The sequence below is a fragment of the Flexivirga aerilata genome (assembly GCF_013002715.1).
Classification (GTDB): Bacteria; Actinomycetota; Actinomycetes; order Actinomycetales; family Dermatophilaceae; genus Flexivirga; species Flexivirga aerilata.
In genome coordinates, this window is the sequence record NZ_JABENB010000003.1 from 165487 (window position 1) to 389927 (window position 224441).

Genomic DNA, 224441 nt, shown 5'->3' on the forward strand with positions numbered 1-224441 from the left:
GGGCATGGTCGTGTTCCAGCTCGGCCAGCCAGCGGTCCATCGCATCGAGCCGGTACCGGGCGATTCCGCCAAGCCGCAGGAACGGCGGCCCGGTGCCGGCGGAGCGCCACCGCGACAGGGTGGACTCCGAGACCTTCAAGTACGCGGCGACCTCCCGGCTGTCCAGCAACGGCGAGACGACCAGTGCCTCGGTCTTGTCGCTCACGAGACTTCTCCGGTGTCGGGGTCGAGGTCGCGGTAGAAGGCTTCCTCGGCCTCGCGGCGGGCCTGGACGTCGGACGTGACGAACTCCACGAACTCGGCGTCGCGGTCGGTGATCGGGATGTCCTCGATCGGGTCGCCGGGTTCTTCGCCGGGCCAGATGGTCTGCCGGGTGGGGCGGTCGTGGTCGAGTCGGGTGCCGCAGGCGGCGACCCATTCGCGGAGCCGCTGGCGGGCGTCGGCGAAGTCGCGGTGCCAGCCGAGCGGTGCGCTGCCGTTCTGGTCGGGGTCGTAGGCGCAGAGCCAGTGCAGGTGCAGCGCGCTCAGTTCCCACAGCAGCTCGGGGTGCATGTGCCAGGCCGGCGGGATCACGGAGGCGGGAAGCCCGTAGGTGTGGCGCAGCCAGTCCACCCAGCGGTTGAGCTCCAACCACTCGGCTTCGGCGTCGTCGGCGCTCAGCAGGTTCCAGTTGATCGGGTGCGGCGGCTCGGCGATCAGCGGCTCGTCGTAGCCGTCGTCGTCCATCTGGTCCATATCCGAGTCGGGAACGTCGTTCGTCGTGGCGTCGTCGCGGGATTCGTCGGACATGCTGTGCTCCTGTCTGCTCTCCGGCGCCGGTTCGTGCCGGGCCGTTGTGGCGGGCAGGTACTCCTTGCCGCGACCGACGCTCAGGTGTCGGAGCGGCGCAGCAGGGCTTCGATCTCGGCACGGTCGGCGGCGAGCTGGCCGGCGTCGGGACGCTTGGGCCAGGGGTGCAGGTCGGTGACGATCGGGGGCGCGGAGCGCAGCAGCACGATCCCGGTCCCGAACGGGAGCCGGCGGATACGGTCGGGCGGGAAGATCGGCACCCGCCGCACGGACCTCTGGTTGGAGCGGCTGCCGTGGTCACCCAGCGTCACGGAGTCGGTGTACTCGTCGCGTTCGCCGACCAGGGCGCTCAGGTCTTGCAGGTCGCGGCTGTTGGAAGCCCCGCCGAGGATGACCTTGACGATCGAGGCGTCCCAGATCGCGTTCGCCTGGTGCTCGTTCCACTTGTCCCGCGCCTGCGCGAGCGATTGGAGCACCGGCATCGTCGTGATCCCTGAGCCGCCGCCCTCGGCCATCAGCGTCGGCAGGGAGGGCAACGGCGAGAGGTTGGCTATCTCGTCCAGCGCCAGCAGCATCGGCGGATCAAGACGCGCGCCCGCCGACCGTGCGGCCAGGCGGCGGGCGGTCTCGATGAGGTCTTCTACGAGCGCGGCGACCAGCGCGGCGCTGGCTCCCGCACCGGACCCGGTTGCCAGCAGGAACAACGTGCCGCGGTCGCGGATGAACGCTTCGGGGTCGAAGCCCTCACCGGGGCCGGGCGATACGGCGTCGAGCACGCGCGGGTCCGCGAGGGAGCCGAGGGCGAGGGAGACGCCCTGCCAGATGGAGTCGCGGGTGCGGGGGTCGGAGTCGATCATCGCTTCCAAGGACTCGGCCCACCCGGTCGCCGCCTGGGTGGAGCCGGTCAGGATCGCCACCGCGTCAGCGGCCGCTGTTGGGTCGAGAGTCCATCGGAACAGCTCGGCGGGCGGCCGGTTGTCGATCGCTGCCGCGTGCAGCAGGGCTTGGAGCGCCGCCCGTGTCTTGCCCTCCCAGAAGCCTCCGCCGTCTACGCCGCCTGCCGACAGGCCGGTGCCGGCGGCGAGCCCGGTGGCGCGGATCATCGCCGTCTGCGGTGACTCGCAGCCCCGGATCGGTGACCAGCGCAGACCGGCGGGTAGCCCCTCGGCCAAGTGTTGCGGGTCGAAGATCGCGACGGGGCCGATCCTGCGACGGGCGCGCATGGTCGCGGTGAGGTTGTCCGGCCTGGTCGACGTGACGACGACGGCACCGGGCGCGTCGAGGATCGCCGGGATCACCAGATGCAGGCCCTTCCCGGAGCGGGGCGGGCCGATGACCATGATCGAGTCCTCGACCGAGGCCCACACGCCGGTGCCCTTGGAAGTGCCGAGCCGGTAGCCCACGTCGTGCGGCCGTGGGTCGCTCAGACCGGGGCGCAGGTTTCCCGCGCGGCGCAGCAGCGCCTTCTCAGACGCAGCGGCAGCGACCTCGTGGCGGGTGGCGATCCCGGCCATGCGGCGCGGGTCGGCTTCGATCCAGTGGGTGTGGCGGCGCAGCCGCAGCCACACCCATAGCCCGCCGGTCACGAGACCGGCGAGCAGCAGCCCGGCGACGATCCAGTAGACGACCGGGTTCAGGCCGTCCGCGTCGAGCGCCGCGGCAGGGTCGCCTGGGCGGAACAGCACTCCGACCCCGGAGGCGGGATCGCCGGCCGGCTGGGAGGTGCCGGTCAGGAACGCGGCCACCGATCCAGCGGCGCGCAGGATCAGCGCGACGCCGAACAGGACGACCAGCCCGATCATCGCGGCGTTGGTCAGCTCGTCCCCGAACGAGCCGGTCTGCCGGCCCTGCTCGTTCACGGCACTCGTCGGATGATCGTGGTGCCGGAGACGCGGCCGAACAGGATGACCTCGATGACCCCGCCGGCCTGGTCAACACTGACTCCGGCCGGGTCGATGAGTGCGCGCGCGGTGCCGGTGCGGGCGGCGTCGGTGTGCCCGGTGACAACGGCGACCGCCACGTCCTCGCCGGGAACGAACCCCTCGCCCTCGACTGTGTGGAACACCGGCCCGGCCGGCGCCTCCGGTTCCGGTTCGGGCTCGGGGCGGGAACGCCGGCTGCGGGCGGCGATGATGTCGGTGAAGGTCGTGCCGTCCGCTTCGCGGACCTCGACCCTGGCCGGTGTCGTCCGGTCGTTCGTGGCCCGGACGATGATCTGCCCGAACGAGGAACGCCGCCACGGCGGCGCGAAAGGGTCGGGGTCCAACCGTTTCCCGTCGACGGTGACGGTCACGGTGCCGTCCTCGCGCACATCGAGCACGACGAGCGGAATGGAGACCGGGACAGGCTCAGGTTGCGGCTCGGGTTTCCTCATGCCGCCAGGTGAGCCGGAGCCCGACTACGCGCATGGGCCGTGCGGTTCTGGTCAGGATTCGTGAACTTGCGGGTTTCCGCCGGTCATGCGGGCGGTGGTGTCGAACGCGGCCAGCTCGGCGGGGTGGAGTTGGTGCTGCACGACGAAGGCGCGATCCTTGATCCGCCAGAGCCCTTGCCCGGTGCCAAGTCCTGGCAGCAGGCGGCGTTCGGTGCCGGTCAGCCCGAGCGCGACGGCGGTGGGGCCGAGCTGATCGGTCTCCTGCCGGTAGACGATCCGGGTCTCCGCGTTCGCCAGCAGGCTGTTCGCCAGCGCCCGGTTCGCCGACCCTGCATCGCCGACGTTCTCCAAGTCGGTGAGCTTGTGGAACACCAGCAGATTTGCCAGCCCGTAGTGCCTCGCCAGCCGCCAGTGCGCGTCCATTCTGCGCAGGAGCGCCGGATGGGACATGAGCCTCCATGCCTCGTCGTAGACGACCCATCTGCGGCCCCCGTTGGGGTCGAGCAGGGTGGCTTCCATCCACGCCGACGAGCAGGTCATCAGCACCGAAATCAGCGTGCTGTTCTCGGTGACGCGCGAGAGGTCGAGACTGACCATCGGCAGCGACGGGTCGAACCTGACGGTGCTCGGCCCGTCGAACAGGCCGGCCAGGTCCCCGGCCACCAGGCGGCGCAGCGCGTGGCCGACCTGGCGGCCGTCCTCGGTGAGCCGGCCGTCCGGGTCATCGGCAGGGTCGGGGCGCAGCAGCCGGTCGACCACCATCGGCAGGATCGGCACGTCCGCGTCCCGGACCGCGCCGACCAGGGCGGTGTCGATCGCGGTGTGCTCCAACGGCGCCAACCGCCGATCCAGCACCGTCTCCGTCAAGGCTCCGAGCAGATCGCGGCGCCGCGCGGCGAGGGTGGTGGCCCACTCCTGGTCGGACAGGCCACCGGGCCGGTAGCCCTCATCCAAGGGGTTGAGCCTGTTGCCCATCCCGTGCCCGAGGATGATCGCTTTCCCGCCGACAGCTTCCGCGACGCCGGAGTGCTCGCCTTTGGGGTCGCCGGGCACATAGACGCGGTACCCGAAGGGCAGACTGCGGGAGTAGAGGCTCTTGGCGAGCGAGGATTTCCCGGAGCCGACGATCCCGGCCAAGATCAGGTTCGGCGCGGTGATGATGCCCCGCCGGTACAACTCCCACGGGTCGTACACGAACGACGAGCCGCTGTAGAGGTCTTGGCCGATGAAGATTCCCGCGGCTCCGAGCCCGGCTTCGGCCAGGAACGGGTACTGCCCGGCAAGCACGGCGCTGGTGTCCTGATGCCGGGGCACCCGGAAGCGGCCCGGTGTCCTCAGCGCCGCTGGACCGGGCTCGCCGGCGGCGGGCAGGTAGACCGTGGCACGGCGTTCGGCCCGTTCGGCGGCGGCCTTAGCCTGGGCCGCTTCCTTCTCGACGTGACGCTGCTCGGCGACGACTCGGGCGGCGGCTTGCCGCCGCTGCTTGCGCAGCCGGCGCCGCTCCGAGGCGGGAGCGACGAGGACAGCGGTATGCAGCTTCTCGCCCCGGCTCACAACGACCGCCCCCGCGTCCCGGAGACACAACCGCCGGCGGGACGGTCGAACCATGACGAGTCCGGCGCCGGGCGAGGTTGCCGTGGCATGTCCGGCTTGGGCTGCGGCGGGTCCTCAATGCCGAGCAGGGCCAGCGCGTCCGCGTTCTGGCGAGCGGCCTCAGCGACCCATCCGGGAAACAGGCCCTCGTGCTCGGGTCTGCTGCCGGGGTTGTCGATGGCGTACTGGCGGGCGTCGCCGGCCGCGGTCAGGTAGGCGGCGAGGTCGCGCATCGCGCGGTCCGGGGCGACCGGGGCGCCGGCGCCGGTGAACAGGTCCCGGCCGTCGATCGTCTGCCCGGTCGCGGTGTCCTCGATGCGGTAGGCGTATCGCTGGTGCTCGCCCAGCGGCGAGTCCGGCCAGACGGTCAAGGTGAGCGTCCCGACTTGCCGGGACATCGGAGCGGCGGGGTCTGCGCTGTTCATGGCGGGCAGGTGCGCGCCGACGCGTCTCGGTGGTGGCTACGTCAGAGCGACAGCCCGCGGGCCTGCTTGACCGCGGCAACGCCGGGATGCTCGAACCAGCCGCCGTCACGGACGGCGCTACGCCGCCCGGCCGTCTCTCGCTCACGGCCTGTCGTCGGGCGGCGGGCCGGGACGTGCGCCCCTGCTTCTTTGTCGATGGCGTCCTCGGCGCGGATCAGGTGCCGCCGGTACAGGGCGACGTGCCCGGCCATCGGGTTGTAGGTCATCGCGTAGTCGCCGGTCTCGGCCTGCCGGTCACCGGGATAGACCGGGGCGGTGTCGTGAACGTCGCCGTTCTCCAAGGCGGCGTTCGTGGTCTCCTCGCCGTAGTCCCACGCCGACAGATGCTCGATCCCCGCCTCGACCCCGTGGGCGTCGATGAGGTCGATCACCCGGTCGGCTTCCTCACCTTGGAGGAACACGACGCCGACCCACCGCTCCACTATCCGGTCCTGCGGGTTCCACACGATCCGGCCCGAGTGGGTCATGGCCGCGCTGAGGCGGTCGTCGGCCTGGTCGATGAGCGTGCCGGCCTGATGCAGCTCATCCGCTGCGGCCAGCGCCTCGGCCGCACCGCCGCTGTACTCGCGGGACTCGTCGGTGACGTGATGCTGCCGGCTCAGATGGGCGGCGGCGAGCTGGTCGAGCACCTGCCGCAGCGATCGCAGCCCGCCCAACAGCTCACCGATCACGACGTAGGTCTCGGACGGGTCCTCGAAGCTACGGCTGGCGTGAGCCAGACCGCGCAACGCCTCGTAGGCATCGCTGGCATCGCTGGTCGGGTTCGTGTATGTCGGCATCACGGGCCTCCTTCAACGGGGGTGGGATGCCTGCCAGGTGAGCGCGCCGGTCACACCGTGCGGCACAGCGGCAGCGCGGCCGCCGTGAACGCGACCGCTTGCTGGCCGACGAGCCTTCGGGTCTCGCAGGAGGCTTGGATCGAGGCTTGTTCGATCGCGGCGACCGCGGCTTCCAGCTCGTCGACGCTGGGGGCGGAGACGGAGATGAGGCCGGAGACCCGCAGAATCCCGTGGCCGGCGGTCAGGTCGGCTTCCTGTTGCAGCACGTCCTGGTACTCGGCGGTCTGGGCCGCGTCCTCGATCTGCCCGATCCGGGCGCGCTGGGCCGCATCCGAGATGTGCTCGACCTTCTTCTTGCGGATGTCGCGGGCCGCCTGGTCCGAGCGCATAGGCGTGTAGATCAGCGACACCGACCGTTGGATGCCGGTCGACAGCAGCACCGGCGCGAGGAACCCCGGATAGACGAGGCTGCGAGGCCATTCGGAGACCCACAGCACGGTGTGCCACGCGGAATCGGTGCGCAGGTTGCCCCAAGTCTCGGTGACCGCGACCGGGCCGGCTGCGGCAAGCTCCTGCCCGAGCCGCCCGTGCCGCTCCAAGGTGGCGGCCACGGCCGGGTCATACGCCGAGCGCAAGATCACCGCGACCTGACCGGGACCGAGCCACCCCGAAGGGGTCAAGTCCGCAGACCGCAGCGCGGCGACCAGAGTCGCCATCTCCTGCCGGAGCACCGCGGCGGCACCGCGGATACCGCCGCCGGCGGTCCTGATCTGCCGACCCGCGACCTTCATGTCCAGCGAGAGGCTGACGGTCGTGGCGTGCCGTTCCCCGGCGGGGCCGGCCCGCTCGATCAGCTCACGGTAGGTGGTCGCGGCCCAGGAGCCGTCGTCGGTGCCGTGCTCGGCCCACCATTCGGCCAGCCCACTACCTGAGTCCGGCAGGGTCCGTTCGAGCACTTGCAGGGTCGCGATCCTCCCGGAGCGGCAGACCGTGGCGAGCACCCGTCCCCAGGAGGTGACGCGGCGCTCCTGTTCTCCGGGGTCCAGCAAGATGAATGCCGGATGGGTCACTTCCGTCACGACCGTCAAGGTCGCCTGGCGGGGGTCGTGGATCATGCACGCCCCGGTCTCGCGGTCCAGGTGCTCCCGCAGCCGGGCCATGTCGCCTGGCAACGCGAGACTCCCGGCCGGTCGAGGCTTGACGATCCGACGCCGGTAGAGCAGTTGCCCGCCGGTCGAGCGCCACAGCCACCAGCAGGCGACCGGGAGCCACTCGACCATCGGCCGCCCGGCGATGGACACCCAGGTCAGCACCACGGCGAGCAGCCAGATCGGGGCGGTGTAGGCCAGCAGCATCCCGGCGCCGCCGTAGAACGCGGCTAGCAGCGCCAGTCCACCGATGCCGAGGGTGATGAGTTGAGAGACGGAGAGGCCGAGCAGTACCCCGCGGCGGGTGAGCCGGCTGAACTTCATCGGCGTCAGCTCGCTACCGGGCGTCTTTCGTTCCGTCGCCGTGGGCATGGCCGATCACTCCTTCCCGGTCCACGGCGGCCCGGACTTGGGCGGCGCCGGAGTTCGCGGCTGCGGCGTCGAGGGCGGCGGCGTCTGGGGCGGCGGCGTGCCGCCACCGCGCTCGTCGGCCGCTCCCGCTGCGGTCTCGGCCTGACCCGCGACCGCCTTGCCCGCCTTCGGGCCGGCTTCGGCGGTGCCCTTGACGACCTGCGCTCCGACAACGACCGCCGCCGCCGGTCCCGCGGCCGCAGCACCGGCCCCCGCTCCCGCGCCAGCTCCTGCGCCTGCTCCACCCCCGGTCGCCGCTCCGGCTCCGGCCGTGCCCGCACCACCGCCACCCGCGGCAGGTGCGCGAGTCGTGGGCGGTGGCGTGCCGCCCGAGCCACCGCCAGACCCGCCGCCGTTGGGGTCTTCGAGAACCTTCTTGGGCTCGCCGCCGCCTTGGGTCTTGGACGGGATCGGGACGGGACGGTTGAGGGCGTTCTTGGCTTCCTGCTCGGTGCCCATCTGCTGGTACAGGTCGAAGCCGACGAAGGAGACGAAGCGGTAGACCATGTAGGGCGCGAAGGCCGCGATGCCCATGAGCACGATGCCGGTGATCGGTTCGGTGACAGCGGCGATGTCCAGCTCGATCGGGGTGGCGATCTGCGTGATCGCCAGCAAGAAGATGATGACGAGCACGAGCTTGCTGATGATGAGGGCGATCACGAACGCCGCCCATTTCCCGATCCACCCTTTGGTGGCGTCCCAGGACGCGCCGGCGAACGCGATCGGTGCCAGTACCACGCCGACCAGCAGCAGCGCCTTGCGGATAAGCAGGCTGAACCAGACGATCGCGACGGCGGCGATCATCAGCCCAGCCAGGAAGATCGTCACGATCGCGCCGACGCCGGGCGCGGCGATGTTGATGCCGGTCAGCCCGGCGGCGAGCAGGATGATCTTGTCGCCCATCGTCCCGGTGGTCTCCCCGGATGCCTGGATGATGCCGATGCAGAGCTGGTCCACGATTTCCAGCGCGAGCGCGGTCAGCGTGACGACCACGAACGTGCCCAGCACCGATTTCGCCGCGCCGAGCGCGGCGCGGGACAGCGCGGTCGGGTCTCGGCGTATCAGCCCGGTGATGAGTTGCAGGCAGAAGAAGATCAGGACGAGGAAGACCCCGATGCCGAAGATCAGGTTGTAGACGCTGGTGAACCCGTCCGTTTGGACATCGACCAGCGTGGTCGTGTCGAACACGGCCCACATCGCCTCGATCAGCCAGCCGGCCGCGCCGCCCATCGCCTGGGCGAGCCAGTCGAACGGGGCGGCCACGACCGTCGCGGCGGCCTCGCCGGCCACGTCGCAGACGGTCGAAATCACGGGAACGTCGCAGACACCCATCACGAACCTCCTGCTGTGACCGGCGGCCCTATACGGCCTGGCCGACGTTCCAGAAGAAGTTCACGAGCGTTACCGCCGCGCCGCATATCACCGCGGCGCCGCAGGAGATGAGGACGCCCAGCTTGCCCCTGCCCGCCAGGTGCGGGTTCGAGCTGTTGGAGCCGTAGGCCCACACGATCGCGCTCACGATCAGCGCCAGGACGCTGAGGATCAGGCCGACCGTCATCACGGCGCCGACGATGGTGCGGAGCTGTTCGATGCCGGGCAGGCCGTTGCTGTTGGGGTCGATGTCGATCACGGCGGTTACTCCCTCGCGTGGGCGGATGGCTTGTGGCGGCGAGGTAGGCCGGAGAGCGACTGGACACCCAGCCAGCGCGTGAGGGCATGATGAAGGCCCCGTCCACGTGCGGGCCTTTACTCGGTGCGGGTCAGAGCTGGTTGCCGAGGGCGATGAGCCAGTTCACCCACGCGACCCCGGCGCCGGCGAGCGCGGCGGCTCCGACGCCGACGAGCACCCCGACCCTGCCTTTGGAGGCGAGGGCGGGGTTGCCGTGCGAGGCGCCGAACGCCCAGCAGATCGCGGAGACGATGACCATGAGCACTGCGACGATCAGTACGATCGTCAGCAGGGCGCCGATGACCTGTTTCAGATCACCGATGCCGCCCAGCCCGTCGAAGTCGGGGAACACGTCCATTACGCACCGCCGGCTTGGACGGTGATGTGCAGGTGGTCGAAGTGCCCGCCGGTCACGTTGCCGGGGTCGTGCATCCCGCCGCCGTTGTAGGGGCGCCAGCCTTCGGCGGCGCGTGCGAGGGACCATATCTGGCCTTGCCAGATCAGGTACTCCACGCCCAGGACCTCGGCGTGGTCTTTGATCCAGTTCGTGAGCGCCCATCCGGCTTCGAGTTGCGCGGGCGTCGGGTACTGGCCGATGGCGTTGCCGAATGTCACGTCACAGGCGCGGCCCAGCGGGTGTTCGGAGACGGTGCCGGGACGGGGCGAGTAGCACGCCCACGAGGTGTCGGGGAAGGCGGCGCGGGCCTGGGCCATGACATGCGCCATGCGCGCGGTGATCTGCCCGCTGCTGGTGGGGTCATCGACCATCTGGTCGGGGTCGCCGTCCAATGGGGCCGGCGCGCCCGCGGTGCCGCCGCTGGTGTCGCAGTCGGCGGGGCTGCCGACCGTGGCTTCAGGCAGGTCGGCCGCGTTGTGATCGTTGAGCCACGCTGCGGCGTCGACGGCCTCGCCGGTCGTGCCGCCGGGCCGGACCTCGAAATGCAGATGCGGTCCCGTGCTGTTCCCGGAGCTGCCGACATCGCCGATGTGCTGACCCGCGGTCACCCGGTCACCGGCCGCGACGTGGATGCCGGACTGCCACATATGCGCGTACGCGGTCGCCACGGTCTGCCCGTCAATCTGGTGCTCGATGACGATGAGCCCGCCGTAGCCGCCGGAGAACTCGGCCACGGTCACGGTGCCGTCCGCGGCGGCGAGGATCGGCGTGCCGTCCGGTGCGGCGAAGTCGGTGCCGGTGTGGAACGACGGTTCCCCGGTGATCGGATGGATGCGCGGCCCGAACTCGCTGGTGAGCACCCAGGTTCCCTCGGGGAGCGGGAACACAACCCGCGAGGACTCCGCAACCGGACCCGCCGCCAACGGGGCGGCGGCCGGGCCAGCCGCACCCGCCGCGCCGGTGAGGGCGTCGAGGATGCGCTCGGCGACCGGCTCGTAGTTGCGATAGCGGTCAGGGTAGGCACTGACCTCGACGGCCTGCGCAGCCTCGCCGGGGTCCATCTGCGCCCAGCCGGGAATGTCCAGCAGGCCCCGCGGCGAGGGATAGTTCGGGCCATCGGGTCCGCCGTAGAACGCTCGGGCCTGATAGGTCGTGTCCATCAGCTCCGCGACGGTTCCCCAACCCGATTGCGGGCGCATCTGAAACAAGCCGAGGGAGTCGTGGTCACCGCCGTTGCCATCGTTGGGGTAGTTCGCGGACTCGGGGTAAGCGCCCGTGTTGGCGAGCTGGCGGAGGGTGCTCTCGGTGAGCGCGGCCATCAGCGCGATCGTGATGCCGGGCCGCCCTACACCCTCGATGCCGCCTCCGACCGTGATGATCGTCGCCGCGTGCGTGAGCTGCTGCCGGTTCAGCGTGAACGTGGTGCCGTCCTGCGTGGTGACGGTCAACGATTCGGGGACGTTGCCCACGGTGACGCTGCCGCCGGGGACGGCGCAGTTCGCGGCGGCGGGATTCATCAGCACGCCGATCGACAGCAGGACACAGGCAGGGCCGAACAGGACGAAGGCGAGTCCGAGGATGAGGAGCTTCTTGACCACGACGCGCCCTCTGTCATCGCAGCGGGTTGTCGAGCTGCGACAGGCGCAGCACATGACACAGGCCGGTACGGAACTCCGGTGCCGGGGGTGGGCAGGCCAGGAACACGGTGAAGGCCACGGGGTGCTCACTGGTGACCGTCTCACCGTTCCAGACGCCCTCGCGGTGCCGGGTTCCTTCGATCGTGACCGCCGTCGCACCAGCGGGGAGCTGGCCGGGCTGGGCCTGCTCGACCGCGGTGTCCCATGCCTCGGGCACGAAGGAGGACTCGATGGTGAGGTGCTGGGTGGTGGCGTACTTGCGCAGCTCGATCCACGCCTCACGCGACGGCAGATACGAGGCGATGTCGGCGGCGAGGCCGGCCTGCTCGGTTCCGGACGGATCGCCCACCGCGAGGATCACGCTGGTGTAGTCCAAGGGCATCAGCCCCGAGCCGGTATCCCACGCGAACAGGGCCTCGGCGACGTTGCGGGCGAACTCGTCGGGATCACTGGACAGCATGACCTGCGGCAGCCGCGGCGTGTCCGGCCCAGTCTCGCCCGGCGCGGGGACCGTGGGGTCCGGTCCGGGATCGGGAGCGGTCGGTCGTTGCGGGCCGGCGATCAGCCCGTAGACGCCGATGCCGACCAGGATCAGCAGGACGAGGCCGGCGGCGATCACGGCGATCAGGCGGCCACGGGACCAGGAGGCGGGATTCGTCTTCATATCGCCAGGTGCTCGCCGCCCCGAACGAGAAGAGCGACGGCGGCGGCGCGGATCAGAGGGCGCGCAGCAGCGGCCGGCCCGCCGACTCAGAGGCGGCGGTGGTGCGGGCGGTACGGAGCTGGTCGGCGAACTCTGTGGTGCCCTCGACGGCGGCGAAGAACGCCTCGGCCTGCTCATCGGTGAGCTCGACGGCCAGCTCGTCCACGTCGTAGTGGGTCCACCACCCTTCCAGGTCGGCCCAGGTCAGCACGAACGCCCGCACCGGGTACCGCGCCGGCCCCTCGTCCTCGGCGGCTGGTCGACGCTTCGGCGTGGCCGGCTTCGTGGCCTTGCTGGTCTTGGCCGCGTGAACGCGGGCCAGGGCTTCGTCGGCCAGCTCGTGCAACCGCCGGTCCCGCTCGCTGTCAGCCTCGGCTTGGGTGTCGCGCAGGCGCTGGAAGATCGGGTTGACCGCCGCGCCGCCCTCGATCTGCACCAGCCCATCGCGTGCCTGGACGCGGATCGTCTCCCGGATGTCCGGGTCATCGGCCAGGTGTTGCAGGTAGCCGATCTGTTCCAGCCGGCTGTAGGACGCCGAGCCGGTCACCATCCGCGCCGCCTGCGTGCGAGCGTCCCCGAGCTGGTGCGAGTCCGATGGTCCTGCCGAATCGGCGGGACCATGCTGTCCCGGTTCGTGGCCCTCGTGGAACTGGGTCTTGGCCTTGCGGCGGGCGGCGTCCTCGGCCATGAGTTCCTTGATTTCCCTGTATAGGGCGGCGGCCTCGATCGGGGTGAGCGGCTTGTGGAGCTGGTTGTCGTCCTGCTCGGCTAGCAGATGCCCCAGCCGGTCCGAGATACCGCTACGGACCCACACGCTGACGCGGCGCCAGCCGAGCTTCTTGATCGCCGCCATCCGGCGCGCCCCGCACACCAGCACCCCGTCCGGGGTGATCGTCGGCGGCTGCAATAGACCGTCCCGGTCGATCGAGGCCGCGAGCGCGTCGATGTCGCCCAGGTCCGTGCGGTGCCGGTTGCCGATCGTGATGGAGTCCACCGCCCGCTCCAGCTCGATGTGCCCGGCCGGTGCGCTCATCCCGCACCCCGCGCCTTCCTCGCGCTCCGCTTGCTGATGCCCGGTGCAGCCAGGGAGAGGGTGAGCACGAGGTCGTCATCGCGCAGCAGCACCGGCAGCGTCTCGCCGATCAGCAGCCGCAACAGCACGCCGCGTCCTGCGACGGTCGCCGCGAGTGCCGGGTCCGGGCAGCCGAGCAGGGCGCGCAGCAGCACCGCCCAGGAGCGTCCCGGAAGGTCGATCAGGGCTCTGGCGTGCTTGTCGCGTCGCAGCGTCTCGTAGGCGGTGTGCCGGTTCCCGACGCGGGTCAGCGCCACGCAGACGTGCTCCACCGCCGAGCGTGCCGTGCCCTCGGGCCAGTCCAGCAGCATCAGCAGCGTGATCGCGTCCTCGACCGCCGACGCCGCGGTGGTCGCCGCCGGCTCGGCGGGTGCCTGCTCCGGGGTGTCGTCGCGGTCGTGGGCGTCTTTGATCTGGAACGCGGGATGGTAGTCGCTCAGGATGTTCTCGCGGTCGGAGAGCCGTTCGGGGTCGTGGAAGATCGAGTAGCGGGGCCGGCGTGCCTGGTGGGTCGAGCACAGCAGCCCTTGGCCGCGTTCCTCGGCGATGCAGGTGATCCGCACCGCGTGCGTGATGACCGCCCACGGGTCATCGGCGGTGCGGGCGGCCTTTGTACGCATCACGTCGAACGCCGCCGACGCGGCCTCCCACGGATCGAGCCGGTGCTTGTGCGCCAGCGCCGCGTACTTCTCGGCCGCGAACGCCATCAGCTCCGCCGCTACCGGGTCATGCTCCCAAGCGCGCTGGCCGGCGGCATGCAGCCGTTTCAGCAGGGCACGCAGGCCCTCGCTGGTGCGGTAGTCCTCAGCCGGCCGGCCGCTGATCTCGCTCATGGTGCTGGTGTCGTTGGTCATGGTCTGGGCACCTCCCGACGGCGAGGTGCACCCGCAGACGACTGCGGGTCTCGCCTTTGTGGAGAGGGCGCCCATGACTCATCACCACCCGGCTACCTCATCCCGACCCCGGAGCGGCGCGGTCCCTGCTCGGCGCCGCCGCGACGGCCGAACGCGCTCAGGGGCGGCAGCCGCTTGGCTCGCTCGGCGACCCAGCGCGCGCCCTTCTCGATCGGGGCGCGGACGTGCCGGTTCGTCTCAGCGGTCCGGTCGATGCCCCGGCGGGACAGCGCGCCGCCGCCTTGGGCGATCAAGTCGGTCGGGCGCACCCAATCCACGCCCCGGCCCCGTACCCGCGCCAGCTTCTCCCTCGCGACCTTGCGGGACTCGGCGGCCTTGACCGCATCCGGCGTCCCCGCGGCTTCGGTCGCCTCGGCCGGGTCCGGGTCGTTCCGCGCGGGCGGCCGCTCGGGCTCGGGGTGCTGGTGATGTTGCTCCCGCATCCGGTCCTCGTCGTTCATGGCAGGGCCCCTTCCATCTCGGGCTGCGACCCAGAGGGGTCCGCCTCATCGGACTGGTGAGCACGAGGCAGCCAGCGGCCCACCGTCGAGGGATGCACGCCCAGGTGCCGGGCGATGGCCTTGTTCGACCAGTCCTGCTCGCGCAGCTCTGCCGCGAGCGACCGGCGATCCGGCCCGCCGTCCGAGTCCGCAGCGGTGACGCCTGCCGCAGTAGATGGCGGGTCGATAGATACTGCCTCGCTCGGTGGCTGGGCGGTGATCGGCTCGACCGCCGGCGGCAACTCGAGCGCAGTAACGGGGCGTGCGGTGGCGCGGGTCAGCACGACGGTCAAATGCGTGATCGCCAGCAACACGACCGGCGGCACAGCAGCGACCGCGGCCGCGAGCGGTCCGGGCACGTCGGCGTCGGCCGCGACCACCGCGTGCAAGCTGTTCGCCGTCACCGACACCGCGGCCCCACCGACCAGCAGCACCCACGGATACCACGCCGCCCGCTCACCGGCGAGGCCCACCACGGCGACCGTGGAGACCACGATCACGCCATCGACGATCAGCGGCCACGCCCACGCCTGCCCGGCCCCGATCCCGGAGCGGCGGGCAAGGTCGGCCAGGGACGTGAACGACAACCAGAACGCGCCGGCGGCGATGAACACCGTCCCGGCGACCGAGGTGATGACCGCCCACCGGCGGCCGCGCAGCTCCTTCATGGCAGCCCCCGCGTGGCGGGCGCCCGCGGCTGCACGGTCCCGCGAGCGAACTCGCCCGAAGGCGACGTGGCGGGACGGTCCCGCCGGGCTCCGACGCCGACGCTGCGATAGGCGCTGTAGACGGTGCGAGTGATTTCCCGCTCCCCGAAATCCGACTGCGCGGCCGTCGCCATCGCGTCCAAGGCATCCGTGAGCGGCACCCCGCCCTCGGCCAATCGGCAGGAGGCCCAGAAGAGTTTGAGATTGCGGTCGGTGGCCTGCCGGCCCAGCCACGTCGCCAGGCGCTCCGCGTCCTCCCGGCGCACTGGCCCGCCGACGCGCGGCCGGGGCGCGGGCCGAGGATCGAGGAAGTCCCGCAGCCGGCCCGCATCTATCGGCCGGGCCGCACCGGCCGCGACCTGCTCGATCCGGTACGGGGTGCGCACGCCGTCCAGCCGCAGCAACGAGGGCGGCGCGATGATGTAGCCGCCGTCGCCGCGGCAGTCGATGCCGACCTTCCCGGCCTGCCAGGACCGTTGCCCCTGGTGCGAGTCGGCCGGGAAGTAGGCGTGCTGTCCGCCGGTGGGCGTGCGCACGACCGCCAACGGCTCCGGGACCAGCCCGGCCCGCGCCGCACGCGCATAGGCGGCATACCCGTTGACCCCGTGCACATCCACGTCGATCACGACCAGCCCCGAGGCGGTGCCGGTCGGGATGCCGATGTTCGCGGTCGGCCGCGACCGCCACCACCCCTCAACCTGGTCCAGGTCGATGCTGGCCTCGTGGAACCCGCGCTCCGGGATCGGCCGCTTCCCGCCCGGCGCGCAGGGGAACACCGGCACCCCGGCTCGCGCCAGCTCGCGCGCCGCGACCGGCAGCGGCGCCCCGTCGAGCTGACCGAACACGGCGGCAGCAGTCGCGGCGGCGACCATCACAGGCCCCGTCCCGAGCCGACCGGAGCCGCCGGCGTCTCCCGTTCAGGCAGCGGCTCGACCCGGCGCGGCGCCTGCTCTGGCGTCTCCTGAGCCTGCGGCGTGCGCTCCGGGCCGTCCACCCGCAGGGACAGCGGGTTGCCGTTCCCGAGCTGTGCGGTGTCGAGCTTGTCGAGGATGTCGAATGCGGTGCTGCGCACCTGCTCGCCCGTGGCCCGCACGACCGCCACCGGGTCTTTCCCATCCACGTTAGCCGCCCATCCGGCGACATACGGGATCGTGTAATCGCTGGTGTCCATGCCATGCGCGGCGGCGACCATCAGCGCCACCGACTCGGCCCGTACCTCGCTGATCCCGCGATGCTGGCGGGCGTCGTCCTGCTGGTTCGGGCCATCCAGCCGGACGTGCGCCAACTCGTGCGCGAGGGTCTTGACCTGCGCGGCCGAGTCCATGTCCGCGCAGACCATCACCTGACGGGTCTCGAAATCGGTGCAGCCGTTCGCGCCCCGCTCCATGCGGTCGCGCGGCATCCGCAGCACCTCGAACCCCAGCGCCTCCGCCTGCTCGGCCAAGCCCTCCCACAGCCCGGCCGGGGCTTCGCCTTCCAGCAGCCTCGGACGCGGCAGCTCAGGGAGCGGGTCTCCGTGCGTCCTCGACACGTCCCACACATAGGCCGGGACGACGTTGACGATCCGGCGACGCACGACCTCGCTGGGCCGCGGCTTCTCCCACTTGCCCAGCCGCCGCCACGACGCCGGGTCGCGCGGGGTCGCTGAGGCGAACCTCGCCTTGACCGGACCGCGAATCCGATAGCCGCCGTCCTTCTCCGGCCAGCGACCCATCTTCCGCCAGTCGTTGTACCCGGCAACCCACGTCGGCGTAGGCGTCGGCACCCGCCCCTGTTCGTAGGCTTCCAAATGCTGCACCCAGATCAACAGCGTGTTGTTGAACGAGCGCGTGCGGAACCTCGCCGCGAACTCCATCGCCCGCCGCCAGTCATCGCCCGACACCACCTCCTCGACCGAGCGCACGATGCGCTCTTCCAGCACGTCGAGCGTCGCCTGCTTGTCCTCGTTCGCAGCCACCGTCTGGCCTCCCTCCGCCTGGGTCACCCCAAGAGGGAGCGACCGTGCGACCGCAAGGTGCGCCAGGTAGATCAATGAGACGAGACGGACGAGGAAGATGACGACCGTCAGGCTCCGTGATGAAACCCGACGTATTGGTCCTCTCTAGCCCCTTGCGCCTCCTGCGCCTAGAGCCGCGCGATGAAGTCGAGTCTTGCGGCGCATGTTGCGCGACAAGTTACGCATCCGCCGCCTCGCGACCGTGCTTGCGTAGCCGACGGCTTGCCAGATCATCGGTATGGCTGGCGTGTGGGTGTGATCGAAAATGTGTAGGAGAAACACCGAATCGTCGCCGGAACCAGGACGCAGCCACACGAGGGTCCCCCCAGCCCACCTGACGAGCAGCAACGTAGATGGGAAGGTCGGTCTCCTCGACAAGGCGCGTAAACTCCGTAAGGCGACTCTCCGTTAGGAAGCGGAAAGGTGACAGCCCGACTTGCTGGCTGAACGTTCGGCTGAGCTGGCTTCGCGACATTGCCACTTCCTGCGCCAAGAGACTGATGGTCCAGGGGTCCGACATTCTCGTTCGCAGGAGGATCACGGCACGATCAACCGAGGGGTGACGGCTTCGCTGCGTCAGCCGACCCTTGATCGGCAGCGGCGACAGCGTTCCCAAAGGATGATCCGGTGTAAGGACCGTGGGCAGCGCGATTTCGATCAACTGCGCGAGCAACGATATGAGACTCGTCACCGCGAACTCGGGGTTGTCATGAGAACTGACGAGGCTGATCTGTCGCCATAGTGGCTCCATCCGCTTCAAGGCATCTTGGCCCACGACGTGGACGAAAGCCGACCCATCCCAGTCGTCAACATGGGAAATCGACTCCCGAAGCCGAGTCGAATCCGTAAACACCCATCGAAGCTGGCTGCGAAGGAAGACCTCATCCATGTAGACAGTCCACGTCCGAACACGTGGCGTCGGCTGGATGGAGCACCACCTGCCTGCACCCAGAAACAGCACCGAGCCACTGCGGAGCTCGTGGATACCGGTCGCCGTGTGGATTCGCGCCGCGCCGGCCATGACATGCACCGCCTTTGCATGGCGAAAGGTCACCCGACGCATAGGGGCTGTGCGTACGCTCTCGACCGCCGTCATGGGAAGCCCGTTCGAGCGCACGGACCCCGCCGCGCTTGGATCAGCGCGGCTCAAACCCTGCCGACCCGTCGTCCCCTCATTGATGCAGTTAACGACCCCGCACAGGCGCCTGCGCCAGTCCTAACGGGATGCATACGGCGTAGGCGCCGATCCTAACGGTTTCGACACGTCCAGCGCTGAGAGAACGGCTCCCGGTTCGAGCCGCTGGGGCAGTGCAGGCTCGTGCTTAGCTTGCCTCGGGGACGTGAAGACGGTAGCCCATTCCGGCCTCGGTGATGATGTACTTGGGTGCGGCGGGGTACGGCTCCAGCTTCTTGCGCAGTTGGGCGATGTACAGGCGCAGGTATCCGGTATCGGTTACGTGTTCGGAACCCCATATCTCCGTTAGCAGGGTCTGGCGTGTGACGAGCTTTCCTGGATTTCGGATGAGTTGTTCGAGCACCTGCCATTCGGTCGGCGTCAGTCTCACCGTTTGTGGTCCACTCTTGGTGCGTCGGGTCACCTGGTGTGCCGATAGGTCAACTGTGACGTTGCCGAAGGAGACGATCGGATCAGCGTCATCGCGCACAACCCTGCGAGTGAGCGCGCGGATTCGGGCGAGCAGTTCGTCGATGGAGAACGGCTTGGTGACGTAATCGTCGGCGCCAGCGTCAAGGGCTTCTACCTTGTCGGCAGCTCCGCTGCGACCGGAGATGACAAGGATGGGTGCCGCGGACCATCCTCGGATGCCATTGATGACCTCGATGCCGTTGAGCTTGGGCATGCCCAGGTCGATCATGAAGATGTCCGGGTGGTGCTGGACAGCGCTGTTGATGGCCTCGGCACCATCGGCTGCGGTGATGATCTCATATCCTTCCGCTCCGAGCGTGATGCGAAGCGCGCGGAGTATCTGTGGGTCATCGTCAGCGATCAGGATTCTCATGACCTTCATCGCCTTTCTGATTCGTGCTGGGTGGTTCGGCACCGACAGCGGGAAGGGCCACAACCATCGTGACCCCGCCGCCTGGCGTGTCTTCGGGTGTGAGAGTTCCACCCATTCCCTCGATAAATCCGCGAGACAGCGCAAGGCCGAGGCCAAGGCCGGTGGTGTTGTCAGTGTCGCCCAGGCGCTGGAAAGGCACGAACACGTCGTCGCGTCGCTCAGGTGGGATGCCGGGTCCGTTGTCGATCACGCGGATCTCCACCGATCCGGCGAACGCGCTGGTAGTCACTCGGACTCGCGAGCCCGGTGGTGAGTATCGTGCAGCGTTTGACAACAGATTGACCACGACTCGTTGAAGAAGCACCGGATCGGCCGAGACTTGCGGCACGTCGGCGTCCAAGTCCAACCCGGCGGTGTCGGGTCCAAGATGGAGTTCGTCGACGGCGGCGAGGATCACGTCGGCGGGATCGACGGGAGTGCGGGCGATGCTCAGCACTCCGGCTTGGAGCTTGCTGACATCGAGGAGGTCGGTGACGAGGGTCGCGAGGGTCGCCAGACTCTCGTCGGCAGTCGCGAGCAGTTCTGATCTGTCGGCTTCACTGAGTGAGTGGCGCGTGGAACGTAGTCCGCTGACGGCCGCGATGGCCGCCGCGAGAGGACGGCGCAAGTCATGGCTGACAGCCGACAAGAGGGCGCTGCGTACTCGGTCGGAGGCTGCCAGCGGCCCGATCTCGCCCACTGTCTCGGTCAGATCGGAGTGCTCCAGCGCGGCGTCAAGTTGTGCGGCAACAACGTTGAGGAGGCGTTGTTCGGAGGCTTCTAGGTCATGTCCGTGTAGTTCGAGAGTCGCCCGATTGCCGATGGGAACTCGAACGCACTGATTGTCGGGAAGGGGTTCGCCGCTGGTCGCGAGCACAGTGTCTCCTTGGAGCAGGCGAACCCCAGCCATGCCAAATGCTTCCCTGGTGCGCTCGACGAGCGCTTGCACGGCGCCCTGCCCACGCAGCACGCTACCGGCGACGGTGGCCAGCAACTCCGACTCTGCCGCGGCGCGACGAGCGACCCGGGACTCTCGGGCGGCACGGTCAACCACGTAGCTGACGAGGACCGCGATGACGACATAGAGGCTCAGCACGAGCAGATGGAAGGGTTCGTTGACCGTCACGGTGTACAACGGCTCGACGAAGAAGAAGTCCAAGGTGAGCCCGGACATGACCGCGGCAAACAGTGCGGGCCAGATGCCGCCGGTGAGCGCCACGATCACGACGAGGAGTTGATAGCTCAGGACGTCGCTGGTGATCGAGTCCTCACTCCGAAGCGACGCGAGCAGCCACGTGAGCAAGGGGCCACCGACAAGCGCGACCGCGAAGCCAGCGACTCGGCGTTTCAGCGTCAACGCACCGCCGATGCGCGGAAGGGCGAACCGGCCGCCGGCTGCCGCATGGTTGACGATATGGACATCGATGTTGCCGGCCTCGCGGATGACCGTGGCGCCGATGCCTGGTCCTGTGAGTGCGGCGGCGATCCTGCCGCGCCGGCTCACTCCGATGACGAGCTGGGTGGCGTTCACGGACTTGGCGAACTCGACCAGGGCTTGGGGAATGTCGCTACCGACGACCTGGTGGTAGGTGCCGCCGAGCTTCTCGACCAATGCCCGCTGCTGGGCGAGAGCGGCCGGGTTGGCGGTGCGAAGCCCGTCTTGGCTGGATACATGGACCGCCAGCAACTCGCCACCACCGGAACGGGCGGCGATGCGCGCCCCACGGCGCAGCAGCGTCTCGCCCTCAGGCCCGCCGGTGAGGGTCACGACGACCCGCTCGCGTGCCTCCCAGGTGCTGTCGATGCCGTGCTCGGCCCGGTAGCTCTGCAAGGCTTGGTCGACCTCATCAGCCAGCCACAGCAGCGCGAGCTCGCGCAGGGCGGTGAGGTTACCGAGCCGGAAGTAGTTGGACAGGGCAGCGTCGACGCGCTCGGCAGGGTAGATCAGGCCGCCGGCGAGCCGATCGCGCAGTGCTTGCGGGTCGAGGTCGATGACTTCCATCGAGTCGGCGGCGCGCAGGATGTCATCGGGAATGGTCTCGCGCTGCGGGACGCCAGTGATCTGCTCGACGACATCATTCAGCGACTCGATGTGCTGGATATTGAGGGTAGAGATGACGTCGATGCCAGCGTCAAGAATCTGTTGCACATCTTCCCACCGCTTTTCATGCCGTGAACCGGGGGCGTTGGTGTGCGCAAGCTCGTCCACCAATGCGATGTCGGGCCTGGTGGCGATCACCGCATCGACGTCTAGCTCGGTCAAGGTAACGCCGCGGTGACTAACCATGCGACGTGGGATGAGCGAAAGTCCTTCGGCCATACTGGCTGTGGCGGCGCGTCCGTGTGTCTCCACAATGGCGACCACGACGTTCTTGCCTTCATCGACCAGACGCCGACCCTCCTCCAGCATGGCGTAGGTCTTGCCCACGCCAGGTGCTGCTCCGAGCAGCACCCGAAGCCGCCCCCGCGCAGTCATGGCTCAGCCCTCCACTTCTTCTACAGCCAGATTAAGCTCTAGGACGTTGATGCGGGGCTGGCCGAGGTAGCCCAGGTCGCGGTCTTGGGTGTGCGAGGCGACCAGGGCGCGAACAGTCTCCACGGGCAGGCCGCGTGCTTCCGCGACCCGCTGTACCTGGATCGCCGCGTAGGCGGGACTGATATGCGGGTCCAGCCCAGAGCCGGAGGCGGTCACCGCATCGGCGGGCACCTCTGAGGGCTGGACGCCGTTGAACGCGGCGATCTGGGCTCGCCGTTCGGCGATCGCTGCGATCAGGTCGGGGTTCTCCGGTCCGAGGTTTGACCCGGAGGAGGCGCCGGCGTCGTAACCGTCACCGGCGGCGGAGGGGCGGGGCTGGAAGTACTCGGGCAGCGGATTGCCGGCGGCGTCGGTGAAGGACTGACCGATCAATGCCGAACCGACCGGTTCGCCATCGCTGGTGGTCACGATCGACCCGTTCGACTGCCACGGGAACACGAGCTGCCCTATCCCCGTGATCGCCAGCGGATAGACCACGCCCAGAACAACCGTCAACACCAGCATGATGCGCACCGCAGTCCACACCGTGCGGGCGGAACTGCGGGCAGAACCGTTCACGAGAAAGGCGTCCTTTCAATAACCGGGGAGGAGTCCGACGATCATGTCGATGAGCTTGATCCCGATGACGGGTACCAGCAGGCCGCCGACCCCATAGAACAGCAGGTTGCGGTTCAACGCGCGTGCGAGATTTGCCATCCGGTACGGCACGCCGATGAGCGCCAGCGGGATCAAGATCGCGATCACCACGACCCCGAAGATGACCGTGGACAAGATGGCAGAGGCAGGTGAGTGCAGGCCCAGGATGTTCAACGTGGCAAGGCCGGGGAACACACCGACGAACAGAGCCGGGAAGAGCGCCACGTAGCGCACTAGATCGTTGGCGATGTTGAAGGTCGTCAGCGCGCCGCGCGTCGCCATCTGCCGTCTACCGATGTCGATGATCTCCACCAGCTTGGTGGGGTCGTCGTCGAGGACGATCATGTTCGCCGCCTCTTTGGCAGCCGAAGTCGCGGTGTTCATCGCGACCCCGACATCCGCCTGGGCCAGCGCTGGGGCGTCATTGGTGCCATCGCCGCTCATCGCTACGAAGTGGCCTGCCGCCTGCTCCTGCTTGATGAGATTGAGCTTGTCCTCGGGGGTCGCGTCACCGAGATAATCATCGACGCCGACCTCTTTCGCGATCGCCGCAGCGGTCAACGGATTATCGCCGGTGACCATCAGGGTTCTGATTCCCAAGGCACGCAGTTGGCTGAGCCGGGCGGGAACGCCTTCCTTGACAACATCCTTGAGCTCAATGACCCCGAGAACCTGCCCTGGTCCACCTGCCCGCTTGACCGCGACCACCAACGGTGTTCCCCCGGCATGCGCGATCGCAGCGGTCTGTGAACGCAGTTCGTCCACCACATGACGTGTCTGCTGTGTGCCAACGTGCTTGAGCCAGCCCAGGATCGCCGACTCGGCGCCCTTCCGGACGCTGTTCCCATCGGGCAGGTCACGACCGGACATCCGAGTCTGGGCGCTGAACGGCACTCCCCTTCCCGCGTCCGGCGGGTCGTTGGCCGCGGTGAACCCGTGTCGATGCGCCAACTCCACCGTGGAAGTTCCCTCCGGGGTGGGGTCATCCCGCGATGACAGCTCTGCAGCCCACATCAGCTCGTCCATCGTGGCACCGGCGACCGGGGTGAAACGAGTAGCGCGGCGATCGCCTTGCGTGATCGTGCCGGTCTTGTCGAGTAGGACTGTCGTGATGTCCCCGGCGGTCTCGAGTGCATGGCCGGAGTCCACGAGCACATTGCGCTGCAGCAGCCGATACATACCGGCAATACCGGTGACCGACAGCAAGGCTGCGATTTCGGTCGGGATCAGACAGGTCACCAACGCGACCAAGACCGGGATGGACACGGGGCTCGCGACCGGTGAGACGACCGCGTTGAGAGTCAGCGCGATCAGGACGAAGGATACCGAGAACGAGGCCAGCAGCGCACTCAACGCGAGTTCATTCGGTGCTTTCTGCCGGCGAGCACCCTCGGCGAGCTCGATCATCCGGTCGACCTCGGTGTCCCCCAGGGGTGTCGTGACGCGCACCATGACCCGATCCGACAGCACCCGGGTGCCGCCGGTGACGGCAGAGCGGTCGCCGCCGGACTCGCGGATGACCGGCGCGGACTCCCCGGTGATTGCCGACTCGTCCACGGACGCGATGCCCCAGATAACCTCACCGTCTGCGGGAATCACGTCCCCGGTGGTCAAGACCACGATGTCGCCGGGCTGTAGCTCCGCGGAGTTCACGTCGCGGATGCTCGATCTGTGACCGCCCGCGTCGTTCTCCGAATCATAGTGATGCACACGATGTGCAGTGGTGCTCTCCCGGATGAGCCGGAGCGAACTCGTCCGCGCTCGCCCGCGCCCCTCGGCCAGCGACTCGGCGAGGTTCGCGGCAAGAAGGGTCAGCCACAGCCAGACGGCGATCGTCCAGGTGAAACCTGCGGGTAGCACGGTTCCGCCGGATGGTGCAGGCCCGCCGACGAACGGTTCGCCGATCGCGACGATGGTCGTCAGCGCAGCCCCGCACCACACGATGAACAGCACCGGGTTGCGTGCTTGTGACCTAGGGTTGAGTTTGCGAATCGTGCTCCCCAGCAAGGGGCGAATGGCCCGCCAGAGCATCCGGATTCGAGGCCAGACACGCCTGCCGGTGAAGCGTTGCACCGTTGATGCCATCGTCATCCCAGCCCCTCCGCCAGCGGACCCACCATCAGAACGGGGATGAACGTCGGGACCGCGACGAACACGATGACACCAACGAGCAGGGCCACGAACTGTGGTCGGTGCAGCGGCAGTTCGGTGGCGGTCGACGCGGCACGGTCTTGTGCCGCGAACGAGCCCGCCAACGCCAGCACCAAGGCGATCGGGACGAACCGGCCCAGCAGGATGATGACCCCCAGGGTGGTGTTGAGCCAGGGGGTGTCCGCACTGAACCCGGCGAACGCGGAGCCATTGTTGATGGCGGCGGAAACGAATGCGTACAGAACCTCGGACATGCCGTGCGCACCGGGATTGCCCATGCCCTCGGTCACTATCTCCTCGTGCACCGCTGGGATCGCCAGACTGATCGCCATCCCGGCCAGCGCGAGAGCCGGCATCACCAGGATGAACAGGCTTGCGAGCTTCACCTCGCGCACCCCGACGCGTTTGCCGAGGAACACCGGTGCCCGACCCAGCAGCAGCCCGGTCAGGAACACAGCGATCACGGCCATCACCAAGATCGTGTAGAGGCCGGCCCCGACGCCACCCGGCGAGACCTCACCGAGCATCATGTTGAGGATCGCGACCATCCCACCCAGCGCCGTGTAGGACCCGTGCATCGAGTTCGCCGCACCTCCGGAGGTTCCCGTGGTGGCAGTGGCGAACAGGGTCGATCCGATAATCCCGAACCGTTGCTCCTTGCCCTCCATCGCGCTTCCTGCCAACTCCGGAGCGGTACCCTTGCCGGCCAGCTCGAACGCGGTCACTAGCGTGAACACCACCACGAACAGCACGGCCATCGCCGCTGCGATCGCGTACCCCATGCGATGGTCGCCCACCATCCGCCCGAAGGTGCGCGGCAGGGAGAATGGGATGACTAGCAGCAGGAACACCTGGAACAGGTTCGCCCAGGGGGACGGGTTCTCGAACGGATGAGCCGAGTTCGCGTTGAAGAACCCACCACCGTTGGTGCCTAGCATCTTGATCGCCTCTTGCGAGGCGACCGGCCCGCCGGGGATCGTCTGGGGGCTGCCGGTCAGGGTGGTCACGTCGGTGAAACCGTTGAAGTTCTGGATCACCCCGCCTGCGAGTAGGACGAGCGCAGCCAGCACCGAGAACGGCAGCAGGATGCGCAGCGTCCCGCGCACCAGGTCCACCCAGAAGTTGCCGATGCTGCCGCCCCGGCGGTAAGCCAACCCGCGCACCAGCGCGACCGCGACCGCCATTCCCACGGCAGCCGACACGAAGTTCTGAACCGACAGGCCGGCCATCTGCACGAGGTAGCCGAGGGTCTGTTCGGGCGAGTAAGCCTGCCAGTTCGTGTTCCCCACGAACGACGCTGCGGTATTGAATGCGAGGTCTTCGCGGACCGGCGGCAGACCAAGCGAGTACGGCAGCAGATGCTGTGTGCGTTGCAGGAGATAGAGTCCGACCAGTCCCGCGCCGGAAAAGACCAGGACCGCACGCAGATACGCCTGCCAGGACTGTTCGCTGTCCGGATTCACACCTACCAGCCGGTACAGTCCCCGCTCGACCTTCCAGCTCTTAGGTGTCGTGAAGACCCACGCCATGTAGTCGCCCAGAGGGCGGTACGCCACGACGAGGAGGACACCCAGCGTCAACAGGGCGCAGATGGCGATAAGCCACTCCATCAGAACCGCTCCGGCGAGACCAATGCGAACACCAGATACACGATCGCCGCGACGGCCAGCGCCGCAGCCATCACCTCCACGACGATCACAGCCTTGCTAGCGCCTTCCCGAGCACGCCGATCCCGACCAGCAGTGCCACGCTGCCAAGCAGGTAGGCCACATCCAGCACTGAAGACTCCGTTCCTCGACTGCATCCCTCACGGGAACTCTGAGTCCCGATACAACACCGAGACGCAGCTCGCGAGGAGCACTCCTAACGGAACGCATACGGGGATTGCGGCAACCCTCGCGCTATCCAAACGGTCTCGCTGTCGCGCGAGTCCGATTGGGAGTTCTTGTTGCCGTGCTGAATGAAAGGACGAGGCCGACCCAGCGCTTCGGGTGTCGCTCGAACTACTCGCCTACCAGGCTCGGCGTTCGCGCAGCGATCCGCAGTCGACGCTGCATGGCCGTCGCGACGCGGGCGAGCACCAGCAGGTCGTTCGGCTGGGACACGGTCGCCGCCGCGATCACCGAGTCGTACGGACCGTCGACTACCCGCCGACACTTCAAGGCGAAATGACGAAACAGCGTCATCGCTCCCCTCGGCTGCGCAGCGATCTGCGCGGTCGTCGTCTGGTCGTAGCCGCGCTCCTCGAACAGCCTCAGCGCCGCATCAAGCAGTCGCCGCCTCGTCTGCTCACGCCGACCCGACCGTTCAGCCATCACCCAACGTTAGCCACTAGCAAGAACGAAGAAAGGCAGCCCTTACCGCTCAGTCATTCCACCGATCTACAGCCAGATTAAGCTCTAGGACGTTGATGCGGGGCTGGCCGAGGTAGCCCAGGTCGCGGTCTTGGGTGTGCGAGGCGACCAGGGCCCGAACAGTCTCCACGGGCAGGCCGCGTGCTTCCGCGACCCGCTGTACCTGGATCGCCGCGTAGGCGGGACTGATATGCGGGTCCAGCCCAGAGCCGGAGGCGGTCACCGCATCGGCGGGCACCTCTGAGGGCTGGACGCCGTTGAACGCGGCGATCTGGGCTCGCCGTTCGGCGATCGCTGCGATCAGGTCGGGGTTCTCCGGTCCGAGGTTTGACCCGGAGGAGGCGCCGGCGTCGTAACCGTCACCGGCGGCGGAGGGGCGGGGCTGGAAGTACTCGGGCAGCGGATTGCCGGCGGCGTCGGTGAAGGACTGACCGATCAATGCCGAACCGACCGGTTCGCCATCGCTGGTGGTCACGATCGACCCGTTCGACTGCCACGGGAACACGAGCTGCCCTATCCCCGTGATCGCCAGCGGATAGACCACGCCCAGAACAACCGTCAACACCAGCATGGCGCGTGCGGCGACGAGGATGACGCGCGTGTTCGCGCGAATGTGGGTATTCATGATGACCTTTCACTGGTGAATCAGAATCCGGGGATCAGGCTGACTACGAGGTCGATGAGTTTGATCCCAACGAATGGCGCGATGATTCCGCCGACGCCGTAGATGAGCAGGTTGCGGTTCAGTGTCTTGGACGCGCTCAGTGCGCGGTATTTCACACCGCGGAGCGCGAGCGGCACCAGCAGCACGATGATGATGGCGTTGAAGATGATCGCGGAGAGCACCGCCGATGCAGGTGAGTGCAGTCCCATGATGTTCAGCACCGCAAGACCGGGAAACACCCCCATGAACATTGCTGGGATGATTGCGAAGTATTTCGCGATGTCGTTCGCGATCGAGAACGTCGTGAGCGCCCCGCGAGTGATGAGCAACTGCTTTCCGATCCGTACGATGTCGATGAGCTTGGTCGGATCGGAGTCGAGATCGACCATGTTGCCTGCTTCTTTCGCTGCCGACGTGCCCGTGTTCATCGCGACCCCGACATCCGCCTGGGCCAGCGCGGGCGCGTCGTTGGTGCCGTCACCGGTCATCGCCACGAGATTGCCGCCGTCTTGCTCCTTACGGATGAGTACGAGCTTGTCCTCGGGGGTGGCCTCGGCGAGGTAGTCATCGACGCCGGCCTCTTTCGCGATCGCCGCAGCGGTCAGCGGGTTGTCGCCGGTGATCATGACGGTGCGGATGCCCATCGACCGCAGCTCGGCGAAGCGGTCCGCTAGTCCGTCCTTCACGATGTCTTTCAGGTGCACGATCCCGAGAATCTGCGGGGGGACGCCGGGGGCTTTGATAGCGACGACGAGCGGTGTTCCCCCGGAGCGGGAGATGTGCTCGGTGTGTTCCTCGACCTCGGCAATCACGCTGGACGGCAGGGGCCGGCCATCGGCCTCCAGCCATGACGTTATCGCCGAACCGGCCCCCTTGCGCAGTTGGGTCCCATCGGACAGGTCGAGGCCGGACATCCGGGTCTGCGCGGTGAACGGGACGACCTCACCCCCACTGGGTGTGACCTCAACGCCCTCGGCACCGGCGAGCTCCACGATGGATGCCCCTTCCGGTGTCGGGTCGGCGAGGGAGGCGAGCGCGGCAGCACGACTCAGCTCGCCCGGCTGGATGCCAGCAAGCGGGACGAACGCGCTGGCACGGCGGTTGCCATAGGTGATCGTGCCGGTCTTGTCCAGCAGCAGGGTGGTGACATCCCCGGCGGCCTCCACGGCACGACCGGACATGGCCAGCACGTTGCGCTGCACGAGCCGGTCCATGCCGGCGATCCCGATCGCCGACAGCAGTGCCCCGATGGTGGTGGGGATCAGGCACACCAGCAGCGCGATCAGCACGGTGATGCTCACCGGGCTGGCCGCGTAGGAGGCGATCGGGTTGAGCGTGAGGGCAACGGTAACGAAGATGATCGACAGCGCGGCCAGCAGTATGCTCAGCGCGATCTCGTTCGGGGTCTTCTGCCGCGCGGCCCCCTCGACCAGGGCGATCATCCGATCCACGAACGTCTCGCCGGGTCGCGAGGTGATGCGTACCACGATCCGGTCCGAGAGCACCCGGGTGCCGCCGGTGACGGCAGAGCGGTCGCCGCCGGACTCCCGGATCACCGGCGCAGACTCCCCGGTGATCGCCGACTCATCCACGGACGCGATTCCCCACACGATGTCACCGTCGCCGGGGATCAGCTCACCCGCCGAGACGACCACGACATCTCCGAGCCGCAGTTCGGCCGAGGAGACAGCTTGCAGCAACGCTCGTTCCGCCCCTGCGTCGGTCACCGCGTCGTAGTGTCCGGTAACACGGCTAGCGGTGGTAGTGCTGCGGGTCTTGCGCAGCGACTCCGCCTGCGCCTTCCCACGGCCTTCGGCCACCGCCTCGGCGAGATTGGCGAACAGCACCGTGAGCCACAGCCAAACCGCGATCGCCCAGGTGAACGACCACGGCACTGCAGTCCCACCGGAGGAAGCAGGCCCGCCGAGGAACGGTTCCGCGATCGCCAGAGCAGTGGTCAGCACGGCCCCCACCCAAACGATGAACATCACCGGGTTGCGCCACTGCTGGCGCGGGTCGAGCTTGCGGAACGCACCCGGTGCCGCCGTGACGAGCTGCACCCAGGAGAAGGTGCCGCGAGGGATGCCGCTACCGGCGGATGAGCTGCCGGCAGATGAGCTGTGGACGGATGAAGTTGTTGTGGACATGATTCAGAGCAGCCCTTCCGCCAGGGGACCCAGCGTGAGAACGGGGAAGAAGGTCAAAGCGGTAACCAGCACCGTCACGACGGTCAGCAGACCGATGAACTGAGGCCGATGCGTCGGCAGGGTCCCCGCGGTGGCAGGGACTTTGTCCTGCGCGGCAAGCGATCCGGCCAGGGCAAGCACCAGCACGATCGGGACGAATCGGCCCAGCAGGATCGCCAGCCCCAGAGTGACGTTCAGCCATGGCGTATTCGCAGTGAGCCCGGCGAACGCGGACCCATTGTTGTTGGCGGCCGAAGTGAAGGCGTACAACACCTCCGACATGCCGTGCACGCCGGGGTTCCAGATCGACACCGAGGTCACCTCGTCCCGGACGCCGGGTATCGCGAAGCTCAGCGCGGTGCCGGTCAGCACGAGGATCGGCATGACGAGGATGTACAAGCTCGCCAGCTTGATCTCCCGTGGCCCGATCTTCTTGCCCAGGTACTCCGGGGTGCGTCCGATCAGCAGACCGGCGACAAACACCGCGATCACCGCCAGAACCAGCAGCCCGTACAGGCCGGAGCCGACCCCGCCGGGTGCGACCTCGCCGAGCATCATGTTGAGCATCGGTATCATGCCGCCCAGCGCGGTGTAGGAGTCGTGCATCGCGTTCACCGCGCCGGTAGAGGTGCCGGTGGAGGTGGTCGAGAACAGGGTCGAGCCGATGATCCCGAACCGTTGCTCCTTGCCCTCCATTGCACCGCCCGCGAGCTGCGGGGCGGTGCCCATCCCTCCGCTCTCGATCGCGGTGAGGATCGCGAAGGATGCCACGAACAGCACGCCCATGACGACGAGGATCGCGTAGCCCTGCCGCTTGTCTCCGACGAGGCGGCCGAAGGTGCGCGGCAGTGAGAACGGGATGACCAGCATGAGCAGCACCTCGACGACGTTCGTCCAGGCGGTCGGGTTCTCGAAGGGGTGGGCGGAGTTGGTGTTGAAGAAGCCGCCGCCGTTGGTGCCCAGCAGCTTGATAACCTCCTGCGAGGCGACCGGCCCACCGGGGATCGACTGGGCGCCCCCGGTGAGCGTGCTCACCTCGGTGAAGCCGTTGAAGTTCTGGATCACCCCGCCGGCGAGCAGCACGATCGCACCGATCGCCGCGATCGGCAGCAGGATGCGGATGGTGCCGCGCACCAGATCGGTCCAGAAGTTGCCGATCGTGCCGCTGCGGCGGTACGTGAAGCCGCGCACGAGGGCGATCGCCACCGCCATCCCGACCGCCGCGGACACGAAGTTCTGCACGGCAAGGCCCGCGAACTGCACCGTGTAGCCGAGGGTCAGCTCACCCGAGTAGGACTGCCAGTTCGTGTTCCCCACGAACGAGGCGGCCGTGTTGAACGACAGGTGCTCCGACGGCGCAGGCAGGCCCAGCGAGTACGGCAGCCACCACTGCAGCCGCTGCAGCCCGTACACCAGCAGCAGACCCACCGCGGAGAACGCCAGCACCCCCCGCAGGTATGCCTGCCAGGTCTGCTCGCTCTTGGCGTCGACGCCGATCAGCCGGTAGATGCCCCGCTCGATCTTCCAGTGCTTGGGGGCGCTGTACACCCACGCCATGTAGTCCCCAAGCGGACGGTGCACCACCGCCAGGAACAAGGCGACCGTCGCCAGTGCGGCGATCGCAAACAGCCACCCCATCAGAACCGCTCCGGCTTGATGAGCGCGAAGACGAGATAGACGACGGCCGCGACACCGAGCACCGCAGCGGCCAGCTCGAAGATGATCACAGCTTCTCCAACGCCTTACCGAGCAGACCGATCAGCGCGAACAGACCAATCACACCGGCGATGAACACGATGTCTAGCACGAGCAAGCTCCGTTCCTCAGGTCGGTCACCAAGCGATGACCGCATGCGTATTTCGGGACGCGACTCCTGAGACAACACCCTCAAACGGCGAAGATCACGAGGACTAACAGAACGCATACGAGATTGGCCCGAACACTCGCGGCGTCCATACGGTCGGGGCCCGGCCGCACGCGGACGATCAAGATCAAGCGATGTCAAGGGCCTGTCGGCCGAGCGCGCGTACGGCGGCCACGGTGGCTCCCGTCGTCGGTCGCGGTCGGAGTCCCCACAGGACACGCTTGACGTATGTGAAGGGGCTCCTTGGCATGCCGGCTCGTCGACGAGCGAAAAGAGATTCGGACAGCGGGCGGTTCCACGCGACCAACCACGAGATGGGGCGCCGAGACAGACGAAGATCATCTGGTCTAACGGAACGCATACAGGACTTGGGTGAATCCTCGCGCTGTCCATACGGCGCGGGTTTCCGATACCCGATCCAATGGGGAGATGAGCGTAAAGGCTGCGGCGCGGGGTGGCGCTTGCGCGACCTCACCCAGCGGACCGCGAGCCGCGGTCTAGGCGGCCGGACCGTGAGCACCCACGACATGATCGACCGGCTCCAGGAAGTCAGGACCCTCACTAGGCGCTGGGGTACGGTCCGCACGCTCGGTCCCGCACACGGAACACAACTCTTCTTCCTGGAAGTGCATCCTCCTGGCACGACGAGCCGTGATCGGAGGCTGATCGCCATCGACCGGATCGCACCGGCATACGGCTCCTCAGCCGGACTCTTGATTGCCGCTCTCATCGACGGGCTGCCAAGCTGGGCGCTCCTCACAAGCGTCCTTGCAACTGCCGCCGCGTTCGGCCTCGTGACTCGACGCCTGACGCGCAGGCTTCGCGACCAGACGCGTTCACTTACGGTCGAGGTCAACTTCCGCGCCGCCCCCAGCACGACCATTGATGGCAACCCTGATCTACTTGTTTCCTGCCACAGGGCCTTGATCGCACTCGACAACGCTCGCACAAGTGAGTTCCTGACGCCGGCCGAATACGAGCGACGTTGGGCCGAGGTCTACTTCCGTATCCCCGCCATCTCACTACGACGTTGACTGGCCATGACCATCATCGAACATCCACCAACCGCGTGGCACAAAGCGCGTGCCACAACCGCACTCGCTTGCCGTGTCGCGCGCCGTTGCCAAGATCAGAAGGTCCTTATAACTGAGACGGCGCCTGCTGAGGATGAGGACGCGGATGTTCCTCCGCCATCTCTGGATTTCCGAACGACGCGCGTTGGCCATCGGGTGTCTCGACTCGGAGCAGGTCGCCCGCCCACATGGCACTAGACCCGTGCCCGGTGATCGCTGAGTCGAGACGAGGTGTCCACCCCCGCTAGATCGGCCTGCATGGCACGTGCAGCCATCGTGCCGCCGCATAAGCTCTGCAATCAGGATGCGAGGTCTATGCAGGATCAAGGTCAAGTTTCGGTGCCCGCGGCCGCCGGCTGCCAAGGGACTCCATCGCCCGCATGAGTCACGCCGCGATTGGTCCTCGCATGAACCCGACCCCCGACCCTTCCTTCACGCCTACGCAGCCTGTTCGCGCTGCACAGCCTTGACCAGAGCGGTCACCGCTTGCAGCGGGAGGACTCCGTTGCCGAGGGCAGTAATCTGCTGGTTTTGAGTGAGCCCGTACCCGGGGTCGGTGACCCAGCCGGGTTCGAGACCCATGAGCCATTCCACGAACGCGGGTGCCAGACGCGGACCTCTGCCGTCGTTTAGGAGGGCGGGAGCGGGTGCATCCTGTCCGGTGACGTGCTCCCATTGTGCGATGGCTCGGGCGTAGCGTCCCCAGCGCCGAACAGTCCGTCGATCAGGGTCCACAAGGTCTCCGACTCGTCGCATCTGCTCGGAGAGCCACCCGGCCCGTTCAAGGCGAGGTCGATGATCTGGTGCGACAAGGCGATCGTCCCATGCCGCGCCCGTACCTGATCCAGGCTCTCTCCACCGCGAGAAGAGTCCGTTGCGAGCGGGGTCCGGAACATCATGTTGGGCGACGATGAAGATGCGGAAACGATGGTGAGGAGCGCCGACAAAGGACGCCGGTAAGCCGATCCATTGCGCGTCGTACCGCAGGTCGGCCAGATCGCCGAGTACGGCGCCGGCTGCCCGGAGAGGTCGAGCTGCGAGGTCTCCCAGGCTCCACGGGTCGGGTTCCAGATGGCGAAGGGGTGCATCGCCGGGGGTTGCATGGTCGTCGAGGTTGCGTTGCGCATCGTCGTTTCCTTCCGAGGGCGGTCGAATGGCGGGTGCGGAGAGCAAGCCGCGGACATTCTCGATGACGACGAGCTGGGGTTGCAGCGCGTCGATCGCGTCGGCCATGTGCGACCACAGCCCGGAGCGGGTGCCCGGCGCGAGGCCGGCGCGCTTTCCCACGGTCGAGACGTCCTGGCACGGAAAGCCGCCGCAGAGCACGTCGACATACTCGGCGGCGCGCCAGTCGATGGTGGTGATGTCGCCCAGGTTGGGGGCGTCGGGCCAGTGATGGGCGAAGACGCGCGCGATGGGTGGGTTGTTCTCGGAGAACCAGATCGTCTCGGCATCGAGGGCGTATTCGACGGCGAGGTCGAGTCCGCCGTACCCGGAGAACAGCGATCCGACCTTGAGCGGGCGAGTTCGGTCGTGAGGGTCGTGCATGAGGGCTCCGGCTGACGGGTGATCCCCGGTCGGACTTCACGCACGAGGTCACCGCCGGGCTGGTCAGCGACCAGGTGCACGACCCCCCGAACCACTGCCGCCATACCTCGTCGGCGGTGCCATGCCCGCACTCGGCACACCACCCCGCGTGCTTCGGAGTCCGTGACTCAGGCGGAGCCGCCGATCCTCCGCCACCGACTCCCCGAGCCATCACACGTCTTTCAGACGAGGCGCGAGCCGTCCCGAGTCGCATCGGATGCGACCGGACTCGCGGGCTCACCTGCCCCCCGAACGGCGGCGGAAGGAGCAGCCCAGGTGACGGTTTCGATGCGCGTGATGAGCGCGGGCGATGGATACAAGTACCTGTTGAAGTCCATCGCCGCGGGCGATGGCGACCGCTCGCTGTCCACGCCGCTGACTCGCTACTACGCGGAGGCGGGGACGCCGCCGGGCTTCTGGATGGGCTCGGGGCTGGGTCGTCTCGGGCATGGTGAGCTGGTCGAGGGAGCGCAGGTCTCAGAAGCTCAGCTCGCGCTGTTGGTCGGGATGGGCCATGACCCGATCACGGGTGAGCCGCTGGGTCGCGCCTACCAGCAGTTCGCGTCGATCACTGAGCGGATCAGGCAGCGCGTGGACGCTCTCGACCCCGAGTTGGGGCCGGTGACTCGAGCGCAGGAAGTGGCCGCGATCGAGGCGGAGGAAGCCGAGCGCGGTACCCGCCGCGCGGTAGCCGGTTACGACTTCACGTTCAGCGTGCCGAAGTCGGTCTCCACGATCTGGGCGGTCACGGACGCGGGCACGCAAGCCTTGATCGCGGATGCTCATCATGCGGCGGTTGCAGAGCTGGTTGCGTTCCTCGAACGCGAGGTTGCAGCAACACGGGTCGGTGCAACCGGCCCGGACGGCGCGGTTGCGCACGTCGATGTCGCCGGGGTTGTGGCCGCGGCGTTCGATCATTACGACAGCCGCGCCGGCGACCCGCAGTTGCACACGCACGTCGTCATCAGCAACAAGGTCCTGACCGTGCAGGACGGGCGTTGGCGGACCCTCGCGGGCCGGCCGATGCACGCGGTGGTCGTGGCGGTCTCGGAGCTCTACAACGCCGCTCTGGCCGATCAGCTCACCCGCGTCATCGGCGTGGAGTGGGAGGCGCGGGAACGTGGCAGGGACCGGAACCCGGCCTGGGAAATCGAGGGGGTGCCCGACGAGCTGGTGGCCGAGTTCTCCACCCGCTCCCGGCACATCGAGGCCGAGAAAGACCGCCTCATCGCCGAGTACGTCGCCAAGCACGGCAGGCAGCCATCGGCGCGAACGGTGCTGAAACTCCGGGCGCAGGCGACGCTCGCCACGAGGCCGGAGAAGCAGGTCCGATCGCTGGCCGACCTCACCCGCGAGTGGCGCCAGCGCGCCAGCCGGGTGCTGCGACGCGACGCGAACGGCTGGGCGCGCACGCTCACCACGGCCACCGCGCAGGCGCCGCGGCGGGTGCTGCGCGCTGACGACGTGCCGCTGGATGTGGTGCGCGAGGTCGGGCAGACCGTGATGGAGACGGTGGGCGAGAAGCGTTCTACCTGGACCCGCTGGAACCTGCACGCCGAAGCATCCCGGCAGTTGATGGGGTGGCGGTTCGCCAGCATCCAGGACCGGGAGGCGATCACCGGGCTCGTGGTCGATGCCGCCGAGCACGCTTCGTTGCGGCTGACGCCGCCGGAGCTGGCGTCGAGCCCGTTGCAGTTCCGCCGCGTGGACGGCACCTCCCGGTTCCGGCCGCACGCCTCGACCCTGTTCTCATCCGAAGTCCTGCTGGCCGCAGAAGACCGACTCCTGGCGCGCGCCGCCACAACGACCGGGCCGGTGGTGCCGTTAGAGACGGTCGAGAGGATCGCCCGCAAGCCCGACGCACGCGGCCGGGTGCTCGGCGAGGATCAGGCCGCGGCCCTTGCCGCGATCGCGGTCTCCGGACGCGTCGTGGACGTGCTGGTCGGTCCGGCTGGGGCCGGGAAGACGACGGCGATGAACGGGCTTCGGCGGGCGTGGGAGAAGGGGCACGGCACCGGCTCGGTGATCGGGCTGGCCCCCTCGGCGGTCGCCGCGCAGGTCCTCGCCGATGACCTCGGAATCGCCACCGAGAACACGGCGAAGTGGTGGCAGAACCACATCATGTATGAGACTACGTTCACTGCCGGGCAGCTCGTCATCATCGACGAGGCGAGCCTGGCCGGCACGATGTCGTTGGATCGGCTCACCCACGAGGCTGAGAAGGCCGGCGCGAAAGTCCTCCTGGTCGGCGACTGGGGCCAGCTCCAATCACCCGGCGCCGGCGGCAGTTTCGCCATGCTCGTGCACGATCGCGACGACGCCCCCGAGCTGACCGATCTGCACCGCTTCACCAACGAGTGGGAGAAGACCACCTCGCTCCAGCTCCGCCACGGCCGCGCCGAGGCGATCGACACCCTGATCGAGCACGGACGGATCACCGGCGGCGACGAGGAAGCGATGATCGACGCCGCCTACACCGCATGGCGACGTGATCTTGCCGCCGGGCACGCGTCGATCCTGGTCACCGAGACCCACGCGACCGTCACCGAGCTGAACACCAGAGCGCGGGCGGATCGGATCATCGACGGCACCGTGAATCCCACCCGCGAACTCGCCCTGCACGACGGCACCGCGGTCTCGGAGGGCGATCTGGTCATCACCCGCGAGAACGACCGGCGGCTCCGCAACGGCCGAACGTGGGTCCGCAACGGCTCCCGCTGGATCGTCACCGGAGTTCGCGAGGATGGATCGGTCAGCATCCGACCGGCCGGACGCAGGTTCGGCGGCGGGATCGTTCTGCCGGCCGACTATTTGGCCGAGCACCTGGACCTCGGCTACGCGATCACCGCGCACCGCGCCCAGGGCGTCACCACCGACACCGCGCACGCGGTCGTCACCGCCACCACGACGCGGGAGAACTTCTACGTCTCCATGACCCGCGGCGCCCACAGCAACCACGCCTACGTCGCCGTCGACCGGGAAGACGCCGAACACGCGGTGCCGCATCCCGACGACAACCCGCACGTCACCGCCCGCTCGATCCTCTATGGCGTCCTGCAGCACATCGGCGCCGAGCTGTCCGCGCACGAGACGATCACCGCCGAACAAGACCGCTGGGGCTCGATCGCCCAACTCGCGGCCGAGTACGACACCATCGCGCAAGCCGCCCAGCACGACCGCTGGGCGACCTTGCTCGCCGCGTCCGGGCTCACCGTCGAACAGATCGAAGACGTGCTCGGCTCCGATGCCTACGGCGCGCTGTCCGCCGAGCTGCGTCACGCCGAGGCCAACCACCATGACCTCGACGCGCTGCTCCCGCGGCTGGTCGCCGCGCGGAGCCTGGACGATGCCGATGACATCACCTCCGTCCTCCACGCCCGCGTCGCGCGCGCCACCGCCCGGCCCGCTGGGTCAGGCCGCACCCGCAAGTCCCCGAGTCTGATCGTTGGACTGATCCCGCACGCCGGCGGGCGGATGGCCGAGGACATGCGGCAAGCCCTGGACGAGCGCCGCGAGCTGATCGAAGCCCGCGCCGACGCCGTGCTCCGTGGTTACCTCACCGATGAGGAACCGTGGACGGCCGACCTCGGCACAGCCCCGAGGGGCGAGAAGCAGAAGGCGGCGTGGTGGCGTGCCGCTCGCACCGTCGCCGCCTACCGCGACCGTTACGGCATCACCGACGACCGGACCCCGCTCGGCCCGACGCCGGAGAGCACCAACCAGAAGATCGACGCCATCCGCGCCCGCGCCGCCCTCAACCGCGCCCAGGCGATCGCTCACGAAGGCGCGACGGCTGATGCGGTGCGGCCAGCGACCACATCACGCCCCGCACCGAGCTTGTGAGCCCGTCCAGCGAGGGCGGCCGTCAGAGAGAGCGCCCCGGCGTGCCCGGCGACGGGTGCCGGTGCCCGAACTCGCGTCCGACCTCGGGCCGCGTCACAGTCCGGTCCGGGGTCCTATCGGCGTCGAGTAGGTCGATCACGTCGCTTGGCTGAGTGACGAGTGAGGCGAAGCCTTGCTTGATGAGTTCGTTCGGCCCCGCGCTCGCCACGCTGGTCACCGGGCCGGGCACCGCGCCGACGCCCCGGCCGAGTTCGCGTGCGGCGAGCACGGTAGTCATCGACCCGGACCGGGGACCGGCCTCGGGGATCACGGTCGCACCGGAGAGCGCCGCCAGCAGGCGGTTGCGGGACAGGAACCTGTGCCTGGTCGGCGCGGCTCCGGGCGGCAGCTCACTGACCAGCAGCCCGACATCTCCGATCCGGTTCAGCAACTCGCTGTGCCCGGCCGGGTAGGGGCGATCCAACCCGTTCGCCAGGACCGCGATCGTCTGACCGCTCGCGGCGAGCACGCTCTTGTGCGCGGCACCCTCGATCCCGTAGGCGTCACCGGAAACGACGACCCGTTCCTCATCGGCCAGACCCGCCGCCAGCTCGCCCGCGACCTGCTCGCCATAGGAGGTCGCGGCGCGAGCGCCCGTGATCGTGGCCCGATCGCTCAGCGCCGTCGTCAAGAACGAAGCCGCGCCCCGCGTCCACAGCAGGTACGGCGCGCGCTCGCCCAGGTCGTTCAGACCGGCGGGCCATTCCTTGTCGGCCGGGATGAGCGTGCCGAACCCGTGCCGCTCCGCCTGCGTTACCTGGTCTGGCAGGCCGGGCATGACCCGCGCCGCCAGCCGTTCGCGCCACATCAGCACGTCAGCACGTGCCAGGCCGGGCACCTCGTCGTCGGACTCGAACAGCCGCAGCGTCTCGACCCCGCCGTGACGGGTGAGGACGTACCCGGTGGTCGAGTCGTTCGGTTCGGCGATCATCGACAACGCGATCCGCGCCATCCGCTCACCCTGCACCTGCTCCGCCAACGTCGCCATGATCGGTGTCCCTTCCGCTCCAAGGTCACCGACGAGGTACACGCCCGCCTGCCGCCGGGGTTCCCTCTGTCATAGGACAGTCGTAAACTCGGTAGCGAGGCAGGTTCAGCAAACTATGCGGGTCCTTCGGGACGGCCCCTTGCGGGCACTCGGTTCATAGCCGCCTCCACGACGGAACACCGTCGCGCTATGACGAGGAAAGAGGCCCGCAATGCTCCGGACGTCCGTGGCGCTCAGCGCACGAGGCTATGGCGTACTCCGCTACGCACCCACGAACCTGCTGCTCAACGCGATCCTCACACGGCGCGGCCTGAAGTGGGGCGTCTCCGCGATGCTGCTCGCCGGGGTCTACTTCTACACCGCGGCGATCTGCACCACGATCATCAACGACGGGGGTCCCGGCTGGCTCTACCTGCTGGTACTGGTGTTCGTCTGGAACGCCTTCAAGTTCCTTTGGATCGGCCCCGTCAGTCTGATCCAGCTCATAAGTGTCCGTGCGGGGGAGCGTCGCAAACGGCAACCGGTGCCGTCCTCACGGTGACGCGCAGGCGAGCCCACCGCGCCGTAAGGCACTGACCACGACACAGCCGCATTCGACTGGCGCGTCCCTTCAGGTGTACCGCACCGATTCGGCGTGTCGATGACTCTGTGATGTCGTTACGAGTAGTATCCGTTACATGCAGGACTTCACGAGCCTGAGCGACGCGGGCCTCACTGACGTTGATCGAGCGCTGCGTCATGAGCGGCTACGTCGCCGTAAGGCGTGGCGTAACTGCGAGCGCTGCGATCAGGCGTTCCTCGGGCGAGGTGATGCGCGCTTCTGCTCGGCTCGCTGCCGAGTCGCCGCGCATCGAGCAGGGAAGGAGTCCTGATGAGTGACACGCTGCGGGTTGTCGCGTCACGTCGGTACGGAACGCTCTCGCCGCTCCGCTATCCGGGAGGAAAGGCGGCGCTCGCTGGCTTCTTTGGCGACATCATCGATGCCCTCAGGGTCGAGCGCGCACGCTATATCGAGCCATATGCCGGTGGCGTGGGAGCTGGGATTGCGTTGCTCCGCGAGGGCATTGTCGAAGAACTGGTTGTCAACGACATTGACCCTGCGGTGTACGCCTTCTGGAAATCTGCGGTCGGAGACAATGCCAGCTTCGTTGAAATGGTTGCGTCCGTCCCACTTACGATCGCTGAATGGCAGAAGCAGCGAGAGATATACAGATCGCGCGATGAGCGAGATTCACTCCGCCTCGGGTTCGCCTTCTTTTTTCTGAACAGGACCAATCGTTCAGGGATTCTGAATGCCGGAGTTATCGGCGGTCAGCGGCAGGAAGGGAGATACAAGATTGACGCCCGCTTCAATCGTGAAACGCTCATCGAACGATTGACTGCGATCGGAGACTTGGCCGATCAGATCACGGTCTCAGACCTTGACGGCAGGACAGTGATCCAGCGTTACGCTCAGGACGATCGAGCATTTATGTACATCGATCCGCCCTATGTTCAGGCAGGGTCTCAGCTCTACCTCAACGCGTTCGACGGGCGCGATCACACAGCCCTCGCGGCGATCGTCAATACGGTTGAGAAGGCGCACTGGCTCATGACGTATGACACGGCTCCACTGATTGAGAAGCTGTATCGCGAGCACTTCCAATGCCGCTTGGAACTGACCTACTCCGCGCGGTATCCGGGGCAGGCCGAAGAACTGCTCGTTGCATCGCCCGCAGTCGCCGGTGTGGTCAAGGCGTTGCAGGGGCAGACTGTAATGGCGGACGCAACAAGCGCCTGAGCAGCGGATTGACCATCTTCCACGCCTGCCGAACGTCCTCTGCGGTCACTGACGCATCTGCGCTGTGCGCGATGAGATTGAACCACTGGATAGAGCCATGTTTGTGGGCGTTTCCCGACTGTATGGCGCCGATGGTCGATTTGAGAGTCTTCTCCGAGCCATAGGTTTGCGCGACCACTTTGAAAACCGCACTCAACTCGCCTGTCGCGGGCGTTGCGGAGCCCTCGAAATGGACCTTGATGGTGGCTTCGAGAACAGAGCGCAACAGGATCGCGGACGCGATAGGCAAGTTTCCCAGGTTGATCCGTCGTAGCTCGAAGTAGCGCAGTTTGAGGTTCAGTGGTGCGTTCTCGTAGTCGAGGCCCGACAGATCGAGCGTGTCCTTTGTGTCTGGATGGTTCGGTCCACGGCTTCCTGCTCCGCTCGGAGGCTCAGGCTGGGGTGGAGTTGCTCCGCCGGTCTCGCTGCCGGGACCGCTTGGAGGCATTCCGTGGCTGCCACCTTGCGACGGTCCAGGCGGAGTCGGGGGTGCGGGCGCGGCGGGTGATGGTGTCGGCGTTGCTGTAATGGGTACACCGTTGAGACGGTCCACGAACGGCTGGTAAGCGTCATCACGCTTCTTGAGCTCCGGAGAGCGGGTGTTGAGCCTTCCAGCGCGAAACTCCCCGACTAGATACTCCAATGCACCGAGCTTCTTCTTTGGAAGTTTCGACGCGATCGTTTCGGGAGTTGAGGACCGAGGAAGCAACATGCCGTCTCTATCGAACTCCACCCCGATCGCAGCCGCGATGTCCTTGCTTCGGTACGCGTACTCAAAGGCCGACATCGCCAAGTCGTCGCTGGCGGCATACTGCCGGAGAGTGTGGTCGGAGAATGGCGCAGCGGCAAGGAAGCGTCGCATCACAGCCATCTTCATGAACCTTGCGACCTCGACATCGGGGTACTGCGCCTTGACGTCCTCCACAGTCGTCTGGTCGTCCACGAGTGAGTAGTAGAAGGTTGCTTGTTGGTCGCGGCTCCACCGCTTCTTGGAGATACCAGTGTGCAGTCGGGCAACGTGCGGGGCGGCGGTCGCGCGATCAGGCGCCACGATGACGCGGATTCGTTCGGGAAGGTTCTCTGCCTCGACTGCGTACCTCTTGAGCAGCGAGCGGACCTCGGCTTCGTGACCAGACACGATCGTCGGGTCATGGAGAGCCTTGAGTGCGCTGACGCGCCGGTTGCCTTCCAGGACGATGTACGAAGGTGGCTCGTCCTGTGACTCCGCCGCGATCACGATCGGCACCTCGTTGTCGAAGTAGCCGTCGCGAAGGATCAGCCGCGCCGCGCCGAGGACGTCCTCGGAAGCGAACAGATACTTCAAGGCTCCAGCTTCATCGTCGCGACGAGTCGGGATGCGGTAGTTCTCCAGGTCGAGCAGGAGCCGGCTCAGCTCGACCTCCACGATGGGTAGCTGCTCGTAAGCCATGTCCAGCCTCGTCTCGATGATCCGTCCGGCGATCTACGCCCTCGGTGCCGAACGGACGAGAGCTGTCGTTCAGTCCTAACCGTAGCCGCGCTGTTTCGCGATCGGGCTGAGACACGTCGACGCGCATCAACCGAAGCTCCTCTGACGCGCGTACGCACGAATCGGTTGCCATAGGTGCCCGTGACGCCGTGACAGTTCCCGACGCGGGCAGGGGGCCAGGCACGGGACCACAGCCATGCAAACCATGCAGCCTGCCGGCGGCACCGCGTGGGTCGCGTGAACTGCGGAACCAGACGGAAACGACGCCGAGCTGCCACTTCGGACGCTTGTAAGGAACCTGTCGTCGCGTGTCTCACGGGACGGCCATGGTGCGTCGCCGCCTGGTACTGCCCACAGTCCGTGGGACGATAGGCACGGGAGCCGCCGGTTCCGAGCGGGAGAAGGTCCGTTGATTCACGCTCATCGTCCCGTTGCGAGCCGAGCGCTCAACTTGCATCGGGGGGTATGCAAGGAGTAGCCAATGAGGGTCGCGCGCATCCGTATCGGACACTTCCGGGGTTATCGCCATGCAGCGCTCGTGGTGCCAGAGAACATGGTGCTTGCAGGTGAGCCGCAGGCGGGCCGCACTGACATCGTCGAGGCCCTGCGCCGGGTTCTCGACGCCCGCAGTACTCGGTCCCGCGTGAATCCTCTCGACGTCTACCGACCTGCTGACGGCGATGAAGAGTCCTTGACGGAGGTAGAGGTGACTCTCCTCGACCTCGGGGAGGACCTCGAAACTCTTCTCAGCGAGAATCTGGAAACGTTCGACCGGGCAACCGGGGAGATCGCCACGCCAAGCAACGCGGGCGACGCGGTTCTGGGCGTACGTCTGTGCTATCGCGCACGATATGACCTCGATACGGACACCGGCGAGCACTGGGTCGATTACCCGGCGCGAAGTGATCCCGCTGCCGGTGTGTTCAAGAGAGCGAGCCGGATCGAGCGTGAGTCTCTGCCTGTCCAGTTCGTTGACAGTGCGCCGGCTCTCCAACTGCGGGCAGAGGGAGTCCTGAGAGCACTCCTTGCTGATGCCGACCCTGGTGGCCTGGACAGCGCCCTCACCGATCTGGATTCGGCCGTCCATGCTGCAACCGGGTCGTTCTCTGAGACGGAGGTGGTCACCAGCGTTCTGGATAAGGTCATCGATTCCGGACCGCAGACTCTCTTCGGTATCGATGACTCCGCCGACATCAGTTTTCTGGCGGATGACGGTTCTATGGCTGCACTCCTCAGAGCGCTTCAACCAGCGATCTCGATGGGTGCGGCCGGGGCCCTTCCCGTCCGTTCCCAGGGGTCGACTCTCGAGAGTGTGCTCTCGGCCGCTGAAGCCATCGCAGCCGCGCGAGATGCACAATCAGGCGTCGTCATCATCGGCGATGACTTCGGAGATCGCCTTGACGCATCGTCATCTGAACACATGGCGCGGCTCATCCACGTAACTGCAGGGCAAGCGATCCTCACAACGCGCCGTCCTGAGGTAGTACGAGCATTCGATCCCGGTGAGCTGGTTCGGCTCACAGTCAGCCACGGCGAGAGACGACAGCACCAGCTCTCTGCAGTCACGGACAAGACGGGCCGAGTCAACCGGAGGCTCATCCTGGAGCAGCTTCTCGCGGCGCTGAGCGCGAGAACCGTTGTCCTCCTGGAGGGGCCGCTCGACGTCGAGGGGTATGGCGCGCTCGCGTCGCGGCTCTTCCGGAAGACGAACGAACCGCACCACAGCCTCCCCGCTAACGGCATCCGATTGGTCGCCCCGCCAGGGTCAGACGGAGGAGTTACCCGGCTCCCAGCCATTGCCGAGATCGCCCTTGAACTCGGATTCCACGTCCGAGGGATCGTCGACAATGACAAGCCAGGACACGAAGATCCAGCAGTCGGAGTCCTTGCAGGAATGGTCGAACAACTCGTCGTGCTTCCCACTCGCACCGCCGTGGAGGCCGCGCTCATCCGCGGCGTACCCGGAGATCAGCTCCGAGAGACGGTCGAGACCCTGGAAGACTTCGGCATGCCCACCCTGCCACCCGATCTCGGCGACGATGACATCGCGGACTACCTCATCACGACGAAAGTGATCAAGAAGCAGGGGCTAGGGGCAGCCTGGGCTCACGCACTGACACGACAGCCGCCGATCGCGCGGTCCGCGATCGAAGCAGTCTGCGGCGATACGCTCGGACGCATCGACATCCCTGATCTGCCATGACATTCGCCCCGCAGAACCCGGAGCAGCAGCGAGTCGTAGCGACGCAGGCCGAACTCACTGTCGTGCTCGGCGGAGCGGGTGTCGGAAAGACGACCAGCGCCCTCGCCGCAGCTCACGCCCATCTCGAACGAGTAGCAGAAAGCGAACCCCACGATCGGGTCCTGTTCCTCTCGTTCTCTCGTTCCTCGGTGGCGCGCATCGCCTCCCGTGCAAATGAGATTCTCGGCCGACGAGGCTCCCAGGTGGACATCATGACGTTCCACTCGCTCGCGTTCTCCGTGGTCCGGAGATTCGGGAATCTGGTCGGACACGGCGACGCCGTCCTCGTCAGCCCCGCTCGCGAGAAGCTCGGCCTGGCCCAGCACGAGATCGGATACAGCAGGCTCATCCCGCTCACACTCGAAATCGCTCAGGCCGCACCTGCTGTCGCAGAACACCTTCGCACCCGATGGGGCCTCGTAATCGTCGACGAGTTTCAGGACACCGGCGATGCGCAGCAAGACCTCCTTCAGCTGATTGCCCGCGACAGCAGGCTGATACTGCTCGGCGACCCGAACCAGTGCATCTACACGTTCCTCGCCGAAGACGGCGTCAGAGTGGAGCGCATCGATGAAGCCTGCTCGGCCGCTGGGGCAGAGAACACCATCTTGCTGCCAGAAACCTCCTTCCGAGACCCCTCCGGGATCATCCCGGCCGTCGCCAACGCCATCAGGGGACGCCTGTTCGACTCAGAGGCCATCGCGGCCGCCATCCAGGACGAAAGACTGGTCATCCAAGACGGAATACCACTCTCCGACGAGACCAGTCACGTCGCACGGGTCGTTAGCGAGCTAGCCGCGGAAGACATGGGCGTGGCAGTATTCACGCACCATAACGACATGCTCGCGGCTCTCTCGGATGCACTTGAAGCCGACGGGATCGAACATGAAGTTGCCGGTCTCAGTGACGCGCTCGCCGCCGCCCTCGACGCCCAGACTGCGATGGCGCGGTTCCACACCGGCGATGGCACCTGGGAAATTGTTCTCGAAGCGATAGCTGTGTTCCTGACAAGCGCGCAACGTGGGCAGAAGGCGCCCCCCATCGCGTACCAGGTGATGAACGGTTCAGGCCCCACGACCTTGCAAGCTCGCCTGAGCGCTCTTCGAGAGCGTCTCTCCGAGGCGGGGTCCATTCGGGAGGTAATCGAGGTAGCGGCGACGGCACACGACGCGCTCGGACTACCGCAGAAGTCGGGCGCCTGGCAGCAAGCAGCCACCCTGCTCTCGGTGATGTACGCGCGAGCGGCACGTACGAGCAGCGCCCGCGATGACCATCAGATGGTTGCAGCGATCTGTGCGGAAGCTCGTGAGGCGAGTTACGCGGCGCTCACGGACTCGGCGTTGAGCCCGCGAGAGGTTCAACTAATGAACCTGTACCAGACGAAGGGACGCGAGGCAGACGCAACCGTCGTGGTGTTGCGGGAGGGGGACTTCATGGGCTACGAATCAGAACCGTTCCCCACAACGAGTCGGCTCCTCTACGTGGTCTTCTCCAGAGCCAGACACAAGATCGTCGTGCTGCTCGTGGGCAACAGGTTCCACGCCGCCGTAGCGCCTCTCGCGGCTCTGGCCGCGAACTGAGCTTGCCCACGAGGGGGGACCAGAAGGGGACCATAATCATGCAATCCATGCATCTCGTGACGTGTTCTGCATGATCTGACGCCCGGAATCACGCAGAATCCGGTCTGGCCGGAGCAGTCTGGACGCCTGGGGGTCAGGGGGTCGCAGGTTCAAATCCTGTCAGCCCGACGTTGTTGTCTCAGGACATCGGAATGGTCCGGACCTGCATTGTGCAGGTTCAGGTCTTTTTTTGTGGATGTGGGTCCCGGTGGTCGGCCGGTGGGTTTGGTGGTCGCGGCGTGGGTCGATGTTGAGGTCCCGCATTGTCCTGCCAACGGATAGCCCATCAACTCACCACGGCGCACCCCGATCAGCATCAAACGCACAGCGCGCGTAACGCGTTTCCTCTCCCGGGCGTCGAGATAGATAATCGAACTCTAATCACGGCTCAGACTGTGTCTCGATACGTTCCGAACACACCGACAAATACGGTTGAGGTGGTCATTCCTCCGCACTGCCCTTGTTCGCTAGTCGCGAACACTAACAATCAAGGTCTTGTATCAAATTTTCGAGTGTGTTGTACTGCTCTACATGCACTTGTTCACACAAGGTGAAGGAGGCAATTAGGAAGGAAAGAATCATGAAGGAACCGAAGAAGTACATGGCCAGGCCTACCCGCCCAGATCTGCCAGCACACGAGGTCAGGAGCCGCGAGCCCGAGTATCGGCAGATACTTGAGGATGCCGGGCTGGAGCTTGTGGGCTCAACAACTGGATATGAGATACACGAACAAGGTATCGTCATCGCCTCAGGCTTTGTGAGTATCCATGAGGTCGGAGATTGGATTATTGAGCACAAGGACGAGTATCCCGACGTTGCATCCGGCGAGTGAGGGACCACCTGCACCGAAGATGAATAGGCAGCCGCGAGGCTGCCTATTCATGCTAAATGCCTCTACTCACAACGGACTAGATAGATCTTCAGGATCTTCTTCTGGCATGACTATAGTATTCATAGGTTGTGTACCTAAACTAATGAAAAAGGGTGGTGGAGAAGGCTCGTCCACAAGTAGCGCGGAAGATACGGCCCGTCCGGCTAGTTGCCGATCACTACGCCGTTGGCGTGGAACTGATTCCAGATGATGGTCCTGCTGACCCTGAGTCGTGTCGCGATGGCTCGCAGTGAGTGGCCGTCCTCGTACAGCTTGATTGCTTCGGCAATCTGACGGCGTTGCGGGCGCGACCAGCTTCGGCAATGAGCGCGGTGACCGATTGCCGCGAAACGCCTTACGTCTTCGCCAGCCTGGCAAGCGATTCTCCGGCGACATCGCGTTCGGAGCAGCACGGCTCGCTGCTCCGCCAACAAGCGCCATCGGGTGCCGCGTGGCATACCAGCAACATGTTGACTCGTCTGTTGCACGTCGCGCGTTCGGCGCGCCCACAGCCGCCAGGTGAAATCGTTGGCTTGAGGGCTGCGTGAGGACCCTGACAGCGCGAAACCGCCGACTTGTCGGCGGTTTTCGCGTTTCCTGTCGGCGGGGGAGCACCGCTACTCGCATCGCGGCGGACCGGTCCAACCCAGCTCGTGGGAGATCGCCGTGGTCGCCTCAATCAGGGTCGGCACGAGTGCGGTGAGCTGTTCGATGTCGGCCTTCTGCCGGAACGCGGTGATCGAGATCGCACCCGCCACCTGGCCGGCGTGGTTCCAGACCGGTGCAGCGACGCAGTTGGAGTAGGTCTCGAACTCGCCCTCGTCGGTAGCCCAACCCTTGCGCCGGACATCGTCCAGCCGCCGCAGCATCTCCTCGGGCGAGGTGATCGTCGCGTCGGTGTATCGGGTCCAACTCGCCGACCGCAGCACGGCGTCCCGGCGGTCCGGCGGCAGGTTGGCGAGGATCGCCTTGCTGACACCCGCGGTGTTGACCACCACGTCACCGCCGATGTGCGTGTTGAGGGTGATCGAGTTGTCCGGCTCGACCTTGTCGACGTAGATCAACCGGTCACCCTGAGGCACCGCGAACTGGATGGTGTGGCCGACGGTTTCGCTGAGCTCGACAATGTGGCCGTGCACGAGCGATCGCAGGTCGAACTGCGCGAGGGCAGCATGGGCCAGCCCCGCCAGCCGGAACCCGACACCCAGCAGCCCGGCGTCATCACGTCGCAGAAACCCCGCATCCATCAGCGAGTTGACCAGCCGCAGCGCCGTCGTGCGGTGCACATCGAGCGCCTGCGCCAATTCCAATATCGTCCGCGGACGCTGACTGCACAACTCGATGACCTCGATCGCCCGGTCCACGGTCTGCGGCATCTGGTCCTCGTCCTTCCGTTGGGCGCCTGGCCCGCGTCGTCAGCCGAAATGCTGGCCGCCGTTGACGTCGGTGACCGTCCCGGTGACGAACTCCGCCCCGTCGGACGCGAGCCACAACACTGCGGCAGCGACGTCCTGCGGGCGGCCGGCACGGCCCAGGGGGATCGTATCGACGGTCTGTTCCTTGGAGTCCGGCGTGGTGAACGTGTCGTGGAACGGCGTGTCCTCGATGAAGCCCGGGGCGACCGCGTTGACGGTGATCCGGCGGTCGGCCACCTCCTTGGCCAGGCCGCGGGTGAAGCCGAAGATCGCGGCCTTGGACGCGGCGTACGCGGTCGCACCCGGGTGGCCGCCAGTGCGGCCGGCGAGCGAGGCGATGTTGATGATGCGACCGCCGTCCGCGAGCAGCGGCAGCGCGTGGTGGGTGACCAGGAACGTGCTGTCGGCATTGAGCGCCATCACGGTGTGCCAGAGCTGCGGGCTCATGTCCGCGATGGTCGAGCGCTGCACGAGGCCACCGACGTTGTTGACCAGTATGTCGAGGCCACCCCACTCCGCTCCGAGCTTTCCCAGTGCTGCGGCGACAGCGTTGTCGTCGGTCGCATCGAGCGCGAAAGCCGTTGCGCCAGAGCCAAGTCCGGCGATCACGGTCTCGTCCGGTGCGTGTGTGCGATAACTGACCGCCACCTGCGCACCGGCGTCCGCGAGGATCGCGGCGATGGCCGCGCCGATGCCCACGCCGCCCCCGGTGACGAGGGCACGCTTACCGGTCAGATCGAACTGTTGATGCATGGTGTTCCTCCTGGAACTCGTTAGTGTGTTCGGTGGGAGCGGTGAGCCGCACCGATCCTTCGGGCCGTCGGTCGGCGTACCAGAACGTCGCGACCGCCGTCACCAGTAGCACCCCGGCCAGGAACACCAGGCTGAGGCGATCGTTGCCGGTGACCTCGTTGAGAAGCCCGACCAGGTATGGCGCGACGAACCCGCCGAGGTTGCCCACGCCGTTGACCAGGGCGAGACCGGCCGCTGCCGCTGCTCCGGTGAACGCTGCGGACGGCATGGCGAGCAGCGGCGCCGTGCCGGCATACACGCCGCAGGCCGCGACGATTAGGCACAGCAGCGCCACTGGCGCCGACCACCCGGCGGTCAGCGCGGTGCCGAGTAGGCCGGATGCCGCCAGCACCATGCTGGCGGCGGCGTGCCGGGCACGTCGCCCGGTGCGATCGGCCCGCTTGGCCCACCAGTGCATGAAACCGGCGGCGAACGCATACGGGATCATCACGATGAAGCCGAGCTGGGTGCTGCTGAAGCTGCCGAGGGCGTCCACAATGGTGGGTAGCCATAGCCTGAAACCGTAGATGCCGCAGACCATTCCGAAGTTCAGCGCCGCGTAGGCGAGAGCGCGGCGGTCACGCAGGCCGTCGGTGAACCGTTCGCGGCCGGCCGCCGGACGCGACGCCGCGTCGGCAGCCATCGTCGCGGTGAGGCAGCGCCGCTCTTGTGTGCTGAGCCAGCCTGCGTCCTCCGGCCGGTCCGTCAGCAGCCGCGGCACGAGGAAGCCGAGCAGGATCGCCGGCACCCCCTCGAGCAGGAACAGCCACTGCCAGCTGTGGATGCCGAGCAGGCCGTCCAACCCGAGCAGCAATCCCGACAGCGGTGCGCCGATCGCGTTAGAGATCGGCTGGGCGAGGACGAAGAGACCCAGCACGGTGACGCGTTCCCTGGCCGGGAACCACAGGGTCAGGTAGAAGAGGATCGCAGGGAAGAAGCCGGCCTCGGCGATCCCGAGCAGGAGCCGGACGATGCCGAACGACACCGGACCGGTGACGAAGGCCATCGCGCAGGCAGCGACACCCCAGCTGACCATGATGCGTGCGATCCAGAAGCGGGCGCCGTAGCGGTACATACCCGCGTTGCTCGGGATCTCGAAGAGTGCGTAGCCGACGAAGAACAAGCCGGCGCCGAATCCGTAGGCGACGGAGGTCAATCCGATGTCGCCTGACATCTCCAGCTTGCCGAAACTGACGTTGTTGCGATCGAGGAAGGCGATGAAGTAGAGCACCCCGATGATCGGCAGCAGTCTGCGCCGCACCTTGCGCGAAGTGGCCGACGCCAGCTCGGGCCGGAGGATCGGTGTCGGTGATATCGATTCGGTCATGACTGTCTCCAGTGCAATGGTCGCACACGATGTGCGAATACTGCACACTATGTGCACGTGGTGCACCTGGAGTCAAGAGATGGGTGGCGCGGTGGCGCGGCCGAACATGGCGAAACCGCCGACAGGTCGGCGGTTTCGTCGGGTGGTCGGGCGCGGTCAGTGACTGCGTAAGGCGTCGATGAGTTCGTCCTTGCTCATCGAGGACCGTCCGGAGATCTCGAGCTCGGCGGCACGTTCGTCGAGCTGGTCCTTGGTCCAGTCCTCGTATGCCGGGTGCTCGCCGCCCCTGCGGCCCACCTCGGAGCGCGAGGTGTCGGCGGCCGCATTGGCGATCCGCGCCGACTTCTCCTTGCTGTTGCCCTCGTCGCGCAGCTTCTCGTAGAGCTCGTCATCCTTGACCGACGGTCCGGGCTTCTTCTCGGGCATGTGCGGTTGCTCCTCTCCGACTGGCGGATGTGCACCCTCCTGCCTACCCGGTCGCGGCGACCTGACACAACCACCTGACCCGAGCGCCTGATCCGGCCGCCTGACTCGAGCACCGGGCAGGGGTCAGGCGAAAAGGCGTCGCGTCGAAGCGTCCGCCGGGAGGAACGTCTCCAGGTGCAAACCTTCCAGGGCCGCGTCCGTCGCGGTCGTGAGGCGTGCCGTCGTGCTGAAGAACCGCAGCGTGCCGTCGGCCGTCTCCAACTCCAGCGTGACGACCGGGCCGGTCACCCCGGGGCCGTCAGGCGCGTCGACGAGCGCAGCGAGCTCGTCGAGTTCATTGAGTTCATTGAGCTCGTTGACGAGACCGGCGTGCCGCGCATCCCGGGTCTGGAGCGCCCGGTGTCGCAGTTGCCGCAGCAGATGCCCGGACCACTCGGCGAGATTGGCGATGCGCGGTGCCAGCCCTTGCGGGTCGACACAGAGCCGCAGCACGTTGATCGGCGGTTCGAGCAGATGTGGCGCACAGCCCACGAGCAGCGCGTCCACCGCGGCGTTGGCGTCCACCACATCCCAGTAGTCGTCGAGCAGCAGCGCCGGGTAGGGCAGATGGGCGTCGAGCAGGTCGCGCAGGCCGGCCATGACTCCCGCGAGCGAGTCGTCGTCGAGCGAGCTGTCGCCATACCGCGGCGCGAAACCGCCGGCGAGCAACAGCCGATTACGTTCTCGCAGAGGGATATTCAGATGCTCCGACAGATGCAGGATCATCTGCGGTGTAGGTCTCGCCTTGCCCGTCTCGACCCTGCTGAGGTGGCGCGTCGACACCGTCGAGATGTCCGACAACGCCTGCTGGCTGAGCGCCCGACTCTCCCGCCATTCGCGCAGCAACTCACCCACGGCAGCAGTCATGGTGGCCAGCGTATGGCGCGGCGTCCTCGCCGCCATGACCTGCGAGGTCATGGCGCATCGTCGTCGCGGGGCAGAGGCTCGTCACGTCACCGAGAAACCAATGCAAAGGAAACCGTGATGGACACCGTTGTCAACGACTACCTGGCCACCTGGAACGCACAGGGCGAGCAGCGAACTGCCTTGCTGCAGAACACTTTCGCGCAGGATGTCACCTACACCGATCCGCTGGCGGAGACGACCGGCCGGGCCGAGCTCGATGCCGTGATCGATGCGGTGCAACGGCAGTTCGCCGGCATGACGTTCACCCCGATCGGGAAGCCGGACCGTCATCACTCGCAGGTGCGTTTCCAGTGGGGCCTGGGCCCGGCCGGAGCGGAGCCCGTCGTCGTCGGGTTCGACGTGGTCGTGCTCGACGGCGACGGCCGGGTCGCCGACGTGCGCGGCTTTCTCGACAAGGTGCCGGCCTGATCGCGCGATGCCGTTTGGTGTCCGCCGTGCCGGGTAGGCGACTGGTGCAACAGCCGCAGGCGAAGGAGGAGAACCATGACCGACGCTTCACATGCACGCGGATCCGGCGCACCGGGTGAGGACGACGAGCAGACCGATGGTGGTCGCGGCGCGCGAGCATCCGGCAGCAGCAACGACGTCGCGAGCGGCGGCAGCTCCGAGCATGCCGAGTCGGGCAGCAGCGAGGAGGAGGACGCCGGAGACACCGGAGACGCCGGAGACACTGAGGACTGAAGGGTCTTCGGCGACACCGCCCCCGTGGGCCGGGCCGCTCCCGCGGTCCGGCCCGCGGAGGCGGGCTCGCAGTCTGAGCAGTCTGACGAGTCTCACGCGTCGGCGTCGGCCGACCGCGCGGTGAGGTGTTGCTGCAGGCGCGCCAGAATGCCGGTCAGCAGGCGGGAGACCTGCATCTGGCTGGTGCCGATCCGTTCGCCGATCTCGCGCTGCGTGAGGTTGTCCACGAAGCGCAGCCGCACGATCTGGCGCTCTCTTGAGGTGAGTGCCGCAAGGGCGGGCCGGAGCTCCTCGACCATCTCGACACGCTCGAACGCCTCGGTGGAGCTGCGGTCGGGCAAAGTGTCCGCCAGCGACACCGACGTGTCGTCGCGCAACGGTGCGTCCAGCGACTCCGACCGATACTGCTGGTCGGCGGCTTGCGCCATACGCACTGCCTGTGGGGGTTCGCCGAGAGCCTGCGCCACCTCGTCGACGCTCGGTGCGCGACCGAGCTGCTGCAGCAGGTCCTGCTGGGCGGCCTGCACCTTGATCCGGTTTTCCTGCACCGCCCGTGGGGGACGGACCGCCCAGCCGTGGTCGCGGAAGTGCCGTTTGAGCTCCCCGGAGATGGTCGGCACCGCGAACGCGCGGAACGTGCGGGCGTGCTGTGGACTGAAGCGGTGCACGGCGAGCACCAGGCCGACGAAGGCAACCTGGCGCAGGTCGTCGGCGTCGATGCCGCGGCCCTCGAAACGTCGCGCCAGGTGCCGCGCCAGTGGCCGCTGCAGCAGGATCGCCTGCTCGCGGTAGCGCGCCGCCTGGGACGCCTCGGCGCAAGAATGAGCGAGCGCGAGAAGTGCGTTGGTTCGAACCTCGACCGTGTCGTCGACATGGGAGGCTTGGATGACGGAAGGCATGTCTGCCCGTTCGCAGAAGACCAACCTGACCAGCCCGTCTGCTTGAGCTGATGTCGTCGGCTCCAGCAGATCACAGAAGCCGTGCTCCTCACAAGGGGCACACGGGTCAGGACGGCGAATTCGACCGCGTGGCAGGGTGTTCCGCCGGGCTCTCCGGAGTCCGGCAGTGCACCGGCGTACGCTTTCCAGCACGTGTGTACGACGGGGCACGACGGATCGGCGACGAGCGGACGGTGCGATGAAACAGAGCGTGACCGAGCAGGCGGGCGACCTGGCGCGCCTCGCCGAGGATCTGCATGCCGCCACGGATCCGATCGCGACCGCGGACCAGGTCGTGCAGTTCGCCTGCCGGGAGCTCGGTGCTGACCACGGCGGCATCACTCTGCTGGCTCGAGGCGGCCGCCTGCAGACCGTCGCGCCGACCGACCCCCTCGTCGGCCGGCTGGACGAGTTGCAGGAGGAGGTCGGCGACGGGCCGTGCAGCGAGAGCGCCACGGAGCAGGAGACGGTCTTCTCGGCCAACCTCGCGATCGACAACCAGTGGGGCGGATGGGGACCGGCCGCGGCCCGGCTGGGCATCGAGAGTGCTCTCGCCACCCAGCTCAGCGGCCGGGACGGGCGACGACTCGGAGCGCTCAATCTCTTTTGGCGCCAGCCCCATGCGTTCGACTCCAACGACATCGCGTTCGCGGCGTTGTTCTCCCGGCACGCGGCGATCGCCCTCGAGGTCGCCCAGACGCAGGAGGGCCTGCGCACCGCGCTCGACGCTCGCAAGCTGATCGGGCAGGCGCAGGGCATCCTGATGGAGCGCTACCGGCTCGACCCCGACCGGGCCTTCGAGGTGCTGCGCCGCTTCTCGCAGGAGAAGAACCTCAAGCTGCGCGATGTCGCGGCCCATCTGGTCAGCGCGGGCAGCCTGCCGGCCTCGGACGGTGACTGAGCGATCCGGAACCACCCCGCGGCCGGGTCGTCAGGGGACGTCGCCGCGCAGGATCAGGTCGATCGCGGTCCCGAGATCGCCGGCGGTGCGCGGAGCGGCGGCGATGTCGGCGTCGGTCGTGCTCGGGTCGGGCACGAGCACGCTCCGCGCGCCCGCGCGCAGCGCGCTGGTCACGTCGGCCCCGAGATGTCCCACCACGGCCAGCGCGTTGACGGGCACGTCGAGGTCGCCGGCGGCGCGGCGTGGCATGCCGGGCTCGGGCAGCCGGCACGAACAGGCGACGTCGGGCGGGTGTGCGCACAGTTGCCAGGTGTCGAACGGGCCGAGCAGCCGGTCCACCTGCTCGTTGACGGCGCGCATCTGACTCCGGGAGACGTCCCCGGCCCCCACCGCGGTCTCGCTCGCCATCAGTCCGACCCGCACCCCCTTCCTGCGCAACCGGTCCACGGCCGCCCGGGCGCCCGGCAGCGGCTGCACCCGGTCCGGGTCGGTGTTGAGCGGGAGGTCGCGGATCAGGGTGCCGTCGCGCTCGAAGAGCACCGCGAGCACCTCCGTCGGCCAGGCCGCCGCGACACGATGCCGAAGCTCACCGCGAAGTCGTTGAGCGACCGCCACCGGCGGCACGACGACACTCGCCGCAGCTGCCCGCCACGATCGGGCACCCCCGCTCTCCGGCCGTATGACGCAGGCCGCGGCCAGCGCCGCGGTCGAGGCAACGGCAGCTCCGGCGGCCACCAGCGGCACCCGCCGGGGGATCGGCAGGCCCATTCCGCGAGCAGCTGCCGCGAGGTTGGCGGCCACGGCGGCGGCGGTCGTCCCGGCATACCACGGGAAACGACTGCGGGGCGCTCCGATGGCGCGGCGCCAGCCCCGCCCGTGCATGTGCCGCAGCAGCGCGTCGTCCGACATACACCGCTCCTGCACAATGGCGCCGGCCGGCCGATCGGGTTGCGGCACAGGGTGATCCAGCTGTCGTGCGTCCTGACGCAGCAACCAGCCCTCGCGGTGCATGCGCAGCGCGAGGTCGACTGCCGCGCGGCTGCCGCATCGGTAGCGCTCGTCGAAGCCGCCGACGTCGTTGAGTGCATCCTTGCGGGCGGCGAGGTCGGCCAGCCGCCACGGCGAGTCAGCGTCGTGTCCGGCGTGATCGGCGGACCCTTGGCCCTGGCTGAGTCCGGTGCGGGTGCCGGCAGCGGTCAGCTCACGGGTCAGCCCGGCGGCCCAATCGGGCGTGACCCGTGCGTCCGTCGGCAGGAAGACCACCCACTCGGTGTCGCACAGCCGCCAGCCGAGGTTCGCCGCCGCGGGCAGACCGCGGCCCCACGAGCGCACCACCTGCACGTCGGTCCGGGAGGTCAACTCCGGGGGAATCGCGATGTCCGGCAACGGGTTCGACCTGTCATCCACGATCACCACCTGCGCCACCCGCGCTGCCGGCTCGCCCGCGAGGCTGGTCAGCAGGGGGCGGAGCGAGGACTCGTCGGACGTTGGGATGACGACTCCCAGCGTCTGCGTCATCGGCAATCTCCTTCCACCCTGGCGTGATCCATGCTCGGGTTACCCGGAGGGAACAAGCTCAAAACCGACCGCTACTCTACGTTGTGTAGAACATCGATCGGAGAAGCCGGAGACGCGCATGCCCCTCACCTCCCGCATCGTCGCCCTGCCCACGGCGGTGCTTGCTCTGTCCGCCGTTGCGGCATGCGCAAGTGCGGGGTCGACCGGGGCCGGCGTGACCGGCTCGTCAGGGGCGACACCGAAGTCGTCCGGCGGGATGAAGGCCGGCGGGGGCGGCATGAACATGTCCGCCGCGCCGGCGTGCACGCCCGTGCCGAAGCCCGCGGCCGCGCCGCGCCGGATCGTCACCATGGACGCCGGTGCCGCCGCGTTCGTGCAGCGGCTCGGAGCCGGCGACCGCCTGGTGGGCACGGCGGCGCCCGACTTCCGCAGCGCCTTCACGGGCGAGGCGCGCGCCGCACTCGACACGGTGAGGGTGATCGATCCAGGACGTGGCAACCGGGAGGCGGTGCTCGCCGCGAAACCCGATCTGGTCACCGGCATCTCGGTCTACGAGCTGGACTCCTTCGACGGCAACCCCACCGCGGATCAGTTGCGGCAGAACGGTATTGCGGCATACGTCGCCTGCCCCTCGACGAGCCCGGTCACCGACCTGACGCCGACCTACAAATACGTCAACGACCTGGCCGCGGTCATCGGCCGGCCGAGCGCCGGCAGTCAAGTCCTCGCCCAGCTCACGCAGCAGGCCGGTCACCGCTCGGGTGACACCCCGGTGGTGGCACTGTCGGCCGCCCCGACCGGCGGTCAGGGCATCAGCACCCGCGGGTCGACGAGTCTGGCCAACGGCATCATCACGCTCGCCGGCGGCAGGAACATCGCATCGTCGGTGCGCAGCGACCTGGCGCAGCTGTCCGCGGAGCAGGTGAGTGTCGCCAACCCGAAGGTGATCGTCGCCGTGAGCGGACTCGGGCCGCAGACCGGCTCGGAACTGGTCGAGGCGATCACGGCCAGTCCGCTGCTGCAGAGCACCGAGGCGGTCCGCTCGGGCAACGTCGTGGTGGTCCCGCAGTCCATCCTGCTGTCGCCGAGTCTGCTCAATTCACAAGCAGTTTCGACGATTGCGGATGCCGTCGCGAAGGCGAAGTGAACCGCTCGGGGCTGTTGCGCGCTCCCGCTGCCGGCGCTTCTCGCCGCCGGCGGAGTCGCACTGATCCTGTCGGCGGTCGTGGCCACCGGCGTCGGCGCGGTCCACGTCGCTCCGGCCGACGTCGTCGCAGGTCTCTGGCGTGGCGCGACCGGTGCAGACCGCACGGGACCCTACGACTTCATCGTGTGGAACCTGCGCGCGCCGCGCGTGCTCGAGGCGATCTTCGTGGGTGCCGGCCTCGCGCTGGCCGGCGCGATCGCCCAGGCCGTCGTCGGCAACCCGATCGCCGACCCCTACGTCCTGGGGCTCTCGTCCGGTGCGGGGCTCGGCGCGGTCGCGGTCATCACGACCTTCGGTGTGGGGGTGGCGGGCTCGCTGAGTCTGCCGGCGGCGGCCTTCGCGACCGCCCTGCTCACCGGGCTCCTGGTGCTGCTCCTCGCCAGATCCGGTCCGCGTCTTGACCCGAGTCGCCTTGTGATGGTTGGCATTTCGGTCGGCAGCCTGCTCGCCGGGATCACCTCGTTCCTGCTGTTGCGCAGCGGCAACGGCGACGCGGCGAGGCAGGTGATGTTCTGGCTGCTGGGCAGTCTGTCGGGTGCGCAGTGGCGGCTGGTGGTCATCAGCGCGCCCCTCGTCCTGCTGGCCGGCTGCTTCGCCCTGCTGCGCGCCGGCCGGCTCAACCTCTTGTCGCTCGGCGACGACTCCGCTGCGGCACTCGGCATGCGACCGGCCCGCGCCCGTGCCGGATTCTTCGCTCTCGCAGCGTTTCTCACCGGCGTGGTGGTCGCCGTCTCGGGCACGATCGGCTTCGTCGGTCTGGTGATGCCGGCCTTCGCGCGCGTGCTCGTCGGTGCGGACCACCGACGGGTCCTTCCTGTGGCTGCGCTGCTCGGGGCGTTGCTGGTGCTGCTCGCGGACACCGCGGCACGCACGGTCCTCGCGCCCACCGAGCTGCCCATCGGGATCCTCACCGCATTCGTCGGAGTGCCCGTCTTCGTGCTCGCGGTGCGTCGGCAGGCGGCGCCGTGACCATGCTCCGGATCGAGGGTCTGGTGGCCGGCTGGGGGAGCCGCACCGTGCTCCACGACGTGACCGTGACGGTGCCGGCCGGTGCCTTCACGGCGGTCGTCGGACCCAACGGAAGTGGCAAATTCACGCTGCTCGCAACACTTTTCGGCGGACTCACGCCATACGCCGGCACGGTGCGACTGGGGAGCACGACCTGCTCGGCATGCCCCCGCGGCAGCGCGCCCGGCGCGTCGGCGTGCTGACCCAGCAGCCCCCGCTCGGCCACGACTTCACCGCCGCCGAGATGGTGTTGCTCGGCCGGACACCCCATCTCGGTCTGTTCGCGCGGCCGACCGACTCCGACCATGCCCGCGTCCGATCCTGTATGGCGCAAACGGGCACCGCAGACCTCGCACCTCGCCCCATGTCCACCCTCTCCGGCGGTGAGCGGCAGCGTGTGCTGCTGGCGCGCGCACTGGCGCAGGAGCCGGACCTGCTGGTGCTGGACGAGCCGATCAATCACCTCGACCCCGGTCATCAGCTCGACGTGCTGGAGCTGGCTCCGGGGCCGGTCTCACCACGATCGCCGCGCTGCACTCCCTCGACCTGGCGGCGCTCTACGCCGACCAGGTGATCGTGCTGCACGGCGGCCGAGTCCGGGCGGCCGGCTCCGCGGCCGACGTGCTGACGCCCGGCCTGGTCCGCGACGTCTTCGGCATCGCCATCGAGGCGGTCGCCGACAGCCACGGCCGGCGACGGCTGCTGACGATGCCGTCGTCGCCCGCCAGGTAGATTTGGCCCGCACCACCAAGGAGGGAAAACAGTGCGGCGCAGCCACGGAGGACTCGAGGCGGAGGTGCTCCGGCTCCTGTGGTCCTACGACGAACCGGTCACCAGCCGGGTGCTCTGGGACGCCTTCGACGACGACGAACGTCCCGCGCGCACAACGCTGCTCACCGTGCTGAGCCGTCTGGAGGCCAAGGGCCAGGTGCAGCGGGTCGCCGGCCCGGGCGGCGCGTTGTTCAGCGCGACCCGCACCGACGCTGCGCAGGCTGCCGACACGATGACGGAGACCCTCGACCACGTGACCGATCGTCAGGCCGCTCTGACCCATTTCGCCGGTCAGCTCGACGGTGCCGACCTCGATCTCCTCCGGCGGGTGCTCGGGGACAGCGGCACGTGATCCGGCTGGTCTACGTCCTCGCCCCGCTGGCGGTCGCCTTCGGCGTGATACTCGCTGCGCCATACGCGCTGCGGTCGGAGCGGTGGGGCGTGCGCCACCCCGACCTCGCGATCGGCGCCTGGGTGTCGCTCATCGTGGCCGGCTGCGCGTTGTTCGCCCTGAGCCTCGTCGCGGCGCTCGTGCTGGCGCTCGTCAGCGCCGGACGCCATCACCACAACACCTGGCTCGGACCGACCGCGGTGACGATCCTCGCCTGGACGGGTCTGGCCGCGGTCGGCGCGCTGATTGCTCTGGTGGCAGCGCGATTCGAGCCCATGTCGCGCGCCGAGCGGGCCACCGACCTCCAGCTGGAGCTGCTGGCGGCGCGCTCGGGATATGCGCGCGACGAGATCGGCGGCATCCCGGTGGTGTATGTCGACGGCAGCCGCCGCGTCGACGACGCCGCGCAGGTCGTGCCGGACCACGATCACGTCGGCGGCCTTCATCGCGATGTCCGTGCCGCGCACGAGCGCGATCCCGAGGTCGGCCGTGGCGAGTGCCGCCGAGTCGTTGATCCCGTCTCCCACCATCGCCACGCAGTGGCCGTCGGTGCGGAGCTGCTCGACGGTGGCGGCCTTGCGGTCCGGCAGCACGCCGGCCCGCACGTCGTCGAGGCCGAGAGATCGCGCCACGGCACGGGCCGCGCCGGCGGAGTCCCCGGTCAGCAACACGGTGCGCAGACCGAGGTCGCGCAGTGCCTGCACCGCGGGTGCGGCCGACCGCTTGACCGAGTCGGCGACGCTGATCGCCGCCACGACCTCGTCGTCCACTGCGACGAGCACCGTTGCGGCACCGTCGGACTCGGCCTGAGCGATCGCTTCGACAGCGGCGAAGGGCACGTGCAGGCCGCGATCGTGGAAGAGCCCCGGGCGGCCGAGCAGCACGCGCCGGCCGGCGACCACACCCTCCGCGCCCGACCCGGGCAGCGCACGGAAGCCGGACGGCGGCCGCACCGCCCCGGTCGACTGCTCGGCATGGTGGACGATCGCCCGCGCGACCGGGTGTTCGGAGGCCGACTCGAGATCGGCTGCGAGACGGAGCACGGTGGCGTGGTCCATCGCGGCGACCTGGGTGACCTCCCGCACGGACATCGTGCCGGTGGTGAGGGTGCCGGTCTTGTCGAAGACGAGGTGTCGATCCTGCCGCTCATCTCCAACGCGTCGTGGCCCTTGATCAGGATGCCGAGCTGGCCCCCGCGGCCGACACCGACCATCAACGCGGTGGGTGTCGCGAGACCCAGTGCGCAGGGGCAGGCGATGATCAGCACCGCGACGCCATTGGCCAGTGCTTGGTCGACGGTGGCGCCGAAGGCCCACCATGCCAACCCGACTGCGATCGCGACGACGATGACCGACGGCACGAAGTAGCTGGTCACCCGGTCGGCGACCTTCTGCGCACGCGACTTTCGCCGCTGCGCCTCGTCGGCGATCGCGGCCATCTGGGCAAGCCGGGTGCGTTCGCCGACCGCGTCCGCGCGGACCACCAGCCGGCCGGTCAGGTTGGTGGTTCCGCCGAGCACGCCGTCGCCGGGACCGACCTCGAGAGGCATGGACTCTCCGGTCATCGGGCTGGTGTCGACCGTGCCCCTGGGGTGCGGTGTGGTCGCGCGCAGCAGGAGGGTGACGACGCCGCCGAGCACCATCAGGATCGGCCCGAGCATGTTGAGCGTCATGTGCAGTGCCATGTGCACGCTGAACTCCACCCCGGCGTAAGGGCCCATGCCTGAGGACGTCGAGACCGCGACGACCAGCCAGCCGAGCACCCAGGAGACGGTGCGGCAGACCGGCCAGCGGTCGCCCCGCCGGTGGAGCCGTCGCACCGCGAGCAGATAGCCGCCGATCGCGACCGTCGCGAAGGTGATGAAGAGCAGGTTCGGGCGCCAGTCCGCCAGGTAGGTCGCCAGGCCCCGCGCCCGGGTGACGTCGAAGCCGAGAAAGTTCTGCGCGATGGAGGTCGGCTCGAAATACTTCGGCGGCGGGATGCGTCCCATCAGCACGATCACGCCGGCGACCAGCAGGCCGGCGGCACCGGCCGCCTCCCAGCGCACCGGCCGGACCCGGACGAGTGCCACGATGGCGAGCAGCAGCGCGATCTTCAGCGTGAAGAGCCGACCGGTCCAGGTCGCCCACGGTGCGCCGCCGGCGAGCTCGAAGAGGCAGATCACCAGGTCGGCGGCGACTGCCACACCGGCGAAAGCCGAGCACCACGAACGCATTCGGCGTGCGCTCACCTCGTGCTGCAGCAGTTGCGGCTGGGTGACGGCGACCATCAGCAGGCCGATCAGGCCGGCCAGCGCCGCGAGGCGAACATCGCCGCGTCACCGCCGAAGTCGTGATTGGGCCCGACGAGCACCTGGGTGACCAGCGCCGGCGCGAGCACGCCGACCAGGACCGTCGGCAGCGCGAACGCCACGATCTCCCACTTCGCGGCGAGCAGCGCCATGGCTGCGCTGACGAAGGCGAGCACGGCGACCACCATCCACGCCCTTGGCAGGTAGGCGGCTTGCGCGAGGTAGCCGACCGCACCGTCCCGGCCGAGGGTGTCGAGCCCTTGCCCGGACGCGTCGGCGCTGTCGACGAAGACCAGGGCGACCGCGGTGACGCCCCACTGCAGGGACGCCCACAGGGCCGGCTGCAGCTCCTGGTCACGGCCGACCGCGAGCCGGTTGCCGCCGCGCCGGACGCGGAGGAAGGCCACGGTGAGCCAGACGCCGAGCGCGTATGCCGACGAGAGGTATGCCGCCAGCTGCAGCACGGCACTGGTCAGCGCCGTCGGCAGCCCCGGAGAGGACAGGTGGACCGGCGTGTAGCCCCCGTCGCCCAGCAGCACGACTCCGACGACCAGCACCAGCAGGGGCAGGAGAAGCGCGTAGGGAGCCGCCGGTCGGGCGGCCGAGGGCTCCTGCGCCGTTCCGGCGCTGCTCGGCTGGGCTTCCACGAGCGCAGATTTTACAGTTTGTAGAACGCCCGTCACCGGCCGGGCCGCGGGCGCAGCGGTTGCGCCGTCATACCGCATTAGATAATATCTGCGCAGATGTGAAGATATGAAGTGATCACTACGACTGAGGAGCGTGGGTATGAGCGCCGGACACAACCACTCACACGCCGGAGGTGTGCACCGCTGGCGGCTGCAGGTCTCCTTCGTGCTGGTCTTCGGCTTCTTCTTCGTCGAACTCGTCTACGGCCTGATCGCCGGCTCGCTGGCGCTGCTCAGCGACGCCGGGCACATGGCAGCCGATGTCGTCGCGCTCGGTGCCGCGCTCGTGGCGACCCGGCTGGCGAGCAAACCCGCGGGCGAGCGGCGCACCTATGGCTACTACCGCGCCGAATTGTTCGCCTCCGGGCTCGCCGTGCTGCTCATGCTCGGCGTCTCGGTCTTCATCGTGGTCGAGGCGATCGGCCGCATCGGCAGCACGCCCGAGGTGCAGACCGGGCCGGTGCTGATCGTCGGCAGCCTCGGACTGCTGGTCAACCTGATCGCCCTCGGTCTGCTGCGCGCCGGCTCCGGCGAGAGCATCAACGTCAAGGGCGCCTATCTGGAGGTGCTGGCCGACACCCTTGGCTCGGTCGGTGTGATCGTGTCGGGCATCGCCGTCGCGATGACATCGAATCCGTTGTGGGACACCGTGATTGCGCTCTTCATCGGCGGCTTCGTCGCGGTGCGCGCCATCATCCTGGGGCGCGAGGTGCTGTCCGTCCTCGGCCAGCAGGCGCCGGCCGAGGTGCCCCCGGCGCAGGTGCAGGAGGCGCTGGAGGAGGTGCCCGGCGTGACCGCCGTGCACGACCTGCACGTATGGCGCCTCACCTCCGGCATGGACGTCGTCACCGCCCACATCGTCGCCACCGACGACGAGTCGCACCCAGTGCTCGACCGTGCCCGGGCGATGCTCGCCGACCGCTTCCACGTCGAGCACGCAACCCTGCAGGTCGAGCCGGCCGCACACGTCGGGTGCGACGCCGTCGGCTGGTGAGCTACCAGGCGAGGTCCTCGCGGGTCGGCACGAACGGCTCCCAGAGCAGTCGCATGCCGGCCTCGTCGGGCGTCAGGTCGGCCTTGCGCTGGTTGCACGGCACGCACGCGGCCACGGCGTTCTCCCACGAGGTCGCACCGCCGCGCGACTTCGGCAGGACATGGTCCATGGTCGTCGCGGTCGGCTGGCCGCAGTAGGCGCACTGGCCGTGATCGCGCTTGAGCACGCCGGCCTGGCTGTAGGTCGGGGTGCCGTGCGAGAACTGCTCCCAGGTGATCTTCACGCCCACTTCGGTGAGCTTGATCCCGCCGCGCTTGGCGTAGGCCCACGTCATCTTCACGTAGCGGACCAGCCGCAGCACGGTCGGCTTGGGGAAGGGACCGAAGGTCTCCTCGGGGTGTGACTCCTCGACCGTGGCGACACCGCGCCACAGCATGTTCATGGCGTGTTTGATCGACACCGTGTGCAACGGCTCGTATCCCGCGTTGAGCACGAGCACCGACATGGCAGACCTCCTTCCAGGAGGAATGGTCACCGGTCAACGGGTCGATTGCGAGCCATTATCCGCGAACTCTGGCCAAACTCTGCGCTTTTTGTCCGGTTCTTCTCGGCTCATCGGCGCCCGATCAGTCGCCGAGCACCTCGATCAGCGGGGCGTAGAGCTCCATGATGCTGAGCGCCTTGCGGTGTTCGTCCGGCGTCGAGCCGGCGCAGCCGGGCGCCCACACCCGGGTCGCGATGCCGCTGTCGGCGATCGCCAGCGCGGTCGACAGCACACAGCAGTCGGTGGCGACGCCGACCAGGTCGACCGACTGCGCGGGGCCGATCGCCTCGCGCAGCGCCGGGCCCCACTTGCCGAACGTCGTCGCGTCGACGACCGGGACACCACGAAGCGCCGGGGCGACCCGCGGGTCGAACGCATAGCTGGGGGAGTCCGGCGGCTGCAGTGCGAACGGCCAGCGCTCGAAGTAGGCCTGCCATGCGCCCTCCGGATGCAGCGGCGCGACGTAGCGCGTCGCGACGATCGTCCCGTCATACGCAGTGATGCGCTGGACGATCCGCGGCACCACCTCCTCCGCCATCGGCGAGCCCCACGGGCTCGTCGCGTCGGTGAAGATGCGCTGGACGTCGATCACGATCAGCGCGGACGAGTCGGGCATGTCCGCACCTTACGCAGCGACCCGGGTCCGGAAGGGCCGACGAGTGAGCGCATGATGTATCGACGGTGAATTCGGCTCCGTCGAAAGGTGATGGGACGCTCATGTGTCGACTGCTCGGTTGGTCCTCGGACCGCCCGGTGACGGTGTCGGAGGTGCTCGGTGCACCGGCTCTCGCCCGCCTGCAGGAGCTGGCGACCGTGCACGCGCAGGGCTGGGGGATGGCCTGGTATGCCGAGGGTAATCCCGAATTGCACTGGCATCGCTCGATATCCGCCGCCGGCGACGACGGCGACTTCCTGCGGTTCGTGCAGGAGACGCCGAGCACCCGTGGTCTGCTGCACCTGCGACTGGCGACGCCGGGGCTCGGGCTCGACCTGGTCGACACCCACCCGTTCGTCGCGGGCGGCCTCGCCTTCGCGCACAACGGTGCGATCGCCCCGATCGACAAGCTCGAGCTGCTCCTGCCACCCGGTGCCGACGAGCCCGCCGGCACCACCGACAGCGAGCGCTACTTCGCCCGGCTGCGCGGCAACCTCGGCCACAAGCAGGGCGGCGCCGCCGTCGCGCGAGCGGCCGGACGGGTGCTCTCGCGCATCCGGTGGCACGGGATGACGACCAACAGTCTCAACGCGCTGCTGCTCACCCCGCGTGAGCTGCACCTGATCAGCCTGCACGACCCGGAGGCCGAGCCGCAGGACGTGCAGGTCTGGCCGGCGGATTACCCGACGCACCCGCCATACCTCGACCTGGACCTGTTGCAGCGCGACGGGCTCGCGGTGGTCGCCTCCAGTGGCATCCTGCGTGAGGAGGCCGGTACGACGAAGGTCGACCCGGCGAGCGTGGTCACCCTGGACGACGTCGGTCGCGTCGTGCGCACCAGTCAGATCACCGAACGCATCGTCAACCCGCTGCGACGCAGCGCCTGAAGGGGCGGAGGTCCCCGCCGATGGGCCGAATCACCAGCAGACACAAGGTGCTCCGCATCGACCTCGACCACGGCGAGACCCGCCGGGTCGAGACGGTCGCGGTCGAGGAGCCGTTGGAGATCAGGGTCGGCGACGAGGTGCTGACCGTGACGATGCGCACCCCCGGGCACGACATCGAACTCGCGCACGGCCTGTTGCAGGCCGAGGGCGTGATCACCGCTCGTGACGACGTGCAGGTGGCGCGCTACTGCGCCGACACCGAGCAGATGAACGTGCTGCAGGTGCTGTTGCGCGGGGCTGCGGCGGTGCCGACGACGGCGCAGCGCAGCCTCATCTCGCACGGCGGTTGCGGGCTGTGCGGCAAGACGAGCATCGACGCGATCGCGCAGTCGCCGGCGTTCGGCGGCGGGCCGGCCCGGTCCGACCTGCGCGTGCCGGCCGAGCGCATCGCGCAACTGCCGGACCTGCTGCGGGAGGGGCAGGAGGTGTTCGAACGGACCGGCGGGGTGCACGCGGCCGGGCTGTTCGGCCTGGAGGGGCCGGCGCGCGTCATACGGGAGGACATCGGGCGGCACAACGCGGTGGACAAGGTCACCGGATGGGCGCTGCTGGAGCAGGAGCCCACCGACGACAAGATCCTGATGGTCTCCTCGCGGGCGTCCTTCGAGATCGTGCAGAAGACCGCGATGGCCGGCATCGGGGTGCTCGCCTGCGTCTCGGCGCCGTCGAGCCTCGCGATCGAGGCCGCGGAGGAGCTCGGCATCACGCTCATCGCCTACACCCGCGGTCGCCGGATGACCGTGTGCAGCCACCCCGACCGGGTGGTCGTCCCGTCGTGAGCAGGGTGACCGCTTAGCATCGGGGGCGTGAACGAGGACCTGCGGTCGCTGCGCGCGCAGCTGTGGACGGTGCCCAACCTGCTGTCCGTCGCGCGCCTCATCGGGGTCCCGGTCTTCCTGTGGCTGATCGCCACGCGTCACGACCTGTGGGCGTTCTGGGTGCTGGTGATCTCCGGGGTCACCGACTACCTCGACGGTCAGATCGCCCGCCGCTTCGGTCAGGTGACCCGCCTCGGGCAGCTGCTCGACCCGCTCGCCGACCGCCTCTACATCCTCTCCACGATCGTCGCGCTCGCCTGGCGCAGCATGATCCCCTGGTGGCTGGTCGTGGCCCTGCTGGCCCGTGAGGTGATGGTTTTCGCGCTGGGCCCGACCCTGCGCAAGCACCAGCTGCCGATCCCGCCGGTCCACTTCATCGGCAAGGCGGCCACGTTCTGCCTGATCTACGGGTTCCCGCTCGTGCTGCTCGGCAGCCTGGACAACGGGTGGGGACACACCGGCCGGGTTGTCGGCTGGGCGTTCGTCTGGTGGGGCACCGCGCTCTACTGGCTCGCCGGCCTCATGTATGTCGGGCAGGTCCGCGGCATGGTGCAGCGGGTCCGCACCGCATGACGGGGCCGCAGGACACGAGCACCGCGCGTGGTGAGGGCAGCCGCCCCGCCGACCCCGCGTGGACGATGTCGCTGATCAACAACCTGATGCGGGCACCGCTCGATCCCGGGTATGCCGCTGCCGCCCGCAAACGCGAGGCAGCCGGCGGCCCGGCCGCGACCGGGTTGAAGTCGCCGCTGCTGATCGTCGCGATGCTCGTCATCGGGCTGGGGCTGGCCGTCGCAGCGCACGCGCTCCGCGTGCCCGCCGGGGTCGCGGACAAGGAACGCACCAACCTGATCGGCAGCATCGAGAGCCGCCAGAAGCAGATCGACACCGACACCCGCAAGATCAACGACACCCAGTCCGAGATCAACCGGTTGCAGGCGCAGGCGCTGTCCCGGCAGAACGACGCCTCGCTCGCCGACCGGCTGCGCAAGCTGGAGACGCAGACCGGCGGTGGCGCGGTCACCGGGCCGGGACTCACCCTCACCGTCGACGACGCACCGGGCGCCGGCACCGACGCGCAGGGCAACCCCCGCACCGACAGTTCCACCGGCCGGCTCACCTCGACCGACCTGCAGATCGTCGTCAACGGCCTGTGGCAGGCGGGCGCGGAGGCCATCTCGATCAACGGCCAGCGGCTCACCTCGCAGTCGGCGATCCGGTTCGCCGGCCAGGCGATCCTGGTCAACTTCCGCGCGCTGACCCCGCCCTACACGATCTCGGTGATTGGCGGCCCCGGCGTCGCGGACGCCTTCCGGAGCGACTCCGGTGGCGCCTACCTGCGCGGCCTGGTCGACGACTATCAGATCAAGGAGAAGCTCACGACCAGCTCCTCCGTGTCGCTGCCGGCCGCCGCGACACCCGCGCTGGCCTACGCGCACCCGCCGGCCGGCACGACATCTTCTGCTGCTTCTTCGGCAGCACCGACATCACCGGCTTCACCGTCCCCCTCTCGATCGACCCAGGGAGCACCCCGCCCATGATTCCGGCCATCGGCCTCGTCGTAGGTCTCGTCGTCGGCATCGTCCTGCATCCGGACGTGCCGCTCTCCCTGCAGCCCTATCTGCCGATCGCGGTGATCGCGGCGCTCGACGCCGTGTTCGGCGCGGTGCGCGCGGTGCTCGACGGCATCTTCGACGACAAGGTGTTCGTGGTCTCGTTCCTTTCCAACGTGGTCGTCGCGGCGCTGATCGTCTACCTCGGCGACCAGCTCGGCGTCGGTTCGCAATTGTCGACCGGGGTGGTGGTCGTGCTCGGGGTGCGCATCTTCAGCAACGTGGCGGCGATCCGGCGACACCTCTTTCACGCATGAGTGACGACCGAGGCGAGGACACGAACGCAGTGAGGCCCGCAGACGAGGACAGAGGCAAGGCGGTTTCGCCCCCTGCCGAGGCGGAGGCCGAGAGCGTGCGCACCGGCTGGTCGCGGCTGTGGCGGGCGGCCCGGCCGCGCGCGACCAAGGCCAACGCGCTGATCACCGTGCTGGCGCTGCTGCTCGGCATCGCCATGGTCGCCCAGGTGCGCGAGACGCGGTCGTCCGGCTTGGAGAACCTGCGCCAGGACGACCTGGTCGCGTTGCTCGACAGCGTCAACCAGCAGTCGATCAAGCTCGGCCAGGAGGCGGACAAGCTGACCACCACCCGCGACCGGTTGCGCAGCGGCGGGGGAGACCAGGCAGCGCTGCAGGCGGCGACCGAGCGGCTGCAGACCCTGGGCATCCTCGCCGGCACCCTGCCGGCGACCGGGCCCGGCATACGGCTGACGATCGAGGACCCGGGCAAGTCGGTGAAGTCCTCCGACATCCTCAACGCGGTCGAGGAGTTGCGCGACGCCGGCGCCGAGGCGATCCAGCTGAACGACGTGCGCATCGTCGCGGACAGCTGGTTCGGCACCGGCACGAACGGGCGGATGGTCGCCGACGGCAAGCCCCTGACCCCGCCGTACGTGCTGACCGCGATCGGCGACTCGCACACGATGGCGACCGCGATGGCGATCCCCGGCGGCGTGGTCGACGCGCTGAAACAGCTGGGCGCGACCCCGACCGTGACCTCGGTGCAGTCCGCTTCGGTGACTGCGTTGCGAGCGGAGAGCACGCCTCGTTACGCTCAGCCGAGCAGTCAGTGAGTCGGGCGCACCGACCACTTCCGCTGCGCGTCCGTCCCATCGGCAAGGAGACTCATGAGCGACCTCGAATACCCCGGCGACCTGCGTTACACCACCGACCACGAGTGGGTGAAGGACCAGGGTGACGGAGTCGTCCGGGTCGGCATCTCCGCCTTCGCGCAGGACGCTCTTGGTGACGTGGTGTACGTGAGCCTGCCGGGCGTCGGTGACACGGTCGACGCCGGCGGCTCCTGCGGCGAGGTCGAGTCCACCAAGTCGGTGAGCGATCTCTACGCGCCGCTCGCCGGCGAGGTCACCGCGATCAACGAGCAGCTCGACTCCACGCCGGAGCTGGTCAACAGCGACCCCTACGGCGACGGCTGGATGTATGAGTTGAAGCTCGCCGACGCGGGCGCGCTCGGTGACCTGCTGGACGTCGAGGAGTACAAGGCCACTCTCAGCTGACCGTCGTACCTCTGATCTAGGGTTGACCAATGACCAACGAAGAAGGCCAGTTCGGCGCGGCCGGTGACGGCAATGCCGGGCAGCCTGCCCCGGATGAGCGCGACTACGCCGGCGGTGACGCCACCACCGCCCGCATCCCTGCGGTCGGCGAGCCGGCCGCCCCGGAGCGGGTCAGTCAGTCCGAGGTGCGGCTGTCGGCCTCCGACCAGGCGACCATCGACGCGCTGCGTCCCGGCACGGCGCTGCTGCTGGTGCTGCGCGGCCCCAACTCCGGCGCCCGGTTCCTGCTCGACGACGCCGAGGTGAGCAGCGGACGCCACCCCGACAGCGACATCTTCCTCGATGACGTCACGGTGTCGCGGCGGCACGCGGTGTTCCGCCGCACCGACACCGGTTATGCGGTGACCGACGTGGGTTCCCTCAACGGCACCTACGTCAACGGTCAGCTGGTCGACTCCCGCGACTTGCAGACCGGTGACGAGGTCATGGTCGGCAAGTTCCGCCTGGTCTTCTACGGCGCCGGCACGTCCGGGTCGTGACGGGCCGCGCACCAGGCCTCACCATCGGTGCGGTGCTCGCGCGGCTGCACGAGGAGTTTCCGGACCTGACGCTGTCCAAGGTGCGCTTCCTGGACGCTCAGGGTCTGGTGTCCCCGGAGCGCACCGCCTCGGGCTACCGCAGGTATGACGAGCGCGACGTCGACCGCCTGCGTTTCGTGCTGACCTGCCAGCGCGACAAGTTCTGGCCGCTCAAGGTCATCCGCGAGGCGTTGGACGCCTACGACCGGGGGCTGCGGCCGGCCGCGCAGGACGACGGCCGCCCGTCCGCTCCCGCGCCGGCGACCGACCCGGCCCTCGCAGCGACACAGACGCCGGACGACGGCACCCCGGCGGACGTGCGGATCAATCGCGCCGAGCTGCTGCGCGCCACCGGTCTGCACCGCGACTCGCTGGCCGACCTGGAGTCGTTCGGGCTGCTGCGGATCGGCGCCGACGACCACTTCGGCGCACCCGACCTGCAGGTCGCGCACGCGGCGGCCAGCCTGCTCTCCTACGGGGTGGAGGCGCGCCATTTGCGACCGTTCCGGCTCGCCGCCGAGCGCGAGGTGGCGCTCGTCCAGGGCTTGACGGCCGGCCCGACCGGCGCCGACCGGGAGGAACTCGTGCGCCAATGCCTGGCACTGCACCTTGCACTGGTGCGCGCCGACCTCACCCGGGAGTAGCGTTGAGCCTGTGAAACAGGTCGACGTGATGGGTGTGCGGGTCGAGATGCCGACCAACAAGCCGATCGTGCTGCTGCGTGAGCGCGACGGCGAACGCTACGTGCCGATCTGGATCGGCGCACCCGAAGCCACCGCGATCGCCTACGCCCAGCAGGGCGTCACCCCGCCCCGGCCGCTCACCCACGACCTGCTGGTCGACGTGGTCGCCGGACTCGGGCACACCCTGTCCAGCGTGGTGATCACCCGCATGGAGGACAACATCTTCTTCGCCGAGCTCGTCGTCGACGGCGACCGGCGCATCAGTTCGCGGTCGTCGGACGCGATCGCGGTCGCGCTGCGCGCGGACGTGCCGATCTACGTCGACGAGGACGTGCTCGACTCGGTCGGGGTCGAGGTGCCGGTCGAGGAGGAGGACGAGGTCGAGCGGTTCCGGGAGTTCCTGGACAACGTTTCGGCCGAGGACTTCGAGACCGGGGAGGAAGGTCCGCCCGAGCGATGACCGAAACTCTCAAGTTTAACGTGAAGGTTAGTGTTGAATCGGCGGCCGCGACACGCGCGGCGGTCGTTGATTCGCCGGGGCTGCCGCCATACCGTGGCGGAGCATCACGCACCGCAGTCTGGGCCTGATGTCCCAGCCCGAACGCGCCGCAGCAAGTGGAGGATGTCGTGACCAGCAAGAGTGAAGCGCAGAGCGTGCAGTCCCACGCACCCGCGCCCATGCAGGAAGCGCTCTTCACCCACGACCTGCCGGAGGAGATGACCGAGTCGGTCGGCTACCGGGGCCCGGCGGTCTGCCGCGCGGCGGGCGTCACCTACCGACAGCTCGACTACTGGGCCCGCACCGGGCTGCTCCAGCCGTCGGTGCGCAACCCCTCCGGCTCCGGCCACCAACGGCTCTACAGCTTCCGCGACATCCTGGTCGTGAAGGTCATCAAGCGACTGCTCGACACCGGTGTCTCGCTCCAGCAGATCCGGGTCGCCGTCGGCGCACTGCGCTCGCACGGCGTCTCCGAGCTCGCCGGCATCACCCTGATGTCCGACGGCGCCAGCGTCTACGAGTGCACCTCCGACGACCAGGTGATCGACCTGGTCCGCGGCGGTCAGGGCGTCTTCGGCATCGCGCTCGGCACCGTCTGGCGTGAGGTCGAGGGCTCGCTGTCCGAGCTGCCCGGCGAGCGCCCCGACGCCGAGGCGCCGGCCGAGCACCCGGGCGACGAGCTGCGCGAGCGGCGCGCCCGGCGCACCAGCGCGGCCGGCTGACGACACCGCCCCGCCGGGCGGCGGCTGGTCGGGCGCTTGGCCCGCCGGATGCTAAATTTGACCCTGCCGACGACACCGGGTGGGAGAGATCCGCTTACGCGGAGCGCCGAAGGGGCAACACTCCTCAGAACCTCTCAGGCACCAGGACCATCCGGGTGAGGCAACTCTGGAGGCACCGCACGGTGGCGACAGTTGGGGAGGCGTGACCCACCAGTCCGACTCGCCTCGAAGGTGCCGCCTCATGACCGTGCAAGATCTGCCCGACTTCGTCTCCCGCCACATCGGCCCGGCCGACGACGACGTCACCGCAATGCTGAAGCTGCTCGGCTATGCCAGCAAGGACGCGCTCGTCGAGGGCGCGATCCCCGGCGGCATCCGCGCCACGGCCGCGCTCGACGTCGAGGCCGCCGAGTCCGAGCCGGCGGTCATCGCCGAGCTGCGCGACAAGGCGCGGCGCAACCAGGTGCTCACCTCGATGATCGGCCTCGGCTACTACGGCACCCACACCCCGCCGGTGGTGCGCCGCAACATCCTGGAGAACCCGGCCTGGTACACCGCCTACACGCCGTACCAGCCGGAGATCTCGCAGGGCCGGCTGGAGGCGCTGCTCAACTTCCAAACGGTTGTCGCCGACCTCACCGGCCTCGAGACCGCCGGGGCGTCGCTGCTCGACGAGGCCACCGCGGTCGCCGAGGCGATGACGCTGATGCGCCGCGCGTCGAAGGCCCCCAAGGACGCGGTGCTGCTGATCGACGCGCAGGCGATGCCGCAGTCGATCGCGGTCACCCAGACCCGCGCATTGCCGCTCGACATCGAGGTGGTCGTCGCCGACCTGCGCGGCGTGACCGACGCCGCGCGTCTGCGGGCCGCCGCGGGGGAGCGCGACGTTTTCGGCGTGGTCGTGCAATATCCCGGCGCCGACGGCGCGATTCACGACTGGCGGGCGCTCACCGAGGCCGCTCACGAGGAGCGTGCGCTCGTCACCGCGGCCGCCGACCTGCTCGCGCTGACCCTGCTGACCCCGCCCGGTGAGTGGGGCGCCGACATCGCCGTGGGCACCAGCCAGCGGTTCGGGGTGCCGATGGGCTTCGGCGGCCCGCACGCCGGCTACATGAGCGTGCGCAAGGGACTCGAGCGCACCCTGCCCGGCCGGCTGGTCGGCGTGAGTGTCGACGCCGACGGCGCCCCGGCATACCGGCTCGCGCTGCAGACCCGCGAGCAGCACATCCGCCGTGAGAAGGCGACCTCCAACATCTGCACCGCCCAGGTGCTGCTCGCCGTGATGGCGTCGATGTATGCCGTGTGGCACGGCCCGCAGGGTCTGGCCCGCATCGCGCGCGAGGTGCACGGCAAGGCCACCGGACTGGCCGAGGCGCTGGCCGCCGGCGGTCTCGAGACGACCGGTGACGCGTTCTTCGACACGATCACCGTGGTGGTGCCCGGTCGTGCCGACGCCGTGGTCGAAGCCGCGCGCGAGCGGGGCATCAACGTATGGCGGGTCGACGGCGACCACGTGTCGGTCAGTGTCGACGAGACCACCACCGATGCCGAACTCGCAGACGTGGCAGCCGCTTTCGGCGTCAACGCGCCGGTGCCCGGCGACGGCGAGCCGACCTGGGACGCCGCCCTGCAGCGCACCAGTGACTTCCTCACCCACCCGGTGTTCTCCAGCCACCACAGTGAGACGGCGATGCTGCGCTACCTGCGGACGCTCGCCGACCGGGACTATGCGCTCGACCGCGGGATGATCCCGCTCGGCTCCTGCACGATGAAGCTCAACGCGACCACCGAGATGGAGGCCATCACCTGGCCGGAGTTCGCCTCCCTCCACCCGTTCGCGCCGGCGGAGCAGACCGAGGGCATCCGCGAGCTGATCGCCGACCTCGAGCAGTGGCTGTGCGCGATCACCGGTTACGACTCGGTGTCCCTGCAGCCCAACGCCGGCTCGCAGGGTGAGCTCGCCGGCCTGCTCGCGATCCGCGGCTACCACGAGGCGCGCGGCGAGACCGGTCGCAACGTCTGCCTGATCCCCGCCTCGGCGCACGGCACCAACGCGGCGTCGGCGGTGATGGCCGGGATGAAGGTCGTCGTGGTCGGCACCGCGCCGAGCGGTGAGGTCGACATGGACGACCTGAAGCTGAAGATCAAGGAGCACGGCGAGCAGCTCGCCGCGATCATGGTGACCTACCCGTCGACGCACGGGGTGTTCGAGGACACCATCTCCGAGCTGTGCTCGCTGGTGCACGAGGCCGGTGGACAGGTCTACGTCGACGGCGCCAACCTCAACGCGCTCGTCGGCCTCGCCCAGCCGGGCAAGTTCGGTGGAGACGTGTCGCACCTCAACCTGCACAAGACGTTCTGCATCCCGCACGGCGGCGGCGGTCCCGGCGTCGGACCGATCGGCGTGCGCGAGCACCTGGCGCCATACCTGCCGTCGCATCCGTTCGCGGAGGAGTTGACGGGGGAGACCGGGCCGGTGTCGGCGGCGCCCTACGGCTCGGCCTCGATCCTGCCGATCTCGTGGGCGTATGTGCGTCTGATGGGTGGCGAGGGCCTGACCAAGGCCACCGAGACCGCCGTGCTGTCGGCCAATTACGTTGCCAAGCGGCTGAGTTCGCACTATCCGGTGCTGTATGCCGGAGACGACGGCCTCGTCGCGCACGAGTGCATCCTCGACCTGCGCGGCCTCACCAAGGAGTCCGGGGTCACCGTCGACGATGTCGCCAAGCGGCTCATCGACTACGGCTTCCACGCGCCGACGATGTCGTTCCCGGTGGCCGGCACGCTGATGGTCGAGCCGACCGAGAGCGAGTCGCTGGAGGAGCTCGACCGCTTCTGCGACGCGATGATCGCGATCCGGGGTGAGATCCAGGAAGTGCTCGACGGCAAGGTCGCCGCTGCGGACTCGGTGCTGCGGCACGCCCCGCACACGGCGCTGTCGCTGACGGCCGAGTGGGACCACCCCTACACCCGCGCCGAGGCGGCCTATCCGGCCGGTGTCGACCCGATGCGGAAGTACTGGGCTCCGGTCCGCCGCATCGACGGCGCGCACGGTGACCGCAACCTGATCTGCTCCTGCCCGGCGCCGGAGGCGTTCGAGGACTGACCTGGTCGGCTGGCCCGGTCGGCTGACCCGGTCGGCTGACCCGGGCGGCTGGCCCGGACGGCTGGCCCGGTCGGCTGGCCCGCCCGGCTCACTCGGGCCGGGCGGTGGTGAGGCAGAAGGGATGCCCGGCGGGGTCGAGCAGCACGCGGAACAGCTCCGGTTGCGGCTGGTTGTCCGCCTCGACCGCGCCGAGTGCGACCGCTCGCGCCACCGGGCCCGCCAACTCCTCGACCGCGATGTCGATGTGGATGATCCCGGCCTCACCCGGCGCCGGCCACGTCGGGCGCCGGTAGTCGTCGACCCGCATCGCCGTCAGGTAGACGCCGCCGACGTCGGTCACGATCACCGCGTCGTCGGGGGTGCGGAAGAACTCGGTGCCGCCGAGCAGCTCCCGGTAGAAATCGGCGAGTGCGTTGGTGTCGGCGCACTGCACGGATACCGAGGCGAGCGTGCCGACGCGGGTTGGGCGGTCGGTGGCTGGGCGGTGGGCGGGGGAAGCGTCGGCGGAGGAGGTGTCGGCCGAGGAGGGGGCGGCGGAGCTGGGGGTTGCGGTCATACGGCCACTCTGCCAGCAGCCGGTGACACCGCAGTGCGTCGAGCGCGGCGGGGGTATGCGGGGGCGTGGGGGTGCGCGGGCGTGCACAAGTCGCGACGATCGCGGGCTGCGCACGCGAAACCGGCCCGGGGCGTGCACAAGTCGCGACGATCGCGGGGTGCGCACGCGAAACCGGCCCGGGGTCTGCAGAAGTCGCGACGGTCGCGGGGTGCGCACGCGAAATTACCGGTGACCGTCAGGCCGCGGACCAGCCGGTGAGTCGCCAGCCGTCGGCGCCGAGTGCGGTCTCGGCATACCCGCAGTTGACGAAACCCCTTGGCGTGACACCGTTTTCGACGGTGAGCAGGTGACGCACCAGCAGCGTGAGTATGCCGCCGTGCGCGACCACCAGCACGGTCTCGCCGGGGTGCCGGTCGGCGATCTCCTCCAGCACAGTGCGGCCTCTCGCCACCACCTCGGCCCCGGACTCCGCGCCGCGTATGCGCGCGGACAGGTCGCCGTCCAGCCAGGTGCGGAAGGTCGGGGCGAAGGGGTCCTCGGCAGCACGATCGACCCCGGCGAAATCGCCGACCGCAAACTCCTGCAGCCCGAGCCGAGTCGTCACGTCCACGTCGAGCATCGCGGCCGCGAGTTCGGCAGTCTGCACGGCGCGGGCCATCGTGCTGCAGTAGACATGGGCAACGCGGCGGTCCTGCAGCGCTGACGCGAGCCCCGCCGCTTGCTTGCGACCGACCGAGGTCAGGCTGCCGCCCTCGTCCGCCCAGGTCGTGGCCTCATAAACGGCCTCTCCGTGCCGGGCGAGGATCACGGTGGCCGGGCAGTGCAGCGACATACCGGTGGTCAGGCGCGAATCGTGCTGAGGTAGTTGCCAATTCGGTCGATCGCCTCGGTGAGGACGTCGATGTCGGGCAGCGTCACCAGGCGGAAATGGTCGGGCTCGAACCAGTTGAAGCCGGTGCCGTGAGTGACCAGGATCTTCTCCGCGCGCAGCAGGTCGATCACGAACTGCTGGTCGTCCTCGATCGGGTAGACCTCGGGGTCCAGACGGGGGAAGCAGTAGAGGGCACCGCGTGGCTCGACGCAACTGACCCCGGGAATCTTGTTGAGCAGTCGCGACGCGGTGGTGGCCTGCTCGAAGAACCGGCCGCCGGGTCCGATGAGTTCGTTCACCGACTGGTAACCGCCGAGCGCGGTCTGGATCGCGTGCTGCCCCGGCACGTTGGCACACATCCGCATGTTGGCCAGCAGCGTCAGCCCCTCCAGGAAGTCCGCCGCGGCAGTCTTCGGCCCGGAGATCATCAGCCAGCCCGCGCGGTAGCCGCAGACCCGGTAGGCCTTCGACAGACCGCTGAAGGTCAAACAGAGCACGTCATCGCCGGCGAAGGTGGCCGCGTGGTGGTGCTCGGCGTCGCCGAAGAGGATCTTCTCGTAGATCTCGTCGACCATCACGACGAGTTCGTGGCGGCGCGCGATGTCGACCAGTCCCTTGACGGTCTCCTCCGAATAGACAGCACCCGTGGGGTTGTTCGGGTTGATGATGACCAGGGCGTGGGTGTTCTCGGTGATCTTGGACTCGATGTCGGCGAGGTCGGGATTCCAGCCATTGGACTCGTCGCAGCGGTAGTGCACCGGCGTGCCGCCGGCGAGCGACACGGCCCCGGTCCAGAGCGGATAGTCCGGAGCCGGGATCAGGATCTCGTTGCCGTCGTCGACGAAGGCCTGCAGCACCATGCTGATCAGCTCGGACACGCCGTTGCCGATGAAGACGTCCTCGACGCCGGTGTCGGTCAGCCCGTGGCTCTGGTAGTACTGCGCGACCGCCGTGCGTGCGGAGTAGATGCCCCGGCTGTCGCTGTAACCCTGCGACTGCGGCAGGTTGTGGATCATGTCCTGAAGCACGGCGTCGGGTGCGTCGAAGCCGAACGGCGCGGTGTTGCCGATGTTGAGCTTCAGGATCCGGTGACCCTCGGCCTCCAGGCGCTCGGCCTCGACGAGGATCGGGCCGCGCACGTCATAGCGGACATCCTGGAGCTTGTTCGACTGCTTGATCTGGCGCACGCCCTCAAGACTCGCACGTGACGCCCGCGAGAGCACGGACGTTTAACCGTTGGACAGCCGGTGTCGCACGCTCACTACGATCCGGTCATGGCGCGGGTGGATCGGGTGGCGGAGCGCGACTGGGCACGGATGCGCGCTGTGCGGCTGCGGGCCCTCGCCGACGCCCCGGCGATGTTCGGGTCAGACCTTGCCCGGGAGGAGGCGTTCGACGAAGCTGAGTGGCGCCGCCGGGCCGCCCGACCCGTGACCTTCCTCGTCTCCGTCGACGGAGACGATGCCGGTATGGCGGGGGTGTTCGACTTTGACGGCGCCTGGTGCGTGATGGGGATGTGGCTGGCTCCGCAGGTGCGTGGGACCGGCATCGTCGACGAATTGCTCTGTGCCTGTGCGGATTTCGTGCGCGAGCGCGGCGCGGACCGGGTGGCGCTGGCTGTGATGGAGGACAACCCGGCAGGCATCCGGGCCTACGCGCGCAACGGCTTCGTGGCGACCGGCGAGCGCGAGCACGTGCGCGACGGCCGTGACGAACTCTGGATGGTCAAGGACCTGCGCTGAGAGTTCGCCTCGGCCGCGCGCAGCCCTCAGCTGCGCTCGTCCACGGTCTTGCGGCTGCCGTCGTCCTTCAGCGCGTATGACGGCAGCTGCTGCAGCACGAGCTTGTTGCCGTCCGGGTCGGTGACGTAGAGGAAGCGACCCCACTCCTGCTCATCGACCGGACCGGTCTGCACGCCCTTGCCGGTGAGTTCGGCGAGGGCGGCGTCGGCGTCGTCGATGACGAACATGACGCCCTGCTGGGCGCCTGGCTGCATCTCGACCACGCCCTCGCCGATCACGATCGAGCACGCCGAGCCGGGCGGGGTCAACTGGACGAAGCGGATGCCCTCGACGGGCCGCTCGTCGAAGTCGGCGTGAAAGCCGAGTTGCTCGGTGTAGAACGCCTTGGCGCGGTCGACGTCGGTGACGGGCATCGGGACGACTTCGAGTTTGAGGTCCATTGCGGTGTTCCTTCGGCTGGGATCGGCGGGTGTTGGTGCTTTGCACGCTATGGACCCGAGCGGACAGTTTCGGTCCGCTGCCTCAGGCGACCTCGGCGTCGGCCCGGGAAACCTCCACCGTGGACCCGGTGGCGGTCTTGCGGACCCGCACCTGGGCGGGGATGCGCGTCCGCAGCTCCGGCACGTGGCTGACGACGCCGACCGACCGGCCGCCGGCGCGCAGCTGGTCGAGCACGGTCATTACCAACTCCAGCGTTTCGTCGTCGAGCGAGCCGAAGCCCTCGTCCACCAGGAGCGTCTCGAGGTGGCGGCCACCGGCGGCTTCGATGACCGCCTCGCCAAGACCGAGTGCGAGCGCGAGCGACGCCATGAACGACTCACCGCCGGAAAGCGTTGCGGTGTCTCGGGTTTGACCGGTCCAGGCGTCCCGCACCCGGAGGCCGAGGCCGCTCTTGCCGCCACGTGCCGCAAGCGCGTCGGTGTGCTCCAGGCTGTAGCGACCGTCGGTCATCACGGCGAGCTTCTCGTTGGCGAGCGCGGTGACGGTCTCCAGCCGCGCCGCCAACACGTATGACGTGAGCCGCATCCGCAGCACGTTGTCGCCACCACCGGTCACTGCCGCCGCGACGTTCGTCGCGACCGCCAGCCGAGCCCGCAGTGGCGCGGACTCCCGCTCTGCCTCGGCGTATTCGGCTGCGATGCGCTGCACCGCGGTGTGGGCGCGCTCGATCGCGGCGGCCTCGTCCCGCGCAGCCTTGGCCGTGTGCTCCGCGGTGCGCGCGACGTGTTCGGCACCGGCGACGTCGGCAGGGTCGGCGGCGGCCGCGGCGGCGACGTCGGCCTGTTCGAGCACGCCGGTCGCCTTGGCGCGCTCCAGCTGTGCCGCCTCGACCTGATCGGCGAGGGCACGTAGCTCGGTCGTCGGCAATTGGCTGGCGGCGACGTCGTCGGCCGAGTCGAAGCCGAGCTCGCCGAGGGCTGCGGTCAGGTCGGCGTGCGCTGTAGCAGCTTCGCCGCGCGCGAGCTCGTGCTGCCCCGCCGCGGCAAGGAGGGCATCCAGCAGGTCGGCGCAACGGTCGTGACCGCCGATCACGTCGGGCAGGTCGTGGGTGGACGGCTCGAACGGCAGGCAGCCGCAGGCGTTTTCGTGATCTGCGCGCATTTCGCGCAACCGTGCCTCGGCGGCGTCCACGGCGGCGCGCAGCTCGGCGACGCGGGCTCGCGCGGCGGCCGACGCCTCGCGCGCCTCGGCCAGCTCGAGTCCGTCGATCTCCAGGTGCTGGCGTGCGGCCTCGATGACCTGGTCGAGCCGGGTGACGGTGCGCTGGGCCGCCTGGGCCGCAGCAAGGCCGGCGGCGGCCTGGTCCGCGGCCGGTGCCCGCAGCCGCTCCAGCTCGTCGAGTGCGGCGAGCACGGTGGGCAGCGCGTCACCGCTGAGGTCGTGCGTCGCGAGCGTGTCGCGAAGGTGATTGGGGACACCGAACTCCACCGCGTCGCCGCAACCGGCCAGCACCTCGTCGACCGCGGCCCGGGCGGCGCCCTGCGCGGCGGAGGCGATCGCCGTGCGGTCGTCGACGAGGGCGCGGGCGTGCGCGCACTCCTGCTCCGCGGTGTCGACCTCGTCGGCCGAGACCGCGTCATCGTCGGCGGCGGCTGGCTCGGGGTGCTCCTGCGACCCGCACACCGGGCACGGTCGCCCGTCGCGCAACCCGCCGGCGAGCTCGGCGGCAATGCCCGACAGCCGCCGGGCCCGCAACCGGATCGCGTGCCCCTCGGCGTGCACCCATGTCTCCCGGGCGGCCTGTAGCTCCTGGTCGTGCGCGCGCACGTCCGCGATCGCGCGGCGAGCACCGGCGAGCATCGTGCCGAACCTCTCGAGCGCACGGTGTCGCACCTGCAGGTCGCCGACGGTGGCGGCGATCTCGGCGTGTTCGGCGCGCTGCGCACGCTGCTGCTCGACGCGTTCCGTCGCTGCGTTGACCGCCCGCTGCCGCTCGGCGGCGCGGTCCTCTGCTCCCGCCGCATCCGACCGAGCGCGCTCGACGTCGCGGCGGTGACGGGCGAGTTGCCGGTTGAGCTCGGCGTAGCCGCCGAGCGCGACGTCACCGGCGGCCCGGCGTTCGCGGATCGCGGCCAGGGTCTGCTCCGCGTCGAGCCGGTCGGGCAGCTGATCGGTGTCGAGCGCGGGCACCGGCCACGCGGTCACCGCGGCGAGCGAGCGTCGGGCGGCGGCGAGGTCGGCCGCCGCGGACGCTGCGGCCTTGGCCCGACGTGTGGCTGCCGCGACCACGGGTGCCGCGCGCGACGCGCGCTCGGCGAGTGCCACCCGGGTCGCGGCCGCTGCCGTCGCCTCGCTCTGCGCGTCGAGTCGGGCCAGGGTGGCCGCCGCCTGGGATGCCTGGCGCTGGAGTGCGGCGAGTGCCCGGCGCTCGTCCAGCACCTCCCGGGCAGCATCGGCGGCGCCCCGCGCCGCGTCGGCGGCCGCGAGCGACGTGGTCGAGCGCGCGGCCAGCTCAGCGGTCACCGCGTCGAGGTCGAGGGCGCCTGCGTCGGGGTCGACGGTGCCCGCGTCGGACGGGTCTTCGGGCACGTCGTCGGCCCCGGTGAAGCCGACCGGCACCAGGTGCTCCTGCGCTCGCGCGAGCAACGTCATACGTCGTGAATCTGCCGCTCGCACAGCCGTTTCCAGCTGCTTGCGGTGCTCGACCAGCCAGTCCTCGATGTCCCGGAAGTCGGTGATGTCGAAGAGCCGCTCGAGCAGCTTGCCGCGTTCGTCCGGCTTGGCTCGCAGGAATGCCGCGAAGTCTCCCTGCGGCAGCAGCACCACCTGGGCGAACTGCTCCAGCGCCATGCCGAGCAGGTCGTCGATCACCTGCGCCGCCTCGTCCGCGCGGGTGGCCGACGTCGTCCAGCCGCCGTCGTGGCGCTCCTCGAGCACGACGCTCGCACGTTGCATCCGGGTGCCCGTGCCGCGCTTCTTCGGCACCTCGTGGTCGGGGGAGCGACGCACCCGCAGGCGGCGCGTGCCGACGCTGAACTCCAACTCGACCTCCGGCCGAGTCTCGGGTGCGGCGTGATCGCTGCGGAGCGAGCCGCGATGCCGTTGCCTCGCACCGGGGACGCCGGCGAAGAGGGCGAAGCAGATCGCGTCGAGGAGACTGGTCTTGCCGGAGCCGGTCGGCCCGTGGATCAGGTGCAGGCCGGCCGCGCCGAGGTCGTCGAAGTCGATCTCCTCGACGCCGCCGAACGGTCCGAACGCCTGCACGCGCAGGTGGTGGAGTTTCATCGCGCGCCGCCGGTGGTCATGCCACGCCCGACTCGCGGCCGACGGCCCGCTGTCCCTCGGCCCGGTCGCGGCCGCCGCGGGCGACCCGGGTCTGCTCGACGGCGGTGGCGAGCAGTTCGCGCTCGGACTCGTCGGCGGAGGCGCCGCCCCGGGTGTGCTCGAGGAAGTCGCAGCACAGCTCCAGCGTGCTGCGGCCTGCGTGCCGGCTGGTGTAGCTGCGATCGGCCATCGGCACCACCTGCTGCTCGAAGAGCAGCTGCAGCGTGTGCGGGAAGCGCGAACGCACTCGCTCCATCGCGCCGAGCGGGCGGGCCTGGTCGGTGAGCGTGACCTGGCACCAGGCAGTTTCGGCGTCCGCGAGGCCCGGGTCGGCCAGCAGATCGTCGAGCGTGCCGTGCAGTCGGCGCATCGGCCGTTGCACCGGCGCCTCGATGAGCTCGTATGACGTCCCCGCCTCCGACACCTCCAGCAGCACCGAGCTCTTGCGGTGGTCGGCCTCGGAGAAGGACATCGCCACGGGGGAGCCGGAGTAGCGACCGACCGCACCGACCGACTGCGCCCCGTGCAGGTGACCGAGCGCGGCATACGCCACGCCATCGAATACACTCGCCGGCACCGCGGAGGTGCCGCCGACGCCGATGTCGCGCTCGGAGTCGGACGTGGTCGACCCGACGACGAAGGCGTGCGCCATCACGACGGCCGGCACCCCACGCCCGGCGGCGTCGGCGCGCACCCGGTCTATCGCCGCGCGCAGGACCCCGGCGTGGGTGGCCTCGGCCGTGCCGAGCGCGGCCGCGGTCACCGACGGCTCGAGATAGGGCAGTGGGTAGATCGCGACGTCGCCGAGCAGCACCGGCCGCCCCACGGACTCCGGCCTGGTGCGCACGTGCACGCCGCCGAGCTCCAGCACGCGCGACCCGAAGCCGAGCCGCACCGCAGAGTCATGGTTGCCGGAGGAGAGCACCACGTGGGCGCCGGCCTCCCGCAACCGCACGAGGGTGTCGTCGAGCAGTTGCACGCTCGCCGGTGCCGGCAGCGCCCGGTCGTAGATGTCCCCGGACACCAGGACGGCGTCGACCCGCTCGGCGCGCACCACCTCGACCAGGTGCTCCAGATATGCGGCCTGCGCATCGAGCAGCCCCGCACCGTGGAACATCCGCCCCAGGTGCCAGTCGGAGGTGTGGATCAGCCGCATGCCCAGCAGGTTAAAAGCCGCCACCGACAGGCTCGTGGAGGTGACCCGGCGTTTCCGGGCGCCGGCGGGATGAGGAATGAATCCGCGGCTCCGGCCGCACGGGGATGGCGAATGTGCGAGCGTTGCGGACAACCGTGCCGGTCAGTCAGTGTCGGACCGGCGCTCGGCAGGAGGAGGTAGCCATGGGCGAGGACGTGTCGGCGACGTCATACACCCGCGAGCAGCGGCAGCGCTATCGCGAGAAGGTCCGGCAGGATCTCGACGTCTTCGAGCGGATGCTGACGACGCACAGCTTCGAGTTCGAGCGGCAGCTGACCGGGATGGAGGTCGAGCTCAACCTGGTCGACGACGACCTGCAGCCGACGATGAGCAATGCCCGGGTGCTGGAGAGCATCGCCGACGAGGACTACCAGACCGAGCTCGGGCAGTACAACATCGAGCTCAACGTCAGCCCGCGCCCGATGCCGGGGGATTCGGCGCTGCAGCTGGAGTCGGACCTGCGGGCGAGCCTCAACCGCGCCGAGAAGCTCGCCAACGACGCCGGCGCCCAGATCGCGATGATCGGCATCCTGCCCACGCTCATGCCCGAGCACTTCAGCACCGAGTGGATGAGTGCCAACGCCCGTTATGCCGCCCTGAACGAGGCGATCTTCGCCGCTCGCGGCGAGGACATCTTCATCGACATCGAGGGCGCCGGCGGCGAACGCCTTGCCATGTATGCCGATTCGATCGCTCCCGAGTCGGCCTGCACCTCGGTGCAGTTGCACCTGCAGGTGCAGCCGCACCGGTTCGCCGACTACTGGAACGCCGCCCAGGCGATTTCCGGACTGCAGCTGGCGATCGGGGCCAACTCGCCATACTTCTTCGGCAAGGAGCTGTGGCACGAGAGCCGCGTGCCGCTCTTCGGGCAGGCCACTGACACGCGCGCGATCGAATTGAAGAACCAGGGCGTCCGGCCCCGCGTGTGGTTCGGGGAGCGCTGGATCACCTCGATCTTCGACCTGTTCGAGGAGAACGTCCGCTACTTCCCGGCGCTGCTGCCCGAATCCAGCGACGAGGACCCGGTCGCGGTCTTCGAATCCGGCCAGGCCCCAAAGCTTTCCGAGCTCCGGTTGCACAACGGCACGGTCTACCGCTGGAACCGGCCGATCTACGACATCGTCGACGGCAAGCCGCACCTGCGGGTCGAGAACCGCGTGCTGCCGGCCGGTCCCACGATCATCGACGGTATGGCGAACAGCGCCTTCTACTACGGCGTCGCGCGGATGTTGGCCGACTCCGACCGGCCGATCTGGACTCGGATGAGCTTCTCCGCGGCGGAGGACAACTTCGAGTCCTGCGCCCGCCGCGGCATCGATGCCAAGGTCTATTGGCCTGGCTTCGGCGAGGTGCAGGCCGACGAGCTGGTGCTGCGCCATCTCCTGCCGCTTGCACACGATGGGCTGGAGCAGTGGGGCGTGGCGCAGTCGGTGCGCGACCGCTACCTCGGCGTCATCGAGGACCGCTGCCGGGCCGGCGTCAACGGCGCGACCTGGCAGATCGACTGCGTGAAAGCCCTTGAGGCGCAAGGCAAGGACCGCGCCAGTGCGCTCTCGGGCATGCTTGAGCGCTACCTGGAGCAGATGCACGGCGGCGAACCGGTGCACACCTGGTCGCTGCTGGGCTGATCTCGATACGCGGCTCGTTCCTCGCCGATACTCGATCAGCGTGGCTTGGTGGTCGAGTAGCCGGAGGAGCGCAGCGGGGGAGGCGTATCGAGACCACCCGGCGACCTACGCGAGCTGCCGGGCTGATCTCGATACGCGGCTCGTTCCTCGCCGCTACTCGATCAGCAAACGTCGCGCTCGATCGGCGTTGCTTGGTGGTCGAGTAGCCGGAGGAGCGGAGCGGAGGAGGCGTATCGAGACCACCGGCGGTTTCACGGAGTCGCTGCTGGGCTGATCTCGATACGCGGCTCGTTCCTCGCCGCTACTCGATCAGCGTTGCTTGGTGGTCGAGTAGCCGGAGGAGCGGAGCGGGGGAGGCGTATCGAGACCACCCGGCGACCTACGCGAGCTGCCGGGCTGATCTCGATACGCGGCTCGTTCCTCGCCGCTACTCGATCAGCGTTACCCCCACCTCACGCGTATCGAGACCACTCCCATCTCACGCGAAATCGCCGCCGGTGTTCCACGTCTGGATGCAGGGGGTGCCGTGGTAGAACCCGAGCATCGACAGCGACCCGGCGTTGAGCATCAGCTGGGCGCCCATGCGGGCCTCCTGGCGCAGGAAGATCGCGGCGAAGATGCGCAGCGAGTGGCCGTGCGCGACCAGGGCGACATTGCCGACCTCGAGCAGCGGCACCACCCGGCGTACGACGTGGCTCACCCGGGCGGCGACGTCCTCGACGGTCTCGCCGGGCGTGTCACCGGGCACGACCCCGTCGGCGAAGATCTCCCACGACGGGTCGCCGAGCTGCTCGCGGATCTGCGGGGTCGACAGACCCTCGTACCCGCCGTAGTCCCACTCCCGCAGGTCGTCGTCGAGCCGGACGTCCCGCAGCCCGGCGAGTTCGGCGGTGCGGCGGGCACGCTGCATCGGGCTGGAGAAGGTCGCGACGATGTCGAGCGGCTCGACCTCGGCCCGCAGCTTGCGCGCGTCGGCCTCACCCTCGGGCAGTAGCGGCAGGTCGGTGGTGCCTGTATGACGGCCGTTGCGCGACCACTCGGTCGCTCCGTGACGGATCAGGATGATGCTGTGCTCGGAGTGCGCGCTCACAACTGGCCACCGTAATGGCACGCTTAGTCGTATGACGACTAGGGACCCGCACCGTTCGGTCAGCCTCGTCCGCACCGCGAACGGCAGCTTCCGCGCCACCAACGCCCGCGGCGGCACGCTCGACTTCGGCAGCGGCCAGGACGACCGGTTCACGCCCGTGGAGCTGCTGCTCACCGCGATCGCGGGATGCAGCGCGATCGACGTCGACATCTTCACCTCGCGGCGGTCGGAGCCGACGGAGTTCGAGGTGACCGCCGAGGGCGACAAGCTGCGTGACGAGCAGGGCAACCACATGGGGCCGATCGACGTGACCTTCACCGTGCGCTTCCCGGAGGGCGCCGACGGCGACAAGGCACGGGAGGTGCTGCCCGACGCGATCCGTCAGTCACACGAGCGGCTCTGCACGGTCAGCCGCACGGTGATGCTGCCCACCGAAGTCACCTCCAAGGAGGCCTGACCCGTCGTGCCCGCCTACGTCGTCTTCCTCCGCGCGGTCAATATCGCGCCGCGCTGGGTGAAGATGGCGCTGCTGCGGGAGGTGTTGACCGCCGAGGGTTTCGGCGAGGTCGAGACCTACATCCAGAGCGGCAACGTGCGGGTCACCAGCTCTCTGCGGTCGGCCCGCAAGGTGGGTCGTCATCTGGAGGACGTGCTGGAGACCGCGTTCGGCTTCACCATCCCGTGCATCGTGCGCACGCCGGCTGAGCTGGCCGCCGTCGCGGCGTATGCCGACTCGCTGGACGACCCGCTCGGCGGCGCGACCCAGCGCCGATACGTCACCTTCTTCACCGAGCCGGTGCCGAAGGACCGCGCCGAGGAGCTGGCGGCGTGGAACGTCCGCGGCGAGCGACTGCGTGCCAACGGCAGCGAAATCTATTGGTGGCTGGACAAATCCACACACGAGGCCAGGATGTCCAATGCCGTCCTGGAGCGTGGGGGACTGGTGGCGACCACCCGCGACCTCAAGGTGGTGCGGGCGCTCGCCGAGCGCTGGACGTAGCGCTAGTGATCGTCCTGCAGTTCGAAGTCCGCGAAGTCGAATCCCGGCACCACGACGCAGCTGACCAGCACCGGCTCGTCCGCGGCCGGCCGAGCCGCCTGCCAGTGACCGCCCGGCACCAGGCCCTGGGGCCGTTGACCGTCCTCGACCGCGGGACCGAGCGTGAGATCGGTTGCAACGCCTGGTGATTGGGCATCACCACCGAGGCTGAGGGTAAGCGGACCACCGCGATGCCAGAGCCACAGCTCGTCCGACCGGACGCGATGCCAGGCGCTCGACTCGCCCGGGAGCAGCAGGAAGTAGATGCCGGTGCCGAGATTGCGCGCCCCGTCATACGGGCTGCCGGGGGTGAACGTGCCGGCATGCCGATAGGTCTCGGCATACCAGCCGCCCTCGGGATGTGCCTGCAGGCCGAGTCCTTCTGCCCAGGAGGGCAGCGCGCCAGTCATCACAGGTCCTAACGTTGAGGGCATGGCCAGGTACTTCGACGTCCACCCTAAGGACCCACAGCCGCGCAGCATCGGCCAAGCCGTGCAGATCCTGCGGGACGGCGGGCTCGTCGCCTACCCGACCGACTCCTGCTTCGCGCTCGGCTGCACCCTCGGCAACCAGGAGGGCCGCGACCGCATCGTGCGCATCCGCAAGCTCGACGACAAACACAACTTCACCCTGATGTGCCGCGACTTCGCGCAGCTGGGGCAGCTGGTCTTCATCGACAACAAGGTGTTTCGCGCGATCAAGGCCGCTACGCCCGGTCCCTACACCTTCATCCTGCCGGCCACCTCGGAGGTGCCGCGCCGGCTGCAGCAGCCCAAGCGCAAGACCGTCGGGGTGCGCATCAGCGACCACCCGGTCGCCCGTGCGCTGGTCGCCGAGCTCGGTGAGCCGATCATGACCAGCACGCTGCTGCTGCCCGGCGAGGACGAACCGCTCACCGACGGCTGGCAGGTCAAGGAGGAGCTCGACCACCAGGTCGACGCGGTGATCGACTCCGGCGAGGCGGGTGTCGACCCGACGACCGTGGTCGACTTCTCCGACGGTTACCCGCAGGTGGTGCGGGTCGGCGCCGGTGACCCGACGCCGTTCGAGGCCTGAGGGTGACGCTTGCCGACGGCCCGCATCCCGTGGGCCGGATGATCCGCGCGGCCGCCCACGGCCGGCATCCACCGGTCGACGGTGGGTGGGAGCGCCAACCGCCTTGGCGTGCCGATGTGTTCGGCATTGTCACATTCACCGGGCACGCGGTGCTGTGTGTGCCGCAGGCCTGGTCCGACGAGGCGCTGCAGGCCCTCGCCCCGGACGGCTTCGGCGGTGCTGCCGACCCGCGGGTGATCGTCGCGCTCGCCGGCGCGGACGGCTTCATCGACTCGCTCGACACGATCTTCGCGGCACCCGGCATGCTCGGCACGCCCGCTGCACCTGCGCTCGACGCCCGCCCCGACCTGGCCGGGCATCCCCGCGCTCGCCGGGCAGCCGGCCTGCGGGACGACGTGCGCACCTACGGCCTGCCCGGACGCGACGACGCCGTCGTGACCCTGGGCCGCGGCATCGGCGGTCTGCCCGAGCTGAGTTTCGAGCTGGCCGAGAGTGCGCGCGGGCGCGGGCTGGGCGGCGAATTGCTTTGCTCCGCAAGGACACTCGTCGGCCCGGACGACGTGCTGATCGCGTCCGTCTCCCCGGGCAATGTGGCCAGCACCCGTGCGGTCCTCGCCGCCGGTTTCGCGCCGGTTGCAGGGGTGCAGTTGTTCCGGCCGGCCCGGCGATGACGACCAGTCCACTCCCGGAGCCCGTCCGCCAGGCCGTCGCACACGTGGCGCGACTTGCCGCGGGGCCGCCGCTCGACCGCACACTGCGGGTCACCTGCAGCTTCCACCCCGACCGGTTCGCCGGTCCCGGCACGACCGAGTCGGTCATCGAACGGTTGGTGGCGAGCGGCAGCTACGTGTCGCAGTTCGTCACCGGCACCAGCAACGGCGGCCTCACGGCATATCGGGGCGGCGACCGGTTTCGTTGGGAGAGTGCACTTTTCGGAGGCATGTATGACGATGCCGACCCCGACCTGCGTCCCAAGTACGGCGCGCTCAACCACCGCCGGCGCGGCACCGGCGCCTCGCCGAGGTTCGGCTCGGCCCACCTGCGACTGGCCGAGCACACGCTGGAGCGGAGCACCTTCTGCTTTCCGGACAGCTTCGACGAGCCGGCCGATTTCGGCGTCGCCGCATCGTGCGATCTGGCCGACCGCGCCGACCGGTCCGGCCGTGACCTCCTTGACGACTACGTGGAGGCCCAGGTGCACGGCCATCTCGACCTGAGGGCCGACGTGGAGGCGGTGGTCCTCGATCCGAGCTTCCGCGGGACCGCAGTGGAGGAGGCCGCGCGCGAGCTGCCGTGCCCGGTGGAGTGGCACGACGGATTCGTCGCACAGCTGGCGGACATCGAGCAGCACCCGGACTATCGCGGCCCCGAGATCGTCCAGCTGGCAAGGAGATACGCGCACGATGGCGTGCTCGACCCGCGGACCGTGGGCGAGGTCGCGAGTCTCGGCATACACGAGCCTCAGGCGGTCAAGCAGCTCTGGCACTACACGGCGCGCTTCGGCACCCCGGAGGCGCGGAGCCGGCCGCCGGCACGTGATTAGGCTGAAGTCCATGACTCGAGCTCTCGTGGTGACCGAACCGGGTGACGGCAGCGTGCTGCAGGTGCAGGACGTGGTGGTGCCACCGCCCGGTGACGGGGAGGCGCAGGTGCGCGTCGCGGCGGTCGGCGTCAACTTCATCGACGTCTACAAGCGGCAGGGCGTCTATCCGATGACGACGCCCTTCATCGCCGGCGAGGAGGGCGCGGGTGTCGTCGAGGCGGTCGGGTCCGGCGTGACCGACGTCAAGGTCGGCGACAAGGTCGCCTGGGCGAGCTACACCGGCAGCGCCACCCAACTCGCCAACATCCCCGCCGACGTCCTCGTGCCGGTCCCGGACGGTCTGGATCTGGAGACCGCCGCCGCGGCGATGCTGCAGGGCATGACCGCGCACTACCTCGTCAACTCGACCTGGCCGGTGCAGGAGGGCCAGATCGCGCTGGTCCACGCGGCCGCCGGGGGAGTGGGACAGCTGCTGGTGCAGCTGATCACCGGCAAGGGCGCGACCGTCGTGGCCACCGCGGGCAGTGACGAAAAGCTCGACAAGGCAAGGCAACTCGGCGCCCAGCACACGATCAACTACCGCAATTTCGAGGGCGATGCGCTGGCCGACGAGGTGCGCCGGCTCGCCGGTCGCGGCGTCGACGTCGCCTATGACGGGGTCGGTCGCGCCACCTTTGGAGCCTCGTTGCGTTCGCTGCGGCCGCGGGGGATGGGCGTGCTCTTCGGCGGCTCCAGCGGCCAGGTGGAGCCGCTCGACCTGCAGGTGCTCAACCGGCTCGGTTCGCTCTTCGTCACCCGGCCGACGCTGGGTTCCTACCTGCTGGACCGCGAGGAGTTGCTCTGGCGCGCCGAGGACATCCTCGGCCAGCTTGCCGACGGCCGGCTGAAGCTGGAGATCGGCGGGCGCTACCGCCTCGACGACGCGGCAGCGGCATACGAGGCGCTGGAAGGCCGGGCGACGACCGGCAAGCTGCTGCTCCTGCCCTGAGGCGCCGCATCCGCCATACGGCCAGACCGTGGCCACCCCTTGCAACATATATAGGCGATACATATAGTTGCTGGGCGTGCCCGGCTCTCGTTCGGGCGCAGATGCTCGAGTGAGAGGAGTTCGCGTGAGTCACGCCCCGGCAACCGACCGGCCGTCGATGTTCAAGCAGCCCAAGGCGGTGTATGCCGTCGCCTTCGCCTGCGTGGTGTCCTTCATGGGCATCGGTCTGGTCGACCCGATCCTCCCGGCGATCTCCGAGCAACTGGACGCGACGCCGAGCCAGGTGACGCTGCTGTTCACCAGCTACCTGGTGGTCACCGCGGTCGCCATGCTGATCACGAACGCGGTGTCCAGCCGGATCGGCGCGAAGAAGACCCTGATCGCAGGCCTCGCGCTGATCGTGGTCTTTGCGGCGCTCGCCGGCTCGGCGGGGTCGATCGACGGCATCGTGGGCTTCCGGGCCGGCTGGGGGCTCGGCAACGCGCTGTTCATCGCCACCTCGCTGGCGGTGATCGTGGCGTCGGCCTCCGGCGGCTTCGCCGGCGCGATCATCCTCTACGAGACCGCGCTCGGGGTCGGTATCGCCGTCGGCCCGCTGCTCGGCGGTCTGCTCGGCGAAATCTCCTGGCGCGGCCCGTTTTTCGGTGTCTCGGTGCTCATGCTCATCGCCCTTGTGGCGACGGTGCTCTTCCTGCCCGCCACTCCCAGGCCCGATCACCACACGTCGGTGCTGGCACCGATCAAGGCGCTGCGCCACCGCGGCCTGCTGATCATGGGCCTGGCCGCGCTGTTCTACAACTGGGCGTTCTTCACCATGCTCGGTTACGCGCCCTTCCCGATGAAGCTGTCGGCGATCCAGCTCGGGCTGGTCTTCTTCGGCTGGGGGATCCTGGTCGCGATCTTCGCCGTCTTCGGCGCGCCCGCCCTGCAGCGGCGCTTCGGCACCGCCCCGACCCTGTATGCCGCGCTCGGTCTCTTCGCGATCGACCTCGCGGTGATCGCAGCCTGGCCGACCAACCGCACGGTCCTCATCTGCGCGGTGATCGCCGCCGGCATCATGATCGGCATCAACAACACGCTCACCACCCAGGCCGTCATGGTGATCTCCCCGGTGGAGCGTCCGGTCGCCTCGGCCGCCTACGGCTTCGTGCGATTCATCGGCGGCGGTCTCGCGCCGTTCGCGGCGGGCAAGCTGGTGGAGCACTTCAACCTGCACGTGCCGTTCGCGATCGCGGCGGGCTCGGCGGTCCTCGCGGCGCTGCTGCTGAGCACGGCACACCGCACCCTGGCCGACGCCGACCGCGGGCTCGACGAGGACGGCGAGAAGGTCGCCGGTGCCGACGCCCCCGCGCAGATCGCCGGCGAGGTCGCTGACGAATTCGGCGGCGCCGCAGGCGCTTTGGACGACTACGAGCGCGAGCAGGAGCGCGACGACGACCTCGTCCGCTGACCGTGCGACCCGATTGGCCGCAAAGCCCGCGACGGAAATGATCAACGTGAGACAGTGAGCCTATGGGGATCTCTTTCACACCGTTGACCGAGCAGGACGTCGAGCTTCTCCGCAAGGAGTTCGACGCCCGGCCGGCCAACCGGCTGTTCCAGAACGCGGTGACCAAGACCACGATTACGGACCTGGCCCTCGATCGGCAGATCGTGACCGGGATCGACACCTCGATGTCGCATCGACTCGACACGTGGCAGGTCACCAACCAGCAAAAGAGCGGCCGCTGTTGGATGTTCGCCGGCCTCAACCTGCTGCGTGCCGGGGCGATGGAGCGCCTCGGGCGCAAGGACTTCGAGCTCTCCCAGAACCACACGTTGTTCTGGGACAAGCTCGAGCGCTGCAACTACTTCCTGGAGTCGGTTGCCCAGCTGGCCGATCGTGGCGTGGACGACCGCACCCTCGCCTACGTCCTCGACGACGTGATGAGCGACGGCGGCCAGTGGAACATGTTCGCCGCGCTCGTGCGCAAGCACGGCGTCGTGCCGCAGACGGTGATGCCGGAGACCGAATCGTCTTCCCACACGGCGCCGATGAACAAGAGCCTCCGTCGGCTGCTGCGACAGGCCGCTCGCGACCTGCGCGCGGCAAAGGGCCCCGAGGCCGCCGCCGAGGTGCGGTCGCGAGCGCTCGCCACGGCATACCGCATGCTGGCGATCCACCTCGGCACGCCGCCGACCGACTTCGAGTGGCAGTGGACCGACGACGACGGTGACTTCCATCGCGACGGCCGTATGACGCCCCAGGACTTCCGCGACCGCTACCTGACCGTGAACGTCGACGACTACGTCTGCCTGGTCGACGACCCCCGGGAGAGCAGCCCGCGCGGGCGCACCTTCACCGTCGACCAGCTCGGCAACGTCGTCGGCGGTGAGCCGGTGCGCTATCTCAACGTCGACGCCGACGTGCTGAAAACTGTTGCAGCACAGGCTATTCGGGATGGCGAGCCGGTGTGGTTCGGCTGCGACGTCGGGCAGATGGAGGAGCGGCAGCTCGGCATCTGGGACGCGCATCTCTATGACCTCGAGGGCATCTACGACACCCGCTTCGAGCTCGACAAGGCCGACCGGCTCGACTACCACGAGACGCTGATGACGCACGCGATGCTCTTCACCGGTGTCGACCTCGTCGACGACACCCCACGCAAGTGGCGGGTCGAGAACTCCTGGGGTGACGACAAGGGCGACAAGGGCTTCTTCACGATGAACGACTCGTGGTTCGGCGAGTACGTCTTCGAGATCGCCGCGCGCCGTGATCGCCTGCCGCAGGAGCTGCAGGCGGCGCTCGACCAGGAGCCGATCGTGCTGCCCGCCTGGGACCCGATGGGTTCGCTCGCGCAGGGCTGACTCCCGCGACGTCGCACGCACCCGCGGCGCACTGCTATTCTCCGTTGTCGGGAATGGTTTTCAATATCGACCAGGCGGGTGTGGAGTGAAGATTCGGGTGCTGGCGGCGGCAGTGTGTATGTCGGTCGTCATCGGGCTGACCGGTTGCGGGGCCAGCGGGGGCGGCGCCGCCGGTGCGGGCGGCGGCGGCGACACGATCGACGTGGTCGCCAGCACCAATGTCTACGGCAGCGTGGCGCAGCAGGTCGGCGGCGACCGGGTGCGCGTGACCTCGATCCTGAGCGACCCCAACGTCGATCCGCACGGTTACGACTCGAGCGCCAAGACGGCCGTCGACGTGGCCAAGGCGAAGCTGGTCGTGGACAACGGTCTCGGCTACGACGACTTCATGCAGGATCTGCTGAAGGGCGCACCCGGAGGCGATCGGTCGGTCGTTACCGCGGCCACGGTCCTCGGGGTCACGGGCAAGGACGCCAACCCGCACCTTTGGTATGACACCGCGCAGATGCCGAAGGTCGCGAACGCGATCCGGGACGCGTTGAGCAAGATCGACCCGAAGCACAGCAGCGACTACGCCGCCGGTGCGAAAGCCTTTGCGCAGGGCATGAAGCCGGTCGACGACACTGTCCGGACCATGCGCGACGAATTCGCCGGGACCAAGGTCGCCTACACCGAACGGGTCGCCGGCTACCTGATCGACGAGGCGGGGCTGAAGCTCGGCATCCCGGCAGGTTTCACGACCGCGGTCGAGGAGGGCGACGACCCGAGCCCGGCGGACACCGTCGCCTTCGACAAGGCGTTGACCACCCGCACGGTCAAGGCGCTGCTCTACAACGGGCAGGTCACCGACAAGCAGACCGACCAGTTGCGGTCGCTGGCGACCAAGAGTGGCGTGCCCGTGGTGGCGGTGACCGAGACGATGCCCACCGACGCACGGGACTATCAGTCGTGGCAGTTGGGGCAGGCGAAGGCCCTGCTCGCCGCCCTGAAGGGATCGAAATGACGAAAACGCCTGGTGCGCCACTGGTTTCGTTTCAGGATGCCGGTCTGACGGTCGGGGGCCGGCGGCTGTGGTCGCACCTCGACCTCGACGTCATGCCGGGCGAGTTCGTCGCCATCCTCGGACCCAACGGCGCCGGCAAGACGTCGATGCTGCGCGCCGCGCTCGGTCTCGAGCCGCTGAGCGAGGGCAGGCTGACCGTCGGCGGGTCGGTGCCGCGCCGGGGGAGCGCCGCCGTCGGCTACGTCCCGCAGCAGAAGATCTTCGATCGCGACCTGGCGCTGCGCGGACGCGACCTGGTAATGCTCGGCGGCGACGGCCACCGCTTCGGCTGGCCGGTGCCGAGCCGGCAGGTGCGCGACTCCGCCCAACGGATGATCGAGGCGGTGGGAGCTGCGTCATACGCCGACGCACCGGTCGGCCGGCTCTCCGGCGGCGAGCAGCAGCGGTTGCGCATCGCGCAGGCGCTGATGAGCGACCCGCAGGTGCTGCTGTGCGACGAGCCGCTCACCTCACTCGACCTCAGCCACCAGGAGGGCGTCCTCGACCTGCTCGACCGGCGCCGCCGCGACTCGCACTCGGCGGTGATGATGGTGACCCACGAGGTCAACCCGGTGCTGCCGTTCGTCGACCGCATCGTCTATCTGGTCGCCGGCAACTGGGCCGTCGGCACCCCCGACGAGATCCTCACCAGCGAACGCCTCACCGCGCTCTACGGCACCCCGATCGACGTGCTGCACGTGCGCGGCCGGGTCATCGTCGTCGGCGCCGGTGAGACCCCGGACGCCTCCCATCACTGTGGCCCCGTCGAGGTCACCGCATGAGCACCCCCGCTTCGCTCCGCCGGATACTTCGCGAGGACCCCGCATGAGCAACCTGTGGACCTACCTGCAATACCCGTTCGCCCAGCACGCGCTGATCGCGGCGACGCTGATCGCCATCACGAGCGGACTGATCGCGCCGTTCGTGGCGATGCGGGACATGGCGTTCGCCGTGCACGGCACCGCGGAGCTGGCCTTCCCGACCGCGGTTGCCGGACTGCTCATCGCCGGCGACGCGGTCGGTGGTGCACTCACCGGGTCGGTGGTGGTCGCAGTGGCGATCTGGTGGCTGGGCAGGCAACGCAGCGAACGCAATACGGCGATCGGTGTGCTGCTCGCGTTCGGGCTGGGGCTCGGTGCCTTCCTGCTGAGCTTCTACCACGGCTTCGCGTCGGCGGCGACCAACATCCTCTTCGGGTCGATCGTCTCGGTGAGCACCAAGGACGTCGCCCTGCTGGGGGTGATCGCGGTGATCGTCGTGGCCGTGATGGTCTTCATCTACCGGCCGTTGCTCTTCGCATCGGTCGACCCCGATGTCGCCGCGGCGCGCGGCGTGCCGGTCGGCCCACTCGGCCTGGTGTTCCTGCTCGTGCTCGCGGTGACGGTCACCGAGGCGGCCCAGATCGTCGGCACGCTGCTGGTGCTGAGCCTGACGATCACCCCCGCCGCGGCGGCCCGGCGCTGGTCGGCCAACCCGCTGGTGGTGAGCGCCCTCGCGATCGTCTTCGCGCTGATCGCCGCGGACCGGGGCTTCCTGCTGAGCCTGGTCTTCATCGACGCCGACGTGAAGGCGAGCGTGATGATCAGCTTCCTCAGCTTCGCGATCTACCTGATCTCGCTCGCGGCTGCGCGGTGGCGCGACCCGCGAGCCGCGGCGGCGAAGCCGGTCGCCGTCACTTGATGCCCGTGCGCGCCACACCCTGCACGATGTGCCGCTGAAAGAGTAGAAACACTACGAAGAGCGGGAGCGCACCGAGCACTGCGGTGGCCATCAGTTGTGCGTAGAGGATGCCGAAACCGCTACTCACAGCTGACATTCCGACCGGGATCGTCATCTGTTTGACGTTGCTGAGCACGAGAAGCGGCCACAGGAAGTTGTTCCAACTGGCAACGAAGGTGAAGATCGACACCGCGGAGATCGCCGGCCGGCACAACGGGAGGCAGACTCGCCAGTAGATGCCGAACCAGGACGCGCCGTCGATGCGGGCCGCCTCGATCAGTTCGCGTGGCAGGCCAGAGAAGAACGACTCGAAGATGAAGACTGCGATCGGCGCGGCTGCCGCCGGCAGCACCATCGCCCAATAGGTGTTCAGCAAATGCATCGACTGGACGATCTGGTAGAGCGGCAGGGCGAGGATCTGCCCGGGGATCAGCAGCCCGGCCAGCACGAACGCGAACACCCCGCCACGGCCGGCGAACCGTGTCTGGGCCAGGGCGAAGCCGATCATGGAGCTGACGGCGACGGTGAGCACGACCGTCAGAGTGGCGATGATGAAGCTGTTGATGTACCAGGTGAGGATCGGGGTGCCGTCGATCACCTTGTGGTAGGCGTCGAAGGAGAAATGGTCACTCCACCAACTGGTCGGGTGCGCCGCGATCTCTCCCTCCGGCTTCAGCGAGGTGTCGACCGCGAAGAGCAACGGCACCACCCAAATCACCGCGAAGACCGTGAGGACGAGTCCGGAGAAGATCTTGAAGACCCGCGAACGGCCGTTGTAGTCCAGCGCATTCGTCTCAGTGCTCACGCGCCGACCTCCTTGTTCGACTGGCGACGCAACAGGAACCACACCACCGAAACCACGAGGACGATCGCGAAGTAGACCATGGTGGCGGCTGCGGCATACCCGGCCCGGTAATCGGAGAAGCCGGTGTCATAGATGAACTCCATGACCGGTCGCGTCGAGGTGCCCGGGCCGCCCGCGGTCATGAGGTACATCTGGTTGAAGATCTGCATGCTCGCCAGGATCTGCAGCATCGTGACGAGCACGACGGTCGGGCGCAGCAGCGGCAGCACGATGCCGGTGAGCGTCCGCAAGGGGCTTGCGCCGTCGATGGCTGCTGCCTCGTAGACGTCGCGTGGCACCTCCTGCAGTCCGGCGAGGAAGAGCACGAAGTTGAAGCCGATCGTCCACCACACGGTGAGCGCCGCAACCGACAGGAACGCCCACTTCGTCTCGCCCAACAGATTGGGTGGAGTGAGCCCGACCGTCTCGAACCAGTGTGGAATGAGACCGATCTCGGGTGCGTACAGCCAGAGGAAGATGAGCGTCACCGAGGTCACCGGCAGCACGAACGGCGCGAAGAAGATGAACCGCACCAATGCCTTTCCGCGGTGGACGCGTTCGGCGAGTAGCGCGAGCACCAGTGCGAGAATCACCAGCGGCGGAGTGGTCAGGACCGTGAACCACACCGTATGGCCCATCGACGACCAGAAGTCCGAACTGGTGAGGATCGACCGGTAATTGTCGAAACCGACGGACTTGCCGAGACCCGGCCGCACTGTGGTGGCGTTGAAGAAGCTCATCACGATGCCGTAGACGGCGGGGCCGACGAGGAAGATCAGGTAGAGGACGAGGAACGGAATGCTGAGTAACCAACCGGCACGGTGCTCGTCGCGCGGGCCGGCTCGACGGCCCGTGACCGTCGCAGCCGAAGTGCTGACTCCATCATCGATGATCGTGGTCGCCATTGCGGGCTCCTATCCCACCGGCGGTATGGCGGATGCGTACGGCTGCAGGCCGGAACGCATCGCGCGGACCGCACCCGCGGGGCTCTGGGAAGTGGTCTGCGAGGTCGCGACGGCAGCGCCGACGATGTTCTCGAACTGGCTACCCGCGCCGGAGTACCAGCCCGGCGGGTCGTACTCCGCCGCGGTGGCCGCAGCCACGTAATTGGCCTGCGGGCGCAGCTTTTCGAAGTCGGCGGAATCCCGGACCGGAAGCCAGGCAGGTATGTGACCCCCCTCCGCCCAGATCGCGCTCGAGTCGAGCAGCGACTTGATGAACTCCATTGCGATTGCGCGACGCTCTGGGTTCATCGCGCTGTTGCGCGGTATGACGAGCGCATGACTGTCGGCGAAGGCGACGAGTTTCGGGCCGAAGACGTGCGGGACCGGGACAACGTCGAACTTCACCGGGGTGTCGCGATAGGTCGGTATCTGCCATTCGCCGTCGAAGAGGAACCCGGCCTTCCCGGTGGAGAAAAGTGACGTCGTGCCGCCGGCATCGACGGACTTCGGCAGCAGGCCGCTGCGGGTAAGGCTCTGCATGAAGGTCAGCGCCTTGACAGCCTTGTCGTCGTCAAGGGTGATGCGAGTGCCGGAGTCGGCCAGCACGGTGCCGCCCAATTGGTAGTAGAACGTCGCGAAGAAGCGCCAGTTGGTGGATGGGTCGTTGGTAACGGTCGTGACGCCGCCGTACTGCCCGGTCACGCGCTGCGCCGCCCTGAGGGCCGCAGTGAGTTCCTGCGGCCCGTTGAGCGGCTTGAGTTTGCCTGATGCATCGAGCAATCCGGCCTTGCGGCATACCTCGACGTTGTAGAACATCACGAACGGGTGAGTGTCGAGTGGCACGGCGTGCACCGCACCGTCGATGGTCGCCTTCCGCAGAGCCGCAGGCGTGAACTTGTCGCTGGGCAGGCCCGCGGCGGAGAGCTCGTCGGTGGGCATTGCGCTGAGTAACCCGGCCTTGGTGAGGGTGTCCAACCGCGAGAGGTGAACGACGGCAACGTCGGGTGGCGCGCCGCCGGACGTCGCCAAGGAGAGTTTCGTGTAGTAGGGCGTGCCCCACGTGAGCACGGTTGCGTCGACCTGGACGTCTCGATGTGCCCGGCGATACGCCGTCTCCATCTTCACCATGTTGTCGCCGTCGCCGCCGGTGAAGAGGTTCCAGTAGGTGAGGTTGTGCGTCGGAGGCGCTGCTCCGAAGAGCCCCGTGGCTACTGGAGATCCGCACCCGGCAAGGAGAGCGGCGACCGAGCCCGCTCCTGCTCCGAGCACGGCCCGCCGGCTGACGGATGCAGCAATCGACCGATCTTCCGAACCTTCGGGCATGGCACCTCCTCGTGCGCTGATCCGGATCCTTGCATCGTTGCATGCAACGTTGCAAGCGTTTCTGATACTTTCACCGCGTGACAGCGACACTGCGTGATGTGGCAACCCGGGCCGGAGTGTCCGTGCGCACGGTCTCCAACGTTGTCAACGACTTTCCGCAAGTGTCGGCCGCGACTCGTGCGACCGTGCAGGCTGCAATCGACGAACTCGGCTACCGCCCGAATCTTGTTGCGCGACGGCTCCGGACCGGACGGACTGGCATTGTCGGGCTGCTCATCCCACGCCTCGGCGAGCATTACTTCGCCGAACTGGCCGACGCCGTCGTCACCGCCGCACGGCAACGCGATCGGACCTTGGTCATCGATCAGACCGACGGGCGCCGGAGCGGCGAGCTGTCGCCGCTCGATCTGGCGACGCGCGATCAGCTCTGGGACGGTGCCATCGTCAGCCCACTCAGTGTGAGCGCCGACGACCTCAAGCGTCATTCATCGACACCTTTGGTTGTGCTCGGCGAGCATGGTGCGGGCTTCGACCTGGCGTGGGTGGGTACAGACAACATCGCAGCCGCGCGTGACGCGACCAACTATCTGATCTCATTGGGGCGCAAGCAGATTGCGGTAGTGGGCGATCAGCGCGGTCCTGGAGGCGAGACCGGCGCGTTGCGCACGAAGGGCTACCGCGCAGCGATGCGGGACAGCGGCCTTCGGGTGCGCCGGGGCTGGGTCGTCGCTCCGAGCGGCTACGAACGCGCGGAGGGTGCCGCGGCCGCCAGGCGGCTGATGTCCGGGCCGCATCGACCCGACGCGATCTTCTGTTACAACGACGAGCTCGCCTTCGGTGTGCTCTATGCACTGCACGAGCTCGGCGTGCGGGTCCCCGATGACGTCGCGGTGCTCGGCTGGGACAACCTGCGGGATGCACGGTTCGCCGTGCCCGCCCTGTCATCGGTGCATGTCTCGCGGGAAGCTGTCGCGACCGCCGCCCTCGATCTCTTGATCGCGCAGCTCGAGTCGGGCGCGTCCTCGCGCGAGCACATCGTGATACCGCACGAAGTCGAGGCACGGGCCAGCACGGTCGGTGCGCAATCGCAGAAGCATCCCTTGGCGAAAGGCAGCCCAGCATGACCGTCTCACCCTCGGCGGCAATCCCGCGGCCGGAGTATCCGCGTCCGTCCTTTCGTCGGGCGAAGTGGCTGAATCTCAACGGTGAGTGGGGATTTGAGGTCGACCAGGGCGACAGCGGCCTCGAACGTGGGCTGCTGCACACAGAGCTCAGTGACGTCATCACCGTGCCCTTCGCGCCTGAGTCCGCCTTGTCGGGTATTGGTCGCACCGACTTTCTCGAGGCTGTCTGGTATCGCAGATCGATCCGGGTGCCGGAGGATTGGCGTGGGCAGGAACTGCTGTTGCATCTCGGCGCGGCCGACTACGACACCACGGTGTGGGTCGACGGCGAGGAGATCGGACGACATCGTGGCGGGTTCACTTCGTTCAGTGTCCGGTTGGGAGATGCTGGTCAATTCATCGACGCGCCAGGCAAACTCACCATTCGCTGTCGAGATGGTCACCGGGGCCCGCAGGCCCGCGGCAAGCAGAGCCGTGACTACAGCGGCTGGGGCGCCCTCTACGGCCGGACAACCGGGATCTGGCAGACGGTGTGGCTGGAACCGGTGCCCGCACGCCGGTTCGAACGGCCTCGCGTCACGCCTGATGTCGGCGCCTCGTGCTTTCGGGTCGAGCTCCCGATGCGTGGCGATCGCTCCGGGCTGCGCATTCATGCTGAGGTGTATGACGGCGACCGCCTGATCGCCCAGGAATCAATCTCGGCTACAAGCGACTTCACCGCGGCCGCGACCCTGAGCATCCCGGAAGAGGGTCGCCGCCTCTGGTCGCCCGAGGATCCGCACCTCTACGACCTGCGGTTGAGGTTGCACGACGCGGGCGGCGCAGTGGTGGATGAGGTGCACTCGTATGCCGGTCTGCGATCTGTGGTGATCGACGGGCCGGCGGTGCTGCTGAACGGCAGTCCGGTATTTCAACGGCTGGTGCTCGACCAGGGCTACTACCCAGACGGGCTGATGACCGCACCCTCCGACGCGGCATTGGTCGAGGACATCGAGCTGTCGATGGCCGCTGGTTTCAACGGAGCTCGCCTGCATCAGAAGATCTTCGAGGAACGATTCCTGTTCCACGCCGATCGGCTCGGTTACCTGGTCTGGGGCGAATTCGGCGACTGGGGCTGCCGTGAGCCTGGCCCGGCCGACCTCGATAACCAGCGACCGGACGCGTCATACATCACCCAATGGCTGGAAGCGCTGGAGCGGGACTACAGCCACCCCAGCATCATCGGCTGGTGTCCGTTGAACGAGACCTATCAGCTACGCCACGACCGGATCACTGCGCTGGACGACGTGACGCGAGGGATGTTCCTGGCGACCAAGCTGGCCGACCGGACGCGCCCGGTGCTGGACGCTTCGGGCTATGCGCACCGGGTCCCCGAGACGGATATCTACGACTCACACCTCTACGAGCAGGAGCCAGCGCGCTTCGGCGAACTCATGGCGCCTCTCGCCGAGGGCCGACCGTACGTCAACGAGGGCGAGGCCTGGTCAGTGCCGTATGCCGGGCAGCCGTATTTCTGCAGCGAGTTCGGTGGCATCTGGTGGAACCCCGCGGCGGAGGAGGGCGACGAATCCTGGGGCTACGGTCAGGCCGTCGAGTCGGAGGAGGAGGTCTATCAGCGCTTCCAGGGCCTGGTCGACGTGTTGCTCGACGACCCACTGATGTTCGGGTACTGCTACACCCAGCTCACCGACGTGTTCCAGGAGCAGAACGGCGTCTATTTCTTCGATCGCTCGCCGAAACTGGATGTCGCCCGGATCCGCGCGATCCAGCAGCGCGCAGCCGCTATCGAGCGGTCGGCAGAGGCGTAGTCGATCGTTCCGAGGCGGGCTGCGAGCCGTATCGAGCCGCCAGCCACGAGCAGATCATCAGCTGCACCTGGTGGAAGACCATCAGCGGCAGCACGATGATGCTGACCGGTTGGCCGGCGAACAGGACTGCAGCCATGGGCAATCCGCTCGCCAGGCTCTTCTTGGTGCCGCAGAACTGCACGGCGATGCGGTTACCACAGTCGAAGCCGAGACGGTCGGCGCACTGCCCGGTCAGCCAGAGCATCACCACCACGAGCAGCACCGACAACAACACCAGGAAGCCGATCTGCCACGCACTCACCGCGTGCCAGATCCCTTCCCGCACGCCCTCGCTGAAGGCCGCATAGACGACCAGGACGATCGAGCCCCGGTCGACGTACTTCAACGAGCCGCTGTGCTTCTCGACCCAGGCGCCGATCAGCGGACGGGCCAGCTGTCCGACGAGGAACGGCACCAGCAACTGCGCGCAGATGTCGACGATCGCACGCGCGCTGATCTGGATGCTGCCACCGGTGCCGAGCAGGTGCAGTGAGGCCATCGCGATGACGAGCAGGGGAGTGAGCAGCACGCCGAGCAGGTTGGACGCCGAGGCGCTGACGATCGCGCCGGCGACGTTGCCGCGTGCCATCGAGGTGAACGCGATCGAGGACTGCACGGTCGACGGCACCAGCGTCAAGTAGAGCACCCCGGTGTAGAGATCGGCGGACAGCAGGCTCGGCTCGAGCACGCGGAGCGCGATGCCGACCAGCGGGAAGAGCACGAACGTGAACGCGAGGATCAGGGTGTGCAGGCGCCAGTGCTTCAGCCCGTCCAGTGCCTCACGTGGATGCATCCGCGCGCCATACAGGAAGAAGAGCAGAGCGATCGCCGCGGTGACGATCGTGTCGAGCGTGGGAGCGAAGCCCGCACCGGCGGGCAGCACGCTGGCGATCGCGACCGTCGCGAGAATGGCGAGGACGAAACCGTCGATGCGCAGCTTGCGGACGAGATTCACAGCGCCGCCGCCTTGGTGTCGCGAACCACCAGCCAGGCCACAGCAGCGCACGCCGCGAGTGCCGCCGTGGCACCGAATGCGACTGGGAATCCCCATTGTTGGGCGAGGAAGCCGCCGATGACGGGTCCGATCACCGTGCCCACGTCCTGACACATCTGGAAGGTGACCAGCACCGGGCCGCCGCGTCCGTGGCCGTACATGATGTCGGCCAGCGCTGCTTGCTGTGCGGGGCTCACCATGCCGGTGCCGACGCCCGCGACCAGGGTGAACGCGAACGCGAGCGGCACCGACTCGGTCAGCGCGAGGGCGGCGGTGGCGGCGGCGAGCACCGTCATACCGAGGACGATCAGCGGACGACGGCCGATGCGGTCGGAGAGCCGTCCGGAGGGGAACATCGCCAGCACGTCGCCGCACGCGTAAGTGGCGAGAGCGAGCCCGGCGACGCCCGGCTCCTGGCGCAGCACGATGGCAAAGTAGAGCGGCACGAGCGACACGCGCATCGCGTAGACCCAGCCGAAGATCATCGCGGTGAGCACGGCCGAGCGGTAGGCGCCGATCGCGAGTGCCGCGCGCATCGGCATCGCGGCCACCGTCGGCGACGTGTCGATCGCGGCGAGTGGGCTGCCGCGCAGCTGCCAGCGGACCACGGCGATCGCGATCAGCAGTGCGACGGCGTAGACCACGAACGGCACCCGCAGCCCGAAGCCGACGAGTGCACCACCGAGCAGCGGCCCGCTGATGCTGCCCAGCACGAAGCTGGAGGAGTAGAGGCCGGACACCCGGCCGCGAATCGCCGGGGGAGCGATGCGGATGATCAGCCCCATCGCGGAGACGGTGAACATCACCGAACCGATGCCGCCGACCCCGCGGAAAACGATGAGCTGCCAATAGTTTTGGGAGAACGCGGCGGCCAGGGTCGACAGCGCGACGATGAGCAGGCCGAGCAGATAGACAGGCTGCTCGCCGAGCGTGCGGACCAGTCGCCCGCTGGTTGGTGCGAACACCAGCCGCATCACCGCGAAGGCCGAGACCACTGCGGACGCGGCGGTGACGCCGACGTCGAAGCTCCGCGCGAACTCCGGTAACGCCGGCGCCACCACCCCGTAGCCGAGCGCGATCACGAAGCTCGCGCAGACCATGACCCATACCTCTCGGGGTATGGCGGGCCGCGCCGCTGGCGTTGCGGTCGGCTCCGGCTCGGTCTTGGTCATCTCGGCCGTCATTATCGCGGCAGTGCAGCCTCCTGCGGGGTGCGGGTCCCGCGCCGGTTGCGGGTGGCGCCGAGCACCCAGACGGTGAGGGCGAATCCGGCGATCGTCAGCCCGAGGATGACGACCACCGCGGTCGTCATGCCGGGCAGCAGGGCGCCAGGCCGGATCGTGCCGCTGCCGCCCGCCGTGATCGCGGTGACGACGGCCATCATCACCGCGCCGCCGACCTGCACGAACGTGTTGAGCAGGCCTGATGCCAGGCCTTGTTCGTCGCTGTCGACACCTTCGGTGGCTTGCGAGTTGATCGCCGGGAAGGTGAGCGCGAAGCCGACGCCGAGCAGGATGATGGTCGGGAAGAGGAAGTTCCAGTAGCTCATTCCGGGCTGCACTCGCAGGAACAGGGCGTATGCCGCGAGGAATGCCGCCAGCCCGGCTCCGACGAGCGCGGTGGTGTTCACCCGGTCGAGCAACCGGTCGATCTTGGTCGCGGATGCGACGACGAGAACGCCGGCGGGCAGGAAGGCCATCGCCATCCCGATCGGGCTCCAGCCGAGCGAGTCCTGCACGTAGAGGGTCACCAGGAACTGGAACGCCGCGTAGCCACCGAACATCACAAATCCGGAGATGTTGGCGTGCACCAGGCGCAGCGAGCGCAGGATGCCGAGACGCACCAGCGGGTGCGGGTGCTTCAGCTCGACCGCGACGAACGTGGCCGCGAGGATCGCCGATGCCGCGAACAGGCCGAGGGTCTGCCCGGAGGCCCATCCGGTCTCGGGTGCGCGCACGACGGTGTAGACGAGGATCAGCACCGACAACGTCGACGCGACGGCACCGAAGACGTCGAATTCGGCCATCCGGAAACGACGTTCGGCGGCGACGCGCGGCAGCACCCGCCAGCCGACGGCGAAGAGTGCCAGCGCGATCGGACCGGGGAAGAGCAGCGTCGCGCGCCAGGACAGCTCGGTGAGCAGGCCGCCGAAGACCAGTCCGAGGGAGAAGCCGGACGCGCCACAGACGGTGTAGATCGAGAACGCCTTGTTGCGCGCACGCCCCTCGGCGAAGGTCGTGGTGATGATCGACAGACCCGCGGGGACGGTGAAGGCGGCGGCGATGCCCTTCACGAATCGCATTGCGATCAGCAGCTGTTCGATGCTGATGACGGCGCTGATCACGGACGCGACGCCGAAGACGAGCACTGCGGCGAGGAACACGCGGCGGCGGCCGAGCAGGTCCGAGGCACGGCCGCCGAGCAGGAGCAGACCGCCGTAGCCGAGCACGTACGCCGAGACGATCCACTGCAGGCTCGACGGGTCCATGCCCAGAGCGGTTTTGATCGAGGGGAGGGCGACGCCGACCATCGAGATGTCGAGGCCGTCCAGGAAGAGCGCGCCGCACAGCACGACGAGCAGGAGCCAGGTGCGGCTGGACCAGCCGGTGTCCGAGGTGACGGTGGGTGAGGGTGACGTGGTGGATGGAGTGAGTGTCGTGGTCACGAGCACCGAGCGTATGCACATGCATTAGATGTGTCTACATAATTTGCAGGTAGATTTTATGCGCATGCATGTGATATGTTCGCGCGCATGAGTAGTGCCCGCACGGATGACGAATTGGCCGCCCACTGGCATCGGCTGATGCGGGACTATGCGCGACTGACCTGCGCGCTCGATCGTGCCTTGCAGGGCGAATGTGGCATCAGCTCAAGCGAATTCGACGTGTTGGAGCAGCTGGCGACCGCCGACGAATGCAGCGTCCGGATGGCTGACCTTGCCGATCACGTGCACCTGTCGCAGTCGGCGCTGTCGCGGCTGGTGACCCGTCTCGAGCGGGACGGACTCGCGGAGCGGGCGACGTGCACCGCCGACCGGCGGTCGATCTTCGTCGCCGCGACGGCGAAGGGCACCGCGAAGTATGACGAGGCACGTCCCGTGCAGCGCGAGGTGCTGCGCACGGAGACCGCCAAGTGCTCGCCCGACTCAGGTGTCTGCGCCGGCTGAGCCCGGTCAGTCCAGTCAGACCTCTCAGGCTTCTCGGTCCTCGGTGATGCCGGCGAGGGCGACCTCGATGCCGCGGTGGATCGTCGGGTAGGCGTAGATCATCGAGCGCAGCTTGTCGATCGGCACCTCGCCGTGCACGGCGACGGCGAGCCAGCCGATCACCTCGCCGGCGTGCGGCCCCATGACGGTCGCGCCGACCAGCACGCCGCGTTCGGCATCCGCCACGACCTTGATGAAGCCCTGGTTGGCGAACTCGTCGATCCAGCCGCGGGTCGTCTCCGGCACCGGGGTCGACCCGACTGCCACGCGTGACAACGCTTTTCGCGCGTCGGCCTCCGTCATACCGACACCGGCGATCTCCGGCTCGGTGAAGGTGACGTGGGGGAGTGCGCGATAGTCGGCCGGTGGTCCGTCCTCGCCGGCGATGTCGCGCAGAGCGATCGCCGCCTCGTACATCGACACGTGGGTGAACTGTCCGTGTCCGGTGATGTCACCGATGGCCCACACGCCGTCGGTGACCCGGCAGCGGTCGTCCACCGGGACCGATCGGTCGGCGGTCACTCCGACCGAGTCCAGGCCGACGTCCCTGATGTTGAGACTCCGCCCGGTGGCCACCAGGATGCGCTCGGCGGTGACCTCGGTGCCGTCGTCGAGAGTCACCGTGACCGACTCGTCGTCACCACGGACCGACTGGACCGCCGCCCCGAGCTTCACGTCGATGCCGTCCTCGGCGAAGACCTGCGCGAGCTGGTCGGACACCTCTGGCTCGTCCCGCCCGCTGAGGCGCGGTGAACCCTCCACGATGGTCGTCTGCACGCCGAAACGTGCTGCGACTTGAGCCATTTCGCAGCCGATGGCACCTCCACCGAGCACGATGAGCGACGCCGGCAGCTCCTCGAGACGCATGAAGTCACGGTTGGTCCAGAACGCGACGTCGGCGAGTCCGTCGATCGGCGGCACGGCCGGCGCTGTGCCGGTGTTGAGCACGATCGCGCGCTCGATGTCGTAGGTGGTGCCTCCTGCGGACACTCTGCCCGGCCCCTCGATCCGGCCGTGCGCCTTGACGACCGTCGCGCCCTTCCCGGTGAGCCGGTCGACGGCCACCTGGTCGTCCCAGTCGTCCGTCGCCTCGTCACGGATGCGGCGCGCCACGATCGACCAGTCCGGCTCCACGGTGCCGACCGACCCGGCCAGTTGCGCGGTGCGCCGGGCCTCGGAGAGTGAGTCGGCGGCTCGGAGCATCATCTTGGACGGAATGCAGCCGTAGTAGGGACATTCGCCGCCGACCAGGCGTTCGTCGAGGGCGAGCACGCGCAGTCCACGGGTCGCGAGCTCGCCCGCGAGGTATTCACCGCCCGGGCCCAGTCCGATCACGGCGACGTCGAACGTGGTGTCTGCCTGGCTCACGGTCACTCCTTCGCGCGGCGGTTTGTCCGGGACCAGCCTGTCACGGCACGGCTGCTCAGGCTGCGTTGCGTTCGAGCCGGACGAGCACCTCGTGGTGCCGGGTCTGGGGAAACATGTCGAACAGTCGCGCCTGCCGCACCCGGTATGACGGCATCGCGGCCAGGTCCTTGGCGAGCGAGGTGGCGTTGCAGCTGGAATAGATCACGTGCGGCACCGCGGAGCGCTCGAGTTCCGGGGCGAGGCTTCCGATCCCGCGCCGCGGAGGGTTGACGATGACCAGGTGGCTCGCTGCGCCGCCGGACATGATCTGTCGGTGTGCATCGCCGACGCGGAAATCGATGTTTCCCAGAGGGTTTCGGTCGGTCAGCTCCGCGGCGCTCAGCCGGGCCGACTCGACGGCCTCCGCCGACGATTCGATGCCGAGCACCTCGGCGGGATGGTCCGCCGGCGTGCCGGCCGCGTGCAGGGCGAAGCCGCCGACTCCGCAAAAGAGGTCGGTGACCGTGCCGGGGGAGATGTCGCGCGTCCACTCCCGGGCCTGCCGGTAGAGTCCGCCGGCGACGAGGGTGTTGGTCTGGAAGAAGCTCGCCGGGCGCAGGTGCAGGGTGAGGTCGTTGACCGGCATCGGGAGGCTTTGCTGCTCGGTGAGCACGATCTCGGTGTCACCCTCCAGCACCACCTTGTGCTCGGGCAGCAGGTTGGCGGTGACGACCCGCGCCCCCGGCACCGCGTCGATCAGCTCCGGCAGGGCGCGCTCGAGTCTCGGGAGCTGCCCGGGCGACCGGAGCACGAAGCGGATCATCGACTCACCGGCCGGGGAGTGCGTGATCAGAAGGTGTTTCAGCTCTCCGCTGCGTCGCGGCACGTCGTATGGCGTGAGCCCCAGCTCGGCGACGAACTCGGTGAGCCGGCCGATGGTCTCGTGCAGTCCGGGCTCGTAGAGGCCGCACTCACGCAGATCGACGCCGCGGCCGGCTTCGTCGAGGATGCCGAAGGTCGGTGACGTGCGGGTGCCACCGACCACCAGCTTGGCCTTGTTGCGGAAGTGCGACTCGGGACCGCAGAAGGGGGTCAGCCAGTGGTCGGTGGCGACGACGTCGTGCAGCTGAGCGGCTACCGACGCCTGGAGGTCGGCGACCTGTGCGTCATACGGCCGGCCCATGAGGGTGCACGATCGGCACGCCTCGGCGTCGAAGTAGTCGCAGTGCACGACACCATTGTCGGACTACCGCTTGTCGGGCGCGAACAGCGGCGCCGCCGCTGCGGCCTGCTTGGTGGCCGGGCGCTGGAACGGTCCGAACCAGATGTACTTGTCGGCGGGCTTGGTGCGTCCGTAGACCCACGCCTGGAAGAACTCGGTCACGTCCTTCTTCGCGACCTTGCCGACATACCGCTCGAACTCCTGCATGGAGGTGTTGCCGCCCTTGTGCAGCTGGGTGTAGGTGCGCAGCACAGTGAAGAACGCGGCATCGCCGATGTAGCGGCGAAGCGCCTGCAGGAAGAGCGGCCCGCGGGTGTAGGAGTTGCTGAACTCACGACCGGCGCCCATGTCCCACAACGGATTTGACCAGAACCGTTGACTGTCCGCGTAGCCGGCCATCTCCTGGGAGTATTCGGCGTCGAGGTTCTCGCCGTTCTTGTCCTGAGCCCACAGCCACGTGCCGTATGACGCGAAGCACTCGTTCATGCAGACGTCGCGCCAGGTGTCGACCGACATCGTGTCGCCCCACCACTGGTGCCCCTGCTCGTGCACGATCGTGTCGAGATCGGCCCATGCCGCGTAGATCGGGCGGGTCTGCGTCTCGAGCGAGAAGCCGATCCGGTCGGCGACGAAGATGCCGCCACCGGCGGACTGCGGGTAGGGCCCGAAATAGCGCTCCAGCAGGTCCAGCACCTCGGGCAGCCGCTTCTCGTCGGCCATCTTGCTCTCCGCGCCCGGCGCGAAGGCGGACACCAGCGGGGTGCCGTCCTTGCGCTTCTGCTTGAGGTAGGTGAACTTGTCCACCGCGATGGTCGTCAGGTAGCCGATGATCGGGTCCTTCTCGACCCAGGTGTAGGTGGTGTTGGCGCCGGCCTTCCTGGCCGGCTGCTCGATGCCGTTGCTGATCACGCTGTACTCGCTCGGCACCGTCGCCTTGAGCGTGAAGGTCGCCTTGTCCCGGGTGGTGTCGTTGACCGGATACCAGCCGGCCGCCGAGTGCGGTTCGTTGGCGGCGAACGCCCCGCCGGTCACCGAGGTGTGCCAGCCGGAGTTGTCGTCCAGCCCGGAGCTCTCGATCGGCACGCCGTGATACTTCACCCGCACGTTGAGTTGCTGTTTCTTGCCGAGCGGAACGGCCGGTGAGACGACGAGTTCGTGGACGCCGGAGCGCGTCCATGACGCCTTCTTGCCGTTGACCGTCACCGAATCGACCTGCAAACCGTAGAGATCGAGGTTGAACTGCGTCAGCTTCTGCGTCGTCGTCGCCCGCACGGTCGTGTCGCCATACAGCATCTTGGTGGCGGGGGTGAAGTTGACGCCGACGTCGTAGTGCTGCACGTCGTAACCGCCGTTGCCGTCCATCGGGTAGTACGGGTCTCCCGCTCCGGGTGCGCCGATCGCACCCGCGGCCTGCGCACTGCCGGACGCCCCCAGGGCCAGAGCGGTGGTGGCGGCGAGAGCGCCGACGACGATTCGTGTTCGCATGCATTCCTCCCTTGAGCCGGCCGGGTCAACCCGGCCTGTGGTGCTCGCGACGCTACTCGTGGCCCGGCTGCGAATGGGATGAGCGAAGGTAAGCGAATCGTCAAGAAATACGGGTGAGTTCGCCCCATACGACCGTACTGGTCAGCTGGAGAGTGAGCAGGCCGTCATCCTCCGCGAGCGGCTCCGCGAGCCGTCGGATCTCGGCGTCGAAGGCGTCCACCTCGTCGGCATCGATCAGTTCGCGGGCCAGCGAACTCACGTCGTGGTTGGGGCAATGTCCGCATCCTCACCCATCCTCGCTCGTCGGCGTGGTCGTTCGCTGCGATCGGTGGCACGATCGAGCACGTGAGTCCGACGAAGACCGCCAAGTCCGCGCCAGCCAAGTCCGCAGCCAAGTCCGGGTCCGCCGACCGTCCAACGGCCGACAGCCACGATGTGATCCGGGTGCACGGTGCCCGGGAGAACAACCTGAAGGACGTCGACGTCGAACTGCCCAAGCGCCGGCTGACGGTCTTCACGGGGGTTTCGGGCTCCGGCAAGAGCTCCTTGGTGTTCGGCACGATCGCCGCCGAGTCGCAGCGACTGATCAACGAGACCTACAGCGCGTTCGTCCAGGGCTTCATGCCGACGCTCGCCCGGCCGGACGTCGACGTACTCTCCGGTCTGACGACGGCGATCATCGTCGACCAGGAGCGCATGGGATCCGACCCACGATCGACCGTCGGCACCGCCACCGACGCGTTGGCGATGCTGCGAATCCTCTTCTCCCGATTGGGAAAGCCCTACATCGGGTCCTCGCGTGCCTTCTCGTTCAACATCGCGTCGATCAGCGGCGCCGGTGCGGTGACCGTCGAGAAGGCCGGCCGCACGGTCAAGGAGCGACGCGAGTTCAGCATCCAGGGCGGCATGTGTCCGCGCTGCGAGGGGCGCGGCAGCGTGACCGACTTCGACCTGACGGCGCTGTATGACGAGAACCTCTCGCTCAACGACGGTGCGCTGAAGATCCCGGGTTACAGCATGGACGGCTGGCAGGGACGCATCCTGCGCGGCTGCGGATTCTTCGATCCCGACAAGCCGATCAAGAAGTTCACCAAGCGGGAGCTCGACGGCCTGCTGCACAAGGAGCCGACGAAGATCAAGGTCGACGGCATCAACCTCACCTATGAGGGTCTGATCCCCAAGATCCAGAAGTCGATGCTCAGCAAGGACCGCGAGTCGATGCAGCCGCACATTCGCGCATTCGTCGACAAGGCAATCACGTTCACCACTTGCCCCGAGTGCGACGGCACGCGCCTCAACGCAGAAGCGCGGTCCTCGAAGATCAAGGGCATCAACATCGCCGACGCCGCGGCGATGCAGATCAGCGACCTTGCCGAGTGGGTGCGAGCACTCGACGACTCGTCGGTGGCGCCGCTGCTCGAGGCGCTGCGTGAGACGCTCGACTCGTTCGTGCAGGTGGGCCTCGGTTACCTGAGCCTGGACCGGCCGTCGGGCACGTTGTCCGGGGGAGAGGCACAGCGCACCAAGATGATCCGGCATCTCGGGTCATCGCTCACCGACGTCACCTATGTCTTCGACGAGCCGACCATCGGGCTCCATCCGCATGACATCCAGCGGATGAACGAGCTGCTGATCCAATTGCGGGACAAGGGAAACACGGTGCTGGTCGTCGAGCACAAGCCCGAGGCGATCGCGATCGCCGATCATGTCGTGGACCTCGGGCCGGGTGCGGGCGGTGACGGTGGCCGGGTGGTCTTCGAGGGCACGGTCGACGGTCTGCGCGCGAGCGACACCCTGACCGGCCGGCACCTCGACGACCGGTCGGCTCTCAAGGACGCGGTGCGCGAGCCGACCGGTGCGCTCGAGGTGCGTGGCGCCGATGCGCACAATCTGCGCTCGGTGGACGTCGACATCCCGCTCGGGGTGCTGTGCGTGATCACCGGTGTGGCCGGGTCCGGCAAGAGTTCGCTGATCAACGGATCGGTGTCGTCGCAGGACGGCGTGGTGACGATCGACCAGTCGGCGATCCGCGGGTCGCGGCGCAGCAATCCCGCGACCTACACCGGGATCCTCGAGCCGATCCGGAAGGCCTTCGCGAAGGCAAATGGCGTGAAACCCGCACTGTTCAGTGCAAACTCGGAAGGAGCGTGCCCCAACTGCAAGGGGGCAGGCGTCGTCTACACCGACCTGGCGATGATGGCCGGCGTCGCGACGCCGTGTGAGGTGTGCGAGGGCAAACGGTTCCAGCCCGCGGTGCTCGACTACACCTTCGGCGGCAAGGACATCAGCCAGGTGCTCGCCATGTCGGCGGAGGAGGCGGAGCGCTTCCTGGGTGAGGGCGACGGCCGACTGCCGGCAGCGCACAAGATCGCGGAGCGCCTGGTCGACGTCGGGCTCGGCTATGTCACCCTCGGTCAGCCGCTGACCACTCTGTCCGGCGGAGAGCGGCAGCGCCTGAAGCTCGCCAGCCAGCTTGGTGACAAGGGCGACATCTACGTGCTCGACGAGCCGACCACCGGCCTGCACCTCGCCGATGTCGAGCAGCTGTTGAGTCTGCTCGACCGCCTGGTGGACTCGGGCAAGTCGGTCATCGTCATCGAGCACCACCAGGCGGTGATGGCTCATGCCGACTGGATCGTCGATCTCGGACCCGGGGCGGGCCATGACGGTGGTCAGGTGGTGTTCGAGGGCACTCCGGCGGAACTCGTCGCGCAGGCGAAAACCCTGACCGGACAGCATCTTTCGTCATACGTGAAGAAGTAGGGCGGAATGCTCGAGGGGCCGGTTGGCGAGTCTCGGCGTTACTGGATCGACATCGCGGATCAGGCGATCAGCCCGGCCGACTCGTCCCGCGCACCGCGCAGGTAACGCCGCACCGCGGTCGCGGCGGCGCGGCCGGCGCGATTGCCGCCGATCGTGCTCGCCGACGGGCCGTAGCCGACCAGCTGGACACGCGCGTCGAGTGCGGCCGTCGTGGCGGCCTGCGGTCCACCGTGTGCCGGCATCTCCAGGGAGATGCCACCGCGCGGCGAACGCAGGTGCAGGGGTGCGAGATGTGCGACAGCCGGCCGGAAGCCAGTGGCCCACAGGATGACGTCCACTTCCTCGAATCGTCCATCGGCCCAACGGATTCCGTCCGGCTCGATGCGTTCGAACATCGGGCGCCGCTCATATGCACCGAGACGAGCCGCCTCTGCTTCCTGCGGACGGAGGGCAAGGCCCGTCACGCTGACGACACTTGCCGGCGGGAGTCCCTGCGTCACTCGCTCCGCGACAGCCGTGACGGCGTCGAGTCCTGCTTCCGGTGAGAAGCCCTCGGTGCGCCACACCGGCGGGCGACGGGTCACCCAGATCGTGTCGGCGACCGGCGCGAGCTCGCCCAGGAACTGTATGGCGGAGGCCCCACCGCCGACCACGACGACGCGTCGCCCCGCGAGATGCTCCCGGCCCGGGTAGTCGGCGGTGTGCCACTGCTCCCCGGCGAAGGACGCCTGGCCGGGGTAGCGGGGGATGAAGGGCCGGCTCCAGGTGCCGGTCGCGTTGACGAGCGTGCGGCTGCGCCATACCCGATCAGCGGAGCTGATCCGCAGGAGTGCGGGGTCGTCGGGATCGTTGCGCACAGCGTCGACCTGCACCGGCCGAACCACCGGAAGGCGTTGGTGCTGCTCGTATTCGGCAAACCACGACGGTATGACGACGTTGGCGCGGTCCGCGGAGCCACCCGGCGCCGGCGCGTCCGGCAGGTCGGCGACGCCGTGCACGTCCAGCATCGTCAACGAGTCCCACCGGTGCTGCCACGCCCCTCCGGGGCCAGCATCGGCGTCGAGCACGACGTGGTCGATGCCGAGCCGCTTGAGATGGTGGGACGCGGACAGCCCCGCCTGGCCGGCACCGATGACCAGCGCGTCGAGAACTTCCGTCACGCTTGGTGGAACGCCCGGATGGCGGCCGATATGCCCGTGGTGCTGATGCGCTGGCCGCGCTCAGTCGATCAGCGGCACGAAGGAGTAGCGGCCGTGCTCACTTCGCGCGATGTCGCCACTCGCCGAACGCGTGACGCGCAGCATGACGTTGTCGACCGGGATGACGAGCACGCCTTGCGAATCGAGTTGATTCACAAGAGTTTCCGGCAACTTCGCAGCTCCCGCCGACACCAGAATGCGGTCGAACGGCGCATCCCGGGGGAGTCCGAGCATCCCGTCCGTGGCAGCTTCGATCGTCGCCCAGGGCTGTCCCGTCCGTTCGAGAGCGGCCGATCCGGTGGTGACGAGTTCGGGGACGCGCTCGACACCCCGCACCCGGCCGGTGACGCCGGTCAGGTGAGCCAGCAACGCGGTGGTCCACCCGGATCCCGACCCGACGTCGAGCACCCGCTGGCCGGGCCGCACGTCGAGCAGCCGGAGCATGTCCTCCACGGTGCGGGGTTGGGAGTTGGTCTGGCCGTGCCCGATCTGCAGTGGTCCGTCGTATGACGCCCGGGTGCGCACCTCGCTCGGGAGAAACAGCTCCCGGGGCATCGCCGCGAACGCGGCCGACACGCGGTCCATTGACCCAGCGTACGGCGATCGCCGGGGCTGAGTAGTGCGCGCGGTGAAGCTTAAGACGATTTACTTCAATAAGATCAATTAAGGATAGATGCTACATTGGTGACTATGAAGTCTCTCATCGTCATCACTGCGGACCAGATCGGCAGCCGCCGTGGGGTGGCGCCGGCGGCGGAGACTCTCGCACAGCTGCGACCGGTCGTGCGCGGCCGCGGCGCGCGCGCCTTTGCGCAGCAGGCGGGCGACGAGATCCAGGGACTGCTCGTGGGGTCGGAGCAGGCGATCGAGGTGGTGGAGACGTTGTCGCGCGTAGGGGAGTGGCGCATCGGCATCGGTCTCGGCTCCGTGGATGCGCCGGTGCCCCGCGATGTGCGCACGGCGAACGGCGCAGCTTTCGTCGCGGCGCGGCAGGCGCTCACGGCCGCCCGATCCGCACCGCAGGACCTGTGCGTCGATGCGGCCGTGCCGGGCGTGTGCGAGGTGCACCAACTGCAGACGGCGTTGTGGCTGCTGCGCACGTTGTGGCGCCGGCGCACGACCGCCGGCTGGGAGGCGGTCGCCGCGGCGCGAGAGGCGGCCGATCAGCAGACGGCTGCAGCTGCGCTCGGCATCACCCCGTCCGCGCTGAGCCAGCGCCTGCGCGCTGCGGGGCGGGAGGAAGGCGCTGCAGGTCGCCGCCTGGCGATCGAACTCCTCGATGCGGCACGGAGCCGCCTGGACGACGTCGTCGGTGTGGACGATTAGGTTCGGAGTCATGGTGGACGCACTTGTGATCGCCGGATGCGGCCTTGCCGCGGTCGTGCTCGGCGCGGTCGCGACCATCGGTGTCTTCCGTCTCGTCGAGGCGAGCGGATCGCAGGACGCGACCCACTCGTTGCAGGATGCCGGGTCGATCCTGCGCGGCGGGATGTGGATCGGCGCGCTGGAGCGCGTCGCGATCTACGCGGGCCTGGTCGCGGGCTGGCCGGAGGCGATCGCGATCGTGCTCGCCGTCAAGGGCCTCGGCCGCTATCCGGAGCTCAAGTCGGGCGACCAGCCGGCGGTGGCGGAGCGATTCATCATCGGCACGTTCGTGAGCGTGCTGTCCGCGTGCGCCTGCGCGGGTGTGGCGCACGCACTGGTGGGCTGATCACCGTCCGCTCTTGGCCCGTTCGATGATCGTGGTCAGCTTGGGGGAGCCGTCCTCCGGTGTGCCGTCGGCGCCGGGGTCGATGCCGCCGGCGGCGACCTGATCGAGCACCTTCATGCCTTCGGGTGTGACGTGGCCGAAGACGGTGTAGTCGGGCCGGAGCCGCGAATCGGCATACACGAGAAAGAATTGGCTGCCGTTGGTGTCCGGGCCGCCGTTCGCCATCGCGAGTGTGCCGCGCGGGTAGACCTTGCGGCTGCCGTCGGGGAAGCCGGGCCAGTTCGGCAGTGCGTTCGCCGCGCCGAGTTCGTCCTTGAATGAGTAGCCGGGGTCGCCCCAGCCGGTGCCGAGCGGGTCGCCGCACTGCAACACCGAGAGGGCGTATGGCGGTGTCTGGTATGCCGTGAGCCGGTGGCACCTGGTGCCGTCGTAGTACTTCTGGTGCGCGAGGAACGTCATGCTGCGCACTGCGCACGGCGCCGCGGAACGGTCGAGCACCAGCGGTATGTCGCCGCGGTTGGTCTTCAGTGTCAGCGTCGAATTGCCTTGTGTGGTAGCAGTTTTCGGATCCGGGGGGAGTCCGACGAAGGTCGAGTAGGTCTGGTCGGCAAGCGGAGTGAAGGCGCACGCGCCACTGGTGGGCGTGCTCGGCACCGCCGGCTTGGCGCCGTGCGACGCGGCGGTGGCAGCCGGTGTGATCGCGGCGGCAAGGGCGAGGACGCTGACCGCGGTGGCGGACTTCCAGACGTGCATGACGGGCTCCTTCGGTGGGATTTCGTCAGTGTGCTCCGATTCGGGTGCCGGTGGTGGTTTGCCGTGCGCCATATATTTGGCTCCCGTGAGCGACGTATTGGATGAGGGGCCGTTCTTTCATGGCACGCGGGCAGCGCTGCAGGCCGGCGATCTGCTGACCGCCGGCTTCCGGTCGAACTATCGACCCGAGATCGTGATGAACCACATCTACTTCACGGCGTTGCCGGACGGCGCCGGGCTGGCCGCCGAAATTGCTGCCATGCATGATGATTCGTGGCAGCCGCATGTCTACGAGGTCGAGCCGACGGGGGAGTTCGAGAACGACCCGAACGTCACCGACCGGAAGTTTCCCGGCAACCCGACGCGGTCCTATCGCAGCACCGAACCGCTGCGTATCGTGCGCGAGGTGGACGACTGGCCTCGCCTCACACCCGAGGCGCTGCAGGTATGGCGGGAGCGGCTGGCGGCACTGCACGAGAGCAACGCGGAGATCATCAACTGAGCCGGCACGTTATCTGGTGACTGCGCACTTGTGGCTATATATTGGATAGTGAATATAGCCACAAGGAGTTTTGCCCATGGAGATCGGTGTTCGGGAGCTTCGCGATGGCCTCAGTCGGCATCTGGCGTCCGTGCGTGATGGTCATCCGATCACGGTGACTGACCACGGCAGACCGGTTGCCCGGATCGTGCCGATGGATGGTCCGACGCCGTTGGAGAGCCTGATCGCCGAGGGCAAGGTAACACCGGCGGCTCGGCGCAGGCGGCCTCGGCCGAAGCCGGTTTCGACGGGTGGGCGGGTCAGCGACCTGGTGGAACAGCAGCGTCGGTGATCGTCTATCTGGATACGTCGGCGCTCGTGCCGCTGATGATCGCGGAACCAACGTCGGATGCCTGCGGAGAGTTCTGGGACCTGGCCGACCGGGTCGTCTGCACACGGCTGGCCTACGTCGAGGCTGTGGCGGCACTCGCCATGGCGGAGCGGATGGACCGGGTCTCCAGTCGCCAGGCCTCGCGAGGTCGAGCCGTCCTCGACGAGCTGTGGCTCGATATCGACGTGGTCGAGTTGGGGCCCGAGCTCATGGCCGCCGCAGCCCGTCAGGCAACGGTTCACGGCCTACGTGGCTACGACGCAACACACTGCGCCGCTGCGGTCAATGTCAACGATCCGGAGCTGGTCGCCGTGTCCGGCGACAAGCGTCTGCTGTCGGCGTGGCTGACGGAAGGCGTTGCTGTCGGTGATGTTTCGGCGTGAGGTACGCTTTTCTGTACGGAGGTGAGCACGATGAAGACCATGAGCTACACGGAGTCGCGGGCGCGCTACGCCGAGGTGCTCGACTCGGTCGTCGAGGACCGCGAAGAAGTCGTCATAACACGCGCCGGCCACGATCCGGCGGTGATCGTGTCTTTGGACGACTACGAGTCGCTCAAAGAGACCGCCTATCTGTTGCGCAGCCCGGCGAATGCGCGTCGCCTGTTGGCGTCCATCGATGAGCTCGAGTCCGGAAAGGGTGTCGAGCGGGAGCTGCAGAGGTGAAGGTCGTCTTCAGCGCGGGCGGCTGGGACGACTACCTCTGGTGGCAGCGCCAGGATCGCAAACTCCTCAAACGGATCAATCACCTAATCCAGGACATCGCGCGCAACGGCAACGACGGGATTGGCAAGCCAGAGCAACTGAAACACGGCTTTCAGGGCTACTGGTCCCGACGCATCAACGACGAGCATCGATTGGTCTACAAGGTCGTCGATGACGAGTTTCGCATCGCTGCTTGCCGGTATCACTACGAGGCGCCCTAGGGCTCGTATGACGGGGTGGGCGAATGCTCGTGTGCTCCTCCAGTGCACCGTGAACTATCGCCGATAATCTACATTATGTCAACTGACGTATCGTGAACATTCTGCCGACGACCGGGTCTGTTGGTGGCAGCTGCGACCATGAACCGGTGAGTTTGCTCGTGACCGTCCCCTACTCTCCGGCTCCGAACGCCGACGCTGACCTCGAGCGCGATTGCAGTGCGGGCTCAGACGGAGGACGCGAACGATGACCGGGTGTTTCACTGATTCAACGTCGCGGTTGCGAATTGGTCCGGACAAGCGCACGTTGCACCTCAAGTTCCTTGGCACCTCAACGAAGCTCTGGTGCGTCCTCACTCCGAACGGCAGGCTGTACACACGCATGAGCCTGTTGAGTCACGCCGACTTCGTCGACTCGCAGTCAGCTGGAAGCTACAGCACTGCGTACCGGACGGCGTTGCGGCGCTGGATAACGCTCGTCGGAGGCAGGCGCGAACTCAGGCGCTCAGCCGAGCCGGCTCGTCATTCGGCGGCCAACTGAAACCTGTTCCGCACCCAGGTCCTCGCTGCTGCTCACGCGCTGACCGGTCAGCCGGCCTCGACCAGGGCAGCGAGCCGGTCGATCGACGCCTGCAGCCTGTCCGGCGTCGTCCATTCGGCGCGGGCAATCCGCTTCTCGTCGGTCAGCCGGGTCCAGTCGTAGGTGTGCGTCACCGTGGCGCCCGACGCGGTCGGCTCCAGCTCCCACCGCCACAGATGCCCGGGCGGCTGCTGTCCGGGCTCGGCCGGGGTCCATGCGATGAGCCGCCCCTCGTCGAACTCCACCACGTGATTCTCCCGCACCTGGCCCTTGGTGGTCGTCATCTCGAAGATGTCCCCGACGGCCGAAACCCGTTGCCCGCTGGGCGCTTCGGCGAGGTTGTCGTTGCCGTCCCAGCGCGGCTGGAGTGTCGGGTCGGCGATGAACTCGAAGATGTCTGCAGGTGTCGCCCGGATCTCCCGGCGGGCAGTGACGACGCGATCCATGGCGTCATTCAAGCACCACGACCGAGCGAAGGTATGCGTTCAGTCGCTCCCCCAGCACGTATGGCGTGAGCTCCGGGCGACCCAACTCCCGCCAGGGTGTCGAGATCTCGCGCAACTCCTCGGATGCGGCCAGCACGTCACGCACGAGCCAAAAGCGTCGCGCACCCGGCTCGGCGGCGAGGGTGCCGCCTGCTCGCTCGTACGCCTCGACAAATCGCAACCCCCACGCGGAGCCGTGCAGCAGCGCGAGGTTGGTTGCGCAGTGCGCAACATCGAGATCGGCCGGACCCCAGCATCCGGCTGCCCAGTCGACGACCCCGGTGAGACGCTGCGCATCGTCGAAGAGCACGTTCCCGGGCTGGAAGTCGCGATGCAGCATCCTCCCCTCGTATGACGGCGCCGGCGCACGGATGAGGTTCTTCGCAGCCGACCACAACCGCGTCTCGGCGCCCGTGGGTACGACCGCGCTCTCCGCGGTGCTCAGCGTCTCGAAGACCGGCAGCCGCTCCCCCGGATCCACCCGGTGAATGTCCACGAGCCGTCGGGCGAGCTGAGCCACTCGCACCTCGATCCCGTTGTCTTCCAGTCGTGTTCGCCCGGGTAGACAGGTCATCAGGAGCGCCGGTCGTCCGCTGCGCGCACCGCTGGTGTCAACCGCGACGAGCTCAGGGGCTGGTATGTCCGTTCGACCGAGGAGGCGAAGCGTGTCGGCCTCGTCGCTCAGCAGTCGCTCGGCCCGAGGTCGGGAGACCCGGTCGTCATACAACCGCAACACCAACGCGCGCGAACTTCCTTCAGCGGAAACGATATTCAGCTTCCGCGCGACAGTGCTGATGCCTCCGTGCAGCACCTCACTGTGCGCCACCCACTCGTCCGGATGCAGGTGCTCGCGGACCCAGGCGTCCACCGGATCAGCTCGGACGACGGAAGTCCGGCACGTCTGGCTGCTGCACAAATCCGGCCGAGACGTATGCCGCGACTCCGCCGGTGTTCTTGCTCGGCGTGCACACCAGCACGCTCGACGCACCCATCTCCTGCAGCGTGGCGGCGGCCGCCAGGACGATCGCCCGCCCGTAACCGTGACCTCGGTGGTCGCGGTGTGCGCCGAGTGGCTCGATCAGGCCCGGCCGGCCTTCGCCCGCCGACCAGACGGTGGTGGCGGCGACCGCGACGCCGCCCTCGTCATACCCGATGAGACATCGCGCATTGCGGTAAGGCGGTGCGGTCGCCATCTGGTGCCATCGCTCGACGGTCAAGCCGGCGTTCGGGAACGACGCGCGGTGCACCTCGACCCGGGCACGCACGAGATCCTCCGGCGCGTGCCCGGCGTCCAGCGTCCGCAGGTGCAGGCCGTGATCCTCGACCGGCGCGGAAAGCTTGCGGGACAACGGGGTCCACGGTTCGTCGGCGTGCCAACCACGCTCGGTGAGCAGCTCACGCAACGCCGTGCCGAACCGTGCTTCGACCGCTCCCCCAGTCGCGGCGAGCACGCCGCTCGCCGGATCCGACAGGTCCGCGACCAACTGCTCGGCGACCTCCGGGTCGTCGTCCACGTCCGGGGCAAGGCCCATCCGGATGACGTCCTGGTCGTCCATGCCGATCGCGACGAGCTGCCCGGCCCGCCGCCACAAGCGCAGGCCGTCGAGGATCTGCGCCGCGCCGAGACTGAGGTTCCAGCCGAGGTCCCCCGGGTGGATCTGCACCGGATTGCCCTCGCGCTGCCACGAAGCCAGCGCGTCGACCGTCTCCTCCAGCGTGTCGACCGTCGCGGTCTCCAACGTGATCGCCATGCGCCCGATTCAACTCGCGCCGCGAGTCCGGTGCACCCGAATATTCGTCGACCGCCAGACGAATGCGACGTCCATATAATGAGACGGGCCGCATTCATGCGCCGTTCCCCCTTCACGTCCGGGGCCGGACGTCGCACGGTGAAGAGATGACCACTCTCCCGACCCCCGATCCCCCGCCGGCGCCCCCGACCCCGCAGGAGCCGCAACCGCCGGACCCGCCACAGCCTCCGCCCGAGCCCGGACCGTTCCCGACGCCGCCCGAGCCCGAGCCGCTGCCGACGTAGCCGGCGGATAGCCCCACCCAGCAGCCGGGCGCGGCCCACGCCCACGCCCGCGCCGACGCCATAGGGTCACGCCATGGACCTGTTGATGCCGGTGCTGCGACGGCGGTGGAGTCCGCGCGAGTTCGACCCGGACCGTGTCTTGTCGACCGACGAGACCGACGCACTGCTGGAAGCCGCACGCTGGGCGCCGTCGGCGGGCAACTCCCAGCCGTGGGCGTTCCACCCGGTGCTGCGCAAGTCCGCGCGATGGGAGGCGGTTGTCCCGCACCTGGCCGGAAGCTGCCTCCCCTGGGCCACCCAGGCCAGCCTGCTCGTGGTCAACCTCTGCCAGATGTATGTCGAGGGAACCGACTGGCAATACAGCGAGTTCGCGACCTACGACCTCGGTCAGGCGGTCGCGCACATGACGATCCAGGCGCATTCGATGGGCCTGGCCGGTCGGCAGTTCCGGGCGTTCGACAAGGACGCCTTGACTGCGGAGCTCGACGTGCCGCCCCACTGGGAGATCCTCACGATGACGGCGTTCGGGGCGGCGGCTCCGGGCGCGGTGCGCGACGCCGGGGCCGCGAGTCGCGCCGACTCGGTCAGCTGGCCCCGACCCTGAACCCGGACAGTCGCCGAACTCGGTCAATCGCCGGGATGCGTGAGGTAGCGGCGGCCGGACGGGCTCACCCAGGTGCACAGGCCATCCGCCGTCATCGTTACCCGCCAGGCGGTTTCGTGCTTTGCGCGATGGTGGTGTTTGCAGAGAGCTTCGAGATTGTCGGCGCTCGTCGACCCCGCCGGCCACGGGATGACGTGGTCCAGCTCGCACAACCAGGCGGGACGAGTGCACCCGGGAAACCGGCAGTGCTGGTCGCGGGTGCGCACGAAGCGGGCCAGCCCGGCGTGCGGGCGATAGGCGTGCGTGCTCGTCTCGGCCGTGGTGCCGGTGCGCGCGTCGACCAGCACTCGTGACACCGTCGTCCCCAATGCGCCGGTCAGCCCGCACACCACTCCGGCAGGTATGACGCCGACGCCCGGCACCAGCACATCGCGGACCGGACCGGTCCGGCGCGCACCGGTCGACGGCACAGCGCTCGACGGCACACTGGTCGACGACGTCGCGCGGCCGGCGGTGCACAGCGCGAAACCCGGTGGGCCACCGCGTGATTGGGCGGGTGAGTGAATCAGCACGGCGGGGAAATCCACCGGGTCATCCGGCGGCGGTATGTCGAGGTCGAGCTCCCAGACCGGCACGTCGTCGGGATAGCTGCCGGCAATCTCCCGCACGCCCCATCGGGCATCTCCACCGGCCAGCGCACCGGGCGGCAACACTCCGGTCGGGCTCGATGACGCCAGGTCGAAGAGCAGACGCGTCTCGTCGGCGGTCGGCGCACCCCACGCATTATCCGGCTCGGCCACACTCGGGCCGTCGACGACGGCCGTGCGGGTGGTGGCCGCATCGGGCCGCGCACCTGCGTCGGCCTCGACCGGGACCTGGAACGTCAACCGGGTCGACACCTGCGCGTTGCTCAGCAGCAGATCGGTGAACGCGTCGGCCCGGCACTGGTGCATGCCCTTGTCGGTCGTGGTGTCCTGGTGCCACTGTCGAGCGAGCTCGGTCACTGCGGCCATCACCGTCGCCGCTGTCTGTGTCGGCAGGGCAGCACGGATGGTGGAAAGCCCCGGCTCCCAATGCTCTTCGCACGTCACGTCGATGCGTCGTGCCCGCCGCGCCGCAGCGGCGCGATCTGCCTCGACGGCGTCTGCGTCGGTCAGCAGCCGGCGTGCCCTGCGGGCGAGTTTGGTGGACGTCAGTGTCGCTGGGTCCTGGGTGACGAGGGCGTCCTCGACTGCTGCGATCGCCTGCTCCGGCGCCGCGGACACGACATCGGTGACAGCCGTGAGCTTTCGGCTGTCGAGCATCCCTTCGGCGGTCTGCGCGAACAACCGCGGTGTGCAGGTGATGGCCGCGACGGAGTCGTTGATGCGGTCCTGCACCTGGCGGTCGGACCAGCCGAGACGAACGCCGAGGTCGACCGGCAGCCACTCCGACTGGAATTCGCCGATCGGATGGGTGATCTCGCGCTCCCTGCCGGTGCCGATTTCGACGACCGACTCCACGGCGGCCAGCTGGGCAACGCGGGCCGACTGCGCCGCCCAGGCGGTGTTCTGCACCCGCTGCGCGACCTCGATCTCAGCCGTCAATGCCTCCGAAAGCGGCCAAGGCTCGGTCTCGTGCGCCGCCGTCCGCAACGACGGTGCCCTCGCGTGCGCGGTCGAAGGCAGCTGCCACAAGCTCGTGCGCTGCCGCCAGCAGTTCCGTCGAGGTCGCGTGCGCCACCCGGCGGGACCGGAGCAGCGGGTGCGTGGACATGCCTCTATCGTACAGGTGTACGAATGACTGGACAACCCGCGAAGAGCACGTATTTCTCGTGTTCCCAGCGCGATTCGAACGCGACACGACGTCTGCGATCAGCCGGTCTTCGATCAGTCAGTCTGCGATCAACCGGTCTGCGATCAGCCAGGCCGGTCGATCGATCGGGTGAAACGCTGCTCAGCGCTTCCGGCGCTCGACGGCGGTACGACGGCGCAACCGCTTGTGGTCGGCGAATGGCGCCAGGTCGGGCGAATAGTCCGGCACCGGCTGACCGGCGGCCGGCTTCGGCAGTCTGTCCTCCGGATCGAGCACGGTCACCGCGATGCCGTCGAGCTGGACGCGGCGGACGAGCTCGGCGAGCATGCGCTCGGCGACGTCGTTGAGCGAGTCGACCCGGCGTAGGTCCAGCACCAGTCGCTGGATGCCGTCGAGCTCGCCCTGCACGATCCGCAGCACGTGCTCTGCCGCGCTGAACTGGATGGTGCCCTGCAGGCTGAGCACCCGCACGTGGTGACCGCTCGGCGCCCGCAGGACCCGGTCGCGCCGCACCACCGATCGCGCGGGCTGCGGCGGCTCCATGATGTGCATGCCCATGTCCTTCGACATCCGCCCGCACAACCGCACCCCGCGCACGCTGGTGCCGTGCGAGTCGAGTCGCGGCGACAGCGTGGCGATCCCGATCTGACCGGGCAGCACACCGAGGATTCCGCCGGAAACGCCACTCTTTGCTGGGAATCCGATGGTCGTCATCCAGTCGCCGGCCGCGTCATACATCCCGCAGCTCATCATCACGCTGAGCACCTGACGCACGACGGCCGGCTCCACGACGCGCTGCCCGGTCATCGGCTGCACACCGCCGTTCGCGAGCGTCGCGGCCATCGCGGCGAGATCGCGGGTGGTCACCGAGATCGCGCACTGCCGGGTGTATCCGCGCACCACGTCCTCCGGCTCGATGTCGATGAGGTCGTAATTGCGCAGCATGTTGGCGATGGCGCGATTGCGGTATGCCGTGTCGAGCTCCGATGCGTAGACCTGCTCGTCGACGCTGAGGTCGCGTCCGGCGAAGTCGGAAAGCCCGCGCCGCACCAGCTCGAACCGCTCCTCCACCGACGCGGTGCCTCCGCCGATCAACGCGTGCGTCGTCAGGGCGCCGGCGTTGATCATCGGATTGCGCGGGCGGCCCGACTTCGCCTCCAGCGAAAGCTCGTTGAACGCCTCACCGCTCGGCTCCACGCCGACCCGCTTGAGCACCGCGTCGAGGCCCAGCTCGGCAATGGCGAGCGCATAGACGAAGGGCTTGGAGATCGACTGGATCGACACCGGCACGTCGGCGTCGCCCGCGTCATACCGCACCCCGTCGGTCGTCGCGAGACAGATGCCGAGGATCTCCGGGTCCGCGTCGGCCAGCTCGGGGATGTAGTCGGCCGTGGCGCCGGTGTTGGGCGCACCGCATTCGTCGAGGATCTGCTGGAGGTAGTCGGGGACCGGGGTCTGCATGCGCCCATGGTGTCAACTGGCGGAGCAGGCGCAAATCGATGCACCGCGCCCCGAATATCCGGTGGTGATCGCGGATGACCGCGACCTAAGCTCGAGCAGTGACACTCCGACTGGATGCGCTCGTCTGGGACGCCCTCGATCCCGAACGGCTGGCCGCCTTCTGGGCTGGTGTGCTCACGCCCGCGGCGTATGACGCAGCGAGCGACCGCGGCACGCTCCTTCCCAGCAACAGCAACGCGTTTCGCGTCCGCTTCCGCCGCACTGACCGAGTGAAGGTCGGTCCGAACCGGGCGCACTTCGACCTGACCAGCGACTCCCCCGAGCAGCAGCGCGAGACCGTTGAACGCGCGCTGTCGTCGGGTGCCCGGCGGATCGACGTCGGCCAGGGCGCCGATGCGCGGCACGTGGTGCTGGCAGACCCGGAAGGCAACGAGTTCTGCGTCCTACCGGCCGGAAACACGTTCCTCGCCGGCTGCGGCTTCGTCGGCGCTCTCGCCTGCGACGGGAGTCAGGCGGTCGGCTACTTCTGGCGGGACGCGCTCGGCTGGCCGTTGGTGTGGGACCAGGACGAGGAGACCGCGATCCAATCACCGGCGGGCGGCACCAAGATCACCTGGGGCGGACCGCCGGTTGCGGCCAAGGATGGCAGCAACCGTCTGCATTTCGACCTCACGCCGACATCGGCGTCCGATCATGACGCGGAGCTCGACCGGCTGCTCGCCCTCGGCGCGAGCCGGATCGACATCGGACAGCGAGATGTGCCGTGGACGGTGCTCGCCGACCCCGACGGCAACGAGTTCTGCCTGCGTTAACGCTGCTGGCTCCTCACAACACCTGCTCCACCAGCCGCATCGCGTCGCTCAACTGATCCTCCTCGTAGGCGAGGTGGGAGTTGAGTTGCTGCTCGAAAACAGCTGCGAAATCGGCGATTTCGCCTAGCACAGCGTCGTCACTCTCGTCGTGCATCAACCGCACCAGCAACCGGTCGAGGTGCTCGAGGGCCTCCGCGATGACGTGGTGCTCCGCGGCCAGACGCTCCGTCCCCGGCGCGACCGCCGGCTCGACGGCACGGAGCATCGGGAACATCTGGGTGTCCTCGCTGCCGTGATGACCCTCGAGCTCCCTTGAGAACAAGACACATTCGTGTGCCAGGTCGCCTCGACCCACGACACGCGCGGCCTCGTTGACCGACGCCCGGGCGCGCTCCGGCGCGACCTCACCCGCGATCACCGCGGCCACGGTGGCCCGGATGTCGGCAAGTGCCTCCCGCAGGTGCTCGTGCAGGCTGCGCAACCACCGCGCGTTCTGCTCGCCCATCGGCACGAAGCGTTGCGGCGCGATGGCCGGCGCGCCGGGCCGCTCGGCGACCGGGAGCCCACCCGCGTCTCCCCAGGAGCCGGCGCGCTCGATCACCGGTGGCGCAACCCCAGCACGGCGCGACCACCTGGTCGCCGCCCGGAGCGCGGGCGCGACCTGGGCGATGAAGGGCATCGCGCTGTAACGGTCCGTCGCGGCCGGATCGACCACCACGGTGTCGAAGTCGAACTCCCGCACCAGCGCAAGTAATTCGGCCACCCATTGCCGAGGCGGCCCGTGCAGGAAACCCTCGCTGCTGCTGGAGAAGACGCCCACGACACCAAGACGACGACGCACGGTCGCGGGATCCACGCCGACGGCCCGAGCTCGCTCGACCAGACCGGCGACGGACGACGCGATCGACGCCGCATCACGGTCGCGGGTCGAGGTGCCCCACGCGCCCAGCGCGACTCCCGCCGCCAGTCCTGCCGCGTCGTCGCCGACGGCGCTGAAGTCGACATCGACCGTGGCCGGCACCGCCCGCTCCAGGAAGCCCGTGGCAGGCTCCCGGACCCAGTGCTCGCGCACCGCGTCGCGCACGTCGAGTGCCCAGCGTGCGGCGTCGTCCGGAGCGGTGCCGGGCGCCGGCCGGAGACCGACCTGGAGACGGCCTGCGCCATACGCGGCGGCGGTCGCAGCGGCACGCACCCACGCGCGCACCTGCGCCGACTCCGGATCGGTCAGGACCACGTCGTCGACCAGCACGACGCTGCCTGCGGTCACCGCCAGCATCTGCGTCGCGGCGACCCACGGGTCCGGTCCGTGCGGGTCGTCGTGCACGGCCTGGAGGTCGAAGTAGCCGCGCTCGTCCGCACGTGCGGCGCGGATCGCGGTGTTCTCCGGCGAGGTGGTCTGGCCGGGCAGGTAGGAGCCGATGCGCAATTGGCTCATGCGACGGAGGCACGCACCGGCGCGATGACTTCGGCACCGAAGCGCCGGATCAGGTCGGTGCCGAGAGCGCCCGAGGCGTCGGTGATGCCGGTGTTGAAGCCGCCGGCCCCGTGCTCCAGCACCGCCGAGGTCAGCGCGTCGACCCACTGACGCGCCGATCCGCCGACCCAGCGACCGTCGTCGGAGCGGGTGCTCGGCAGGTCACGATCGGTGAGCGCGCCACCGAAGTTGAAGATGGTGATGATGTCGGCCGGGTCGCGCCCCGCGGCCCGCGCCGCGTCGTCGATGCGCGCCCTGCCGTCACGGTAGGCCGGCGTCAGCCAGTCAGCGCCCTGCTGCGGGATCCAGCCATCGGTCAGGCGGCCGGTGATCGCGAGCGTGCGCGGCCCGCCCGCGCCGGTCCAGATCGGCGGCGTCGGCACCGTCGCCGGCGCGAGATGCCCTACCTGGTAATGCTTTCCGGTGAAATCCATGGCGGCGGCGGGGCCGCCGGTCAGGCCGCGGACGACCTCGATCGCCTCCTCGAAGGCGTCGACCGCCTGCTTCGGTGTCAGCTGCCGTACGCCCATCCGCGGGATGTGCTGCCAGAACCCGCCCGACCCCAGGCCGAGCGCGAAGCGGCCGTCCGACTGCGCGGTCAGCGCGGCGGCCGTGCGGGCCAGCATCGGTGCCGGGCGCAGCGGCAGATTGGTGACGCCGACGTAGCCGCCGATCGTCGTCGTGGCGCCGAGCAGGAAGGCGGTGCCGGCATAAGCCTCGATCAGGCCGGCGTTGTAGGGATGGTCCTGCAGCGAGAACAGGTCGAAACCGGAGGCCTCCGCGGTGCGCACCAGCTCGGTCCGCGCGGCGTCCTGCCCCACCGGGATGTTGGCCGGAAAGCTGAAGAGCGGGCGAGCCTGCAGACCCATGCGTGTCTCCCCTCGGTGCGGTTGACAGCACGCTAACTGCCCGCCGTCGCACCCGCTTCCCCGAGCGGGAAAGACTGTGGGTTGTCACAGCGCGGTGGGAAGGTGTCGTCATGACCTCGAAGCCGGAACACCCACCTGCCGTCAAGAGCTTCCGCGACGCCAACCTGCGTGGTGCGCGTTTCCGCAGTTGCGAGTTGTCGGAGGCGTCGATGCGCGGAGTGATCGTCGCCGGGATGGAGGTCGACTCGCCGTGGCTCTTCGACGGCGACGAGCCGTTCCTCGTCAACGGCGTCGACGTGCTGCCCTATGTCGATGCCGAGCTGGACAAGCGGTTCCCCGGGCGCGGGCAGCGACATGCCGACACGCCCGACGGTCTGCGCGACGCCTGGGCGGTGCTCCAGCGCGCCTGGGCGGCCACCACCGAGCGGGTGGCGGCGATGCCGCCGGGCACGGTTGACGTCTCGGTCGACGAGGAGTGGTCCTTCGCGCAGACCCTGCGTCATCTGGTGATGGCGACCGACGTGTGGCTGGGCCGGTCGATCCTGGGGCGCGACCCCGGCTATCACCCGATCGGCCTGCCCTACGACGGCTACGCGGAGGACGGCAACGACACGTCCTTCTTCACCACCGAAAAACCTTCGTATGACGAGGTGCTCGCCGCCCGGGCAGACCGCGTGGGGATGGTCGCCGACTATCTCGCGCAGGTCACGCCGGAGGAGCTGCGCATCCAACGCGCCAACCCCTGGGCGCCGCAATATCCCGAGACGACCCTCAGCTGCCTGCACACCATCCTCGACGAGGAGTGGGAGCACCTGCGCTACGCCGAGCGGGACCTCGACGCGATCGCCCGCGCGGACACCCCGTCCGGTGAGCGGCCGTGAGCACCGATCCCCTCACAATCCCTCTGGAGGAGGCACGCACGGCGTGCGTGGACTCGATCGAGTCCTTCCTGGCCGCCGCGGATGCCGTGCCCGAGCTGGACCTGCTCGACGCCTCACGGTGCCGCGGCTGGTCCCGCCTCGACGTGCTCACCCATGTCGTCGGCGGAGGTCAGCAGATGCTGACCGGGCTGATCGACCGGGTCGACGACGCACCCACCGTCGACGCCGCGAGCTACTGGCCCACCTTCCGGGCTCGCTACGGCGATGACGACCCGATCGCGGTGCTGATGGCTCAACGCCGGCGGGCAGATGCCTACGGGCGGCCCGACTCCGCGCGACGGCAGCTGCGCGACGTCGCCGCTCCCCTGCTGCGCGGCGTGTCCGCTCTGCCTGATGGCCAATACCGCTGGGGCAGTGAGGTATTCGCGGCGGGCGATTACCTCGCCGTCTGGGCGGTCGAAAACGTCGTGCACCAACTCGACCTCGCGACCGACGCCCCGCTGCCTGCCTCGGCGCTGGAGCTCGGCCGGCGCACGGTGGATGCGTTGTTGGCGACCCCGTTCCCGACGGAGTGGACCGACGAGCAGGCCGTGCTGGTCGGCACCGGGCGCGTGCCGGTGCCGGAGGGGCTGCCGTCATACGGTGCGGAGGTGCCGGTGCTCGGCTGAGCGAGCGGTCTCAGCCCGCCGACACGAGCAGGCAGAACGGGTGCCCGGCCGGGTCGACCAGCACGTAGAGCGGCTCGTCCGGCTCGTCGCTGCGATCGAAGCGCAGGGTGGCACCGAGGGCCTCGGCCCGCGCCCGCTGCCGCTCCAACTCCTCCCGGGTCGGCACCCGGAAGTCGTGATGCATCTGCTTCGGCACCACATGCGACGGCCAGGTCGGCCGGTTGAGGTGCGGCACCTGCTGGATCGCGAAGACCCGCCCGCCGTCGGCGTCGAGCAGCACCAGCCAGTCGGCGTCGTCGTCGCCGGTTGCGGGCACCTCGTCGCCCGGTCGGTAGTGCAGACCGAGGAACTCGCGGTAGAACTCCGCGAGCGCCCGGCAGTCGGTGGCGTCCAGCGCGGTGTGCATCAGGATCGGGAAGCTCATGACGCGCTCCAATCTAGGTCGAGTGCGAGCCAGCGCGCCAGGGAAGCGATCTCCCGATCGATCGCCGACGTCATCGCCGCGGTGAAGTCGACGTCGCGGTGCAGCGCGTTGACCCGCAGCACGCCACGGTCGAAGTCGGTCTTCGCGTCCAGCTTGCCGACGAGCCGGTCGCCATAGAGCACCGGGAGCGCGTAGTAACCCCAGCGGCGCTTGGCCTTCGGCTTGTACATCTCGAGCTGGTAGTCGAAGTCGAACAGCTCGGTCATCCGCTTGCGGTCGAAGATCAGCCGGTCCAACGGCGAGAGGATCGCCGCTCGCCCGCGGAACGGCTGCCCCAACTGCTCCGGATCGACCCGCCATCGCCCGCGCACCCCCTCGACCACGGCCTCCTCCCCCGCACGGCCGGCGTCGTTGCGCTCACCCGACGGCAACTCGGCGGCGCGGCCGCGTGCGATCCCGAGCGACGTCAGCCGGCGCCGGTCGCGCTCGGCCACCGCTTCGGCGTCGGGCACGGTCTCGGTCTCGGGATAGACACGTTCGGCGAGGTCCCAGACCCGGGCACCGGACCGATCGCGTCCGGCAACCGCCACCTCCCCGCGAGCCGCCATGAAGTCGAGCATCCGCACGACGTTCTGGTTGTTGGTCCAGCCGCTCGACCGCCACGGCACCTCGCAGGTGTCCTCGAACGCGGCGGCCGGCTGCGGCCCGTCCGCGCGCAGCTGGGCGAGGATGTCGTCACGACACAGAAAATTGGCGTCGAACCATTCCGCCTGGGCAATCTCCCAGTCCCGCAACGGTTCTCGGCCCGGCCAGAGCGCCATCTCCGCGCGGAACAAGCCGATGTCGTCCGCCGGCCGCAGGAAGCTGCTCAGCTCCACGAGCTCGCCGGCCGCCACCAGGTCCTCCAGCTCCCCGGGCCGGTATGCCGGGCCGAGCCGCGACCAGCAGACGAGCTCGGGACTGGGTGCGACCGCGTTGACCAGATCGACCTGCACCGCATAGAGCTGGCGCACGACCGCCCGCAGGTCGGTCGGGCGCGGAGCGCTCAGCAGCTGTGCGCGCACGGCGATGCGTCGCGCGTCGGTCTTGCTGAGGTGGTGCACCTGCGGCATACGCACGACCGTATGCCGCAGGTGCGACAAGCGGAACTGATCAGGAGGTAGCCGCGGCCGCCTCGTCGATCAGGTCGGCGATCGCGGCCGGCTGTGACGCCAGCGACGCGTGGCTGGCGTCGAGCTCGATGGTCTTCTTCGGGTTCATCCGCTGCGCCATCCGGCGCTCGTTGTCCGGGTCGATCATCCGGTCCTGCGTCGACACCTGATACCAGGTCGGCTTGGCCTTCCACGCCGGCTGGGTGACGTTGTCGCCGAAGGTCGAGGCCAGCGGCGCCTTCTGGGTGACCGCCATGACGAGCGCCTGGTCCTCGGGCAGGTCCTGGCAGAAGCTCTCGCCGAACTTGTCCTGTGTGACCCAGAGGTAGCCGTCCGAGTCCGGCGCGACGTTTTCGATCGCTGCCGGCGGGTGCTCCTCGCTGATCCCGCCCGGGCTCTCGCCCGCGTCGGGTGCGAACGCCGCGACATACACCAGGCCCACCACGTTGGGCTGGTTGCCGGCCTCGGTGATCACCGCACCGCCGTAGGAGTGGCCGACGAGCAGCACCGGCCCGTCGATCTGGGCGACCATCTTGCGGGTGCGTTCGGCGTCGTCGGCCAGCGAGGTCAGCGGGTTCTCGACCGCGTGCAGGTCGGTGTAACCGCGCTTGTTGAGTTCGGTGATGACCCCGGCCCAGTGGGCGGCGCCGCCCCAGAAACCGTGGACGAGTACGACTGCCGGCTTGTCGGCCATTGGTGGAACCTCTCGATCGGGGAACCTGCGGGCGATCTGACAACCGCCCAGGTCAACGTAACAACATCCGATGCCTGGTGGAGCCGGAGGAATGCCCAGGTTTGACCCGGTGTTCCCCCACCATGAAGGTGGACATCTGGTCAGACATCGCGTGCCCCTGGTGCTACATCGGCAAGCGCCGCTTCGAAGCGGGACTGAAGAACTTCGCACATGCCGACGATGTCGAAATCGCTTGGCACAGCTTTCAATTGGACCCAAGCCTGCCCGAGCACTACGACGGCAGCGAGGTCGACTACCTCGTCGAGCGCAAGGGTATGCCGCGCGCCGGGGTCGAGCAGATGACCGCACACGTTAAGGCGCAGGCCGCCGAGGTCGGGCTCGACTACGACTTCGACAACCTCGTGGTCGCCAACAGCCTGCGCGCCCACCGGCTGCTGCACCTGGCCGCACGCCACGGCGTCGCGGACGCGGTCAAGGAAGCGCTCCTCTCGGCGCACTTCGAGCGGGGCGTCGACATCGGCGACCCGGACCGCCTGGTCGAGATCGGCACGGCCGCGGGCCTTGCCGCCGACGAGGTGCGCGCCGCGCTCGACGACGAGACGCTGGGCGCCGAGGTCGAGGCCGACTTCGCGCGGGCGCGGGCCTACGGGATCCAGGGTGTGCCGTTCTACGTGATCGACGAGAAGTTCGGCGTGTCCGGCGCGCAACCGGCCGAGGTGTTCACCGACGCACTCAACCAGGCGTGGGCCGATGCCCACCCGCTGGTGATGCCGGTCGCCGAGGGCGCGGTCTGCGGCCCGGACGGCTGCGACCCGGTCGAGCAGAAGGCGTCCGACGCCAAGTGATCGCAGCGCAATTCGCCGCTCAGACCTCCGGCGTCCAGTAGGTGACGATGCGCTCGGTGAAGACCGAGCCGCTGTCGGTGGTGACCGTGAGGGTCTGCGGCGTGATGTTGTAGACCGACTGATTCTTGGTCAGCAGCCAGCCGTCGCCGATCCGGTTCACTTCGTTGATCACCACTGACCCCGCGGAGTCGTCCCACCCCTTGTAGTAGGCGGGCGCGGCGTCGCCCGCCTTGTCGCAGATCGAGAATTTCGCGCGGTGGGTGACCGCGGGGTCGGTGGTGCTCGGATAGACGGTGCTTCCGACCGCCAGGGCCTGGTCACTGCCCTCGCAGCGTGCGCTTGGCTGGTCGGTGAAGCCCTGCCGGTCCCAATTGGCATTCACCGGAATCGGTTTCACCGGTGTGGTCGGTTCCGTCGACGGAGTCGCGCTGGGCAGCAGGCTGCTGTGACCGACGACGCCGACCGGGTCCGATGCGGAGGCTGACGGCTCGCCGCTGCCGCCGAACGGATCGAGCAGGAGGGCACCGGCGACGGTCGTCGCACCGACGACCAGTGCGGCGATCCCCCACAACCACGGGTTGTTGCCGCGCCGACGGCTGCCCGGTCCGGGCGCGGGGTGTGGCGGCCGCGTGGCGGGCCGGGCACCCCCGTGGGAAGTCGCCCTCGGTGACGGGCCTGCGCGGGGCCGCCCCCGCGGCACCGGCGCGGAGTGCGCCACCGGCATCGGCCGGGACAGCTCCCGGTGCACCCGCGACCGAGCGGTGCCGGACAGCGCGTCGGCGGCGTCGCGCACGAGCGCACCGGCATTCGCCGGGCGGTCCGCCGGGTTCTTCGCGAGCGCCCGCTGCACGACCGCGTCGAGGGCGGACATGTCGGTGTCGGGCAACCGCGCGGGCAGGTGCGGCGGCGCGTCATACAGGTGCGCCTTGATCAGCCGGCTGAGGTCGCGATGCGCGAAAGGCGCTGTGCCGGCGAGACATTCGTAGAGCACGCAACCGAGTGCGTAGACATCCGAGCTCGCCGTCACCGGGCTCTCGTCGAAGCGCTCCGGTGCCATGTATCGCACCGACCCCATCGCACTGCCGTCGCGTGTCACGCGCGTCTCGTCGGGCCGCGCCGCGATGCCGAAGTCGGCCAGGTAGGCGAAGTCGCCGTCGGTGACGATGATGTTCTCCGGCTTGACGTCGCGGTGCACCAGGCCGTCGGCGTGCGCCGCGTCCAGGGCCGCGGCAACCTGGCCGAGCAGCGCCAGGGCCCGCGTCGGCGGCATCGGGCCGTCGCGCATCACCTCCCGCAACTCCTTGCCGTGCACCAGGCGCATGTCGATGAAGAGCACGCCGTCGATCTCGCCGAAGTCGTGGATGGGGATGATGTGCGGCTCCCCCAGCCGGGCGGCGAGCCGCGCCTCCCGGCGGAAGCGGTCACGGTAGGCGGCGTCGGCCGCGAGGTCGGTCGGGAGCAGCTTCAGCGCGACGTCCCGCTCGCGCACCGTGTCGAATGCCGAGTAGACAACCCCCATCCCTCCCCGGCCGAGCACCTCACCGAGCCGGTACGGCCCGAAACTGCGCTCGTCCGAGTCTGATTCGTTATCGTCTTCGCCCATTTCGTCCCCTCCTGGCACCAACCCCCTGCCCGGCCGGCACGTCTTCACAGTATGCAGACGATCACGCGACGGGGCGCGTTGATGGCGGCCACCGCATCTTTGACCAGCGGCCTGGCCGCGATATCGGACCCGCCCGCCGACGCGGCGGCCGGTGCACCGAGCCGGGCCGACTGGGTGGCGTTCGCGCGCACCGTCGCCGGGCCGGTCTACCTGCCGGGCACCGCGTCATACACCACCGGCAAGCAGCTGTTCGACCGCAGGTTCGACGGCTCCACGCCCGCCGCGGTCATGGTTGTGCAGCGTTCGGCGGACATCGGCCGGGCGATGGCCTTCACCCGCCGCTTCGGCATGCAGGTCACCGCGCGCAGCGGCGGACACTCGTATGTCGGTGCGTCCGCCGCCGCCCGCACGCTCGTGCTCGACCTGCGCCCGCTGCGCAGCGTCAGCTACGACCCCTCCAGCGGCACCGTGCTCGTCGGCGCCGGCGCGGGTCTGTTCGACGTAAAGCGCCAGCTCGCCGCGCGCGGCCGGGCGCTGCCGACGGGCACCTGTCCGACCGTCGGTGTCAGCGGTCTCACCCTCGGCGGTGGCCTCGGAGTGGAGTCGCGGGCGCATGGTCTGACCTGCGACCGGCTGGTCGCCGCGACCATGACGCTGCCCGACGGCCGGTCGATCACCGTCGACGCCGCACACTCCCCCGGCGCGTTCTGGGCGCTGCGCGGAGGCGGCGGGGGCAATCTCGGCGTGGTCACCGCGCTGCGTTTCGCCACCCACGCGGCGACCGCCAAGGGCATCTTCACGCTGACCTTCGCCGGCAGTGCCGCCGCCCGGGTCGTCACCGGCTGGGCCCGCTGGGTCGCCTCCGCTCCGCGGTCACAGTGGGCCGGCGTGCATCTCGACGCGCTCGGCAACGGCAGGCTGCACGTGAGCATCCTCGGCGTCACCGAGGCGGGGGCGGAGCGGTCTGCCGCCGCGGCGGTGCGGTCCGCCGTCGGGGTCGCCCCGGTCGGCCAGTCCTACCGGCGCCTGTCCTACCTCGACACCGCCGTCTATCTGGGCGGCGGCACGACCTCGGCCCGGCAGGGCTTCGTCGGCGGCTCCGACGTCTTCGCCCGCCTCGATGCCGACGCCGCTGCCGCCATCGTCGCCGCGGTCACGGGCCGGTCCCGGGCCGGCGGCACCGGCAGCGCCCTGCTCGACCCGCTCACCGGAGCGGTCGGCGACCCGGCACCGACCGCGACCGCCTTCCCCTGGCGCAACCACCTCGCCTCCCTGCAGTGGTATGTCGGCGTCGGGGCGCCGTCCGGCTATGCCTCGGCGGCCGCCTGGATCGGCACGGCGCACCGGGCGGTCGGCCGATGGTCGTCCGGCGGCTACGTCAACTACCTCGAGACCGGGCAGCCCGCCGCCCGCTACTACGCCGGCAACCTGCCCCGGCTGGCGCAGCTGCGTGCCGCCTACGATCCCGGTCGCCGGGTGCACAGCGGGCTCACCTTCTGATCGAGGTTGAAGCTTGCGCGCCGCACCGTCGGCCGTGATGTGCAAGGGTGCACCGTGACCTTGCTCAGCTCCGATTTCGTGCCGGTCTCCAGTCCGGAGCAACGGCGACTGCAGCGCAGCTGGTACTGGTACGACTGGGCGGCCGCGTCCTACGTGACGGTGACCGCGGCGGTGCTGCTCTCGCCATACCTCACCTCGATCGCCAATCGCGAGGCCTGCCCGGCCCAGCCGAGCGGCGACACCTGCAACGCCAACCTGCACGTGCTCGGCATCGGCATCGCGCCCGGTTCGCTGGTGCCCTACATGCTCACCCTGTCAACGGTCCTCTCGGCGATCGTCCTGGTCTTCGTCGGTGCGATCGCCGACCGGTCACGGCACCCGATCAGGCTGCTCGGCGGCTTCACGTATGTCGGGGCCGCCGCGGCGTGCTCGATGATCTTCATCGGCGGCGACAACTGGGAGCTCGGGGTGGTGCTCGCGATCGTCGCCAATCTTGCGCTCGGGGCCGCCCTCATCGTCTACTCCGCGGTCATGGTTCGGATCACTCCCCCGGACGACCGCGACCACGTGTCGTCGCGTGGCTGGGCCTACGGCTACCTCGGCGGCGGCTCTCTGCTCGCCGCCACGCTGGTGCTGCTGATCGTCCACGACGCGATCGGCCTCGACAAGGAGGGCGCGGTGCGGGTCGCCTTCCTGGTCGCCGGACTGTGGTGGGCGCTGTTCGCGATCATCCCGCTGCGCGGGTTGCGGCACCTGACGGGCGTGCCGCTGGAGAGCGCGGCCACCGGCATACGGGGCAGCCTGCGGCAGCTGCGGGCGACCTTCGCGTCGCTGCGCTACTACCCGCAGACCAAGCGCTTCCTCTTCGCCTACCTGTTCTACAACGACGGCATGCAGACGGTGATCGCCGTCGCCAGCCTCTACGGCAGCAAGCAGCTGGGCTTCAGCGAGAGTCAGCTGGTCGTCACCATCCTCCTGGTGCAGTTCGTGGCGTTCTTCGGCGCGCTCGCCTTCGGCCGGCTCGCCTACCGGCACGGCGCCCAGCGGATGATCTACTCCAGCCTGTTCCTCTGGACCGCGGTGGTGTGCATCGCGTGCTTCCTGCCCGACGGGCAGTTCGCGCTGTGGCTGTTGCTCGCCGCCGGCATCGGGGTGGTGCTCGGTGGGAGCCAGTCGCTGTCCCGGTCGCTCTACAGCGGGCTGATCCCGGCCGGCCGCGAATCGGAGTTCTTCAGCCTCTACCAGGCCATGGAGCGGGGCACGAGCTGGCTCGGCACGCTCGTCTTCGGTTTGGTCTATCAGTGGTTCCGGGACTACCGTCTGTCGATCGTGGCGTTGGTCATCTTCTTCGGCGTCGGTGCGATCGCGTTGCGCGGCGTACGGGTGCGCGAAGGGATCGTCGCGGCCGGCAACACCCCGCCACAGGTGGTGTGAGCCGAGGCCGCGCAGCCCGCAGCCGCGGCCGTTCAGCAAACTGACAGGCGCGCACGGCAACCATTCCGGGTGCCCGTACGTCCTTCATGGTGAGACGGCGCATCGGGGCGTGCCGACGGAGGTCGAAGTCACGTCCTGCAGCGGGAACACGATGACCCGATCGACCGTTGAAGCACACAGATCGCCGAGATGCAAGACCTAATTTTCCGCATCGCTCTCGGCAGCCGACGAGGAAGAAGTGATGGGCCATGGCAGAGCGTTCGTTGCGAGGAACCAACCTCAGCACATTGTCGCTGGAGACTGAGGAGGGCATCGCCTTCAGTGAGCGACAGATCGTGCGTTACGTGTGCCCCGAAGGTCACGTGAGCGAACTGCCGTTCTCCGTCGAGGCCGAGATCCCGGGGCTGTGGGAGTGCCGTTGTGGCGCCGAGGCCAAGCTGCAGGACGGCCCCGAGCCGCAGCGCAAGCCGGTCAAGCCGCAGCGCACCCACTGGGACATGCTGCTCGAGCGCCGTTCGATCCCGGAGCTGGAGGAGCTGCTCGAGGAGCGGCTGACGCTGCTGCGCGCCTCCCGTGGCGAGAAGCCGCGCCGCAAGCGCAGCGCCTGATTTCCTCGTACTCCAAGCCCGACCACGAGAAAGGGCCGGTCGACCGCAAAGGTCGGCCGGCCCTTTCTCATGCCGTATGACGGGGCGCCGCTCAGGTCGGCGACAGGTCAGCGACGCCGGCGGCGCGGGTCGTCGTCATCGGGCTCGTCGTCCCCGACGATCCGGCCCTCGATGATCCATCGGCCGTTGCCCTGTCGCGACGGCTCGTCGTCCTCGATGATCTCGCCGTCGATGATGTCGAGATCCTCCCTGCGCGAGCGCCCGGAGTAGCCGCCCATGCCCCCTGCGCCGGGCATCCCGCCGAGCCCCGGCATGCCGACACCCGCCACCACGCGGCGGCCGATCATCAGCTGCAGCAGGCGCCGCGACACCGACCGCATGCCGGGCAGGATGAGGATCAGGCCGATCAGCGAGGTGACGAAGCCGGGGATGAGCAGCAGCAGCCCGCCGACCACCAGCTGCGGCGCGTCGGCGACCTCAGGAGCGGGCGGCCGGCCGGTGGCCATCGCCTGCCGGACCTCGCGCACGGCGCCGGCCGAGGCGCGTTTGATCACCACGACACCGGCGCAGAAGCACGCGAGGAGGGCGAGCAGCGTCCACCAGCCGATGGCCTTCCAGACCAGCACGATCACGACGATCTCGATGATCGGCATCAGCAGGGCGAGGACAAGCAGCAGCCGCACCCAGAACGGGCGGCGAGGGCGCACGGGAGTCGTCATTTGTCAGAGTGAACGCCGGCGGGCGCCGGTACGTTCCGCCAGCGAGCGCAGCTGACCCACGCGGTAGCGCACGCCCCACCGGGTGATGTTGCGCAGGGACTCCCGGGCGATGTCGGGGTTCATCTTGGACTGGCCGATCTCGCGCTCGACGAACGTGATCGGCACCTCGACGATGCGCAGGTCACGGCGCACCGCCCGCCAGGTGAGGTCGGCCTGGAAGCAGTAGCCGTAGGAGTCGACGTCGTCCAGGCCCATCGCGCGCAGCGCATCGGCGCGGTAGACCCGGAAGCCGGCGGTCGCGTCGTTGACCGGCATGCCGAGCAGGGTCTTGATGTAGATGTTGCCGCCGATGCTCAGCACCTTGCGGCTGAGTGGCCAGTTGACGATCTTGCCGCCGGGCACCCAGCGCGAGCCGATCACGACGTCGGCATCGGCCGCCTGCGCCAGCATCGCCGGGAGCGTCTCCGGCGGGTGCGAGCCGTCGGCGTCGATCTCGACCAGCGCGTCGTATCCGCGGGCGAGGCCCCACTCGAAGCCCGCGAGGTAGGCCCGTCCGAGACCTTCCTTGCCGGTGCGGTGCAGCACCTGCACGTGCGGGTCGGCCGCGGCGAGTTCGTCGGCGACCTCGCCGGTGCCGTCGGGCGAGTTGTCGTCCAGCACCAGGACGTCGGCGTCGGGCACGCTCTCGCGCAGGCGCCGCACGATCAGCGGCAGGTTCTCGCGTTCGTTGTAGGTCGGGACGAGCGCCAGCACCTTGGTGAGCGGCGGTCGTGCGGTCGTGGCGTCAGACAACCTCGTGGACCTCCTGGCTCGATGCGGTGCGGCGGCGTGCCGCCCGGTTGCCGCCGATGGCGGCACCGCACAGTAGCAACGCCGCCGCAGAGCCGAGCCATTCGGGCACTGCGCCGACGCGTGTCGCGAGGGTCTGTCCCGTGCGCAGCGGCAGTTCGTCGTTCATCGCGGCCGGGGTGAACTGACCGGTCTTGTCGTGCACCTGCCCGTCCGGGGTGATCAGACCGCTCACCCCGACGGTCGACACGTGCACGATCGACCGGCCGAGCTCGATGGCGCGGATCCGCGAGATCGCGAGCTGCTGCTCGGACTCCGCGGTGCGCCCGAACGTGGCGTTGTTGGTCTGCACCGCGAGGATCTGCGCTCCCTCCTTCACCGGGTTGCGGGTGAGGGAGTCGTAGGCGACCTCGAAGCAGATGATCGGCGCGACCTTGACGATGCCGTCGGACGTGGTCGGCACCTTGAACAGGCCGGTCTTGGTGCCGGCGGTGAAGTTGCCGGCCAGGTCGACGGTCTTGGTGAAGGTGCGGAAGAACGACCGGTAGGGCATGTACTCCGCGAACGGCACCGGGTGCTGCTTGACGTAGCGGTCGACGATCCCCTTGTCGGGCACGTAGAGCAGCGAGGTGTTGCTGGTCTGGGGCGCCGGCTCCTGCAGCACCGCACCGACGATGATCGGCAGCCCGATCCGGTTGACGGTCTGGATGATCTCGGTGCCGGCGTCGGCGTTGCGGGTGGGGTCGATGTCGGAGGCGTTCTCGGGCCAGATCACCAGCGCCGGCTCCGGCATCGTGCCGGCCTTGATCTGGGCCGCGGCCTGGTCGGTGACGCGGATGTGATTGTCGAGCACGGCGCGGCGCTGCGCGTTGAAGTCCAGGCCCGCGGTCGGCACGTTGCCCTGGATGGCGAGCACCCGCACCTTCTTGCCGCCGCTCGGGGTCGGGTATGCCGCAGCGAGCCCGATGACTGCCAGCACCGCGACGACCGGGCCCAGCCGGCGCACGGTGGCCGCGACCGGGACCCCGCGGCGCACCCGGTCGATGCTGAGTGCGAGCAGGCCGCCGAGCAGCGCGACGACGAAGGTGAGGCCGGGTGCGCCGAAGATCGACGCCAGGTGTGCCAGCGGTGAGTTCGCCTGTGACCAGGCCAGCCGGGACCAGGGGAAGCCGCCGAACGGCATCGAGTCGCGCACTGCTTCCTGCAGCACCCAGAGCAGTGCGATGGCGAGCGGCCGGACGTGCGGCCCGTCGGGCGGCGACAGCCACTTCGGCAGCCGCTGCCAGCGGCGGGCTGACTGCACGAGGGCGCAGCCGGCGGCCATCAGCGCGATGTAGATCGACTCGGTGACCGCGAGGGCCAGCCAGGGAAAGGCGCCCACGTAGGTGCCGGCCCAGTGCAGCGTCGGCCCGAAGCAGGCGAATCCCGCGACCAGGCCGAGCAGGAAACCGGTGCGTGCCCGGGCCCCCTTGGTGGCCAGCGCGAGCAACGCCACGCCGACGATGGACATCGGCCACAGGGCAGGTCCGGGAAATGACAGCCACAGGCTGAGGCCGGCGGCGACCGCCAGGGCCAAGCGTCGGATCACGGGCACCAGAGTAGGTGACCGGCCTATGACGGGCGGGACCGGAGACGGTGTCGCGGCATACAGATGAGCCCTCCTGGTCGTTGGGGCCAATACACGTGGGTCTCCCCTGCCGCGCACGTTTTCTACTAGACGAGGGGGCCCATCCGTATGCCTGCCGCCGAGACGCTCGGTCACGACGTTGAAACCTGAATTTACCGACCTGTTGATAGCTGTCAACAGTCCGCTGACCTGCGTGAATGCGCGTCGTCGCAGGTCAGCGGCGCGGACCAGGCGCCCAGGAAATCGGCGTGACACGGCGTGTCGCGGGCGACACGCCGCCACGGGCGCGGTAGAGCCGGAGCATGGCAGTCAGGAAGAACCACGCCGATGCGTCGAGCACCCCGGCGATCGCGGCGCTGCGGAGTGCCGGCGTGCATTTCGAACTGCGCGCCTACGAGCACGACCCGGACATGCGGTCGTTCGGCGCGGAGGCTGCCGCCGAGCTCGGGGTTGAGCCGGATCGGGTCTTCAAGACGCTGGTGGTGCAGACCGATCGCACCGCCGACAAGGGGCTGGTGGTGGCTGTGGTGCCCGTCGCCGGACAGCTCGACCTCAAGGCGCTCGCGCGCGAAATCGGCTGCAAGAAGGCCGCATTGGCCGACCCGGCGCTTGCCGCCCGAGTCACCGGCTACCTGGTCGGTGGCATCAGTCCGATCGGGCAGAAGCGCCGCCTGCACACCGTCGTCGACGAGGGCGCGCTCCGGCACCCGACGATCCTGGTGAGCGGCGGCCGGCGCGGTCTGGACGTCGCACTGTCGCCCGCGGACCTGATCGCGGTGACCGGCGCCGTGACCGGGACGATCGCCACATAGCGCGCTCAGTCGGCGGATTCGCCGGCGGCCAGCGGCGAGCGGTCCTCCCACGGGGTGCTGAGCACGACCGTGGTGCGCGTCGTGACGTTGGCCGCCGCGCGCACCCGTGCGAGGAGGAGCTCGAGGTCGCCGGGGGTGCCGACCCGCACCTCGAGCACGTAACTCTCCTCACCGGCCACCGAGAAGCAGGAGTCGATCTCGGTCAGATGCCGCAGCCGATCGGGGATGTCGTCGGGCGCGGCGGGGTCGACCGGTGTCACCGAGATCAGCGCGGTCAACGGCATGCCGGCCGCCTCGTGATCGACCACCGCGCGGTAACCGCGCAGCACGCCGCGCTCCTCGAGGCGCCGAACCCGTTGGTGCACAGCGGAAGTCGACAGACCGGTCGCCTTGCCCAGGTCGGTGTAGCTGAGCCGGCCGTCACGCGCCAGCAACTGCACGATGCGACGGTCGAGTTCCTCCATGCTGCGACTGTAGTGGTTGCTCCCCCACAGATAGAGCACGATGGGCCCATGCAACCGCGACTCATGCTCCTGGACTCGGCCAGTCTCTACTTCCGTGCGTTCTACGGTGTGCCCGACCGGCGGAAGACACCGGATGCCATGCCCAACAACGCGATTCGCGGCTTCATCGACATGATTGCGACGCTGGTCAACGACCACCGGCCGACGGATCTGGTGGCGTGCTGGGACAACGACTGGCGGCCGCAGTTCCGGGTGGATGCGATCCCGTCATACAAGACCCACCGCATGGTCGACGGCACGGACGGCGTCGAGGAATCGCCGGACGAGCTCACCCCGCAGGTGCCGGTGATCGTGGATGTGCTTGCCGCAGTGGGGATTTCACGACTCGGCATCGATGGCTACGAAGCCGATGACGTGATCGGGACGCTCGCGGTCGCGGCGCACGGCTCCGCGCAGGTCGACGTGGTCACCGGTGACCGCGATCTGTTCCAGCTGGTCGACGACGAGCAGAGCGTGCGGATCCTCTACACCGCCCGCGGTGGTGTGCGCGAGCCGGACGTGGTCGATCAGGCGTTCCTGCACCGCAAGTACAACGTCGCGACGGGCGGCGCCTACGCCGACATGGCGGTGCTGCGCGGGGACACCAGTGACGGCTTGCCGGGGGTGGCCGGCATCGGCGAGAAGACCGCCGCCACGCTCATCAACCGGTATGGCGACCTGGTCGCGCTCCGCGCGGCCATCGACGCAGGGGACCCCGCGCTCAAGGGTGCCCAGCGCACGCGCCTGGAGGCGGCGTCGGACTACCTCGACGCTGCGCCTGCGGTGGTCGAGGTGGTGAAGAACGCACCGGTCCCGGCCACGCTCAGCACGGCGCTGCCGACCGCGATCGCCGATGCCGACGCCTTGCGCAGGCTCACCGCGGAGCACGACCTGACCACCCCAGTCGGGCGGCTGCTGCAGGCGTTGAATCTGCCCGCCTTGTAAGGGACTTCGGCGATCAGAAGCCGCGACGTCCGTGCTGCGAACGCGGGTCGCCGGGCGGGAAGGTGCCGTCGTCGTCCCCACCGTCGTCCTGGTGGTAGAGCAGCTCGTTGACCCGCACCTGCACCTGCTCGACGCGGGGCACGTCGTGCAGTCGCACGCCGGCCTGCTCGCTGGCGTCACTGATGATGAGGGTGCCGCAGCCGAGCAGGCGGTCCAGCAGACCCTTCTCGTAGGACACGTCGTTGATCCGGTAGAGCGGGATGTCGCGACCGGACTTGCTGAGGATGCCGCGACGGGTGATCAGCCGGCGGTTGGTGAGCACGTAGATCGTGGTGCGCCAGCGCAGAATCGGCACCACCACGAACGCCAGCAGCAGGAGCAATGCGACGATCCACACCGCGAGGGTCGCCCAGTCCGACCAGCCCTGGCTGCTGATCCAGAACGACGCCGCGAAGGCGGCGACGATGATCAGCAAACCCAGCAGCAGCGGCAGCAGGATCGCCTTGATATGCGTGCGCAGCTCCATGTCGATCTGCTCGCCCCGGGCCAGATGCTTCGCCGAAAACGCCATGGCGGCATCCTGCCACGCGGGTCCGGGTCTCGGCGGGTCAGTCGAGCCGGTCGGCGGCGACGACGCCGCGCAACACCCCGTCGATCGCGGTGCGCGCCGTGCTGCGCAGGCCCTCGTGCTGCGTGGCGGCGGCGATCTGGTCGAGCAGGTCGACCACCTGCTTGCACCGTCGTACGAAGTCGCCGGCGGACAGTTCGCTGTCGCGCAGCACCGTCTCCAGCCGGCCGCCGGCCGCCCAACGGTGCATCGTCCAGGCGATGCCCGGGTCGGGCTCGCCCATCGGCGTCAGGCCGAGACGGCGCTGCGACTCCCGCAGCCCGTGGGTGATGCGGCCCATCTCGGCGAGGGCGTCGCGCACCTGGTCGTTCGGCAGTTTCGGGGCCTCGGAGCCGCCGTCGCGCCGCGGCTCGTAGATGAGTGCGCTCACGACCGCGGCCAGCGACGGGGCGTCCAGGCGGCGCCATACGTCGTGCTGGAGGCATTCGGCCGCCAGCAGGTCCTTCTCGGCGTAGATGCGCTGCAGCATCGTGCCCTGCTCGGTCACCTGCTCGCCGTCCGCGGATAGGTAGCCGAGCTCGGCGAGCAGGTCGCAGATGCGGTCGAAGGTGCGCGCAACGGTGTGGGTGCGCTTGTCGACCTGCCGCTGCAGGCCGTCGGTCTCCTGGCGCAGCTTCCACCACCGCTCGGCCCAGCGCGAATGCTGCTCGCGGTAGGGGCAGTCGTGACAGGGGTGGCGTTGCAGCGCGCCGCGCAGCTGGTCGACCTCGGCCTGGAGCGACTCGTCGGTGCCGTCCTGGTCGGCGTGCTCCCCCGGCTTCGGCGGCGGCTCGGCCCGCAGCTTGTTGCGCAGGCTCGAGGCAAGGTCGCGCCGGGACCGCGGGCTGCGGGCGCTGAACGACTTCGGGATCGGCAGCTGTCCCACCGGTTCGACGACGTCGCGCACGTCGGTCTCGGCGAGCCGGCGCACCTGGGCGTCGAGGGTCAGGATCGTCGGGTCTCCCCCGGTGCCACGCCCCCGCTGACCGGGTATGACGACGGCGTATCCCGCGCGGCGCCCGTCCGGCACCTGGACGACGTCGCCCGGCTTGAGCTCGCCCAGGGACACCGCGGCCGCGGCTCGCCTGCTCGCCGAACGGCGCTTGGCGGCCGACTTCTCCAGCGTCGACAACTGGCGGCGGAGGGCGGCGTACTCGGCGAAATCGCCCAGGTGGCAACGCATTGCGTCGGCATACCCCTCGAGCGCCTCGTCGTTGCGGCGGATCGACCGGGTGATGCCGACGACCGAGCGGTCGGCCTGGAACTGCGCGAACGACTGCTCCAGGATCTGGCGGGCGCGCCAGCGGCCGACCTGTGCGACGAGGTTGACCGCCATGTTGGAGGACGGCACGAACGACGACCGCAACGGATAGGTACGGGTCGAGGCGAGGCCGGCCACCGCGTCGGGGTCGACCCCCGGCGCCCAGAGCACGACCGCGTGTCCTTCGAAGTCGATGCCGCGCCGGCCGGCCCGCCCGGTGAGCTGGGTGAACTCGGCCGGGGTGATGTCGGCGTGCGTCTCGCCGTTGTACTTCACAAGGCGTTCGAGCACGACGCTGCGGGCCGGCATGTTGATGCCGAGCGCGAGCGTCTCGGTGGCGAAGACCGCCTTGATCTGGCCGTCGGTGAAGAGCTCCTCGACGATCTCGCGGAAGGTCGGCAGCATGCCGGCGTGGTGGGCGGCGAAGCCGCGGGAGAGGCCCTCGACGAAGTCGTAGTAGCCGAGCACCGCGAGGTCTTCCTCGGGCAGGTCGGCGACGCGCTCCTCCACCATCCGGCGGATGCGTCGCCCGGCCTGCTCGCTGATCAGCGTGGTGCCCCAGGCCAGCAGTTGGGAGACGGCCGCCTCGCAGCCGACCCGGCTGAAGATGAAGGTGATCGCCGGCAGGAGTCCGTCGCGGTCGAGTGCCTCGATGACCTCCGGACGGCTGGGGCCGCGCCCGGGGCGCCCGGCTCGCACCGGCCCGCGGTCGCCGCCTCCACGGATCCGGCCACGCCGGCCACGCGGTGCGCCGGCGTCCTCGCGGCGACCGTGCCGGTCGTTGCGACGAGCGGACTCGACCTGCGAAATCCGTTGCAGCAGATGCGGGTTGATCCGCAGCCGGTCGGACTCCCGGCCGTCGTCGACGAAGAGGTCGAACAACTGCGGCCCGACCATCATCTGCTGCCAAAGCGGCACCGGGCGGTGCTCCTCGACGATCACGTCGGTGTCGCCACGCACCTCGCGCAGCCAGTCGCCGAACTCCTCGGCGTTGCTGACGGTCGCCGAGAGCGACACCAGCTGCACCGACGGCGGGAGCTGGACGATGACCTCCTCCCAGACCGCACCGCGGAACCGGTCGGCCAGGTAGTGCACCTCGTCCATCACCACGAACCCGAGCCGGTCGAGGGTCTTGGAGCCGGCGTAGATCATGTTGCGCAGCACCTCGGTGGTCATCACCACGATGGGCGCTTCGCCGTTGATCGACGAGTCGCCGGTCAGCAGCCCGACGTTCTCCGCGCCGTGCCGGGCGACCAGGTCGGTGAACTTCTGGTTGGACAGCGCCTTGATCGGCGTGGTGTAGAAGGTCTTGCGCCCGGTCTGCAGGGCCAGGTATGCCGCGAACTCCCCCACGATCGTCTTGCCGGCACCGGTCGGCGCGGCGACCAGCACGCTGCGGCCGGCCTGCACGGCATCGATGCCGCGCACCTGGAACTCGTCGAAGGGGAAGTCGAACTCCTCGGCGAACCTGGCCGCGTGCGTGGAGTCGAAGCCCGTGCGGGAGGAGGCGTCCGTCCGGGGCGCTGAATCAGACATGGGCGCAGGCTAATCGGCGAAGCTGCTCAGAGCGCGGACTTCTGGTCGTCCGGGATGTCCAGCCACTCCGCCCGGTTCTTCTCCTCGCGACCGGCGCGTCGCCGGTCGAGGAACATCGAAAGCAGCACCGCGGCGAAGAAGAGGCCGATCAGCGGGCACATCAACGCAAGCATCGACCAGGCATCCGGGGACGGACTCATGACCGCAGAGAAGACCGCGATGATCATCACCGCCACCCGCCAGCCCTTCACCATCACGCGACCGGGCAGGATGCGCAGCGAGTTGAGCCCCACCAGGAAGACCGGCAGCAGGAATGCCAGGCCGAAGACCAGGATGAACTTGGTCACGAAGTTGATGTAGGCGCCGGCGTTGGTGTAGTTGACGGCGTCCTCGGGTGTGACGCCGAGCAGGAACTTCACCGCGTTCTTCATCACCAGGCTGGCGACGAAGCAGCCGAGCACGAACAGCGGGACGGCCGCGCCGATGAACATCCGCGCGATCCGCTTCTCCTTCTTGGTCAGCCCGGGGGCGAGAAAGGCCCAGATCTGCCAGAGCCAGATCGGCGCGGACAGGATGAGACCGATCCACAGGGAGACCTTCAGTTTCACCGAGAACGCCTCGGCGATCGAGGTGCCGCCGTAGTTGAGTTGCACCTTGTCGCGAGAGACGTGCCGCTCGGCGGCGACCGCCCATAGCGGCTCCTGTAGCCAGCGGATCACCGTCGGATAGAGGAACCAGCCGACAATGCCAAGCACCAGGATCGCGAACGCGCACACCAAGGCGCGCCGGCGGAATTCGCGGAAGTGTTCGCCGAGGGACATCCGCGCTTCGGGATTGTCCTTACGACGCAAGAGGGCCATGTCGGTCGTGTCGTCCTACGCGGTGTCGGTGGGGCGGGTCAGGCGCTGCAGCGATGTGCCGGGCTCAGTGCCCGGAGCCCGACTGGCCGCTCTGCGGGTAACCCTGAGGCTGGGGCTGCTGCGGCTGCCCCTGTTGCGGGTAACCGTTCTGCTGCGGGTAGCCGGCCGGAGCCTGCTGCTGCGGCTGGTAACCGGGCTGACCGGGCTGCGGCTGGTAGCCGGGCTGACCAGGTTGCGGCTGGTAGCCGGGCTGACCAGGTTGCGGCTGGTAACCGGACTGCCCGTGTCCCTGCTGCTGCCCGTAGCCCTGCTGCGGGTAGGCCTGACCACCGGGAACCTGTGCCTCGCCGGGCACGCCGCCCTGCTGCGGTGCGGTCTGACCGGGAACGGTCTGGCCGGCGGCCCCGCTGCTGCCCTCGTCGTTGTCGCTGATCTCACTCTTGAGGATGCGCGCGGACCGTCCCAGGCTGCGCGCTGCGTCCGGAAGCTTCTTCCAGCCGAAGAGGATCACCACGATCAGCACCAGGATCAGCAGGTGCCACGGCTCGAGTGCTCCACGAAACATAACCAGCTCTCCCAAGATCGAGGGCCCGGAAATCCGGGGCCCGTGTGGTCCTATCTTCGCACCGGTTCACCACTCTACGTGATCGGTCCACGCCGGTCGGCGGGCTCGACGGCGAGCTTCTCGCTCGGCGCGTCGCCTGCTGCGCAACGTCTCGTACTCGGCCCGGAGTTCCGTGGGCGAACGCAGCACGGCCAGGTCGTCGACCGAGTCCAGCTGCTCCTGGAGTTCGCGCACGCGTGACTCGATCTCGGTGAGCCGGTCCTGCGCGTCGGCGGCCTCCCGGCCGAGCGCCTTGAGCGGCGGCCACAACCGCCAGAGACGCCATCCGACGTATGCCGTGCCGAGCAGTGCGAGCGCCGCCCAGAGCAGCACCCATTGCCACCACTGCATCAGGCGTCGGCTGTCATCGGGCGTCGGGTCTCATCAGGCGTCGCGACATCAAACGTCGTATGACGCGAGCGCGTCCGCGGCCCCGGCGGCGACCTCGTCGCGCAGTGCGGCGGGTTCGAGCACCCGGGCGGCGCCACCGAGGCGCCATACGAGCTGACGGAGCCAGGTCAGGTCGGCGGCCCGGATCGACGCGGTGATCGTGCCGTCGGCGGCGCGCTCGACGGACTCGACCGGGTAGTAGTCGACGACCCAGGCGGCCTCCGGCTGCAGCGCGAGGGTCGCGCGCAGGTCGTCGGGGCCGGCGGTGAACAGGTCGGTGTCGAGGTCCCGCGGCCGGGCCTCGGTGGGTGGGGTGCCGTCGACGTCGAGCGTCTCGATCGCCGCGACGCGGTCGAGCCGGAACAGCCGCACGTCCTGCGCCCGGTGACACCAGCCTTCGAGATACCAGTTGCCGTCGAGCGAGACCACCCGCATCGGGTCGACGTCGCGCTCGGTGGTCTCGTCGCGCGAGGCGACGACGTAGCGCAGGTGCAGCCGGCGGTGCGCGGCGACCGCGGCGCGCGCGGTGCTCAGGGTGTCGGACGGCACCGCCGCGGCGAGCGCGACCTTGACCCGGTCGCTCACTTCGCTGGCGTCACCCGCGGCGTCGACCAGCTTGGCCAGCGCCCGGTCGACCGCGTCGCGTTCGTCGAGGCCGGGCACCGCGGCGAGGGCCCGCAGACCGACGATGAGCGCGGTGGCCTCGTCGAGGCCGAGCCGCAACGGGCGGGCGATCGTGTCGGCGTTGCGCAGGAAGACCCGGCCGCCGTCCCACTCCGCCTCGATCAGGTCGTCCGGCAGGTGGCCCGGCGTGCCGCAGACGAACAGCAGGGCGAGGTCGGCCTCGACCTGCTCGGTGGAGACGCCGAGCTCGGCGGCGGCGCGGGCGATGTCGATGCCCTGCCGGTTGACCAGCCACGGCACCATCGTCAGCAACCGCGCGAGGCGGGCGGTCGCGCTCTCGGGGGCGGCCATCAGGCGGCCCCGTTGCTGTCGAGCGATCCCCGCAGCCGCCGCACGACCGCGTCGACCAGCTCGGGAGGAGCAACGGCTCGGGCCGCGGGGCCGAAGCCGGCGATCTCGTCGGCGAGCACCTCGGTGTCGCCGAAATCGACTGTCAGCCGGGTAAATTCGCCGTCCTGCTGACTGCTCTGCCGGGCCCGGCGGCGCAGGGTGTTGCCGGCACCGGCGCGGACCAGGACCGTCGCTGTCATCGTCTCGCGACTGTCCGTGCCGTCGATCATCGTCAGCGGGTCGTGGTCGGCTGGCACGTCATACGCGCCGGGCTTGCCGAGACGTTTCACCGCGCCGTCGATGCGGCTCAGGCGGAAGACGCGCGGAGCCTGCCGGTTCAGGTCGAACCCGGTGACATACCAGCGGCCGTGCCAGTTGGTGACGGTCCACGGCTGCAGCTGCCGGGTGCTGGCCTCTCCCCCGGCCTTGCGGTAGGTGAACGAGATCGCCTGCCGGCGCAACGCCGCGTCCTTCACCGGATTGAACGCCGGCTCGCTGGTGCGCACCCGCGGCTCCAGACCGACCAGCGACTCGGTGTCCCGCTCGACCTCGGCAGCCTCCAGCTTGCGCATCGCGGTCGCCGCGGGGCCGGCGAGACTCGCCTGCTGCCACGTGCGGCTGGCCAGCCCGAGCACCGCGAGTTCGTCCGGTTCGAAGGCGATCTCGGGCAAGGCGTACTCGCGGCGGTCGATGCGATAGCCGGTCTCGTCGTCGAAGAAGCTGTCGATCGGCTCGATCCGCAACGGGATGCCGAGCTCGCGCAACTCGTCCTTGTCGCGCTCGAACATCCGGTCGAACGCCTCGTCGGAGGCCGTCTCGCCATACTGCGGCACGGCGTCGCGGATGCGCGCCTTCGACAGCGGTTGCCGGGTGTAGAGCAGACAGATCACCAGGTTGAGCAACCGCTCGGTCTTCGCGGCAGGTGACGGCTGGGCCATGGTCCGACGGTATCTCATCCGTGCGGACGCATGTACGACGCGCCCGCGCGGGCGCCCATCGGGCCGCCGGTCAGTCCGCGAGCGGTTTCTGATCCGGCGCGGACAGGCTGAGGATCGCGCCCGCGACGCCGCGAGAGGCGGTGATCCGCCGCTCGAGGCGTTCGAGCTCGGCGGCCACCTCGTGCTCGGCGTGGTCGCCCGCGAGGTCGACGTCGGCGACCAGGAAGACCTGGCGCGGGCCGACGAACTCCAGCCGCAGGTAGCTGACGCTCGCGACGTCGGGCTCGCTCTGCAACGCGCGCAGGGCGGCGGCCCGCACCTGCGGACTCACCTGCTCGCCCACCAGGAAGCCGACGTTGCGCTTGATCAGGATGAACGCCACGACCCCGAGCACCAGCCCGACCAGGATCGAACCGATCGAGTCGGGCACCGGCGATCCGGTCAGCTGGTGCAGCCCGAGCGCGCCGGCGGCGATCACCAGACCGGTGAGCGCGGCGGCGTCCTCGGCGAAGACCGCCCGCAGGGTCGGGTCGGAGGTGGCGAGCACGTGCTCCAGCAGTTCCCGGTCGTATGCCGAGGCCTCCGCCCGCGCCTGTCGCACCGACTGCGCGAACGAGATGCCCTCCAGCACGAAGGAGATCGCGAGCACGATGTAGCCGACCAGGAATTCGCTCGCCGGCTCGGGGTGGATCAGCTCCTGGATACCGTGCCAGATCGACACCGCGGCTCCGGCGATGAAAAGGCCGAGCGCGGCGAACAGCGACCACACGTAGGCGGCCCGGCCGTAGCCGAGGGGGTGCGCCTTGTCCGGGGGTCGACGCGACCGCTTGTCGGCGATGAAGAGGAAGACCTCGTTGCCGGCATCGGCCCAGGAGTGCGCGGCCTCCGCGACGAGCGAGGCGGACGCGGTGATGACGGCGGCCACCGACTTCGCGAGCGCCACCAGCACGTTGGCGCCCAGCGCGATCAGCACGGTGAGCGTGCTCTCCCCGCCCCCCTCGGTCTGCTTGATGCCGACGTCGAACTCGTCGGTGACGTGACGGTCTTCCATGGCAGGCGACGCTATCCGAGCCGCCGCGGCGGGATTGCGAGGAGGCCGCCGCGACTCGCGGAAAGATCGCGAGCCGGGCGGCCTCGACGGGAGGTGCGCCGTGCGGCGCGGGACGTCAGCGGATGCCGAAGGCGCTGCCCGCACCGGGCTTGTTCGCGTTGACCAGGTCGACCACGAAGATGAGCGTCTCGTTCGGGCCGATCGCGCCGCCGGCGCCACGCTCGCCATACGCCAGCTGCGAGGGGATGACCAGCTTGCGGCGGCCGCCGACCTTCATCCCGACGATGCCCTTGTCCCAGCCCGGGATGACCTGGCCGACGCCGACCTGGAAGTCCAGTGGCGCGCCGCGGTTCCAGGAGGCGTCGAACTCCTCGCCGGTGGAGTGCGCGACACCGACGTAGTGCGCGGAGACCTGGTCGCCGGCCTCGGCCGTGCGGCCGTCGCCCTCCCAGATGTCCTCGATGACGAGCTCGGTCGGTGCCTCGTCACCCGGGAAGTCGATCTCGGGCTTGGTGGTGTTGGGGTCGAACGGCATGGGACTACCTCGGCTTTCGCTGGTATGACGGGGCTTCTGGGACGACCGTGGTCGCGCGATCCGGTCAGACCGCGGCGACGATGTCGACCACGAACACCAACGTATCGGTGCCCTTGATGTTGGCCTGCGGGTTGCCCGCGCTGCCGTAACCGTCGGCCGGCGGGACCACGATGAGCACGCGGTCGCCGACCTTCTTGCCGACCAGGGTCTTGTCCCAGCCCGGGATGACCTTGCTGGTGCCGATCGGGAAGCCGGCCGGCTGCCCGCCGCGCGACCCGGTCGAATCGAAGACGGTGCCCGCCTTGCCCTTGTTCCAGATCACGCCGGTGTAGAGGGCGTAGAGGGTCTGGCCCTTCTTCACCTCGGCGCCCTTGCCGTTGATCAGGTTGGTCGACTCGAGCTTCTTGGGGGCGTCGGCGTTCGGCATCGTGATCGTGGCGGGCTTCGAGGCGCCCTCCCACTTGACCGTCGGCATGCCGGACTTCGGCGCGACGGCCGTGCCGGTGGCCTCCTTGAGCGGGGTCACCGCCGACTTGATGTTCATGTAGAAAATGAGCGTGTCGTCCGCGCCGACGCCGAGCTGGGCGTTGCCCTGGGTGCCGAAGGCGTCCTTCGGCGGGATCGCGACGGTCTCGGTGGTGCCGACCTTCTTGCCCTTGATGGCGGTGACCAGGCCGGGGAACTGCGCCGGGTCCTTCAGGTCGAGGGTCACCGGCTGCTCGCTGAAGGTGTTGGCGAGGGTCTTGCCGGACTTGCCGTCGACGACGGTGTAGTTGACGGTCGCGATCTGGCCGTCGGTCACCGCGGCGCCCGTGCCGTCCTTCAGCACCTCGACCGTGGTCTTGTTCACCTGGAACGGCTTCTTGGACAGGCTGACCGCGGGCTTCTTCGGATCCTTGTCGTCGACCTTGATCGCGCTCATCGGCGTGACGTCCTTGTCGGCGACGGTGGCCGGCGCCTTCGAGGCGGACGCCGCGCCGGAGCCCGAGGCGGATGCGGCCGGGGTCGACGCCGAGCTGCCGGCAGCCTTGCCCGTCGAGCTGCTGCTGCCGCAACCGGCGAGCACGAGGACGGGCAGGGTGCCTGCGGCGAGCAGGCGGAACGGGATACGGCGCACGTCGAAAAACCTCTTAGCGGTCGCTGTGGGAGAAACTTGCGGCGCCACCATAACCATCTGCGCTGTGCCGCACGTCATCCCGTGCTGTGCGAGGTGTCGGCGAGGCGGGGCCGGCGCACGGCATACGTCCTGCCCGATACCTGGCCATGCCTGCCCATGCTGCTGTATGCCGCCTTGTGCTGGGACAGACCTGCCCTGCGGGGTCACATACCGTCGATGAGGCGCTGCACCCGCGGGTCGGCGGCACTGAACGGGTCCTTGACCAGCACCGTGCGCTGCGCCTGATCGTTGAGTTTGAGGTGCACCCAGTCGACGGTGAAGTCGCGCCGCTTGGCCTGCGCGGCGCGGATGAAGTCGCCGCGCAGCTTGGCGCGGGTGGTCTGCGGGGGGAACGTCTTGCCCTCGAACACCTCGACGTCGGAGCTGACCCGTGCCGCCTGGCCGCGCCGCTGCAACAGGTAGAACAGCCCGCGCCGGCGGTTGATGTCGTGGTAGGTCAGGTCCAGCTGCAGCATCCGCGGGTCGTCCAGCGCCAGATCGTTCTTGGCGGCGTACTGGTCGAGCAGCTTGTGCTTGATGACCCAGTCGATCTCGGTGTCGACCAGCCCCAGATTGCCGGTCTCGACGGCGGTGAGGGTCCGGCCCCAGAGATCCATGATGCGCTTGGTGAGGTCGTCGGTCAGGCCGCGCTCGTCGACATACTGCTGGGCCTTGTCGAAGTATTCGGCCTGGATCTGCAGCGCCGACAGCTCGCGGCCGTTGGCGAGCTTGACCGGAGCCCGGCCGGTGATGTCATGGCTGATCTCGCGGATCGCGCGGATCGGGTTCTCGAGGCTGAGATTCCGCATCACCACGCCGTCCTCGATCATCCGCAGCACCAGGTGCGCCGAGCCGAGCTTGAGCAGCGTGGTCGTCTCACTCATGTTGCTGTCGCCGACGATCACGTGCAGCCGGCGGTAGCGTTCGGCGTCGGCGTGCGGCTCGTCGCGGGTGTTGATGATCGGCCGGGACCGGGTGGTCGCGCTGCTCACGCCCTCCCAGATGTGGTCGGCGCGCTGGCTCACGCAGTAGGTCGGCTTGTGCCCGAGCAACGCGATCTTGCCGGCGCCGCAGGTGATCTGCCGGCTCACCAGGAACGGGATCAGGATGTCGCTGACCTTCTGGAACTCCCCCGCGCGCCCGATCAGGTAGTTCTCGTGGCAGCCGTAGGAGTTGCCGGCCGAGTCGGTGTTGTTCTTGAAGACGTAGATCTTGCCCTCGACGCCCTCCTCGGCCAGCCGGGACTGGGCCTCCTCCACCAGGCCCTCGATGATGCGCTCGCCGGCCTTGTCGTGGATCACCGCTTCGCGCACGTCGTCGCACTCTGGTGTGGCGTATTCGGGGTGGCTGCCGACGTCGAGGTAGAGCCGGGATCCGTTGCCCAGGAAGACATTCGACGACCGGCCCCAGGAGACGACCTTGCGGAAGAGGTAGCGGGCGACCTCGTCGGGGGTGAGCCGGCGCTGACCGTCGAAGGTGCAGGTCACGCCGTATTCGTTCTCGATGCCGAAGATGCGCCGCTCCATGTATCGACCCTAATCCTCGGGTGCCCGCACGTCAGCGGATGTCTCACGGGTGTCCCGCCATACGGTGCCGGTGCGGTGCGCGGTCGCTGCGCCGGCGGTGAGCGCCGCGAGCAGCGCGTCGACGGAGTCGGCGTCGTCGGCCGCCAGGTGCAGGGTGACGCCGGCGCCGGTGTAGTCGGCATCGAGCACCTCGACGGCTGCGTGAGCGCGCAGCCCGGCCTCCACCTTGCCGGCCTCGGCGTGGCTGAGCGGCACGTCGAGGAGGGCCCGCTGCCGTCGTATGACGGGAGTCGCGCCCGCCAGCGCCGCCTCCACCGCCCCTGCGTAGGCCCGGGCCAGGCCGCCCGTGCCGAGCAGGGTGCCGCCGAACCACCGGGTCACGACCGCGACGACGTCGGTCAGGCCGCCGTCCGAGGGGCCGGTGGTCGTGGCCCCGGTGGTCGTGGTGCCGGTGCGCGCCGCGTCTTCTCGCGCCGCATTGCCTCGCGCCGCATTGCCTCGCACCGCGTCGCCTCGCACCGCGTCGCCTCGCGCGGATTCGGCGCCCGAACGCAGGCCAGCGCGCAGGCCGGCGCCGGAACGCAAACCAGCGCCCGCGCGCAGGGCGGCGAGCATCGGCGCGCCCGCCGTACCGGACGGCTCGCCGTCGTCGTTGCTGCGCTCGATCCGGCCGTCCGGCCCGAGCACGAACGCCGAGCAGTGGTGCCGCGCATCGGCATACCGCGATCGCTGCTCCCCGATCACCGCCCGCGCCGCCTCCTCGGTCTCGACGCGCGCGACGACGGCAAGGAACCGCGAACGGCTCACCTCGATCTCGCCGGTGCAGGTCCGGGCGATGGTGCGGTAGGTCATGTCGGCGCCCAGCGTAGGCGGCCGGTCCCGATGCCGTTTCGCGTAACGGGGGTGCGGGCAGTTACCGTGGTGCCACTCATGATCGAACTGCTGTTGCTGTTCCTCGCCCTTCTGATGGTGCTCGGCTGCGGCATTTTCGTGGCTGCCGAATTTTCCTTCATCACCGTCGACCGGCCTTCCGTCGAGCGTGCTGCAGCCGGGGGTGACCGCACCGCGAACGGCGTGCTGCACGGGCTACGTTCGCTGTCGACCCAGCTGTCGGGCGCGCAACTCGGCATCACCATCACCAACCTCGCGATCGGCTTCCTCGCCGAACCGGCCATCGCCAACCTGCTGCACGACCCCCTCGAGTCGGTGGGTGTGCCGTCCGGCACGGTGCCCGCCGTCGCGGTCATCGTCGCAATGGTGCTGAGCACCGCCGGGACGATGGTCATCGGCGAGTTGGTGCCCAAGAACCTCGCTATCGCGCTGCCGATGCGCACCGCGCGCAGCGTCCAGGGCTTCATGCGCGGCTTCACCGCGGTCACCCGTCCGGCGATCGCGGTGCTCAACGGTGCCGCGAACGCGGCGCTGCGCCGGATGGGCATCGAGCCGACCGAGGAGCTGGCCTCCGCGCGCAGCCCGCAGGAGCTGTCCTTCCTGGTCGAACACTCGGCCCAGGCCGGTGTCCTGCCGGCGGACACCGCGCGGCTGCTGCGGCGCAGCCTGGAGTTCGGCGAGCATCGGGCGAGCGACGTCATGACCCCGCGCAGCACGGTGCACTTCGTCGGCCCCGACGACTCCCTCGCCGATGTCGTGCGCCTGGTTCGCGCCACCGGGCATTCGCGCTTCCCGGTCCTCGACGCAGCGACCGACGAAGTGATCGGCGTCATCTCCACCGGGCAACTCCTACGGGTCCCGGCGCCGAAACGTGCTGACACGTCAGTGCGTTCGGCGATGCGGTCCGCCCTGCTCGTGCCCGCATCCGTCGACCTCGACTCACTGCTCGGCCAGCTGCGGGGCAGCAGCCAGCAACTGGCCGTCGTGATCGACGAGTACGGCGGCGTCGACGGCGTCGTCACGCTCGAGGACCTGGTGGAGGAACTCGTCGGCGCGGTCGACGACGAGCACGACACCCGCACCGCCCCTGTCCGGGAAGTCGTGCCGGGCACGTGGGAGCTATCGGGCCTGCTGCGGCCCGACGAAATCCGCGACGCGATCGCCGTCGAACTGCCGGAGGACGAGGAGTACGAAACCCTCGGCGGCCTCATCGTCGACCGACTCGGCCGGCTCGCGCAGGTCGGTGACGTGGTGCGACTGCAGCTGTATGACGAGGACGCCGCGCCATACGAGGTCGAGCTGAAGGTGCTCGCGATGGACGACCTGCGCGTGGACCAGGTGCGGGTGACCGTGCACCGGGACACCCACAGCCGCAACGCACACGACGGCAAGAATTTCGACGGCAACGACTTCGACGGCAACGAAGGCGGTCGCGACAATCGCGACGCTAACGAAGGCCGCCGCGACATCAATGCCGGTGACGCCAATGCCGGTGATGTCGACAGAACGGCAACTCGCGGCGACACCGGTGACCGCGACGTTAATGCCAGTGACGTTAATGCCAGTGACGCCAATGCCGCTGACCCCAGCACCGGTGATGTCGATACAACGGCAGCTCGCGGCACCGGTGACCGGGATGTCAACGCCGGTGACGCCACTACCGGTGACGTCGATACCCCAGGCGCCCGCGGCGACATCGCCGACACCGCAGACAGGGCCGACCGTGCCAACCGCGCGCGGCAGGCCGACCGTGCCCACCGCGCGCGGCAGGCCGACGGCGAGAACGAGGCAGGTGAGCAGCGTGGGTAACTGGATCGCCCTCGGTTTCGCCGTCGTGCTGTTGCTGCTCAACGCGTTCTTCGTGGGGGCCGAGTTCGCGCTGATCTCGGCGCGCCGTTCGGCGGTCGAGCCGCACGCCCGTGCCGGGTCGCGCGCCGCCCGGATCGCCGTGGGCGCGATGGAACAGGTGTCGCTGATGATGGCGACCGCTCAACTCGGCATCACCCTGGCGTCGCTCGGCCTGGGTGCGCTCGGTGAACCGGCAGTCGCGCATCTGATGGAGCCGGTGTTCCACGCGCTCGGCATGCCCGAGTCGGTCAGCACGATCGTCGCGTTCGTCATCGCGCTCGCGATCGTGGTGTTCCTGCACGTGGTGCTGGGCGAGATGATCCCGAAGAACATCGCCCTGGCCGGGCCCGACCGGGCGGCGTTGTGGCTCACTCCCCCGCTGGTGCTGATCAGCCGCCTGCTCTGGCCGTTCGTCGTGTCGCTGAACGCGCTCGCCAACCTCGTCCTGCGCATCCTGCGTGTGGAGCCCAAGGACGAGGTGAGCAGCACCTTCAACCGTGACCAGGTCGGCGAGCTGGTGGCCGAATCGCGACGGGAGGGCTTGCTCGACGACGCCGAACAGGCCCTGCTCGCAGGCGCACTCGGCTTCGAGGAGCAGACGGTGGCCGACGCGATGGTGCCGATGGACCGGGTGGTGACGGTGCCCGCGTCAGCATCGCGCAGCCGGGTCGAGCAGATTGCCGCCGACGCCGGCTACTCGCGACTGCCGGTGGTCCCGGGGACCGGCGGACTGCCGGTCGGCTACCTGCACCTGAAGGATCTGCTGATCCTCGACGGAGACGACACCTCGGAGACCGTGCCGGCTAGCCTGCTGCGTCCGCTGCCGAGGCTCGACCGGTCCGACGATCTCGGCGCGGCCATGGAGATGATGCAGCAGCGCCAGGTGCATCTCGCGCTGGTGACCGACGGCGCGACGCCGGTCGGGTTGCTCGCGCTCGAGGACGTGCTGTCTCGCCTGATCGGCCGGGTCGGCGCCTGATCGGGCCGGCTCGCAACAATCGGGCAGATCAGCGGACAACCGTGCGGCGAGAGTGTGGCGAGTGCACCACAAGTCAGGCGGCGGTCGTCGGGCGCTCGGCGAGTCGCGCAGCTGCCCGCCGGTCGCGCTCGGCCACCCGCCGGTCGCTCGGCCCTGTGAACGCCGATCAAGCATGTTAAGGATCGGAGCTTCAGTGGGACAAATTTAGGTTGTGTCCTTGATTGCCTCGCAGAGCCCCCGTCAGGTGCCCCGCAGTGTCCCTCGTCGCGCTTCCTGGACTGCCTTACACCACCCGTTCGCCGTTGAATTGTCGTTGTGTCGTTGTGTCGTTGTGTCGTTCTTGAGTGACTCTTGATTCGCTCGGGAGTCGCTCAAGAGTCGCTCGGGGGTGGCAGCGATTTCGTGCGCGGAGCCAGTGGGTTCGCTGTCTTCGTTCGCCGCGTCGTCCAGTGCTTTGTATGGGTGAGCACTGCCGTCGCCACTGGTCACCACGTGGACACCGGCAGGAACTCGTCGGGTACGACTCGTCGGGTACGACTCGTCGGGTAGGGCTCGTCCGGTAGCGCAACGGCCAATCTGGGGAGCGTCACTCGGGAACCTCATCCGGGTTCGTCATCCTGGTCGCCGCTCGAGTTGGGCTGGCCGGCGTGGCGGGTATGGCCGGTATGGCCGGCGCGACTCTCCGCGCTGCCGGTGTGCGGGCGGCGCCGGGCATCGAAGCGCACCCACGCCAGGTGGAGGGTGTCGTTGGTCGGGCCGGCATAGGGCTCGAACCTCGGTGGTGGCGACGCGACGCTGGCACGCACCGGCTGCGCGGTGACGGCAGCGCCCTCGCTGGGAGGTGGCGGCGGCTGCCGATCGAGCGGAGGCGTCAGACCGAGTGGACCGATCTGCGCCCCACCGCGCTCGACGAACAGCACACCGTCGCGACGGCTGGCGTCGCCGACCATCGTGAACGCGCCGCGATGATGTTCGTGATGGTGGAACCGGCACAGCATCAGCAATCGGTCGGCATCGGTCAGGCCGCCGTCGATCCAATGATCGAGGTGGTGACACTCCAGATTGTGCAGCGCGAGGCACCCCGGGAACCGGCAACCGCGATCGCGGTCCTCCAGGACATGCCGGGTGTGCTCGGGGACGATGCGCTGCGCGCGGCCGACACTGATCGGTCGACCCTCGGACTCCCAGATCGGTTGCACGACGCCGTCGCACACCATCCGATCGCGCAGACTCGGCGGGATCGCGGCACCCTTGTGCAGCCAGGCGCTGCCCGCCGTGTCGAGGTGCAGGTAGACGCGGTAGCGACGGGCGCGCGTGCTCTCCACAGGAGCTCCATGATCGAGCGAACGCTCCGCCAGGAGCGTCATGGCCTCGCCGAGCGTCACCTTCGTGGGTGGCGGCGGATCAGCCGACGCGTCCTGGCCGTCGGTCGGACCGGACGTCTGCGACCGACGGAGCGCGAACAAGGCATCCTTGGCCTCGAGCAGAGCCTGCTCCACCAATGCGCCGATATCCGCCGGTGCGTCGTAGTTGAGTATGAATCGCCCTGCTGTATAACGCATTTCGAGCCGTGCCTGCGCGATCGCCGGGTCGAACAGTGAGGGCAGTCGCCGCTCCGCGGCCTCAACCGCGTCCTGCTGCCGGTCGGGATCGGAGGGATCATCGGTGCGGTCGCCGACCGGGCCGTCGACCGGGCCGGCTACCGAGCCCTCAATCGGGTCGCCGGGCAGGTATGACGGCACGCACTGAGCATCGGCATCCGTCGATGCCTCGGCGTTGAACTCGTATCGGGCGAGGCTGCGCCGAAGCTGGGTCACGGTGGCGTAGGAAGCGAACTCGGACACGTCATCGTCGTAAGCGGCCGGGGTGTACTTCGCGACCACGGCGGCCTGTCCGAGGGTGAGCTTCCCGTCGTCGAGCAGCCTTGTCATGGTGGGCAACTCACCGGCACGGCCAGCGATCCGGACGATGTCGTGAGCGCTCGACCAGGTCAGCCCGGCGAAGGCGGTCAGCCAGTGCTCGGGTGACTTGAGCCCGGCACCGGCCCACAGTTCGTCCGCCAGCACGCGACGCATCAACTCCACCAGCCGGCTGTGGCCGTCGTTGATCTGCCCGCAGATCTCGGCGAGTTCGTCGCGTGCGGCCTGCAACGCACCGCCCGGCAGCGCGGTTTCGTCGCCCGGGGCCAACAGGTCGACCGGCTCCATACCGTCGTGGTCCATGCCGCCGGGATCGATGGGACCGGAGTCGTTGGGGTCGGGACCGTAGGGGCCGAGACCGATGGAGTCGGGCGCCATGGCGCCGGGACGGCCGGCATACGACGAATCGGCATACGACGAATCAGTAGGAAGGGCAGCATTGTTCGCGCTGCCGCCGGGCCGTGGCACCGGCTGCCTGCTGACTCGTCGTCCTGACATGTGACCAGTCAAACACCGACCACCGACAGCGCCCGACCACTAGGCTGGTGAGATGACCGTGACCCAGCTGGACCACCTCGTTCTTCGTGTCGCGGACGTCGACCGCGCGCTGGCTTTCTACACCGAGGCGCTCGGCTTGACCGCCGAACGGGTTGACGAATGGCGCGCCGGCACGGTGCCCTTCCCGTCGGTCCGGATCACCGGCGAGACGATCATCGACCTCGTGGTGGGCGAGCCCTCGGCCGCGCTCGACCACTTCTGCCTTGTGGTCGACCCCGGCGACGCGGATGCCCTGCTCGACAACGAGCGGCTCGAATTCGCTGACCGCACCCCCGCCGAACGCTCCGGCGCGCGTGGGACCGGCATGTCGCTCTACACCCACGACCCGGACGGCAACACGATCGAATTGCGTTGGTATCCGGCCGATTAGCGAAAGCGCGCCTGTCGCTGATTCGTCTTGCGCGGCGAATGCGGACCGCCGGCGTTCCCCTGCTCTGAGCAGCGCGCCGTTGCGTCGGGCCGGCTGACGTGCTGCGGTGGCATGCATGCGACTCCTGGTGCTCGGTGGAACTGGCTGGCTCGGCGGCGAGATCGTACGTGCCGCCCTCGCGCGCGGCTACGAGGTGGTGTGCCTGGCTCGCGGGACCTCCGACGTGCCTGCCGGTGCGACGCTCGTGCGCGCGGATCGCGATGATCCAGAGGCTTATTCGGCGTTGGACGGACATGAAGCGTCGGCCGGATTCGACGCGGCGATCGACCTCACCCGTGACCCGGAGCACGCGCGCGGTGCGGTCGGCGCGCTGCGGGACCGGGTGCCGCACTGGGTCTTCGTCTCCACCTGCTCGGTGTATGCCGACGACGCCACTCCGGGCCAGGACGAGTCGGGGCCGTTGCTGCCGGCGTTGACCGGCGCCTACACGATGGAGCGGTATGGCGAGGCCAAGGTCGCGTGCGAGGAGGCGGTGCTCTCGTCATACGGGATCGAGCACGCGATGATCGCGCGCTCAGGACTGATCACCGGTCCGGGCGACCACAGCGACCGCACGGGGTATTGGCCGCTGCGGTTCGCGCACCCGGCGAGCGACGACGGAGCCGTGCTGGTGCCGGACGCTCCCGACGCGGCCGTGCAACTGATCGACGCGCGCGACCTCGCAGCGTGGCTCGTCGACGGCGCGGCGCACCGAACCGCGGGCGTCTTCAACGCCATGGCGCAGCACGTGCCGCTGCCTGAATACCTCGACACCGCAAGGCAGGTCGCGGGTCACGCGGGCGCGGTGGTGCCGGTCGATCAGGCGTGGATCGCCGCGCACGACATCGCGCCGTGGAGTGGTCCGCGCAGCTTCCCGATCTGGCTGCCGCAGCCGGAGTATGCCGGGTTCGCGACCCGCCGCGTCGATGCCGCACTCGGTGCGGGTCTGCGGCCGCGACCGCTCGCCGACTCGATCCACGACACCCTGGCCTGGTGCAGGCCGGTCCGGGCCGCCGGCGGCGGGCCGGGCTCTCCCCCGCCGACGAGCGCGAGCTGCTGGCCGGCCGCGAGTAGGCGGCGCCGCACGAGGGGCCGGTGCAACCGCACGAGAACCCGGCGGCGCTGCACGAGGACCCGGCTGCACGGCACGATGAGCCGGTGCAACCGCACGACGACCCGGCGGAACCGCACGAGGAGCCGACGCACCGCGCGACGACCTGGCGGAACCGCACGAGGAGCCGACGCACCGCGCGAGGACCCCGCCGCACGCATCACGCGAGCGACGACACCCACGCCCGGTGCAGGGCGGCGTAGCGGCCGTCGTCGGCGCTGATGAGGTCGGCCGGGGCCCCGTCCTCCAGCACCTGCCCGTGCTCCAGCACGAGCACCCGGTCGGCGACCTCGACGGTCGACAGCCGGTGCGCGATGATCAGCGCGGTGCGATCGGCGAGCACGGTCTCCAGGGCGCGCTGCACCAGGCGTTCGCTCGGGATGTCGAGCGACGAGGTCGCCTCGTCGAGGATCAGGACGGCGGGGTCGGCGAGGAAAGCCCTTGCGAATGCGACCAATTGGCGCTGCCCCGCGGACAGACGTCCGCCGCGCTTCTCCACCGAAGTGTCATAGCCGTCCGGCAGTCCCTCGATGAAATGGTGCGCTCCGACGGCCTCCGCCGCGGCGCGCACCTCGGCGTCCGTCGCGCTCGGTTTGCCGAAGCGGATGTTGTCGGCGACGCTGCCCTCGAACATGAAGTTTTCCTGCGTCACCATCACCACGTGCCGCCGCAACTGCGGCTGGTCGACGTCGCGCAGGTCAGTGCCGTCGAGCGTGATGCGGCCGGAGGTCGGGTCGTAGAACCGGGCCATCAGCTTGGCGATGGTGGTCTTTCCGGCGCCGGTGGTGCCGACCAGCGCGACCGTCTGCCCGGCCGGGATCTCGAGGTCGAGACCGGGCAGCACCGGCCGGTCCTCGACGTAGCCGAACCGGACATCGTCGAATCGCACTGCGCCCTGGACGTTTTCCAGCTGCTTCGGCTCGTTGGGGTCGGCGATGCCCGGCGTGGTCGCGAGCACCCCGGCGAGCTTCTCCAGCGCGGAGGACGCGGACTGGAAGGTGTTGAAGAACTGGGTGATGTCCTGCATCGGTTCGAAGAACATCCGCAGGTAGAGCAGGAACGCGGCCAGCACGCCGACGGTCATGTGGCCGTGGAGGACGCGCCATCCGCCATACAGCAACACGATGCCGGTCATGATGTTGCCGACCAGCTTGACCGCGGGCATGAAGATCGCGATTAGCCGGAACGTCCGCTCGTTGATCGCCCGGTAGCGCTCGGCGACCTCCTCGAAGATCTCCTGGTTGCGCGGCTCGCGGCGGTAGGCCTGCACCGCCTTGATCCCGGTCATCGTCTCGACGAACTGCACGATCACCAGCGCGGCGCTCTCGCGCACCTCGCGGTAGGTCTTGCTCGACTCGTTGCGAAACCAGATCGACAACGCAACCAGGACCGGGAAGCTGATCAGGCAGATCAGCCCGAGCTCGACGTCGAGCGTCACCAACAGGATCGCGGTGCCGAGCAGGGTCAGCACCGCGGTGATCAGGCTGTCGAAGCCGTTTTCGAGCATCTCCTGGATCGCTTCGACGTCGTTGGTCGAGCGGCTGACGACCCGGCCCGAGGTGTACTTGTCGTGGAAGCTGACGTCGAGCCGCTGGAAATGCCGGAACACCCGGCGGCGCAGTTCGAGCAGTGCGAGCTGGCCGATGCGGCCGGACTGCCGCAGGAAGAACCACCGGCTGATCGCCTGCACCGCAACGACCGCGCACAGCACACCGACGACCACCAGCAGGTCGTGGGCGTTGCCGTCGCGGGTGATCGGCGGCACTCCGTGGTCGATGCCGACCTGCACCAGCCGGGGCACGGACAGTCGCGCAATGTTTTCGACGACGACCGCGACCAGCAGCACCGCCACCAGCCTCTTGTATGGCGCAAGCAGCGATCCGAGCAGCGCACGCGACTCCCGGCGCAGTGGTCGCTGCTCGTCGATCGGCAGGTCGTCCTTGCCGTCGGACATGACGCCGCGCCAGCGCTGCTCGGGGCGATCCGTCGTCGCCGCTGCCTGCTGGCCTGTCTGTGTTGTCTGTGCAGCCTGTGCCGTCTGTGCTGTCGTCTGTGCTGCTGCCTGTGCTGTCGCCTGTGCGCTCTTCGCCCGCTGCGAATCGGCCTGCTGCGTCTGGGTATCGGCGCTCAACGCCGCACCTCCCGTCCGGTCTCGGTGCTCTCGCCGGCACCGCAGTCGCGGCACGCCTCCTCGGCCCCGGACGCCACCTCGTGCCCGCACCGCAACTCGGCGCGGGCGTCGTCGGTGTCCCAGACCGGGTCGGGCGGCGCACCGTCATCGAGTTCGTCGTCGGCGGCGAGCAGGTAGCGGTAGTGCGGCACGGTCGCGAGCAGTTGGGCGTGGGTGCCGACGTGGGTGATCGTGCCGTGCTCGAGCAGCGCGACCCGGTCGGCGAGCAAGACGGTGGACGCTCGGTGCGCCACGACCAGACCGGTGACGTCGTGCAACATCCGGCCCAGCGCCTCCTCGACCAGCGCCTCGGTGTGCACGTCGAGGGCGGACAGGGTGTCGTCGAGCACCAGGATGCGCGGCCGGGCGAGCACCGCGCGCGCGAGCGAGAGCCGCTGCCGCTGCCCGCCGGACAGGCTCATCCCCTGCTCGCCGATGCGGGTGTCCAGCCCGAACGGTAGGTCGTGCACGAACTGCGCCTGCGCGACCTCGATCGCTTCCGCGATCTCCTCGTCGCTCGCGTCGGGCCGGCCGAGGGTGAGGTTCTCCCGCACCGACAGAGAGAAGAGTGTGGGGTCCTCGAAGGCGGTCGCGACCGTGCTGCGCAGCGCCGGCAGGCTGAGCTCGCGGACGTCCGTGCCGTCGATGCGGATGCTGCCCTCGGTGACGTCATACAGCCGCGGGATGAGTGCGGTGAGCACCGACTTGCCGGATCCGGTGGCGCCGACGAGGGCGATCGTCTCCCCCGGCTCGATCTCCAGGTCGACGTGCCGCAGCGCCCACGCGCTGTCGCCGCCCTCACTGCCGTCGCCGCCGTCGTTGCCGGGGAAGCGGAAGCCCACGTCCGACAGCTGCAACCGGCCGCCGGCGCGCGCTTCGTCGACCGGACCGTCGGTGATGTCGACCCGCGCGTCGAAGATCTCCGCCACCCGATCGGCCGCGGTCATCGACTCCTGCGTCATCGACAGCAGGAAGCCGAGCGACGCGATCGGCCAGACGAGCGACAGCATCATCGTGATGAAGGCGACGAGCGTGCCGAGGGTGATCCGGCCCGACCCGACGGCTGCCGCGCCCAGCCCGAGCACCACGATCAGCGTCAGGTTGGGGATCACCTCCAGCAGAGTCCAGAAGCGGGCCTGCAGGCGAACCTTGCGCACCTGGATGTCGAAGAGCTCGCTCACCTGCCCGTCGAACCGGTCGAAGACGTAGTCCTCCCGGCCGAACGACTTGATGACGCGCAGGCCGAGCGCCGACTCCTCCACCCCGGTCGCGACGACGCCCGCCTGGTCCTGTGCCATCCGCGACAGCACCGTGAACTGCCGCTGGTTGTGCAGCACGGTCGCGGTGATCGGCGCGACCGAGAGCAGCACGACGACGCCGAGCGGCCAGTACATCGCGAGCAGGATGCCGGTGATCACCACGATCTGGGTGACGTTGAGCAGCAGGAAGACCACCCCGAAGCTCAGGAATCGGCGAACGGTGCTGAGATCGTTCATGATCCGCGACAGCAGCTGACCCGACTGCCACTGGTTGTGGAACGACATCGGCAGGATCTGCAGCCGCGCGTAGAGGTCCTTGCGGATGTCGCGCTCGACGCCCATCGTGGCCCGCGTGACCAGCCACCGCCGGATGAACCAGAGGACGGCTTCGAGCACGCCGACGCCGAGGGCCGCCGTGCCGAGCACCCACAGACCGCGCTGGTCGTGATGCTGCACCGGGCCGTCGATGACCGCCTTCGTCATCAGCGGTATGGCGATGGTCGCGCCCAGGCTGACGAACGCGATGACCACCATGGTGATCCACCGGGCCCGGTATGGCCGCAGGTAGGGCAACAACCGCAGCAGATCGGTATGCCGCCGCCTGCGGGTCGGGATGGGCGCTATCGCCGGTTCGGATCGCAGGCGGGCTGGTGCGGTCATCGTGGTGCGGGTCCCCCTTGACGTGGCGGTGGAGCAGCGCTCCCTGGGCCGATCAGCCTGCACCTTCAAGCGCGCTTGAAGTCAAGACGAGCGTGGCAGCACGACTGGTCAGCACCGGACAGCTCTGGGTAGCTCTGCTGTCTATGGATCATGCCAGAAGGCACCGACAGCCCTCACGTCCTTTTACCGCCGGCCGCACCCACAACTCACCGGCCGCACCCACAACTCACCGGCCGCACCCACAGCGGCCCGCAGCGGGGATCAGACCTGCTGCTCGTCCTCCGGCCGGTGCGTGTCGTGCACCCCGCGGGTGGTCTTGTCGTCGCCCGGTGGCACGTCGCTGGTGGGGTCGTCCGGGCTGAGCAACGCGGTGAGCAGGTCGCCGCTGATCCGCCGGAACGTGCGGCGTTCGCGGGAGCGGTCGAGCACGGCGACCTCCAGCTGGTCCGCGCCGAGCTCACGCTGGTCGCCGTCGGTGCCCCGGCCGAGCGCATCCACGGCCAGCCGCAGCGCCGCGCCCAGGTCGAGTCCGTCGGACCAGTGCTCGCGCAGGTCGGTGTTGATCTGCTCGGCCGCCCCGCCCATCGCCACGAAGCCGCGTTCGTCGGCGACCGAGCCGTCATAGGTCAGCCGGTAGATCTGGTCCTCGGCCTGGGTCGGGCCCACCTGGGCGACGACGATCTCGACCTCGTAGGGCTTGGACTCCTGGGTGAAGACCGTGCCGAGGGTCTGCGCGTAGGCGTTGGCCAGGCCGCGCGCGGTGACGTCGGAGCGGTCGTAGGAGTAGCCGCGGAAGTCGGCGTAGCGGATGCCGGCGACCCGGAGGTTCTCGAACTCGTTGTACTTGCCGACCGCGGCGAAACCGATGCGGTCGTAGATCTCGGAGATCTTGTGCAACGCCCGGCTCGGGTTCTCCGCGACGAAGGCGATGCCGCCGTCGTAGGTCAGCACGACCACCGAGCGGCCGCGGGCGATGCCCTTGCGCGCGAAGTCGGCCCGGTCCTTCATCAACTGCTCGGGCGAGACGTAGAACGGCATGCTCATCGCAACTCACCGCCCCGCGGCTCCTGGCGGCCGGCGACGACCCGGGCGACCACTTCCTCGAGCGTGTCGGAGGCGACGAAGCGCACGCCGTCGGCGTCGATCACCGCGACCGTCGGCCAGATCCGCCGACCGAGGTCCGGTCCGCCGGTGGCGGAGTCGTCGTCGGCGGCGTCATACAGCGCCTCGACGGTGACCCGCACCGCGGCGTCCTGGTCGAGGTCGCGGCGCCACAGCTTCTTCAGTGAGCCGCGCGCGAAGAGCGAGCCGGAGCCGACCGAGTGGTAGTCGTGCTCCTCGTAGGGGCCGCCGGTGACGTCGTAGGAGAAGATGCGGCCGCGGCCGGTGTCGATGTCGAAGCCGGCGAAGAGCGGCACGACCGACAGGCCCTGCATCGCCATGCCGAGGTTGCCGCGGATCATCGTGGCGAGCCGGTTGGCCTTGCCGACGAGCGAGAGGCGGGTGCCCTCGATCTTCTCGTAGTGCTCCAACTCGACCTGGAACAGCCGGACCATCTCGATTGCCAGGCTCGAGGACCCGGCGATGCCGACCGCGGAGTAGTCGTCGGTCGCGAAGACCTTCTGCATCTCGTGGTTGGCGATGAGGTTGCCCATCGTCGCGCGCCGGTCGCCGGCGATCAGCACCCCGCCGTCGTAGGCCAGCGCGACGATCGTGGTGCCGTGCGGCACGTCGATCGGGGCGCCGCCCTGCACGCTGCGGGAACCCGGCACCAGGGTCGGCGCGTGGTCACCGAGGAAGTCGGTGAACGACGACGACCCCGGCCGGCTGTATGGCGACGGCAGCCGCGTGTCGTCGGCCTTGCTCACTGGCCGCCCTTCTGGACGAAACCGCGCACGAACTCCTCGGAGTTGGACTCCAGCACGCCGTCGATCTCGTCGAGCACGCTGTCGATGTCGCTGTCGAGCTCCTGCTTGGCGGGCGCCGTGGCCGGTGCCGGCTCGGGTGCGTCGTCGGCCGGGTCGGCGTCGCGCCGCTGCGGACTCTTGTGTTCCTGAGTGGCCATGCTCTCGTCCTCTCGTGCGGAGACTTCAACCCTAATCGTCGGTCCCGACAGATGCGACGGGTGTCTCGCGGCGTGCCGCGAGACGGGAGTTCACGCCCCGGTCGGCGCGTCCTGGGCGAGCAGCCGCAGGAGTTCGTCGGCGCTGCCCGCCTGCTCCAGCAGCCCGCCCACGTGCGACTTGGTGCCGCGTTCCGGCTCGAGGGTGGGCACCCGCTGCAGGCTCGGCTGGCTGCGTACGTCGAAGATCACCGAGTCCCAGGACGCCGCCGCGACCTCCTGGGGGAAGCGCGCGAGACAGGTGCCGCGGAAGTAGGCACGGGTGTCCTCGGGCGGCGCGGTGACCGCGGCGCGCACCGTGTCGTCGTCGACGAGTTGGTCGACGCGCCCGGCAGCGAGCATCCGGTTGAACAAGCCCTTGTCGGCGCGCACGTCGGACCACTGGATGTCGATCGCCTTCAGGCGCGGGTCGGACCACTCGAGCCCGTCGCGTGCCCGGAAGCCTTCCAGTGCCTGCAGTTTCGTGACCCAGTCGACCTCCCGGGCGGCGTCCATGGGGTCGCGCTCGAGCGTCGTGAGCACCTGCTCCCAGCGCTGCATCACCTCGGCGGTGTCGGGATCGAGCTCCCCGCCATACGTCTGCTGGAGCCAGGTGTCGGCGAGTTCGTAATAACTCCAGAGCAATTGGACGCCGGTCATGGTGCGTCGGCCGGCCACCTCGACGGTCGCCTTGAGCGTCGGATCGTGCGACAGCCGGTGCAGCGACTCGACCGGCTTGTCGACGGTCAGGTCCTCGGTCACCGCGCCGGCCTCGATCATGCCGAGCACGAGGCTGGTCGTGCCGAGCTTGAGCAGGTTGCTGACGTCGCTGTGGTTGGCGTCGCCGATGATCACGTGCAGCCGGCGGTAGCGCTCGGCGACCGCGTGCGGCTCGTCGCGGGTGTTGATGATGGGCCGTTTGAGGGTCGTCTCCAGGCCGACCTCGACCTCGAAGAAGTCCGACCGCTGGGCCAGTTGGAAGCCGGGCCGGGTGGATTCGACGCCGATGCCGACCCGGCCGGAACCGCACATGACCTGCCGCGCCACGAAGAACGGGATGAGGTGGCGCACCACGTCCGCGAACGGCGTCGCACGGCTCATCAGGTAGTTCTCGTGGGTCCCGTAGGAGGCGCCCTTGCCGTCGGTGTTGTTCTTGTAGAGGTTGACGCCGGGCGTGCCGGGCACCGCGAGCAGTCCGACGGCCTCCCGCATGACCAGCTCGCCGGCCCGGTCCCAGGTGATCGCCGCGCGCGGCGTGGTCACCTCCGGCGAGCTGTATTCCGGGTGGGCGTGGTCGACATACAGCCGGGCGCCGTTGGTGAGCACCACGTTGGCGAGGGTGGGGTCTTCCTCGTCGGTCAGCTGGCTGGGGTCGGCGATCGCGCGGGCCATGTCGAAACCGCGGGCGTCCCGCAGCGGCGCCTCGTCCTCGTAGTCCCAGCCGGCGCGGGCCGCTCGCATGCCCTGCTGGGTGGCGTATGCCGTGACGACCCGCCCCGACAACACCATCGGGTTGGCGGTGGGGTCCCCCGGCACGGAGATGCCGTACTCGGTCTCGATGCCCATCACCCGGCGCACAGTCATGGCCACGACCCTACGACGGGTTTGGGAGGATGAGCGGCATGGCCCGCCTTCCCTCACCGACGACACCCGACCCGATGGACGCTCCCCCGCTGCGATGGGGTGTGCTCGCGCCGGGCGGGATCGCCTCGACGTTCGTCGCCGCGCTGCAGGCGGGCACCCGGCAGCAGGTGGTCGCGTGCGGTTCGCGCAGTCTCGAGCGGGCTCGCGAATTCGCCTCCCGTTTCGGGGGTTTCACGGCATACGGCTCGTATGACGAGTTGGTCGCCGACCCCGAGGTCGACGTCGTCTACGTGGCGTCCCCGCACTCGGGGCACCACGACCTGGCGCTCTCGGCGCTGCGTGCGGGCAAGCCGGTCCTGGTCGAGAAGGCGTTCGCCCGCAACGCGGCCGAGGCACGGGAGATCATCGACGAGGCACGCGCGCGCAAGCTGTTCTGCATGGAGGCGATGTGGTCGCGCTTCCTGCCCCGTTATGACGTGGTGCGGCAGGCGGTCGCCGACGGCCTGATCGGCACGCTGCAGACGATCGTCGCCGATCACGGGCAGCTGCTCTACCCGAACGGCCCGCAGCGGCTCACCGATCCGGCGCTCGCCGGAGGTGCACTGCTCGACCTCGGCATCTACCCGATCTCGCTCGCCGCGATGTTCATGCCGGGTGAGCTGTCGGTGAGCGCATCGGGCCTGCTCACCCCCGAGGGCGTCGACGCCAGCGAGGTGGTCGCCCTGACCGGCGGCGACGTGCTCGCGTCGTGCGTCTCGACGATGACGGGCCAGACCGCGAACACCGCTGTCATCGCTGGTGATTCGGCTCGCCTGGAGCTCGACGGCTGGTTCTACCAGCCTGGCCCGGTGCGGCTGGTCGCACACGGCGACACGGTGCTCGACACCTACGTGCCCGCCTCCGCCGAGCACGGGCTGCACTTCGAGGCAGCGGAGGTGGCCCGCCGCATCACCGCCGGAGAGACCCAATCGCCGCTGATGCCCTGGGACGAGACGCTGCGGATCATGCAGATCATGGACGAGGTGCGCGCCCAGCTCGGTGTGCGCTTCCCGGGTGAGCCTTCATGAGACGCGTCCTGCCGGCTGCTGTGCTCGACGTCGTGGTGATCCTGGTGTTCGCCGCGATCGGCCGGGCATCGCACCACGAGTCCAACCCGGTGGTCGACGCGCTCGGCACGGCCTGGCCGTTCCTGATCGGCGCCGCGCTCGGCTGGGCGGTCTCCTTCGCCGTATGGCGCGAGGCGCCGCTCCGGGTGCGCCACGCCCTGCCGGTGTGGGTCTGTGCGGTGGCGGGCGGCATGCTCCTGCGACACCTCACCGACCGCGGCGTCGCCTTCTCCTTCGTCGTGGTCGCGACGATCTTCCTCGGGGTCTTCCTGCTCGGCTGGCGAGCGGTCGCGTCCCTCTCGCAGCGAAAGGCATCCGCATGAGCACCCCACGAAGTTCCTCCTCCGCTTCGCTCCCCCGGATACTTCGCGAGGACCCCGCATGAGCACCCCACGAAGCAACTGGTCAGGGACGTACGAGTACCGCGCCGACAAGAGGCTGCAGCCGGCGTCGGTCGAGGAGCTACGGCAGGCGGTCGCCGACGCCCCCGCGGTCAAGGTCGCCGGTTCCGGCCACAGCTTCAACGGGATCGCCGACAGCGAAATCGGCTGGCAACTGGACCTTTCCGGGCTCATCGCACCCCCGGTGGTCTCCCCCGACCGCACGACGGTCGAGGTCAGCGGAGCCATGACCTACGGCGCACTCGTGCCGCACCTGGCCGACGCCGGTCTTGCCCTGTCCAACCTGGCATCGCTGCCGCACATCACCGTCGCCGGCAGCGTCGCGACCGGCACCCACGGCTCCGGCGCGCGCCAGCCCGGGCTCGCCGAGGCGGTCGACGCGATCGAACTGCTGACCGCCGACGGACAGTTGCGCTGGTACGACCGCACCGACCCGGTCTTCCCCGCGCTCGTGGTCTCGCTCGGCGCGCTCGGCGTCGTCACCCGCCTCCGCCTGCGGGTCGAGCCGGCGTTCGACGTGCGGCAGGACGCCTTCACCGGGCTGACGTGGTCGCAACTGGTCGCACGCCTCGACGACGTCCTCGAAGCCGCCTACAGCGTCAGTGTTTTCGGCCGCTGGATCGGCGACGGTCCCGACCACATCGTCCTGAAGTCGCGGGCGCCCGCGGCCGTCGACCGGCCGGATCTGCCGGGTGCGCAATGGACCTCGCAGACGCTGCACCCGCTGCAGGCATCCGGGGCGACACCCGACGCGGTCACCGAGCAGGGCGGCCGGCCCGGCGTGTGGGCCGACCGGCTGCCGCACTTCCGCCTGGGCTTCACCCCGAGCGCCGGCGCCGAAATCCAGTCGGAGTTCTTCCTGCCACGCGCGGACGGCGCCGCCGCGATCGACGCGATGCTCGCCGTGGGCGACGCCGTCGCACCCGCGCTGCTGGTCGCCGAGATCCGCACGATCGCCGCCGAGTCGCAGTGGCTGAGCCCGGCATACGACCGTGACTCGATCGCCTTCCACTTCACCTGGCGACCGGATGCCGAGGCCGTCCACGAGGCGCTTGCGGTGGTCGAGCGCGCGCTCGCGCCATACGATCCGAGGCCGCACTGGGGCAAGGTCTTCGTGCGGCCGGGCCGGCTCACGGGCACCTACCCGAAGCTGGAGGACTTCGAGCGGGTGCGTCGCGAGCTCGACCCGGACGGGAAGTTCCTCAACGACTTCCTGCGCGAGCACGTCGCCGGCTAGGGGCTACTCCCCGCGCAGCACCGAGCGGGCGAACCGCGCCGCGCGCTCCTGCAGCCCGGCGACGCGCTGCTGCACGAACCATGCCCGGTCGGCGTCGTTGTCGCTGACGACCTCGGTCAACGCCGGTTGCCGCCGGACGTTGGCCGAGCAGCCGAAATCGGAGCAGATCATCGTGCCGATGGTGTTGCCCCGCTTGCCGGCTGCGCCGGTGCGGCGGGCGACGTAGAGGCTCACGTCGTCCTCGACGACGACGTCCTGGCACCAGGCACAGACCGCCTTCCGGCGTGGTCCCTTCGGAGCGGCCGTGGTCAGTCGCAGGCCGACGACGTCGTCGCCGAGCTCGACGACCACGTAGGCGTCCCGCTCGCGTTTGGCGTCCCGCCAGCCGAGGAAGTCCAGGTCGTCCCAGGACACGGCGGACAGGTCGGGCACGGACGCCTCACGTGCCTCCCGCTTGGAGGCGTTGACAAAGGACGCGCGGATTTCGTTTTCGGTCAAGGGTTTCAAGGGTCACTGCTTTCGATCGAGTGTGAGAAGAAGGCGGCACTCAGCCGCAGAGGAGATGCGTGCACGGGACGGCTGAGCAGGCCGACGCGGCCACCTCGCCCCCTGCGGTCCAGCCGCGCATCTGCTCGCTCCTTCGGACAACTCGATCGCGCGCCAGTCTCTCGGCGCACCTCAACCAGTATGCCGGGTCCGCCCTACCGGCCGCATCCAGGATTTGGCGAGCCACCAGAGGGTCGTGATCAGCAGGACCGCTCCCGCGCCGATGAACGCCGTTGGTGCTCCTACGGATTCAACCGATGACGTGAAAACGAACGTTGTCACGAGCAGCGGCAGCATCTGGGCGAGCAAGAGGATCGCCTGGTATCGAGCGAGCTGCCCCGGCGGCGTTGCTGCCAGGTAGGCCGGCCAGAGGTGGCCGGTGCACGCAGCCACGCCGACGCCGAGCAACACCGCGCCGGCGCCTGCGGCCCACGGGCTCGTGGCAAGTCCCATTCCGGTCAGTCCCACGGCTTGGGCGAGCAGGCCGGCGGTGACCGCCAGCAGCTGACGCCGCCAGACGCCCCACCGCGCGATGACCGCGGTGACGGGCAGGCCACCGACGATCCATCCGGCTTCGAGCAGGCCCGACACCGTTGCACCCCAATCGTTTTCACGAGCCAGCAACGGCGTGCCGAGCACCACGGCCGGGAGCACGACTGCGGCGATGACGGCGGTTGCCACGAGAGTGCGCCGCAGCGTGAGGTCGTCCCACACGTCCCGCAGCGTTCGCCGGAGAGGGACACGCTCCGAGGTCGCCGGAGCAGCACGCAGCGGTGGGCGGATCAGGACGAGCACGGTGAGGACGACTGCGAAGCTCACCGCGTCGATCACCGCCGCGCCGGTCAGACCGAGTGCGGCCACCACGACCGCGCCGAGCGCGGGGCCGGCAAGACGGGCCAACCGTGCGAACGTGCTGTTCACCGCCAACGCGCGCGGCAGTGCCGCCCCGTCGACGAAGAGACGTGGCAGCACTCCGGTGGCGGGCAGGTAGAAGGCATCGACCACCCCGGCCAGGACCGACACGGCCACCAGGAGGGCGGCCTGCACGCCGTCGAGCGAGGTCCAGACCGCCAGGGCGACGCACATGACGAACATCGCCAGGTCGCCGGCCACCAGCACCTTCCGGATGCCGAGCCGGTCGGCGGTCAGCCCGCCGACCAGCAGCAGCGCGATGCGCGGCGCGACGACCACGGTCGTGACCACGCCGGCGAGATTGGCGGACAATCCCGTTGCATACCAGACGATCCCGAACTCCAGGATCCCGGTGCCGAGCGTGCTGATCGCCGTCGCACCCACCCAGATCAGGTATGGCGCAGGCAGCGGCTCGCGCACCCGCACCGCGGCCCGCGCAGTCCCCGCGTCCGCCGTCGCGCGCCGTGTGCCGACCTTCACGGCCGCTCCCGGCGGACCGGCATCACCACCGTGGTGAACGTGCCCTGGTCGGCCGACCGCACCACGGCGGGACGCGACGGGTCGTCGGCGAGCTCGAGGAGCACCTCCGGCCCGATGCTGGTGCTCACCGCCTGGGCGAGCAGGCCCGGGCGGAAGGCAGCGGCCAGCGCCGCGCCCGTGCACACCGCGGGCAGCCGCACGCCGTGCCGGTCACCATCGAGGCGCAGGTCCAGATGCTCCGCACCCGTGGTGAGCACGAGGACGTCGTCACCGCCCCCGCGGCCGGTGCGGTCGATCTCGTCGAGCAGGCGCTGCCGGTCGACGGTGACGCGTGCCGCGGTCGCGGGCAGACCGGCGAGAACCGCCTGATAGGAGGGGTATTCGGCCTCGATGGTCGGCACGGCGAGGCGGGCATCCGTCGCTTCGAGGGCAGCCTCGTGGTCGGTCGCCCGCAGCCGGACCCGGTCACGGCGGCTCGCCCACGACGCCAGCTCGGGCAGCGACGCGGACGGCACGACCAGGGCACGATCCGGTCCGCTCACCTCGTGCAGCGGCAGACTCCGCACCGCCATCCAGTAGCGGTCGGTGGCGACCACCGTGAGGCCGTCGACGGTGATCTCGAACAGCACACCCTGCAGCGCAGGAATGTCCGGCGCGGCGGCCGCGGCCGGCGACACCTGCCGGATCGCGCTGGCCAGCTCCGGGCCCGGCATCGTCGCCGTCGTGGGCTCCCGGTCGCTCTCCCCCGCGGCGCGCAGCGATGCGATGACGTCGTCGGTCGTCTCCCGTGCGCGCCGGGCCCGACCGGCGGTCTCCTCGGCATACGACCGCAGGACGGCCCGTGCTTGGTCCGGGTCCCCGTCGAGCACCAGCCGAATGTCCTGCAACGGCAGGCCGATCGCCCGCAACCGGCTGATCGCGATGCCGCGCCGCTCCTGCGCCGCCGTGTAATAGCGGTAGCCGGAGGCGCCGTCGACCTGGTCCGGCCGCAGCAGCCCGCAGTCGTCGTAGAACCGCAGCGCGCTCGGGGTCAGCCCGACCAGCCGCGCGAACGAGCTGATGGTCAGCAGGGGTTGTTGATCGTGCACGCCGTCAGCTTGCAGCTTCAGCCAAGTCGAAGGTCAACCGGCTGCGAAAGTGTGGCCCGCTGTTTGCCCCATCATGACAGGCGGCCAGCTACGCTGACGATCGCCCAACTCGGGGCATACGAAGGGAATCCCCCGTCATGAGAAAAGCCCGTCACGCCTCTCTCCTGCTTGCCTTCACCGGGGCGACCGTCGCCGTTGCCACCGCGACCAGCAGCGGCGCGTTCGCCGCACCGGGTGCCGACTCCGGCCGGGTGCGGTCGACCACCGCCGTGCGGCTCGACACTGCCCAGACCGACGGCGCGGTGGGCGCGGTGACCTCCGACCGTGGCCGCTACGGCCTGTCGGCCGACCAGAAACTCACCAAGAAGTCGGCGCTGCTGGACAGCACGGGCACCACGCACGTGCGGGTGGCGCAGTCCTACAAGGGGCTGCCGGTGATCGGCGGTGACACGGTGATCCACCGCACCAAGCGCGGGCAGGTGTCGCTCTCACGGACGCTCACCAAGCCGCTCTCGCTCGACGTGAAAGCGGCGAAATCCGCTCCGGCACAGTCGCGTTCGGCGAGCAAGGCGACCCTGGTGGTGGACGCGACGGCGAAGCCGCGTCTCGCCTGGCAACAGACGGTCACCGGTGTGCAGGCGGATGGGACGCCGAGTCGGAAGCTGGTCTACACCGATGCGAAGACCGGTGCGGTGATTCGCTCGGAGGAGCGGGTGATGACCGTGGGTGGGCAGGGCAATTCGTTGTATGGCGGGACGGTGCCGCTGGAGTTGACCCAGAGTGGTGGCAACTACCTGATGAAGGACCCGACCCGCGGCAACACCTACACGGTCGATGTCCGCAACGGCACGGATGTGGCCGTCGTCTGTCCCCTGCTCGGCATCTTCTGTGCCTCGGGTCCGGTCTTCTCCGGTCCGGACACCAGCTTCGGCAATGGCACGATGTCGAGTCGGGAGTCTGCGGGTGTGGATGCGCAGTTCGGCACGGACGAGACGTGGGATTACTACAAGACCAACTTCGGCCGTAACGGGATCTTCAACACCGGCAAGGGGTCCTTCAACCGGGTCCATTACGGGCGGAACTATGTGAATGCGTTCTGGGACGGCACGAAGATGACGTATGGCGATGGGGATGGTGCGAACTACGGGCCGTTGACGTCGTTGGACGTGGCCGGGCACGAGATGAGTCACGGGGTGACGGAGAACTCGGCGAACCTGACCTACAGCGGGGAGTCGGGTGGTTTGAACGAGTCGACCAGTGACATCTTCGGCACGATGGTGGAGTTCTTCTCGGCCAATGCCAAGGACACCGGTGACTACCTGATCGGGGAGATGTTCGACAAGACCGGTAAGGGTCTGCGGCGGATGGACAACCCGGCCGCCGACGGCAAGAGCGCCAACTGCTGGACCTCGAGCGTGGGCAGCCTGAATGTGCATTACTCGTCGGGGGTGGGTAACCACTTCTACTACCTGCTGGCCGAGGGGTCGGGTGCCAAGACGATCAACGGTGTCGCGCACAACTCCCCGACCTGTGACGGCAGCAGCGTGGCTGGGATCGGCCGCAGTGATGCCCAGCAGATCTGGTACCGGGCGTTGACGGTCTACATGACCAGCAGCACCAACTACGCCGGTGCCCGCACCGCCACTCTCAACGCCGCCAAGGACCTGTATGGCGCGACCTCCGCGCAATACACCGCGGTCGGCAAGGCCTGGAGCGCCGTCAACGTCAAGTGACCTCGGGCGGCCTCGCAGGACGCGGTCGACTGGCCGCACTCTGCGAGGCCGCGGTGTCCATGGGGACGAGCCCTCGAACGTCGGTTACCGCTAGGCCGGGCCTGCGGCCGGTGAGTGCCGCCGCTCGCGGCGGTAGTGACTCGGGCTGCTTCCCACGACGCGCCGAAATGCAGCACGGAAGGTAGTTGCGGACGCGTAGCCGCACCGTGCGGAGATCACGTCCACGGGTATGGCCGTGGACTCCAGGAGCCGGCGTGCGTGGTCCGTCCGGAGGCCGTTCAGCCAGCGCCCGGGGGAAGCTCCGACTTCGTTCTCGAATCGTCGGTTGAGTGTGCGGGTGGACATCCCTGCCGCCCTCGCGAGGTCTTTGACGCCGATGGATACTTCGATTCGGTCGTGTACCCACGCCGACAGATTCGCGAGCCAGTCGGCGTCGGAGTGCAACGGTTCCGGGCCAGCGAACTGTGCCTGACCGCCGTCTCGGTAGGCACTGACCACCAGCCGGCGCGCCACAGCGTTGGCGGCTGAGATCCCGTGGTCCTGGCGTATGAGGTAGAGGCAGAGATCGATGCCTGCGGTGGATCCGGCACCGGTGATGACGCCGTCGTCGACATACAGCTTGTCCGGGAGGACAAGGGTGTCCGGGTACATGCTTCGAAGCAACCCGCAGCGGCGCCAGTGCGTGGTCGCGCTGCGGTGGGCAAGCAGGCCGGCTGCGGCCAAGACGAACGCGCCGGTGCAGATTGAGACCACCCGTTTTCCCCGCGCGTGAGCCAGGCGCAGCAGTTCCAGCACCTGCGGATCGAACGGGCCGGTCAAGTCCCCGGTGCTGGGCACGATGAGCGTATGCGCCTCGACCGCTTCGTCGAGCGGCGCAGTGGGCTGGACGACCACGCCGCCAGCGAGGGCCACGGCGGTCTCGGCGTGGACCTGGACGTCGTACAACGCGCCCTCGCCCCAGTCGTAACCGAGGGCTTCACCGGGGATCCCTGTCTCGAACATCGTCGAGCCAGGCTGTAGTAGCACCGCAACCTTCTGTCGCATGGCTCAAATCTATTGAAGGTTGGCATGGAACCGGCGTTGTGGCGAGGTGGTCTTGACGAGGCTGGCCGCAGACCGACCGACTCACGTCCGCCTGGCTGTGGTTGTGGCGACGCTTCGAGACGGTCCTTACTCGTGAGGAAGGAGCCGACCACTGGTGTCTGCGCGCACACTGAGTTCCCGGCAGCGTCGCGAGCTCGGTGCCGCCACCGCGATCGTCGCGACCTACTACGGCATGGCCCGATTCGGCCTGGGCTTGTCCGCACCTCGCGTTACCGAAGAAGGTGTGGTCACGACCGCTCAGATCGCCACGGCTTCCTCGCTGAGCTTCGCTACCTACGTGCTCGCCTGTTTCCTCAGCGGCTCGATGCTGCGGCGCGATCGATGGCGCCTGAGCCTGCTTGCTGCGATGGCATGCGCAACACTCGGATGTGTAGGAGCCGCGACCGCCACGACATCCATCGCGTTCCTGCTCTCGATCGCTGTCGGGGGTGCTGCGGCTGGGTTCGCGTCCGGTGCGGTGGCCTACCGCTTGGCTCGCGACATCCCAGTTTCCGGGGAGCAGCGATCCCAAGCCGTCGCCAATGCCGGCACCGGCACGGGCGTAGCGGTCGCGACCGTCTTGATTGCGCTTCCGGGCGGATGGCGCACGATGTTCTTCGTTGCAGCGATATTCGCCCTGGTCGCCACCTCGACGCTGCTTCGCGCCTCCCCCGCCGAGGGCGGCGATCCGCAAGCGGTGGCGGCGTCGGAGGAGCCGGGCCCGCGCCGCGACCTAGCTCTGCCCGTGCTCCTCACCGTGTTGATGGGCGCCGGCAGCTCAGTCTTCTGGACCTACGGTCGAAGCCTGGCCGAAACCAGCGCCGGCCTCACCGACGCCGCATCGTTGTGGTTCTGGGCCATGATCGGAGTCGCCGGGATCATCGGTTCGGTCTCAGGCGATCTGTCGGCGTTTGCAGGCACCCGGCTGTCCTGGTGCCTCTGCTCTGTTCTCCTGGCGGCCAGCATCGCGCTCCTGCCACAGGCAGCGGGCATCACAACCGCCATCATTCTCGGGGCCATCTTCGGCGCCATCTACGTCATGTTGTGTGGTCTGACGATCGAGTTGGCCCGGCAGTCGTGGCCGCACGCCGTCGGCGCCGGAACTGCTCTCCTGTTCGCAACGATCACCGTGGGCCAGGTCGTCGGCGCCATCGTTGCCAGCCTCACCGTCGACCAGTTCGGGATGGCTACCCTGTTCCGACTCGGCGCCCTCGTCAGCGGTCTCGGAGCGATTGCGGTCTGGGCACCTACGCCGCCCGTGCGCACCCGCCGGCCCGCGGACCTCCAGCGGCATCCGACCAACGGCGCCGAGACCATTCCCAGTCCAAGACGGTGATTCGGCGCTGCGCCTCGCGCAGCAGAAGCGCCGGAGCCGGCGGACCATCGCGGTCCGCCGGCTCCGGCGCGAAACTGCTTGAACGACAGGCGATTACGGGCGGATCACAGGTATTGCCCGGTGCCCTTGATCGAGTCGATCGAGCGACCCGGTTCGGCGCCGTCCTTGCCGTCGATGAGCGTGCGGATGTAGACGATCCGTTCGCCCTTCTTGCCGGAGATCCGCGCCCAGTCGTCGGGGTTGGTGGTGTTGGGCAGGTCTTCGTTCTCCTTGAACTCGTCCACGCACGACCGCAGCAGGTGCTCGACCCGGATGCCCTTCTGACCGGTGGTCAGCTGCTCCTTGATCGCCATCTTCTTGGCGCGGTCGACGATGTTCTGGATCATCGCCCCGGAGTTGAAGTCCTTGAAGTAGAGGACCTCCTTGTCGCCGCTGGCGTAGGTGACCTCCAGGAACTTGTTCTCGTCGATCTCGGTGTACATCCGCTCGACGGTCGCCTGGATCATCGCGGCCACGGTGTCCTCGAGCGAGCCGTTGTTCTCCGCGACGTCGTCCGCGTGCAGCGGGAGGGTCGGCACGAGGTACTTGGAGAAGATGTCGCGCGCGCTCTCGGCGTCGGGGCGCTCGATCTTGATCTTCACGTCGAGCCGCCCGGGCCGCAGGATCGCCGGGTCGATCATGTCCTCACGGTTGGAGGCGCCGATCACGATGACGTTCTCCAGCCGCTCGACACCGTCGATCTCGGCCAGCAGCTGCGGCACGATCGTGGTCTCCACGTCGGAGGAGACGCCCGACCCGCGGGTGCGGAAGAGTGACTCCATCTCGTCGAAGAACACCACGACGGGCGTGCCCTCGGACGACTTCTCCCGGGCCCGCTGGAAGATCAGCCGGATGTGCCGCTCGGTCTCCCCGACATACTTGTTGAGCAGCTCCGGGCCCTTGATGTTGAGGAAGTAGGCGGTCTCGCCGCGCCCGGTCTTCTCGGCGACCTTGCGCGCCAGGTTTGCGGCAACCGCCTTGGCGATCAACGTCTTTCCGCATCCGGGAGGACCGTAGAGCAGCACACCCTTCGGCGGCCGCAACGCGTGCTCGCGGAAGAGATCGGCGTGCAGGTAGGGCAGTTCGACCGCGTCCCGGATCTGCTCGATCTGGCCGGCGAGCCCGCCGATGTCCTCGTAGTGGATGTTGGGCACCTCCTCCAGCACGAGGTCGGCGACCTCGGCCTTCGGGATGCGCTCGAAGACGAAACCACTGCGGGTGTCGAGCAGCAGTGAGTCGCCGGCCCGGATCGGCTCGCCCTCCAGCGAGGCGGCGAGCCGGCAGACCCGTTCCTCGTCGGCGTGCGCGACCACGAGCACCCGGTCCGTGCCGAGCAGTTCCTTGGCCTGGACGAGTTCGCCGACCTGCTCGAAACCAACGGCGGCCACGACATTGAGCGCCTCGTTGAGCATGACCTCGCGGCCGGGCTGCATGTCGTCGGGCTCGATCGAGGGGCTGACCGCGACCCGCATCTTCCGGCCGCTGGACAGGATGTCGGCGGTCGCGTCGTCATACGTCTCGATGACGATGCCGTATGACGCAGGCGGCTGCGCGAGGCGGTCGACCTCACCCTTGAGGTTGACGATCTGCTCGCGGGCTTCCTTGAGGGTGCGCACGAGTCGCTCGTTCTGGGCGGAGAGCGTCCCGACCGATGCCTGCAACTGGCGCACCTGGTCGGCGAGTTCGCGCGGCGTGCCACGACCCGGGCCGGTGCCACCGAGCCGGTTGCGCAGGTCGCGCACCTCGCGCTGCAGGCTCTCGGCGCCTTCCTCGGGCGTGCCGGGCTGCTGGGGCTGGTCGTTCACGTCGGCCTCCTTCGCGCAGAAGCACCAGTGGTGCTTGCGAGTGATGCCACCCGACCCTAACTCGCGAACCTGGTCACTCGGGCGGCGGCTCGCTCGCGGACCTGCGCAATTTGCGGATCTTGCGCTCCGACACCGGGCGTTCGCCCAGATCCTCGGGCGTCCAATCGACTGTGTCGTTGGTCACATCCGGTGCGCCCGTCTCAGCATGCGACGCACCGTCCTCGCCGTACGTGCCCTTGGCCGGGCGACGTTTGCGCAGCGGCGGGGTGACCCCCGGCGCGAGCCGGCGGGTGGAGACCAGGAAGCCGGTGTGCCCGTGCATGCGGTGCTGCGGGCGCACCGCGAGACCCTCGAGATGCCAGCCGCGCACGATCGACTCCCACGCCTGCGGCTCGGTGTAACCGCCGTGCGCGCGGGCCGCCTCGGCGACGCGCGAGAGCTGAGTGGCGGTTGCGACATACGCGATGAGGACGCCGCCGGGCGCCAGCGCGTCCGCCGCGGCGTCCAGGCATTCCCACGGCGCGAGCATGTCGAGCACCACCCGGTCGACCGAGCCGGGCTCGGCGATCTGCGGCAGCACCTCGACGAAGTCGCCCACGCTCACCTGCCACGCCGGGTGGTCGCCGGCGAAGAACGCCCGCACGTTGGCCTGCGCGATCTCGGCGAAGTCGGCCCGGCGCTCGATCGAGTGCAGGCTGCCGTGGTCGCCGACAGCGCGCAGGAGCGACATCGACAGCGCGCCGGAGCCGACGCCGGCCTCGACGACGCGGGCGCCGGGGAAGATGTCGGCCATCGCCACGATCTGGCCGGAGTCCTTGGGGTAGACCACGGCCGCGCCGCGCGGCATCGACATCACGTAGTCGGACAGCAGCGGCCGCATCGCGAGGTATTCGGTGCCGGCGGTGTTGGTGATCGTGCTGCCGTCCGGCAACCCGATGAGGTCGTCGTGCACGAGATGCCCGCGGTGGGTGTGGAACTGCTTGCCGGGCGTCAGCGTGAGGGTGTGCATGCGCCCCTTGGCGTCGGTCAGCTGCACGCGTTCGCCGGCGACGAACGGCCCGCGTCGGGCGGCAGCCCCGGTGGGCTCAGGCGAAGAAGTCACGAGGGGCGAGTCTAATGCTTCTCCGGCTGCGCCGACCCGCGCCGTTCGGCCGCACCGAGTGCGTTGCCGAGCTGCTCGATCGACACCAGTCCGATCGGCTGGTCGCCCGCCACCACGAGCAGCTGGTGTATGCCGGGAGCCGCTTCCTGCGCGGCTCGCACCAGCTCGGTCACGTCCGCATCCGGTGAGTCGACCCGGGCGACCCAGCCGGCCGGCTGCACCTGCGCGAGGGACTGCGCGGTGATGGTCGCGGGTGTGGTCACCGGCACCTGCGCAACCTGCGCGGCGGGGATGAAGCCCCACGCCGCACCCCGCGGATCGACCACCGCGAGGTCGACCCCCGGCGGCAGCTGGGCGAGCGCGGCGTCGCCGGGCACCAGCGCGACCGGCCGCAGCACGTCGCGCACCCGCACCCGGGCGAACAGCCGGCTGGAGCGGCCGCGGGCGATCGCATTGCTCGCGCCCATCCAGAGGAAGCCGGCGATCAGCACCGACCACAGCACGTAAAAGGTGTCCGGCTGGCCACCGCGCAGCAGCGGCCAGCCCACCGCCCACAGCACGACCAGCACCGCGACCGCCCGGCCGCACCAGCCCGCGACCACCAGTCCCGCCGAGCGCGAACCGGTGATGCGCCATACCAGCGCGTCGACAAGGAAGCCGCCGTCGAGCGGCATGCCCGGCAGCAGGTTGAAGGCCGCCACGAAGGTGTTGGAGATGACGAACGCGAAGAGCAGCAGCCGCGGGATGTCGCCGTCGACCACGCCGAGCAGGCCCCAGCCGAGGAGCGCCAGCACGCCGTTGGCGAGCGGGCCGACGACCGCGACCAGAGCACTCGACAGCGGCGAGGTGTCGTCGGTGTCGTATGCCGTGTGGCCGCCCCAGAGGTCGGCCACGATCTGCCGCACCCGGTAGCCGCGCCACTGCCCGACGAGTGCGTGCGCCGCCTCGTGGGCCAGCACCGACAGCAGCAGGAGCAGCGCGTAGAGCAGCGCCACGAAATAGGCCTGCGCGCCGAGGTCGGGATAGCTGTGCTCGATCTGCGGGCCGAAGGTGACCACGATGATCAGCCCGATGATCGGCCAGGTCCGACCGATGTAGATCGGGGTGCCGCGCAGCGTCCCGAACAACCAGCCCGGGGCGCCGCTCGTCCTCATTGCCTCAGCCTAACGAGCGGGCACCGGCCACCGCTGATCGAGTAGCGGCGAGGAACGAGCGGGGGCCTTGCTGATCGAGTAGCGGCGAGGAACGAGCCGCGTATCGAGATCAGCCCGGCAGCTCGCGTGGGTCGGGTGGTCTCGATACGCCTCCCCCGCTGCGCTCCTCCGGCTACTCGACCACCAACTCTTCGCCTCCCCCGCTGCGCTCATCCGGCTACTCGACAACCAGGCAGCGCGCGCGGCGCTGTCGGTGGGCCGGGTTACGTTTGCCGGTATGACGCAGGCCGCGCAGCACGACCACCCCGTGCAGTCGGACCACGCCCAGTCCGGCGTCCAGTCCGATCAGGGGCAGAACGACGGCCGGCCCCGTCAGCTGCGGGCAGCCCTGTCCCCCAGCCGCGCCGGCGACTTCATGCAGTGTCCGCTGCTCTACCGCTTCCGGGTGGTCGACCGCATCCCGGAGGAGCCGTCCGCCGCCGCAGCAAGGGGCACGCTCGTGCACGCGGTGCTCGAGCGCCTCTTCGACGCCCCGGCGGCCGAGCGGACCATCGAGGCCGCGACCCGGCTGCTGGACCCGCAGTGGCAGCAGCTGCTGGAGCGCGAGCCGGAGCTGGCCGGCCTGCTCGGCGACGACCCGGCGGAGCGCACGCAATGGTTCGCCGAGGCGACCTCGCTGCTGGAGCGCTGGTTCACCCTCGAAGACCCGACCCGGCTCGAGCCCGCCGAGCGCGAGCTCTACGTCGAGGCGGAGGTCGACGGTCTCACCCTGCGCGGCTACGTCGATCGTCTCGACGAGGCGCCCGGTGGACTGCTGCGGGTCGTCGACTACAAGACCGGTCGCTCGCCGTCGGAGCTGTTCGAGGCGAAGGCGCTCTTCCAGATGAAGTTCTACGCGCTGGTGCTCTGGCGCACCCGTGGAGTGGTGCCGCGCATGCTGCAGCTGGTCTATCTCGGCAATGGCGAGCTCGTCCGTTACGAGCCCGACGAGTCCGACCTGCTCGCGACCGAGCGCAAGATCAAGGCACTCTGGGCGGCCATCGAGCGAGCCGCCCGCACCGGCGACTGGCGGCCACGACGCAGCCGGTTGTGCGACTGGTGCGACCACCGGTCGCGGTGCCCGGAGTTCGGCGGCACACCGCCTCCCCTGCCGGAGCATGCGATCGAGCTCGCCCTCGACCCGGTGCGCGCGGGAGGCACGTCGCCCGCCGAGGGCGACGACGCCTGACCGCTCGACGCCGACCGGCTACCCATAAAGGATTACTTTCCGGCGGGTCTGCAGTATTTCAATTACCGTCGCGTATAAATCCGACGTTTAGTCGAATGTATGGAACCACGCCATACACCCGTTCAATCTCTGGCACTCTGTCCTGCGGAAGCCGCGCACTACCGGTGCGCTGCGTGGGGAAGAGGATGAGCAATGGCAAGCCGTGCAAGAAAACGGAACAACCTGATCGTCGGCGCGGGGGCGGCGTTCTTTGCAGCGGGTACGGCGATCGCGATCGGCACCGCCGGTGCCGCGTCGGCCGCCCCTCCGGGCAATAATTCCACTGTCAAGATCCACGAACTCGACACGCCCGATCACACCGAGAGCAACGACCCGAAGGTGTGCGAATTCAACCTGGAGTACTTCAACCAGGACCCGAGCCAGGAGGGCTTCACCGCGGTGTTCACCACCCAGCCGGGTGGCGAGGCCGTGCTGACGATCCCGATGCCGCCGGCCGGTGCCGACGGCTACTCCGAGTCGGTCTACCTCAACGCCGACCCGAACGGCGAGACCGACGGTTACACCGTCCCGGCCGGCCAGTACTACGTGACGGTCTACGGCAAGTTCGGCACCGAGCCCGAGGAGAAGGCCAAGAGCAAGGTCTTCCGGGTCGACTGTGAGGACACGACACCGACGTCACCGACCGGACCGACGTCACCGACCGAGCCGACCAGCCCGACCAGCCCGACATCGCCGACCGAGCCGACCAGCCCGACCGGACCGACATCACCGACCGAGCCGACCAGCCCGACCGGACCGACGTCACCGACTGAGCCCACGAGCCCGACCGGACCGACGTCACCGACCGAGCCCACGAGCCCGACCGGACCGACGTCACCGACCGAGCCGACCAGCCCGACCGGACCGACATCGCCGACTGAGCCGACCAGCCCGACCGGACCGACGTCACCGACCACCGGTCCCACGAGCCCGACGTCACCGACCGGGCCGACCAGCCCGACCACAGGACCGACCGCTCCCCCGACCGGACCCACGTCACCGACCACCGGTCCCCCGGTGGTGACCGACGGACCGCAGGGTGGCGGCGGTAACGACGCCGGCGTCATCGGCCTCGGCATGGTCGCCTTCGGCGTGGTCGTCGCCGGTGCCGGCATGTTGCGGCGCCGGATGACCGAGTAGTCGCGAATCCGCCAGTAGGACCACGGAGGGCCGGTGCACCGGAGGTGCATCGGCCCTCCTTGGTTGTCCGCTCTTCTTGCGGTGCGCGTTTGCTCGGTGCGCGTGTGGGAGGTGCCGTCTGCGAGATGCCGGCTTGGCGCGCCGCCCGCCGACGGGCTAGCGCGCGTTGGCGGTGACTGCCACCAGGTCGCCCGGGGTGAGGCCGTCCAACGAGTGCACCTGCACCGCGCCGTCGACCGGCGGCACCTGCACGATGTGCGGCACCGCGATCGTCGGCACCCCGGCGGCCACCGCCGCGTGGACGCCCGGGATCGAGTCCTCGATCGCGACGCAGACCGCCGCGTCGACACCGAGCTCACGGACGGCCGTCGAGTAGGCCTCCGGGTCGGGTTTGCCGTGAGTGACCCGGTCGCCGGTCACGGCCGCGGAGAAGGTCCCGGCCGGCAGCGCGTCGATGAGGACGTCGGCGAACGACCGGTAGGACATCGTCACCAGGGCGTTCGGGATGCCTTCTGCCACACAGGCTTTCAGCAACTGCTCCGCGCCGGGGCGCCACGGCAGGTGCTGGCGCATCTGCTCGATGACCCGCGCCAGGAGGTAGTCGACGATCTGCTCCGGCGCCAGCGTCACCGGGCTGTTGTCGCGGATGATCTGCGCGGAGACCAGCAACGGGTTGCCGACGAGCTGGTGGGCCATGTCGTCGTCCCAGGTGCCTCCGTACGACGCGACCAGGCCCTTCTCCGCGGCGATCCAGAGCGGCTCGGTGTCGACAAGGGTGCCGTCCATGTCCCACAGCACGGCCGCGGGCAGTGTCCTGGTGGTGATGTCAGTCCTCCGTTTCGTAACCCAGGTTGGGCGCCAGCCAGCGCTCCGCGGTCTTGAGGTCCCAGCCCTTGCGGTCGGCATACGACCGCACCTGGTCCGGCCCGAGCCGCCCGACGACGAAGTACTGCGACTGCGGGTGCGAGAAGTACCAGCCGCTGACCGCCGCGCCGGGCCACATCGCCATCGACTCGGTGAGCTCGATGCCGGTCTGCTGCGTGGCGTCGAGCAGGTCGAACAGCGTTACCTTCTCGGTGTGGTCCGGGCAGGCCGGGTAGCCCGGTGCCGGCCGGATGCCGCGGTACTTCTCGGCGATCAGCTCTTCGTTGTCGAGGTGCTCGTCGGGTGCGTAACCCCACAGCTCGTGGCGCACCACGGCGTGCATCCGCTCGGCGAACGCCTCGGCAAGGCGGTCGGCCAGCGACTCCAGCAGGATCGCGCTGTAGTCGTCGAGCTCCTCCTTGAAGCGCTTGATGTGGTCCTGGGCGCCGAGCCCGGCGGTGACCGCGAATCCGCCGATGTAGTCGCGCAATCCGCTGTCCTTCGGCGCGACGAAGTCGGCCAGTGACCGGTTGGGCACGCCCTCGCGGTGCTGGCCCTGCTGCCGCAGGTGGTGCAGCACGGTGCGCACCGTCGAGCGGGTCTCGTCGGTGTAGACCTCGATGTCGTCGCCGACCGACGCGGCCGGGAAGAAGCCGACGACGCCGTTCGCGGACAGCCAGTGCTCCTCGATCACCCGGTCGAGCATCGCCTGCGCGTCGTCCCACAACTTGCGGGCTGCCTCGCCGCTCGCCGGGTTATTGAGGATGTCGGGGTAGCGGCCCTTCATCTCCCAGGCGTTGAAGAACGGCTGCCAGTCGATGTATTCGCGTAGCGTCTCCAGCGGATAGTCCTTGAACGTCCGCGTGTATGACGAGACGTGCCCCATCGGGTGGTCGCACTCGGGCCCCTCGCACACGTCCTTCGCCTGCTGCAGCAGGAAACGCGGGCGCGGCGGCTGGTAGTCCTGCCAGTCGATGGGCGTGCGCGCCGCGACCGCGTCGTCATACGAAATCAACGGCCGCTCATTGGTTTTGGCGGCATGCCGCTTGCGGATCGACTCGTAGTCGGCGTCGACCTCGGCCATGAACTTCGGCCGGCGCTCGTCGGAGAGCAGCGCGGCCGCGGTCGGCACCGACCGGGACGCGTCCTTCACCCACACGACCGGGCCGTGATATTTCGGGGTCACTTTCACCGCGGTGTGGGCCCGCGACGTGGTCGCGCCGCCGATGAGGAGCGGGATGTCGAAGCCCTGCCGCTCCATCTCCTCGGCGAAACCCACCATCTCGTCGAGCGACGGCGTGATGAGGCCGGAAAGGCCGATGATGTCTGCGTTTTCGGCCTTCGCCGCGTCGATGATCTTCTGGCCGGGCACCATCACGCCGAGGTCGACGACATCGTAGTTGTTGCACTGCAGCACCACGCCGACGATGTTCTTGCCGATGTCGTGCACGTCGCCCTTGACCGTGGCCATCACGATCTTGCCGTTGGAGTGTGCGGCGTCGCCGGGCTTGCGCTCGGCCTCGATGTACGGAATCAGATGTGCGACAGCCTTTTTCATCACCCGGGCCGACTTGACCACCTGCGGCAGGAACATCTTGCCGGCGCCGAACAGGTCACCGACCACCCCCATGCCGTCCATCAGCGGGCCCTCGATCACCGCGAGCGGACGCTCCCCCGCCTCGGCGAGCTCCACCCGCATCTGCTCGGTGTCGTCCACGATGAACTCGTCGATGCCCTTGACAAGGGCGTGTGTAATGCGTTCGCGCACAGGCTGATTGCGCCACTCGGTCGCAGATCCGTCGTCGACCTTGTCGGCCGCCTTGTTGTGCTGCTCGGCGATCTCGAGCAGCCGCTCGGTGGCGTCCTCACGCCGGTTGAGGATGACGTCCTCGATGCGGTCACGCAGCTCGGGGTCGATCTCGTCGTAGACCACCAGGGCGCCCGCGTTGACGATGCCCATGTCCATCCCGGCCTTGACCGCGTGGTAGAGGAACACCGCGTGGATCGCCTCACGCACCGGGTTGTTGCCGCGGAAGCTGAACGAGACATTGGAGACGCCGCCCGACACCAGGGCGCCCGGGAGGTTTTCCTTGATCCAGCGGGTGCCCTCGATGAAGTCGACGCCGTAGTTTGCGTGCTCCTCAATGCCCGTGGCGACCGCGAAGATGTTGGGGTCGAAGATGATGTCCTCAGCCGGGAAGCCGACCTCCTCGGTGAGGATCTTGTATGCCGTGCCGCAGATCTCCTTGCGGCGCTCCAGCGTGTCGGCCTGCCCCTCCTCGTCGAAGGCCATCACGACGATCGCCGCGCCATACTTGCGGCACAGCCGGGCCCGCTCGACGAACGCCTCGACGCCCTCCTTCATGGAGATCGAGTTGACGATGGATTTGCCCTGGACACAACGCAATCCGGCCTCGATGACCTCCCACTTGGAGGAGTCGATCATCATCGGCACCTGCGAGATGTCCGGCTCGGAGGCGACCAGCTTGCAGAAGCGGTCCATCGCCGCGATGCCGTCGATCATCCCCTCGTCCATGTTGACGTCGATGACCTGGGCGCCGGCCTCCACCTGCTGGCGGGCGACATTGAGGGCGGTGGGGTAGTCGCCCTCCTTGATCAGCTTGCGGAAGCGCGCGGACCCGGTGATGTTGGTGCGTTCGCCGACGTTGACGAAGAGCGAGTCGGGGGTGACGTTGAGCGGTTCGAGACCGGACAGCCGCAACGCCGGAGCGACCTGCGGGGGCACCCGGGGCGTGGTGTCGCCGACGCGTGCGCCGATGGCGGCGATGTGGTCCGGGGTGGTGCCGCAGCAACCGCCGAGCACGTTGACGAGCCCGTCGGCGGCGAACCCTGCGACGATCTCTGCCATCTGCTCGGCCGTTTCGTCATACTCGCCGAACGCGTTGGGCAGACCGGCGTTGGGGTAGCAGAAGGTGAAACAGTCTGCGACCCGGGAGAGTTCGGCGACATAGGGGCGCATGTCGGCAGCGCCGAGCGCACAGTTGAAGCCGACGGCGAGCGGCTTGGCGTGCCGCACGCTGTTCCAGAACGCCTCGGTGACCTGACCCGACAGGGTGCGGCCGGACGCGTCGGTGATCGTGCCGGAGATGAAGACCGGCCAGCGACGGCCCCGCTCCTCGAAGAGTGTCTCGAGCGCGAAGACAGCGGCCTTGGCGTTGAGCGTGTCGAAGATCGTCTCGATCAGCAGCAGGTCGGCGCCGCCGTCGACCAGGCCGCCCGCCTGCTCGAGGTAGGCGTCCACGAGCTCCTCGAAGGAGGTGTTGCGCGCGCCCGGGTCGTTGACGTCCGGGGAGATCGACGCGGTGCGGTTGGTCGGGCCGAGCGCGCCGGCGACATAGCGCGGGCGCTCCGGTGTGGAGACCGCGTCGCACGCCGCGCGGGCGAGCTTGGCCGACTCCAGGTTGAGCTCGTAGCTCAAGTCCTCCATGCCGTAGTCGGCCATCGAGATGCGCTGCGCGCTGAAGGTGTTGGTCTCGATGATGTCCGCGCCGCCGGCGAGATAGTCGTCATGGATCGACCGGATCAGCTCCGGGCGGGTGATCGACAACAGGTCGTTGTTGCCCTTGACGTCCTGGTCCCAGTCGGCGAACCGCTCCCCGCGGAACTCCTCCTCCGACAGCTTGTGGCGCTGGATGAAGACACCCATCGAGCCGTCGAGCAACAGCACCCGCTGCTGCATGGCGGCGGTCAGCTGGTCGGTCTGGTCGGGACGAATCAGGGACTCGTCGCGCTGCGCTGCACTGGCGCGCGCAAGGTCGGAGCGGCTGCTCACTGTGGGGTTCCCTTCGGGGAAGATGGGCGCAGGTGGCTCGATTTTAGCCACCCGGTCGGGGGTTGCAGCAGTCAGGCGGGCCGGTCGGCGCGCGGCCTGCGGCATACCTGCGGCAGGAGCGGGGTTGCATTCCCTAAGCTGGTCGGGATCCGTCGGTCTGGAGCAAGGAGCGTGCGAAGGTGATCGAGTTCGAGGACGTGCCGGAGCTGCGCGACCCGATCATGATCGCCGCGTTCGAGGGCTGGAACGACGCCGGCGAGACCGCGTCGGCGACCGTCGCCCACCTGATCGAGACCTGGGACGCCTCGCCCATCGCCGCGCTTGACCCCGAGATCTACTACGACTTCCAGGTCAACCGGCCGCGGGTGTCCGGTGACGCGGGCAACCGTGAGATCACCTGGCCGACCACCAAGATCTTCCTCGCGCGGGACACCCCGCTCGACCGTGACGTGCTGCTCGTGCAGGGCATCGAGCCGTCGATGAAGTGGCTGTCCTTCACTCGCGAGCTCGTCGAGTTCGCCGGCGAGTACGACGTCGGGATGATCATCACCCTCGGCGGCCTGCTCGCCGACGTGCCGCACACCCGGCCGATCCCGGTCACCGTCACGTCCGAGGACGAGGAGACCCGGCAGCGCTACGACGTGGAACCGAGCCGCTATGAGGGGCCGACCGGGATCGTCGGCGTCGTCACCGACGCGGCGCACCGCGCGGAACTGCCGACGTTGTCCTGCTGGGCGGCCGTGCCGCACTACGCCGGCGGCAGTCCGTCGCCCAAGGCCACCCTCGCGCTGCTGACCCGCCTCGAGGAGTTGCTCGACGCGCTCATCGGGCACGCGGACCTGCCCGACCAGGCGCGCGCCTGGGAGCACGGGGTCGACGAACTCGCCGCCTCCGACGACGAGGTGGCCGACTACGTGCATTCGCTGGAGGAAGCCCAGGACACCACCGAACTCCCCGAGGCCAGCGGCGACGCCATCGCCCGGGAGTTCGAGAAGTATCTGCGGCGCCGCGAGACCGACGACTGAGGGCGGGCGGCGGCAGAGCCGCGGGCTTCGCGTGCGTGCGCAGCCCGCGACCGTCGCGACTTCTGCACGCTCCCGGCGCGATGAGCGTGCGTATGCCGCGACCGTCGCGACTTCTGCACGCTCCCGGCGCGATGAGCGTGCGTACGCCGCAACCGTCGCGACTTCTGCACGCTCCGACCGCCCCAGCGCGTCAGGCCCGCAACCCCAGCAGCGCGTCGAGCGCGTCGGCGACCTGCGGGCTGGGCTGGCCGTTGCCCGGTCGCGCGGCCCACTCGTCGACGAGCGCGACGGCGCGGGGGCTGTCGAGATCGTTCGAGAGCGCGGCGCGGATGCCGGCGATGAGCTCGGCGGCGCCGTCGTCGCCGCGCGTCTTCAGCGCGTCGCACCAGGTCTGCCAGCGCGTGGTCGCGTCGGCGAGCAGCTGCGGGGTGTACTCCCACGGGGTGCGGTAGTGCTGCGCGAGCAGCACGGTCCGGATCACCATCGGGTCGACGCCGTCCTTGCGCAGCTGCGAGACGCGCACCAGGTTGCCCTTGGACTTGCTCATCTTCTCGCCGTCGTAGCCGACCATCGCCTGGTGGGCGAAGCTGCGCGCGAACGGCGGGTCGTCGGTGAGCGCCACGGCCTGCACCGCGGACATCTCGTGATGGGGGAAGATCAGGTCGGTGCCGCCGCCCTGCAGCTCAAAGCCCATCCCGAGGTGGTCGAGGGCGATCGTAGTGCACTCCACGTGCCAGCCGGGACGGCCACGGCCGAGCACCCCGCCCTCCCAGGCGGGTTCGCCGTCGCGCTCGACGCGCCAGAGCAACGGGTCGAGCGGGTCGCGCTTGCCCGGCGTGTCCGGGTCTCCCCCGCGCTCGGCGAACACCTCGAACATCTCGCCGCGGTCCCAGCCGCTGACCTCGCCGAACGACCGCTGCGTCGACAGGTCGAGGTAGACGTCCTCCGCCCCCGCGTGCACCGCGTCAGGGGTCGGCACCGAGTAGGTGACGCCCTTCTCGACCAGGCCGGTGATCGTCGCCACGTGCTTGTCCATCGTCTCCACGACACTCACGTAGTGATCCGGCGGCAGCACCCGCAGGGCGCTCATGTCGTCGTGGAAGAGCTCGATCTCGCTGGTCGCGAGGTCCCGCCAGTCGACGCCGTCGCGGGCGGCTCGCTCCAGCAGCGGGTCGTCGATGTCGGTGACGTTCTGCACGTAGCGGACCCCGTGACCGGCGTCGCGCAGGACGCGGGCCGCGAGGTCGAAGGTCACGTAGGTTGCCGCGTGGCCCAGGTGCGTTGCGTCATACGGGGTGATGCCGCACACATAGAGCCGTGCGACGTCGTCGACCTGCACGGGCACGGGGGCCGAGGAGTCCCGGCGCCAGAGCGCCAGGCCGTCACCTTTCCCGTGCAACTGAGGCAGATCCGGCGCGGGCCAGGGAGCGATCGTCACGCCGGCCAGGATATCGGGGCTACCAGAGCGGCCAGGGCAGCGGATGCCGATGCTCGGGCGGAGCCGGGAATCGCCCTGTGCGGATTAGGGATTCGACCCTCGCCTGCAGTGCCTCCACCTCATCGGGCTGTATGACGGCAGACAGCTGCGCCCCGAACGGCCCCTCCAGGACGTCGTGCAACCGCTTCAACCGGTCGAGGTCACCGGCCTCGAAGTCGTCGCCGGCGAATCCCCACAGCACCGTCCGCAGCTTGTCCTCCGCGTGCAGCGTCAGACCGTGGTCCACGGCGTACAACCGCCCGTCGTCGACGATCAGCGCGCTCCCCTTGCGGTCGGCGTTGTTGAGCACCACGTCGAGCAATGCCACCGCGCGCAGTGCGTCGCTGGCCGCGTGCGACACGACCAGCGGGCTGTCGGCCTCGTCACGGACGCCGAGCACCGGCCGGTAGCCGTCGGGCACGGCGGTGGGCGGGTCGATCCGCAACAGGTCCGGGTCGTCGCGCTCGTCCAGGGCGCCGACCCACTGCTGCACCGACCCCGGCCCGAGCGGCCCGTCCTGCCGCAGAGCGGTCACCGGGATGCAGTCCCAGCCGCCGGCCTCGGCGATCAGGTAGGACGCCACCTCCCGGCCCGCGAGGGTGCCGTCCGGGAAGTCCCAGAGCGGCCGCTCGCCGCGAACAGGCTTGTAAACAGCGGGAATCCGATCGTCGTCCAGCGACACCCAGACCCGCAGTGCCACGTTGGAGGCATCGGTCAGCTGCCCCTCGACCTCCAGCTCGCCGCGCTCGAGCAGCTGCCGGACGCGCTCAGCGCTTGTATCCGTTGGCACGGGGGCAGATGTGTCCGGTCGGGTCCAGCGGGCCGCCGCAGAAGGGGCACGGGGGCCGCCCGTCGGCGACCGATGCCAGGCCGCGACGGGCGAACTCGCGTGCTTGGGCCGGGTCCAGCATGACTCGCATGAGGGAGGCGTCGGGTCCGACGATCTCGCGCAGGTCCTGACCGTCCTCGGTCGGTTCGAGCTCGACCTCGCGGTCGTGGGCCTCGATGATCAGCACCTGACGCTCGGGCTCCCACGCCAAACTCAGTGTGCTCACCCGGAATTCGTCCTCGATCGGCGTGCTCAGCGGGTCGTTGTCCTGGGCGGCGGCGGGCAGGTCGTCGGTGGCCGAGAGTTCGTCGAGCAGGTCGTTGACCCGCTCGGCGAGCACGGCAACCTGCTCCTTCTCCAGCGACACGGACACGACGCGGCGTCCCTGCACGGCCTGCAGGAAGAACGTCCGGCCACCGGGCGGACCGACGGTGCCCGCGACGAACCGGTCGGGGTGGTCGAATTCGATCGTCGGCATGCCCCCGAGCCTAATCCTCCGCGTCGTTTCCGGTGACTCCACCGGGGGTTGCGTCGCCGCTCGCGGGCGGGGCAGTGACCAGATCACGCAGCTGCCCGAGATTGTCGTTGAGCCGCAGCACGAAGGGCCGCCGTGCGGTGTACTGCACGACGCTGACCGAAGCGGGTCCGGCGACGATGCGCTGGAAGGCGTCCAGCCCCGTGCCGAGCGCGTCGGCGAGCACCGCCTTGATGACGTCGCCGTGCGACACGGCCACCCACAGCGCCCGCTCCCCGTGCTCGGCCCCGATGGCGGCGTCGGTGTCGCGCACGGCGGCGACCGCGCGGGCGGACATCTCCCGCAGCGACTCGTGCTCGAAGGTGTCCGACGGCGGGAAGGTGACCGCGGACGGGTGGTCCTGCACGGTGCGCCAGAGCGGGTCCTTGGTGAGGTCGCTGATCTTGCCGCCGGTCCACCCGCCGTAGCGGCACTCGCCGAGCCGGTCGTCGGTGACCACCTCACCGCCGTCGCGGGCGGCGAGGATCGCCGCGGCGGTCTCCTGGCAGCGCTGCAGCGGGGAGCTCACGACCCGCACGATCGGCAGGCCGGCGAGGTGGTCGCCGAGCCGCTGCACCTGCTCCCGACCGGTCTCGTCCAGACCGATGCCGGGCGTCCACCCCGCGAGCACGCCGGAGGTGTTGGCGGTGGTGCGGCCGTGCCGCACGAGCAGAACCGTCGGCATCGGCTACCCGAGCCCCTCGGCGCGTGCGACCTCCGCCAGGGTGCGCACGCTCGCGATGCGGTCCTCCAGGGTGTCGCCGTATGGCGAGACGTTCAGCGTGGTGACGCCGGCCTCGGCATACGCGTGCAGCCGGTCGGCCAGGTGCTCGCGCGGGCCGACGAGGGAGGTCTGGTCGATGAAGTCGCGCGGCACCGCGGCGGCGGCGTCGCGGTGCTTGCGGTCCAGGTAGAGGTCCTGCACCTGCTGCGCGGCCTGCTCGAAACCCATGCGCCGGGCGAGCGCGTTGTAGAAGTTCTTCTTGCGCGAACCCATGCCACCGACATAGAGGGCGGCGTTGGCGCGCAGCCGGTCGGCGGCGGTGTCGAGGTCGTCGGCGATGCTCAGCCCCGCGCTGGCCGCGACGTCGAAGCCGTCGAGCGAGCCGTCCTCGTGGCCGGCCTTCGCCCGGCCGGTGCGCAGCTGGGCCAGCTGCTCCGGCAGGTGGTCGGGACTGACGAAGATGCCGAGCCACCCATCGGCGATCTCGCCGGTGAGCTCCATGTTCTTCGGGCCGATGGCGGCGAGGTAGATGGGCACCTGAGCGCGCTCGGGCAGCAGGAGCAGCCGCAGCGACTTGCCCGGGCCGTCCGGCAGCGGCAATTCGAAGTGTTTGCCGTGGTATTCGACGTTCTTGCGGTCGAAGGCCAGTCGGATGATGTCGACGTATTCGCGGGTCCGGCCGAGCGGGTCGTCGAAGCGCACGCCGTGCCAGCCCTCGCTCACCTGCGGTCCGGACACGCCGAGGCCGAGCCGGAATCGACCGCCGGTGATCTTGTCGAGGGTGGCGGCGGTCATCGCGGTCATCGCCGGGGTGCGGGCCGGGATCTGCAGGATCGCCGAGCCCCAGTCGAGGTTGGTGGTGTGGGCACTGAGGTATGCCGCGAGCGACGGCACGTCGGAGCCGTAGGCCTCGGCCAACCAGGCCACGTCGTAACCGGATTGGTCAGCGGCGGTGGCGCTCGCCTTCATCGCGGCGAGGTCGTCGGTGCCGGTGGTCCCCCAGTAGCCGAGGTTGATGCCGAGCTTCATGATCCGAAACGCTACCCGGCCGCCCGGTCCGGGGTGACCGCGACCACTACGGTTGGCGGGTGCATTCGTCGACAGTGGGCAGGTCCGGGCTGCGCGTCAGCGCGCTGACACTCGGCACGATGGGGTGGGGCGACGTCGTCGACCCGCAGCATGCGGAGGAGACGCTGAGCGACTTCCGGGACGCCGGCGGGACGACGATCGACACGGCATACGGCTATGCCGACGGCGCGTCCGAGGAGCTGCTCGGCGACCTGCTGGACGGTGGCGCCCGCGACGAGTGTGTGCTGATCGGCAAGGCCGGCATCTCCCGCACCACCGGCTCGCGTGTCGTCGACACCTCGCGCGGCACGCTGCTCGACCAGCTGGAGGCGTCGCTGCGCCGGCTGCGCACGGACCATCTCGACCTCTGGCTGGTGCACACCTGGTCGGACGAGACGCCGCTCGAGGAGACGATGTCGGCGCTGGAGTTTGCCGTCACGTCGGGCCGGGCCCGCTACGTCGGAGTCTCCAACTACGGCGGCTGGCAGCTGGTCGCTGCAGCCGACCTGCTGCGCGATGCACGAATCCCGTTGGTAGCAGGTGAAATCGAGTACAGCCTCCTCGAGCGTTATGCCGAGCAGGAGGTGCTCCCTGCGGCGTCGTATGCCGGGGCCGGCCTGCTCGCCTGGGCGCCACTCGGCGGCGGGGTGCTGACCGGGAAGTATCGCCGCGGCGTACCCGCCGACTCGCGTGCTGCCACCGGCAAACACTCCGGGTGGGCGGCGCGCCGGCTCGGCGGCAACAGCGATGCGGTGGTCGATGCCGTGGCGACCGCAGCGGACGGCCTCGGGGTGCCGGCCGCGCAGGTCGCGCTGGCGTGGGCGCGGCAGCGTCCGGGGATCAGCTCACTGATCGTCGGTGCCCGCAACCGCTCGCAGTTGCGCACCCTGCTCGCCGCCGGTGACGTCGAGCTGCCCGCGCAGATCGCGCAGGCGCTGGACGACGTCTCGGCTCCCTAGCGGTCGACCGCTACTTGCGGGTGTCCTCGTATTCGAGGTCGTCGGTGTCGTCGCCGGAGAGGCCGACGTAGCGGCCGTCGTCCTCTTCGTCGTCATCGTCGAGGTCGTCGTCGTTGAGGTCGTCGTCGAGCAGGTCCGGCTCGAGGTCGTCGTCCTCGTCGTCCTCGAAGTCGTCGTCGCCGCTGTAGACCTCGAGCGGGGTCACCTCGCCGTAGGTGTCCATGAGGGCGTCGTCGTAGTTCTCGAACGCGTCGGCCAGGTCCCGGTAGGCCGCGACCACGGTGGGGTCGTTCTCGCCGCGTCGGGAGGCGGCAGCCTCCAAATGCCGTTCGAAGGCACCTACCAGGGCGGTCAGCGTGGCACGCGGGTCAGCGGTCATAGCCACGACCGTAGCGGCATATCGGCGGCATGAGATAGAGCATCGCCGTGGAAGGTGTCCTGGGGTGTCGCGGCACGGGCCGTCGGTGTGGTCATGAATAATGCGGCGTGATGACCGAGTACGAGTTCCGGGTGCTGACCTTCCCGCGCGAAACCAGTCGCGCGGACGTGCGCCAGGTCCTCGCCGACCACGCCGAGTACGGCCACTGGGAGCTCGCCCGGACCCGTCTCTACCTCGGCGGAGCGCGCCGGGTGTGGCTGCGCCGCCGGATCATCCGGGTGCGCCGGACCGCCTAGGTCACGACTGCTCAGCTCAGCAGTCGGCGAGGAACTTCCCGAGCACCCGCGCGCCGAAGCGCAGTGAGTCCAGCGGCACCCGCTCGTCGATGCCGTGGAACATCGGGGCGAAGTCGAGGTCGGCCGGCAGTTGCAGCGGCGCGAAGCCGTAACCGGTGATGCCGAGCCGCTTGAGCGCCTTGTTGTCGGTGCCGCCGGACAGGCAGTAGGGCAGCACGGCGGCGCCCGGGTCCTCGGCGAGCAGTGCGGACTTCATCTTCTCCACCAGCGGCGCGTCGAACGGTGCGTCGAGCGCGATGTCGCGGTGCACCACCTCGACGTCGACGTGCTCGCCGGCGAGCTCGCGGATGGTGGCCATGAGGTCGTCCTCGTGACCCGGCAGGAAGCGGCAGTCGAGCGAGGCGCTGGCCGACTGCGGGATCACGTTGTGTTTGTAGCCGGCGTCGAGCATCGTGAAGTTGGACGTGTCACGCAGCGTCCCTTCGACGAATCCCTTTGCGCCACCGAGGTTTTGCAGCAACGCACCCAGGTCGTCGTCGGTGTATGACGCACCGGTCAGGTCGCTCAGCCCGTCGAGCAGCTGGCGCACCGACGCGATGTATTCGCGCGGCCAGACGTGCTGGTTGATGCGGGCGATCGCCTGGGCGAGGTGCACCACGGCGTTGTCGTCGTTGGGCACCGAACCGTGCCCGGCGCGTCCGTGCGCCCGCAGCCGCAGCCAGGCGATGCCCTTCTCGGCGGTCTGCAGCAGGTAGGCGCGCTGCGGGCCCTGCTTGCCGTCGAAGGTGACCGAGTAGCCGCCCACCTCGCTGATCGCCTCGGTGACGCCCTCGAACTGGTCGGCGTGGTGGTCGACCAGCCAGTGGCTGCCCTTGACTCCCCCGGCTTCCTCGTCCGCGAGGAAGCCGATCACCAGGTCGCGCGGCGGCTTGCGGCCGCTGCGGGCCAGCTCGCGCACACAGGCCAGGATCATCGCGTCCATGTCCTTCATGTCGACCGCGCCGCGGCCCCAGACGCAGCCGTCCTTGATCTCGGCGCCGAACGGATCGACCTGCCAGTCCTCGGCGTTCGCCGGCACGACGTCGAGGTGTCCGTGCACGGCGAGGCCGCCGCGCTCGGAGTCCGCGCCCTCGATGCGCACCAGCACCGACGCCCGGCCAGGCTCGCTCTCGAGCAGCACCGGGTCGAGGCCGACCTCGGTCAGCTCGCCCATGACGTATTCGGCGGCCTTGCGCTCGCCCGGCCCGCTGCCGTCGCCGTAGTTGCTGGTGTCGAAGGCGATCAGGTCCTGGCAGATGCGCACCACCTCGTCCTCGGCGGACGGGTGCTCTTCGGTCGGGGCGGAGTCCTGCGGCGTCATGCCTCCCAGCCTGCCATGCGCGATCAACCCCCGCTCAGCGCCCGCACGGTCTCGATCGTGTCGGCCTCGTCGGCGGTCTTGTCGTCGCGATAGCGCAGCACCCGCGCGAAGCGCAGCGCGACACCGCCCGGGTAGCGGGTCGAACGCTGCAGCCCGTCGAAGGCGATCTCGACGACCTGCTCGGGCCGGACGTGCACCACCCAGTCGCCGGTGTCGGTGGCCAACTCGGTGAAGCGCTGCGTCTGCCAGCGCAACATCTCGTCCGTCATACCCTTGAACGTCTTTCCCAGCATGATGAATTCGCCGGTTTGCGGATCGCGGGCGCCGAGGTGGATGTTGGACAGCAGCCCCTTGCGCCGGCCGCTGCCCCACTCGACCGCGAGCACCACCAGGTCGAGGGTGTGCCGCGGCTTGACCTTGACCCAGCCGGCACCCCTCCTGCCCGCCGCGTATGCCGAGCCGAGCGCCTTGACGACCACGCCCTCGTGACCGGCCGCGACGTGCGCGTCGAAGAACTGCTGCGCGCCGCCGGGATCGGTGATCTGCTCCCGCGGCACCCGCCACCGCTGCGGCACCAGCGCGTCCATCCGTCGCTGCCGCTCGGCCAGCGGACTGTCGATCAGGTCGTCGCCGTCGACGTGCAGCAGGTCGAAGAACATCGGCGTCACCGGCACCTGCTCGCGCAACTGCGCTGGGTCGCCCTGGCTGGCCGTGCGCGCGCCGGTGACCTGGAACGACTCGGGTCGCCCGTCGGCGCGCAGCGCGATCGCCTCGCCGTCGAGCACGGCGGTCTCCGCGGGCAGTGCGCGCACGATCTCGACCACCTCCGGCAGCCGGTCGGTGATCTCCTCCAGGCTGCGGGTGAAGAGCCGCACGTCGTCGCCGAGCTTGTGCGCCTGCACCCGGATGCCGTCGAGCTTCACCTCCACCTGCTGTGCGGCCGTACCGACTGCCTCTGTGTCGAATACCTCTGTGTCGAATGCCGCGGGGTCGATCGCCTCAGCGACGGTGGGCGCGCTCCCGGCGAGCATCGGGCGCACCGGGCGGCCGACGACCAGGCCGACCCGCTCGACCTCGGCGAGTCCTCCGCGCAGCGCCGCCTGCGCGACCGGCGCGGCATGGCCCGCCAGCATGACGGCCCGCCGGATCGCAGGCTCCGGCACGTCGCTGGCGGCGGCGATCGCCGCGAGCATCACACCGTCGCCGGCTCCCTGCCGCAGTTCGCCGCCGATGAGTCGCGCGACGAACTGCTGCTCGTCGGCGGTCAACCGCCCGAAAAGGTCTGCTACCAACGTCTTTCGGCGCCCCGCGGAGCCCGCGCCGCTCTGTTGGCCGATCTCGGTCAGGGCCGCGTCGAGCTCGGTCACGGTGACCGCCGGCTCCTCGGCAGGTGTCGCCAGTTCGCGCAGGCCGCGCCACCCGACACCGATGCGCCGCTGTGGCAGCACCCCCGCCAGGTAGGCCGCGACGAGCAGCACCTCGTCGCCGTCGGCCCGCCGCAGGGCCTCCGCGACCGCGGCCCGCTTGGCGTCCCGGGACCGGGTGGCGCCGACCTGCGCCGAGGTGGTGATGACGTCGTGCAACAGCATGTGTGCAGTGTGCCCGCAGGCTCCGACATACGGGCGGAGTTGAATGGGGGCCATGGAGACAACTCGCATCGTCCTGGCCGCCCGCCCCCACGGCGCACCCACCGCCGCCGACTTCCGCACCGAGACCGTCGAGCTGCCCGCCCCGCAGGACGGGCAGGTGTCGCTCGAGACGATCTATCTCTCGCTCGACCCCTACATGCGCGGCCGGATGAGCGACGCCAAGTCCTACGCCGAGCCGGTCCCCATCGGCGGCACGATGGTCGGGGCGACGGTGTCGCGCGTCGTGGAGTCCCGCGACGACAACTTCACGCCCGGCGACTACGTGCTCGGCTACGGCGGGTGGCAGACGCATTCGGTGGAGGGCACCGGTCATCTCGTGCCGCTCGACCTGCACGCCGCTCCGCTCTCGACCGCGCTCGGGGTGCTCGGAATGCCTGGTTTCACTGCATATTCGGGGTTGCTGACGATCGGTCAGCCGAAGCCGGGCGAGACCGTGGTGGTCGCCGCCGCGACCGGCCCGGTCGGTTCGGCGGTCGGGCAGATCGCCCAGCTCAAGGGTGCGCGCGCGGTCGGCATCGCGGGCGGCCCGGCGAAGGTCGCCTACCTGCAGGACCTGGGCTTCGACGCGGCCATCGACCACCGCGCGCCCGACTTCAAGGAGCAGCTCAAGGCGGCGACACCGGACGGCATCGACGTCTACTTCGAGAACGTCGGCGGTCCGGTCTTCGACGCGGTGCTCCCCCGCCTCAACACCTACGCGCGGGTGCCGGTGTGCGGGCTGATCGCGTCATACAACGCGACGGAGGCGCCGGCCGGACCCGACCGCCTCGGTCTGCTGATGCGCACGATCCTCACCAAGAGCCTGACCGTGCGCGGCTTCATCCAGAGCGAGTTCGTCAAGGACCAGCTCGGCGACTTCCGTCGCGACATGACCGCGTGGGTGGCGGACGGCAAGGTGCGCTACCGCGAGGACATCGTCGAGGGCCTGGACAACGCGGTGAGCGCCTTCCAGGGGCTGCTGCGCGGGGACAACTTCGGCAAGCTCGTCGTGCAGGTGTCCGCGGCGGAACCTTCGACGCGCTAGCGTCGCTGTCGAAGAGGAAGACGCGCAGTTCGTTTCGCAGTTCGTTCGAAGGTTCACGAAGGGAAGATCATGCCGGTCAATCTGAGCAAGGGCGCCAACATCTCACTGGAGAAGGCGGCGCCGGGGATGTCGACGGCGATCGTCGGCCTGGGCTGGAACCCGCGCACCACCGACGGCGCGCAGTTCGACCTCGACGCGTCCGTGCTGATCCTCGGCGCGGACGGAAAGGTGCGCCAGCAAAGCGATTTCGTCTTCTACAACAACCTCACCGGCGACAACGGCGCCGTGCAGCACCTCGGTGACAACCGCACCGGCGAGGGTGAGGGCGACGACGAGCAGATCAAGCTCAACCTCGGGCAGATCTCTCCCGACGTCGAGCGCATCGCGTTCGTCGCGTCGATCGACCAGGCCGACAGCCGCGGCCAGAACTTCGGTCAGGTCTCGGACGCCTTCATCCGCATCTTCGACGCCGACGACCCGAACAACGCCGACAAGGGTGCCCGTTACGACCTCGGCGAGGACGCCGCCACCGAGACCGCCCTGGTCTTCGGCGAGCTCTACCGCAACAACGGCGAGTGGAAGTTCCGCGCGGTCGGCCAGGGCTACTCGAGCGGGCTCGCCGGAGTGATCCAGGACTTCGGCTTGTCCGTCTGAGTGCTATCGTGGGGTATGACGGGACTCCCGTCATACCCCACGAGTGTCGTGTCGGGCGGCTCAGCTGGGCGGGCTGACCAGCTTCTCGAGCTTGCCGAAGGAGCTCTCCCAGCCGGCCTTCGCCTGCTCGACCATGTCGTCCGGGAAGGGGCCCTGCGTCACCGACAGTTGTGTGCCGGCGGGCGCGTCGGCGAACTCCAGCCGCAGCGTCAGCTCGGTGCCGTCGTCGAGGCCCGGGAAGCCGGTCACCTGCTCGGTGCCGACCAGGGTCTGGTCGGGGGTGAACTCGGAGAGGGTCGCGTCGACCGGCGACTGCAGGTCGGGGTTGTCGTCGGCGACCATCGTGAGCCGCCACGCGCCGCCCTGGCGCGGCTCGACGGTGACGCTGTCCTCCGGGACGTGGAAACCCTCCGGGCCGAACCACGCGGCCAGCTCGGCCGGGTCGACGAAGGCGCGGAAGAGGCGCTGTCGTGATGTGCGGAACTCGTGGGTGACGTGCAACTGCTCGGGCATGACGGGTCCTCTCGGGATGGAGCCGGTCCGGGGTCGGGGGTGTTGCCCGCCGATCCTTGCAGGGGCAGGCGCCGATGCGGGAGTTTCGCCCTCTCCGTGCTAGTGTTTCCGGTCGTTGGCCAGGCGGTTTCCGCCTGCTGACGCACCCTTTGTCCGGGTGGCGGAATGGCAGACGCGCTAGCTTGAGGTGCTAGTCCCTTAACGGGGGTGGGGGTTCAAGTCCCCCTCCGGACACTGGTCGGATCGGCGGCCCAGCTTCGCGCTGGGCCGCCGATTCACGTATGACGTCACGACGCGGTGCGCCCTGCAGGCTGGCACTGCGGGCGGACGGACTCCCCCAGGTGGCCGGCCGCACGCCACCAGGCGACCGTGCGGTCCAGTCCATCGCGCCACGCCACCCGCGGTCGCCAGCCGAGCACCTGCTCGGCAAGGCGGACGTCCGGACGGCGCACGCTCGGGTCGTCCTGCGGTCGCTCGATGTGCTGCACCGCCGATCGCGACCCGGTCGCCGCGATGATGTCGCGTGCGAGGTCGAGCACGGTGCGTTCGTCCGGGTTGCCCAGATTGACCGGTCCCGGATGCTCGCCTGCCGCCATCGCCAACAGGCCATCGACCAGGTCGTCCACGTAGCAGACCGACCGGGTCTGCAGCCCGTCGCCGGCCACCGTCAGCGGCTCACCGGCGAGCGCCTGCGTGATGAAGGTCGGGATCGCGCGGCCGTCGTCGGCCCGCATCCGAGGGCCGAATGTATTGAAGATGCGCACGATCGCGCTATCGACCGATGCGCTGCTGCGGTATGCCGCGGAAAGCGCTTCGGCATATCGCTTGCTCTCGTCGTACACGGCTCGCGGACCGACGGAATTGACGTTGCCCCAATAGCTTTCGGGTTGCGGGTGCACCGACGGGTCGCCATACACCTCAGAGGTGGAGGCCAGGACGAACCGGGCATCCTTCTCCTTCGCCAGGCCCAGCAGGTGCCAGGTGCCGAGCGAGCCGGCCTTCAGCGTCTGCAGCGGCAATCGCAAGTAATCCGCGGGCGACGCCGGCGACGCCAGGTGCATCACCAGATCGACCGGCCCCGGCACGTGAACGTAGTCGGTGACGTCGCACCGGACCAACCGAAATCCGGGATCGGGCAGGAGGTGCGCGACGTTGCGCGCCGTGCCGGTGAGGAAGTTGTCCAGGCAGAGCACCTCGACCCCGCGCGCGCGAAGCGCGTCGCACACGTGGCTGCCGAGAAAGCCGGCACCACCGGCGACGACTGCACGCCGTAACACGTCGGGGCCGGCGTCCGACGCCGGAGTCCGGAGCTGTGTGCGCATGCGAGCCCGTTACCCCGGCGCAGCGCCATCGACACGCACCTCGTGCGCACTGCAGCAGTGTATGCAGGCAGAGGCGCTATGGTTTGATCACCGCGCCTCACCCTTTCGGGGGACACCACGAAACCACGAAACCCGCATCGGCGAGATCTGCAGCCTGTGCCGAGACCACACCAGGAGCCGATGTGGATGCCACCGAATTCGCGCGCGTAGCAGCGCAACTCGCCGCTGCGGACGGCCCCGAAGCAACCGCGAAGGAGGTCGTCGAGCAGGCTCGCAGCCTCCTCGCAGCCGACCATGCGGGCATCACGCTGATCGGCAGCCGCGGCCGATTACGCACGGTGGGCACCGACGACCCCGTCGCGCTCACCGCAGACGAGCTGCAATACCGGCTGCACGAAGGACCCTGCGCCGACAGCTCATGGACCGGCGAGACCTTCGCCAGCAGCGCCGTGGCAGACGATGAGCGGTGGCCGGCCTGGGGGCGAGCCGTGGCCAGGCTCGGCGTGGGGAGTGCCCTGGCCGGTGAACTGACCGACACCGATGGCCATCGGCTCGGCAGCCTGAACCTCTACTGGCGTGCGCAGCGACCCTTCACTCGCGACGACCACTCCTATGTCCAGATCTTCGCCACGCACGCCGCCATCGCCTTGCACTCCTCGATGCGACACGCGCAACTCAACACCGCGTTGGACGCCCGTAAGGTCATCGGCCAGGCCCAGGGCATCCTGATGGAGCGGCACGCGCTCCGCGCCGAGCAGGCATTCGAGGTCTTGCGCCGCTACTCCCAAAATCACAACATCAAGCTCCGCGAGGTTGCCGAGTTCCTCGTGTCCACCCGCGAATTGCCCTCGGGGCGTACTGAATCCGAGGAAGCGACCCCCGGCGCCTAACCCGTGCCCGACGGCGCATGCCCAGACCGTTCCTGGGTATGGCAACCGCATGTCCCGACCTCGCTTCTGCCGCACCACGGCGTTGCTCGTCGCGAGCCTCGCGGCCGCGTCGCTGGGCGGTTGCGCTACTCCTTCGCCGACGATGTCCGACTACCAGACGAAGACCCGCACGACGGCGCGAGCTGCCGCCGGGATCGTCGCGACCGCCAGGGCCGGCGCGAAGGCATGGCAGGACGGCAAGCTGACCCATGCCTACGCCGACACCATGGTCACCGAGGCCGAGGAGGACATCGGCTCGGTGGTGAGCACTTTTGACAGCCGGCAACCACCGACGCAGGCCGCGATCGCGCTGAGGGACCGCATCGACGCACCACTGGAGTCCGCCTCGAATGCGCTGTCGGACCTGCGGATCGCATTGCGCCGCAGCGATCACGAAGGGGTCAAGTCGGCGACCGACGATCTGGCCGCTCCGCAGCGATCTCTGGAGGGCCTGGAGCAGGTGGGACTGTGAAGCGGGTCTTCGCGGTCGCATTGGGATTGGTGACGGCGATCGGTGGCTTCGTCGACATCGGCAACCTCGTGACGAGCGGTGTCACAGGGGCGCGCTTCGGCATGTCACTCACCTGGGCTGTCGTCATCGGGACCTTCGGCATGACGGTGTACGCGGAGATGGCCGGCCGGGTCACCGCAGTTGCCGGGCGTCCGGTGTTCCATGTGGTGCGCGAACGCCTCGGCGTTCGTTTCGGACTGTTCAACCTGTTGGCCAGCTGTCTGCTGAACCTGCTCACCCTCGCCGCCGAGCTCGGCGGGGTTGGCCTCGCGCTCGAACTCGCGAGTGACGTCAATTACCTGCTGTGGGTGCCGCTCGTCGCGCTGGCCTTGTGGGGCGTGCTGTGGCACCTGCCGTTCAAGGCGATCGAGAACCTGTTCGGCGTGATCGGGCTGTCGCTTCTCGTCTTCGTCGTGGCGTTGTTCTGGTTGCCGACCGATTGGGGGACGCTGCTTTCCAGCGCGGCCAGCCCTGCTGTGCCTGCGCAGGAGGCGTATCCGACCTACTTCTTCTACGCGGTGTCGTTGATCGGCGCCTGCCTGGTGCCCTACCAGATCATCTTCTTCTCCTCCGGCGGCATGGAAGAGGGGTGGACGCGGCGTTCCATGATGCAGATGAGACTGAACACTCTCGTCGGCTTTCCACTCGGCGGGCTGCTGAGCCTGGCGATCATGGCGACGTCCGCGGTCGTCCTGCAGCCGCTCGGCTCTGACGTCGGGCACCTCAGCCAGGTCGGCTTCCCGGTGGCAGTCGCATTGGGCAAGGTCGGCCTTGCATTCGCACTGGTCGGCTTCTTCGCCGCCACCTTTGCCGCAGGTGCGGAAGCGACTCTGTCCACGGGGTATTCGGTTGCCCAATACTTCGGGTGGGCGTGGGGAAAGTGGTTGCGGCCGAGCGCCGCGCCGCAATTTCACGTCGTGAGTCTGCTCGTTCTGCTGGCCGGGACGATGCTGGTGCTGACGACCATCGATCCGGTGACGCTGACTCTCATGTCGGTAGTGCTCGGGGCCGCTGCCATCCCGCTCACCTTCCTGCCGGTGCTCCTCATCGCCAATGACCGTGACTACCTGGCGGACCAGGTCAACGGCCGGTTGGCGAACGCCTTCGGAGTCATCTTCCTCGCCGTGGTCACGGTGGTCTCCGTCGTGACCTTGCCTCTGCTCTTCTGGACGCGGGCGGGTGCCTGATGACGGAGTGGGAATGGGAGGCATCTGCGGCGAGCCAGCTGCTCGACGTGCAGATCTACTCCGCCTCCGGTGAGCCGGTCGGCAAGGTCGACGATCTGGAGTTCTCCACGACCGAGCGCAACGAGGCACCGGTGCTGACCGCGTTCCTGTGCGGCCCAACGGCATTCGGCCCCCGCATCGGTGGTCTACTCGGGCTGGGGGTCTGGGCCGCAGCGCGGCGTCTGTCACCGACCGGAGCCAGTCCGGTGCGCATCCCGCTCAGTGAGGTCAAACGTATCAACCGCCGGGAGATCCGGTTGAGGGAGTCGGCGCAGGTGCTCGGCATTCATCGCGGCACGGAATGGACCCGCGAACACGTCATACGACCTCTCTCCGGAGGATCCCGATGAGAACTCTCGACCTGCTCGGTTCGGACGCGATCGACACCGACGGCCGATCGCTGGGCTGGGTGCACGATCTGCGTCTGGAGTCCGGTGCGGCACCCACGCAGGACTCCGGGGAGCCGGCCTTCGTGATCGCCGCCCTCGTCGTCGGTCCGGTCGGCTTCGCGCACCGGCTTGGCTTCGGCCGCGGGCAGATGGCGGGCCCGTGGCCCCTGACGTGGTTCTTCCACCGCCTGGCGGCCCGCTCGTCCATCGTGCCGTGGTCCGATGTGGTCGAGATCGAGCCGGGCCGGGTCACCATCCGGGTGGAGCGCGAGCGCGACGAAGCAGGCGGGGAGCCGGCATGACTCAGAACGGTGGCCTCGACGTCCTCATCGCGTGGGTGGTGTTCGCCGCCTTCGTTCTTCTCCTCGGTCGACGGATCCTGCGTCACCACCGGGATGCGGCTCGCTGCGCCGACGACTCCGACCGACTCGACGAGCGGGCCCGCTCGCGCGACCGCGACAGGTAGCGGGCCCACGTCGGGCGCTCACCACACCGCGCCCGGCCGGCGCGAGCGGGAGGGCGTGGCCGCACGGCGGCGTCGTTCGAGGATGGCGAGTGCGCGGTCGAGGTCGTCGGGCATCACCGACCGCTCTCGCACGATCCACGGCAGGTCGAGCAGGACCATCACCAAGCCGCGCAGGAGGGTCCGGCGTGACCTCGTGGTCCGGGCGATGAAGATGGTCCACGAGAGGGCACGCCGCGCGGGACGGTGCAGCCAGGCGTTGGTCACGGTGTTGCGCACGCCGAGATGCCGGATGCCCGCGGCGTTCGCGCCGCTCGGGTAGTGATGTGCCACGACCTCGGGGACGTAGCGCAGCTGCCATCCGTTGCGGAGCAGCGGGACCGCGAGGGTTTCCTCTTCGCCGCCGATGAAGAAGCGGGGGTCGTAACCACCGACCTCCAGGAACGCCGCGCGACGCACGACGACGGCGCCGGCCATGAAACCGAGGAGCACCGTTCCGGGGAGCCGTGGATCCCCGCGGAGCGGACTCGACGCCATCTCCCGCGAGATCGGGTCGAGCCGCTGCTCGTCGTTGACCAGGATGCGCGCGTTCACCACGGCCAGCCGCGGGTGCTGCTCGAGCAGGTCGACAGCGTGGTCCAGACCATCGCGTTCGAACCATCCGTCGTCGTCGCAGAAGGCGACGTACGGCGTGTCCGCAGCCTCCGCGCCCACATTGCGACCAGCAGCGCCACGATTGGCCGGCAACTCAATGACGCGCACACCGTTGCGATGCAGCAGCGCGACCGTGTTGTCGTCAGATGCGTTGTCAACAGCGAGAATTGGCACGCCGAGCGCTTTCAGATGCCGCACTGTGCGCTCGATCCACCGTGCGCAGTTGTACGTCAGCAGGACCACGGTCACCCGGCCGGCTCGCCGCTCCTCCTCTCCCCCGCGCGACACCTGGTCGCCGGTTGTCGTCATGACACGAGGCAGGCCGGGTCTTCGGCCGACAGGGCAACACGTAACCGTTGCAGGATGTCCGACAACAGCCGCGAGACCTGCATCTGACTCACCCCGATCTGCTGACCGATCTGGCGTTGCGTCAGGTTGTCGACGAAGCGTAAGCGCACGATGAGCTGCTCCCTGGGCTTCAGTGCTCGCAACAGCGGCCGAAGTGCCTGGAAGTCGTCGATGCGTCCGAACTCGGCACAGGGCATGCCCAACGTCTCACCGAGCGACACACCGTCCTCGCGATCAGCCGGGGCTTCCATCGAGCGCGCGACGTACTGCAGGTCGACCGCCCGTGCACTTTCCACCTCCGACACCGCGAGGCCCGCACGGTCGGCCACCTCGTGCGAGTTCGGTTCTCGACCGAGTTCCTGCGTCATGGTCTCGGCGCAGGAGCGGACCGCAAGACTCTGCTCCTGAAGCCGCCGTGGCGGCCGCACGGCCCAACCGTGATCCCGGAAATGGCGTTTGAGTTCGCCGGCGATGGTGGGCACCGCGAAGGCGAGGAAACCTCCGCCGTGGCCACAGCGGTAGCGGCGGACGGCATGCACCAGGCCGAGCAATGCGACTTGCTCGAGATCCTGGCGTTCCAGCCCACGATGGTCGTAGCGGTGCGCGATCGATGTCGCTACCGCCATATGGTCGATGACCACCTCGTGCCGGAGTCGGGCGGCGGTGTGACGGCTCGCACGCTCGGCTCGGCTGAGCAATGCCTCGGCACGCGCTGCGCGGTCGCGGGCGACCTTGTTGTCATTCTGCGGTCGTGGCATGGACCTACCCCTCGGGAGAACCACACCGACCACGCTTCTTGAGCCGGCACGCTGCTGCCTACGGTGCACCTCACCGTCGGCTCGCGCAAGGGCGTGAAGAGGTCCGATGTGCGAATTGCCCTGCGCCGCAACGAGTTGGTGCCCGCAGAAAGTCCCCTTGCCGGCTGCCCAATCGCTCCGAAGCCGGGTGACGTCCGGAAGACCGGATGAAAGAACCGACGATTCGACGCCTCGCCGACGGGGTAACGGTGGCGCATGCGAGTACTCGGCATCAATGCGCTCTTCCACGACCCGTCCGCGGCACTGGTCGTGGACGGCCACGTGGTGGCGGCTGCCGAAGAGGAGCGCTTCAGCAGGCGCAAGCACGGCAAGCGTCCGGTGCCGTTCGCGGCATGGGAGTTGCCGGTCGAGGCGGCACGGTGGTGCCTGGATCGTGGCGGTGTGCCGATGGAGGGACTGGATGCCGTGGCATATTCCTACGACCCGGATCTGGCTCGGCCGGCCGACGAGCTGGGGCTGGACGACCCATGGGATTCGTTGCGGCAGTTGTACGCCCAACGAGCACCGCGTTTCGTCGAACACGAACTCGGCACGCTGACGAACGGCGAGTTCCGGTTCGTGCCACACCACGAGGCGCACGCAGCGTCGGCCGGCCTGATCGACGCAAGTCGGGGGTCCGATGGCCGCACCAGTGTGCTGGTGATCGACGGGCGTGGAGAGCGCGCGTCGCACCTCGCCGGAGTCTACGACGGCTGCAAGCTGGAAACCCTTGCCGCACAAGCACTTCCGGACTCGCTGGGCCTCATGTACGAATCACTCACCGAGCACCTGGGCTTCCTGCGGTCCAGCGACGAGTACAAGGTGATGGCACTGGCGTCATACGGCCGTCCACGCCATGTCGGCGCATTGCGCGAGCACGTCCACGCAACAGGTGACGGAGGGTTCGTGGCCCGCGCCCCGGACTGGAGTGCGTGGGTGCCGCGGCGTGGCAGTCACGAGCAGTGGACCGATGAGCACGCCGACTTGGCCGCTTCCGTGCAAGCCTGTCTCGAGGAGACACTCCTCGATCTCAGTGCGTGGCTGCACGCGGTGACCGGCACCTCGCACCTGGCGATGGCGGGCGGCACCGCGTTGAACTGCGTGGCGAACTCCCGGGTATGGCGTGACTCCCCCTTCGACTCGGTGTGGGTCCAACCCGCTGCCGGGGATGCCGGCACGGCGCTCGGGGCCGCATTAGCTGTGGCCGACGACGTCGATCTGGGTGGCGTGCCCTTCCCGAGCGCGGCGCTCGGGCGCGGCTGGACCGACGACGAACTCGCGGCCGAGTTGCGACGCGCTGCGGTGCCCTTCACCACGCCGCCGGATCTGCCGTTGACCATCGCGTCCGCGCTGGCGAACAACGGGGTCGTCGCCTGGTTCGACGGCCGCAGCGAGTTCGGCCCCCGAGCGCTCGGCCAGCGCTCATTGCTCGCCCACCCGGGCGATCCCGACAACCTTCGCAGGCTCAACGACGTCAAGGGCCGCGAGCAGTTCCGGCCCGTGGCGCCGATCGTGCTCGCCGAGCGGGCAGCGCACATCTTCTCGGCCGGACCGGTCCCGAGCCCCTTCATGCTTTTCGTGCATGAGGTGAATCCTTCGTGGCGACAACGCATCCCGGCTGTCACCCACGTCGACGGCACTGCGCGCGTGCAGACCGTCGATCGCAGGACGCAAGCGATGCTGGCCGGCACGCTCGAGCAGTTCGAACGACTCACCGGTCTACCCGTGCTCGTCAACACCAGCCTCAACACCGCCGGCCGGCCGATGGTGGACACGCCGCGCGAGGCTCTGGAGATCTTCGGATCAGCACCGATCGATGTGCTGGTGCTCGGTCCGCATGTCGTTCGTCGCCACGCACTGACTGAGGGGGATGGATGAGTTCGCCGATCGAGTATGACGTGGTTGTCCCGACGATCGGTCGCCCAAGCCTGCACCGGGCGCTGCGGAGTCTGGCCGATCAACACCAGTGGCCCTCGCACGTCGTCGTCGTGGATGACCGCGCGTCCGACGGACCCGCCCTGCCCATCCCCAACGCGCTGCGGGAGCGCTGTTCCGTCAGCGTCGTCACCGCCGGCGGGCGCGGTCCGGCGGGTGCCCGCAACCTCGGCTGGCAGCTGGGTGGGTCGTCCTGGGTGGTGTTCCTCGATGACGACGTGGAGGTGGGCCCCGCATGGGCGGCCGCCCTGCAGGCCGATCTGGCCGCTGCCGGCCCGCGCGTCGCCGGCGTGCAGGCCGTCGTGCGCGTGCCACTGCCCGCTCGCCGGCCGACGGACTGGGAACGCAACACCGCGGCGCTGGCGGACGGACGGTGGATTACCGCGGAGATGGCTTTCCGGCGCACGGCGTTGCACGAGGTTGCCGGCTTCGACGAGCGCTTCCGGCGCGCCTACCGGGAGGACTCCGACCTCGCCCTGCGATTACAGGACGCCGGGTGGTCACTGCGTCGAGGCAGCAGGGTCGTCACTCATCCGGTGCGGCCCGCCGACACGTGGGTCAGCGTGCGCATGCAACGGGGAAACGCCGACGACGCGCTGATGTCCGCGGTGCACGGCCGCGATTGGCGTCGACGGGCAGTCGCCGGCCGCGGCCGGTTGCGAGCGCACACCCTCACCGTTGCCCTCGGGAGCCTCGCCGTCGGCTCTGCGGCGGTCCCGGGCGCCCGCGGCCGCCGCCTCGCGCTGCTGTGCGGTGCCGGATGGGCCGCGGCGACAGCGGATTTCGCAATGCGGCGCATCCTGCCCGGTCCGCGGACCCCGGGTGAAGTGACCGCGATGGCGGTCACCTCCGTGCTCATCCCGTGGTGCGCTGTGCTCCATCGGCTGCGCGGCCGGCTGCGACACCGCGGCGCACGCCGATGGGGGCCGGCCGACGGCGATGCCACCGTGGCCAGCCAGAGCGCCGCGGCCTCATGACCAGGGTGCTCGCCGTGCGGCTCGACGGTATGGGTGACGTGCTGCTGACGGGACCGGCGGTCCGAGCGATCGCTGCGGGAGGGGCACCGGTCGATTTCCTGGCCTCCGGGGCAGGTGCGCCGGCAGCGGCTGCGCTGCCAGGAGTCAGCGAGGTCATTCCGTACGACGCGCCCTGGGTGGGTGCGCCCTGCGACGACGCGTTCGCAGGTGAGCTGTCGATGCTGATCCGACGTCTGCGTGGAGCCTACGACGAAGCGGTCATCTTCACCTCGTTCCACCAGAGCCCGCTGCCGGCCGCGATGGTGTGTCGCTTGGCCGGGATCACACGCATCTCCGGCACCAGCGATGCCGCACCGGGCACTTTGCTCGATGTTCGTCATCGGCGAATACCGCCTGATAACAGCACATTTCAGCATCCGAACGTCGCCGTCGACGACGACGGAGGCGACCGCGGTGGGCACGAAGTGCAGGCAGCGCTGCGTTTGGCCGCCGCTGCGGGCTACCCGCTGCCGGCCGACGACGACGGGCTCCTCCGGCTTGTCCCCGCACGACCCGAACGCCTCGACCTGCCGGACGACTACGTGGTCGTTCACCCCGGAGCGTCGGTGCCCGCGCGGGCACTCGGAGCCGATCTGACCCGTGATGTGGTGCGTGCACTGGTCGGGTCCGGTCGCCGGGTCGTGCTCACCGGCGACCACGCCGACCGCGCGCTTGTTCGTGACGTGCTGTCCGAGGGGCCGGCCGCCGACGTCACGGACCTCACGGGACGCACCGACCTGGGCCGGCTTCGCCACGTGCTGGCCGGCGCCCGTGCCGTCGTGGTCGGTAACACCGGCGCCGCGCACCTGGCCGCGGCGGTCGGCACGCCGGTCGTCTCGGTCTTCACCCCGGTCGTGCCGGCGGCGCGGTGGCGACCCTGGGGCGTCCCGCACGCCCTCCTCGGTGACCAGCGGGCCCGCTGCGCCGGCAGTCGAGCTCGGGAGTGTCCCGTGCCGGGACATCCCTGCATGCGGGACGTCACCGGCGCAACGGTGACCGCAGCGGTCGAGCGGCTGACACTCGGGCGCGCCGATTCCTCGGAGTCGCTGTGCGCATCTTGATGTGGCACGTTCACGGCTCCTGGACCACCTCCCTGGTCCAGGGCAGACACGAGATCCTCCTCCCGGTCGATGCACAGCGCGGGCCGGACGGGCGAGGCCGGGCGCGCACCTGGGAGTGGCCGGCACACGTCCACGAGGTGCCCGTCGAACGGCTGCGGCACGAGGCGTTCGACGTCGTGCTGCTGCAGAGGCCGCACGAGCTCCGGCTGTGCCGGAGCTGGACCGGCAGGGAGCCGGGGCTCGACGTGCCCGCCTTCTACGTCGAACACAACACCCCGGGCGGCGCGGCGGCCACGACACGACACCCGCTGGCTGAGCAACGCCGGATCCCCGTGGTGCACGTCACCGGGTTCAACCAGCTGATGTGGGACTCCGGACGGGCGCCGACCACCGTCGTGGAGCACGGCGTGGTCGATCCCGGATATCGCTACACCGGGGCGGACCCCACTCTCGCGTCGGTGGTGAACGAACCGGTCCGTCGAGGCCGCGTCGTCGGCACCGACCTGCTGCTGCGCGTGGCTGCCCGCCGTCCGGTGGCGGTGTACGGCATGGGGGTGTCCGCACTGGCCGAGACCGCGGCGTCGATGGGCATCACCGGGTGGGGGTCGCGGTTGCACGACGACCTGCCACAGCACGAGCTGCTCCAGCGCCTGCCGCGGCACCGGGCCTATCTGCATGTGTGCAGATGGACCAGCCTCGGGCTCTCTCTGATCGAGGCGATGCTGCTCGGCATGCCGGTGCTCGCGGTCGACAGCACCGAGGCCTCAGCCGCGATACCGGCCGGAGCCGGACTCGTCTCCACCGACCTGGACGCTCTGCTTGAACGCGCCGACCACTGGCAGGACCACCCGGACGACGCGCGTGAGGCGGGACTGGTCGCACGACGGCACGCGCTCGAAAGATACGGACTCGCAAGGTTTTTGGACGATTGGGACCAACTACTCGAAGGGGCAATCTCATGCGGATCGCGATGATCTCCGAACACGCCAGCCCGCTCGCCGCGCTCGGCGGGATCGACGCCGGCGGGCAGAACGTGCACGTCGCGGCTCTTGCCCGTCACCTCGCCGAGCGCGGTCACGACGTGTGTGTCTACACCCGACGCGACCGGCCCTTCGACGACCTGGCCGAGCGGGTGCCGCTCGCTCCGGGCCTGACCGTGGTGAACGTGCCGGTCGGTCCGCCATACCCGGTGCCCAAGGACGAACTGCTGCCATGGATGGACGACTTCTCGGACTGGATGCAGCAGGACTGGTCCCGACATGGCCGGCCCGATGTGGTGCATGGTCACTTCTGGATGTCCGGCCTCGCAGCGCTGCGAGCCGCGCAGGCCACCGGCATACCCATGGCACAGACGTTCCACGCGCTCGGCGCGGTGAAACGACGTCATCAGGGAGCCGAAGACACCAGCCCTGCGACGCGAGTCGCGCTGGAGGCCGCAGTGGCCGCTCGTGCGGATGCCGTGATCGCGACCTGCTCGGACGAGGTGGCCGAGCTGTCGGCCGCCGGGGTGGACACTTCGCGCACCTACGTCGTGCCCTGCGGTGTGGACACCACCGCATTCCGGCCGGGCGAGGGCCACGGCGACCGGTCGGGGCGCGCGGGACCGACGTTGCTCACCGTCGCCCGCCTGGTGCCTCGTAAGGGCATCGACACGATCATCGACGCACTCGCCCAGCTGCCGACCGCACGCCTGGTGATCGTCGGCGGCCCGCCTGCGGCGGAGCTTTCCGGCGACGCGGAGGCACACCGGCTGGTGCAGGTCGCGACGAGGGCCGGCGTGCGTCACCAGGTGCACCTCGCCGGTGCCGTAGCTCACGAGAAGATGCCGAGCGTCTATCACGCCGCAGATGTCGTGGTTGCCGCGCCCTGGTACGAACCCTTCGGCATCACGCCGGTCGAGGCCGCCGCGTGTGGGCGCCCCGTGGTCGCCACCGCGGTGGGTGGGCTGCTGGACACCGTCGTGGACGGGGTCACCGGATTCCTTGTGCCACCACGGGATTCGAGGGCATTGGCCACGGCGGTCGCACGCATCACCTCGTCCCCGCGACTCTCCCGAAGCTTCGGCGTCCGTGCGGCCGAACGCGCGCAGGACCGCTACGCCTGGCCGCGCGTCGCGGAGCAGACCGAAGCGATCTATCGGCACACGCTCACGCGGTCCGGTGCCGCGGTGGGGTCGGTGACGCAGTGAGCGGGTCGGCCGAGGCAGACATCGTCGTCGTGGGTGACGTCCTTCTCGATCGCGACCTCATCGGCACCACCGACCGGTTGTGTCCCGACGCTCCGGCGCCGGTGGTCGATGTCCGGTCCGTGCGCAGCGGTCCGGGCGGCGCGGGTCTGGCGGCTCTCCTCGCCGCGCCCGACACCCGATCGGTGACGCTCGTCGCACCCATCGCGGACGACGCCCGGGGCGCGCAGTTGCGGGCCCTGCTGGAAGCTCACGGCGTGCAACTCGTCGCGATGGAGCATCTCGGTGCCACGCGTCGCAAAACCCGCGTGCGGGCCGGCAGCTACTCCCTGACGCGCTTCGACGAAGGCGGCCCTGGCACGCCGGGCGTGCCACCGGAGGAGGCGCTTCGGCGCATCCGGGATGCCGACGCCGTCCTCGTCGCGGACTACGGCGCGGGCACTGCCGCCGAGCCGCACGTGCGCGCGGCGTTGCAGCGCCGCGCCCGCGCCGGTGGGCTCCTGATCTGGGATCCGCACCCACGTGGCGGTCCGCCGGTGGCCCACACCACCGTCGTGACCCCGAATCTCTCCGAGGCACACTCCGCGCTGGGGCAGCCTCCTGCGGTCCGCGAGCCCGCGGAGCTTGCGCTCGGCTTGCTCCGGGCGTGGGAGGCCGCCGCGGTGTGCGTGACCTGCGGCGCGGACGGGGCCTGGCTGGCAACGACCGAACCGGAGCCCTACTTCGTGCCAGCCGCGGTCTCGCACGGCACCGACTCATGCGGTGCGGGCGACTGCCTGTCGGTGGCAGTCACGCTGGCGCTCACCGACGGGGCGACGACACCAGAAGCGGTGCACCGCGGTGTGCAGGCCGCGTCACGCTGGGTGGCGCAGGGCGGGACGGCCAGTTTCCGGGAGCGACAGGGACCGGCGGAAAATCAACAGTGCGAGGCCAATTCGGCACTCTCTGGGCCCCGCGGCGTATTGGTCGCGACCGGCGGTTGTTTCGACGTGCTGCACGCCGGGCACCTTGCGTCCCTGGAGGCAGCGCGCCAACTCGGCGATGGTCTGGTCGTGCTGCTCAACTCCGACAGTTCGGTACGGCGGCGCAAAGGTCCCGGTCGGCCGGTGCAACCGGTGCACGATCGCGCGCGAGTGCTGCGCGCACTCTCGGTCGTCGATGACGTCGTGGTCTTCGACGAGGACGATCCGAGCGATGCGTTGCGTCGCATCCGCCCGGACATCTGGGCCAAGGGAGGCGACTACGACGCGCACTCGCTGCCCGAGGCCGAGGTCGTCCGCTCGTGGGGCGGCCGGGTCGTCCTCCTCCCCTACCTCAACGGCCGATCCACCACATCACTCCTTCGTCGACACCAGGAAAGGACCATGCATGACAACGTCAGCTGAGTTGGGAACGGTCATCGTGACAGGAGGCGCCAGCGGTCTGGGAGCAGCTGTTGCCGCTGCAGTGCGGGAGGCCGGAGGCACCCCCGTCGTACTCGATCTGAAGCCACCGGACACCGATCATGCCTACGTCGAGATGGACCTCGCCGACACGCGGGCGACGGAAGCGGCAGTCGCGCAGGTCGCCTCCACGTATGGCGACCTGCGCGCAGTGGTCACCTGCGCCGGCACCGACGCATGCGGTGCGCTCGACCAGGTCTCGGGCGAGGCCTGGGACCGGGTGCTCGCAGTCAATCTGCTCGGCACCGCCGCGGTGGTGCGGGCCGCAGTCGGGCCGCTACGCGCCACTCACGGGCGTATCGTCACGATCGGCTCCACGCTCGGCCTGCGACCGGCGGGTGACGCCACGGCCTACTGCGCCTCCAAGCACGGGATCGTCGGCTTCAGCCGCGCGCTCGCCATGGAACTGGCCGGTCAGGTCGGGGTGACGATGGTCGTGCCGGGCGGCATGCAGACCCACTTCTTCGACGGCAGACCGGAGCAGTACCGGCCGGGACCGGACGCCGACCTGATGGACCCCGCCCACGTCGCGACGGCGGTCGTGGGAGCGTTGCGGCAGCCTGCGGGGGTCGAATTGCGCGAAGTGATCGTCACCGCCTCGACTGAACCTTCCTGGCCGTAGACGCTGCAGCCGCGAGCGAATTCGTCACATCGTTCGGTCCGACGCGGCGCGTAAGCAGCGTCGAAGGCCGGCGACGGTGCGCTGTTCCGGAAATGACCGCGCGCGCGACGCAGCTCGATCGATGGCTTCGTCGGTGCGCCGTACCTCCGCGTCGCTCGGCACTCCCGCTGGGGACCGGACGATGAGATCCCGCAATGACGTGACTGCCTGCGCCAGGGTCGGGACCATGGCTCGTCGCAGGGCGGGCACCTCTTCGAGCGTCTCGCGTGCGAGATCCTCCGTCATACCGGCACAGCGCTCGGTGGCGCCGGCCAACGCGAGCACCTCCGAGCGCGACCCCTGCCATCGCTGCCGGCGCGGGTTGCCGTGTCCGGCGCGGCGTGCCTGTGACATGGCGGTGCGCAGACGCTGTCTCGACTCGGGCAGGGAAGCCGCCGCCGAGGACAGGTCGTCCGCGCGTTCGTCGGCCGTGGCGTGGTCCGCCTCCAGCAGCCCGCTCAGCGCGCTCAGCACACGGACGATATCCCTGCGCACCGCGCGGCCGGCTCGCTCGGTTTCGTGCAACGCCAACGGGGGAAACACGACGCTGTTCACCACAAGGCCCACCCCGGCACCGAGCAGCAGTTGGGACATGTAGCCCACGACATATTCCGTGGTGTGCGTCTGGCCGGCTGTGAAGACGAACAACGCAGCCAGCGGCACCCATGAGCCCTGGTCGGCGAGCTTGCGCAGATTTCCGAGCAGCACTCCGACACCGAGTGCTACCGCGACCGACAGCGCGTTCGGGCCTGCCACCAGCTGGAGCGTCAGCGACACCAGAACACCGGTCGCCACCGCCGCCAGCACACGCAGCCCCTCGACGGCCGAGTCGTAGAGCGAGGAGTACATCACCGTCAGCGCGCCGAGCGGCGCGTAGAACGCATACTGCGGCAGGTACGCCGGCAGGATCATGCCGAGCTGCCAGGCGATGCCTGCCGCGAGAGCGGTCTTCAGCGACATACCCACGAGGCGGTGGTGCGCGATCCGCCCTACGCGCGCCACCTTCGCCGCGCGGACGTCAGTCGACTCCGACATGGTCGGCCTATACCCCGACCGTTCGGCCCGGATGCGGGTTGCGCGACCGGCTTTTGGGGTATCGGGCCCGTATGACTGGAATTTCAGGGATGACGTCTTCGTGGCTCGACGACCACGTCGACGATCTGCGGAACGGTATGGACTCGCTAGTCCGTCAGCAGCACCAGGTAGCTGCCTGGGGCGCTGCGCTGGCCGCGCACCTGGCGAGCGGCGGCCGGTTGCTCACCGCCGGCAATGGCGGCAGCGCAGCCGAGGCACAGCACCTGACGGCAGAGGTGGTGGGCAAGTTCGATCGCGATCGACGGCCGTTCTCCGGAATCTGCCTTTCAGCCGAATCATCAAGTTTCACAGCGATTCTCAACGACTACGGCGCCGATCAGGTCTTCGCGCGACAGGTCGCCGGCCATGGCCGGGTGGACGATGTCCTGGTCCTGATGTCGACCAGCGGGCGTAGCGCAAATGTGGTGCGTGCAGCGCGCGCGGGCCGCGACCTCGGACTGCGCGTCTGGGCGCTGACCGGTCGCACTCCCAATCCACTCGCCCGGGCGGCCGACGAGGTAGTCAGCGTCGACGCGACGTCGACCGCGGCGGTGCAGGAGGTGCACCTCGTCGCCCTGCACGCGATCTGCGCTGCTCTGGACCAGGCCCTGCAGGGTGCCGCGCCGCGCGAGGCCGCCGGCATGATCGTCGGTTGACGATGAGGCCTGCCGCATTGCTCCTGCGCGCACTTGGCCTGGGCGACGCGCTGACGGGCGTCGCGGCGCTGCGCGGGTGGCGCAGGCTGCTGCCGGACCATCGGCTGGTGCTTGCCTGTCCGCGCCCCATCGGGTCCTGGCTCACCGACCTCGGTGTGGTCGATGGCGTGCTCGCGACCTCCGGACTCGGGAGGCCGTTGTCGTGGCCCGGCCCGCCACCGGATCTGGCGGTCAACCTGCATGGCCGCGGACCACAGAGCCATCTGCTCCTCGAGCGCACACGTGCCCGCCGAAGCCTCGGCTTCGCCTGCGAGAGAGCGAAGTTCGCGGCCGGCCCGCCCTGGCTCGAGCAAGTGCACGAGGTGGAGCGCTGGTGCTCCCTGGTGCGCTCGTATGGCGGGACCTGCTCCGCGGACGATCTGCGCCTGCCTCTACCGGACGGCCGCCGGCGCGGAGACTACGTGCTGATGCACCCTGGGGCGGGCTTCCCGGCCCGCCGCTGGCCGGCCGACAGGTGGCGAGATGTCGCCGCGGCGCAGCACCTACCGGTGCACGTCACCGGCGGGTCGAGGGATCGGGCCCTCGGCCGGCGCATCGCGGACGGTCTGCCGCACGTGCACGACCTCACCGGTCGGCTCGACCTCGCCGGACTTGCCGATCAGGTCGGCGGCGCCAGGGTGGTTCTGAGCAGCGACACGGGAGTGGCGCATCTGGCCACGGCCGTGCGCACCCGGTCGGTGACCATCTTCGGCCCGAGTTCACCGCAGGTGTGGGGGCCGCTGCTGGACCTCGAAAGACACGACGTCATCTGGCACCAGGAAGTGCCGAGTCCCCGGCAGCCCAATGCACTCACGCTGGACCCGCGCATCGCGGCCGTCAGCGTGGCGGAGATGCTCGCCGCCACCACGAGAATGATCGAATAACGCTGCGGCCACAAGGGATTCAACTTGTCGACGACTGTGGGCCCCAGCGCCGGTCACGTCGGGCATGCCCTGCATCCTGGTTGCCAGCGCCGAGTGATCGCATGGTTGGGCGTCGACGGGGTAACGCTGTACGGGAGACCAGAGGGAGGCCCGAATGAGCAAGTCCTCAGCGCCGATAGTTGCCAAGTTGTCCGCGCGCCCCACTGTTCGACGGATCTCTGCGCCGCCCGACGCAGTCTGGGAGGTGTTGAGCGACGGCTGGAGCTATGCGTCGTGGGTGGTGGGGAGCGCCCGCATTCGTGCCCTCAACGCGACGTGGCCAGAGCCGGGGAGTCGGCTGCACCACTCCGTGGGGCTGTGGCCAGTCTTGCTGCACGATCACACCGATGTCGTGTCCTACGAGCCGAATCGACAGCTAGTCCTGGCGCCCCGGGCCTGGCCGTGGGGACGCAGCCAGGTCCGCATTGATGTCCTGCACGACGGGTCGCAAAGCCTTGTGCGTATGACGGAGGACGTCGTGTCCGGGCCAGGAACCTTGGTGCCGTCGGCGTTGCGACAACTATTGCTGCGTCGCCGTAACCGCGAGTGTCTGCGACGGTTGGCATTTCTCGCCGAACGGCGTACACCGTGACGCCACTTCGCTCACGAACCGTGGAGTAGCCGCTCCCAAACAGTCTCGGTCAACAGTCGTTGTATCGCGCCGAATGAGCCATGCGCGCTGAGAGCAGCCCTGGCGGCATTCCAGCCACACGCGCCGTGGACGCCGCCGCCGGGGTGAGCTGACGCACTCGCCAGATACAAGCCAGGGATCGGGGTTTCGGGCCGGCCCAGCCCGAGGGTGGGGCGAAAGATGAGCTGCTGATGGAGCGCACTTGTGCCCCCGTTGATGGCACCACCCACCAGGTTGCGGTCGGCGGCCTCAAGGTCCGCAGGTCGCTGCACATGCTCCGCGACTACCGTGCGCGCGAACCCGGGTGCGGCAGCCTCGACCGTGTCTCGGACCCGCTGAGCCACGAGGTCGACGGCATGCTCATCGCGGGCGAACGCCTGCGGCACATGGGTGTAGGCCCACGCCGACTCGCAACCCGACGGTGCGCGGGTCGGATCGACGCGCGCCATCTGACCAAGCACTACGAATGGTTGTCCCGGCAACTCGCCGCCTTCCAGCCGCAGTCCGCCGCGCATCACGGCAGCACTTGACCCGCTCAGGTGCACAGTGCCGGTGTCCGCGAGCCGCGGATCGAGCCACGGGATCGGCCGGTCCAGCGCCCAATTCAGCTTGATCGTCGAATGATCCCATGCGAAGTTGCGCAGATCACCCAATATCCGTGGCGGCGTCACCCGCGGCCCCAGGAGCGTCTCATAGAGTGCCGGCGCGCTGACGTCAGCGAGGACCGCCCGACGCGCAGTGAACGCTGTGCCGTCGAGGAGCTGCACCGACGTCGCGCGGCCGGTCACCACGCCGATCCGCGATGCGGCGGCGCCGCACAATATCCGTGCCCCAGCCGCCTCCGCCCGGCTACGCAGCGCTGACGCCAACCGACCCGAACCGCCGCGCGGCACCGGAAAGCCCACGTCCTGTGCGAGCATGGACAGCAACCAGCCCATGAAGCCGCCGCCCGCTCGAGACGCGCCGAGATCACTGTGCATGGCATTCCCGGAGAGCAGCGCTCGCCCGGCGTCGCCCTGAAACCATTCAATGCCAAGGCGGTACGCCGGTGTGACGGCAATCCGCGCAAGGTCCGTCGCGAGCCCCAGGCTCGACCGACGGGCGAAGGCGAGACCTGCTCGCACCGGCGGAAATGGCGTAAACAGCGCATCGAGGAGGGGAGTCCGCACCCGACGATAGGCGGTATAAAGCTGCCGCCATACATCGCCATCCCCCGCGGCAGACGTCTCCAGCCCTTCAGCCGTCGCATCGAGGTCACGCCAGAGGTAGGCACTGGATCCCGGCGACACAACGTGTGCGACGGGCGATTTCGGCTGGCACCAGACCAGACCGTGTTTGTCCAATTCCAGCTGCCGTATGACGGGACTCCCGGCAGCCAAGGGGTAGAAGGCACTGAACAAGTCGGTCACATAGCCGGGGAACAACTCCGTGCTGCGGACCGCGCCGCCGACCTCACGTTCGGCCTCCACAACCACGACGTCCCAGCCCGCGTCGGCAAGCGCGATCGCGGCGACCAATCCATTCGGGCCCGCGCCAATCACCACCGCGTCGACGACAGGCGTG

General features: G+C 69.0%; 221 protein-coding genes, 1 tRNA gene, 1 pseudogene and 1 riboswitch (3 of these 224 cut by a window edge). Of the genes and pseudogenes, 96 read left to right on the top strand and 127 right to left on the bottom strand.

What is annotated here, in order from left to right; translation table 11 throughout:
* On the bottom strand, positions 1 to 6 hold the 5' end (the start) of the coding sequence (locus tag HJ588_RS16360; RefSeq protein ID WP_051518614.1) for a tyrosine-type recombinase/integrase. It extends 1224 nt beyond the left edge of the window; 6 of the gene's 1230 nt are visible here — the first part of the coding sequence; it begins with the start codon at positions 4 to 6; its stop codon lies beyond the left edge, outside the window.
* Positions 1 to 205: the 5' portion of a helix-turn-helix transcriptional regulator gene (locus HJ588_RS16365; RefSeq protein WP_034718289.1), read on the bottom strand. The gene continues 11 nt to the left of window position 1, outside the view; only the first 205 of its 216 coding nucleotides appear in the window; the start codon lies at positions 203 to 205; the stop codon falls past the left edge of the window. Before HJ588_RS16365 ends, HJ588_RS16360 begins: the two co-directional genes overlap by 17 nt.
* Positions 202 to 789 carry a hypothetical protein gene (locus HJ588_RS16370; RefSeq protein WP_034718286.1) on the bottom strand — a complete coding sequence of 196 codons (588 nt, stop codon included), beginning with the start codon at positions 787 to 789 and terminating at the stop codon, positions 202 to 204. Before HJ588_RS16370 ends, HJ588_RS16365 begins: the two co-directional genes overlap by 4 nt.
* Before the next feature lie 80 nt (positions 790 to 869).
* Positions 870 to 2591 carry a type IV secretory system conjugative DNA transfer family protein gene (locus HJ588_RS16375; protein WP_051518615.1) on the bottom strand — a complete coding sequence of 574 codons (1722 nt, stop codon included), beginning with the start codon at positions 2589 to 2591 and terminating at the stop codon, positions 870 to 872.
* 53 nt (positions 2592 to 2644) lie between these two features.
* Positions 2645 to 3163, bottom strand: coding sequence for a hypothetical protein (locus HJ588_RS16380; protein ID WP_051518613.1), 519 nt, complete (start codon positions 3161 to 3163; stop codon positions 2645 to 2647).
* A 51-nt stretch (positions 3164 to 3214) separates the two neighbouring features.
* A complete protein-coding gene (locus HJ588_RS16385; protein WP_034718280.1) occupies positions 3215 to 4717 on the bottom strand; it encodes an ATP-binding protein in 1503 nt (500 codons plus the stop codon).
* Entirely contained in the window at positions 4714 to 5181 is a 468-nt protein-coding gene (locus tag HJ588_RS16390) for a hypothetical protein (protein ID WP_034718277.1), read from the bottom strand. The genes HJ588_RS16385 and HJ588_RS16390 overlap by 4 nt, the downstream gene beginning before the upstream one ends.
* Before the next feature lie 41 nt (positions 5182 to 5222).
* A complete protein-coding gene (locus HJ588_RS16395; RefSeq protein ID WP_034718275.1) occupies positions 5223 to 6020 on the bottom strand; it encodes a hypothetical protein in 798 nt (265 codons plus the stop codon).
* 50 nt (positions 6021 to 6070) lie between these two features.
* Positions 6071 to 7540, bottom strand: a complete 1470-nt coding sequence (locus tag HJ588_RS16400) for an SCO6880 family protein (protein ID WP_034718272.1) — start codon at positions 7538 to 7540, stop codon at positions 6071 to 6073.
* Between the two features lie 6 nt (positions 7541 to 7546).
* Positions 7547 to 8911, bottom strand: coding sequence for a conjugal transfer protein TrbL (locus tag HJ588_RS16405; protein ID WP_212756109.1), 1365 nt, complete (start codon positions 8909 to 8911; stop codon positions 7547 to 7549).
* A 28-nt stretch (positions 8912 to 8939) separates the two neighbouring features.
* Positions 8940 to 9209, bottom strand: coding sequence for a DUF6112 family protein (locus HJ588_RS16410; RefSeq protein ID WP_171157643.1), 270 nt, complete (start codon positions 9207 to 9209; stop codon positions 8940 to 8942).
* 130 nt (positions 9210 to 9339) lie between these two features.
* Positions 9340 to 9606 (bottom strand): DUF6112 family protein, encoded by a 267-nt coding sequence (locus tag HJ588_RS16415; RefSeq protein WP_034722682.1) that lies wholly within the window; start codon positions 9604 to 9606, stop codon positions 9340 to 9342.
* Positions 9606 to 11243, bottom strand: coding sequence for a VldE C-terminal domain-containing protein (locus tag HJ588_RS16420; protein ID WP_171157645.1), 1638 nt, complete (start codon positions 11241 to 11243; stop codon positions 9606 to 9608). Before HJ588_RS16420 ends, HJ588_RS16415 begins: the two co-directional genes overlap by 1 nt.
* A gap of 13 nt (positions 11244 to 11256) precedes the next feature.
* Positions 11257 to 11946: a hypothetical protein gene (locus tag HJ588_RS16425; protein WP_034717955.1), complete on the bottom strand. Its 690-nt coding sequence runs from the start codon at positions 11944 to 11946 to the stop codon at positions 11257 to 11259.
* A 52-nt stretch (positions 11947 to 11998) separates the two neighbouring features.
* Entirely contained in the window at positions 11999 to 13018 is a 1020-nt protein-coding gene (locus HJ588_RS16430; RefSeq protein ID WP_034717953.1) for a ParB N-terminal domain-containing protein, read from the bottom strand.
* On the bottom strand, positions 13015 to 13911 hold the full coding sequence (locus HJ588_RS16435; RefSeq protein WP_034717951.1) for a hypothetical protein: 897 nt from the start codon (positions 13909 to 13911) through the stop codon (positions 13015 to 13017). The genes HJ588_RS16430 and HJ588_RS16435 overlap by 4 nt, the downstream gene beginning before the upstream one ends.
* 92 nt (positions 13912 to 14003) lie before the next feature.
* Positions 14004 to 14411 (bottom strand): hypothetical protein, encoded by a 408-nt coding sequence (locus tag HJ588_RS16440; RefSeq protein WP_034717949.1) that lies wholly within the window; start codon positions 14409 to 14411, stop codon positions 14004 to 14006.
* Positions 14408 to 15118: a DUF2637 domain-containing protein gene (locus HJ588_RS16445; protein ID WP_034717941.1), complete on the bottom strand. Its 711-nt coding sequence runs from the start codon at positions 15116 to 15118 to the stop codon at positions 14408 to 14410. Before HJ588_RS16445 ends, HJ588_RS16440 begins: the two co-directional genes overlap by 4 nt.
* On the bottom strand, positions 15115 to 16029 hold the full coding sequence (locus tag HJ588_RS16450) for a bifunctional DNA primase/polymerase (RefSeq protein WP_034717938.1): 915 nt from the start codon (positions 16027 to 16029) through the stop codon (positions 15115 to 15117). Before HJ588_RS16450 ends, HJ588_RS16445 begins: the two co-directional genes overlap by 4 nt.
* On the bottom strand, positions 16029 to 17114 hold the full coding sequence (locus HJ588_RS16455) for an ArdC-like ssDNA-binding domain-containing protein (protein ID WP_171157647.1): 1086 nt from the start codon (positions 17112 to 17114) through the stop codon (positions 16029 to 16031). The genes HJ588_RS16450 and HJ588_RS16455 overlap by 1 nt, the downstream gene beginning before the upstream one ends.
* A gap of 217 nt (positions 17115 to 17331) precedes the next feature.
* The gene (locus HJ588_RS16460; RefSeq protein WP_212756111.1) at positions 17332 to 18042 is read right to left on the bottom strand and encodes an AraC family transcriptional regulator; all 711 of its coding nucleotides are present in this window, start codon (positions 18040 to 18042) and stop codon (positions 17332 to 17334) included.
* Between the two features lie 433 nt (positions 18043 to 18475).
* On the bottom strand, positions 18476 to 19171 hold the full coding sequence (locus tag HJ588_RS16465; protein WP_034717961.1) for a response regulator: 696 nt from the start codon (positions 19169 to 19171) through the stop codon (positions 18476 to 18478).
* Positions 19152 to 21686 carry an ATP-binding protein gene (locus HJ588_RS16470; RefSeq protein ID WP_034717933.1) on the bottom strand — a complete coding sequence of 845 codons (2535 nt, stop codon included), beginning with the start codon at positions 21684 to 21686 and terminating at the stop codon, positions 19152 to 19154. Before HJ588_RS16470 ends, HJ588_RS16465 begins: the two co-directional genes overlap by 20 nt.
* A gap of 3 nt (positions 21687 to 21689) precedes the next feature.
* The gene (kdpC, locus tag HJ588_RS16475) at positions 21690 to 22304 is read right to left on the bottom strand and encodes a potassium-transporting ATPase subunit KdpC (protein ID WP_171157649.1); all 615 of its coding nucleotides are present in this window, start codon (positions 22302 to 22304) and stop codon (positions 21690 to 21692) included.
* A 15-nt stretch (positions 22305 to 22319) separates the two neighbouring features.
* Positions 22320 to 24413, bottom strand: coding sequence for a potassium-transporting ATPase subunit KdpB (gene kdpB, locus HJ588_RS16480; protein ID WP_240474424.1), 2094 nt, complete (start codon positions 24411 to 24413; stop codon positions 22320 to 22322).
* A gap of 56 nt (positions 24414 to 24469) precedes the next feature.
* Positions 24470 to 26143, bottom strand: a complete 1674-nt coding sequence (kdpA, locus tag HJ588_RS16485; protein WP_034721426.1) for a potassium-transporting ATPase subunit KdpA — start codon at positions 26141 to 26143, stop codon at positions 24470 to 24472.
* Entirely contained in the window at positions 26143 to 26232 is a 90-nt protein-coding gene (locus HJ588_RS19600; protein ID WP_171157651.1) for a potassium-transporting ATPase subunit F, read from the bottom strand. The genes kdpA (HJ588_RS16485) and HJ588_RS19600 overlap by 1 nt, the downstream gene beginning before the upstream one ends.
* Positions 26233 to 26536: 304 nt before the next feature.
* Positions 26537 to 26848 carry a helix-turn-helix domain-containing protein gene (locus HJ588_RS16495; protein ID WP_051518958.1) on the bottom strand — a complete coding sequence of 104 codons (312 nt, stop codon included), beginning with the start codon at positions 26846 to 26848 and terminating at the stop codon, positions 26537 to 26539.
* Between the two features lie 49 nt (positions 26849 to 26897).
* Entirely contained in the window at positions 26898 to 27512 is a 615-nt protein-coding gene (gene kdpC, locus HJ588_RS16500; protein ID WP_171157653.1) for a K(+)-transporting ATPase subunit C, read from the bottom strand.
* Between the two features lie 20 nt (positions 27513 to 27532).
* The gene (kdpB, locus tag HJ588_RS16505) at positions 27533 to 29698 is read right to left on the bottom strand and encodes a potassium-transporting ATPase subunit KdpB (RefSeq protein ID WP_034712159.1); all 2166 of its coding nucleotides are present in this window, start codon (positions 29696 to 29698) and stop codon (positions 27533 to 27535) included.
* 3 nt (positions 29699 to 29701) lie between these two features.
* A complete protein-coding gene (gene kdpA, locus HJ588_RS16510; protein WP_034712161.1) occupies positions 29702 to 31375 on the bottom strand; it encodes a potassium-transporting ATPase subunit KdpA in 1674 nt (557 codons plus the stop codon).
* Positions 31375 to 31464, bottom strand: a complete 90-nt coding sequence (kdpF, locus tag HJ588_RS16515; protein ID WP_081793236.1) for a K(+)-transporting ATPase subunit F — start codon at positions 31462 to 31464, stop codon at positions 31375 to 31377. Before kdpF ends, kdpA (HJ588_RS16510) begins: the two co-directional genes overlap by 1 nt.
* A 649-nt stretch (positions 31465 to 32113) precedes the next feature.
* Between kdpF and HJ588_RS16520 the strand changes: the two genes are divergently transcribed.
* Complete coding sequence (locus HJ588_RS16520) at positions 32114 to 32635, top strand: DUF6611 family protein (RefSeq protein ID WP_155892750.1); 522 nt, start codon at positions 32114 to 32116, stop codon at positions 32633 to 32635.
* Positions 32636 to 33112: 477 nt separating this feature from the next.
* Here HJ588_RS16520 and HJ588_RS16525 read toward each other — a convergent pair whose 3' ends face one another.
* Entirely contained in the window at positions 33113 to 34222 is a 1110-nt protein-coding gene (locus HJ588_RS16525; protein WP_034712167.1) for a DNA cytosine methyltransferase, read from the bottom strand.
* 327 nt (positions 34223 to 34549) lie between these two features.
* Here HJ588_RS16525 and mobF point away from each other — a divergent pair, with 327 nt between their 5' ends.
* Positions 34550 to 38104, top strand: coding sequence for a MobF family relaxase (gene mobF / locus HJ588_RS16530; protein WP_484489523.1), 3555 nt, complete (start codon positions 34550 to 34552; stop codon positions 38102 to 38104).
* 22 nt (positions 38105 to 38126) lie between these two features.
* Here the strand turns inward: mobF and dprA are convergent, their stop codons facing one another.
* Positions 38127 to 39131: a DNA-processing protein DprA gene (gene dprA / locus HJ588_RS16535; protein WP_171157656.1), complete on the bottom strand. Its 1005-nt coding sequence runs from the start codon at positions 39129 to 39131 to the stop codon at positions 38127 to 38129.
* Positions 39132 to 39342: 211 nt separating this feature from the next.
* Here dprA and HJ588_RS16540 point away from each other — a divergent pair, with 211 nt between their 5' ends.
* The gene (locus HJ588_RS16540; RefSeq protein WP_171157658.1) at positions 39343 to 39672 is read left to right on the top strand and encodes a sulfate permease; all 330 of its coding nucleotides are present in this window, start codon (positions 39343 to 39345) and stop codon (positions 39670 to 39672) included.
* Between the two features lie 330 nt (positions 39673 to 40002).
* A complete protein-coding gene (locus HJ588_RS16545; protein ID WP_171157660.1) occupies positions 40003 to 40911 on the top strand; it encodes a DNA adenine methylase in 909 nt (302 codons plus the stop codon).
* Here the strand turns inward: HJ588_RS16545 and HJ588_RS16550 are convergent.
* On the bottom strand, positions 40862 to 42379 hold the full coding sequence (locus HJ588_RS16550) for a hypothetical protein (RefSeq protein ID WP_171157662.1): 1518 nt from the start codon (positions 42377 to 42379) through the stop codon (positions 40862 to 40864). The genes HJ588_RS16545 and HJ588_RS16550 overlap by 50 nt on opposite strands.
* Positions 42380 to 42899: 520 nt before the next feature.
* Between HJ588_RS16550 and HJ588_RS16555 the strand changes: the two genes are divergently transcribed.
* The 3 genes from HJ588_RS16555 (at position 42900) to HJ588_RS16565 (ending at position 47111) form a co-directional block, all read left to right on the top strand.
* The gene (locus HJ588_RS16555) at positions 42900 to 44621 is read left to right on the top strand and encodes an OLD family protein (protein ID WP_171157664.1); all 1722 of its coding nucleotides are present in this window, start codon (positions 42900 to 42902) and stop codon (positions 44619 to 44621) included.
* Positions 44618 to 46240: a UvrD-helicase domain-containing protein gene (locus tag HJ588_RS16560; protein WP_171157666.1), complete on the top strand. Its 1623-nt coding sequence runs from the start codon at positions 44618 to 44620 to the stop codon at positions 46238 to 46240. The genes HJ588_RS16555 and HJ588_RS16560 overlap by 4 nt, the downstream gene beginning before the upstream one ends.
* 619 nt (positions 46241 to 46859) lie before the next feature.
* Positions 46860 to 47111: a hypothetical protein gene (locus HJ588_RS16565; protein WP_171157668.1), complete on the top strand. Its 252-nt coding sequence runs from the start codon at positions 46860 to 46862 to the stop codon at positions 47109 to 47111.
* A gap of 203 nt (positions 47112 to 47314) precedes the next feature.
* Here HJ588_RS16565 and HJ588_RS20225 read toward each other — a convergent pair whose 3' ends face one another.
* From HJ588_RS20225 to HJ588_RS16590, 6 genes are all read right to left on the bottom strand, one after another.
* Positions 47315 to 47608: a helix-turn-helix domain-containing protein gene (locus tag HJ588_RS20225; protein ID WP_425483560.1), complete on the bottom strand. Its 294-nt coding sequence runs from the start codon at positions 47606 to 47608 to the stop codon at positions 47315 to 47317.
* Positions 47609 to 47767: 159 nt separating this feature from the next.
* Positions 47768 to 48526 (bottom strand): IclR family transcriptional regulator, encoded by a 759-nt coding sequence (locus tag HJ588_RS16570; protein ID WP_171157670.1) that lies wholly within the window; start codon positions 48524 to 48526, stop codon positions 47768 to 47770.
* A 39-nt stretch (positions 48527 to 48565) separates the two neighbouring features.
* Positions 48566 to 49318, bottom strand: a complete 753-nt coding sequence (locus HJ588_RS16575) for an SDR family NAD(P)-dependent oxidoreductase (protein ID WP_171157672.1) — start codon at positions 49316 to 49318, stop codon at positions 48566 to 48568.
* On the bottom strand, positions 49290 to 50684 hold the full coding sequence (locus HJ588_RS16580) for an MFS transporter (RefSeq protein WP_171157674.1): 1395 nt from the start codon (positions 50682 to 50684) through the stop codon (positions 49290 to 49292). The genes HJ588_RS16575 and HJ588_RS16580 overlap by 29 nt, the downstream gene beginning before the upstream one ends.
* Before the next feature lie 156 nt (positions 50685 to 50840).
* Positions 50841 to 51110 (bottom strand): DUF7218 family protein, encoded by a 270-nt coding sequence (locus HJ588_RS16585; RefSeq protein ID WP_171157676.1) that lies wholly within the window; start codon positions 51108 to 51110, stop codon positions 50841 to 50843.
* A 123-nt stretch (positions 51111 to 51233) separates the two neighbouring features.
* Positions 51234 to 52016, bottom strand: a complete 783-nt coding sequence (locus HJ588_RS16590) for a helix-turn-helix domain-containing protein (RefSeq protein WP_171157678.1) — start codon at positions 52014 to 52016, stop codon at positions 51234 to 51236.
* Positions 52017 to 52133: 117 nt separating this feature from the next.
* On the opposite strand from HJ588_RS16590, the gene HJ588_RS16595 reads away from it, so the two are divergent.
* Positions 52134 to 52484 carry a nuclear transport factor 2 family protein gene (locus HJ588_RS16595; protein WP_171157680.1) on the top strand — a complete coding sequence of 117 codons (351 nt, stop codon included), beginning with the start codon at positions 52134 to 52136 and terminating at the stop codon, positions 52482 to 52484.
* Positions 52485 to 52559: 75 nt separating this feature from the next.
* The gene (locus HJ588_RS16600; RefSeq protein ID WP_171157682.1) at positions 52560 to 52757 is read left to right on the top strand and encodes a hypothetical protein; all 198 of its coding nucleotides are present in this window, start codon (positions 52560 to 52562) and stop codon (positions 52755 to 52757) included.
* A 92-nt stretch (positions 52758 to 52849) separates the two neighbouring features.
* Here the strand turns inward: HJ588_RS16600 and HJ588_RS16605 are convergent, their stop codons facing one another.
* Positions 52850 to 53656: a sigma-70 family RNA polymerase sigma factor gene (locus HJ588_RS16605; RefSeq protein ID WP_171157684.1), complete on the bottom strand. Its 807-nt coding sequence runs from the start codon at positions 53654 to 53656 to the stop codon at positions 52850 to 52852.
* 238 nt (positions 53657 to 53894) lie between these two features.
* Here HJ588_RS16605 and HJ588_RS16610 point away from each other — a divergent pair, with 238 nt between their 5' ends.
* Positions 53895 to 54596: a GAF and ANTAR domain-containing protein gene (locus HJ588_RS16610; protein WP_171157686.1), complete on the top strand. Its 702-nt coding sequence runs from the start codon at positions 53895 to 53897 to the stop codon at positions 54594 to 54596.
* A gap of 30 nt (positions 54597 to 54626) precedes the next feature.
* Here the strand turns inward: HJ588_RS16610 and HJ588_RS16615 are convergent, their stop codons facing one another.
* Entirely contained in the window at positions 54627 to 56114 is a 1488-nt protein-coding gene (locus HJ588_RS16615; RefSeq protein WP_171157688.1) for an HAD-IIIA family hydrolase, read from the bottom strand.
* A 118-nt stretch (positions 56115 to 56232) separates the two neighbouring features.
* On the opposite strand from HJ588_RS16615, the gene HJ588_RS16620 reads away from it, so the two are divergent.
* The 6 genes from HJ588_RS16620 (at position 56233) to HJ588_RS16635 (ending at position 59452) form a co-directional block, all read left to right on the top strand.
* Entirely contained in the window at positions 56233 to 57261 is a 1029-nt protein-coding gene (locus tag HJ588_RS16620) for an ABC transporter substrate-binding protein (protein ID WP_171157690.1), read from the top strand.
* Between the two features lie 66 nt (positions 57262 to 57327).
* Positions 57328 to 58290: a FecCD family ABC transporter permease gene (locus HJ588_RS16625; protein WP_246242815.1), complete on the top strand. Its 963-nt coding sequence runs from the start codon at positions 57328 to 57330 to the stop codon at positions 58288 to 58290.
* 2 nt (positions 58291 to 58292) lie between these two features.
* The gene (locus HJ588_RS19835; RefSeq protein WP_281358935.1) at positions 58293 to 58532 is read left to right on the top strand and encodes an ATP-binding cassette domain-containing protein; all 240 of its coding nucleotides are present in this window, start codon (positions 58293 to 58295) and stop codon (positions 58530 to 58532) included.
* Positions 58493 to 58903, top strand: coding sequence for an ABC transporter ATP-binding protein (locus tag HJ588_RS19090; RefSeq protein WP_212756114.1), 411 nt, complete (start codon positions 58493 to 58495; stop codon positions 58901 to 58903). Before HJ588_RS19835 ends, HJ588_RS19090 begins: the two co-directional genes overlap by 40 nt.
* Positions 58900 to 59061 (top strand): hypothetical protein, encoded by a 162-nt coding sequence (locus HJ588_RS19095; RefSeq protein WP_212756115.1) that lies wholly within the window; start codon positions 58900 to 58902, stop codon positions 59059 to 59061. The genes HJ588_RS19090 and HJ588_RS19095 overlap by 4 nt, the downstream gene beginning before the upstream one ends.
* Before the next feature lie 31 nt (positions 59062 to 59092).
* Complete coding sequence (locus HJ588_RS16635) at positions 59093 to 59452, top strand: BlaI/MecI/CopY family transcriptional regulator (protein WP_171157692.1); 360 nt, start codon at positions 59093 to 59095, stop codon at positions 59450 to 59452.
* Here HJ588_RS16635 and HJ588_RS19605 read toward each other — a convergent pair.
* The 3 genes and pseudogenes from HJ588_RS19605 to HJ588_RS16645 all read right to left on the bottom strand — a co-directional run bounded on the left by HJ588_RS19605 (position 59392) and on the right by HJ588_RS16645 (position 62428).
* On the bottom strand, positions 59392 to 60810 hold the full coding sequence (locus HJ588_RS19605; protein WP_343036806.1) for a heavy metal translocating P-type ATPase: 1419 nt from the start codon (positions 60808 to 60810) through the stop codon (positions 59392 to 59394). The two genes, HJ588_RS16635 and HJ588_RS19605, sit on opposite strands and share 61 nt — an antisense overlap.
* Positions 60811 to 60932: 122 nt before the next feature.
* Positions 60933 to 61760 (bottom strand): annotated as a pseudogene (locus tag HJ588_RS19610) (cytochrome c oxidase assembly protein); the annotation flags it as partial.
* An 11-nt stretch (positions 61761 to 61771) separates the two neighbouring features.
* On the bottom strand, positions 61772 to 62428 hold the full coding sequence (locus tag HJ588_RS16645; RefSeq protein ID WP_171157696.1) for a hypothetical protein: 657 nt from the start codon (positions 62426 to 62428) through the stop codon (positions 61772 to 61774).
* 139 nt (positions 62429 to 62567) lie between these two features.
* Between HJ588_RS16645 and HJ588_RS16650 the strand changes: the two genes are divergently transcribed.
* On the top strand, positions 62568 to 63461 hold the full coding sequence (locus HJ588_RS16650) for a cation diffusion facilitator family transporter (RefSeq protein WP_171157698.1): 894 nt from the start codon (positions 62568 to 62570) through the stop codon (positions 63459 to 63461).
* A gap of 1 nt (position 63462) precedes the next feature.
* Here the strand turns inward: HJ588_RS16650 and HJ588_RS16655 are convergent, their stop codons facing one another.
* The gene (locus HJ588_RS16655; RefSeq protein WP_171157701.1) at positions 63463 to 63966 is read right to left on the bottom strand and encodes an HNH endonuclease; all 504 of its coding nucleotides are present in this window, start codon (positions 63964 to 63966) and stop codon (positions 63463 to 63465) included.
* Positions 63967 to 64087: 121 nt separating this feature from the next.
* Positions 64088 to 64621 carry a cysteine hydrolase family protein gene (locus HJ588_RS16660; RefSeq protein ID WP_171157703.1) on the bottom strand — a complete coding sequence of 178 codons (534 nt, stop codon included), beginning with the start codon at positions 64619 to 64621 and terminating at the stop codon, positions 64088 to 64090.
* A gap of 101 nt (positions 64622 to 64722) precedes the next feature.
* Between HJ588_RS16660 and HJ588_RS16665 the strand changes: the two genes are divergently transcribed.
* From HJ588_RS16665 to gcvP, 12 genes are all read left to right on the top strand, one after another.
* Positions 64723 to 65547 carry a class II glutamine amidotransferase gene (locus HJ588_RS16665; RefSeq protein WP_171157705.1) on the top strand — a complete coding sequence of 275 codons (825 nt, stop codon included), beginning with the start codon at positions 64723 to 64725 and terminating at the stop codon, positions 65545 to 65547.
* A 20-nt stretch (positions 65548 to 65567) separates the two neighbouring features.
* On the top strand, positions 65568 to 66386 hold the full coding sequence (fdhD, locus tag HJ588_RS16670) for a formate dehydrogenase accessory sulfurtransferase FdhD (RefSeq protein WP_171157707.1): 819 nt from the start codon (positions 65568 to 65570) through the stop codon (positions 66384 to 66386).
* Between the two features lie 27 nt (positions 66387 to 66413).
* A complete protein-coding gene (gene clsA, locus HJ588_RS16675) occupies positions 66414 to 66998 on the top strand; it encodes a cardiolipin synthase ClsA (protein WP_171157709.1) in 585 nt (194 codons plus the stop codon).
* Positions 66995 to 67966 carry a DUF881 domain-containing protein gene (locus HJ588_RS16680; protein ID WP_171157712.1) on the top strand — a complete coding sequence of 324 codons (972 nt, stop codon included), beginning with the start codon at positions 66995 to 66997 and terminating at the stop codon, positions 67964 to 67966. Before clsA ends, HJ588_RS16680 begins: the two co-directional genes overlap by 4 nt.
* Positions 67963 to 68295 (top strand): small basic family protein, encoded by a 333-nt coding sequence (locus HJ588_RS16685; protein WP_171157714.1) that lies wholly within the window; start codon positions 67963 to 67965, stop codon positions 68293 to 68295. The genes HJ588_RS16680 and HJ588_RS16685 overlap by 4 nt, the downstream gene beginning before the upstream one ends.
* Positions 68296 to 68324: 29 nt before the next feature.
* Positions 68325 to 69107 (top strand): DUF881 domain-containing protein, encoded by a 783-nt coding sequence (locus HJ588_RS16690; protein WP_343036766.1) that lies wholly within the window; start codon positions 68325 to 68327, stop codon positions 69105 to 69107.
* A 54-nt stretch (positions 69108 to 69161) separates the two neighbouring features.
* Positions 69162 to 69551, top strand: coding sequence for a glycine cleavage system protein GcvH (gene gcvH, locus HJ588_RS16695; protein ID WP_171157718.1), 390 nt, complete (start codon positions 69162 to 69164; stop codon positions 69549 to 69551).
* Between the two features lie 29 nt (positions 69552 to 69580).
* Positions 69581 to 70090, top strand: a complete 510-nt coding sequence (locus HJ588_RS19840) for an FHA domain-containing protein (RefSeq protein WP_171157721.1) — start codon at positions 69581 to 69583, stop codon at positions 70088 to 70090.
* Complete coding sequence (gene ftsR / locus HJ588_RS16705) at positions 70087 to 70773, top strand: transcriptional regulator FtsR (RefSeq protein ID WP_343036767.1); 687 nt, start codon at positions 70087 to 70089, stop codon at positions 70771 to 70773. The genes HJ588_RS19840 and ftsR overlap by 4 nt, the downstream gene beginning before the upstream one ends.
* A 10-nt stretch (positions 70774 to 70783) precedes the next feature.
* Positions 70784 to 71272, top strand: coding sequence for a bifunctional nuclease domain-containing protein (locus tag HJ588_RS16710; protein WP_171157723.1), 489 nt, complete (start codon positions 70784 to 70786; stop codon positions 71270 to 71272).
* A gap of 218 nt (positions 71273 to 71490) precedes the next feature.
* Positions 71491 to 72033, top strand: coding sequence for a MerR family transcriptional regulator (locus HJ588_RS16715; RefSeq protein WP_171158535.1), 543 nt, complete (start codon positions 71491 to 71493; stop codon positions 72031 to 72033).
* 70 nt (positions 72034 to 72103) lie between these two features.
* Positions 72104 to 72193, top strand: a riboswitch (glycine riboswitch).
* Positions 72194 to 72274: 81 nt separating this feature from the next.
* Complete coding sequence (gene gcvP / locus HJ588_RS16720; RefSeq protein ID WP_171157725.1) at positions 72275 to 75139, top strand: aminomethyl-transferring glycine dehydrogenase; 2865 nt, start codon at positions 72275 to 72277, stop codon at positions 75137 to 75139.
* Positions 75140 to 75227: 88 nt separating this feature from the next.
* Here the strand turns inward: gcvP and HJ588_RS16725 are convergent, their stop codons facing one another.
* From HJ588_RS16725 to HJ588_RS16735, 3 genes are all read right to left on the bottom strand, one after another.
* Positions 75228 to 75695 (bottom strand): VOC family protein, encoded by a 468-nt coding sequence (locus HJ588_RS16725; protein ID WP_171157727.1) that lies wholly within the window; start codon positions 75693 to 75695, stop codon positions 75228 to 75230.
* 235 nt (positions 75696 to 75930) lie between these two features.
* Entirely contained in the window at positions 75931 to 76527 is a 597-nt protein-coding gene (locus HJ588_RS16730) for a histidine phosphatase family protein (RefSeq protein ID WP_171157729.1), read from the bottom strand.
* An 8-nt stretch (positions 76528 to 76535) separates the two neighbouring features.
* On the bottom strand, positions 76536 to 77753 hold the full coding sequence (locus tag HJ588_RS16735) for an aminotransferase class I/II-fold pyridoxal phosphate-dependent enzyme (protein WP_171157731.1): 1218 nt from the start codon (positions 77751 to 77753) through the stop codon (positions 76536 to 76538).
* A gap of 87 nt (positions 77754 to 77840) precedes the next feature.
* On the opposite strand from HJ588_RS16735, the gene HJ588_RS16740 reads away from it, so the two are divergent.
* Positions 77841 to 78308 carry a GNAT family N-acetyltransferase gene (locus HJ588_RS16740; RefSeq protein WP_171157733.1) on the top strand — a complete coding sequence of 156 codons (468 nt, stop codon included), beginning with the start codon at positions 77841 to 77843 and terminating at the stop codon, positions 78306 to 78308.
* Between the two features lie 26 nt (positions 78309 to 78334).
* Here the strand turns inward: HJ588_RS16740 and HJ588_RS16745 are convergent, their stop codons facing one another.
* The 3 genes from HJ588_RS16745 to HJ588_RS16755 form a co-directional block, all read right to left on the bottom strand.
* Entirely contained in the window at positions 78335 to 78748 is a 414-nt protein-coding gene (locus HJ588_RS16745) for a glyoxalase superfamily protein (RefSeq protein ID WP_171157735.1), read from the bottom strand.
* An 82-nt stretch (positions 78749 to 78830) separates the two neighbouring features.
* Positions 78831 to 82034, bottom strand: coding sequence for an AAA family ATPase (locus HJ588_RS16750; protein ID WP_171157737.1), 3204 nt, complete (start codon positions 82032 to 82034; stop codon positions 78831 to 78833).
* A gap of 16 nt (positions 82035 to 82050) precedes the next feature.
* Positions 82051 to 83229, bottom strand: a complete 1179-nt coding sequence (locus tag HJ588_RS16755) for an exonuclease SbcCD subunit D (RefSeq protein ID WP_171157739.1) — start codon at positions 83227 to 83229, stop codon at positions 82051 to 82053.
* A gap of 182 nt (positions 83230 to 83411) precedes the next feature.
* Here HJ588_RS16755 and HJ588_RS16760 point away from each other — a divergent pair, with 182 nt between their 5' ends.
* On the top strand, positions 83412 to 84896 hold the full coding sequence (locus HJ588_RS16760) for a glutamate-cysteine ligase family protein (protein ID WP_171157741.1): 1485 nt from the start codon (positions 83412 to 83414) through the stop codon (positions 84894 to 84896).
* A 478-nt stretch (positions 84897 to 85374) separates the two neighbouring features.
* Here the strand turns inward: HJ588_RS16760 and HJ588_RS16765 are convergent, their stop codons facing one another.
* Positions 85375 to 85986 carry a histidine phosphatase family protein gene (locus HJ588_RS16765; RefSeq protein ID WP_343036768.1) on the bottom strand — a complete coding sequence of 204 codons (612 nt, stop codon included), beginning with the start codon at positions 85984 to 85986 and terminating at the stop codon, positions 85375 to 85377.
* Between the two features lie 31 nt (positions 85987 to 86017).
* On the opposite strand from HJ588_RS16765, the gene HJ588_RS16770 reads away from it, so the two are divergent.
* Complete coding sequence (locus tag HJ588_RS16770) at positions 86018 to 86443, top strand: OsmC family protein (protein ID WP_171157743.1); 426 nt, start codon at positions 86018 to 86020, stop codon at positions 86441 to 86443.
* A 6-nt stretch (positions 86444 to 86449) separates the two neighbouring features.
* Positions 86450 to 86986 carry a DUF1697 domain-containing protein gene (locus HJ588_RS16775; RefSeq protein WP_171157745.1) on the top strand — a complete coding sequence of 179 codons (537 nt, stop codon included), beginning with the start codon at positions 86450 to 86452 and terminating at the stop codon, positions 86984 to 86986.
* A gap of 2 nt (positions 86987 to 86988) precedes the next feature.
* On the opposite strand, the gene HJ588_RS16780 is transcribed toward HJ588_RS16775, so the two are convergent.
* The gene (locus HJ588_RS16780; RefSeq protein WP_171157748.1) at positions 86989 to 87435 is read right to left on the bottom strand and encodes a cupin domain-containing protein; all 447 of its coding nucleotides are present in this window, start codon (positions 87433 to 87435) and stop codon (positions 86989 to 86991) included.
* Positions 87436 to 87457: 22 nt separating this feature from the next.
* Here HJ588_RS16780 and HJ588_RS16785 point away from each other — a divergent pair, with 22 nt between their 5' ends.
* The 9 genes from HJ588_RS16785 (at position 87458) to HJ588_RS16825 (ending at position 96181) form a co-directional block, all read left to right on the top strand.
* On the top strand, positions 87458 to 88081 hold the full coding sequence (locus HJ588_RS16785; protein WP_171157750.1) for an L-threonylcarbamoyladenylate synthase: 624 nt from the start codon (positions 87458 to 87460) through the stop codon (positions 88079 to 88081).
* Positions 88082 to 88083: 2 nt separating this feature from the next.
* Positions 88084 to 88752, top strand: coding sequence for an N-acetyltransferase (locus HJ588_RS16790; protein WP_212756116.1), 669 nt, complete (start codon positions 88084 to 88086; stop codon positions 88750 to 88752).
* Positions 88749 to 89624, top strand: coding sequence for a DUF3626 domain-containing protein (locus HJ588_RS16795; protein WP_171157752.1), 876 nt, complete (start codon positions 88749 to 88751; stop codon positions 89622 to 89624). The genes HJ588_RS16790 and HJ588_RS16795 overlap by 4 nt, the downstream gene beginning before the upstream one ends.
* Positions 89625 to 89634: 10 nt before the next feature.
* The gene (locus HJ588_RS16800; protein WP_171157754.1) at positions 89635 to 90612 is read left to right on the top strand and encodes a quinone oxidoreductase family protein; all 978 of its coding nucleotides are present in this window, start codon (positions 89635 to 89637) and stop codon (positions 90610 to 90612) included.
* A gap of 124 nt (positions 90613 to 90736) precedes the next feature.
* The gene (locus HJ588_RS16805) at positions 90737 to 92062 is read left to right on the top strand and encodes an MFS transporter (RefSeq protein WP_343036769.1); all 1326 of its coding nucleotides are present in this window, start codon (positions 90737 to 90739) and stop codon (positions 92060 to 92062) included.
* Between the two features lie 62 nt (positions 92063 to 92124).
* Positions 92125 to 93459: a C1 family peptidase gene (locus HJ588_RS16810; RefSeq protein WP_171157756.1), complete on the top strand. Its 1335-nt coding sequence runs from the start codon at positions 92125 to 92127 to the stop codon at positions 93457 to 93459.
* Between the two features lie 118 nt (positions 93460 to 93577).
* Entirely contained in the window at positions 93578 to 94462 is an 885-nt protein-coding gene (locus HJ588_RS16815; RefSeq protein WP_212756117.1) for a metal ABC transporter solute-binding protein, Zn/Mn family, read from the top strand.
* Positions 94459 to 95283 (top strand): metal ABC transporter ATP-binding protein, encoded by an 825-nt coding sequence (locus HJ588_RS16820; RefSeq protein WP_171157758.1) that lies wholly within the window; start codon positions 94459 to 94461, stop codon positions 95281 to 95283. Before HJ588_RS16815 ends, HJ588_RS16820 begins: the two co-directional genes overlap by 4 nt.
* Before the next feature lie 43 nt (positions 95284 to 95326).
* On the top strand, positions 95327 to 96181 hold the full coding sequence (locus HJ588_RS16825) for a metal ABC transporter permease (RefSeq protein WP_171157761.1): 855 nt from the start codon (positions 95327 to 95329) through the stop codon (positions 96179 to 96181).
* Here the strand turns inward: HJ588_RS16825 and HJ588_RS16830 are convergent.
* The 3 genes from HJ588_RS16830 to HJ588_RS16840 are packed head-to-tail and all read right to left on the bottom strand — an operon-like array spanning position 96174 to position 99331.
* A complete protein-coding gene (locus HJ588_RS16830) occupies positions 96174 to 97025 on the bottom strand; it encodes an ABC transporter permease subunit (protein WP_212756118.1) in 852 nt (283 codons plus the stop codon). The genes HJ588_RS16825 and HJ588_RS16830 overlap by 8 nt on opposite strands.
* On the bottom strand, positions 97022 to 97969 hold the full coding sequence (locus HJ588_RS16835) for a carbohydrate ABC transporter permease (RefSeq protein WP_171157763.1): 948 nt from the start codon (positions 97967 to 97969) through the stop codon (positions 97022 to 97024). Before HJ588_RS16835 ends, HJ588_RS16830 begins: the two co-directional genes overlap by 4 nt.
* A gap of 9 nt (positions 97970 to 97978) precedes the next feature.
* On the bottom strand, positions 97979 to 99331 hold the full coding sequence (locus tag HJ588_RS16840) for an extracellular solute-binding protein (RefSeq protein WP_171157765.1): 1353 nt from the start codon (positions 99329 to 99331) through the stop codon (positions 97979 to 97981).
* 77 nt (positions 99332 to 99408) lie between these two features.
* On the opposite strand from HJ588_RS16840, the gene HJ588_RS16845 reads away from it, so the two are divergent.
* Together HJ588_RS16845 and HJ588_RS16850 are read left to right on the top strand one after the other, a co-directional pair.
* A complete protein-coding gene (locus HJ588_RS16845; RefSeq protein WP_171157767.1) occupies positions 99409 to 100455 on the top strand; it encodes a substrate-binding domain-containing protein in 1047 nt (348 codons plus the stop codon).
* Positions 100452 to 102263 carry a glycoside hydrolase family 2 protein gene (locus HJ588_RS16850; protein WP_171157769.1) on the top strand — a complete coding sequence of 604 codons (1812 nt, stop codon included), beginning with the start codon at positions 100452 to 100454 and terminating at the stop codon, positions 102261 to 102263. The genes HJ588_RS16845 and HJ588_RS16850 overlap by 4 nt, the downstream gene beginning before the upstream one ends.
* On the opposite strand, the gene HJ588_RS16855 is transcribed toward HJ588_RS16850, so the two are convergent.
* Genes HJ588_RS16855 through HJ588_RS16865 form a run of 3 tightly spaced genes read right to left on the bottom strand, consistent with a single transcriptional unit; the run spans position 102238 to position 105961 of the window.
* Positions 102238 to 103257: a bile acid:sodium symporter family protein gene (locus HJ588_RS16855; RefSeq protein WP_343036770.1), complete on the bottom strand. Its 1020-nt coding sequence runs from the start codon at positions 103255 to 103257 to the stop codon at positions 102238 to 102240. The two genes, HJ588_RS16850 and HJ588_RS16855, sit on opposite strands and share 26 nt — an antisense overlap.
* On the bottom strand, positions 103254 to 104468 hold the full coding sequence (locus HJ588_RS16860; RefSeq protein WP_171157773.1) for an MFS transporter: 1215 nt from the start codon (positions 104466 to 104468) through the stop codon (positions 103254 to 103256). The genes HJ588_RS16855 and HJ588_RS16860 overlap by 4 nt, the downstream gene beginning before the upstream one ends.
* 11 nt (positions 104469 to 104479) lie before the next feature.
* Positions 104480 to 105961, bottom strand: coding sequence for an MFS transporter (locus tag HJ588_RS16865; protein WP_212756119.1), 1482 nt, complete (start codon positions 105959 to 105961; stop codon positions 104480 to 104482).
* Between the two features lie 87 nt (positions 105962 to 106048).
* Between HJ588_RS16865 and HJ588_RS16870 the strand changes: the two genes are divergently transcribed.
* Positions 106049 to 106462, top strand: a complete 414-nt coding sequence (locus tag HJ588_RS16870) for a MarR family winged helix-turn-helix transcriptional regulator (RefSeq protein WP_171157778.1) — start codon at positions 106049 to 106051, stop codon at positions 106460 to 106462.
* Positions 106463 to 106486: 24 nt separating this feature from the next.
* Here the strand turns inward: HJ588_RS16870 and HJ588_RS16875 are convergent, their stop codons facing one another.
* From HJ588_RS16875 to HJ588_RS16890, 4 genes are all read right to left on the bottom strand, one after another.
* Positions 106487 to 107869 (bottom strand): FAD-dependent oxidoreductase, encoded by a 1383-nt coding sequence (locus HJ588_RS16875; RefSeq protein ID WP_171157780.1) that lies wholly within the window; start codon positions 107867 to 107869, stop codon positions 106487 to 106489.
* A gap of 55 nt (positions 107870 to 107924) precedes the next feature.
* Positions 107925 to 109079 carry a class I SAM-dependent methyltransferase gene (locus HJ588_RS16880; RefSeq protein ID WP_171157782.1) on the bottom strand — a complete coding sequence of 385 codons (1155 nt, stop codon included), beginning with the start codon at positions 109077 to 109079 and terminating at the stop codon, positions 107925 to 107927.
* 15 nt (positions 109080 to 109094) lie between these two features.
* Positions 109095 to 110555 carry a M1 family metallopeptidase gene (locus tag HJ588_RS16885; RefSeq protein WP_171157784.1) on the bottom strand — a complete coding sequence of 487 codons (1461 nt, stop codon included), beginning with the start codon at positions 110553 to 110555 and terminating at the stop codon, positions 109095 to 109097.
* Between the two features lie 100 nt (positions 110556 to 110655).
* On the bottom strand, positions 110656 to 110814 hold the full coding sequence (locus tag HJ588_RS16890; protein ID WP_171157786.1) for a hypothetical protein: 159 nt from the start codon (positions 110812 to 110814) through the stop codon (positions 110656 to 110658).
* Between the two features lie 185 nt (positions 110815 to 110999).
* Here HJ588_RS16890 and HJ588_RS16895 point away from each other — a divergent pair, with 185 nt between their 5' ends.
* Positions 111000 to 113318, top strand: coding sequence for an ATP-binding cassette domain-containing protein (locus HJ588_RS16895; RefSeq protein ID WP_343036807.1), 2319 nt, complete (start codon positions 111000 to 111002; stop codon positions 113316 to 113318).
* Positions 113319 to 113377: 59 nt separating this feature from the next.
* Here HJ588_RS16895 and HJ588_RS16900 read toward each other — a convergent pair whose 3' ends face one another.
* Both HJ588_RS16900 and HJ588_RS16905 read right to left on the bottom strand, forming a co-directional pair.
* A complete protein-coding gene (locus HJ588_RS16900; RefSeq protein WP_343036771.1) occupies positions 113378 to 114478 on the bottom strand; it encodes an NAD(P)-binding domain-containing protein in 1101 nt (366 codons plus the stop codon).
* Positions 114479 to 114538: 60 nt separating this feature from the next.
* Positions 114539 to 115102, bottom strand: a complete 564-nt coding sequence (locus HJ588_RS16905; RefSeq protein ID WP_171157790.1) for a protein-L-isoaspartate O-methyltransferase family protein — start codon at positions 115100 to 115102, stop codon at positions 114539 to 114541.
* 105 nt (positions 115103 to 115207) lie between these two features.
* Here HJ588_RS16905 and HJ588_RS16910 point away from each other — a divergent pair, with 105 nt between their 5' ends.
* Together HJ588_RS16910 and HJ588_RS16915 are read left to right on the top strand one after the other, a co-directional pair.
* Positions 115208 to 115843 carry a hypothetical protein gene (locus tag HJ588_RS16910; RefSeq protein ID WP_171157792.1) on the top strand — a complete coding sequence of 212 codons (636 nt, stop codon included), beginning with the start codon at positions 115208 to 115210 and terminating at the stop codon, positions 115841 to 115843.
* 10 nt (positions 115844 to 115853) lie between these two features.
* On the top strand, positions 115854 to 116228 hold the full coding sequence (locus HJ588_RS16915) for a hypothetical protein (RefSeq protein ID WP_212756120.1): 375 nt from the start codon (positions 115854 to 115856) through the stop codon (positions 116226 to 116228).
* On the opposite strand, the gene HJ588_RS16920 is transcribed toward HJ588_RS16915, so the two are convergent.
* Entirely contained in the window at positions 116229 to 116981 is a 753-nt protein-coding gene (locus HJ588_RS16920) for a peptidylprolyl isomerase (protein WP_171157796.1), read from the bottom strand.
* Between the two features lie 85 nt (positions 116982 to 117066).
* Here HJ588_RS16920 and arr point away from each other — a divergent pair, with 85 nt between their 5' ends.
* From arr to HJ588_RS16945, 5 genes are all read left to right on the top strand, one after another.
* A complete protein-coding gene (gene arr / locus HJ588_RS16925) occupies positions 117067 to 117483 on the top strand; it encodes an NAD(+)--rifampin ADP-ribosyltransferase (protein WP_171158550.1) in 417 nt (138 codons plus the stop codon).
* A gap of 76 nt (positions 117484 to 117559) precedes the next feature.
* On the top strand, positions 117560 to 117814 hold the full coding sequence (locus tag HJ588_RS16930; protein WP_171157798.1) for a type II toxin-antitoxin system Phd/YefM family antitoxin: 255 nt from the start codon (positions 117560 to 117562) through the stop codon (positions 117812 to 117814).
* Positions 117811 to 118236, top strand: a complete 426-nt coding sequence (locus tag HJ588_RS16935; protein WP_171157800.1) for a PIN domain-containing protein — start codon at positions 117811 to 117813, stop codon at positions 118234 to 118236. Before HJ588_RS16930 ends, HJ588_RS16935 begins: the two co-directional genes overlap by 4 nt.
* Positions 118237 to 118266: 30 nt before the next feature.
* Positions 118267 to 118518 carry a type II toxin-antitoxin system Phd/YefM family antitoxin gene (locus tag HJ588_RS16940; protein WP_171157802.1) on the top strand — a complete coding sequence of 84 codons (252 nt, stop codon included), beginning with the start codon at positions 118267 to 118269 and terminating at the stop codon, positions 118516 to 118518.
* A complete protein-coding gene (locus HJ588_RS16945) occupies positions 118515 to 118778 on the top strand; it encodes a Txe/YoeB family addiction module toxin (protein ID WP_171157804.1) in 264 nt (87 codons plus the stop codon). Before HJ588_RS16940 ends, HJ588_RS16945 begins: the two co-directional genes overlap by 4 nt.
* A gap of 585 nt (positions 118779 to 119363) precedes the next feature.
* Here HJ588_RS16945 and HJ588_RS16950 read toward each other — a convergent pair.
* The 3 genes from HJ588_RS16950 to HJ588_RS16960 are packed head-to-tail and all read right to left on the bottom strand — an operon-like array spanning position 119364 to position 121591.
* The gene (locus HJ588_RS16950; protein WP_171157806.1) at positions 119364 to 119801 is read right to left on the bottom strand and encodes an SRPBCC family protein; all 438 of its coding nucleotides are present in this window, start codon (positions 119799 to 119801) and stop codon (positions 119364 to 119366) included.
* Between the two features lie 4 nt (positions 119802 to 119805).
* Positions 119806 to 120708 carry a phosphotransferase gene (locus tag HJ588_RS16955; RefSeq protein WP_171157808.1) on the bottom strand — a complete coding sequence of 301 codons (903 nt, stop codon included), beginning with the start codon at positions 120706 to 120708 and terminating at the stop codon, positions 119806 to 119808.
* Between the two features lie 4 nt (positions 120709 to 120712).
* Positions 120713 to 121591 (bottom strand): GNAT family N-acetyltransferase, encoded by an 879-nt coding sequence (locus tag HJ588_RS16960; RefSeq protein ID WP_171157810.1) that lies wholly within the window; start codon positions 121589 to 121591, stop codon positions 120713 to 120715.
* Between the two features lie 357 nt (positions 121592 to 121948).
* Between HJ588_RS16960 and HJ588_RS16965 the strand changes: the two genes are divergently transcribed.
* Positions 121949 to 122479 (top strand): nitroreductase family protein, encoded by a 531-nt coding sequence (locus HJ588_RS16965; RefSeq protein WP_171157811.1) that lies wholly within the window; start codon positions 121949 to 121951, stop codon positions 122477 to 122479.
* A gap of 23 nt (positions 122480 to 122502) precedes the next feature.
* Here the strand turns inward: HJ588_RS16965 and HJ588_RS16970 are convergent, their stop codons facing one another.
* From HJ588_RS16970 to HJ588_RS16980, 3 genes are all read right to left on the bottom strand, one after another.
* Positions 122503 to 124065 carry an HNH endonuclease signature motif containing protein gene (locus tag HJ588_RS16970; RefSeq protein WP_171157814.1) on the bottom strand — a complete coding sequence of 521 codons (1563 nt, stop codon included), beginning with the start codon at positions 124063 to 124065 and terminating at the stop codon, positions 122503 to 122505.
* A complete protein-coding gene (locus HJ588_RS16975) occupies positions 124055 to 124234 on the bottom strand; it encodes a hypothetical protein (RefSeq protein WP_171157816.1) in 180 nt (59 codons plus the stop codon). The genes HJ588_RS16970 and HJ588_RS16975 overlap by 11 nt, the downstream gene beginning before the upstream one ends.
* A gap of 180 nt (positions 124235 to 124414) precedes the next feature.
* Positions 124415 to 125734, bottom strand: a complete 1320-nt coding sequence (locus HJ588_RS16980; RefSeq protein ID WP_171157818.1) for a glutaminase — start codon at positions 125732 to 125734, stop codon at positions 124415 to 124417.
* Between the two features lie 98 nt (positions 125735 to 125832).
* On the opposite strand from HJ588_RS16980, the gene HJ588_RS16985 reads away from it, so the two are divergent.
* Complete coding sequence (locus tag HJ588_RS16985) at positions 125833 to 126546, top strand: VOC family protein (protein ID WP_171157820.1); 714 nt, start codon at positions 125833 to 125835, stop codon at positions 126544 to 126546.
* 13 nt (positions 126547 to 126559) lie between these two features.
* Here HJ588_RS16985 and HJ588_RS16990 read toward each other — a convergent pair whose 3' ends face one another.
* Together HJ588_RS16990 and HJ588_RS16995 are read right to left on the bottom strand one after the other, a co-directional pair.
* Positions 126560 to 127981, bottom strand: a complete 1422-nt coding sequence (locus HJ588_RS16990) for a hemerythrin domain-containing protein (protein WP_171157822.1) — start codon at positions 127979 to 127981, stop codon at positions 126560 to 126562.
* Entirely contained in the window at positions 127978 to 128889 is a 912-nt protein-coding gene (locus HJ588_RS16995) for an LLM class flavin-dependent oxidoreductase (protein ID WP_171157824.1), read from the bottom strand. The genes HJ588_RS16990 and HJ588_RS16995 overlap by 4 nt, the downstream gene beginning before the upstream one ends.
* Before the next feature lie 110 nt (positions 128890 to 128999).
* Here HJ588_RS16995 and HJ588_RS17000 point away from each other — a divergent pair, with 110 nt between their 5' ends.
* Together HJ588_RS17000 and HJ588_RS17005 are read left to right on the top strand one after the other, a co-directional pair.
* Positions 129000 to 129770, top strand: coding sequence for a DinB family protein (locus tag HJ588_RS17000; RefSeq protein WP_171157827.1), 771 nt, complete (start codon positions 129000 to 129002; stop codon positions 129768 to 129770).
* On the top strand, positions 129767 to 130438 hold the full coding sequence (locus HJ588_RS17005; protein ID WP_171157829.1) for a maleylpyruvate isomerase N-terminal domain-containing protein: 672 nt from the start codon (positions 129767 to 129769) through the stop codon (positions 130436 to 130438). The genes HJ588_RS17000 and HJ588_RS17005 overlap by 4 nt, the downstream gene beginning before the upstream one ends.
* Positions 130439 to 130448: 10 nt before the next feature.
* Here the strand turns inward: HJ588_RS17005 and HJ588_RS17010 are convergent, their stop codons facing one another.
* Genes HJ588_RS17010 through HJ588_RS17020 form a run of 3 tightly spaced genes read right to left on the bottom strand, consistent with a single transcriptional unit; the run spans position 130449 to position 132707 of the window.
* A complete protein-coding gene (locus HJ588_RS17010) occupies positions 130449 to 130862 on the bottom strand; it encodes a VOC family protein (RefSeq protein WP_171157831.1) in 414 nt (137 codons plus the stop codon).
* Complete coding sequence (locus HJ588_RS17015) at positions 130859 to 131974, bottom strand: DNA glycosylase AlkZ-like family protein (protein WP_171157833.1); 1116 nt, start codon at positions 131972 to 131974, stop codon at positions 130859 to 130861. The genes HJ588_RS17010 and HJ588_RS17015 overlap by 4 nt, the downstream gene beginning before the upstream one ends.
* 40 nt (positions 131975 to 132014) lie before the next feature.
* Positions 132015 to 132707, bottom strand: a complete 693-nt coding sequence (locus HJ588_RS17020) for an alpha/beta hydrolase (RefSeq protein ID WP_171157835.1) — start codon at positions 132705 to 132707, stop codon at positions 132015 to 132017.
* A gap of 122 nt (positions 132708 to 132829) precedes the next feature.
* Between HJ588_RS17020 and HJ588_RS17025 the strand changes: the two genes are divergently transcribed.
* Positions 132830 to 133552, top strand: a complete 723-nt coding sequence (locus tag HJ588_RS17025) for a DsbA family oxidoreductase (protein ID WP_171157837.1) — start codon at positions 132830 to 132832, stop codon at positions 133550 to 133552.
* 19 nt (positions 133553 to 133571) lie between these two features.
* Here the strand turns inward: HJ588_RS17025 and HJ588_RS17030 are convergent, their stop codons facing one another.
* Positions 133572 to 135155: a serine/threonine-protein kinase gene (locus HJ588_RS17030; RefSeq protein ID WP_171157840.1), complete on the bottom strand. Its 1584-nt coding sequence runs from the start codon at positions 135153 to 135155 to the stop codon at positions 133572 to 133574.
* A gap of 51 nt (positions 135156 to 135206) precedes the next feature.
* Between HJ588_RS17030 and HJ588_RS17035 the strand changes: the two genes are divergently transcribed.
* The 3 genes from HJ588_RS17035 to HJ588_RS17045 all read left to right on the top strand — a co-directional run bounded on the left by HJ588_RS17035 (position 135207) and on the right by HJ588_RS17045 (position 138697).
* Positions 135207 to 136655, top strand: a complete 1449-nt coding sequence (locus HJ588_RS17035; RefSeq protein WP_171157843.1) for an FAD-dependent oxidoreductase — start codon at positions 135207 to 135209, stop codon at positions 136653 to 136655.
* Between the two features lie 54 nt (positions 136656 to 136709).
* Positions 136710 to 138089, top strand: coding sequence for an MFS transporter (locus HJ588_RS17040; RefSeq protein WP_343036772.1), 1380 nt, complete (start codon positions 136710 to 136712; stop codon positions 138087 to 138089).
* 248 nt (positions 138090 to 138337) lie between these two features.
* Positions 138338 to 138697 carry an RNA polymerase-binding protein RbpA gene (locus HJ588_RS17045; protein WP_171157845.1) on the top strand — a complete coding sequence of 120 codons (360 nt, stop codon included), beginning with the start codon at positions 138338 to 138340 and terminating at the stop codon, positions 138695 to 138697.
* Between the two features lie 107 nt (positions 138698 to 138804).
* On the opposite strand, the gene HJ588_RS17050 is transcribed toward HJ588_RS17045, so the two are convergent.
* From HJ588_RS17050 to lnt, 3 genes are read right to left on the bottom strand one after another with little or no spacing between them, the layout of a single operon-like run.
* Positions 138805 to 139416: an FxsA family protein gene (locus HJ588_RS17050; protein WP_171157847.1), complete on the bottom strand. Its 612-nt coding sequence runs from the start codon at positions 139414 to 139416 to the stop codon at positions 138805 to 138807.
* A gap of 3 nt (positions 139417 to 139419) precedes the next feature.
* Positions 139420 to 140208, bottom strand: coding sequence for a polyprenol monophosphomannose synthase (locus HJ588_RS17055; RefSeq protein WP_171157849.1), 789 nt, complete (start codon positions 140206 to 140208; stop codon positions 139420 to 139422).
* A complete protein-coding gene (gene lnt / locus HJ588_RS17060; RefSeq protein WP_343036773.1) occupies positions 140201 to 141793 on the bottom strand; it encodes an apolipoprotein N-acyltransferase in 1593 nt (530 codons plus the stop codon). The genes HJ588_RS17055 and lnt overlap by 8 nt, the downstream gene beginning before the upstream one ends.
* A 341-nt stretch (positions 141794 to 142134) precedes the next feature.
* Here lnt and ybaK point away from each other — a divergent pair, with 341 nt between their 5' ends.
* Positions 142135 to 142644, top strand: coding sequence for a Cys-tRNA(Pro) deacylase (ybaK, locus tag HJ588_RS17065; RefSeq protein WP_171157852.1), 510 nt, complete (start codon positions 142135 to 142137; stop codon positions 142642 to 142644).
* A gap of 5 nt (positions 142645 to 142649) precedes the next feature.
* Here the strand turns inward: ybaK and HJ588_RS17070 are convergent, their stop codons facing one another.
* The gene (locus HJ588_RS17070; RefSeq protein ID WP_171157854.1) at positions 142650 to 143108 is read right to left on the bottom strand and encodes an Lrp/AsnC family transcriptional regulator; all 459 of its coding nucleotides are present in this window, start codon (positions 143106 to 143108) and stop codon (positions 142650 to 142652) included.
* 48 nt (positions 143109 to 143156) lie between these two features.
* Here HJ588_RS17070 and HJ588_RS17075 point away from each other — a divergent pair, with 48 nt between their 5' ends.
* Positions 143157 to 144092, top strand: a complete 936-nt coding sequence (locus HJ588_RS17075; protein ID WP_171157856.1) for a 5'-3' exonuclease — start codon at positions 143157 to 143159, stop codon at positions 144090 to 144092.
* A gap of 13 nt (positions 144093 to 144105) precedes the next feature.
* Here the strand turns inward: HJ588_RS17075 and HJ588_RS17080 are convergent, their stop codons facing one another.
* The 12 genes from HJ588_RS17080 to HJ588_RS17135 form a co-directional block, all read right to left on the bottom strand.
* Positions 144106 to 144663: a PH domain-containing protein gene (locus HJ588_RS17080; RefSeq protein ID WP_171157859.1), complete on the bottom strand. Its 558-nt coding sequence runs from the start codon at positions 144661 to 144663 to the stop codon at positions 144106 to 144108.
* A 37-nt stretch (positions 144664 to 144700) separates the two neighbouring features.
* Complete coding sequence (locus tag HJ588_RS17085) at positions 144701 to 147496, bottom strand: DEAD/DEAH box helicase (RefSeq protein WP_171157861.1); 2796 nt, start codon at positions 147494 to 147496, stop codon at positions 144701 to 144703.
* Between the two features lie 26 nt (positions 147497 to 147522).
* Positions 147523 to 148356, bottom strand: a complete 834-nt coding sequence (tatC, locus tag HJ588_RS17090; protein WP_246242739.1) for a twin-arginine translocase subunit TatC — start codon at positions 148354 to 148356, stop codon at positions 147523 to 147525.
* 64 nt (positions 148357 to 148420) lie between these two features.
* Positions 148421 to 148921 (bottom strand): Sec-independent protein translocase subunit TatA, encoded by a 501-nt coding sequence (gene tatA, locus HJ588_RS19620; protein WP_171157863.1) that lies wholly within the window; start codon positions 148919 to 148921, stop codon positions 148421 to 148423.
* 66 nt (positions 148922 to 148987) lie between these two features.
* Entirely contained in the window at positions 148988 to 149311 is a 324-nt protein-coding gene (locus tag HJ588_RS17100; RefSeq protein WP_171157865.1) for a hypothetical protein, read from the bottom strand.
* 48 nt (positions 149312 to 149359) lie between these two features.
* Positions 149360 to 150325 (bottom strand): helix-turn-helix transcriptional regulator, encoded by a 966-nt coding sequence (locus HJ588_RS17105; RefSeq protein ID WP_171157868.1) that lies wholly within the window; start codon positions 150323 to 150325, stop codon positions 149360 to 149362.
* The gene (locus tag HJ588_RS17110) at positions 150325 to 151302 is read right to left on the bottom strand and encodes a helix-turn-helix transcriptional regulator (protein WP_171157870.1); all 978 of its coding nucleotides are present in this window, start codon (positions 151300 to 151302) and stop codon (positions 150325 to 150327) included. The genes HJ588_RS17105 and HJ588_RS17110 overlap by 1 nt, the downstream gene beginning before the upstream one ends.
* Before the next feature lie 70 nt (positions 151303 to 151372).
* Positions 151373 to 152353 (bottom strand): cation diffusion facilitator family transporter, encoded by a 981-nt coding sequence (locus HJ588_RS17115; protein ID WP_171157872.1) that lies wholly within the window; start codon positions 152351 to 152353, stop codon positions 151373 to 151375.
* 115 nt (positions 152354 to 152468) lie between these two features.
* Complete coding sequence (locus HJ588_RS17120) at positions 152469 to 152888, bottom strand: FKBP-type peptidyl-prolyl cis-trans isomerase (RefSeq protein WP_171157874.1); 420 nt, start codon at positions 152886 to 152888, stop codon at positions 152469 to 152471.
* A 64-nt stretch (positions 152889 to 152952) separates the two neighbouring features.
* Positions 152953 to 154005: an FKBP-type peptidyl-prolyl cis-trans isomerase gene (locus HJ588_RS19845; protein ID WP_171157876.1), complete on the bottom strand. Its 1053-nt coding sequence runs from the start codon at positions 154003 to 154005 to the stop codon at positions 152953 to 152955.
* Between the two features lie 203 nt (positions 154006 to 154208).
* Positions 154209 to 155570, bottom strand: coding sequence for a Pup--protein ligase (gene pafA, locus HJ588_RS17130; protein WP_171157878.1), 1362 nt, complete (start codon positions 155568 to 155570; stop codon positions 154209 to 154211).
* A gap of 9 nt (positions 155571 to 155579) precedes the next feature.
* The gene (locus HJ588_RS17135) at positions 155580 to 156422 is read right to left on the bottom strand and encodes an IMPACT family protein (protein WP_246242741.1); all 843 of its coding nucleotides are present in this window, start codon (positions 156420 to 156422) and stop codon (positions 155580 to 155582) included.
* Positions 156423 to 156500: 78 nt separating this feature from the next.
* On the opposite strand from HJ588_RS17135, the gene HJ588_RS17140 reads away from it, so the two are divergent.
* Positions 156501 to 158270, top strand: coding sequence for a hemolysin family protein (locus HJ588_RS17140; RefSeq protein WP_171157881.1), 1770 nt, complete (start codon positions 156501 to 156503; stop codon positions 158268 to 158270).
* A complete protein-coding gene (locus tag HJ588_RS17145) occupies positions 158263 to 159288 on the top strand; it encodes a CNNM domain-containing protein (RefSeq protein WP_171158560.1) in 1026 nt (341 codons plus the stop codon). The genes HJ588_RS17140 and HJ588_RS17145 overlap by 8 nt, the downstream gene beginning before the upstream one ends.
* Before the next feature lie 599 nt (positions 159289 to 159887).
* Here HJ588_RS17145 and HJ588_RS17150 read toward each other — a convergent pair.
* Positions 159888 to 161705 (bottom strand): HNH endonuclease signature motif containing protein, encoded by a 1818-nt coding sequence (locus HJ588_RS17150; protein ID WP_171157883.1) that lies wholly within the window; start codon positions 161703 to 161705, stop codon positions 159888 to 159890.
* A gap of 52 nt (positions 161706 to 161757) precedes the next feature.
* Here HJ588_RS17150 and HJ588_RS17155 point away from each other — a divergent pair, with 52 nt between their 5' ends.
* Together HJ588_RS17155 and HJ588_RS17160 are read left to right on the top strand one after the other, a co-directional pair.
* Positions 161758 to 162135 carry a VOC family protein gene (locus tag HJ588_RS17155; RefSeq protein ID WP_171157885.1) on the top strand — a complete coding sequence of 126 codons (378 nt, stop codon included), beginning with the start codon at positions 161758 to 161760 and terminating at the stop codon, positions 162133 to 162135.
* 115 nt (positions 162136 to 162250) lie between these two features.
* Entirely contained in the window at positions 162251 to 163507 is a 1257-nt protein-coding gene (locus HJ588_RS17160) for an NAD-dependent epimerase/dehydratase family protein (RefSeq protein WP_171157887.1), read from the top strand.
* Here the strand turns inward: HJ588_RS17160 and HJ588_RS17165 are convergent.
* The 6 genes from HJ588_RS17165 to dop all read right to left on the bottom strand — a co-directional run bounded on the left by HJ588_RS17165 (position 163446) and on the right by dop (position 171059).
* Positions 163446 to 165239 (bottom strand): ABC transporter ATP-binding protein, encoded by a 1794-nt coding sequence (locus tag HJ588_RS17165; protein ID WP_171158563.1) that lies wholly within the window; start codon positions 165237 to 165239, stop codon positions 163446 to 163448. The two genes, HJ588_RS17160 and HJ588_RS17165, sit on opposite strands and share 62 nt — an antisense overlap.
* Positions 165240 to 165412: 173 nt before the next feature.
* Positions 165413 to 167374, bottom strand: coding sequence for an ABC transporter ATP-binding protein (locus HJ588_RS17170; RefSeq protein ID WP_171157889.1), 1962 nt, complete (start codon positions 167372 to 167374; stop codon positions 165413 to 165415).
* A 261-nt stretch (positions 167375 to 167635) separates the two neighbouring features.
* Positions 167636 to 168418, bottom strand: a complete 783-nt coding sequence (gene prcA / locus HJ588_RS17175) for a proteasome subunit alpha (RefSeq protein ID WP_171157891.1) — start codon at positions 168416 to 168418, stop codon at positions 167636 to 167638.
* Positions 168415 to 169242 carry a proteasome subunit beta gene (prcB, locus tag HJ588_RS17180; RefSeq protein WP_171157893.1) on the bottom strand — a complete coding sequence of 276 codons (828 nt, stop codon included), beginning with the start codon at positions 169240 to 169242 and terminating at the stop codon, positions 168415 to 168417. Before prcB ends, prcA begins: the two co-directional genes overlap by 4 nt.
* The gene (locus tag HJ588_RS17185; RefSeq protein WP_171157895.1) at positions 169239 to 169439 is read right to left on the bottom strand and encodes a ubiquitin-like protein Pup; all 201 of its coding nucleotides are present in this window, start codon (positions 169437 to 169439) and stop codon (positions 169239 to 169241) included. Before HJ588_RS17185 ends, prcB begins: the two co-directional genes overlap by 4 nt.
* A 90-nt stretch (positions 169440 to 169529) precedes the next feature.
* Positions 169530 to 171059: a depupylase/deamidase Dop gene (dop, locus tag HJ588_RS17190; RefSeq protein ID WP_171157897.1), complete on the bottom strand. Its 1530-nt coding sequence runs from the start codon at positions 171057 to 171059 to the stop codon at positions 169530 to 169532.
* Positions 171060 to 171097: 38 nt separating this feature from the next.
* Here dop and HJ588_RS17195 point away from each other — a divergent pair, with 38 nt between their 5' ends.
* Genes HJ588_RS17195 through HJ588_RS17205 form a run of 3 tightly spaced genes read left to right on the top strand, consistent with a single transcriptional unit; the run spans position 171098 to position 173803 of the window.
* Positions 171098 to 172126, top strand: coding sequence for a Gfo/Idh/MocA family protein (locus HJ588_RS17195; RefSeq protein WP_171157899.1), 1029 nt, complete (start codon positions 171098 to 171100; stop codon positions 172124 to 172126).
* A complete protein-coding gene (locus HJ588_RS17200; protein ID WP_171157901.1) occupies positions 172123 to 172488 on the top strand; it encodes a DUF3054 domain-containing protein in 366 nt (121 codons plus the stop codon). The genes HJ588_RS17195 and HJ588_RS17200 overlap by 4 nt, the downstream gene beginning before the upstream one ends.
* Positions 172489 to 172546: 58 nt before the next feature.
* Positions 172547 to 173803, top strand: a complete 1257-nt coding sequence (locus HJ588_RS17205; RefSeq protein ID WP_171157903.1) for a D-arabinono-1,4-lactone oxidase — start codon at positions 172547 to 172549, stop codon at positions 173801 to 173803.
* Positions 173804 to 173806: 3 nt separating this feature from the next.
* On the opposite strand, the gene HJ588_RS17210 is transcribed toward HJ588_RS17205, so the two are convergent.
* From HJ588_RS17210 to HJ588_RS17220, 3 genes are all read right to left on the bottom strand, one after another.
* Positions 173807 to 174301 (bottom strand): FBP domain-containing protein, encoded by a 495-nt coding sequence (locus HJ588_RS17210; RefSeq protein ID WP_343036775.1) that lies wholly within the window; start codon positions 174299 to 174301, stop codon positions 173807 to 173809.
* A 180-nt stretch (positions 174302 to 174481) separates the two neighbouring features.
* A complete protein-coding gene (locus HJ588_RS17215; RefSeq protein WP_171157908.1) occupies positions 174482 to 175741 on the bottom strand; it encodes an MFS transporter in 1260 nt (419 codons plus the stop codon).
* Positions 175738 to 176829, bottom strand: coding sequence for a DNA polymerase III subunit beta family protein (locus tag HJ588_RS17220; RefSeq protein ID WP_171157910.1), 1092 nt, complete (start codon positions 176827 to 176829; stop codon positions 175738 to 175740). The genes HJ588_RS17215 and HJ588_RS17220 overlap by 4 nt, the downstream gene beginning before the upstream one ends.
* A gap of 137 nt (positions 176830 to 176966) precedes the next feature.
* On the opposite strand from HJ588_RS17220, the gene HJ588_RS17225 reads away from it, so the two are divergent.
* The gene (locus HJ588_RS17225; protein WP_171157912.1) at positions 176967 to 178562 is read left to right on the top strand and encodes a M4 family metallopeptidase; all 1596 of its coding nucleotides are present in this window, start codon (positions 176967 to 176969) and stop codon (positions 178560 to 178562) included.
* A 90-nt stretch (positions 178563 to 178652) separates the two neighbouring features.
* Here HJ588_RS17225 and HJ588_RS17230 read toward each other — a convergent pair whose 3' ends face one another.
* Positions 178653 to 179606, bottom strand: a complete 954-nt coding sequence (locus tag HJ588_RS17230; protein WP_171157914.1) for a GlxA family transcriptional regulator — start codon at positions 179604 to 179606, stop codon at positions 178653 to 178655.
* Between the two features lie 154 nt (positions 179607 to 179760).
* Between HJ588_RS17230 and HJ588_RS17235 the strand changes: the two genes are divergently transcribed.
* Complete coding sequence (locus HJ588_RS17235; RefSeq protein WP_171157917.1) at positions 179761 to 180981, top strand: MFS transporter; 1221 nt, start codon at positions 179761 to 179763, stop codon at positions 180979 to 180981.
* Positions 180982 to 181085: 104 nt separating this feature from the next.
* Here the strand turns inward: HJ588_RS17235 and arc are convergent, their stop codons facing one another.
* The 3 genes from arc to HJ588_RS19640 form a co-directional block, all read right to left on the bottom strand.
* Entirely contained in the window at positions 181086 to 182825 is a 1740-nt protein-coding gene (arc, locus tag HJ588_RS17240) for a proteasome ATPase (protein WP_171157919.1), read from the bottom strand.
* 73 nt (positions 182826 to 182898) lie between these two features.
* Positions 182899 to 183927, bottom strand: coding sequence for a tRNA (adenine-N1)-methyltransferase (locus tag HJ588_RS19635; protein ID WP_343036776.1), 1029 nt, complete (start codon positions 183925 to 183927; stop codon positions 182899 to 182901).
* 11 nt (positions 183928 to 183938) lie between these two features.
* Positions 183939 to 185081: a site-2 protease family protein gene (locus HJ588_RS19640; RefSeq protein WP_246242743.1), complete on the bottom strand. Its 1143-nt coding sequence runs from the start codon at positions 185079 to 185081 to the stop codon at positions 183939 to 183941.
* Between the two features lie 376 nt (positions 185082 to 185457).
* On the opposite strand from HJ588_RS19640, the gene HJ588_RS17250 reads away from it, so the two are divergent.
* Positions 185458 to 186309, top strand: a complete 852-nt coding sequence (locus HJ588_RS17250; protein ID WP_281358942.1) for a RecB family exonuclease — start codon at positions 185458 to 185460, stop codon at positions 186307 to 186309.
* 192 nt (positions 186310 to 186501) lie between these two features.
* Complete coding sequence (locus tag HJ588_RS19105; protein WP_212756121.1) at positions 186502 to 187488, top strand: hypothetical protein; 987 nt, start codon at positions 186502 to 186504, stop codon at positions 187486 to 187488.
* 156 nt (positions 187489 to 187644) lie between these two features.
* Here HJ588_RS19105 and HJ588_RS17260 read toward each other — a convergent pair whose 3' ends face one another.
* Together HJ588_RS17260 and metH are read right to left on the bottom strand one after the other, a co-directional pair.
* Entirely contained in the window at positions 187645 to 188286 is a 642-nt protein-coding gene (locus HJ588_RS17260; protein ID WP_343036777.1) for an HAD family hydrolase, read from the bottom strand.
* A gap of 28 nt (positions 188287 to 188314) precedes the next feature.
* Positions 188315 to 192145, bottom strand: coding sequence for a methionine synthase (metH, locus tag HJ588_RS17265; protein ID WP_425483561.1), 3831 nt, complete (start codon positions 192143 to 192145; stop codon positions 188315 to 188317).
* Positions 192146 to 192324: 179 nt separating this feature from the next.
* On the opposite strand from metH, the gene HJ588_RS17270 reads away from it, so the two are divergent.
* Positions 192325 to 193170, top strand: a complete 846-nt coding sequence (locus HJ588_RS17270; protein WP_171157928.1) for a PAC2 family protein — start codon at positions 192325 to 192327, stop codon at positions 193168 to 193170.
* A 190-nt stretch (positions 193171 to 193360) separates the two neighbouring features.
* On the opposite strand, the gene mshC is transcribed toward HJ588_RS17270, so the two are convergent.
* Genes mshC through HJ588_RS17295 form a run of 5 tightly spaced genes read right to left on the bottom strand, consistent with a single transcriptional unit; the run spans position 193361 to position 197743 of the window.
* Positions 193361 to 194602: a cysteine--1-D-myo-inosityl 2-amino-2-deoxy-alpha-D-glucopyranoside ligase gene (gene mshC, locus HJ588_RS17275; protein ID WP_171158565.1), complete on the bottom strand. Its 1242-nt coding sequence runs from the start codon at positions 194600 to 194602 to the stop codon at positions 193361 to 193363.
* A 25-nt stretch (positions 194603 to 194627) separates the two neighbouring features.
* On the bottom strand, positions 194628 to 195437 hold the full coding sequence (locus HJ588_RS17280; protein WP_171157930.1) for an SCO1664 family protein: 810 nt from the start codon (positions 195435 to 195437) through the stop codon (positions 194628 to 194630).
* A complete protein-coding gene (locus HJ588_RS17285) occupies positions 195415 to 195954 on the bottom strand; it encodes a DUF3090 domain-containing protein (protein ID WP_171157932.1) in 540 nt (179 codons plus the stop codon). Before HJ588_RS17285 ends, HJ588_RS17280 begins: the two co-directional genes overlap by 23 nt.
* Before the next feature lie 10 nt (positions 195955 to 195964).
* Positions 195965 to 196675 (bottom strand): MSMEG_4193 family putative phosphomutase, encoded by a 711-nt coding sequence (locus HJ588_RS17290; RefSeq protein ID WP_171157934.1) that lies wholly within the window; start codon positions 196673 to 196675, stop codon positions 195965 to 195967.
* A 3-nt stretch (positions 196676 to 196678) separates the two neighbouring features.
* On the bottom strand, positions 196679 to 197743 hold the full coding sequence (locus HJ588_RS17295) for an LLM class F420-dependent oxidoreductase (RefSeq protein ID WP_171157936.1): 1065 nt from the start codon (positions 197741 to 197743) through the stop codon (positions 196679 to 196681).
* Positions 197744 to 197802: 59 nt separating this feature from the next.
* Between HJ588_RS17295 and HJ588_RS17300 the strand changes: the two genes are divergently transcribed.
* Positions 197803 to 198741, top strand: a complete 939-nt coding sequence (locus HJ588_RS17300; RefSeq protein WP_343036778.1) for an aldo/keto reductase — start codon at positions 197803 to 197805, stop codon at positions 198739 to 198741.
* Positions 198742 to 198751: 10 nt separating this feature from the next.
* Here the strand turns inward: HJ588_RS17300 and HJ588_RS17305 are convergent, their stop codons facing one another.
* Entirely contained in the window at positions 198752 to 199120 is a 369-nt protein-coding gene (locus HJ588_RS17305) for a hypothetical protein (RefSeq protein WP_171157938.1), read from the bottom strand.
* 110 nt (positions 199121 to 199230) lie between these two features.
* Between HJ588_RS17305 and HJ588_RS17310 the strand changes: the two genes are divergently transcribed.
* Positions 199231 to 199416 carry a DUF5703 family protein gene (locus HJ588_RS17310; RefSeq protein ID WP_171157940.1) on the top strand — a complete coding sequence of 62 codons (186 nt, stop codon included), beginning with the start codon at positions 199231 to 199233 and terminating at the stop codon, positions 199414 to 199416.
* Positions 199417 to 199432: 16 nt separating this feature from the next.
* Here the strand turns inward: HJ588_RS17310 and HJ588_RS17315 are convergent, their stop codons facing one another.
* On the bottom strand, positions 199433 to 200776 hold the full coding sequence (locus HJ588_RS17315) for a M20/M25/M40 family metallo-hydrolase (RefSeq protein ID WP_171157942.1): 1344 nt from the start codon (positions 200774 to 200776) through the stop codon (positions 199433 to 199435).
* A gap of 23 nt (positions 200777 to 200799) precedes the next feature.
* Complete coding sequence (locus tag HJ588_RS17320) at positions 200800 to 202365, bottom strand: ATP-dependent DNA ligase (RefSeq protein ID WP_171157944.1); 1566 nt, start codon at positions 202363 to 202365, stop codon at positions 200800 to 200802.
* Between the two features lie 52 nt (positions 202366 to 202417).
* On the opposite strand from HJ588_RS17320, the gene HJ588_RS17325 reads away from it, so the two are divergent.
* Positions 202418 to 203449 (top strand): NADP-dependent oxidoreductase, encoded by a 1032-nt coding sequence (locus tag HJ588_RS17325; RefSeq protein WP_212756122.1) that lies wholly within the window; start codon positions 202418 to 202420, stop codon positions 203447 to 203449.
* 69 nt (positions 203450 to 203518) lie between these two features.
* Positions 203519 to 204103, top strand: coding sequence for a TerD family protein (locus HJ588_RS17330; protein ID WP_171157948.1), 585 nt, complete (start codon positions 203519 to 203521; stop codon positions 204101 to 204103).
* Positions 204104 to 204163: 60 nt separating this feature from the next.
* Here HJ588_RS17330 and HJ588_RS17335 read toward each other — a convergent pair whose 3' ends face one another.
* Positions 204164 to 204616: an SRPBCC family protein gene (locus tag HJ588_RS17335; RefSeq protein WP_171157950.1), complete on the bottom strand. Its 453-nt coding sequence runs from the start codon at positions 204614 to 204616 to the stop codon at positions 204164 to 204166.
* 151 nt (positions 204617 to 204767) lie between these two features.
* Here HJ588_RS17335 and HJ588_RS17340 point away from each other — a divergent pair.
* A tRNA-Leu gene (locus HJ588_RS17340) sits at positions 204768 to 204850 on the top strand.
* Between the two features lie 53 nt (positions 204851 to 204903).
* Here the strand turns inward: HJ588_RS17340 and HJ588_RS17345 are convergent.
* Positions 204904 to 205938, bottom strand: coding sequence for a UDP-glucuronic acid decarboxylase family protein (locus HJ588_RS17345; RefSeq protein WP_171157952.1), 1035 nt, complete (start codon positions 205936 to 205938; stop codon positions 204904 to 204906).
* 182 nt (positions 205939 to 206120) lie between these two features.
* Between HJ588_RS17345 and HJ588_RS17350 the strand changes: the two genes are divergently transcribed.
* The 6 genes from HJ588_RS17350 (at position 206121) to HJ588_RS17375 (ending at position 209459) form a co-directional block, all read left to right on the top strand.
* Positions 206121 to 206828: an ANTAR domain-containing protein gene (locus HJ588_RS17350; RefSeq protein WP_171157954.1), complete on the top strand. Its 708-nt coding sequence runs from the start codon at positions 206121 to 206123 to the stop codon at positions 206826 to 206828.
* Between the two features lie 142 nt (positions 206829 to 206970).
* Positions 206971 to 207339: a hypothetical protein gene (locus tag HJ588_RS17355; RefSeq protein ID WP_171157957.1), complete on the top strand. Its 369-nt coding sequence runs from the start codon at positions 206971 to 206973 to the stop codon at positions 207337 to 207339.
* Positions 207340 to 207368: 29 nt separating this feature from the next.
* Complete coding sequence (locus HJ588_RS17360; protein ID WP_343036779.1) at positions 207369 to 208565, top strand: NRAMP family divalent metal transporter; 1197 nt, start codon at positions 207369 to 207371, stop codon at positions 208563 to 208565.
* On the top strand, positions 208565 to 208954 hold the full coding sequence (locus HJ588_RS17365; protein WP_171157961.1) for a PRC-barrel domain-containing protein: 390 nt from the start codon (positions 208565 to 208567) through the stop codon (positions 208952 to 208954). The genes HJ588_RS17360 and HJ588_RS17365 overlap by 1 nt, the downstream gene beginning before the upstream one ends.
* The gene (locus tag HJ588_RS17370; protein ID WP_171157963.1) at positions 208951 to 209295 is read left to right on the top strand and encodes a PRC-barrel domain-containing protein; all 345 of its coding nucleotides are present in this window, start codon (positions 208951 to 208953) and stop codon (positions 209293 to 209295) included. Before HJ588_RS17365 ends, HJ588_RS17370 begins: the two co-directional genes overlap by 4 nt.
* The gene (locus HJ588_RS17375; protein ID WP_171157965.1) at positions 209292 to 209459 is read left to right on the top strand and encodes a hypothetical protein; all 168 of its coding nucleotides are present in this window, start codon (positions 209292 to 209294) and stop codon (positions 209457 to 209459) included. The genes HJ588_RS17370 and HJ588_RS17375 overlap by 4 nt, the downstream gene beginning before the upstream one ends.
* An 18-nt stretch (positions 209460 to 209477) precedes the next feature.
* Here the strand turns inward: HJ588_RS17375 and HJ588_RS17380 are convergent, their stop codons facing one another.
* Both HJ588_RS17380 and HJ588_RS17385 read right to left on the bottom strand, forming a co-directional pair.
* Positions 209478 to 210419, bottom strand: coding sequence for a glycosyltransferase (locus HJ588_RS17380; protein ID WP_171157967.1), 942 nt, complete (start codon positions 210417 to 210419; stop codon positions 209478 to 209480).
* On the bottom strand, positions 210416 to 211216 hold the full coding sequence (locus tag HJ588_RS17385; RefSeq protein ID WP_171157969.1) for a sigma-70 family RNA polymerase sigma factor: 801 nt from the start codon (positions 211214 to 211216) through the stop codon (positions 210416 to 210418). Before HJ588_RS17385 ends, HJ588_RS17380 begins: the two co-directional genes overlap by 4 nt.
* Before the next feature lie 255 nt (positions 211217 to 211471).
* Here HJ588_RS17385 and HJ588_RS17390 point away from each other — a divergent pair, with 255 nt between their 5' ends.
* The 7 genes from HJ588_RS17390 to HJ588_RS17420 are packed head-to-tail and all read left to right on the top strand — an operon-like array spanning position 211472 to position 219516.
* Complete coding sequence (locus HJ588_RS17390) at positions 211472 to 213133, top strand: carbamoyltransferase family protein (protein ID WP_171157971.1); 1662 nt, start codon at positions 211472 to 211474, stop codon at positions 213131 to 213133.
* A complete protein-coding gene (locus HJ588_RS17395) occupies positions 213130 to 214167 on the top strand; it encodes a glycosyltransferase family 2 protein (protein WP_171157973.1) in 1038 nt (345 codons plus the stop codon). The genes HJ588_RS17390 and HJ588_RS17395 overlap by 4 nt, the downstream gene beginning before the upstream one ends.
* The gene (locus HJ588_RS17400; protein WP_171157975.1) at positions 214164 to 215267 is read left to right on the top strand and encodes a glycosyltransferase family 9 protein; all 1104 of its coding nucleotides are present in this window, start codon (positions 214164 to 214166) and stop codon (positions 215265 to 215267) included. The genes HJ588_RS17395 and HJ588_RS17400 overlap by 4 nt, the downstream gene beginning before the upstream one ends.
* The gene (locus HJ588_RS17405) at positions 215255 to 216241 is read left to right on the top strand and encodes a glycosyltransferase family protein (RefSeq protein WP_171157978.1); all 987 of its coding nucleotides are present in this window, start codon (positions 215255 to 215257) and stop codon (positions 216239 to 216241) included. The genes HJ588_RS17400 and HJ588_RS17405 overlap by 13 nt, the downstream gene beginning before the upstream one ends.
* Positions 216226 to 217455, top strand: a complete 1230-nt coding sequence (locus tag HJ588_RS17410) for a glycosyltransferase (protein WP_171157979.1) — start codon at positions 216226 to 216228, stop codon at positions 217453 to 217455. Before HJ588_RS17405 ends, HJ588_RS17410 begins: the two co-directional genes overlap by 16 nt.
* Positions 217452 to 218837: a PfkB family carbohydrate kinase gene (locus HJ588_RS17415; protein ID WP_343036781.1), complete on the top strand. Its 1386-nt coding sequence runs from the start codon at positions 217452 to 217454 to the stop codon at positions 218835 to 218837. Before HJ588_RS17410 ends, HJ588_RS17415 begins: the two co-directional genes overlap by 4 nt.
* Positions 218821 to 219516 (top strand): SDR family oxidoreductase, encoded by a 696-nt coding sequence (locus HJ588_RS17420; protein WP_171157981.1) that lies wholly within the window; start codon positions 218821 to 218823, stop codon positions 219514 to 219516. Before HJ588_RS17415 ends, HJ588_RS17420 begins: the two co-directional genes overlap by 17 nt.
* Positions 219517 to 219540: 24 nt before the next feature.
* Here the strand turns inward: HJ588_RS17420 and HJ588_RS17425 are convergent, their stop codons facing one another.
* Entirely contained in the window at positions 219541 to 220590 is a 1050-nt protein-coding gene (locus HJ588_RS17425) for an FUSC family protein (protein ID WP_171157983.1), read from the bottom strand.
* Positions 220591 to 220628: 38 nt separating this feature from the next.
* Here HJ588_RS17425 and HJ588_RS17430 point away from each other — a divergent pair, with 38 nt between their 5' ends.
* From HJ588_RS17430 to HJ588_RS17440, 3 genes are all read left to right on the top strand, one after another.
* Positions 220629 to 221285 carry a D-sedoheptulose-7-phosphate isomerase gene (locus tag HJ588_RS17430; RefSeq protein ID WP_246242749.1) on the top strand — a complete coding sequence of 219 codons (657 nt, stop codon included), beginning with the start codon at positions 220629 to 220631 and terminating at the stop codon, positions 221283 to 221285.
* Positions 221286 to 221287: 2 nt separating this feature from the next.
* The gene (locus HJ588_RS17435; RefSeq protein WP_171158573.1) at positions 221288 to 222208 is read left to right on the top strand and encodes a glycosyltransferase family 9 protein; all 921 of its coding nucleotides are present in this window, start codon (positions 221288 to 221290) and stop codon (positions 222206 to 222208) included.
* Positions 222209 to 222362: 154 nt separating this feature from the next.
* A complete protein-coding gene (locus tag HJ588_RS17440) occupies positions 222363 to 222839 on the top strand; it encodes an SRPBCC family protein (RefSeq protein ID WP_171157985.1) in 477 nt (158 codons plus the stop codon).
* Positions 222840 to 222850: 11 nt separating this feature from the next.
* On the opposite strand, the gene HJ588_RS17445 is transcribed toward HJ588_RS17440, so the two are convergent.
* Positions 222851 to 224441, bottom strand: the 3' portion of a protein-coding gene (locus tag HJ588_RS17445; RefSeq protein WP_171157987.1) for a phytoene desaturase family protein. 23 nt of this gene lie beyond the right edge of the window; the window shows 1591 of its 1614 coding nt (coding positions 24–1614); its start codon lies off the right edge, out of view; the stop codon is at positions 222851 to 222853.

What these genes read in the sequence shown, in the direction of transcription:
- HJ588_RS17115 (WP_171157872.1), bottom strand. Translation starts at nt 152,353, where the DNA reads ATGGAAGACCGTCACGTCACCGACGAGTTCGACGTCGGCATCAAGCAG.
- HJ588_RS16800 (WP_171157754.1), top strand. Translation starts at nt 89,635, where the DNA reads ATGACTCGAGCTCTCGTGGTGACCGAACCGGGTGACGGCAGCGTGCTG.
- tatA (WP_171157863.1), bottom strand. Translation starts at nt 148,921, where the DNA reads ATGTTTCGTGGAGCACTCGAGCCGTGGCACCTGCTGATCCTGGTGCTG.
- HJ588_RS16905 (WP_171157790.1), bottom strand. Translation starts at nt 115,102, where the DNA reads ATGGACCGCGTGTCGGCCGCGTTCGCGGCGATGCCCCGGGAGCTGTTT.
- kdpA (WP_034712161.1), bottom strand. Translation starts at nt 31,375, where the DNA reads ATGGGGTGGCTGTTTGCGATCGCCGCACTGGCGACGGTCGCCTTGTTC.
- HJ588_RS16850 (WP_171157769.1), top strand. Translation starts at nt 100,452, where the DNA reads ATGACCGTCTCACCCTCGGCGGCAATCCCGCGGCCGGAGTATCCGCGT.
- HJ588_RS16435 (WP_034717951.1), bottom strand. Translation starts at nt 13,911, where the DNA reads ATGACCAACGACACCAGCACCATGAGCGAGATCAGCGGCCGGCCGGCT.
- HJ588_RS16610 (WP_171157686.1), top strand. Translation starts at nt 53,895, where the DNA reads ATGAAACAGAGCGTGACCGAGCAGGCGGGCGACCTGGCGCGCCTCGCC.
- HJ588_RS16915 (WP_212756120.1), top strand. Translation starts at nt 115,854, where the DNA reads ATGGTGGACGCACTTGTGATCGCCGGATGCGGCCTTGCCGCGGTCGTG.
- HJ588_RS16440 (WP_034717949.1), bottom strand. Translation starts at nt 14,411, where the DNA reads ATGAACGACGAGGACCGGATGCGGGAGCAACATCACCAGCACCCCGAG.
- HJ588_RS16555 (WP_171157664.1), top strand. Translation starts at nt 42,900, where the DNA reads ATGAGGGTCGCGCGCATCCGTATCGGACACTTCCGGGGTTATCGCCAT.
- HJ588_RS16545 (WP_171157660.1), top strand. Translation starts at nt 40,003, where the DNA reads ATGAGTGACACGCTGCGGGTTGTCGCGTCACGTCGGTACGGAACGCTC.
- HJ588_RS17365 (WP_171157961.1), top strand. Translation starts at nt 208,565, where the DNA reads ATGACGGAGTGGGAATGGGAGGCATCTGCGGCGAGCCAGCTGCTCGAC.
- HJ588_RS16425 (WP_034717955.1), bottom strand. Translation starts at nt 11,946, where the DNA reads ATGAAGACGAATCCCGCCTCCTGGTCCCGTGGCCGCCTGATCGCCGTG.
- HJ588_RS16810 (WP_171157756.1), top strand. Translation starts at nt 92,125, where the DNA reads ATGGGGATCTCTTTCACACCGTTGACCGAGCAGGACGTCGAGCTTCTC.
- HJ588_RS16990 (WP_171157822.1), bottom strand. Translation starts at nt 127,981, where the DNA reads ATGAGCCAATTGCGCATCGGCTCCTACCTGCCCGGCCAGACCACCTCG.
- HJ588_RS16430 (WP_034717953.1), bottom strand. Translation starts at nt 13,018, where the DNA reads ATGAGCGCACCGGCCGGGCACATCGAGCTGGAGCGGGCGGTGGACTCC.
- HJ588_RS16445 (WP_034717941.1), bottom strand. Translation starts at nt 15,118, where the DNA reads ATGAAGGAGCTGCGCGGCCGCCGGTGGGCGGTCATCACCTCGGTCGCC.
- HJ588_RS16995 (WP_171157824.1), bottom strand. Translation starts at nt 128,889, where the DNA reads ATGGGTCTGCAGGCTCGCCCGCTCTTCAGCTTTCCGGCCAACATCCCG.
- HJ588_RS16605 (WP_171157684.1), bottom strand. Translation starts at nt 53,656, where the DNA reads ATGCCTTCCGTCATCCAAGCCTCCCATGTCGACGACACGGTCGAGGTT.
- HJ588_RS17325 (WP_212756122.1), top strand. Translation starts at nt 202,418, where the DNA reads ATGGAGACAACTCGCATCGTCCTGGCCGCCCGCCCCCACGGCGCACCC.
- HJ588_RS17015 (WP_171157833.1), bottom strand. Translation starts at nt 131,974, where the DNA reads ATGCCGCAGGTGCACCACCTCAGCAAGACCGACGCGCGACGCATCGCC.
- HJ588_RS19105 (WP_212756121.1), top strand. Translation starts at nt 186,502, where the DNA reads ATGGCAAGCCGTGCAAGAAAACGGAACAACCTGATCGTCGGCGCGGGG.
- HJ588_RS17000 (WP_171157827.1), top strand. Translation starts at nt 129,000, where the DNA reads ATGACCTCGAAGCCGGAACACCCACCTGCCGTCAAGAGCTTCCGCGAC.
- HJ588_RS16910 (WP_171157792.1), top strand. Translation starts at nt 115,208, where the DNA reads ATGAAGTCTCTCATCGTCATCACTGCGGACCAGATCGGCAGCCGCCGT.
- HJ588_RS17110 (WP_171157870.1), bottom strand. Translation starts at nt 151,302, where the DNA reads ATGGCCCAGCCGTCACCTGCCGCGAAGACCGAGCGGTTGCTCAACCTG.
- dop (WP_171157897.1), bottom strand. Translation starts at nt 171,059, where the DNA reads ATGACTGTGCGCCGGGTGATGGGCATCGAGACCGAGTACGGCATCTCC.
- HJ588_RS17310 (WP_171157940.1), top strand. Translation starts at nt 199,231, where the DNA reads ATGACCGAGTACGAGTTCCGGGTGCTGACCTTCCCGCGCGAAACCAGT.
- kdpC (WP_171157653.1), bottom strand. Translation starts at nt 27,512, where the DNA reads ATGAATACCCACATTCGCGCGAACACGCGCGTCATCCTCGTCGCCGCA.
- HJ588_RS17410 (WP_171157979.1), top strand. Translation starts at nt 216,226, where the DNA reads ATGCGGATCGCGATGATCTCCGAACACGCCAGCCCGCTCGCCGCGCTC.
- HJ588_RS19090 (WP_212756114.1), top strand. Translation starts at nt 58,493, where the DNA reads ATGCCCCCGCGGCAGCGCGCCCGGCGCGTCGGCGTGCTGACCCAGCAG.
- HJ588_RS17120 (WP_171157874.1), bottom strand. Translation starts at nt 152,888, where the DNA reads ATGCCGTTCGACCCCAACACCACCAAGCCCGAGATCGACTTCCCGGGT.
- HJ588_RS16840 (WP_171157765.1), bottom strand. Translation starts at nt 99,331, where the DNA reads ATGCCCGAAGGTTCGGAAGATCGGTCGATTGCTGCATCCGTCAGCCGG.
- HJ588_RS17150 (WP_171157883.1), bottom strand. Translation starts at nt 161,705, where the DNA reads ATGTCAGGACGACGAGTCAGCAGGCAGCCGGTGCCACGGCCCGGCGGC.
- kdpB (WP_034712159.1), bottom strand. Translation starts at nt 29,698, where the DNA reads ATGTCCACAACAACTTCATCCGTCCACAGCTCATCTGCCGGCAGCTCA.
- HJ588_RS16560 (WP_171157666.1), top strand. Translation starts at nt 44,618, where the DNA reads ATGACATTCGCCCCGCAGAACCCGGAGCAGCAGCGAGTCGTAGCGACG.
- kdpA (WP_034721426.1), bottom strand. Translation starts at nt 26,143, where the DNA reads ATGGAGTGGCTTATCGCCATCTGCGCCCTGTTGACGCTGGGTGTCCTC.
- HJ588_RS17140 (WP_171157881.1), top strand. Translation starts at nt 156,501, where the DNA reads ATGATCGAACTGCTGTTGCTGTTCCTCGCCCTTCTGATGGTGCTCGGC.
- HJ588_RS16730 (WP_171157729.1), bottom strand. Translation starts at nt 76,527, where the DNA reads ATGTCGCTGCACTGCCCGGCCACCGTGATCCTCGCCCGGCACGGAGAG.
- HJ588_RS17315 (WP_171157942.1), bottom strand. Translation starts at nt 200,776, where the DNA reads ATGACGCCGCAGGACTCCGCCCCGACCGAAGAGCACCCGTCCGCCGAG.
- HJ588_RS20225 (WP_425483560.1), bottom strand. Translation starts at nt 47,608, where the DNA reads ATGCCACGCGGCACCCGATGGCGCTTGTTGGCGGAGCAGCGAGCCGTG.
- HJ588_RS16600 (WP_171157682.1), top strand. Translation starts at nt 52,560, where the DNA reads ATGACCGACGCTTCACATGCACGCGGATCCGGCGCACCGGGTGAGGAC.
- HJ588_RS16370 (WP_034718286.1), bottom strand. Translation starts at nt 789, where the DNA reads ATGTCCGACGAATCCCGCGACGACGCCACGACGAACGACGTTCCCGAC.
- HJ588_RS17230 (WP_171157914.1), bottom strand. Translation starts at nt 179,606, where the DNA reads ATGCGACAGAAGGTTGCGGTGCTACTACAGCCTGGCTCGACGATGTTC.
- HJ588_RS16825 (WP_171157761.1), top strand. Translation starts at nt 95,327, where the DNA reads ATGAGCAACCTGTGGACCTACCTGCAATACCCGTTCGCCCAGCACGCG.
- HJ588_RS16585 (WP_171157676.1), bottom strand. Translation starts at nt 51,110, where the DNA reads ATGCCCGAGAAGAAGCCCGGACCGTCGGTCAAGGATGACGAGCTCTAC.
- HJ588_RS17165 (WP_171158563.1), bottom strand. Translation starts at nt 165,239, where the DNA reads ATGTCCGACGGCAAGGACGACCTGCCGATCGACGAGCAGCGACCACTG.
- HJ588_RS16950 (WP_171157806.1), bottom strand. Translation starts at nt 119,801, where the DNA reads ATGGATCGCGTCGTCACTGCCCGCCGGGAGATCCGGGCGACACCTGCA.
- HJ588_RS17185 (WP_171157895.1), bottom strand. Translation starts at nt 169,439, where the DNA reads ATGGCCACTCAGGAACACAAGAGTCCGCAGCGGCGCGACGCCGACCCG.
- HJ588_RS17285 (WP_171157932.1), bottom strand. Translation starts at nt 195,954, where the DNA reads ATGCCGACGATCGAATTCGACCACCCCGACCGGTTCGTCGCGGGCACC.
- HJ588_RS16580 (WP_171157674.1), bottom strand. Translation starts at nt 50,684, where the DNA reads ATGACCGAATCGATATCACCGACACCGATCCTCCGGCCCGAGCTGGCG.
- HJ588_RS17035 (WP_171157843.1), top strand. Translation starts at nt 135,207, where the DNA reads ATGCAGACGATCACGCGACGGGGCGCGTTGATGGCGGCCACCGCATCT.
- HJ588_RS19640 (WP_246242743.1), bottom strand. Translation starts at nt 185,081, where the DNA reads ATGAGGACGAGCGGCGCCCCGGGCTGGTTGTTCGGGACGCTGCGCGGC.
- gcvP (WP_171157725.1), top strand. Translation starts at nt 72,275, where the DNA reads ATGACCGTGCAAGATCTGCCCGACTTCGTCTCCCGCCACATCGGCCCG.
- prcA (WP_171157891.1), bottom strand. Translation starts at nt 168,418, where the DNA reads ATGAGCATGCCGTTCTACGTCTCGCCCGAGCAGTTGATGAAGGACCGG.
- HJ588_RS16975 (WP_171157816.1), bottom strand. Translation starts at nt 124,234, where the DNA reads ATGTCCACGCACCCGCTGCTCCGGTCCCGCCGGGTGGCGCACGCGACC.
- ybaK (WP_171157852.1), top strand. Translation starts at nt 142,135, where the DNA reads ATGGCAGTCAGGAAGAACCACGCCGATGCGTCGAGCACCCCGGCGATC.
- HJ588_RS16860 (WP_171157773.1), bottom strand. Translation starts at nt 104,468, where the DNA reads ATGACCAAGACCGAGCCGGAGCCGACCGCAACGCCAGCGGCGCGGCCC.
- HJ588_RS17400 (WP_171157975.1), top strand. Translation starts at nt 214,164, where the DNA reads ATGACCAGGGTGCTCGCCGTGCGGCTCGACGGTATGGGTGACGTGCTG.
- HJ588_RS16785 (WP_171157750.1), top strand. Translation starts at nt 87,458, where the DNA reads ATGGCCAGGTACTTCGACGTCCACCCTAAGGACCCACAGCCGCGCAGC.
- tatC (WP_246242739.1), bottom strand. Translation starts at nt 148,356, where the DNA reads ATGGCCCTCTTGCGTCGTAAGGACAATCCCGAAGCGCGGATGTCCCTC.
- HJ588_RS16760 (WP_171157741.1), top strand. Translation starts at nt 83,412, where the DNA reads ATGGGCGAGGACGTGTCGGCGACGTCATACACCCGCGAGCAGCGGCAG.
- HJ588_RS19605 (WP_343036806.1), bottom strand. Translation starts at nt 60,810, where the DNA reads ATGGTGGGCCTTCGGCGCCACCGTCGACCAAGCACTGGCCAATGGCGT.
- dprA (WP_171157656.1), bottom strand. Translation starts at nt 39,131, where the DNA reads ATGGCGACGTTGGCGGAGCAGGTGCAGGGTGAGCGGATGGCGCGGATC.
- HJ588_RS16375 (WP_051518615.1), bottom strand. Translation starts at nt 2,591, where the DNA reads ATGATCGGGCTGGTCGTCCTGTTCGGCGTCGCGCTGATCCTGCGCGCC.
- HJ588_RS17370 (WP_171157963.1), top strand. Translation starts at nt 208,951, where the DNA reads ATGAGAACTCTCGACCTGCTCGGTTCGGACGCGATCGACACCGACGGC.
- HJ588_RS16960 (WP_171157810.1), bottom strand. Translation starts at nt 121,591, where the DNA reads ATGGCGATCACGTTGGAGACCGCGACGGTCGACACGCTGGAGGAGACG.
- HJ588_RS16415 (WP_034722682.1), bottom strand. Translation starts at nt 9,606, where the DNA reads ATGGACGTGTTCCCCGACTTCGACGGGCTGGGCGGCATCGGTGATCTG.
- HJ588_RS19840 (WP_171157721.1), top strand. Translation starts at nt 69,581, where the DNA reads ATGACCAACGAAGAAGGCCAGTTCGGCGCGGCCGGTGACGGCAATGCC.
- HJ588_RS16570 (WP_171157670.1), bottom strand. Translation starts at nt 48,526, where the DNA reads ATGCCGCAGACCGTGGACCGGGCGATCGAGGTCATCGAGTTGTGCAGT.
- HJ588_RS16465 (WP_034717961.1), bottom strand. Translation starts at nt 19,171, where the DNA reads ATGAGAATCCTGATCGCTGACGATGACCCACAGATACTCCGCGCGCTT.
- HJ588_RS17170 (WP_171157889.1), bottom strand. Translation starts at nt 167,374, where the DNA reads ATGACCGCACCAGCCCGCCTGCGATCCGAACCGGCGATAGCGCCCATC.
- HJ588_RS16400 (WP_034718272.1), bottom strand. Translation starts at nt 7,540, where the DNA reads ATGCCCACGGCGACGGAACGAAAGACGCCCGGTAGCGAGCTGACGCCG.
- HJ588_RS16550 (WP_171157662.1), bottom strand. Translation starts at nt 42,379, where the DNA reads ATGGCTTACGAGCAGCTACCCATCGTGGAGGTCGAGCTGAGCCGGCTC.
- HJ588_RS17320 (WP_171157944.1), bottom strand. Translation starts at nt 202,365, where the DNA reads ATGCTGTTGCACGACGTCATCACCACCTCGGCGCAGGTCGGCGCCACC.
- HJ588_RS17225 (WP_171157912.1), top strand. Translation starts at nt 176,967, where the DNA reads ATGAGAAAAGCCCGTCACGCCTCTCTCCTGCTTGCCTTCACCGGGGCG.
- HJ588_RS17375 (WP_171157965.1), top strand. Translation starts at nt 209,292, where the DNA reads ATGACTCAGAACGGTGGCCTCGACGTCCTCATCGCGTGGGTGGTGTTC.
- HJ588_RS16965 (WP_171157811.1), top strand. Translation starts at nt 121,949, where the DNA reads ATGGACCTGTTGATGCCGGTGCTGCGACGGCGGTGGAGTCCGCGCGAG.
- HJ588_RS16575 (WP_171157672.1), bottom strand. Translation starts at nt 49,318, where the DNA reads ATGCATCAACAGTTCGATCTGACCGGTAAGCGTGCCCTCGTCACCGGG.
- HJ588_RS16770 (WP_171157743.1), top strand. Translation starts at nt 86,018, where the DNA reads ATGACGACTAGGGACCCGCACCGTTCGGTCAGCCTCGTCCGCACCGCG.
- HJ588_RS16715 (WP_171158535.1), top strand. Translation starts at nt 71,491, where the DNA reads ATGCAGGAAGCGCTCTTCACCCACGACCTGCCGGAGGAGATGACCGAG.
- HJ588_RS16615 (WP_171157688.1), bottom strand. Translation starts at nt 56,114, where the DNA reads ATGACGCAGACGCTGGGAGTCGTCATCCCAACGTCCGACGAGTCCTCG.
- HJ588_RS17435 (WP_171158573.1), top strand. Translation starts at nt 221,288, where the DNA reads ATGAGGCCTGCCGCATTGCTCCTGCGCGCACTTGGCCTGGGCGACGCG.
- HJ588_RS16685 (WP_171157714.1), top strand. Translation starts at nt 67,963, where the DNA reads ATGATTCCGGCCATCGGCCTCGTCGTAGGTCTCGTCGTCGGCATCGTC.
- HJ588_RS16725 (WP_171157727.1), bottom strand. Translation starts at nt 75,695, where the DNA reads ATGACCGCAACCCCCAGCTCCGCCGCCCCCTCCTCGGCCGACACCTCC.
- HJ588_RS16885 (WP_171157784.1), bottom strand. Translation starts at nt 110,555, where the DNA reads ATGCGAACACGAATCGTCGTCGGCGCTCTCGCCGCCACCACCGCTCTG.
- mobF (WP_484489523.1), top strand. Translation starts at nt 34,550, where the DNA reads ATGCGCGTGATGAGCGCGGGCGATGGATACAAGTACCTGTTGAAGTCC.
- HJ588_RS16495 (WP_051518958.1), bottom strand. Translation starts at nt 26,848, where the DNA reads ATGGCTGAACGGTCGGGTCGGCGTGAGCAGACGAGGCGGCGACTGCTT.
- HJ588_RS16590 (WP_171157678.1), bottom strand. Translation starts at nt 52,016, where the DNA reads ATGACTGCTGCCGTGGGTGAGTTGCTGCGCGAATGGCGGGAGAGTCGG.
- HJ588_RS17440 (WP_171157985.1), top strand. Translation starts at nt 222,363, where the DNA reads ATGAGCAAGTCCTCAGCGCCGATAGTTGCCAAGTTGTCCGCGCGCCCC.
- HJ588_RS17080 (WP_171157859.1), bottom strand. Translation starts at nt 144,663, where the DNA reads ATGGCGTTTTCGGCGAAGCATCTGGCCCGGGGCGAGCAGATCGACATG.
- HJ588_RS17345 (WP_171157952.1), bottom strand. Translation starts at nt 205,938, where the DNA reads ATGCGCACACAGCTCCGGACTCCGGCGTCGGACGCCGGCCCCGACGTG.
- HJ588_RS16680 (WP_171157712.1), top strand. Translation starts at nt 66,995, where the DNA reads ATGACGGGGCCGCAGGACACGAGCACCGCGCGTGGTGAGGGCAGCCGC.
- HJ588_RS17335 (WP_171157950.1), bottom strand. Translation starts at nt 204,616, where the DNA reads ATGCCCGAGCAGTTGCACGTCACCCACGAGTTCCGCACATCACGACAG.
- HJ588_RS16390 (WP_034718277.1), bottom strand. Translation starts at nt 5,181, where the DNA reads ATGAACAGCGCAGACCCCGCCGCTCCGATGTCCCGGCAAGTCGGGACG.
- HJ588_RS16395 (WP_034718275.1), bottom strand. Translation starts at nt 6,020, where the DNA reads ATGCCGACATACACGAACCCGACCAGCGATGCCAGCGATGCCTACGAG.
- HJ588_RS16870 (WP_171157778.1), top strand. Translation starts at nt 106,049, where the DNA reads ATGAGTAGTGCCCGCACGGATGACGAATTGGCCGCCCACTGGCATCGG.
- HJ588_RS16820 (WP_171157758.1), top strand. Translation starts at nt 94,459, where the DNA reads ATGACGAAAACGCCTGGTGCGCCACTGGTTTCGTTTCAGGATGCCGGT.
- HJ588_RS17155 (WP_171157885.1), top strand. Translation starts at nt 161,758, where the DNA reads ATGACCGTGACCCAGCTGGACCACCTCGTTCTTCGTGTCGCGGACGTC.
- pafA (WP_171157878.1), bottom strand. Translation starts at nt 155,570, where the DNA reads ATGGAGCGGCGCATCTTCGGCATCGAGAACGAATACGGCGTGACCTGC.
- HJ588_RS17025 (WP_171157837.1), top strand. Translation starts at nt 132,830, where the DNA reads ATGAAGGTGGACATCTGGTCAGACATCGCGTGCCCCTGGTGCTACATC.
- HJ588_RS17075 (WP_171157856.1), top strand. Translation starts at nt 143,157, where the DNA reads ATGCAACCGCGACTCATGCTCCTGGACTCGGCCAGTCTCTACTTCCGT.
- HJ588_RS16980 (WP_171157818.1), bottom strand. Translation starts at nt 125,734, where the DNA reads ATGCAGACCCCGGTCCCCGACTACCTCCAGCAGATCCTCGACGAATGC.
- HJ588_RS17295 (WP_171157936.1), bottom strand. Translation starts at nt 197,743, where the DNA reads ATGAAGCTCGGCATCAACCTCGGCTACTGGGGGACCACCGGCACCGAC.
- fdhD (WP_171157707.1), top strand. Translation starts at nt 65,568, where the DNA reads ATGGGCCGAATCACCAGCAGACACAAGGTGCTCCGCATCGACCTCGAC.
- HJ588_RS16650 (WP_171157698.1), top strand. Translation starts at nt 62,568, where the DNA reads ATGAGCGCCGGACACAACCACTCACACGCCGGAGGTGTGCACCGCTGG.
- HJ588_RS16565 (WP_171157668.1), top strand. Translation starts at nt 46,860, where the DNA reads ATGAAGGAACCGAAGAAGTACATGGCCAGGCCTACCCGCCCAGATCTG.
- HJ588_RS17010 (WP_171157831.1), bottom strand. Translation starts at nt 130,862, where the DNA reads ATGAGCTTCCCGATCCTGATGCACACCGCGCTGGACGCCACCGACTGC.
- HJ588_RS17020 (WP_171157835.1), bottom strand. Translation starts at nt 132,707, where the DNA reads ATGGCCGACAAGCCGGCAGTCGTACTCGTCCACGGTTTCTGGGGCGGC.
- HJ588_RS17105 (WP_171157868.1), bottom strand. Translation starts at nt 150,325, where the DNA reads ATGGCCGCCCCCGAGAGCGCGACCGCCCGCCTCGCGCGGTTGCTGACG.
- HJ588_RS16665 (WP_171157705.1), top strand. Translation starts at nt 64,723, where the DNA reads ATGTGTCGACTGCTCGGTTGGTCCTCGGACCGCCCGGTGACGGTGTCG.
- HJ588_RS16450 (WP_034717938.1), bottom strand. Translation starts at nt 16,029, where the DNA reads ATGGTCGCCGCCGCGACTGCTGCCGCCGTGTTCGGTCAGCTCGACGGG.
- HJ588_RS16540 (WP_171157658.1), top strand. Translation starts at nt 39,343, where the DNA reads ATGCTCCGGACGTCCGTGGCGCTCAGCGCACGAGGCTATGGCGTACTC.
- HJ588_RS16930 (WP_171157798.1), top strand. Translation starts at nt 117,560, where the DNA reads ATGGAGATCGGTGTTCGGGAGCTTCGCGATGGCCTCAGTCGGCATCTG.
- HJ588_RS16660 (WP_171157703.1), bottom strand. Translation starts at nt 64,621, where the DNA reads ATGCCCGACTCGTCCGCGCTGATCGTGATCGACGTCCAGCGCATCTTC.
- HJ588_RS17030 (WP_171157840.1), bottom strand. Translation starts at nt 135,155, where the DNA reads ATGGGCGAAGACGATAACGAATCAGACTCGGACGAGCGCAGTTTCGGG.
- HJ588_RS17355 (WP_171157957.1), top strand. Translation starts at nt 206,971, where the DNA reads ATGTCCGACTACCAGACGAAGACCCGCACGACGGCGCGAGCTGCCGCC.
- HJ588_RS17390 (WP_171157971.1), top strand. Translation starts at nt 211,472, where the DNA reads ATGCGAGTACTCGGCATCAATGCGCTCTTCCACGACCCGTCCGCGGCA.
- HJ588_RS16470 (WP_034717933.1), bottom strand. Translation starts at nt 21,686, where the DNA reads ATGACTGCGCGGGGGCGGCTTCGGGTGCTGCTCGGAGCAGCACCTGGC.
- HJ588_RS17305 (WP_171157938.1), bottom strand. Translation starts at nt 199,120, where the DNA reads ATGACCGCTGACCCGCGTGCCACGCTGACCGCCCTGGTAGGTGCCTTC.
- HJ588_RS17045 (WP_171157845.1), top strand. Translation starts at nt 138,338, where the DNA reads ATGGCAGAGCGTTCGTTGCGAGGAACCAACCTCAGCACATTGTCGCTG.
- HJ588_RS17395 (WP_171157973.1), top strand. Translation starts at nt 213,130, where the DNA reads ATGAGTTCGCCGATCGAGTATGACGTGGTTGTCCCGACGATCGGTCGC.
- HJ588_RS16620 (WP_171157690.1), top strand. Translation starts at nt 56,233, where the DNA reads ATGCCCCTCACCTCCCGCATCGTCGCCCTGCCCACGGCGGTGCTTGCT.
- HJ588_RS16755 (WP_171157739.1), bottom strand. Translation starts at nt 83,229, where the DNA reads ATGCGGCTGATCCACACCTCCGACTGGCACCTGGGGCGGATGTTCCAC.
- HJ588_RS17195 (WP_171157899.1), top strand. Translation starts at nt 171,098, where the DNA reads ATGGCCCGCCTTCCCTCACCGACGACACCCGACCCGATGGACGCTCCC.
- HJ588_RS16920 (WP_171157796.1), bottom strand. Translation starts at nt 116,981, where the DNA reads ATGCACGTCTGGAAGTCCGCCACCGCGGTCAGCGTCCTCGCCCTTGCC.
- HJ588_RS16750 (WP_171157737.1), bottom strand. Translation starts at nt 82,034, where the DNA reads ATGAAACTCCACCACCTGCGCGTGCAGGCGTTCGGACCGTTCGGCGGC.
- HJ588_RS17385 (WP_171157969.1), bottom strand. Translation starts at nt 211,216, where the DNA reads ATGCCACGACCGCAGAATGACAACAAGGTCGCCCGCGACCGCGCAGCG.
- HJ588_RS17380 (WP_171157967.1), bottom strand. Translation starts at nt 210,419, where the DNA reads ATGACGACAACCGGCGACCAGGTGTCGCGCGGGGGAGAGGAGGAGCGG.
- HJ588_RS17330 (WP_171157948.1), top strand. Translation starts at nt 203,519, where the DNA reads ATGCCGGTCAATCTGAGCAAGGGCGCCAACATCTCACTGGAGAAGGCG.
- HJ588_RS17200 (WP_171157901.1), top strand. Translation starts at nt 172,123, where the DNA reads ATGAGACGCGTCCTGCCGGCTGCTGTGCTCGACGTCGTGGTGATCCTG.
- HJ588_RS17050 (WP_171157847.1), bottom strand. Translation starts at nt 139,416, where the DNA reads ATGACGACTCCCGTGCGCCCTCGCCGCCCGTTCTGGGTGCGGCTGCTG.
- HJ588_RS16745 (WP_171157735.1), bottom strand. Translation starts at nt 78,748, where the DNA reads ATGGACCTCAAACTCGAAGTCGTCCCGATGCCCGTCACCGACGTCGAC.
- gcvH (WP_171157718.1), top strand. Translation starts at nt 69,162, where the DNA reads ATGAGCGACCTCGAATACCCCGGCGACCTGCGTTACACCACCGACCAC.
- HJ588_RS16655 (WP_171157701.1), bottom strand. Translation starts at nt 63,966, where the DNA reads ATGTCGGTGCTCGTGCTCAACGCGGGATACGAGCCGTTGCACACGGTG.
- HJ588_RS16835 (WP_171157763.1), bottom strand. Translation starts at nt 97,969, where the DNA reads ATGGCGACCACGATCATCGATGATGGAGTCAGCACTTCGGCTGCGACG.
- HJ588_RS16795 (WP_171157752.1), top strand. Translation starts at nt 88,749, where the DNA reads ATGACGACCAGTCCACTCCCGGAGCCCGTCCGCCAGGCCGTCGCACAC.
- HJ588_RS16405 (WP_212756109.1), bottom strand. Translation starts at nt 8,911, where the DNA reads ATGGGTGTCTGCGACGTTCCCGTGATTTCGACCGTCTGCGACGTGGCC.
- HJ588_RS17100 (WP_171157865.1), bottom strand. Translation starts at nt 149,311, where the DNA reads ATGCAGTGGTGGCAATGGGTGCTGCTCTGGGCGGCGCTCGCACTGCTC.
- kdpB (WP_240474424.1), bottom strand. Translation starts at nt 24,413, where the DNA reads ATGCTCTGGCGGGCCATTCGCCCCTTGCTGGGGAGCACGATTCGCAAA.
- HJ588_RS16940 (WP_171157802.1), top strand. Translation starts at nt 118,267, where the DNA reads ATGAAGACCATGAGCTACACGGAGTCGCGGGCGCGCTACGCCGAGGTG.
- HJ588_RS17425 (WP_171157983.1), bottom strand. Translation starts at nt 220,590, where the DNA reads ATGTCGGAGTCGACTGACGTCCGCGCGGCGAAGGTGGCGCGCGTAGGG.
- HJ588_RS17290 (WP_171157934.1), bottom strand. Translation starts at nt 196,675, where the DNA reads ATGCCGACGGTTCTGCTCGTGCGGCACGGCCGCACCACCGCCAACACC.
- HJ588_RS16525 (WP_034712167.1), bottom strand. Translation starts at nt 34,222, where the DNA reads ATGCACGACCCTCACGACCGAACTCGCCCGCTCAAGGTCGGATCGCTG.
- HJ588_RS19835 (WP_281358935.1), top strand. Translation starts at nt 58,293, where the DNA reads ATGCTCCGGATCGAGGGTCTGGTGGCCGGCTGGGGGAGCCGCACCGTG.
- HJ588_RS17070 (WP_171157854.1), bottom strand. Translation starts at nt 143,108, where the DNA reads ATGGAGGAACTCGACCGTCGCATCGTGCAGTTGCTGGCGCGTGACGGC.
- HJ588_RS16740 (WP_171157733.1), top strand. Translation starts at nt 77,841, where the DNA reads ATGGCGCGGGTGGATCGGGTGGCGGAGCGCGACTGGGCACGGATGCGC.
- HJ588_RS16780 (WP_171157748.1), bottom strand. Translation starts at nt 87,435, where the DNA reads ATGACTGGCGCGCTGCCCTCCTGGGCAGAAGGACTCGGCCTGCAGGCA.
- HJ588_RS16815 (WP_212756117.1), top strand. Translation starts at nt 93,578, where the DNA reads ATGTCGGTCGTCATCGGGCTGACCGGTTGCGGGGCCAGCGGGGGCGGC.
- HJ588_RS17160 (WP_171157887.1), top strand. Translation starts at nt 162,251, where the DNA reads ATGCGACTCCTGGTGCTCGGTGGAACTGGCTGGCTCGGCGGCGAGATC.
- HJ588_RS16595 (WP_171157680.1), top strand. Translation starts at nt 52,134, where the DNA reads ATGGACACCGTTGTCAACGACTACCTGGCCACCTGGAACGCACAGGGC.
- HJ588_RS16380 (WP_051518613.1), bottom strand. Translation starts at nt 3,163, where the DNA reads ATGAGGAAACCCGAGCCGCAACCTGAGCCTGTCCCGGTCTCCATTCCG.
- HJ588_RS17135 (WP_246242741.1), bottom strand. Translation starts at nt 156,422, where the DNA reads ATGACCTACCGCACCATCGCCCGGACCTGCACCGGCGAGATCGAGGTG.
- HJ588_RS17420 (WP_171157981.1), top strand. Translation starts at nt 218,821, where the DNA reads ATGACAACGTCAGCTGAGTTGGGAACGGTCATCGTGACAGGAGGCGCC.
- HJ588_RS16460 (WP_212756111.1), bottom strand. Translation starts at nt 18,042, where the DNA reads ATGGATGAGGTCTTCCTTCGCAGCCAGCTTCGATGGGTGTTTACGGAT.
- HJ588_RS17085 (WP_171157861.1), bottom strand. Translation starts at nt 147,496, where the DNA reads ATGTCTGATTCAGCGCCCCGGACGGACGCCTCCTCCCGCACGGGCTTC.
- HJ588_RS17205 (WP_171157903.1), top strand. Translation starts at nt 172,547, where the DNA reads ATGAGCACCCCACGAAGCAACTGGTCAGGGACGTACGAGTACCGCGCC.